General features: G+C 69.9%; 211 protein-coding genes, 1 tRNA gene, 2 pseudogenes and 1 riboswitch (2 of these 215 cut by a window edge). Of the genes and pseudogenes, 92 read left to right on the forward strand and 122 right to left on the reverse strand.

Translation table 11 applies throughout. From position 1 onward, the window contains the following. Positions 1-1,429 carry the 5' portion of a UPF0182 family protein gene (locus ACFVAE_RS05220; RefSeq protein WP_378888698.1) on the reverse strand. 1,484 nt of this gene lie to the left of the window's left edge, so only the first 1,429 of its 2,913 coding nucleotides appear in the window; the start codon lies at positions 1,427-1,429; its stop codon lies off the left edge, out of view. Between the two features lie 51 nt (positions 1,430-1,480). Then, entirely contained in the window at positions 1,481-2,566 is a 1,086-nt protein-coding gene (locus ACFVAE_RS05225) for a PDZ domain-containing protein (protein WP_378888701.1), read from the reverse strand. Positions 2,567-2,681: 115 nt separating this feature from the next. Between ACFVAE_RS05225 and ACFVAE_RS05230 the strand changes: the two genes are divergently transcribed. Beyond that, positions 2,682-4,088, forward strand: a complete 1,407-nt coding sequence (locus tag ACFVAE_RS05230) for a zinc-dependent metalloprotease (RefSeq protein WP_378888703.1) — start codon at positions 2,682-2,684, stop codon at positions 4,086-4,088. A 1,110-nt stretch (positions 4,089-5,198) separates the two neighbouring features. Here ACFVAE_RS05230 and ACFVAE_RS05235 read toward each other — a convergent pair. Together ACFVAE_RS05235 and nudC are read right to left on the reverse strand one after the other, a co-directional pair. Further along, positions 5,199-6,920, reverse strand: a complete 1,722-nt coding sequence (locus ACFVAE_RS05235; RefSeq protein ID WP_378888706.1) for an ATP-dependent helicase — start codon at positions 6,918-6,920, stop codon at positions 5,199-5,201. Continuing rightward, a complete protein-coding gene (gene nudC, locus ACFVAE_RS05240) occupies positions 6,917-7,828 on the reverse strand; it encodes an NAD(+) diphosphatase (protein ID WP_378888709.1) in 912 nt (303 codons plus the stop codon). The genes ACFVAE_RS05235 and nudC overlap by 4 nt, the downstream gene beginning before the upstream one ends. Before the next feature lie 118 nt (positions 7,829-7,946). Between nudC and ACFVAE_RS05245 the strand changes: the two genes are divergently transcribed. After that, positions 7,947-9,299: a hypothetical protein gene (locus tag ACFVAE_RS05245; RefSeq protein ID WP_378888712.1), complete on the forward strand. Its 1,353-nt coding sequence runs from the start codon at positions 7,947-7,949 to the stop codon at positions 9,297-9,299. Here ACFVAE_RS05245 and ACFVAE_RS05250 read toward each other — a convergent pair. Together ACFVAE_RS05250 and ACFVAE_RS05255 are read right to left on the reverse strand one after the other, a co-directional pair. Next, on the reverse strand, positions 9,245-12,670 hold the full coding sequence (locus ACFVAE_RS05250; RefSeq protein ID WP_378888714.1) for a UvrD-helicase domain-containing protein: 3,426 nt from the start codon (positions 12,668-12,670) through the stop codon (positions 9,245-9,247). The genes ACFVAE_RS05245 and ACFVAE_RS05250 overlap by 55 nt on opposite strands. Further along, positions 12,667-15,924: an ATP-dependent helicase gene (locus ACFVAE_RS05255; RefSeq protein ID WP_378888717.1), complete on the reverse strand. Its 3,258-nt coding sequence runs from the start codon at positions 15,922-15,924 to the stop codon at positions 12,667-12,669. The genes ACFVAE_RS05250 and ACFVAE_RS05255 overlap by 4 nt, the downstream gene beginning before the upstream one ends. A 151-nt stretch (positions 15,925-16,075) precedes the next feature. Between ACFVAE_RS05255 and ACFVAE_RS05260 the strand changes: the two genes are divergently transcribed. Next, complete coding sequence (locus ACFVAE_RS05260; RefSeq protein ID WP_378856965.1) at positions 16,076-16,300, forward strand: DUF3107 domain-containing protein; 225 nt, start codon at positions 16,076-16,078, stop codon at positions 16,298-16,300. 1 nt (position 16,301) lies between these two features. Then, on the forward strand, positions 16,302-16,589 hold the full coding sequence (locus ACFVAE_RS05265; RefSeq protein ID WP_378888720.1) for a hypothetical protein: 288 nt from the start codon (positions 16,302-16,304) through the stop codon (positions 16,587-16,589). A 31-nt stretch (positions 16,590-16,620) separates the two neighbouring features. Here the strand turns inward: ACFVAE_RS05265 and ACFVAE_RS05270 are convergent, their stop codons facing one another. Then, positions 16,621-17,334 (reverse strand): ferritin-like fold-containing protein, encoded by a 714-nt coding sequence (locus ACFVAE_RS05270; RefSeq protein WP_378888723.1) that lies wholly within the window; start codon positions 17,332-17,334, stop codon positions 16,621-16,623. Between the two features lie 197 nt (positions 17,335-17,531). Here ACFVAE_RS05270 and ACFVAE_RS05275 point away from each other — a divergent pair, with 197 nt between their 5' ends. Next, complete coding sequence (locus ACFVAE_RS05275; RefSeq protein ID WP_378888726.1) at positions 17,532-19,043, forward strand: DEAD/DEAH box helicase; 1,512 nt, start codon at positions 17,532-17,534, stop codon at positions 19,041-19,043. Between the two features lie 24 nt (positions 19,044-19,067). Here the strand turns inward: ACFVAE_RS05275 and ACFVAE_RS05280 are convergent, their stop codons facing one another. Together ACFVAE_RS05280 and ACFVAE_RS05285 are read right to left on the reverse strand one after the other, a co-directional pair. Then, positions 19,068-19,967, reverse strand: a complete 900-nt coding sequence (locus ACFVAE_RS05280; protein ID WP_378888728.1) for a DUF817 domain-containing protein — start codon at positions 19,965-19,967, stop codon at positions 19,068-19,070. A 90-nt stretch (positions 19,968-20,057) separates the two neighbouring features. Beyond that, complete coding sequence (locus ACFVAE_RS05285) at positions 20,058-20,966, reverse strand: PHP domain-containing protein (protein WP_378888730.1); 909 nt, start codon at positions 20,964-20,966, stop codon at positions 20,058-20,060. A gap of 65 nt (positions 20,967-21,031) precedes the next feature. On the opposite strand from ACFVAE_RS05285, the gene ACFVAE_RS05290 reads away from it, so the two are divergent. From ACFVAE_RS05290 to ACFVAE_RS05325, 8 genes and pseudogenes are all read left to right on the forward strand, one after another. Continuing rightward, on the forward strand, positions 21,032-22,054 hold the full coding sequence (locus tag ACFVAE_RS05290; RefSeq protein ID WP_378888732.1) for an endonuclease/exonuclease/phosphatase family protein: 1,023 nt from the start codon (positions 21,032-21,034) through the stop codon (positions 22,052-22,054). A gap of 64 nt (positions 22,055-22,118) precedes the next feature. Then, positions 22,119-23,621 (forward strand): S8 family serine peptidase, encoded by a 1,503-nt coding sequence (locus ACFVAE_RS05295; RefSeq protein WP_378888734.1) that lies wholly within the window; start codon positions 22,119-22,121, stop codon positions 23,619-23,621. A gap of 82 nt (positions 23,622-23,703) precedes the next feature. Beyond that, positions 23,704-25,128, forward strand: a complete 1,425-nt coding sequence (locus tag ACFVAE_RS05300) for an aminopeptidase P family protein (protein WP_378888736.1) — start codon at positions 23,704-23,706, stop codon at positions 25,126-25,128. Then, positions 25,128-25,349 (forward strand): hypothetical protein, encoded by a 222-nt coding sequence (locus ACFVAE_RS05305; RefSeq protein WP_378888739.1) that lies wholly within the window; start codon positions 25,128-25,130, stop codon positions 25,347-25,349. Before ACFVAE_RS05300 ends, ACFVAE_RS05305 begins: the two co-directional genes overlap by 1 nt. After that, the gene (locus tag ACFVAE_RS05310) at positions 25,346-25,669 is read left to right on the forward strand and encodes a hypothetical protein (protein WP_378888741.1); all 324 of its coding nucleotides are present in this window, start codon (positions 25,346-25,348) and stop codon (positions 25,667-25,669) included. Before ACFVAE_RS05305 ends, ACFVAE_RS05310 begins: the two co-directional genes overlap by 4 nt. A gap of 12 nt (positions 25,670-25,681) precedes the next feature. Then, positions 25,682-26,254: pseudogene (locus tag ACFVAE_RS05315) on the forward strand (phosphotransferase); the annotation flags it as partial. A 184-nt stretch (positions 26,255-26,438) separates the two neighbouring features. Then, entirely contained in the window at positions 26,439-27,188 is a 750-nt protein-coding gene (locus ACFVAE_RS05320) for a phosphotransferase enzyme family protein (RefSeq protein WP_378888744.1), read from the forward strand. Positions 27,189-27,246: 58 nt separating this feature from the next. Beyond that, positions 27,247-28,098, forward strand: a complete 852-nt coding sequence (locus ACFVAE_RS05325) for an alpha/beta fold hydrolase (protein ID WP_378888747.1) — start codon at positions 27,247-27,249, stop codon at positions 28,096-28,098. Positions 28,099-28,137: 39 nt separating this feature from the next. On the opposite strand, the gene ACFVAE_RS05330 is transcribed toward ACFVAE_RS05325, so the two are convergent. From ACFVAE_RS05330 to ACFVAE_RS05345, 4 genes are read right to left on the reverse strand one after another with little or no spacing between them, the layout of a single operon-like run. Beyond that, positions 28,138-28,743, reverse strand: coding sequence for an HAD family hydrolase (locus tag ACFVAE_RS05330; protein ID WP_378888749.1), 606 nt, complete (start codon positions 28,741-28,743; stop codon positions 28,138-28,140). Next, on the reverse strand, positions 28,743-29,483 hold the full coding sequence (locus ACFVAE_RS05335) for a metallophosphoesterase family protein (RefSeq protein WP_378888752.1): 741 nt from the start codon (positions 29,481-29,483) through the stop codon (positions 28,743-28,745). The genes ACFVAE_RS05330 and ACFVAE_RS05335 overlap by 1 nt, the downstream gene beginning before the upstream one ends. A gap of 12 nt (positions 29,484-29,495) precedes the next feature. Beyond that, positions 29,496-30,155: an alpha/beta family hydrolase gene (locus ACFVAE_RS05340; RefSeq protein ID WP_378888754.1), complete on the reverse strand. Its 660-nt coding sequence runs from the start codon at positions 30,153-30,155 to the stop codon at positions 29,496-29,498. A gap of 5 nt (positions 30,156-30,160) precedes the next feature. Beyond that, positions 30,161-30,916, reverse strand: a complete 756-nt coding sequence (locus ACFVAE_RS05345; RefSeq protein ID WP_378888756.1) for a general stress protein — start codon at positions 30,914-30,916, stop codon at positions 30,161-30,163. Between the two features lie 103 nt (positions 30,917-31,019). Between ACFVAE_RS05345 and ACFVAE_RS05350 the strand changes: the two genes are divergently transcribed. Genes ACFVAE_RS05350 through ACFVAE_RS05360 form a run of 3 tightly spaced genes read left to right on the forward strand, consistent with a single transcriptional unit; the run spans position 31,020 to position 33,903 of the window. After that, a complete protein-coding gene (locus tag ACFVAE_RS05350) occupies positions 31,020-32,282 on the forward strand; it encodes a magnesium transporter MgtE N-terminal domain-containing protein (protein WP_378888758.1) in 1,263 nt (420 codons plus the stop codon). After that, on the forward strand, positions 32,282-32,800 hold the full coding sequence (locus ACFVAE_RS05355) for a DUF1003 domain-containing protein (RefSeq protein WP_378890504.1): 519 nt from the start codon (positions 32,282-32,284) through the stop codon (positions 32,798-32,800). The genes ACFVAE_RS05350 and ACFVAE_RS05355 overlap by 1 nt, the downstream gene beginning before the upstream one ends. Further along, positions 32,797-33,903, forward strand: a complete 1,107-nt coding sequence (locus ACFVAE_RS05360; protein WP_378888761.1) for an Mrp/NBP35 family ATP-binding protein — start codon at positions 32,797-32,799, stop codon at positions 33,901-33,903. The genes ACFVAE_RS05355 and ACFVAE_RS05360 overlap by 4 nt, the downstream gene beginning before the upstream one ends. 29 nt (positions 33,904-33,932) lie before the next feature. On the opposite strand, the gene ACFVAE_RS05365 is transcribed toward ACFVAE_RS05360, so the two are convergent. Next, the gene (locus ACFVAE_RS05365; protein ID WP_378888763.1) at positions 33,933-34,328 is read right to left on the reverse strand and encodes a twin-arginine translocase TatA/TatE family subunit; all 396 of its coding nucleotides are present in this window, start codon (positions 34,326-34,328) and stop codon (positions 33,933-33,935) included. 87 nt (positions 34,329-34,415) lie between these two features. Between ACFVAE_RS05365 and ACFVAE_RS05370 the strand changes: the two genes are divergently transcribed. After that, positions 34,416-35,045 carry an O-methyltransferase gene (locus ACFVAE_RS05370; RefSeq protein WP_378888766.1) on the forward strand — a complete coding sequence of 210 codons (630 nt, stop codon included), beginning with the start codon at positions 34,416-34,418 and terminating at the stop codon, positions 35,043-35,045. A gap of 61 nt (positions 35,046-35,106) precedes the next feature. Here ACFVAE_RS05370 and ACFVAE_RS05375 read toward each other — a convergent pair whose 3' ends face one another. The 3 genes from ACFVAE_RS05375 to dapE form a co-directional block, all read right to left on the reverse strand. Beyond that, the gene (locus ACFVAE_RS05375; RefSeq protein WP_116240881.1) at positions 35,107-35,283 is read right to left on the reverse strand and encodes a DUF3117 domain-containing protein; all 177 of its coding nucleotides are present in this window, start codon (positions 35,281-35,283) and stop codon (positions 35,107-35,109) included. Positions 35,284-35,365: 82 nt separating this feature from the next. Next, positions 35,366-36,586: a hypothetical protein gene (locus ACFVAE_RS05380; RefSeq protein ID WP_378888769.1), complete on the reverse strand. Its 1,221-nt coding sequence runs from the start codon at positions 36,584-36,586 to the stop codon at positions 35,366-35,368. Further along, positions 36,568-37,641 carry a succinyl-diaminopimelate desuccinylase gene (gene dapE / locus ACFVAE_RS05385; RefSeq protein WP_378888771.1) on the reverse strand — a complete coding sequence of 358 codons (1,074 nt, stop codon included), beginning with the start codon at positions 37,639-37,641 and terminating at the stop codon, positions 36,568-36,570. The genes ACFVAE_RS05380 and dapE overlap by 19 nt, the downstream gene beginning before the upstream one ends. 45 nt (positions 37,642-37,686) lie before the next feature. Here dapE and dapD point away from each other — a divergent pair, with 45 nt between their 5' ends. After that, entirely contained in the window at positions 37,687-38,640 is a 954-nt protein-coding gene (gene dapD / locus ACFVAE_RS05390) for a 2,3,4,5-tetrahydropyridine-2,6-dicarboxylate N-succinyltransferase (protein WP_378888773.1), read from the forward strand. Positions 38,641-38,999: 359 nt separating this feature from the next. Continuing rightward, positions 39,000-40,526, forward strand: coding sequence for a DEAD/DEAH box helicase (locus tag ACFVAE_RS05395; RefSeq protein ID WP_378888774.1), 1,527 nt, complete (start codon positions 39,000-39,002; stop codon positions 40,524-40,526). A gap of 169 nt (positions 40,527-40,695) precedes the next feature. Here the strand turns inward: ACFVAE_RS05395 and ACFVAE_RS05400 are convergent, their stop codons facing one another. Then, the gene (locus ACFVAE_RS05400) at positions 40,696-41,268 is read right to left on the reverse strand and encodes a TetR/AcrR family transcriptional regulator (protein WP_378888776.1); all 573 of its coding nucleotides are present in this window, start codon (positions 41,266-41,268) and stop codon (positions 40,696-40,698) included. A gap of 154 nt (positions 41,269-41,422) precedes the next feature. Between ACFVAE_RS05400 and ACFVAE_RS05405 the strand changes: the two genes are divergently transcribed. After that, entirely contained in the window at positions 41,423-42,853 is a 1,431-nt protein-coding gene (locus ACFVAE_RS05405) for an MFS transporter (RefSeq protein WP_378888778.1), read from the forward strand. 73 nt (positions 42,854-42,926) lie between these two features. Here the strand turns inward: ACFVAE_RS05405 and ACFVAE_RS05410 are convergent, their stop codons facing one another. From ACFVAE_RS05410 to ACFVAE_RS05435, 6 genes are all read right to left on the reverse strand, one after another. Further along, complete coding sequence (locus ACFVAE_RS05410) at positions 42,927-44,216, reverse strand: citrate synthase (RefSeq protein ID WP_378888781.1); 1,290 nt, start codon at positions 44,214-44,216, stop codon at positions 42,927-42,929. A 167-nt stretch (positions 44,217-44,383) separates the two neighbouring features. Further along, positions 44,384-45,496 carry a succinyldiaminopimelate transaminase gene (dapC, locus tag ACFVAE_RS05415; protein WP_378888784.1) on the reverse strand — a complete coding sequence of 371 codons (1,113 nt, stop codon included), beginning with the start codon at positions 45,494-45,496 and terminating at the stop codon, positions 44,384-44,386. Between the two features lie 3 nt (positions 45,497-45,499). After that, entirely contained in the window at positions 45,500-45,820 is a 321-nt protein-coding gene (gene fdxA, locus ACFVAE_RS05420; RefSeq protein ID WP_378888787.1) for a ferredoxin, read from the reverse strand. Between the two features lie 9 nt (positions 45,821-45,829). Next, entirely contained in the window at positions 45,830-46,228 is a 399-nt protein-coding gene (locus ACFVAE_RS05425; RefSeq protein WP_378888790.1) for a histidinol dehydrogenase, read from the reverse strand. A gap of 22 nt (positions 46,229-46,250) precedes the next feature. Continuing rightward, entirely contained in the window at positions 46,251-46,565 is a 315-nt protein-coding gene (locus ACFVAE_RS05430) for an AzlD domain-containing protein (protein WP_378888793.1), read from the reverse strand. Next, complete coding sequence (locus tag ACFVAE_RS05435; protein WP_378888795.1) at positions 46,562-47,290, reverse strand: AzlC family ABC transporter permease; 729 nt, start codon at positions 47,288-47,290, stop codon at positions 46,562-46,564. The genes ACFVAE_RS05430 and ACFVAE_RS05435 overlap by 4 nt, the downstream gene beginning before the upstream one ends. A 65-nt stretch (positions 47,291-47,355) precedes the next feature. Between ACFVAE_RS05435 and ACFVAE_RS05440 the strand changes: the two genes are divergently transcribed. Then, positions 47,356-47,904, forward strand: a complete 549-nt coding sequence (locus tag ACFVAE_RS05440; RefSeq protein ID WP_378888798.1) for a helix-turn-helix domain-containing protein — start codon at positions 47,356-47,358, stop codon at positions 47,902-47,904. A gap of 28 nt (positions 47,905-47,932) precedes the next feature. Here ACFVAE_RS05440 and ACFVAE_RS05445 read toward each other — a convergent pair whose 3' ends face one another. From ACFVAE_RS05445 to ACFVAE_RS05535, 19 genes are all read right to left on the reverse strand, one after another. After that, positions 47,933-48,820, reverse strand: a complete 888-nt coding sequence (locus ACFVAE_RS05445; RefSeq protein ID WP_378888800.1) for a phospholipase — start codon at positions 48,818-48,820, stop codon at positions 47,933-47,935. Positions 48,821-49,131: 311 nt separating this feature from the next. Further along, complete coding sequence (typA, locus tag ACFVAE_RS05450) at positions 49,132-51,045, reverse strand: translational GTPase TypA (protein WP_378888802.1); 1,914 nt, start codon at positions 51,043-51,045, stop codon at positions 49,132-49,134. Between the two features lie 89 nt (positions 51,046-51,134). Further along, positions 51,135-51,935 carry a CPBP family intramembrane glutamic endopeptidase gene (locus ACFVAE_RS05455; RefSeq protein ID WP_378888805.1) on the reverse strand — a complete coding sequence of 267 codons (801 nt, stop codon included), beginning with the start codon at positions 51,933-51,935 and terminating at the stop codon, positions 51,135-51,137. Positions 51,936-51,954: 19 nt separating this feature from the next. Continuing rightward, entirely contained in the window at positions 51,955-52,521 is a 567-nt protein-coding gene (locus ACFVAE_RS05460; protein ID WP_378888807.1) for a PH domain-containing protein, read from the reverse strand. Continuing rightward, a complete protein-coding gene (locus tag ACFVAE_RS05465; protein WP_378888810.1) occupies positions 52,518-54,197 on the reverse strand; it encodes a dipeptide ABC transporter ATP-binding protein in 1,680 nt (559 codons plus the stop codon). Before ACFVAE_RS05465 ends, ACFVAE_RS05460 begins: the two co-directional genes overlap by 4 nt. After that, positions 54,194-55,135 (reverse strand): ABC transporter permease, encoded by a 942-nt coding sequence (locus tag ACFVAE_RS05470; protein WP_378888812.1) that lies wholly within the window; start codon positions 55,133-55,135, stop codon positions 54,194-54,196. The genes ACFVAE_RS05465 and ACFVAE_RS05470 overlap by 4 nt, the downstream gene beginning before the upstream one ends. Next, positions 55,128-56,054 (reverse strand): ABC transporter permease, encoded by a 927-nt coding sequence (locus ACFVAE_RS05475; protein WP_378888814.1) that lies wholly within the window; start codon positions 56,052-56,054, stop codon positions 55,128-55,130. Before ACFVAE_RS05475 ends, ACFVAE_RS05470 begins: the two co-directional genes overlap by 8 nt. Positions 56,055-56,148: 94 nt before the next feature. Continuing rightward, a complete protein-coding gene (locus ACFVAE_RS05480) occupies positions 56,149-57,807 on the reverse strand; it encodes an ABC transporter substrate-binding protein (RefSeq protein ID WP_378888816.1) in 1,659 nt (552 codons plus the stop codon). A gap of 168 nt (positions 57,808-57,975) precedes the next feature. Then, positions 57,976-60,834, reverse strand: a complete 2,859-nt coding sequence (gcvP, locus tag ACFVAE_RS05485) for an aminomethyl-transferring glycine dehydrogenase (protein WP_378888818.1) — start codon at positions 60,832-60,834, stop codon at positions 57,976-57,978. After that, a complete protein-coding gene (gene gcvH / locus ACFVAE_RS05490; RefSeq protein WP_378888822.1) occupies positions 60,834-61,211 on the reverse strand; it encodes a glycine cleavage system protein GcvH in 378 nt (125 codons plus the stop codon). The genes gcvP and gcvH overlap by 1 nt, the downstream gene beginning before the upstream one ends. Further along, positions 61,208-62,341: a glycine cleavage system aminomethyltransferase GcvT gene (gene gcvT / locus ACFVAE_RS05495; RefSeq protein ID WP_378888825.1), complete on the reverse strand. Its 1,134-nt coding sequence runs from the start codon at positions 62,339-62,341 to the stop codon at positions 61,208-61,210. The genes gcvH and gcvT overlap by 4 nt, the downstream gene beginning before the upstream one ends. Before the next feature lie 151 nt (positions 62,342-62,492). After that, positions 62,493-62,586: riboswitch (glycine riboswitch) on the reverse strand. A 124-nt stretch (positions 62,587-62,710) separates the two neighbouring features. Beyond that, positions 62,711-63,556, reverse strand: a complete 846-nt coding sequence (locus ACFVAE_RS05500; protein ID WP_378888828.1) for an ABC transporter ATP-binding protein — start codon at positions 63,554-63,556, stop codon at positions 62,711-62,713. Next, a complete protein-coding gene (locus tag ACFVAE_RS05505) occupies positions 63,553-64,422 on the reverse strand; it encodes an ABC transporter ATP-binding protein (protein WP_378888831.1) in 870 nt (289 codons plus the stop codon). Before ACFVAE_RS05505 ends, ACFVAE_RS05500 begins: the two co-directional genes overlap by 4 nt. Then, positions 64,419-65,435: an ABC transporter permease gene (locus ACFVAE_RS05510; RefSeq protein WP_378888834.1), complete on the reverse strand. Its 1,017-nt coding sequence runs from the start codon at positions 65,433-65,435 to the stop codon at positions 64,419-64,421. Before ACFVAE_RS05510 ends, ACFVAE_RS05505 begins: the two co-directional genes overlap by 4 nt. Further along, entirely contained in the window at positions 65,428-66,423 is a 996-nt protein-coding gene (locus ACFVAE_RS05515; RefSeq protein ID WP_378888837.1) for an ABC transporter permease, read from the reverse strand. Before ACFVAE_RS05515 ends, ACFVAE_RS05510 begins: the two co-directional genes overlap by 8 nt. 44 nt (positions 66,424-66,467) lie before the next feature. Next, complete coding sequence (locus tag ACFVAE_RS05520) at positions 66,468-68,159, reverse strand: ABC transporter substrate-binding protein (RefSeq protein WP_378888839.1); 1,692 nt, start codon at positions 68,157-68,159, stop codon at positions 66,468-66,470. Positions 68,160-68,389: 230 nt separating this feature from the next. Then, positions 68,390-69,316, reverse strand: coding sequence for a carbohydrate ABC transporter permease (locus tag ACFVAE_RS05525; RefSeq protein WP_378888841.1), 927 nt, complete (start codon positions 69,314-69,316; stop codon positions 68,390-68,392). Further along, positions 69,313-70,281, reverse strand: a complete 969-nt coding sequence (locus tag ACFVAE_RS05530; protein ID WP_378888843.1) for a carbohydrate ABC transporter permease — start codon at positions 70,279-70,281, stop codon at positions 69,313-69,315. Before ACFVAE_RS05530 ends, ACFVAE_RS05525 begins: the two co-directional genes overlap by 4 nt. A gap of 80 nt (positions 70,282-70,361) precedes the next feature. Next, positions 70,362-71,699 carry an extracellular solute-binding protein gene (locus ACFVAE_RS05535; protein ID WP_378888845.1) on the reverse strand — a complete coding sequence of 446 codons (1,338 nt, stop codon included), beginning with the start codon at positions 71,697-71,699 and terminating at the stop codon, positions 70,362-70,364. A 194-nt stretch (positions 71,700-71,893) separates the two neighbouring features. Between ACFVAE_RS05535 and ACFVAE_RS05540 the strand changes: the two genes are divergently transcribed. The 5 genes from ACFVAE_RS05540 to ACFVAE_RS05560 all read left to right on the forward strand — a co-directional run bounded on the left by ACFVAE_RS05540 (position 71,894) and on the right by ACFVAE_RS05560 (position 77,562). Continuing rightward, positions 71,894-72,559 (forward strand): NUDIX domain-containing protein, encoded by a 666-nt coding sequence (locus tag ACFVAE_RS05540; protein WP_378888847.1) that lies wholly within the window; start codon positions 71,894-71,896, stop codon positions 72,557-72,559. Positions 72,560-72,666: 107 nt separating this feature from the next. Then, on the forward strand, positions 72,667-73,986 hold the full coding sequence (gene nadA / locus ACFVAE_RS05545; RefSeq protein ID WP_378888849.1) for a quinolinate synthase NadA: 1,320 nt from the start codon (positions 72,667-72,669) through the stop codon (positions 73,984-73,986). After that, positions 73,983-75,581, forward strand: a complete 1,599-nt coding sequence (locus tag ACFVAE_RS05550) for an L-aspartate oxidase (protein WP_378888852.1) — start codon at positions 73,983-73,985, stop codon at positions 75,579-75,581. Before nadA ends, ACFVAE_RS05550 begins: the two co-directional genes overlap by 4 nt. Then, positions 75,578-76,429, forward strand: a complete 852-nt coding sequence (gene nadC, locus ACFVAE_RS05555; RefSeq protein ID WP_378888854.1) for a carboxylating nicotinate-nucleotide diphosphorylase — start codon at positions 75,578-75,580, stop codon at positions 76,427-76,429. Before ACFVAE_RS05550 ends, nadC begins: the two co-directional genes overlap by 4 nt. Before the next feature lie 2 nt (positions 76,430-76,431). Next, complete coding sequence (locus ACFVAE_RS05560) at positions 76,432-77,562, forward strand: cysteine desulfurase family protein (protein ID WP_378888856.1); 1,131 nt, start codon at positions 76,432-76,434, stop codon at positions 77,560-77,562. A gap of 15 nt (positions 77,563-77,577) precedes the next feature. Here ACFVAE_RS05560 and ACFVAE_RS05565 read toward each other — a convergent pair whose 3' ends face one another. Further along, a complete protein-coding gene (locus ACFVAE_RS05565; RefSeq protein WP_378888859.1) occupies positions 77,578-78,573 on the reverse strand; it encodes a squalene cyclase in 996 nt (331 codons plus the stop codon). Positions 78,574-78,648: 75 nt separating this feature from the next. Between ACFVAE_RS05565 and ACFVAE_RS05570 the strand changes: the two genes are divergently transcribed. Both ACFVAE_RS05570 and ACFVAE_RS05575 read left to right on the forward strand, forming a co-directional pair. After that, the gene (locus tag ACFVAE_RS05570; RefSeq protein WP_378888862.1) at positions 78,649-79,590 is read left to right on the forward strand and encodes a glycosyltransferase family 2 protein; all 942 of its coding nucleotides are present in this window, start codon (positions 78,649-78,651) and stop codon (positions 79,588-79,590) included. Positions 79,591-79,606: 16 nt separating this feature from the next. Then, positions 79,607-80,380, forward strand: coding sequence for an SDR family NAD(P)-dependent oxidoreductase (locus ACFVAE_RS05575; protein WP_378888865.1), 774 nt, complete (start codon positions 79,607-79,609; stop codon positions 80,378-80,380). Positions 80,381-80,456: 76 nt separating this feature from the next. On the opposite strand, the gene ACFVAE_RS05580 is transcribed toward ACFVAE_RS05575, so the two are convergent. After that, positions 80,457-82,361: an ABC transporter ATP-binding protein gene (locus tag ACFVAE_RS05580; RefSeq protein WP_378888868.1), complete on the reverse strand. Its 1,905-nt coding sequence runs from the start codon at positions 82,359-82,361 to the stop codon at positions 80,457-80,459. A 157-nt stretch (positions 82,362-82,518) separates the two neighbouring features. On the opposite strand from ACFVAE_RS05580, the gene ACFVAE_RS05585 reads away from it, so the two are divergent. Beyond that, positions 82,519-83,988, forward strand: a complete 1,470-nt coding sequence (locus tag ACFVAE_RS05585; protein WP_378888871.1) for an MDR family MFS transporter — start codon at positions 82,519-82,521, stop codon at positions 83,986-83,988. Between the two features lie 14 nt (positions 83,989-84,002). On the opposite strand, the gene ACFVAE_RS05590 is transcribed toward ACFVAE_RS05585, so the two are convergent. Next, entirely contained in the window at positions 84,003-84,158 is a 156-nt protein-coding gene (locus tag ACFVAE_RS05590; protein ID WP_378888874.1) for a hypothetical protein, read from the reverse strand. A 151-nt stretch (positions 84,159-84,309) separates the two neighbouring features. Here ACFVAE_RS05590 and ACFVAE_RS05595 point away from each other — a divergent pair, with 151 nt between their 5' ends. The 4 genes from ACFVAE_RS05595 to ACFVAE_RS05610 are packed head-to-tail and all read left to right on the forward strand — an operon-like array spanning position 84,310 to position 87,677. Then, positions 84,310-85,548 carry an MFS transporter gene (locus ACFVAE_RS05595; protein ID WP_378888877.1) on the forward strand — a complete coding sequence of 413 codons (1,239 nt, stop codon included), beginning with the start codon at positions 84,310-84,312 and terminating at the stop codon, positions 85,546-85,548. Beyond that, entirely contained in the window at positions 85,545-86,561 is a 1,017-nt protein-coding gene (locus tag ACFVAE_RS05600) for a DUF2804 domain-containing protein (protein WP_378888880.1), read from the forward strand. The genes ACFVAE_RS05595 and ACFVAE_RS05600 overlap by 4 nt, the downstream gene beginning before the upstream one ends. 49 nt (positions 86,562-86,610) lie before the next feature. Beyond that, the gene (locus ACFVAE_RS05605; protein ID WP_378888883.1) at positions 86,611-87,180 is read left to right on the forward strand and encodes a carboxymuconolactone decarboxylase family protein; all 570 of its coding nucleotides are present in this window, start codon (positions 86,611-86,613) and stop codon (positions 87,178-87,180) included. Then, the gene (locus tag ACFVAE_RS05610; RefSeq protein WP_378888886.1) at positions 87,177-87,677 is read left to right on the forward strand and encodes a DUF6328 family protein; all 501 of its coding nucleotides are present in this window, start codon (positions 87,177-87,179) and stop codon (positions 87,675-87,677) included. Before ACFVAE_RS05605 ends, ACFVAE_RS05610 begins: the two co-directional genes overlap by 4 nt. Here the strand turns inward: ACFVAE_RS05610 and ACFVAE_RS05615 are convergent. Then, entirely contained in the window at positions 87,656-88,477 is an 822-nt protein-coding gene (locus tag ACFVAE_RS05615; RefSeq protein WP_378888889.1) for an Fpg/Nei family DNA glycosylase, read from the reverse strand. The genes ACFVAE_RS05610 and ACFVAE_RS05615 overlap by 22 nt on opposite strands. Before the next feature lie 45 nt (positions 88,478-88,522). Further along, positions 88,523-89,167, reverse strand: coding sequence for a DUF1345 domain-containing protein (locus ACFVAE_RS05620; protein ID WP_378888891.1), 645 nt, complete (start codon positions 89,165-89,167; stop codon positions 88,523-88,525). 146 nt (positions 89,168-89,313) lie between these two features. Between ACFVAE_RS05620 and ACFVAE_RS05625 the strand changes: the two genes are divergently transcribed. Together ACFVAE_RS05625 and ACFVAE_RS05630 are read left to right on the forward strand one after the other, a co-directional pair. Continuing rightward, on the forward strand, positions 89,314-89,613 hold the full coding sequence (locus ACFVAE_RS05625) for a Fe-S cluster assembly protein HesB (protein WP_378888893.1): 300 nt from the start codon (positions 89,314-89,316) through the stop codon (positions 89,611-89,613). Between the two features lie 158 nt (positions 89,614-89,771). Then, a complete protein-coding gene (locus tag ACFVAE_RS05630) occupies positions 89,772-90,395 on the forward strand; it encodes a LysE family translocator (protein WP_378888896.1) in 624 nt (207 codons plus the stop codon). On the opposite strand, the gene ACFVAE_RS05635 is transcribed toward ACFVAE_RS05630, so the two are convergent. Together ACFVAE_RS05635 and ACFVAE_RS05640 are read right to left on the reverse strand one after the other, a co-directional pair. Further along, positions 90,359-91,228, reverse strand: coding sequence for a class I SAM-dependent methyltransferase (locus ACFVAE_RS05635; protein WP_378888899.1), 870 nt, complete (start codon positions 91,226-91,228; stop codon positions 90,359-90,361). The two genes, ACFVAE_RS05630 and ACFVAE_RS05635, sit on opposite strands and share 37 nt — an antisense overlap. 53 nt (positions 91,229-91,281) lie before the next feature. After that, positions 91,282-94,281, reverse strand: a complete 3,000-nt coding sequence (locus ACFVAE_RS05640; protein ID WP_378888902.1) for a BTAD domain-containing putative transcriptional regulator — start codon at positions 94,279-94,281, stop codon at positions 91,282-91,284. A gap of 142 nt (positions 94,282-94,423) precedes the next feature. Here ACFVAE_RS05640 and ACFVAE_RS05645 point away from each other — a divergent pair, with 142 nt between their 5' ends. Beyond that, on the forward strand, positions 94,424-95,044 hold the full coding sequence (locus tag ACFVAE_RS05645; protein WP_378888904.1) for a LysE family translocator: 621 nt from the start codon (positions 94,424-94,426) through the stop codon (positions 95,042-95,044). Between the two features lie 28 nt (positions 95,045-95,072). Here ACFVAE_RS05645 and fdhD read toward each other — a convergent pair whose 3' ends face one another. From fdhD to ACFVAE_RS05660, 3 genes are read right to left on the reverse strand one after another with little or no spacing between them, the layout of a single operon-like run. Beyond that, positions 95,073-95,939, reverse strand: coding sequence for a formate dehydrogenase accessory sulfurtransferase FdhD (fdhD, locus tag ACFVAE_RS05650; RefSeq protein WP_378888906.1), 867 nt, complete (start codon positions 95,937-95,939; stop codon positions 95,073-95,075). A gap of 9 nt (positions 95,940-95,948) precedes the next feature. Continuing rightward, a complete protein-coding gene (locus ACFVAE_RS05655) occupies positions 95,949-96,896 on the reverse strand; it encodes a Dyp-type peroxidase (protein ID WP_378888908.1) in 948 nt (315 codons plus the stop codon). Beyond that, positions 96,893-97,258, reverse strand: a complete 366-nt coding sequence (locus tag ACFVAE_RS05660) for a DUF488 domain-containing protein (RefSeq protein ID WP_378888910.1) — start codon at positions 97,256-97,258, stop codon at positions 96,893-96,895. Before ACFVAE_RS05660 ends, ACFVAE_RS05655 begins: the two co-directional genes overlap by 4 nt. Before the next feature lie 109 nt (positions 97,259-97,367). On the opposite strand from ACFVAE_RS05660, the gene ACFVAE_RS05665 reads away from it, so the two are divergent. After that, the gene (locus tag ACFVAE_RS05665) at positions 97,368-99,731 is read left to right on the forward strand and encodes an FdhF/YdeP family oxidoreductase (protein ID WP_378888912.1); all 2,364 of its coding nucleotides are present in this window, start codon (positions 97,368-97,370) and stop codon (positions 99,729-99,731) included. A 74-nt stretch (positions 99,732-99,805) separates the two neighbouring features. Continuing rightward, positions 99,806-100,801, forward strand: a complete 996-nt coding sequence (locus tag ACFVAE_RS05670; protein ID WP_378888915.1) for a hypothetical protein — start codon at positions 99,806-99,808, stop codon at positions 100,799-100,801. 3 nt (positions 100,802-100,804) lie between these two features. On the opposite strand, the gene ACFVAE_RS05675 is transcribed toward ACFVAE_RS05670, so the two are convergent. Beyond that, positions 100,805-101,368, reverse strand: a complete 564-nt coding sequence (locus ACFVAE_RS05675; RefSeq protein ID WP_378888917.1) for an alpha/beta fold hydrolase — start codon at positions 101,366-101,368, stop codon at positions 100,805-100,807. Between the two features lie 227 nt (positions 101,369-101,595). Here ACFVAE_RS05675 and ACFVAE_RS05680 point away from each other — a divergent pair, with 227 nt between their 5' ends. Continuing rightward, positions 101,596-102,645: a hypothetical protein gene (locus ACFVAE_RS05680; protein WP_378888919.1), complete on the forward strand. Its 1,050-nt coding sequence runs from the start codon at positions 101,596-101,598 to the stop codon at positions 102,643-102,645. Positions 102,646-102,652: 7 nt separating this feature from the next. Here the strand turns inward: ACFVAE_RS05680 and ACFVAE_RS05685 are convergent, their stop codons facing one another. The 3 genes from ACFVAE_RS05685 to ACFVAE_RS05695 are packed head-to-tail and all read right to left on the reverse strand — an operon-like array spanning position 102,653 to position 104,509. Then, positions 102,653-103,228 (reverse strand): GNAT family N-acetyltransferase, encoded by a 576-nt coding sequence (locus ACFVAE_RS05685; protein WP_378888922.1) that lies wholly within the window; start codon positions 103,226-103,228, stop codon positions 102,653-102,655. A 23-nt stretch (positions 103,229-103,251) separates the two neighbouring features. Beyond that, positions 103,252-103,983, reverse strand: coding sequence for a class I SAM-dependent methyltransferase (locus ACFVAE_RS05690; RefSeq protein ID WP_378888925.1), 732 nt, complete (start codon positions 103,981-103,983; stop codon positions 103,252-103,254). Positions 103,984-103,999: 16 nt separating this feature from the next. Then, on the reverse strand, positions 104,000-104,509 hold the full coding sequence (locus tag ACFVAE_RS05695) for a winged helix-turn-helix transcriptional regulator (RefSeq protein WP_378888927.1): 510 nt from the start codon (positions 104,507-104,509) through the stop codon (positions 104,000-104,002). 101 nt (positions 104,510-104,610) lie between these two features. On the opposite strand from ACFVAE_RS05695, the gene ACFVAE_RS05700 reads away from it, so the two are divergent. Together ACFVAE_RS05700 and ACFVAE_RS05705 are read left to right on the forward strand one after the other, a co-directional pair. Continuing rightward, positions 104,611-105,267 carry a dihydrofolate reductase family protein gene (locus ACFVAE_RS05700; RefSeq protein ID WP_378888930.1) on the forward strand — a complete coding sequence of 219 codons (657 nt, stop codon included), beginning with the start codon at positions 104,611-104,613 and terminating at the stop codon, positions 105,265-105,267. 16 nt (positions 105,268-105,283) lie between these two features. Further along, complete coding sequence (locus ACFVAE_RS05705; RefSeq protein ID WP_378888933.1) at positions 105,284-105,625, forward strand: YciI family protein; 342 nt, start codon at positions 105,284-105,286, stop codon at positions 105,623-105,625. A 4-nt stretch (positions 105,626-105,629) separates the two neighbouring features. Here ACFVAE_RS05705 and ACFVAE_RS05710 read toward each other — a convergent pair whose 3' ends face one another. Genes ACFVAE_RS05710 through ACFVAE_RS05725 form a run of 4 tightly spaced genes read right to left on the reverse strand, consistent with a single transcriptional unit; the run spans position 105,630 to position 107,480 of the window. Then, a complete protein-coding gene (locus ACFVAE_RS05710; RefSeq protein ID WP_378888936.1) occupies positions 105,630-106,043 on the reverse strand; it encodes a PaaI family thioesterase in 414 nt (137 codons plus the stop codon). Continuing rightward, positions 106,040-106,612 (reverse strand): putative immunity protein, encoded by a 573-nt coding sequence (locus ACFVAE_RS05715; protein WP_378888938.1) that lies wholly within the window; start codon positions 106,610-106,612, stop codon positions 106,040-106,042. The genes ACFVAE_RS05710 and ACFVAE_RS05715 overlap by 4 nt, the downstream gene beginning before the upstream one ends. Next, positions 106,609-107,076 (reverse strand): acetyltransferase, encoded by a 468-nt coding sequence (locus ACFVAE_RS05720; RefSeq protein WP_378888941.1) that lies wholly within the window; start codon positions 107,074-107,076, stop codon positions 106,609-106,611. Before ACFVAE_RS05720 ends, ACFVAE_RS05715 begins: the two co-directional genes overlap by 4 nt. Continuing rightward, positions 107,073-107,480, reverse strand: a complete 408-nt coding sequence (locus ACFVAE_RS05725) for a DUF2809 domain-containing protein (RefSeq protein WP_378888943.1) — start codon at positions 107,478-107,480, stop codon at positions 107,073-107,075. The genes ACFVAE_RS05720 and ACFVAE_RS05725 overlap by 4 nt, the downstream gene beginning before the upstream one ends. Before the next feature lie 117 nt (positions 107,481-107,597). Between ACFVAE_RS05725 and ACFVAE_RS05730 the strand changes: the two genes are divergently transcribed. Continuing rightward, positions 107,598-108,092, forward strand: coding sequence for a tetratricopeptide repeat protein (locus tag ACFVAE_RS05730; protein WP_378888946.1), 495 nt, complete (start codon positions 107,598-107,600; stop codon positions 108,090-108,092). Positions 108,093-108,134: 42 nt separating this feature from the next. Here the strand turns inward: ACFVAE_RS05730 and ACFVAE_RS05735 are convergent, their stop codons facing one another. Next, positions 108,135-108,551 (reverse strand): DUF1801 domain-containing protein, encoded by a 417-nt coding sequence (locus ACFVAE_RS05735; protein ID WP_378888949.1) that lies wholly within the window; start codon positions 108,549-108,551, stop codon positions 108,135-108,137. 74 nt (positions 108,552-108,625) lie between these two features. Between ACFVAE_RS05735 and ACFVAE_RS05740 the strand changes: the two genes are divergently transcribed. Continuing rightward, the gene (locus ACFVAE_RS05740) at positions 108,626-109,087 is read left to right on the forward strand and encodes an ASCH domain-containing protein (protein ID WP_378888952.1); all 462 of its coding nucleotides are present in this window, start codon (positions 108,626-108,628) and stop codon (positions 109,085-109,087) included. Between the two features lie 79 nt (positions 109,088-109,166). Here ACFVAE_RS05740 and ACFVAE_RS05745 read toward each other — a convergent pair whose 3' ends face one another. From ACFVAE_RS05745 to ACFVAE_RS05770, 6 genes are all read right to left on the reverse strand, one after another. Next, positions 109,167-109,559, reverse strand: a complete 393-nt coding sequence (locus ACFVAE_RS05745) for a hypothetical protein (RefSeq protein WP_378888954.1) — start codon at positions 109,557-109,559, stop codon at positions 109,167-109,169. A 128-nt stretch (positions 109,560-109,687) separates the two neighbouring features. Further along, on the reverse strand, positions 109,688-110,218 hold the full coding sequence (locus tag ACFVAE_RS05750) for a VOC family protein (protein ID WP_378888956.1): 531 nt from the start codon (positions 110,216-110,218) through the stop codon (positions 109,688-109,690). An 81-nt stretch (positions 110,219-110,299) separates the two neighbouring features. Continuing rightward, entirely contained in the window at positions 110,300-110,956 is a 657-nt protein-coding gene (locus ACFVAE_RS05755; RefSeq protein WP_378888958.1) for a helix-turn-helix domain-containing protein, read from the reverse strand. A 69-nt stretch (positions 110,957-111,025) separates the two neighbouring features. After that, positions 111,026-112,099 carry a redox-regulated ATPase YchF gene (gene ychF / locus ACFVAE_RS05760; protein WP_378888960.1) on the reverse strand — a complete coding sequence of 358 codons (1,074 nt, stop codon included), beginning with the start codon at positions 112,097-112,099 and terminating at the stop codon, positions 111,026-111,028. Positions 112,100-112,123: 24 nt separating this feature from the next. Further along, positions 112,124-112,780 (reverse strand): Type 1 glutamine amidotransferase-like domain-containing protein, encoded by a 657-nt coding sequence (locus ACFVAE_RS05765; RefSeq protein ID WP_378888963.1) that lies wholly within the window; start codon positions 112,778-112,780, stop codon positions 112,124-112,126. A gap of 13 nt (positions 112,781-112,793) precedes the next feature. Then, the gene (locus ACFVAE_RS05770; RefSeq protein WP_378888966.1) at positions 112,794-113,537 is read right to left on the reverse strand and encodes a class I SAM-dependent methyltransferase; all 744 of its coding nucleotides are present in this window, start codon (positions 113,535-113,537) and stop codon (positions 112,794-112,796) included. 59 nt (positions 113,538-113,596) lie between these two features. Here ACFVAE_RS05770 and ACFVAE_RS05775 point away from each other — a divergent pair, with 59 nt between their 5' ends. Both ACFVAE_RS05775 and ACFVAE_RS05780 read left to right on the forward strand, forming a co-directional pair. Then, on the forward strand, positions 113,597-114,190 hold the full coding sequence (locus tag ACFVAE_RS05775; RefSeq protein WP_378888969.1) for a 3'-5' exonuclease: 594 nt from the start codon (positions 113,597-113,599) through the stop codon (positions 114,188-114,190). A gap of 46 nt (positions 114,191-114,236) precedes the next feature. Continuing rightward, the gene (locus ACFVAE_RS05780) at positions 114,237-115,478 is read left to right on the forward strand and encodes a DNA recombination protein RmuC (RefSeq protein WP_378888971.1); all 1,242 of its coding nucleotides are present in this window, start codon (positions 114,237-114,239) and stop codon (positions 115,476-115,478) included. Between the two features lie 15 nt (positions 115,479-115,493). Here ACFVAE_RS05780 and ACFVAE_RS05785 read toward each other — a convergent pair whose 3' ends face one another. Together ACFVAE_RS05785 and glpX are read right to left on the reverse strand one after the other, a co-directional pair. Beyond that, the gene (locus ACFVAE_RS05785) at positions 115,494-115,808 is read right to left on the reverse strand and encodes a hypothetical protein (RefSeq protein WP_378888973.1); all 315 of its coding nucleotides are present in this window, start codon (positions 115,806-115,808) and stop codon (positions 115,494-115,496) included. A 100-nt stretch (positions 115,809-115,908) separates the two neighbouring features. Then, positions 115,909-116,895, reverse strand: coding sequence for a class II fructose-bisphosphatase (gene glpX, locus ACFVAE_RS05790; protein WP_378858116.1), 987 nt, complete (start codon positions 116,893-116,895; stop codon positions 115,909-115,911). A gap of 184 nt (positions 116,896-117,079) precedes the next feature. On the opposite strand from glpX, the gene fbaA reads away from it, so the two are divergent. Beyond that, positions 117,080-118,108, forward strand: a complete 1,029-nt coding sequence (gene fbaA / locus ACFVAE_RS05795; RefSeq protein WP_378888975.1) for a class II fructose-bisphosphate aldolase — start codon at positions 117,080-117,082, stop codon at positions 118,106-118,108. 66 nt (positions 118,109-118,174) lie between these two features. Here the strand turns inward: fbaA and ACFVAE_RS05800 are convergent, their stop codons facing one another. From ACFVAE_RS05800 to ACFVAE_RS05810, 3 genes are all read right to left on the reverse strand, one after another. Next, positions 118,175-118,675: a hypothetical protein gene (locus ACFVAE_RS05800; protein ID WP_378888978.1), complete on the reverse strand. Its 501-nt coding sequence runs from the start codon at positions 118,673-118,675 to the stop codon at positions 118,175-118,177. Positions 118,676-118,742: 67 nt separating this feature from the next. Next, complete coding sequence (locus ACFVAE_RS05805; protein WP_378888980.1) at positions 118,743-119,399, reverse strand: zf-HC2 domain-containing protein; 657 nt, start codon at positions 119,397-119,399, stop codon at positions 118,743-118,745. After that, on the reverse strand, positions 119,396-119,899 hold the full coding sequence (locus ACFVAE_RS05810) for a sigma-70 family RNA polymerase sigma factor (RefSeq protein WP_378888983.1): 504 nt from the start codon (positions 119,897-119,899) through the stop codon (positions 119,396-119,398). The genes ACFVAE_RS05805 and ACFVAE_RS05810 overlap by 4 nt, the downstream gene beginning before the upstream one ends. Positions 119,900-119,981: 82 nt before the next feature. Here ACFVAE_RS05810 and ACFVAE_RS05815 point away from each other — a divergent pair, with 82 nt between their 5' ends. Together ACFVAE_RS05815 and ACFVAE_RS05820 are read left to right on the forward strand one after the other, a co-directional pair. Continuing rightward, the gene (locus tag ACFVAE_RS05815) at positions 119,982-120,473 is read left to right on the forward strand and encodes a DUF2231 domain-containing protein (RefSeq protein ID WP_378888986.1); all 492 of its coding nucleotides are present in this window, start codon (positions 119,982-119,984) and stop codon (positions 120,471-120,473) included. A 75-nt stretch (positions 120,474-120,548) separates the two neighbouring features. Next, positions 120,549-121,163 carry a DUF4822 domain-containing protein gene (locus ACFVAE_RS05820; protein ID WP_378888988.1) on the forward strand — a complete coding sequence of 205 codons (615 nt, stop codon included), beginning with the start codon at positions 120,549-120,551 and terminating at the stop codon, positions 121,161-121,163. 78 nt (positions 121,164-121,241) lie between these two features. On the opposite strand, the gene ACFVAE_RS05825 is transcribed toward ACFVAE_RS05820, so the two are convergent. Together ACFVAE_RS05825 and ACFVAE_RS05830 are read right to left on the reverse strand one after the other, a co-directional pair. Continuing rightward, entirely contained in the window at positions 121,242-121,754 is a 513-nt protein-coding gene (locus tag ACFVAE_RS05825; RefSeq protein WP_378888990.1) for a DUF6264 family protein, read from the reverse strand. Next, the gene (locus ACFVAE_RS05830) at positions 121,751-122,791 is read right to left on the reverse strand and encodes a 4-hydroxy-3-methylbut-2-enyl diphosphate reductase (RefSeq protein WP_378890507.1); all 1,041 of its coding nucleotides are present in this window, start codon (positions 122,789-122,791) and stop codon (positions 121,751-121,753) included. The genes ACFVAE_RS05825 and ACFVAE_RS05830 overlap by 4 nt, the downstream gene beginning before the upstream one ends. Positions 122,792-123,036: 245 nt before the next feature. Between ACFVAE_RS05830 and pulA the strand changes: the two genes are divergently transcribed. The 6 genes from pulA (at position 123,037) to ACFVAE_RS05860 (ending at position 133,142) form a co-directional block, all read left to right on the forward strand. Next, positions 123,037-128,772 carry a pullulanase-type alpha-1,6-glucosidase gene (pulA, locus tag ACFVAE_RS05835; protein ID WP_378888993.1) on the forward strand — a complete coding sequence of 1,912 codons (5,736 nt, stop codon included), beginning with the start codon at positions 123,037-123,039 and terminating at the stop codon, positions 128,770-128,772. 47 nt (positions 128,773-128,819) lie between these two features. Beyond that, positions 128,820-130,097 carry an exodeoxyribonuclease VII large subunit gene (gene xseA, locus ACFVAE_RS05840; RefSeq protein WP_378888996.1) on the forward strand — a complete coding sequence of 426 codons (1,278 nt, stop codon included), beginning with the start codon at positions 128,820-128,822 and terminating at the stop codon, positions 130,095-130,097. Positions 130,098-130,220: 123 nt separating this feature from the next. After that, positions 130,221-130,454 carry an exodeoxyribonuclease VII small subunit gene (locus ACFVAE_RS05845; protein WP_378888998.1) on the forward strand — a complete coding sequence of 78 codons (234 nt, stop codon included), beginning with the start codon at positions 130,221-130,223 and terminating at the stop codon, positions 130,452-130,454. Next, entirely contained in the window at positions 130,451-131,095 is a 645-nt protein-coding gene (locus ACFVAE_RS05850; RefSeq protein ID WP_378889000.1) for a DUF4245 family protein, read from the forward strand. Before ACFVAE_RS05845 ends, ACFVAE_RS05850 begins: the two co-directional genes overlap by 4 nt. 29 nt (positions 131,096-131,124) lie before the next feature. Beyond that, on the forward strand, positions 131,125-131,757 hold the full coding sequence (locus tag ACFVAE_RS05855) for a carbonic anhydrase (RefSeq protein WP_378890510.1): 633 nt from the start codon (positions 131,125-131,127) through the stop codon (positions 131,755-131,757). Then, complete coding sequence (locus ACFVAE_RS05860) at positions 131,754-133,142, forward strand: class II fumarate hydratase (RefSeq protein WP_378889003.1); 1,389 nt, start codon at positions 131,754-131,756, stop codon at positions 133,140-133,142. The genes ACFVAE_RS05855 and ACFVAE_RS05860 overlap by 4 nt, the downstream gene beginning before the upstream one ends. Before the next feature lie 70 nt (positions 133,143-133,212). On the opposite strand, the gene ACFVAE_RS05865 is transcribed toward ACFVAE_RS05860, so the two are convergent. The 5 genes from ACFVAE_RS05865 to ACFVAE_RS05885 form a co-directional block, all read right to left on the reverse strand. Beyond that, positions 133,213-133,398 (reverse strand): YbdD/YjiX family protein, encoded by a 186-nt coding sequence (locus ACFVAE_RS05865; protein WP_378889006.1) that lies wholly within the window; start codon positions 133,396-133,398, stop codon positions 133,213-133,215. A gap of 1 nt (position 133,399) precedes the next feature. Next, positions 133,400-135,634, reverse strand: coding sequence for a carbon starvation CstA family protein (locus ACFVAE_RS05870; protein ID WP_378889009.1), 2,235 nt, complete (start codon positions 135,632-135,634; stop codon positions 133,400-133,402). A 70-nt stretch (positions 135,635-135,704) separates the two neighbouring features. Beyond that, complete coding sequence (locus tag ACFVAE_RS05875) at positions 135,705-137,063, reverse strand: PhoH family protein (RefSeq protein ID WP_378889012.1); 1,359 nt, start codon at positions 137,061-137,063, stop codon at positions 135,705-135,707. 183 nt (positions 137,064-137,246) lie between these two features. Beyond that, the gene (locus ACFVAE_RS05880) at positions 137,247-138,353 is read right to left on the reverse strand and encodes an aminotransferase class V-fold PLP-dependent enzyme (protein WP_378889015.1); all 1,107 of its coding nucleotides are present in this window, start codon (positions 138,351-138,353) and stop codon (positions 137,247-137,249) included. An 82-nt stretch (positions 138,354-138,435) separates the two neighbouring features. Continuing rightward, positions 138,436-139,218 (reverse strand): isoprenyl transferase, encoded by a 783-nt coding sequence (locus tag ACFVAE_RS05885; protein ID WP_378889017.1) that lies wholly within the window; start codon positions 139,216-139,218, stop codon positions 138,436-138,438. A gap of 108 nt (positions 139,219-139,326) precedes the next feature. Here ACFVAE_RS05885 and ACFVAE_RS05890 point away from each other — a divergent pair, with 108 nt between their 5' ends. Then, positions 139,327-140,031: a hemolysin III family protein gene (locus ACFVAE_RS05890; RefSeq protein WP_378890513.1), complete on the forward strand. Its 705-nt coding sequence runs from the start codon at positions 139,327-139,329 to the stop codon at positions 140,029-140,031. 80 nt (positions 140,032-140,111) lie between these two features. After that, a complete protein-coding gene (locus ACFVAE_RS05895) occupies positions 140,112-140,585 on the forward strand; it encodes an S-ribosylhomocysteine lyase (RefSeq protein ID WP_378889020.1) in 474 nt (157 codons plus the stop codon). 1 nt (position 140,586) lies between these two features. Here the strand turns inward: ACFVAE_RS05895 and ACFVAE_RS05900 are convergent, their stop codons facing one another. Then, on the reverse strand, positions 140,587-140,826 hold the full coding sequence (locus ACFVAE_RS05900; RefSeq protein WP_378889023.1) for a hypothetical protein: 240 nt from the start codon (positions 140,824-140,826) through the stop codon (positions 140,587-140,589). 67 nt (positions 140,827-140,893) lie between these two features. On the opposite strand from ACFVAE_RS05900, the gene ACFVAE_RS05905 reads away from it, so the two are divergent. Both ACFVAE_RS05905 and greA read left to right on the forward strand, forming a co-directional pair. Further along, positions 140,894-141,280, forward strand: a complete 387-nt coding sequence (locus tag ACFVAE_RS05905) for a DUF4307 domain-containing protein (protein WP_378889027.1) — start codon at positions 140,894-140,896, stop codon at positions 141,278-141,280. A gap of 114 nt (positions 141,281-141,394) precedes the next feature. After that, entirely contained in the window at positions 141,395-141,883 is a 489-nt protein-coding gene (greA, locus tag ACFVAE_RS05910; RefSeq protein WP_378889030.1) for a transcription elongation factor GreA, read from the forward strand. A gap of 70 nt (positions 141,884-141,953) precedes the next feature. Here greA and ilvA read toward each other — a convergent pair whose 3' ends face one another. Both ilvA and ACFVAE_RS05920 read right to left on the reverse strand, forming a co-directional pair. Continuing rightward, positions 141,954-143,183: a threonine ammonia-lyase gene (ilvA, locus tag ACFVAE_RS05915; protein WP_378889033.1), complete on the reverse strand. Its 1,230-nt coding sequence runs from the start codon at positions 143,181-143,183 to the stop codon at positions 141,954-141,956. After that, positions 143,180-144,376, reverse strand: a complete 1,197-nt coding sequence (locus ACFVAE_RS05920; protein ID WP_378889036.1) for an AI-2E family transporter — start codon at positions 144,374-144,376, stop codon at positions 143,180-143,182. Before ACFVAE_RS05920 ends, ilvA begins: the two co-directional genes overlap by 4 nt. 59 nt (positions 144,377-144,435) lie before the next feature. On the opposite strand from ACFVAE_RS05920, the gene ACFVAE_RS05925 reads away from it, so the two are divergent. Continuing rightward, entirely contained in the window at positions 144,436-145,689 is a 1,254-nt protein-coding gene (locus ACFVAE_RS05925; protein ID WP_378889039.1) for a winged helix-turn-helix domain-containing protein, read from the forward strand. A gap of 88 nt (positions 145,690-145,777) precedes the next feature. Here the strand turns inward: ACFVAE_RS05925 and ACFVAE_RS05930 are convergent, their stop codons facing one another. From ACFVAE_RS05930 to ACFVAE_RS05940, 3 genes are all read right to left on the reverse strand, one after another. After that, positions 145,778-146,344 (reverse strand): LemA family protein, encoded by a 567-nt coding sequence (locus ACFVAE_RS05930; protein WP_378889042.1) that lies wholly within the window; start codon positions 146,342-146,344, stop codon positions 145,778-145,780. Between the two features lie 104 nt (positions 146,345-146,448). Continuing rightward, positions 146,449-147,762, reverse strand: a complete 1,314-nt coding sequence (locus ACFVAE_RS05935) for a D-arabinono-1,4-lactone oxidase (protein ID WP_378889045.1) — start codon at positions 147,760-147,762, stop codon at positions 146,449-146,451. Then, positions 147,759-148,988, reverse strand: a complete 1,230-nt coding sequence (locus ACFVAE_RS05940; RefSeq protein ID WP_378889048.1) for an amino acid deaminase/aldolase — start codon at positions 148,986-148,988, stop codon at positions 147,759-147,761. The genes ACFVAE_RS05935 and ACFVAE_RS05940 overlap by 4 nt, the downstream gene beginning before the upstream one ends. Before the next feature lie 98 nt (positions 148,989-149,086). Between ACFVAE_RS05940 and ACFVAE_RS05945 the strand changes: the two genes are divergently transcribed. Next, positions 149,087-149,159, forward strand: a tRNA-Leu gene (locus ACFVAE_RS05945). Between the two features lie 3 nt (positions 149,160-149,162). Here ACFVAE_RS05945 and ACFVAE_RS05950 read toward each other — a convergent pair. The 10 genes from ACFVAE_RS05950 to ACFVAE_RS05995 all read right to left on the reverse strand — a co-directional run bounded on the left by ACFVAE_RS05950 (position 149,163) and on the right by ACFVAE_RS05995 (position 159,368). Continuing rightward, positions 149,163-150,533: a glutamate decarboxylase gene (locus ACFVAE_RS05950; protein ID WP_378889051.1), complete on the reverse strand. Its 1,371-nt coding sequence runs from the start codon at positions 150,531-150,533 to the stop codon at positions 149,163-149,165. Positions 150,534-150,689: 156 nt separating this feature from the next. Beyond that, positions 150,690-152,357 (reverse strand): NAD(P)/FAD-dependent oxidoreductase, encoded by a 1,668-nt coding sequence (locus ACFVAE_RS05955; protein WP_378889054.1) that lies wholly within the window; start codon positions 152,355-152,357, stop codon positions 150,690-150,692. A gap of 20 nt (positions 152,358-152,377) precedes the next feature. Further along, positions 152,378-153,724 carry a S8 family serine peptidase gene (locus tag ACFVAE_RS05960; RefSeq protein WP_378889057.1) on the reverse strand — a complete coding sequence of 449 codons (1,347 nt, stop codon included), beginning with the start codon at positions 153,722-153,724 and terminating at the stop codon, positions 152,378-152,380. Then, on the reverse strand, positions 153,721-154,251 hold the full coding sequence (locus tag ACFVAE_RS05965) for a DUF501 domain-containing protein (RefSeq protein ID WP_378889060.1): 531 nt from the start codon (positions 154,249-154,251) through the stop codon (positions 153,721-153,723). Before ACFVAE_RS05965 ends, ACFVAE_RS05960 begins: the two co-directional genes overlap by 4 nt. Positions 154,252-154,298: 47 nt before the next feature. Then, complete coding sequence (locus ACFVAE_RS05970) at positions 154,299-154,880, reverse strand: septum formation initiator family protein (protein ID WP_378889063.1); 582 nt, start codon at positions 154,878-154,880, stop codon at positions 154,299-154,301. 40 nt (positions 154,881-154,920) lie between these two features. After that, positions 154,921-156,201, reverse strand: a complete 1,281-nt coding sequence (gene eno, locus ACFVAE_RS05975) for a phosphopyruvate hydratase (RefSeq protein ID WP_378860049.1) — start codon at positions 156,199-156,201, stop codon at positions 154,921-154,923. 108 nt (positions 156,202-156,309) lie between these two features. Further along, positions 156,310-156,969, reverse strand: a complete 660-nt coding sequence (locus tag ACFVAE_RS05980; protein WP_378889066.1) for an O-methyltransferase — start codon at positions 156,967-156,969, stop codon at positions 156,310-156,312. A 31-nt stretch (positions 156,970-157,000) separates the two neighbouring features. Next, on the reverse strand, positions 157,001-157,957 hold the full coding sequence (locus ACFVAE_RS05985) for a CPBP family intramembrane glutamic endopeptidase (protein WP_378889068.1): 957 nt from the start codon (positions 157,955-157,957) through the stop codon (positions 157,001-157,003). Next, positions 157,954-159,021, reverse strand: a complete 1,068-nt coding sequence (locus tag ACFVAE_RS05990) for a DUF1648 domain-containing protein (protein ID WP_378889071.1) — start codon at positions 159,019-159,021, stop codon at positions 157,954-157,956. The genes ACFVAE_RS05985 and ACFVAE_RS05990 overlap by 4 nt, the downstream gene beginning before the upstream one ends. Then, positions 159,018-159,368 carry a GntR family transcriptional regulator gene (locus ACFVAE_RS05995; RefSeq protein ID WP_378889073.1) on the reverse strand — a complete coding sequence of 117 codons (351 nt, stop codon included), beginning with the start codon at positions 159,366-159,368 and terminating at the stop codon, positions 159,018-159,020. Before ACFVAE_RS05995 ends, ACFVAE_RS05990 begins: the two co-directional genes overlap by 4 nt. 104 nt (positions 159,369-159,472) lie before the next feature. Between ACFVAE_RS05995 and ACFVAE_RS06000 the strand changes: the two genes are divergently transcribed. Continuing rightward, on the forward strand, positions 159,473-159,943 hold the full coding sequence (locus ACFVAE_RS06000) for a DUF4442 domain-containing protein (protein WP_378889076.1): 471 nt from the start codon (positions 159,473-159,475) through the stop codon (positions 159,941-159,943). A gap of 6 nt (positions 159,944-159,949) precedes the next feature. Here ACFVAE_RS06000 and ACFVAE_RS06005 read toward each other — a convergent pair whose 3' ends face one another. Then, complete coding sequence (locus ACFVAE_RS06005; RefSeq protein ID WP_378889079.1) at positions 159,950-160,336, reverse strand: DUF5655 domain-containing protein; 387 nt, start codon at positions 160,334-160,336, stop codon at positions 159,950-159,952. A gap of 78 nt (positions 160,337-160,414) precedes the next feature. On the opposite strand from ACFVAE_RS06005, the gene ACFVAE_RS06010 reads away from it, so the two are divergent. Then, positions 160,415-161,668, forward strand: a complete 1,254-nt coding sequence (locus ACFVAE_RS06010; RefSeq protein ID WP_378889082.1) for an APC family permease — start codon at positions 160,415-160,417, stop codon at positions 161,666-161,668. On the opposite strand, the gene ACFVAE_RS06015 is transcribed toward ACFVAE_RS06010, so the two are convergent. Continuing rightward, positions 161,631-162,407, reverse strand: coding sequence for a helix-turn-helix domain-containing protein (locus tag ACFVAE_RS06015; protein WP_378889085.1), 777 nt, complete (start codon positions 162,405-162,407; stop codon positions 161,631-161,633). The two genes, ACFVAE_RS06010 and ACFVAE_RS06015, sit on opposite strands and share 38 nt — an antisense overlap. Before the next feature lie 73 nt (positions 162,408-162,480). Here ACFVAE_RS06015 and ACFVAE_RS06020 point away from each other — a divergent pair, with 73 nt between their 5' ends. Continuing rightward, positions 162,481-162,990 carry a VOC family protein gene (locus ACFVAE_RS06020; protein ID WP_378889088.1) on the forward strand — a complete coding sequence of 170 codons (510 nt, stop codon included), beginning with the start codon at positions 162,481-162,483 and terminating at the stop codon, positions 162,988-162,990. A gap of 60 nt (positions 162,991-163,050) precedes the next feature. Here the strand turns inward: ACFVAE_RS06020 and ACFVAE_RS06025 are convergent, their stop codons facing one another. Both ACFVAE_RS06025 and hisS read right to left on the reverse strand, forming a co-directional pair. Beyond that, the gene (locus ACFVAE_RS06025; protein ID WP_378889091.1) at positions 163,051-163,674 is read right to left on the reverse strand and encodes a hypothetical protein; all 624 of its coding nucleotides are present in this window, start codon (positions 163,672-163,674) and stop codon (positions 163,051-163,053) included. Between the two features lie 189 nt (positions 163,675-163,863). Next, positions 163,864-165,123 carry a histidine--tRNA ligase gene (gene hisS / locus ACFVAE_RS06030; RefSeq protein ID WP_378890515.1) on the reverse strand — a complete coding sequence of 420 codons (1,260 nt, stop codon included), beginning with the start codon at positions 165,121-165,123 and terminating at the stop codon, positions 163,864-163,866. A gap of 107 nt (positions 165,124-165,230) precedes the next feature. Between hisS and ACFVAE_RS06035 the strand changes: the two genes are divergently transcribed. Next, positions 165,231-165,779: a GNAT family N-acetyltransferase gene (locus tag ACFVAE_RS06035; protein ID WP_378889094.1), complete on the forward strand. Its 549-nt coding sequence runs from the start codon at positions 165,231-165,233 to the stop codon at positions 165,777-165,779. A gap of 117 nt (positions 165,780-165,896) precedes the next feature. On the opposite strand, the gene ACFVAE_RS06040 is transcribed toward ACFVAE_RS06035, so the two are convergent. Together ACFVAE_RS06040 and nhaA are read right to left on the reverse strand one after the other, a co-directional pair. Beyond that, positions 165,897-166,595 carry a MazG family protein gene (locus tag ACFVAE_RS06040; protein ID WP_378889097.1) on the reverse strand — a complete coding sequence of 233 codons (699 nt, stop codon included), beginning with the start codon at positions 166,593-166,595 and terminating at the stop codon, positions 165,897-165,899. Then, positions 166,592-167,749 carry a Na+/H+ antiporter NhaA gene (gene nhaA / locus ACFVAE_RS06045; RefSeq protein WP_378889100.1) on the reverse strand — a complete coding sequence of 386 codons (1,158 nt, stop codon included), beginning with the start codon at positions 167,747-167,749 and terminating at the stop codon, positions 166,592-166,594. The genes ACFVAE_RS06040 and nhaA overlap by 4 nt, the downstream gene beginning before the upstream one ends. 73 nt (positions 167,750-167,822) lie before the next feature. On the opposite strand from nhaA, the gene ACFVAE_RS06050 reads away from it, so the two are divergent. After that, the gene (locus ACFVAE_RS06050) at positions 167,823-170,492 is read left to right on the forward strand and encodes a phosphoenolpyruvate carboxylase (protein ID WP_378889103.1); all 2,670 of its coding nucleotides are present in this window, start codon (positions 167,823-167,825) and stop codon (positions 170,490-170,492) included. 122 nt (positions 170,493-170,614) lie between these two features. Further along, positions 170,615-171,979 (forward strand): NADP-specific glutamate dehydrogenase, encoded by a 1,365-nt coding sequence (gene gdhA, locus ACFVAE_RS06055; RefSeq protein ID WP_378890518.1) that lies wholly within the window; start codon positions 170,615-170,617, stop codon positions 171,977-171,979. A gap of 90 nt (positions 171,980-172,069) precedes the next feature. Here the strand turns inward: gdhA and ACFVAE_RS06060 are convergent, their stop codons facing one another. Beyond that, positions 172,070-172,666: a gamma carbonic anhydrase family protein gene (locus ACFVAE_RS06060; RefSeq protein ID WP_378889106.1), complete on the reverse strand. Its 597-nt coding sequence runs from the start codon at positions 172,664-172,666 to the stop codon at positions 172,070-172,072. A 52-nt stretch (positions 172,667-172,718) separates the two neighbouring features. Between ACFVAE_RS06060 and ACFVAE_RS06065 the strand changes: the two genes are divergently transcribed. From ACFVAE_RS06065 to ACFVAE_RS06075, 3 genes are all read left to right on the forward strand, one after another. Then, on the forward strand, positions 172,719-173,543 hold the full coding sequence (locus tag ACFVAE_RS06065) for an alpha/beta hydrolase (RefSeq protein ID WP_378889109.1): 825 nt from the start codon (positions 172,719-172,721) through the stop codon (positions 173,541-173,543). A gap of 19 nt (positions 173,544-173,562) precedes the next feature. After that, on the forward strand, positions 173,563-174,006 hold the full coding sequence (locus tag ACFVAE_RS06070; RefSeq protein ID WP_378889112.1) for an NUDIX domain-containing protein: 444 nt from the start codon (positions 173,563-173,565) through the stop codon (positions 174,004-174,006). Between the two features lie 105 nt (positions 174,007-174,111). Next, positions 174,112-174,981: an SDR family oxidoreductase gene (locus ACFVAE_RS06075; protein WP_378889114.1), complete on the forward strand. Its 870-nt coding sequence runs from the start codon at positions 174,112-174,114 to the stop codon at positions 174,979-174,981. 10 nt (positions 174,982-174,991) lie between these two features. On the opposite strand, the gene ACFVAE_RS06080 is transcribed toward ACFVAE_RS06075, so the two are convergent. From ACFVAE_RS06080 to ACFVAE_RS06100, 5 genes are all read right to left on the reverse strand, one after another. Beyond that, entirely contained in the window at positions 174,992-175,795 is an 804-nt protein-coding gene (locus ACFVAE_RS06080; RefSeq protein ID WP_378889117.1) for an alpha/beta fold hydrolase, read from the reverse strand. A 23-nt stretch (positions 175,796-175,818) separates the two neighbouring features. Next, positions 175,819-179,343: a transcription-repair coupling factor gene (gene mfd, locus ACFVAE_RS06085; protein WP_378889119.1), complete on the reverse strand. Its 3,525-nt coding sequence runs from the start codon at positions 179,341-179,343 to the stop codon at positions 175,819-175,821. A gap of 261 nt (positions 179,344-179,604) precedes the next feature. Continuing rightward, a complete protein-coding gene (locus tag ACFVAE_RS06090) occupies positions 179,605-179,850 on the reverse strand; it encodes a hypothetical protein (RefSeq protein ID WP_378889122.1) in 246 nt (81 codons plus the stop codon). 101 nt (positions 179,851-179,951) lie between these two features. After that, the gene (gene rarD, locus ACFVAE_RS06095; RefSeq protein ID WP_378889124.1) at positions 179,952-180,851 is read right to left on the reverse strand and encodes an EamA family transporter RarD; all 900 of its coding nucleotides are present in this window, start codon (positions 180,849-180,851) and stop codon (positions 179,952-179,954) included. A gap of 58 nt (positions 180,852-180,909) precedes the next feature. Continuing rightward, entirely contained in the window at positions 180,910-183,141 is a 2,232-nt protein-coding gene (locus ACFVAE_RS06100) for a glycoside hydrolase family 3 N-terminal domain-containing protein (RefSeq protein ID WP_378889126.1), read from the reverse strand. A 99-nt stretch (positions 183,142-183,240) separates the two neighbouring features. Here ACFVAE_RS06100 and ACFVAE_RS06105 point away from each other — a divergent pair, with 99 nt between their 5' ends. From ACFVAE_RS06105 to ACFVAE_RS06120, 4 genes are all read left to right on the forward strand, one after another. Continuing rightward, on the forward strand, positions 183,241-183,855 hold the full coding sequence (locus ACFVAE_RS06105) for a TetR family transcriptional regulator (RefSeq protein ID WP_378889128.1): 615 nt from the start codon (positions 183,241-183,243) through the stop codon (positions 183,853-183,855). A 96-nt stretch (positions 183,856-183,951) separates the two neighbouring features. Next, complete coding sequence (locus ACFVAE_RS06110) at positions 183,952-184,941, forward strand: alpha/beta hydrolase (protein ID WP_378889131.1); 990 nt, start codon at positions 183,952-183,954, stop codon at positions 184,939-184,941. A gap of 17 nt (positions 184,942-184,958) precedes the next feature. Continuing rightward, on the forward strand, positions 184,959-186,164 hold the full coding sequence (locus ACFVAE_RS06115; RefSeq protein ID WP_378889134.1) for a multidrug effflux MFS transporter: 1,206 nt from the start codon (positions 184,959-184,961) through the stop codon (positions 186,162-186,164). Positions 186,165-186,229: 65 nt separating this feature from the next. Continuing rightward, complete coding sequence (locus ACFVAE_RS06120) at positions 186,230-186,847, forward strand: TetR/AcrR family transcriptional regulator (RefSeq protein WP_378889136.1); 618 nt, start codon at positions 186,230-186,232, stop codon at positions 186,845-186,847. Between the two features lie 17 nt (positions 186,848-186,864). Here ACFVAE_RS06120 and ACFVAE_RS06125 read toward each other — a convergent pair whose 3' ends face one another. Genes ACFVAE_RS06125 through ACFVAE_RS06135 form a run of 3 tightly spaced genes read right to left on the reverse strand, consistent with a single transcriptional unit; the run spans position 186,865 to position 189,964 of the window. Then, positions 186,865-187,866 carry an alpha/beta hydrolase gene (locus ACFVAE_RS06125; protein ID WP_378889139.1) on the reverse strand — a complete coding sequence of 334 codons (1,002 nt, stop codon included), beginning with the start codon at positions 187,864-187,866 and terminating at the stop codon, positions 186,865-186,867. After that, the gene (locus ACFVAE_RS06130; RefSeq protein WP_378889141.1) at positions 187,863-188,831 is read right to left on the reverse strand and encodes an aldo/keto reductase; all 969 of its coding nucleotides are present in this window, start codon (positions 188,829-188,831) and stop codon (positions 187,863-187,865) included. Before ACFVAE_RS06130 ends, ACFVAE_RS06125 begins: the two co-directional genes overlap by 4 nt. 23 nt (positions 188,832-188,854) lie before the next feature. Continuing rightward, the gene (locus ACFVAE_RS06135) at positions 188,855-189,964 is read right to left on the reverse strand and encodes a zinc-binding dehydrogenase (RefSeq protein WP_378889144.1); all 1,110 of its coding nucleotides are present in this window, start codon (positions 189,962-189,964) and stop codon (positions 188,855-188,857) included. A 103-nt stretch (positions 189,965-190,067) separates the two neighbouring features. On the opposite strand from ACFVAE_RS06135, the gene ACFVAE_RS06140 reads away from it, so the two are divergent. Continuing rightward, positions 190,068-191,435, forward strand: a complete 1,368-nt coding sequence (locus ACFVAE_RS06140) for an amidohydrolase (protein WP_378889147.1) — start codon at positions 190,068-190,070, stop codon at positions 191,433-191,435. Between the two features lie 53 nt (positions 191,436-191,488). Here the strand turns inward: ACFVAE_RS06140 and ACFVAE_RS06145 are convergent, their stop codons facing one another. After that, the gene (locus ACFVAE_RS06145; protein WP_378889149.1) at positions 191,489-192,229 is read right to left on the reverse strand and encodes an SDR family NAD(P)-dependent oxidoreductase; all 741 of its coding nucleotides are present in this window, start codon (positions 192,227-192,229) and stop codon (positions 191,489-191,491) included. A gap of 91 nt (positions 192,230-192,320) precedes the next feature. On the opposite strand from ACFVAE_RS06145, the gene ACFVAE_RS06150 reads away from it, so the two are divergent. Beyond that, positions 192,321-193,298 (forward strand): aldo/keto reductase, encoded by a 978-nt coding sequence (locus ACFVAE_RS06150; protein WP_378889152.1) that lies wholly within the window; start codon positions 192,321-192,323, stop codon positions 193,296-193,298. 61 nt (positions 193,299-193,359) lie between these two features. Here ACFVAE_RS06150 and ACFVAE_RS06155 read toward each other — a convergent pair whose 3' ends face one another. After that, positions 193,360-194,070 carry an alpha/beta fold hydrolase gene (locus tag ACFVAE_RS06155; RefSeq protein ID WP_378889154.1) on the reverse strand — a complete coding sequence of 237 codons (711 nt, stop codon included), beginning with the start codon at positions 194,068-194,070 and terminating at the stop codon, positions 193,360-193,362. A gap of 89 nt (positions 194,071-194,159) precedes the next feature. Between ACFVAE_RS06155 and ACFVAE_RS06160 the strand changes: the two genes are divergently transcribed. Then, positions 194,160-195,131, forward strand: a complete 972-nt coding sequence (locus ACFVAE_RS06160) for a methyltransferase dimerization domain-containing protein (RefSeq protein WP_378889156.1) — start codon at positions 194,160-194,162, stop codon at positions 195,129-195,131. Positions 195,132-195,267: 136 nt separating this feature from the next. On the opposite strand, the gene ACFVAE_RS06165 is transcribed toward ACFVAE_RS06160, so the two are convergent. The 4 genes from ACFVAE_RS06165 to ACFVAE_RS06180 all read right to left on the reverse strand — a co-directional run bounded on the left by ACFVAE_RS06165 (position 195,268) and on the right by ACFVAE_RS06180 (position 200,471). Further along, positions 195,268-196,110, reverse strand: coding sequence for an ATP-binding cassette domain-containing protein (locus ACFVAE_RS06165; RefSeq protein ID WP_378889158.1), 843 nt, complete (start codon positions 196,108-196,110; stop codon positions 195,268-195,270). Further along, positions 196,107-197,930: a dipeptide/oligopeptide/nickel ABC transporter permease/ATP-binding protein gene (locus ACFVAE_RS06170; protein ID WP_378889160.1), complete on the reverse strand. Its 1,824-nt coding sequence runs from the start codon at positions 197,928-197,930 to the stop codon at positions 196,107-196,109. The genes ACFVAE_RS06165 and ACFVAE_RS06170 overlap by 4 nt, the downstream gene beginning before the upstream one ends. After that, positions 197,927-198,868 (reverse strand): ABC transporter permease, encoded by a 942-nt coding sequence (locus tag ACFVAE_RS06175; protein WP_378889162.1) that lies wholly within the window; start codon positions 198,866-198,868, stop codon positions 197,927-197,929. The genes ACFVAE_RS06170 and ACFVAE_RS06175 overlap by 4 nt, the downstream gene beginning before the upstream one ends. 67 nt (positions 198,869-198,935) lie before the next feature. Beyond that, a complete protein-coding gene (locus ACFVAE_RS06180) occupies positions 198,936-200,471 on the reverse strand; it encodes an ABC transporter substrate-binding protein (RefSeq protein ID WP_378889165.1) in 1,536 nt (511 codons plus the stop codon). A 232-nt stretch (positions 200,472-200,703) separates the two neighbouring features. On the opposite strand from ACFVAE_RS06180, the gene ACFVAE_RS06185 reads away from it, so the two are divergent. The 9 genes from ACFVAE_RS06185 to ACFVAE_RS06225 all read left to right on the forward strand — a co-directional run bounded on the left by ACFVAE_RS06185 (position 200,704) and on the right by ACFVAE_RS06225 (position 210,902). Beyond that, entirely contained in the window at positions 200,704-202,707 is a 2,004-nt protein-coding gene (locus ACFVAE_RS06185; RefSeq protein WP_378889166.1) for a primary-amine oxidase, read from the forward strand. Positions 202,708-202,767: 60 nt separating this feature from the next. Next, positions 202,768-203,724 (forward strand): helix-turn-helix domain-containing protein, encoded by a 957-nt coding sequence (locus tag ACFVAE_RS06190; RefSeq protein ID WP_378889169.1) that lies wholly within the window; start codon positions 202,768-202,770, stop codon positions 203,722-203,724. 229 nt (positions 203,725-203,953) lie between these two features. Next, a complete protein-coding gene (locus ACFVAE_RS06195) occupies positions 203,954-205,123 on the forward strand; it encodes a zinc-binding dehydrogenase (protein ID WP_378889172.1) in 1,170 nt (389 codons plus the stop codon). Next, the gene (locus tag ACFVAE_RS06200; protein WP_378889174.1) at positions 205,120-205,920 is read left to right on the forward strand and encodes a MoaF C-terminal domain-containing protein; all 801 of its coding nucleotides are present in this window, start codon (positions 205,120-205,122) and stop codon (positions 205,918-205,920) included. Before ACFVAE_RS06195 ends, ACFVAE_RS06200 begins: the two co-directional genes overlap by 4 nt. An 11-nt stretch (positions 205,921-205,931) precedes the next feature. Beyond that, complete coding sequence (locus tag ACFVAE_RS06205; protein ID WP_378889177.1) at positions 205,932-206,372, forward strand: nuclear transport factor 2 family protein; 441 nt, start codon at positions 205,932-205,934, stop codon at positions 206,370-206,372. Then, a complete protein-coding gene (locus ACFVAE_RS06210; RefSeq protein WP_378889180.1) occupies positions 206,369-207,532 on the forward strand; it encodes an ABC transporter substrate-binding protein in 1,164 nt (387 codons plus the stop codon). The genes ACFVAE_RS06205 and ACFVAE_RS06210 overlap by 4 nt, the downstream gene beginning before the upstream one ends. Before the next feature lie 55 nt (positions 207,533-207,587). Then, entirely contained in the window at positions 207,588-208,448 is an 861-nt protein-coding gene (locus tag ACFVAE_RS06215; RefSeq protein ID WP_378889182.1) for a branched-chain amino acid ABC transporter permease, read from the forward strand. Beyond that, positions 208,435-210,201: an ATP-binding cassette domain-containing protein gene (locus ACFVAE_RS06220; RefSeq protein WP_378889185.1), complete on the forward strand. Its 1,767-nt coding sequence runs from the start codon at positions 208,435-208,437 to the stop codon at positions 210,199-210,201. Before ACFVAE_RS06215 ends, ACFVAE_RS06220 begins: the two co-directional genes overlap by 14 nt. Further along, positions 210,201-210,902 carry an ABC transporter ATP-binding protein gene (locus ACFVAE_RS06225; RefSeq protein WP_378889187.1) on the forward strand — a complete coding sequence of 234 codons (702 nt, stop codon included), beginning with the start codon at positions 210,201-210,203 and terminating at the stop codon, positions 210,900-210,902. The genes ACFVAE_RS06220 and ACFVAE_RS06225 overlap by 1 nt, the downstream gene beginning before the upstream one ends. Positions 210,903-210,929: 27 nt before the next feature. Here the strand turns inward: ACFVAE_RS06225 and ACFVAE_RS06230 are convergent, their stop codons facing one another. Beyond that, entirely contained in the window at positions 210,930-211,742 is an 813-nt protein-coding gene (locus tag ACFVAE_RS06230) for an SDR family NAD(P)-dependent oxidoreductase (RefSeq protein WP_378889190.1), read from the reverse strand. Positions 211,743-211,770: 28 nt separating this feature from the next. Beyond that, a complete protein-coding gene (locus tag ACFVAE_RS06235; RefSeq protein WP_378889193.1) occupies positions 211,771-212,544 on the reverse strand; it encodes an SDR family oxidoreductase in 774 nt (257 codons plus the stop codon). Positions 212,545-212,750: 206 nt separating this feature from the next. On the opposite strand from ACFVAE_RS06235, the gene ACFVAE_RS06240 reads away from it, so the two are divergent. Genes ACFVAE_RS06240 through ACFVAE_RS06250 form a run of 3 tightly spaced genes read left to right on the forward strand, consistent with a single transcriptional unit; the run spans position 212,751 to position 216,698 of the window. Next, entirely contained in the window at positions 212,751-214,229 is a 1,479-nt protein-coding gene (locus tag ACFVAE_RS06240; RefSeq protein WP_378889195.1) for an APC family permease, read from the forward strand. Continuing rightward, positions 214,226-215,053 (forward strand): molybdenum cofactor biosynthesis F family protein, encoded by an 828-nt coding sequence (locus ACFVAE_RS06245; RefSeq protein WP_378889199.1) that lies wholly within the window; start codon positions 214,226-214,228, stop codon positions 215,051-215,053. Before ACFVAE_RS06240 ends, ACFVAE_RS06245 begins: the two co-directional genes overlap by 4 nt. 1 nt (position 215,054) lies before the next feature. Further along, positions 215,055-216,698 carry an amidohydrolase gene (locus ACFVAE_RS06250; protein ID WP_378889201.1) on the forward strand — a complete coding sequence of 548 codons (1,644 nt, stop codon included), beginning with the start codon at positions 215,055-215,057 and terminating at the stop codon, positions 216,696-216,698. A 111-nt stretch (positions 216,699-216,809) separates the two neighbouring features. Here ACFVAE_RS06250 and ACFVAE_RS06255 read toward each other — a convergent pair. From ACFVAE_RS06255 to ACFVAE_RS06265, 3 genes and pseudogenes are all read right to left on the reverse strand, one after another. Next, positions 216,810-218,337 (reverse strand): annotated as a pseudogene (locus tag ACFVAE_RS06255) (GMC family oxidoreductase). A gap of 4 nt (positions 218,338-218,341) precedes the next feature. Beyond that, positions 218,342-219,784 (reverse strand): aldehyde dehydrogenase family protein, encoded by a 1,443-nt coding sequence (locus ACFVAE_RS06260; protein ID WP_378889203.1) that lies wholly within the window; start codon positions 219,782-219,784, stop codon positions 218,342-218,344. A 122-nt stretch (positions 219,785-219,906) separates the two neighbouring features. Next, on the reverse strand, positions 219,907-220,380 hold the full coding sequence (locus ACFVAE_RS06265) for a hypothetical protein (protein ID WP_378889206.1): 474 nt from the start codon (positions 220,378-220,380) through the stop codon (positions 219,907-219,909). Between the two features lie 130 nt (positions 220,381-220,510). Here ACFVAE_RS06265 and ACFVAE_RS06270 point away from each other — a divergent pair, with 130 nt between their 5' ends. The 4 genes from ACFVAE_RS06270 to ribA all read left to right on the forward strand — a co-directional run. Further along, entirely contained in the window at positions 220,511-221,374 is an 864-nt protein-coding gene (locus ACFVAE_RS06270; protein WP_378889213.1) for an Fpg/Nei family DNA glycosylase, read from the forward strand. Positions 221,375-221,618: 244 nt separating this feature from the next. Then, entirely contained in the window at positions 221,619-222,638 is a 1,020-nt protein-coding gene (ribD, locus tag ACFVAE_RS06275) for a bifunctional diaminohydroxyphosphoribosylaminopyrimidine deaminase/5-amino-6-(5-phosphoribosylamino)uracil reductase RibD (protein ID WP_378889216.1), read from the forward strand. Continuing rightward, positions 222,638-223,279, forward strand: a complete 642-nt coding sequence (locus ACFVAE_RS06280) for a riboflavin synthase (RefSeq protein WP_378889218.1) — start codon at positions 222,638-222,640, stop codon at positions 223,277-223,279. Before ribD ends, ACFVAE_RS06280 begins: the two co-directional genes overlap by 1 nt. After that, a protein-coding gene (gene ribA, locus ACFVAE_RS06285) for a GTP cyclohydrolase II (protein WP_378889221.1) crosses the window boundary here: on the forward strand, positions 223,276-223,498 show its 5' portion. 1,052 nt of this gene lie beyond the right edge of the window; 223 of the gene's 1,275 nt are visible here — the first part of the coding sequence; its start codon is at positions 223,276-223,278; its stop codon lies off the right edge, out of view. Before ACFVAE_RS06280 ends, ribA begins: the two co-directional genes overlap by 4 nt.

The following is a 223,498-nucleotide window of genomic DNA, read 5'->3' on the forward strand; positions in this document are numbered from 1 at the left end:
GCTCGCCGAAGTACACCCGCGGCTCGTACTTCTCGCTGTCCGTGAGGAAGCCGGAGGACGGGATGCCCTGCTCGAGGAACACCGGCTCACCGTCGGAGGTGCGCTGGTTGCCGGCCATCGCGACGAGGCCGTATCCGTGTGTGTAGACCGCGGCACGGTTGTTCCAGCTGTCACCGCCGCCGAGCTTGGACATGTCGAGCTCGCGGACCGCGACCACGGTGTCCTGCATCTTGCCGTCGATCTTGTAGCGGTCGACGTCGAGATCCTTGCCGAACTGGTAGTACGAGCGGTACTGCTGCAGCTGCGCCACCGTCGGGCTGATGATGTTCGGGTCCATGATGCGGACGGATGCCGTGGTCTGGGCGTCCTCGCGCAGCTGGCCCTTCTCGGTGTCGGTCTTCGCCTTGATCGGCGTGACCGTCATGTCGTCGACACCGTAAGCGGCCTTCGTGCTCGCGATGTTGCGATCGTAGAACTGCGCCTGCAGCTGGTTCTGGTTCGGCTTCACTTGGAAGGTGGTGACGATCCAGGGGTAGCCGACGCCGACCACGAGCGAGGCCACGACCAGCAGCGCGGTGGCGGCGAGCGGGAAGCGCCAGCGGCCGATGACGGCGGTGACGAAGAACAGGATCGCGACGACGGCCGCGATGATCGACAGGATCGCCAGACCCGGGATGGTCGCGTTGACCCCGGTGTATGCCGGACCCGTGATGCGGTCGTCGGGCTGGGTGAGCGTCAGGTAGCGGTCGAGCCACAGGCTGACGGCCTGCACCACCAGGTAGAGACCGGCGAGCACGGCGAGCTGGATGCGGGCCGGCTTCGAGATGCGCAGCTCACGCTGGCCGATGCGCACCGAGCCGTACAGGTACGAGACCAGCGCGGTGATCACCAGGCAGAGCAGCAGCACGGCCGACACGAACGCGAGCAGCATGTGGTAGAAGGGCATCGCGAACAGGTAGAACCCCGTGTCGACGCCGAATTCGGGGTCCTTGACGCTGGTGCTGACGCCGTTGGCCCACAGCCAGACGACGCGCCAGTTGCCCGCCGAGGCGAACCCGGCGAAGACGCCGAAGAAGATCGGCATACCCCACATCGCGAGCCGGCGCAGCGGCTCGACGACCTCCTGGTAGCGATCCAGCTGCGAGCTCAGCCGCACGTACACCGGCCGCAACCGGTAGGCGAGCTGGATGCACAGGAACAGCGGCACCGCCATGCCGAGGAATCCGACGACGAACATCACCGCCGTCGCCAACCACTGAGTCGTCAGCACCCGCTCGAAGCCGAGCTGGTCGAACCAGAGGAACTCGGTGTACAGCGAGGCGAACACGAAGAACCCGGCGATCAGCGCCGCGATGATGATGAGCGAGATCGTCAGGATTCTTCGGGAAGTCCGGGGCGTGGCCGCAGTCGGCGCAGGGTTCGAGGTCACCCGTCCATCCTAGGCAGGGCGTCTGTGCACCGGCTTCGTAACGGAATGGTCTCAGGACGCCTTGCAGGTCGGCAGCTTCGACGTGTCGCCGTCCTTGGACACGACGTCCAGGATGTGCATCGAGTCCTCGAGCGTCGCGGTGCTGTACACGGTGAGCCCGTCAGGCACATGACCGACGACCTCGTCGCAGTTGCTCTCCGGTGCCAGGAAGATCTTCGCCCCGGCATCCCGCGCGCCGTACAGCTTCTGACGGATGCCGCCGATCGGACCGACCGTGCCATCGGCCTCGATCGTGCCGGTGCCGGCCACGTTCTTGCCGCCGTTGAGCTCGCCGGGAGTGAGGGTGTCGATGATTCCGAGCGCGAACATCATGCCGGCGCTGGGGCCGCCGACGTTGTCGAGCTGGATCGTGACATCGATCGGGAAGTCGTAGGTGGTGGTGAGCGAGATGCCGATCAGCCAGGTGGTCGTGCCGTTCACGTCCTGCTTCTCGGGCGTCAGCGAGACCTGCTTCTCCGTGCCGTCGCGCTGGACGGTGAGTTCGACCGTCTTGCCCTCGGACTTCTGCACCTCTTCGCGGAGCACCTTGGCGGAGGAGACCTTCTGACCGTCGATGGCGACGATGATGTCGCCGGCCTCGAGCACCCCGTCGGCGGGCGAGTCCTTGATCGTCTCGACGACCTCGACCTTCGCGCCGACGTCGTAGCCGAGCTCGGTGAGCGCTGCGGCGGTGGCCTCGTGCTGCGAGTTCACCATCAGCTCGGCGTTCTGCTTGTCGCGCTGCTCGGAGGTGACGCCCTCGGGGAACACCACGTCGATCGGCACCACGGCTCGCGCGGGATCGACCCACGCGACGGCCAGTTCCGCCCAGCTCGGGGTGCGCTCGCGGTTGCCGACCACCTGGACGGTGGTGAGGTCGAGCGTCCCGCCGGTCGGGAAGGTCTGGGCGCCGTCGACCTCGATCAGGGGCACCTTCTCGCCGTCGGCGCCCTTCGCTGTGCCGAGCGTGTCGAACACCGGCCCTGGTCGCTGGATCACGTACGGAGTGGGGATGAAGGTGAGCGCGACGAGCGCGACCAGCGCTACGACGAGCGCCCAGACGCCTACGCCGAGCCGCCGGGACCGGGTTGTGGACACGGGCGACCTCCGACGTTCGCGAGCGGCGTACAGGGATCCGCGTTCGTCCGGGGCGTGCGCAGAAACCTGTGACTAGCGTAGAGGTCACAGGCTTTCCGCGTGCTGAGAGGGCGACATGAGCGACGACCGACCCGACCCGTCCGACTTCGAGGAGTTCCTGCGCCGGATGATGTCCGGCGAGGGGATCGACCCGGACGCGCTTCGTGATGCCATGGGCGGCATGAACGGCTTCGAGATCGACCCTGCCCAGATGCAGGCGTTCTTCTCCCAGATGCAGGGCGCGTTCGGCGGAGACCCCTGGGAGAGCACGAAGCGCCAGGCGCTGCACATCGCGAACCAGGACGGGCAGGGCATCACCGACGGTTCGCGCAGCTCGCTGGCGGACGCCTTCGGACTGGCCGATCTGTGGCTGAGCGAGGCCACGACGCTGTCGGAGCTCTCGGCACCGCCGCGCGCGATGACTCGCGGCGAGTGGGTCGAGCAGACGCTTCCGGTGTGGAAGGAGATCGCGGGCCCCGTATCGACGAGCATCGCCGATGCGCTCACCCAGGCTCTGGGGTCGCAGGCGCCGGACGAGATGCGCGGCGCCATTCAGGGCGCAGGGCAGCTGATGCGCGGGCTGGGCGCCTCGGTGTTCGCGATGCAGTTCGGCAAGGTGCTCGGCGACCTGTCGCTCGAAGTGGTCTCCGGCGGCGACGTCGGCGTCCCCGTGCTTCCCGCGGGCACCGCCGCCGTGATCCCGCAGAACATCGCCGCCTTCGGCGAGGGGCTGGAGATCCCGGAGGACCAGATCGCGCTGTACCTCGCCGTGCGCGAGCTCGCCTACGCACGGCTGTACCGGCACGCGAAGTGGCTGCACCTGCACCTGATGTCGCAGATCACCGAGTTCGCGCGCGGAGTCGAGGTCGACGTGGATGCGCTGCAGGACGTTGCGGAGCGACTCGACCCCTCGAACCCCGAGGAACTGCGAGCCGCGATCGAGGGCGGCGCGCTGCTGCCGGCGCAGTCCGAGGCGCAGCGCGAGGCGCTGACCCGCCTGGAGAACCTCGTGGCGACGATCGACGGATGGGTGGATGTCGTGACGACGGAGGCGATCTCGCGCCTGCCCGACGGAGCGCGCCTCGCGGAGGCGGCTCGCCGCCGCCGCGCCGTGGGTGGTCCCGCCGAGGACGCGCTGGGCGCTCTGGTCGGGCTCAAGCTTCGCCCGCGCCGGCTTCGCGAGGCGTCCGCCATGTGGCGTGCGGTGACGGATGCCGTGGGCATCAAGGCCCGCGACGCGCTCTGGGACTACCCCGACCTGATGCCTCAGGCCTCGGACATCGACGACCCGGCCGCGCTGATCGCCCGTCTGCAGGCCGGCGAGCGCGGCGAGGCCCCCGCCGCCGACGAGTTCGACGAGGCTCTCGCCCGCCTCCTGGACGGCGACGACTTCGGTGGCTCCCCCTCCGAGGGCCAGTCCCCCGACGACTCCTCGGACCATGACTCGAAGGGCGACTCCCCCGACGACCCCCGCCCGGTGTAGCCCCCAGCCGCGCTGAAGGCGTTTCGTCTCGCTCCTCCGTCGCTCGCTCAACGACCGGGCACGTTCGACAGTGAGGCGCCGCGCGAAGGCCCAACGGTCGCCCCTCCAGAAACTCCACCCCTGATACCTCCCCTCCGCGCGCGCAGCGCCGCGCCCAGAAGCACGAGCGGGATGGGGTGTTCCCGGAGCGAGCATTGGGAGGGCCCGCTGGGCGGAGCGGGCTTGCCCGCTCCGCCCAGCGGGCGGGTCCCACTCTGCGAGCGCAGGGAACACCCCGTCCCGCGACCCACCCCACGGCGAGCGCCCCCTCCGCGACCCTCCACACTCGATACCGCGACGAAAGTTCTCCACAGCCCCGCAGACCCCCCACCACGACGTCGGTGGCTCCGGCCAAGATCGTCCCCATGAGCCCGCTCAGTCCGACGACCGTCACACGCCTCGATCCCCGATATCCCCTGCTCTGGCGTGACTCCGACACGATCCAGTTCGGGCTCGAGAACATCGTCCACGTCGACGCCGCAGCGCCCTGGGTCGAACCGCTCCTCGCCCGTCTCTCCACCGGCATCAGGATGTCGACCTTCGACGTCGTCGCGCACGCCGTCGGCGCCCCGCGTCAGGCCGCGCGCGATCTCCTCGCCGCACTGCGCCCTGTGCTGCACGACGATCCGCCGGCGGCGCCGTCGTTCTGGATCGAGGGCGTGAACGTCACGGACGACCGCGCGCTCCCCCGCATGGCCGAGTGCCTTCGCGAGGAGGGGCTCGACCGCGGCGTCCGTGACGACCCGGACGACGTCGGAGTGATCGTCGTCGAGGGCGCGGCATCCGCTCTGCAGTTCGCGGGCTACCTGCGCGACGACGTGCCGCACCTGCCGGTGGCCTTCGAGGCCGCGGCAGCGACCGTCGGTCCGCTGGTGCGCCCCGGCGAGACTCCCTGCCTCTCCTGCCGTGACGAGCACGAGACCCGGCGCGACCCTGCCTGGCCGCTGCTGCACACCCAGCTGATCGGGCGACCGGTCGGCACGATCTCGTCAGCGAGGCTCGCGCAGGCGGCCGCTCTCGTGTCCCGCATCCTGCGCACTCCCCTCGCCGAGGCGGGACTGCGCGCCAGGGTCAGCCCCGACGGACGGATCGCATGGCGCTCGGTGAGATTTCACGGAGGATGCCTGTGCCGCGACCTGTCGTCCCGATCTCAGCGAGGAACCGGGACGGCGCCCGCTCCCCTCGTCCTGCGGTCCGCGCCCACGACAGCGAGAGCGTACGCGCGGCCCGCGTGAGGCCCACGTAGGCGAGGCGGCGCTCCTCGTCGACCTGCTCGAAGGTGGTGGCGTAGGCGATCGGAAGGGCGCCTTCAGTCCATCCGGCGAGGTGCACGTGCGGCCATTCCAGACCCTTCGCCGCGTGCAGGGTCGACAGCGTCACCGTGCGCAGCTCGGGCTCGTGCTGATCCTTCGCCCGCGCCGACAGCATCTCGGCGAAGCTGCGCAGCGTGGCATCCGCGGGTGCCTCCTCGGCGAGCCGCAGGATCGCCCGCCTGGCCTCCCAGGCGTCGCGCTGTGCTCCACCGGCCTGCGGCGGCTCCTCCGTCAGACCGAGGTTGCGCAGCACATCCCGCACGGTGGGGAGGAACCCGGCGAGGGCGGGCGCGACGGCCGCGGCGCGCAGCGCGAGCACGGCCTGGCGCACCTCAGGCATGTCGAAGAACCGGGTGCCTCCGAGCACCGTGGTGGGAATGCCTTGCGCGGCCAGCGCCTGCTGCAGCGGGGCGGACTGCGCGTGCGCGCGGTACAACACGGCGATGTCGGCGGGCGAGGCGCCGGCCTGGATGCGGGCGGCGATCGCTGCAGCCACTCCCTCGGCCTCCTCGGTCTCGGTGTCGAAGGCGGTGACCGTCGGGGCCTCTGCGGTGAACGTCTCACGCGCCGGGGTCAGCGCGAGCGCGCCAGGGCGCCCCTTCATCAGCGCGTTCGCGACGGCGAGGATCGGCGCCTGGGATCGGTAGTTGGTCTCCAGGCGCACGACCGTGGCCCCCGGGTGCCGGCGCTCGAACTCGAGCAGGTATCGCTGCTGCGCACCGGCGAAGGAGTAGATCGTCTGGCTGGCGTCTCCGACCACGCAGATGTCGTGCCGGTCGCCCAGCCACAGCTCGAGCAGCCGATTCTGCAGCGGCGAGACGTCCTGGTACTCGTCGACCGTGAAGTGCCGGTACTGCTCGTGAACGGCCGCGGCGACGCGCGGCTCGGCCTCGATCATGCCGGCGCAGGCGAGCAGCACATCCTCGAAGTCGAGTTGGCGGCGCTCGTCCTTGATCCGCTCGTAGGCGTGCATCAGCGCGCTGAGCCGTTCGGCGTCGACACCGGTGACCGTGCGTCCGAGCTCGGCGTACCCGTCGACCGAGATCATCGAGACCTTGCGCCACTCGATCTCGGCTGCGATGTCGCGCAGGGTGGCCGTGCTGGGGCGGATCCGCAGCTCGTCGGCGGCCTGCCCGAGCATGCGGACCTTGTTGTTCACGATCGACGGGGCGCTGTCACCGGCGAGGGTCGGCCAGAAGAAGTTCAGCTGGGCGAGCGCAGCGGCATGGAAGGTGCGGGCGGCGACGCCCTCGATGCCGAGCGCACGAAGGCGTCCGCGAAGCTCGCCGGCGGCCTTCGCGGTGAACGTCACCGCCATCACCCTGCCGGGCGAGTACGCGCCGGTGTCGACGCCGTGGGCGATGCGATGGGTGATCACGCGGGTCTTGCCGGTGCCGGCTCCGGCGAGCACGGCCACGGGTCCGCGCAGCACGGATGCCGCCTCCCGCTGTCTTTCGTCGAGCGCGTCGAGTGCGCTCACACGCGCTCCTCGAACCAGTCGACGATGAGCGCCCGGGCGATGGACGACGGCCCGGGCAGTCCCACAGGCCCCTCGCCGCGCAGGGCGGTGGCGATCTCGGCACGGGTCAACCAGCGCACGTCGATGATCTCCTCGCCGTCGGCGACAGCGTGCTCGTCGACCGCGGTTGCTCGGAAGCCCAGCATGAGCGAACGAGGGTACGGCCAGGGCTGCGACGACACGTAGCGCACGTCCTTCAGACGGACGCCTGCCTCCTCGAAGATCTCACGGTGCACGGTGGTCTCGAGGGACTCGCCCGCCTCGAGGAAACCGGCGAAAGTCGAGTACATCCGCCCCTGCCAGGTGGCGTTCGCGCCGAGCAGCAGACGCTCGCCGTCTGCGCTCTCGATCGCGACGATGACCGCCGGGTCGGTTCGCGGGAAGTGCTCGCGGCCGCAGGACGGACAGTGCCGCGACCAGCCCGCCTGGCGCAGCTCGGTCTCCGAGCCGCAGGCCGGACAGAAGCGGAAGCCGGTCAGCCAGTCGGAGAGGGCGACCGCCTCGATGAGGAGTTCGGCCTCGACTCCGGCCAGTACCCCGCCGGCGTCGCGCACACTCGACCAGACGGCTGCGTCGACGGGCGCCGGATCGGCGGGCACGGCATCGAGGGAGACGGTGTCGGCCGGGGCGTCCTCCACGACGGCGAGCAGCACGGGTGTGCCGTCCGAGTCGCGCCCGAGCAGCGCCCAGTCCCGCGCCCCGACGACGTCGGCGGGCGCGATGCGCACGAGCGCCGCATCCCTCATGCGCGCGCGCCTGTCGTGCGCGACGATCACGCGAGTGGTGGCATCCGCTCGCAGCCGGTCCAGGATGCCGGGCTCGGCGCGGAGCTCTCCGGCACGGTCGAGGAGGCCCGGTTCGACGATCATGTGCTCCCTCTCATCCCCGCGTCCTGCACGGCGGCGGTGGTCCGCCGGGACGGCGGCCTGTGCCCGATCGGGCGTGGCGTGGGCATCAGGCCCCGGATGCCGACCTACCCTGGAGGGCATGGCACGCTCTCCTTTCACTCTAGTGGCGGCGGTCACAGCTGCACTGCCCGGGGCGGAGGTCACCGGCGCCCGTCCCCTCACCGCCGGCGGGGACGGACGGTTCGACTCGGCCGTGGCCACGCTGGCCGACGGCCGTGAGCTGACGATCCGGGTCGCCGACGACGAGGACAGCGCGCGCGAGCTCGCCTCCGAGGCGATCGCGCTGCGCGCCCTGACCGCCGGCGCACGGGAGATGCTGCCGTTCCAGGCCCCCGAGTACATCGGCGAGACGCGCATCGGCGACGGCCGCGCGCTGGTCACCGGGCTGCTGCCCGGTTTCCAGATCGAGGCCTCGCAGGTGCCCGCGGGTCGCGGCGCGGCGTGGTCGATCGGCGAGGCGATCGCGGCGACGCACGCGCTGCCGGCATCCGTCGTGCGCGGCGGTGGGCTCACCGCCCGCGACTCCGAGGAGGCGCGCGACGAGGTGCGCAGACTGGTCGAGCGCGCCACTTCGACCGGACGTGTGCCGGCCCGGCTGGGCAGCCGCTGGCGCCAGGCCGTGGAGGACGACGACCTCTGGCGCTTCGAGGCGACCGTGACGCTCGGCGGCGTGCAGGCCGACACGTTCCTGTTCGAGGACGACCCCGAGCTCGGTCCGCAGGTGGTGGGGCTGGTCCACTGGCACGGCCTGTCCCTCGGCGACCCCGCCGTGGATCTCGCGTGGCTGTCGGGTGCGAAGGATGCCGCCGACGATGTGCACGACGCCTACGGACGCTCCTCGGCCCACGCGGTGGACTCCGCGCTGCGGATCCGCGCCCGGCTGCGCGCCGAACTCGAGTTCGCCCGCTGGCTCGTGCACGGCGAGGCCATGCGCCGCACCGACATCATCGATGACGCCGCCGCGCTGCTGGAGTCTCTCGCCGAGGGCGTGCACGACGATCTGCGCGTGTCGGCTGGCGCGACCACCGATGTCGATTCGGCCCTGGATGCCGCCGGTCGCCTGCCCCAGGTCCCGTCCGTGAGCGTCGACACCTCGATGCAGACCGATGCGTACCGTCCCGAGGATCTCTGGCAGGCGGAGGCCGAGGAGGATCCCACGGACGAGACGCCCGTGCAGCAGGAGCCCGTCGCGACCCCGGCGGACGGCGCCGACCAGGAGACCCAGGATCTCGCCGACCTCGATGAGCGGGCCGAGGCCGCAGGCATCACCGGCGTGCGCGGGTCGTCCGGCGATCACGGCGCGGCCAAGGGCCCGAGCAGCACCGGCCGGCCGTTGTCGGCACACGATGACGAGGGGCTCGACTCGGCCGAAGAGGCTCAGCGCGCGGCGCGGGCCGCACTCCAGCGCTGGACCAGCTCGACCTCGGAGTAGACCCGGCCTCCGCGGATGACGAGGTCGTCGGCGACGTAATAGAGCGCGACGTCGATCTCCTCGAGCGGCACGCCGAACCGGCGGTGGTAGGCCAGGCGGTACAGCGCGAGCTGCAGCATCCGTTCCTCCCGCTCGGCTGCGGTGCGCGGCGCCTTGCCGGTCTTCCAGTCCACGATCTCGATGCGCCCGCCGCGATCGGCGCGGCGGTAGACGGCGTCGAGCTTGCAGATCACGATGTGCCCCTCGTGCTCCGGCGAGACGCCGAGCGCGAAATCGATCTCGATCTCGACCGCGATCGGCGCGAGCCCGCCCCATTCGCTGCGCTCGAAGATCTCCTGCAGGCGTCCGAGGTCGGCGGCATCCGCCTCGGAGACGTCCTGCGCATCGGGTGTGTCATCGTCGATCTCCCAGAGCCCATCGTCGATGCGCGGACCGGTGCCGACGAGTTCCGAGCGGCGCTCGACCCACGCATGGAACAGCGTGCCGAGCCTGGTCTGCCGATAGGGCCGCTCCGGCATCGGGCGGATGATCGACCCGAGCGTGCCCTCGAAGTCGGTGACGTAGTCCTTGAAGCGTGATGCCGGCACGCGGGTCGGCACGGCCACGTCGGTGCCACGCTGCCGCGCCTCGCGCTCGGCGAGCAGCCGGACCAGCTCTCGTGACGCCTCAGGAAGGGGCGAGGCCTGCGCCGCGCGCACCTCGTCGGCGGCGCGCTCCACGCGCTCGCGCCTGGCACCGAGCGGGTCGAGCGGCCAGCTCGCGGTCATCCCTGGACCGTCGTAGGGGTTCTCGTCGGGATCCACCTGCCCGACCCCCTCGAGGCCGAGTACGTCGAACGCCTCGAGCAGGTACGGGCTGGGCGTGCGCGGCTTCTTCTGCCCTGCCCAGTGCGCGCCGGTCAGCAGCAGGTCGCTGCGGGCGCGGGTCACGGCGACGTACGCGAGCCGGCGCTCCTCCTGCTTCTGGTACTCGGAGTACGCCTTCTTGAATGTGGTGAGCGCGCCCGGGTTCGTCTTGCTCTCGCTCGAGAGCGACGCCTGCCCGGCCTTCTGACGCTTGACGGGGTCGTCGCCGATGGCATCCATCGCCGACCGCGGATCCCATTCGAAGCGGGGCAGAGCCGCGGCGTCTCCGCGCAGCGCGAACGGCACGGCCCCGAAGCCGAACCATCCTGCGGTATCGGTCGGGCGCGACGGCAGTTCCTCCTCGACCAGGCGCACCACCGCGACGGCATCCCATTCCAGGCCCTTCGAGCCGTGGATCGTGAGCAGCTGCACGACACCGGGTTCGGGCGGCTCGGGGCGCGGCATCAGCTCGTCGGTGAGCTCGGCCTTGTCGAGCCAGGCCAGCAGGCTGCCGATGGTGCCGCGCTCGTCCGCAGCGAGGAACGCGCGAACCTCATCGGCGAAGGCGCGCAGCTGGGTGGTGGCGACGCGTGCCGGACCCCGGGTCTCGTTGACGGCGAGCTCGATGTCGAGACGAAGCTCGAACTCGATCAACCGGATCAGCTCGGGCAGCGGCTGGGCGACGGCGCGGCGCAGCCTCTCCAGCATCTCTCCTGCCGCGCGGATGCGTGCGCGTCCGTCCGGTGTGATCCCGTCGATCAGGCGGTAGTCGTCGCGCATTCCGCGCACCACGTCGACGGCGTCGACGATCGACACCGCCTCGTCGGCGCCGTGCGAGGAGCGCAGGCGCGCCTTCACGTCGTCGGGCAGCGGCATCAGCGCGCTGTCGCGCTTGGCGATCTCGGATGCCAGGTCGTAGAGCCCCGCCATGTCGGCGACGCCGACCCCGAAGCGCGGACCGGTGAGCAGGCGGATCAGTGCCGACCCCGCGGTCGGGTCGTGGATGACCCGCAGGGTGGAGACCACGTCGACCACTTCGGGCGTGTTCAGCAGACCGCCGAGGCCGAGGATGCGGTGCGGGATGCCGGCCGCGGCGAGCGCTCCGGCGAAGGTCTGCATGTGCCGCTTGGAGCGGAACAGGATCGCGCCCGTGTGCGGGCTGCTCCCCCGGTGCGCGTCCCGCCGCGAGGCGAACCAGTCGGCCACCTCACGCGCCTCGTCGTCGACGGTGAACGCGAAGCGGGTGTCGACGGTTCCGGCTCCGGCGCCGGGGCGCGGCTCCAGCGGCGGAACGTCGAGGCCGGGGCGCTGCAGCGGCTCGAGCACCCGGTTGGCGACGTCGAGGATGGCGGCATCGTTGCGCCAGCTGGTCATCAGGCTGTACGTGTGCGCAGGCTGCTCGAGGGCGAAGGAGCCGGAGAACGCGTACAGGTTGTCGGCGCTCGCACCGCGCCAGCCGTAGATCGACTGATGCGGGTCACCCACCGCCATCACCGCGGAGTCACGGAACAGTTCGGCGAGGAACCGGGTCTGGATGACCGAGGTGTCCTGGTACTCGTCGAGCAGCACGACGCGGTGCTGCTCGCGCAGCTCTGCGCGCACATCGGGTGCGGATTCGATGATGTCGTAGGCGCCCGAGACCTGGTCGGCGAAGTCGAGCACTCCGCGGCGCTCCTTCTCCGAGATGTAGTCGCGCACCAGCGCGGCGAGCACCGGCATCGCCTCGAGATTGGCCGCGGCCTTCTCGACGGAGTCGTTGCTGCGGTAGGGGGCGAAGGCGCGTGCCTGATCGGTGGCGATCCGCACGGCGCGGTCGAGGTCGACACGGTGGTCGAGCGTGTCGCCGGCGAGGGACTGCACGGCGTCGACGACGCCGGTGAGCGAGCGATCGATCAGTTCCAGGCCGGGCAGATCGGAGCGCAGCACGACGTCACGGGCGAGGATCCAGGATGCCGCCTGGCTCAGCATCGCCACGTCGGGGTCGCGCCCGATGCGTGCGGCGTGCTCGCGGACGATGCCGTCGGCGAAGGCGTTGTACGTCGAGACCCGGGGGCGGATCATCAGGTCCTCCGCCGCCGCCGGGGCCGCTTCGGTGCCGTACCGCGCCGCGAGCTCGTCGAGGACATGCGAGCGCACCAGGTCGCGCTGCCGGCCGGGTGCAGCATCGTCGACGCGGCGCAGTGCACCGGATGCGACGATCTCGGGAACGTGCGGCAGCAGACCGCGGCGACCGTACTCGTCGATCATCGCGAGCCGCGCGGCGATGCGCTCGGAGAGCTCACCGGCGGCCTTGCGGGTGAAGGTGAGCCCGAGGATCTCGTCGCGGCGGACGTGTCCGTTCGCGACCAGCCAGACCACGCGGCCCGACATGGTCTCGGTCTTGCCGCTGCCGGCGCCCGCGACGACGAGCGCCGGCGTGGGCGGGGCCTCGATCACGCGCTGCTGCGCCGCGGTCGGCGACGGCAGCCCGAGGGCGGCGGCGACGTCGGTCGCGGAGATCTCCAGCGGGCCGGTCCAGGCACTCATGCGCTCACCGCCGGGACGGTGTGGATGCGGCAGGGCTGGACTCGCCACTGGGTGTCGGCACAGTGCGCCTCGACCTGGGCGGTGAAGCTGCTCGCCGACATGCCCCGTGCGGCCTCCGCGACGCGACGCAGGAACTCCTCGCGCGCCTCGCCGTCGAGCGTGTGCTGGTGGGCGACGCGGTAATCGCTCTTCGAGAGGGTCTTCGCGACGAGCACCAGGCGCGCGCCGGCGAGGGACTCCGGGGCGGCGCCCTCGATGAGCCCCTGCTGCACGGCGAGCTGATACGCCGAGAGCTGTGCGTGCTCGACGACCTTCTCGTCGCTCTCCGGCTCGTACTTGCCGGTCTTCAGGTCGACCACGACCACCCGCTCGTCCGCGGCGGGCATCGCCTGCCACCCTCGCCCTCGCGCGGCGGGGTGCTCGCCGGTGCCCGCCGGGTACGCCTCCACGCGGTCGATGTACCCGTGGATGATCGCCTGATGCGCGGTGTCCTCGCCGACCGGATGCACGGTGGGGCGTCCTTCGTCTCGCTCTTCGGATCCTGAGCGAGCGGAGCGAGACGAGGGGCGCTCAGGACCCGAGAGCTCCGGCACGTCCACCGCGAACCGGAACTCCACCTCGCTGGCGAGCACGCGGCCGCCGTCGCGGGTGACGGTGTCGAGATAGGAGTGCAGCCGGTCGACGTACTGCTCGGCCCGACGACGCTCCTTGCGCCCTATCCACTCGGTCTCGAAGTCGAGCTCGGGCCAGCGCGCGGCGACGACCTCGCGCATCCGCTCGAGATCGCCGTCGGGCGCGGTCTCCATCGCGGCGTGCACGATCGTGCCGATGCCCGCCGAGGGCGGCATCACGGTGTCTCCGCCCAGCGCCGACACGGCCCAGTTCAGGCCGCACTCCTCGAAGGACTCCATGCGCGACGGCGACACGCGGGCGGCCTCGACCGCGAGATCGTGCAGCGGCGCCTCGCTCGACGACGGCGTCACGCCGTACCACTCTGCGGGTTCCGCGCCGGGCACACCCTCGCGGGCGAGCACGGCCAGCTGCCCTGCCGCCTCCTGGCGCGCGGCCGGCGACGTGCTCGTGGTCAGCGTGCGACGGTGCCGGGCGACCATGCCGCGCAGCGTGAGCGGGTGCTCGGCGGACGGGTGCCGCTCCGGCGGCTCGGGCTGCGGCAGGAAGCCGAAGAACGGGCTCGGCGTCGCGTCGTCGTCATCGACCGCCGTGATCAGCAGCCGGCTGCGCGCCCGTGACACCGCTCGCACGAACAGCCGCAGCTCGTCGTGCAGGGCGCCGCGCCGCCGGTCGAGGATGCCGGGGACGGGGACCTCGACGCCGGTGCGTGCGGCGGCGATCGCGTCGGCGAGGCGCCACGTCTGCAGCATCCCGCCGCGCAGCCGGACGTTCGGCCAGACGCCGTCCTGCACGCCGGCGATCACGACCGCGTCGAACTCGGCGCCCAGCGCAGTGGCGGGCGTCAGCAGCGTGACACGACCGGGGCGCTCCGGCGACGACAGGGTGTCCTCGGGAACCTCGCTACCGAGGATGTCGTCGACGAACTTCCGCGGCTTCTCGTTCGGCGTGCGCTCGACGAAGCGCTTTGCGGCGTCGAACAGCGCCACCAGTGCGTCCAGGGCTCGAGCCGTCTCGCCGCCGGTGGACTGCATCGCGTTCTCGCGCCAGGCGTACTGCAGCTTGCGCCCGTCGACGGAGCGCGCGCCGTCCCACGCGCGCCAGAGCAGATCGTGGATGGTCTCGCCCGCGGCGGCGGCCGCGGTCATCTCGGCGAGGGTGTCGGCGAACCGCGCCGCGGCCCTCGCCTCGGCCGCGTCGATCAGGGTGAAGTGCGCCGGGGACGCCATCGCCTGACGCAGCAGCTCGCGCGCCGGGGTGTTGCCCTCCTGCTCGAGTTCCAGGTGCCGCAGCCGGGCGCGGAGCCGGCGCAGCCCGATCGCGTCCATTCCGCCGAACGGCGAGCGCAGCGCCTCTTCGAGCTCCTGCGGGGTGCGCTCGTCGACCGACGTGAGCGCGAGCCTGACGATGCCGACGATGTCGCGCACCACGGACTCATCGCCGAGCGGCCGCTGCACGCCGGCCGCCCTGGTCGGTATCTCGCGCGCGGCGAGCTCGGTCTCGAGCTGCGCGACCTGACGGGTGTCGTGCGCGATCACCGCCATCCGGTCCCAGCGGATGCCGCCCGACAGATGCCAGTCGCGCATCACGCCGGCGATGCGATCGACCTCCTCGTAGGGCGAGGGGGCGACGAAGGTCGTCACTGCGGCATCCGTGTCGTCGACGGTGACGGGCGCGCGGCGGTGATCGACCCGACCCGCGGCGCCGATCGCCTGCGTGACGGTGCGGGTGAGCGCTGTGAGCACCGGCGACTGCCGATGCGGTCCGTCGAGCACGTGCACCTCGCCGAGGTGGGCGGCGAGCCGGGCGAACAGCTCAGGGCTCGCGCCGCGGAACGCGCCGGAGGAGATGTCCGGGTCGCCGAAGGCCAGCACCGCGATGCCCCGCGAGCGCAGTGCCGCCACCAGGGCGATCCCGCCGCGGGTGAGCTCCTGGGCGTCATCGATCAGCACCACGCGCAGCGGCGCGAGCGGGCCGAGCGTCGCGGCATCCGCCGAGCGCAGGATGGCGGTCGCCTCGCTGAGCAGGTCGGCCGCGTCGCGGTGCGCGGAGCGCAGCTGCCCGAGCACGTCGTGGTACTGGTCGAGGAACTCGCCCGCCGCCGCCCAGACCTCGGAGCCCGACTCGCGCAGCTCACCGGGACCGATGCCGAGCTCGGTGCACTCGGCGAGGAACGCCCGCAGTTCGGAGCGGAAGCCCTTCGACGCGCGCACCGACGTTCCGAGCGCGTCGGGCCAGTGCACGCGCTCGTCCTCGAGATCGCCGGCGAGCAGCTCGGCGATGATGCGGTCCTGATCGGCGCCGGTCAGCAGCGCGGGCGGGTCATCGCCCGCGCGCACCATCGCACCGCGCACGAGCTGGAACGCGAACGAGCCGACCGAGCGCGCCAGCGGCCCCGGCGTCGCCTTGTCGATGCGCACGCCGATGCGGTCGCGCAGTCCGGTCGCGGCCTGACGGCTGGGCGTGAGCACGAGCACCTGCTCGGGCTCGAGTCCGCCGTCCAGCAGGTGCACGACGCGGTCGATGAGGGCAGTCGTCTTGCCCGTTCCCGGCGCGCCGACGATGACTCCGGATGCCTCGGGGTCGGCCGTCACGACGGCCCGCTGCGCAGCATCCTCTGTCATGCCTTCGACACTATCGGCGCCTCCCGACATCCCCGGCGCGAGCGGATGCCGGGGCCGTGTGCGCCCTCGGCGAAACCGGCCCGGCGGGCGGGACCCGCGCCCCGACGTCGCGATAGAGTGGCCAGCACCCCAGCAAGTCAGAGGAGCACGCGTGGAAATCCGCATCGGCATCGTCAACACCGGCCGTGAACTGACCTTCGAGACCAACGCCCCGGCCGACGAGGTGCGCAGCACCATCTCGGGCGCGCTCGAGCAGGGCACGACCCACTTCACCCTCACCGATGTGAAGGGCAACGACTACATCGTGCCGACGGCGAACCTCGCATACATCGAGCTGGGCACCGAGGAGTCCCGCCGGGTCGGCTTCGTCGCCTGACATGTACATCCTCCTGGCGCTGATCGCCTCCTGCGCCCTGAGCATCGGCCTGCACTTCCTGCTGCCGCACCGTCTGCTGCGCGGCGTGGCCGTCACACCGGCGATCGCCACCGCGTCCACCGCCGTGATCTACACGGCCATGCAGTGGGCGGGCATCTCCGAGGGCAACGGCTGGCTGTGGCTGGCGAGCATCGGCGGCGGGCTGCTGATCGCAGCCCTGGCCACCTACCTCATCGCCGTCGTGCGGCACGCCTCCGACCAGAAGACGCAGCAGGCGATCGGGGCCTGAGCCCCCGAGAGCGCTCTGAGCCCCGAGCCCGCTACGAGGCGAGCCCCATCGCGTCCATGCGGCGCGCGTGCGCGCCCATCAGCTCGGTGTACACCGGCTCGATGCGCTGCTCGTCCTGCGCGAGACGTTCCGGGCGCAGTGCACCGCGGCAGACGAGCAGGGTGTCGCCGACGAGACGGCGCCCCCACATCGACAGCAGCGAGCGCCATTCCTCGTCGCTCTCGATCGTCTGCTGGATGATCGAGACGATCTCGTGGCCGGCGTCGTCCTCACGGAGGATCTCGGCGACCCTGTCCCCCGTCTCGCCGTAGCTCGACGCCAGCGCGAGGTAGAAGTCGTCGAGCATGCCGGCGGTCAGGTAGACCGCGAGCAGAGTCTCCTCCTGGCGGGCGCCGATCGTCATGCGCCGGAAGGCATCGAGGTTCTCGCGGAACGGCAGCATCAGCTCCGTGGGGTCCTCACCGCGCTCGACGATCACGCGCACGATGCCGCGGTGCTTGTCCAGCGCCGCTCCGGCGGCGCGAGACAGAGCCTCTTTGCGCGCGAGCTCCGGCGTGGCACGGATGCCGCGGGTCAGCGTCTCGAAGTACCCGAGCTGCAGGTACGCGGCCTGGCCCAGGAAGCGGTTCAGCTCCGGCGCGAGCTCGGCGAAGTCGACGCGCGTCGCGTCGCCCACATCGCCCCTGCTGCGCACCGAGAGGGTGCGGCGGGGCTGGCGGCGCTTCTTCCAGAACCAGTTGACCACCCGCCCAGATTACCGGGGCGGGGAGTTCGACCGTGCGAGCAACTCGTCGCGCGGGACCCCCTCCGGTAGGCTGGTTCCCGTCCTGCCGGTGGAGCAGGGCCCCGCGCCTGAGATCAGAGACGGCGTGGATCCGTTTACGAGGCGACTCCCGGGGTGCGACGAAGCACAGCGCGATCGCCGGACAGGCAATGCATATCGTGACTTCCTTCGCCGATCTCGGCATCGATCAGGACATCGTCGACGCACTCGCTGCCAAGGGCATCGTGGACGCGTTCCCGATCCAGGAGCAGACCATCCCCCTCGGCCTTCCCGGCCAGGACATCATCGGCCAGGCCAAGACCGGCACCGGCAAGACCTTCGGCTTCGGCATCCCCGTGGTGCAGCGGCTCGGCGCGAACCCCGGTCCCGGCGTGAAGGCGCTCATCGTCGTGCCGACCCGTGAGCTGGCGGTGCAGGTCTACGAGGACATGGACCTGCTGACCTCGAACCGTGGCACCAGCGTCGTCGCGATCTACGGCGGCAAGGCCTATGAGGGTCAGATCGAGCAGCTCAAGGCCGGCGCGCAGATCGTCGTCGGCACTCCCGGCCGTCTGATCGACCTCGCCGGCCAGCGCCTGCTCGATCTGTCTAACGCCACCGAGGTGGTGCTCGACGAGGCCGACAAGATGCTCGACCTCGGCTTCCTCGCCGACATCGAGAAGATCTTCCAGAAGGTCCCCGCGACCCGGCACACGCAGCTGTTCTCGGCCACGATGCCCGGCCCGATCGTCGCCCTCGCGCGCCGGTTCATGACCAATCCGATCCACATCCGCGCGAACGACCCCGACGAGGGCCTCACGCAGAAGAACATCAAGCACCTCGTCTACCGCGCGCACGCGCTGGACAAGGACGAGGTCATCGCCCGCATCCTGCAGGCCGAGGGCCGCGGCAAGACCGTGATCTTCACGCGCACCAAGCGCGCAGCCCAGAAGCTGGTCGACGAGCTGAACGACCGCGGCTTCAACGCCGCCGCCGTGCACGGCGACATGGGCCAGGACCAGCGTGAGCGCTCGATGGCCGCGTTCAAGGCCGGCAAGAAGGATGTCATGGTCGCGACCGACGTCGCCGCCCGCGGCATCGACGTCGACGACGTCACGCACGTGATCAACCACACGATCCCGGATGAGGAGAAGACGTACCTGCACCGCGCGGGCCGCACCGGCCGCGCCGGCAAGACCGGCATCGCGGTGACGTTCGTCGACTGGGAGGACCTGCACAAGTGGGCGCTCATCAACCGCGCCCTCGAGTTCGGTCAGCCCGAGCCCGTCGAGACCTACTCGTCGAGCCCGCACCTCTACGAGGACCTCAACATCCCCGAGGGCACGAAGGGCCGCCTGCGCACCGCGCCGAAGGCCGAGAAGCCCGCCGGGGAGCGCAAGCAGCGTCAGCCGCAGAAGGCGGCGGATGCTGCCGCGGAAGGCACCAGCGAGGGCACCACCAAGCGCCGGCGCCGGCGCCGCCGGGCCACCGAGCCGGTCGGATCGACGTTCGCCGAGGGCACGGATGCCGCAGAAGCGGCGCCGACCACGACGGATGCCGCACCGCGCGACGCCGAGGGCGCCGGCACGCACGACGGAGACGCCACCTCCGAGCACCGCGACGGCAAGCCCGCTCCGCAGCGTCGCCGTCGGCGTCGCCGTTCCGGCGGCGCAGCGCCCACGGGCGCCTGACCCGCAGTTCTCGATGAAACGCCTTCAGCCCGCGGCTGAGGGCGTTTCCTCATACTGCGCCCGCAGTGCGCCCGCACTCTCGGGCACCCGCGGCGGATAGACCAGGGTCACCAGCACCACCGAGATGATCATCAGCAGGAACCACGAGGTGAGCTTGCTCGGCGACACGAGCTCCCACCCTCCGGCCTGATTCGGGTACGACCAGGCCCCCGCCCAGGTGCCGATGTTCTCGGCCGCGTAGATGAACACGGCGACTCCGGCGAACACGGCCAGCAACGGCAGCCGAAGCGTGACCCGCCACGAGCGCGCGTACATCATCGTCCGGAGCCAGAGCACCGCGACCGCGGCGATCAGCACCCAGCGCAGGTCGATCCAGAAGTGGTGCGCGAAGAAGTTCGCGTAGATCGCCGCGGCGAGCACGACGGTGATCCAGCGCCGCGGAGATCGCGTGAACGCCAGGTCGAACAGCCGGTGCACGCGCACCATGTACGAACCGACCGCGCCGTACATGAACCCGCTGAAGAGCGGCACCGCACCCAGGTGCAGATATCCGCCCGCCGCGTACTCCCACGACCCGACATCCGTCTTGAACAGTTCCATGACGGTGCCCGTGATGTGGAAGATCACGATCACCCACAGTTCGCGCCCGGTCTCGAGCCGGAACGTGATCATCACGACCTGGATGAGCACGGCGGCGAGCGTCAGGGCGTCGTTGCGAGCGAGCAGCGCGTCGTCGGGATACCAGAGCCGCGCCGCGATGATCAGCGCGAGCAGCGAGGCCCCGAAGATGCACGCCCACGCCTGCTTCAGCAGGAACACCGTGAACTCGATGAGCCCTGCGCGGACGCCGCGGTGCGGAGCTCCCTGCAGCACGCGTCTCGCGACGACGTCGATCCGGCGTTCGAGAGAGGTGCCCCGCTGCATGGAGCGAGGCTACGGCGCCAACCTGCACGGTCGTTGAGCGAGGAGCGAGGCGACGAGACGAGACGCTTCACATCGACTCAGCGCGTTTCGTCACTTCGACTCGCTCCGCTCGCTCAACGACCCGGGAGCCGGGTACCGCGGCGCCGAGCCGGTGCCGCGGTCGATCAGGCGGGCGATCATGCCCTCATCGGTGGTGTTCTCGCCGGGCCGGTTCGGTTTGCCGGCGCCGTGATAGTCGCTCGAGCCGGTGACGATCAGGTCGTGCCGTGCGGCGATGTCGCGCAGCATCCGCTTGCCCTCTTCGGTGTTCTCCCGGTGCTCGATCTCGAAGCCGGCGAGCCCGGCGTCGATCAGCCGCTCGATGAACGCGACAGGCATCATGCGGTCGCGCCCCGCGGTCGCGGGGTGGGCGATGATCGCCACTCCCCCGGCATCCGTGATCAGGCGGACCGCGGTGAGCGGGTCGGGCGCGTAGTGCGGCTCGTAGTACCCGGTGCGGGGATGCAGGACCCCGTCGAAGGCCTCTCCGCGGTCTGCGACGATGCCGCGCGCGATCAGCGCGTCGGCGATGTGCGGGCGCCCGATCGTGGCATCCCCCGCGGTCTGCGCCAGCACGTCGTCCCAGGTCAGGTCGTAGTCGCGCGAGATGTTCCGCACGATCCGCTCGGCACGGCCGATCCTGTCATCGCGGATGCGGTTCGTCTCCGCGACCAGCGCGGCATCTGTCGGGTCGAACAGGTAGCCGAGCACGTGCACGCTGCGCCACTCGTGCCTCGATGAGAACTCCATGCCCGGGATGAAGGTCATGCCCAGGGCGACCGCCTGGTCGCCGGCCTCGCCCCACCCCGTGGTGCGGTCGTGATCGGTCAACGCGACCGTACCCAGGCCGTACGCGTGCGCCTGACGGACCACCTCGGCCGGTGTCTCGGTGCCGTCGGAGTGGTTCGAGTGCAGATGCAGGTCGCCAGGACCTGCGAACCGCGGGGCGCCGGTGGTCATCCTCCGAGCGTACTCACCCGTCGCAGTCAGGGGCGTCACAGACCGCGTCCCCTAGGCTCGAGGGGATGTTCCGACTCATTGGTCTGCTGCTGACCGTGCTCTACGCGATCGCCGCGGCCGTCGTCGTCTGGCCGCAGTTCTTCCGGCTCGAGCAGACCTTCCCGTTCGCCCAGCTCGTGGCGTCCCGCGGCGTCCTGCTGATCGCGTTCGCGGTGGTCGGTGTCCTCTCACTGCTGCTCATGATCGCCCGGCCGCTGCGCGGCTTCGCGGCATCCCTGCTGGTGATCTCGATCGTCGCCGGCGGTGCGATCGGCGTCATCGGCGGGCTCCGCGGCGTCTCCGAGGGCTCGCTGCCTGCGAAGGCCGAGGACAGCGTGCGCGTGATGACCTGGAACACCCGCGGCGAGGCGGCATCCGCCGACACGATCGCGCGCGAGGCCGTCGAGCAGAAGGCCGACATCGTCACCCTGCCCGAGACGGCCGACGGCGTCGGCGAGCGGATCGCCGTGCTGATGCGAGAGAGCGGCCAGCCGATGTGGGTGCACAACGTCAACATCCGCCCCGAGGTGAAGAACGGCCCGCAGGCCTGGCAGACCACCGTGCTGATCTCGCCGAAGCTCGGCGACTACTCCGTGATCAAGTCGTCCAGCGACGGCTCGAGCAACACCAAGTCCGTGCCCAGCGTCGTCGCGATGCCCGTCGACGGACACGGACCGACCGTGGTCGCCGTGCACGCCGTCGCCCCTCGCCAGGAGGCCATGGAGCGCTGGCGCGCCGACCTGCAGTGGATCGCCGACCAGTGCCCGAAGGGCGACTTCATCCTCGCCGGCGACTTCAACGCGACGATCGACCACATGGCCCGCCTCGGCGTCGCCGGCGGTGACATGGGCCGCTGCCAGGACGTCGCCACCCGCACCGGCACCGGCATGTGGGGCACCTGGCCGAGCAGCATCCCCGCTGTGCTGTCGGCGCCCATCGATCACATCATGGCCAGCGCGAACTGGACGCCCACCGGATCTCTCGTGATCGACGACGCCGCGGGATCGGATCACCGTGCGTTTGTGGCGCAGCTCGACCCCACACGCTAGAAAAGCAAGGGAGGGCCACCAGCCCTCCCGGCAGAAGCCGGTCTTCCAATGATGAAAGGCCGTCATGACCCTCCACTCCCGACGCCGGACGGTGCGCAGCATCGTCGGCACCGCCGCAGCCCTGGGGCTCGTCCTCGCCGGCGGGCTCAGTGCCACCGCCGGCACCTCCGAGACCTCGACGCCCGTTCCGGTGAATCCGCCGGACGGTACCGTGATGAGCTACGTGGTGAACACCGCTCAGGCGAACCCCGGCCAGACCCGCAAGGCCGAGAAGGCCGTCACCGACGCAGGTGGCGTGGTGGTGCAAAGCTGGCCGCAGATCGGCGTGATCGTCGCCCAGTCCGACCGTGCGGCGTTCCGTGACAGCGTGAGGGTCACCGGCAAGAACGTCATCACCTCAGTCGGCGCCACCCGCACCGCCGAGGTCAAGGACAAGGTCACCGGCCCCGGCATCCCGTGGGGGCCCGGATCCTCGGGATGGAACCAGGGCAAGAACAAGCCGGTCAACGGCGACGAGCCCTCGGCTCCGATTCCCGGCTCCGGCACCGAGCAGTACACGTCGCTGCAGTGGGACATGAAGATGATCCACTCCGATGAGGCCAACCTGGTCACCGACGGCAGCCGCAACGTGCTCGTCGGCGTGCTGGACTCGGGCATCGATCCCACGCATCCCGATCTGAAGGCGAACATCGACGTCGCCGACTCGGTCAACTGCACGGCCGGAGGCCGTCCCGACCAGTCCGAAGGCGGCTGGTACCCGACCACCTCGTCGCACGGCACGCACGTCGCAGGCACGATCGCGGCGGCCCGCAACGGGATCGGCGTCGTCGGTGTCGCACCGAACGTGCGCGTCGCCTCGGTGAAGGTCGTCAACGACGACGGGTTCATCTACCCCGAGTACGCGATCTGCGGCTTCATGTGGGCAGGGCAGCGCGGGATGGATGTCACGAACAACAGCTACTACATCGACCCGTTCGAGTTCTGGTGCGGCGACCAGCCCGACCAGGCCGCGGTGAAGGAAGCGGTCACGCGCGCGGTCAAGTGGTCCGAGGACAAGGGCGTCGTGAGCGCCGCCGCGGCCGGCAACTCGGGTCTCGACCTCACGACCAACACGGTCGACGAGGGCAGCCCGAACGACGCGCCCGAGCCCGTGACGCGCACGATCAACGAGGGCTGCCTGGACATCCCCGCGCAGCTCCCGGGCGTGGTGACGGTGTCGTCCCTCACCGAGACGGGCCAGCTGTCGTACTTCTCCAACCGCGGCCTCGGCCAGATCGATGTCGCGGCGCCCGGCTCGCGCATCGCCTCGACGGTCCCCGGCGGCGGCTGGGCGTACATGAGCGGCACTTCGATGGCCTCGCCGCACGTCGCCGGAGTGCTCGCGCTGATGAAGTCCGCGCACCCCGAGCTGACGCCGGCCCAGATGGTGCAGAAGCTGCGCGCCGACGCGACCCCGACGGCCTGCTCGGCGCCTCAGTACGACGAGGGCGCCGCCTGCGTCGGCACCGACGCGGAGAACAGCTACTACGGCACCGGCATCGTCAATGCGCTGAAGGCCGTGCAGTGATCTGACGGCTGCGCTGCGCAGGACCCGGGTGGACTCAGCCCCGCCCGGGTCCTGTGCTGTCAGGAGTGAGAGGATGGAGAGCATGAGCACTCCCGCAGACGGCGACACGATCGCCGAGACCTCCGACGCAGACGTCGTCGAGGAGAAGACCAACCGGCGTCAGCCGTTCCCCCAGGGCTTCCTGGACACCATCTCCACGGGCTGGGCCGAGCGCACCGAGTCGCTGCCGGCTTCGCGGGCGCAGGCGCCCTATGCGGCCGCGCGCCGCGACGCCGTCTCGAAGGCGTTCCCCGGCCAGCGCCTGGTCGTCCCTGCAGGGTCGCTCAAGCAGCGCAGCAACGACACGGACTACCCGTTCCGGGCGCACTCCGCATTCGCGCACCTGACCGGGTGGGCGGCCGACTCCGAGCCCGACTCCCTGCTGGTGTTCGAGCCGACCGCCGACGGCCACGACGTCACGCTCTACTTCCGCGAGCGCGCCGACCGCACCACCGCGGAGTTCTACTCGGATGCCACGATCGGCGAGTTCTGGATCGGACCGCGTCCCTCTCTGGCCGGTGTCGCCGCCGACCTCGGCGTGGCCACGGCGCACCTGGACGACTTCGCCGCGGGCGACGCCGACCTGGTGGTCGACGAGGATGCCGCGCTGACCCAGTTCGTCTCCGAGCTGCGCCTCATCAAGGACGAGTACGAGATCGCCGAGATGAAGCACGCGGTCGCCGTCACGGCATCCGGCTTCGACGACGTCATCCGCGACCTGCCCCGCGCGATCGAGCACCCCCGCGGTGAGCGCATCGTCGAGGGCGTCTTCCACCAGCGCGCCCGCAGCGACGGCAACTGGGAGGGCTACGACACGATCGCGGCCTCCGGCCCGCACGCCTGCTACCTGCACTGGACCCGCAACGACGGCGCCGTCCTGCCCGGCGACCTGATCCTCATCGACGCGGGTGTCGAGGCCGACAGCCTCTACACCGCCGACATCACCCGCACCCTTCCGGTGTCCGGCACGTTCACCGAGGTGCAGCGGCGTGTCTACGAGACCGTGCGCGAAGCCGCCGATGCTGCGTTCGCCGCTGCCCGCCCCGGCGTGAAGTTCCGCGCCGTGCACGAGGCCGCGATGCAGGTCATCGCGGAGCGCACCGCCGAGTGGGGTGTGCTGCCGGTGAGCGCCGAGGAGGCTCTGGACGCCGACAAGGGCGGCCAGCAGCGCCGGTACATGGTGCACGGCACCTCGCACCACCTCGGCATCGACGTGCACGACTGCGCACAGGCCCGCCGCGAGATGTACTACGACGGCGAGCTGAAGGCCGGCATGGTGTTCACGATCGAGCCCGGCCTGTACTTCCAGATCGACGACGTGACCGTGCCGGAGGAGCTGCGCGGCATCGGCGTGCGCATCGAGGACGACATCCTGATGACGGAGGACGGCCCGGTGAACCTGTCGGCCGACATCCCGCGCACGGCCGATGAGGTCGAGGCGTGGATGGTGCGGGCGCAGGCGTCGTGATGGCCGGTCTCACCGGCTGGCACATGCTGTTCATCATGCCCTTCGTGTGGGCGATCGTCGCCGCCCTCATCGGGCTGGTGATCTATTTCGCGGTGCGCTTCGCAGTGCTGCACGCGATGAAGGCGCACACCCGATGGGTGGATGCCGGCAAGCCGTCGTCGACCCACGCCGCTGCCCCGTACCCGCCGGCGGCACCGCCGCAGGCGCCGGGCGCGCCGTGACGGGCGACACACTCATGCACGACGGCCAGCTGGTCCTGGAGGACCGGCTGGCCGTCGCGTTGATCTCCGCTGCCCTTCCTGAGACCGCGGGGATGCCGGTGCGCAGGCTGCCGTCGCCGGGCACGGTCAATGCGCTGTTCCGCATCGGAGACAGCCTCGTGGCCCGCTTCCCGCTGATGCCGACCCCGCTCGCGGAGGTGCGCGAGGAGGCCGAGCGGATGGCGGAGTTCGCCGAGGTCAGCCCGGTGCCCGCTCCGCGCTCCGTGCGGGTGCTCGATGCCGGCAGGGAGTACGCGTCGGCCTGGATGATCGCCTCCTAGGTCGACGGCGAGACGGCGGAGGGGCTTTCGGATGCACGGCATCCGCTGCTCGCGCGCGACCTCGCGAACCTCGTCGTCGCCCTGCGCACCGAGCCGCTGCGCGGCCGATCGTTCGACGGCCAGGGCCGCGGCGGCGAGCTGACCGATCATGACGAGTGGGTCGAGGAGTGCTTCGCCCGCAGCGGGCACCTGTTCGACGCGGATGCCGCGCGGCGGCTCTGGGCAGGGCTGCGGACCATCCCGCATCCGGGTGTCGAGGTGATGTCGCACCGCGACCTGATCCCGCCGAACCTGCTCGTGTCGACGGAGGGGCGTCTGTCCGGAGCACTCGACACGGGCTCGTTCGGCCCGGTCGATCCGGCTCTGGATCTGGTCGTCGCCTGGCATCTGCTCGACACCGAGGACCGCGCTCTGCTGCGGGCAGGGGTCGGCTCGGATGATGTGGAGTGGCGACGCGGAGCTGCCTGGGCACTGCAGCAGTCGGCGGGGCTGGGCTGGTACTACGAGCAGTCGAACCCGGCGATGTCGCGGCTGGGACTGCGCACCATGGCGCGGCTGCTGGCCGCCGACGAACTGCGCAGCTGACGCGTCGCGTGAGTCGAGCGGGGCGGCGCTCCCGGCATCGATGACGGCGCCGTCGCGGACGACGTTGTCGATGACGATCAGCGCGCCGGGGCTGCGTAGCGGTTGATCAGGGTCTCGGGTGCTTCGGCCGCGTCAGTCATCCCTCTCATCCTGGCACGCGGCGATGCTCGCCTACGCTGTTGCCGTGGGCATCGAGCATCGACTGACCGGCGGCAACGCGACCGCGTCCGTCGTGCGTGTCGGCGCCACGGTGCGCAAGCCATGGACCGCGAAGACGGCTCTCGTGCGGGAGTTCGTCGAGCACGTCCGGGCGCGGGGCGTCGATGCGCCTGCTCCTCTCGGCCGGGACGACCGGGGGCGGCAGATCATCGAGTTCGTGCCCGGAGCCGAACCGGGGGTGCTGGACGCCGACGGACTCCGCCGCGTGGGCGGCATGATCCGCGACATCCACGACGCCGCCACCTCGTTCCCGTTCCGGGAGACGGATGCCTGGGACGTACTGCTCCCCGCGCCGGACGAACCGGAGCTGATCTGTCATGGGGATCTGACCCCGTGGAATCTGATCGTCGGCGACCGCTGGGTGTTCATCGACTGGGACGGCGCCGGACCGAGCACCCGCCTGTGGGACCTGGCGTACTCGGCGTCGGCGTTCACCGTGAACGACCCGGCGCAGGATCCGGATGAGGCGGGGACCCGCCTGGCGGCGTTCGTCGACGGATACGACGCCGATGCTCGGACCCGCGTGCTTCTCCCCGCGATGATGGCCACGCGCACGCAGGCCATGCTCCGGATGCTGGAGCGGGCACACGACGGGGGCGAAGAGCCCTGGGGCTCGATGTACGTCCAGGGCCACGGTGCGCACTGGCGTGCCGTGACGGAGTACGTGCGCCGACACGAAGGCGTGTGGCGAGATGCTCTGGGAGCCGGTCGTTGAGCGAGACGAGACGCGGCAAGCCGCCTGCGCTCGGCCGACCGGCGATAGGCTCGGCACCGTGACGCCCGCCGCGACCGATCGATTCGTGAAGACCGCCGACGGCCGGCTGTTGCACACGATGTCCTCCGGCGAGGGCGACGATCTGGTCGTGCTCGAGGCAGGGCTCGGCATGAGCGGGCGGTACTGGGGGCCTGTGCAAGCGCTCATCGCCCGCGCTGCGCGAGTCGTCTCCTACGAGCGCGCGGGATACGGGAGCAGCACACCGGTCTCCCCCGGGTCTCGCGACCTCGCGTCGTTGATGACCGACCTGCAGGCGATCGTCGAGAGCGAGCCGCGCCGGCGGCTGGTGCTCGTCGGACACAGCTGGGGCGGACCGATCGTGCGGATGCTGGCGGCACGGCTCTCCGCCGCCGGGAGCCCGCCGGCTGGGGTCCTCCTGGTGGATCAGAGCGACGAGCACGCCGCCGACCTCTACGTCTCGCCGGTGATGCGCTGGTCGTCCGCTGTCCAGGGCGCACTGATGCCGCCGCTGGCCCGGATGCGGCTGCTCGCGCCGCTGATGCGCTCGACGCTCGCCGGACTGCCGGAGCCGTGGCGCACCGCGGCTGCAGATGCCTCGTCCACCATCGATGCCGCGCACGCCGCCGCGGCCGAGTTGAGGCATGTTCCCGACGGCATCCATCGATTGCACGACGCGCCGCCGGAGCTTGCGGGAATCGCCGTCACCGTCCTCTCCGGTGGACGCAGCACGCTCGTCGATCGACGGATGCGCACCCGGCTCGTCGCAGCGCATCGGACGACCGTGCACGCGCTCGGCGCGAGGTTCGTCGTGGCCGAGCGTTCCGGCCACCTGATCCCGATCACCCAGCCCGATCTCGTCGCGGCCGAGGCGCTGGCCCTGCTGTCCTGATCGGACCGGAGAACAGAGCTCGCAGCTTCGGTGGCCAGCTCATCGGCGCGCGTCCGCCAAGAGGGCGCGGCGCAGCCCCGCCGCATCCGTGAAGTGTTGCGCACGCAGGCCGGCCGCGATCGCGCCGGCGACGTTCGTCGCGGAATCATCGACGAAGAAGACCGCCTCGGGCGCGCATCCGAGCTCTTCCACGACGTGCGCGAACACTCGGGCGTCCGGCTTGGCGAACCCGATCTCGGCTGAATTGAGGATCGGGTCGAATGACGCGGACAGGCCGAGCTCGTCGATCTCCGCGCGGACGCCGTCAGTTCCGTTCGTCAGAATGGCGGTGCGGATTCCGGCATCGCGCAGTTCTGCGGCGAGCGCGAGAACGCCCTCGTCGAGACGAGCACCCTGCGCACCCCACTCCGAGGCGGCGTCCGGCGCCCCCAACGCTGCGCCGATGCCAGCGATCCAGTCCGCCCGACGGAGGCGTCCGAGAATCAGCTGCTCGGCCGCGGTGCCGGTGAAGGCGATCTCCATGATCCGGCCGTCCGAGATCCCGTGCCGTCGCTCGATCTCGGCCGTGACCTCGGGATCGAAATGGCGGATGACCCCATCGAGGTCGAACAGCACGGTCGTGATGTGATGGAACCCGGCCATCATCACTGCAGCCCGCGGTATTTCGCGGTGCGCAACTCGACCGCCCACACGTCGCGTTCCGGCATCCGCAGTTCTTCGGCCACTGCGATCTCGGCCTCGACGTCATAGGGCACGCGCATGAACTGGATGCTGAACGGCGCGGCTTCCTCGGCATCCCGCACACCTTCGAGGATGACGTACGACGGCGTCGGCTCATCGAGCGGGTTGCCGACGCTGCCGACGTTGAACAGCGTCCTGCCGTTCTCCGACTCGATGTACGCGTCGTGGATGTCGGCGTAGCCGACGACATCAGGCACGGGGCCGTCACCGGTCATCTCCGTGTTCTCGAACATCGCGGCGAACTGCTCGGGAGTGTGGTGGAAGTGCACGCGCTTGTGCGGGCTCTCGGCTGAGGCGTGGAACAGCCGGATGCGGCGTCCGCTCATCAACAGGTCGTGGCTGAGCGGCAGAGCCCCGAGCCAGCCGAGGCTTTCCGCCGACAGCTCGGCGTGCCACCAGCGCAGCGGCGCCCCCGCATCCGGCTGGTCCGGGACGAACCGCAGGAAGTCGTCCCAGTTGCCGCGCACATTCACCGCGCACGTCTCGCGGCAGCGCTGCACGGCCGCCTCGCCGCGCGGCCCCTTGCCCGCTGTGTCACCGAGATTGATCACGTGCTCGATCCCGCGCGCATGGATGTCGGCGAGCACCGCCTCAAGAGCGGTGAGATTGCCGTGCACGTCGGAGATGAGGGCGATGCGATCCACACGCCCATCGTGTCACGGCACGGACGACAGGAACTCCACCACGAGCGGCGCGAGCTCCGCCCCGATCTCGGATGCCGGGCGCTTGCGCCCCTTCACCTCGAAGGAGTGCCCTCCCCCGTCGACCCACTCGATGCGGGCGTCCTGGCACGAGGCCACGGCCGCCTCGAACTGGGCATGCGGCTGGATGAACGGGTCGATCGTGCCCGAGACGAACAGCTGCGGAGGCGCAACCGCCGGCAGGTGCTCCACGCGCGGCTTCTCCGGCTTCCCTGGCGGATGCAGCGGATAACCCAGGTACACCAGGGCATCCACGTCGAGCCCCGCGGCGACCGCCATCGACGCCATCCGCCCGCCGTACGAGCGTCCGGAGGCGAACACCCGTGCTTCCGGCGCCTGTTGGCGCACCCACTCGACGACGCCCCGCCAGGTCGTGATCGACTGCGCCGCCGGTCCGGGCATGCGGCGCCCGGCATCCACATACGGGAAGTTGAACCGCAGCGTCGAGAAGCCCTCGGCGCGCAGCGCCTCGGCGAAGCCGAGCAGGAAGGGATGATCCTTTCCTGTGCCCGCGCCGTGCGCGATCACCACGACATCGCCGCCGTCCACCGGCTCCCACACGGCGGACACCGAGCCCACAGGCAGGTCGACGGGGATCTGCAGCAGGTCAGCCATCGCCGTCAGCGCGCGTCGTCGCCGGTGGGCTCGTCGGATGCCGGCTGCGCGGTCTCCTCCGCGGCATCCTCCGGAGCATCCGCCTGCGCCGACTCGGGAGCGGCATCCACGCGCTCGCCGTACGCCGGCGGCGCCGGTGTGGGCGGAAGCGGCGGGGCGGCCGGCCGCGGAGGAATCGCCATCTCCGGGGCATCCGCGGCGGCCGGACCGCTCTGCTCCGCGGCATCCGGATCGATCCGCTCACCGTACTTCGGCGGCTCGTCCAGGTTCACGACCGGTCGCGCCGGCTCGGGGCGCTCGGTCGTGCCGACGACCTGACGAGCCTTCGCCAGCGACGCGGGCTGCACGCGCACCTCGTAATGGTCCGCCGCGAGCTGAGTCACGCTCGCGAAGTCGCGGCGGCGACGCACGATCGCGAACGAGATCAGGCTCATGAGCATGCCGAGCGCGACGCCGATGAACACGAAGCCCAGGAACAGCGTGATCGGCGCGTTCGGGTTGCCGAACAGCATGATCGCCGAGAGGAAGAGTCCGATGAGCACGCCGTTGATCGCCCCCGACCGGGCGGCCATGGCGTAACCCAGCCGTCCGGTCACGCGTTCGATGGTGCGCACCCCCATGCCCACGATCGCGATGTCGCGCGCCGGCACCTCGCCGGCGATGAGCTTGGAGACCGTCTTCTGCGCGCTCTCGTAGTCGCGCACCGACGAGACGATCTCTCCCACGTCGGTTCCGTTCGACGGCCGGTTCAGCATGCTCATGCGGTCATTGTCCCATGGAGCCCTCGGCGACGCCCCTGCCCCGCCGATGCTTCCGCTGAACGCGGAACGCTGCCGCATGCGGGTACCGCACTACTCTGGTTCCGTGAGCATACAACGGGTATTCGTCGCGCGCCTTGCCGGCTGCGCCGTCTTCGACCCCGTGGGCGACCGGCTCGGCAAGGTCCGGGATGTCGTCATCGTGTACCGAAGTTCGGCCGCGCCCCGCGTGATCGGCCTGGTCGTGGAGATCCCCGGCCGCCGCCAGGTGTTCCTCTCGATCGGCCGCGTCACGTCGATCCGCGCCGGACAGGTCATCTCGACCGGGCTCATCAACGTGCGCCGGTTCCAGCCGCGCCCCGGCGAGGTGCGCGTGCTCGCCGAGTACCTCGGCAGGCAGGTGGCGTTCGCCGACGGCAGCGGCACCGCCGTGGTCGAGGACGTCGCGATCGAACAGGACCGGCACGGCGAATGGGCGATCGCTCAGCTGTTCCTGCGCAAGCCCAAGACCAGCGCCTCCCCGTTCGCCAAGGGGCCCACGACTTTCGCCGGCTGGAACGAGGTGCGGGAGCAGCGCACGCCGGGTGAGGCGCAGTCCGCCGAGCAGCTGGTCGCCAGCTATTCCGAGCTGCACGCCGCCGACCTCGCCACCACCCTGCTCGATCTGCCGCAGCAGCGCATGATCGAGGTCGCGGAGGAGCTGCCGGACGAGCGTCTCGCGGATGCCCTGGAGGAGATGCCGGAGGACGACCAGATGGGCATCCTCGATCGACTCGGCGACGAGCGTGCCGCGGACGTGCTCGACGAGATGGAGCCGGACGACGCCGCCGACCTGCTCGCCCAGCTCCCTCCGGAGCGCCTCGAGCAGCTCCTCGGTCTGATGGAGCCGGAAGAGGCCGAGGACGTGCGCATGCTGCTGCGCTACGGCCCCGACACCGCCGGCGGTCTGATGACGCCGGAGCCGATCATCCTCTCCGCCGACGCGACCGTGGCAGAGGCACTCGCCCTGATCCGCCGTCACGAACTGCACCCGGCTCTCGCCGCGGCCGTGTTCGTCACGCTGCCGCCCTATGAGACGCCCACCGGACGTCTGCTCGGCCTCGTGCACTTCCAGCGGATGCTGCGCTACCCACCGCACGAGCGCCTCGGTGCGATCGTCGACGACAGCCTCGAGCCCGTGCCCGCGACGGCGTCCGCCGCCGAGGTCGCACGCATGCTGGCCAGCTACGACCTGGTGTCTCTGCCCGTGGTCGACACCGCGCACCGCCTCGTCGGAGCGGTCAGCGTCGACGACGTGCTCGACTACCTGCTGCCCGACGACTGGCGCACCCATGACGCCGATGAGACCGCTGCCGGGGGTGCCCGATGATGGCCCGCGCACCGCGCCTCGACAAGCCGCTGGACCGCGGCGTCACCGCCCGCACCGCTCCCACCTCGCGCGACCGGTTCGGCCGGTTCACCGAGTGGGTCGCCCGTGCCATGGGGACCCCCGCATTCATCGTCATCCTGACCCTGTTCTGCGTCGCATGGATCCTGTGGAACACGACCATGCCGCAGCAGCTCCGCTTCGACGACGCGGCGCTCGGATTCACGGCGCTCACCCTGGTGCTGTCGCTGCAGGCGTCGTACGCCGCCCCGCTCATCCTGCTCGCGCAGAACCGGCAGGACGACCGTGACCGCGTGCAGATCGAGCAGGACCGCCAGCGCGCCGAGCGCAACATGGCCGACACGGAGTACCTCGCCCGCGAGATCGTGGCACTGCGCATCGCGCTCGAGGAGCGCAGCGCGCAGACCGTGACCCGCGACGTGCTCCGCCAGGAGCTGAAGGCGCTGCTGGCCGAGCTCGAGACCCCGGACGATCACGGCGGTCAGGAGCGCGCACGATGACCTCGGCCGACGACGTCCGGAAGGCCGTCGCCGCGGTCACCGATCCCGAGCTGCGCCGACCGATCGGCGACCTGGACATGGTGCGGGAGATCGCCGTCGACGGCACGACCGCGCAGGTGTCGATCGTGCTCACGATCGTCGGATGCCCGGCGGCGCAGCGCATCGAGAAGGATGTCCGGGATGCCGCGGCATCCGTGTCCGGCATCGAGGACGTGACCGTGGACGTCGGCGTCATGACGCCGGCGGAACGCCGGGCGCTCACCGAGAGGCTGCGCGACGGAAGACCTGCCCGCCAGATGCCCTTCGGTCCCGACGCGCTCACCCGCGTCATCCTCGTCTCCAGCGGCAAGGGCGGTGTGGGCAAGTCCACCGTCACCGCGAACCTCGCCGTCGCGCTGGCCGGGCGGGGTCTGCGCGTAGGACTCATCGACGCCGACGTGCACGGCTTCTCGATCCCTGGGCTCCTCGGGATCGAGCCGGGAACCCAGCCGACCCGCATCGACGACCTCATGCTGCCTCCGGTCGCGCACGACGTGAAGACGATCTCGATCGGCATGTTCCTGCGCGAGGGCGAACAGGTGGTCGCCTGGCGCGGGCCGATGCTCCATCGCACCGTGCAGCAGTTTCTCACGGACGTGTTCTTCGGCGACCTGGACGTGCTGCTCGTGGACATGCCGCCCGGGACCGGTGACATCGCGATCTCCATCGGGCAGATCCTGCCGCATGCCGAAGTGCTCGTCGTCACCACTCCCCAGCCCGCCGCCGCCGAGGTCGCGATCCGCAGCGGCCTCGTCGCGCGGCGCACCGGCCAGAAGGTGATCGGCGTGGTCGAGAACATGGCTGCGCTCGCACTGCCCGACGGCACGGCGCTCGACCTCTTCGGCTCCGGCGGCGGCACCGAGGTCGCGGAGGCCCTCGAGGTGCCGCTGCTGGCTTCGATCCCGCTCAGTCCCGCGCTGCGCGTGGGAGGAGACGCCGGGATGCCGGTCGTGCTGTCCGACCCGGAGGACTCGTCCGCCCTGGCGATCACCGCGCTGGCGGATGCCGTCGCAGGGCAGGGGCGGGGACTGGCCGGCCGCTCGCTGCCGTTCGCCCCGCGCTGAGCTCAGGGATCCCGGAACGTGGCGAGGCCTCAGGTGGCCTCGTCGTCGAACGGCGGCGGCGTCTTGCTGTCGAAGCGGGGACGCGTCATCGTGGGTGCCGGTGTCGAGGATGCCATCGTCGTGGCCGCTGCCGCAGTGGCGGCAGCGGCTGCCGGCGCGGCGGGCGTCGGTTCATCGAGCAGCGCCTCGCGGATGATGCGTCGCGGGTCGTACTGACGCGGGTCGAGCTTGCGCCAGTCGATGTCGTCGATCTCGGGGCCCATCTCGTCGCGCATCTTGCCCTTGGTGTCGCGGATGTACTCACCCGCTTGACGCACGAACTTGGCGAACTTCTCCGCGAGAGCGGGCAGCCGCTCCGGACCGACGATGAGCACAGCGACCACGCCGATCAGCAGCAGCTTCTCGAAGGTGAGCCCGAAATCCATCTCCCCAGGCTACCCGCCGCGCCTGACGTTTCGATCCGGAATCGACGCATATTCTGGGGGAATCCCCCGCCCGATCTGGAGACCCCCATGAGCGACAACGATGCGAACGCCCGATTCGTCCGCGAGACCGTCGTCGAACCCACCCCCATCACCCGTGCGCGCGCCCACGCCGTCGAACTCGGCGCCACCCCGTTGAGCCCCGTGATCGGCGCCCAGTGCGCCGTGCTCGCGGCATCCGTCTCGGCGAAGTCGATCATCGAGGTCGGCACCGGCGCCGGTGTCTCCGGCCTGTGGCTGCTGCGAGGCGCCCCGCAGGCCGTGCTGACCACCATCGACAACGAGCCCGAGCACCTCGGTGCCGCCCGGCAGTCCTTCGCCGAGGCGAAGATCCCGGCCGCCAGGGCGCGCTTCATCACCGGTCGGGCGTCCGACGTGCTGCCGCGCATGAACGAGGGCTCGTACGACATCGTGCTCATCGACGCCGACCCGGAGAACGTCATCGAGTACGTCGAGCACGGGCTTCGCCTGGTGCGCACCGGCGGCCTCGTGCTCGTCCCGCGAGTACTGGCCGGCGGCCGGGCCGCCGACCCCGTGCAGCGCGACGCCGTGACGACCGCCTACCGCTCGCTGCTGCAGGAGACGCAGGAGTCACCGGCCGTGCTCGCGGCGATCAACTCGGCCGGCGAGGGCCTGCTGCAGCTGTCCCGAGTCTCGTAGGAGGCCGCAGACGCAGAAGAGGGGCGACGGATCATCCCGTCGCCCCTCTTCACGTGTCAGGTCAGGCTGCGGCGCTCACGACGGCACCGAGCACGTCGTGGAGCTCCTTCGCTTCAGCGTCGTTGACGGAGACGACCAGGCGCCCCCCGCCCTCGAGCGGAACCCGCACGATGATGAGGCGACCCTCCTTCACGGCCTCCATCGGCCCGTCGCCTGTCCTCGGCTTCATCGCTGCCATCGTGGCTTCCTTTCCTCGGTGGTATAAGACAAGTCTATCGATCCCTCTCAGGGTTCGATGCGCGCCTGTGCACAGAACGTCATCACGGCACCTGCCAGTAGGTCTGTCCCAGTCCGTACATGAAGTGGATCCACACCCACTGACCCAGCAGACACAGGCCGAGCACCGTCAGCCGGTACCAGCGCGAGCGCGGCACGGCGACCGCTCCCCACAGCGGGGTGAGGGGAATCAGCAGGCGGAATGTGCTGGACTGCGGGAAGAAAACGGCCAGCAGGTAGAGCAGGTAGCTCGCGCTCCACAGCCGCAGATCCGTGCCGATCGCGCGCACGGCACGCGCGTGCAGCAGGGCGTAGGCGATGCCCACCACGAGCAGCACGAGCGCGACGAGTCCCACCCAGCCCGGCATCCCCCACTGCGAGAACCAGAACCATGCGCCCTGCGCGAACCCCTCGAAGGGCAGGAACCCTTCGCTCGGCTGACCGAGCCAGTTGCGACGCCAGGCGAGCTCTGTGGCGAGGTAGGCGTTCGGCTGCCCGGTCACGAGCGCCGCGATCGCCTGCCAGGCGAAGCCCACGATCGTGGCGAGCGCTCCGAGCGCGACGATATGCACGACCTCACGCGCAGGCAGCGGATCGCTCGCCCGGCGCAGCCACCGCATGATTCCCACCAGACCGAGATACAGGGCGAAGGCGAGGATGCCGGGGCGCGTGAACCCCATCACGGGGATGAGCAGGTACAGCCAGCCGTACCGTCGCCGCGCGACGAGATCGAGAGAAACGAGCAGCAGCAGCACGAAGAGCGACTCGGCGTACCCCACCTGGAACATGGCTGCCAGCGGCCCGGACGCGAAGAACACCACGGCCCACATCGCGGCCGAACCGCCGATCCGATCGCGCAGCAGCCGGTGCAGGGCGAGGCAGGCGAGGTAGCCCGCCACGAGCGAGATCGCGAGCGCCCCCGCGCCCCAGGATCCGAAGACGAGTCCGAGCGCCTTGGCCGCATATGCGAACACCGGCATGAACGCCCAGCCGTTCTCCGCGACGTCACCGGCGTCGGTGAGTGGGAGTTCGGTCGGATACCCGTTCTCCGCGACGAACCAGTACCACTGCGCATCCCACCCCAGCACGAAGTCGTCCAGTCCCGGACCCGCGCCGAATCTCGACAGCGAGGTGGACTCGCCCGCCGCCGCCATCAGGAACAGCGTCGTGATCACGCGCGCGATCACGTAGACGACGGCGATGCGCAGTGCGGCCGGCAGCCGCACCCACGCGCGGATCGCCGGCGTCAGGACGCTGTCAGCCACGCGCGCAGTCCGCGCTCGACGGCGTCGATCTGCGCGACCGGCACCCGTTCCTCGTCGTGGTGCGCGAGATGCGGGTCGCCCGGACCGTAGTTCACCGCCGGCACGCCGAGGGCCGAGAAGCGGGCGACATCGGTCCACCCGTACTTCGGTCGCGCCTCGGCGCCGATGGCGGCGAGGAAGTCCTTCGCGATGGCCGCGTCGAGTCCGGGACGGGCACCGTCCGAGGCATCCGTCACCTCGACCTCGAATCCGGCGAAGACGCTGCGCACGTGGGCCTCGGCCTCGGCTGCATCCTTGTTCGGGGCGAAGCGGTAGTTGACCTCCACCTCGCACAGATCGGGGATGACGTTGCCGGCGACGCCGCCGCTGATCTTCACCGCGTTCAGGCCCTCGCGGTACACGAGCCCCTCGACGGGCACCTCGCGCGCACGGTACTCGGCGAGCCGGGCGAGGATGGGCGCCGCCCCGTGGATCGCATTCTCGCCGATCCATGACCGGGCACTGTGCGCGCGCACGCCGTGGGTGCGCACGACCACGCGCAGCGTGCCGTTGCATCCGCCCTCGACCTCGCCGTTCGACGGTTCGCCGAGGATCGCGAAGTCGGCTTCGAACAGATCGGGACGCACGGCGGCGAGCAGCCCGAGGCCGTTCCTGGACGCCTCGACCTCCTCGTTGTCGTACCACATCCAGGTCACGTCGACCGTGGGCTCGGTGAGCTCGACCGCGAGCTTCAGCTGCACGGCGACGCCGCTCTTCATGTCGACGGTGCCGCGGCCCCACAGGAACGGCTCACCGTCGATCGAGATCTCGCGCGTCGGCAGGTTCTCGTTGATCGGCACCGTGTCGATGTGCCCGGCGATCACCACACGCTGCGCCCGGCCGAGGTCGGTGCGGGCCACGATCGTGTTGCCGTGCCGGATCACCTCGAGGTGACCGCAGCGGCGCACGACCTCCTCGATCGCATCGGCGAGTGCCTTCTCGTCCCCCGAAACACTCGGGAAGTCGCAGATCGCACGGGTGAGTTCGAGGGAGGATGCGGACGGATCGAGCGGCATGACTCACAGCTTAGTTCGAGGGTACGGATGCTCTACCGTTGAAGGATGAGCACTGAGCGCACTGTCTGGGGCATCGGCCTGTCGACCATCGCCGCTGACGGCGCCGTTCTGGACGCCTGGTACCCCGAGCTCGGCTTCGGCGAGCCGGACTCCGGTGACGCCGCGGCCGCAGCCGCGACCTGGGGTGCGCTCGCCGACGTGGACGAGCGCCGGGCCGTCCGCACCGAGCTCGTGCAGCTGTCGATCGACCTGGATGCCGCTGTCGGCTCGACGGCCGACGCCTACCTCCGGCTCCAGGCGCTGTCGCGCCTGCTCGTGCGCCCGAACGAGCTGAATCTCGACGGCATCTTCGGCCATCTGCCGAACAACGCGTGGACCACGGCCGGCCCGATGCTGCCCGCCGAGGCCGACCGTCTGCGCCCGCTGCTGCAGCGGCACGGCCTGCAGGTGCAGGGGGTCGACAAGTTCCCGCGTCTGACCGACTACGTGTTGCCCGAGGGCGTGCGCATCGCCGACGCCTCGCGGGTGCGGCTCGGAGCGCATCTCTCCCCCGGCACCACTGTGATGCACGAGGGCTTCGTGAACTTCAACGCCGGCACTCTCGGTGCGTCCATGGTCGAAGGTCGCATCTCGCAGGGCGTCGTGATCGGCGACGGCAGCGACATCGGCGGCGGCGCATCCATCATGGGCACGCTGTCCGGAGGCGGCACGCACCGCGTATCCGTTGGCACCCGTTCGCTCCTCGGCGCGAACGCCGGCATCGGCATCTCTCTCGGCGACGACTGCGTCGTCGAGGCCGGTCTGTACATCACTGCCGGCACCAAGGTCGTGCTGGCGGATGCTGCGCCGACCGCGGACGGCGGCCGCCCCACGATCAAGGCGGCGGAGCTCTCCGGGCGCGACGGCATCCTGTTCCGCCGCAACTCGCTCAGCGGCGCGATCGAGGCGCTCTCGCGTCAGGGCGACGGCGTGACGCTGAACGCCGTGCTGCACGCCTGAGGGAGAGGTACAGCTCCCCTCCTCTCATCCCCCACCGAGCCCGGGCGCGGATGGATTTCGCAGGCCAGGATCCCGTGTCGGCGGCGAAACCCATCCGCGCGGTCCGCGCACGGATGGAAAGCGCATCTCCGACTGCGCACGAGGTGCGTTCTCCATACGCCCACCCCTTCCCAGCTCTTCGAACGCTGCGGACTGCTAGGATCTTTTCGACGCCCCTCGCTCTGCAGCGAGTCGTCTGCGTCGTCGACATCCTTCCGCGCCCTACCGGCGCCGGCATCTCGAACGGCGAACCGATGCGCGATCCCGCGCCGTCGCCCACCTGCGCAACGAACTGCGCCCCTTCTCACGGAGATACCCCTATGCCTTCCTTCCTCGACCTCGGCGTGCCCGCGCCGCTCGCCGCCGTGCTCGCCGCCGACGGCAAGACCGAGGCGTTCGCCATCCAGCGCGACACGCTTCCCGACTCCCTCGCCGGCCGCGACCTGCTCGGCCGCGGCCGCACCGGCAGCGGCAAGACGATCGCGTTCGCCCTTCCTCTGGTGGCGCGGCTGACGGATGCCGGGCGGCACAGCCGCCCCGGCCACCCGCGCGGCCTCGTGCTCGCCCCGACCCGTGAGCTCGCGACCCAGATCGCCGCCACCGTCGCGCCGCTGGCGAAGGCCGCCGGCCTGAAGGTCACCACGATCTTCGGTGGCGTCAGCCAGCGCCCGCAGGAGCAGGCGCTGCGCGCCGGCGCCGACATCGTCGTGGCCTGCCCCGGCCGCCTCGAGGACCTCATGAAGCAGGGCGTGGTGAAGCTCGACGCCGTCGAGATCGCCGTGCTCGACGAGGCCGACCACATGGCCGACCTCGGCTTCCTGCCCGGTGTCACCCGCATCCTCGCAGCGACCCCGCAGGACGGTCAGCGTCTGCTGTTCAGCGCGACGCTGGACCGCGGCATCGACGTGCTCGCGAAGCGATTCCTGCACAACGCCGTCAGCCACGAGGTCGACGAGGCCAGTGTGCCCGTCGGCGAGATGACGCACCGCGTGCTGCTCTCGGCCGACGCCGACGCCAAGAAGCAGCTGGTCCAGGACCTGGCGTCCGGCACCGGACGGCGCATCCTGTTCACCCGCACCAAGCACCAGGCCAAGAAGCTGGCCAAGGTGCTCACCGCCGCGGGCATCCCCTCGGTCGATCTGCATGGCAACCTCGGTCAGAACGCGCGCGAGCGCAACCTGGCCGCCTTCTCGGCCGATCCCGCCGAGGGCGGCGTGCGCGTGCTGGTGGCGACGGATGTCGCGGCCCGCGGCGTGCACGTCGACAACGTCGAGCTGGTCGTGCACGTGGATCCGCCGATGGAGCACAAGGCGTACCTGCACCGCTCCGGCCGCACGGCGCGCGCCGGTGCCGCGGGCACGGTGGTCACGGTCGTGCTGCCCGAGCAGCGCCGCGACACCAAGGACCTGCTGCGCAAGGCGCAGATCACCGCGGACTTCGAGCCGGTCACCCCGACGATCGTCGACGAGCTGGTCGGCGAGCGTGCCGCCAAGGTGAAGCCTGCCCCGGTCGTGAAGCAGCAGCAGGGCGGCGGCCAGAAGAAGGCCAAGCCGGCCGGCCAGGGTGGACAGCCGCAGGGTGCGCCCAAGCCGGGGAGCGGCGGCGGTCGTCGTCGTTCCGGCGGCCGTGGCTCCGCTGCCGCGCAGGGTGGCGGTGAGCGTCAGGCCCGCGAGGGCCAGCGCCAGGGCGCCCAGCGTAAGGATGCCGCAGGCCGGTCGCACTCGCGCGGACAGGGCGGCCAGACCCGCTACACGACGCAGTCGAGCGCTCCGGCGGCCGAAGGCGCGCGCCGCGCTCCTCAGCACCGCCGCGCGCAGCGCGCGTCCGGCGCTCCCCGCACGCACTGACGTTCATCTCAGCGCGACCTTCACCTCGACGCTCCCTCGTGTCGCCGACGCCTCTCCGGGCCGGCGCGATTCGAGGGAGCGTCGACGTGTGTCACGGACATCGGCTGTCGGTGTCCGGCTGCGGCCGGTGACGGGCCGCAGCGGCTCGCCGGACGCTAGCGCGCACCGCTCAGCGACGGATCGCGTTGATGGCGAGGTTCAGCACGCGCTCACGCTGCGCCGCATCCTCGAAGGAGGCGACTGCGGCGACGCCGGAGACCAGCTTGACGACGTCGCTGATGGTGACGCCGGGATCGACCTCGCCGGCCTGCTGCGCACGGGTGAGCAGCGGCTCCCCCGCTTCGAGCATGATGAAGCGGCACTGGGTCAGCACCGACGACTCGCGGTTCAGCCCGTCGAGCAGTGCGTGCTTGGTGCCGACGTAGACGACGAAGTGGTCGAGCCAGGCGCGCAGCGCCTCCCACGGCTCCAGCGAGGACACCTCACGAGCGGATGCTGCGAGCGCGTCGACCTCGCCGAGGTACAGCGTCTCGATGAGGTCGTCACGCGTCGGGAAGTTGCGGTACAGCGTGCCGATGCCCACCCCTGCGCGCCGCGCGATGTCCTCGAGCGAGGCATCGGAGCCGTCCTCGGCGAACGCCTGGCGCCCTGCGGCGACGAGGGCGTCGAAGTTCCGCGCCGCGTCGGCGCGCTTCGGCCTGCGCTCCTCGAGAAGAACGGCTGCCGGTGCGACCGTCGTCATGCTGTCCTCCTGATGCCGGAAAGGCGGTCTCGAAAAAGTTCGTCGAAGCGGTTGCGAAACGGAGGGTTCCTCCGCTAACTTCTAACCGGAGGCTTCCTCCACTCGGAGCCACTCTCCGATTTTACCTCTCCTCATCGCAAGATCGGAAGGACCCATGACCATCCGCTCGACCACCACCCGCGCATATGCGGCCGTCGCTGTGAGCGTCGCCTCTATCGCCCTCCTCCAGAACCTCGTCATCCCCGTGATCCCGATGCTCGAATCCGACCTGCGGGTCGGCTCGGACGCCGCCACCTGGACCATGACGGCCTGGCTCATCGCCGCCGCCGTCGCCACTCCCCTGCTCGGACGGGTCGGCGATCTGCGCGGCCGTCGCGCGACCCTCCTCGCCGTGCTCGCCGTCGTCATGCTCGGCGACCTCGTCGCCGCCCTCGCCTCGAACCTGGGCGTCCTCATCCTCGGCCGTGTTCTGCAGGGTGCAGGCGGTGCGGTGTTCCCGCTCGCCTTCGCGCTGCTGCGCGAGTTCATGCCGCCCGAGCGCCTGACAGCCGCGATCGGATCGGTGAGCGCACTTATCGGCATCGGCGGTGCCGCGGGCAGCGTGCTGGCCGGGCCGCTGTCGTCCGCGATCGGATGGCGCGGACTGTTCGAGGTCGCCCTCGTCGCCGGCGCCGTCGGCGCCCTTCTCACCGTCGCCTGGATCCCGCGCTCGGACATGCGTGCCGGCGGACGCCTGAACACGCTCTCGGCCGTGCTGCTGTCCGGCTGGCTGGTCGCCCTGCTGCTGCCGCTCGCCTCTGGCGCGCGCTGGGGCTGGACGAGCGCAACGACGCTCGGCCTGTTCGCCCTCGCCGCCGTGCTGCTGGCCGCCTGGGTGTTCTCCGAGCTGCGGTCCGCCGACCCTCTGGTCGACATCCGGATGCTCGCGCACCGCGCGATCTGGCCGGTGAACGCGGCCGGACTGCTCATCGGCGTGGCCGTCTTCGGCTTCTGGGGCTATCTGCCGCTGTTCCTCGAGGTTCCGGCCGACACCGGCTGGGCGCTCGGGCTCACCGTGCAGACGGCAGGGCTCGTGCTGGTGCCGCTGTTGATCGGCATGTCCGTCGCCGGCTTCGCCACCGGGGCGCTCACCCGCGTGCTCACCCTGCGCACCCAGCTCGTGCTGGGCGGCCTCCTCATGGGTGCCACCGTGGTCGGCGCCGTGCTGTTCCACTCGGCGGTCTGGCAGCTCGCCATCGCCGGTGGCCTGTTCGGCATCGGCGTGGGCGCCGCGTACGCCGCGATGGCGAGCATCATCGTCGAGGGTGTACCGGCGGCGAACGTCGGCATCGCCACCGGCGTGAACGCCAACCTGCGCTCGATCGGCTCTGCGATCGGCTCCGCGCTGATGACGGCGATCGTGTTCAGTGCGCTCGACCCGACAGGTCAACCCCTCGAGCGCGGCTACGACATCGCGTGGATCACCATCGCCGCGGTCGCGGTCGTCGCCGCGCTGATCGTCGCCATCGTCCCGACGGCGCGCCGCACCACCACTCCGGTGCAACTGCCCACCGGAACGCAGCCGGTGCTTGCGGACGCCGCCTGACACACCGCCCGACGAGACGGAGACGGCCCCGGCATTCGAAGAGCGGATGCCGGGGCCGTTTCGCGCGGCCGGATCAGATGCCGGGGTACGAACGCTCCGCGGCGCCCACGTACAGCTGCTGCGGACGGCCGATCTTGGTCTGCGGGTCGAGCTGCAGCTCACGCCACTGCGCGAGCCAGCCGGGAAGCCGGCCGATCGCGAACAGCACGGTGAACATGCGGGTCGGGAAGCCCATCGCCTTGTAGATCACGCCGGTGTAGAAGTCGACGTTCGGGTACAGGCGACGCTCCTGGAAGTACTCGTCGGCGAGCGCGATCTCCTCGAGCTCCTTCGCGAGGTCGAGCAGCGGGTCGCTGACGCCGAGCGAGGAGAGCACCTCGTCCGCGGCGGCCTTGACGAGCTTGGCGCGCGGGTCGTAGTTCTTGTAGACCCGGTGCCCGAAGCCCATGAGCTTCACGCCCTGCTCCTTGTTCTTCACACGCTCGACGAAGCGCTGAACGCTCTGACCCGACTCGCGGATCTGTCCGAGCATCGTCAGCACCGCCTCGTTCGCACCGCCGTGCAGCGGGCCGGACAGCGCCTGAATGCCTGCGGAGACCGAGGCGAACTGGTTCGCGCCGGTCGAGCCGACCAGGCGGACCGTCGAGGTGGAGGCGTTCTGCTCGTGGTCCTCGTGCAGGATCAGCAGCAGCTCGAGGGCCTTCGACATGACCGGGTTGACCTCGTACTCCTCGCTCATGACACCGAAGTTGAGCTTCAGGAAGTTGTCCACGAAGCTGAGCGAGTTGTCCGGGTAGAGGAAGGCCTGGCCGACGCTCTTCTTGTGCGCGTAGGCGGCGATGACCGGCAGCTTGGCGAGCATGCGGATCTGGTTCAGCTCCACGTGCTCGGGATTGTTCGGGTCGGAGGCGTCCTGGTAGTAGGTCGACAGCGCGGCCACCGCGGACGACAGCACGGCCATCGGGTGCGCGTTGTCGGGCAGCGCCGAGAAGAAGTGCTTCAGGTCCTCGTGCAGCAGCGTGTGCTTGCGGATCTGCTCGTCGAAGCCGGCCAGCTCGTCGGCGGTCGGCAGCTCGCCGTAGATCAGCAGCCACGCCACCTCGAGGTAGGTGCAGTTCTTCGCGATCTGCTCGATCGGGTATCCGCGGTAGCGCAGGATGCCCTTGTCTCCGTCGATGTAGGTGATCGAGGACTTCGCGGACGCGGTGTTCACGAAGCCGTAGTCCAGGCCGGTGAGACCGGTCTGGCGGGTCAGGGTCGAGAAGTCGATGCTCCCCACACCCGAGGTGGGCTGTAGTACGGGGAACTCGGCGATCCTGTCGCCGACGGTGAGAGTCGCCTTCTCCGGCAGAGCTGTGCTCACGCCAAACCTCCTGCTGAATCGAAGTCGCGTGCGGACGAAAAAGTCTTGATGCGCCGGATCGGCGCGCGCCACGGGCCTGGGGGCGACCGTATGGCTTTTACAGCCTAGTCCGGCGAGAGGCCAACTGTGACATCCGCCAAGGTACAGCGGAATCCGCCTGAGAGAACCTACAGCGCGGCCGCACGCAGACGCGCGGCTCCCGCCTCGATCCGCTCCAGCGGCGCCGTCAGCGAGAGACGCACGTGGTCACCGGAGAAGCCGCCGTAGAACGGACCGGGCCCGGCGAGGATGCCGAGGTCCGCCAGCCGGCCCATCGACTCCCAGGCGTCGCGCCCCTCGGTCGCCCACAGGTAGAGCCCGGCCTCTGAGCCGTCGATGCGGAAGCCCGCCTGCCGCAGCGCGGGGAGCAGCACGTCGCGTCGGACGCGATACAGCTCCTTCTGCTGGGCGACGTGCGCATCGTCTCCGAGCGCCACCGCCATCGCGTGCTGCACCGGCTGGGGCGGCATCAGTCCCAGATGTTTGCGGGCGGTGAGCAGCTCGGCGATCACGGCGCGGCATCCCGCGACGAACGCCGCACGGTAACCCGCGAGGTTGGACTGCTTGCTCAGCGAGTACACGCTCAGCAGGCCTGCGCGGGTGCCTCCGGTGACGCGCGGATCGAGCACCGAGGGCACCGGCTCCGAGGCCCAGGCGTCGTCCCAGCCGAGTTCTGCGTAGCACTCGTCGCTGGCGAGGATCGCGCCGAGCTCGCGCGCGCGGGCCACCGCCGCGGCGAGTTCGTCGACCGTCCAGGTGCGCCCGTCGGGGTTGCCGGGGGTGTTGATCCAGATCAGCCGGGTGCCCTCCGGCCATTCGGCAGGGTCGTCGGCCGGCAGCGGAGTCGCCCCCGCCACACGGGCGCCGACCTCGTAGGTCGGGTACGCGACGCGCGGATGCACGACGATGTCGCCGGCGCCGAGACCGAGCAGCGTGGGCAGAAGTGCGACGAACTCCTTGGAGCCGATCGTGGGGAGCACGTTGTCGACCGTGAGATCGGGCACACCGCGGCGGCGAGCGTACCAGTCCACGATCGCCTCGCGCAGCGCCGGTGTTCCGACCGTCTGAGGGTAGGCGTGCGCATCCGTGGCCTCGGCGAGTGCGCGCCGCACCACCTCGGGCGTCGGGTCGACCGGCGAGCCGATCGAGAGGTCGACGATTCCGTCCGGATGCTGCGCTGCGCGCTCACGGAAGGGGACGACCGCGTCCCACGGGTAGTCGGCGAGATCGCGGACCGACACGCGTCACTCCCCCTGAGGAGGAAGCGCGGCGACGACCGGGTGGTCGTGGTGGATGACGCCGACCTTGGCCGCACCGCCAGGAGACCCGATCTCGTCGAAGAACTCGACGTTGGCCTTGTAGTAGTCGGCCCATTCCTCGGGGAGATCGTCCTCGTAGTAGATGGCCTCGACGGGGCAGACCGGCTCGCAGGCGCCGCAGTCCACGCACTCGTCCGGGTGGATGTACAGCGAGCGCTCGCCCTCGTAGATGCAATCGACGGGGCATTCGTCGACGCAGGCACGGTCCTTCACGTCGACACAGGGCAGGGCGATCACATAGGTCACCCGCCCAGTCTACGACCGATCGGCGGTCGCCTCCGGTCGCTTCGCGGTCGCTCGCAGCCTCGCCATGTCGGGGAAGGCGACCACCATCAGCACGATCGCGGCGACCACGAAGATCCAGATCTGCCCCAGCGGCGTGTTCGGCACGATGACGGATCCGCCCGGTCCGCGCTGCGAGATCACGAAGATCAGCACCAGCATCCCGATTCCGGCTGCGAGAGCCGCCCAGCGATCGTGGGTGAGCGCGCGAAGGGCGATCAGCAGTGCGCCGCAGGCGATCGCGCCGAGGATCATCCCCACCGGGATCGGACCCCACGTGAAGCTGTGGGCGATGGTCGCGGCGGTGCCGTACACCGCGCCGGCGACGGCGGCGGCGATCCAGGAGAGGCCGCGGGAGATCCAGTGGGGCACGGGGAAAGCCTAGTGCGCCCGGCTATGCGGCCCAGCCCAGCATCCGCAGCACCGCCGCGACGAGCGCTGCGGCGATCACGACGACGAGGAACGACTGCCGCAGCCAGAGCAGGCCGGCCGCGACGAGCACGGCCGGCACCCGGGCGTCGACGACGATCTCCTGTCCGCTGCCGAGCGTCTGCACGGCGACGAGCGCAGCCAGCAGCGCGACGGTGAGCAGATCGGAGATGCGGGCCGGACGCGGCGCCTCCATCACCCGCGCGGGGATCAGATAGCCGAAGGCCTTCAGCGCGACGCAGATGCAGGCGGCGAGCAGCACCGCGCTCCAGACGCTCACGAGACCGCCTCTTTCACCGGTGCCTGGTCGCGGCCCAGCCAGTTGAACCAGCCGACCACGATCGCCACGACGGCGGCCACCAGCACCGGGAGGCCCGGCATCAGCACCGGGGTGAGCGCAGCGGCGACCACGGCAGCGGCGACGCCGACCACGATCGCCTGCCGCTGCTTCAGCCGCGGCCAGAGCAGCGCGAGGAAGGCGGCCGCCGCGGCAGCATCCAGCCCCCAGGCCCGGGGATCGCCGAGCACGTCGCCGAGGAGCGCCCCCACCAGCGTCGTCACGTTCCAGCCCAGGTAGATGCCGAGCCCGGTCACCCAGAAGCCGAGCCGGGCGAGCCGCGGGTCGTCCTGCGAGATGGCCACGGCGGTGGACTCATCGATCGTGAACTGCGCGGCGGCGGCCCGGCGGCGGAATCCGGCGCCGATGATCGGCGACATCCGCATCCCGTAGGCGACGTTGCGCACGCCGAGCAGACCGGCCGAGGCGATCGCCGCGGGCAGCGCGGCCACTCCCCCCGATGCGAAGACGCCGATGAAGGCGAACTGCGATCCGCCCGTGAACATGACCAGACTGAGCACGCAGGTCTGCCAGACGTCGAGGCCGGCGGCCACCGCGAGCGCGCCGAAGGAGATGCCGTAGGCACTCGTCGCGATCGCGACGCCCAGGGCCTCCCGCCACACCACTGCGGAGCCCTCACGCACGGGTGTTCGATCCGTCGAACGCATGGACAACATTCTGAACGCGTGAGAAACGATCGTCAAGTCGAACGATCGTTTGTCATACTGAACGCATGGATGATCTCCGCGAACGCATCGCCCGGGCCCTGCGCCGAGAGCGCGAGGCGTCCGGCATCTCGGTCTCCGAACTGGCCAGGCGCGCCGGCGTCTCGAAGGCGACCGTCTCGCAGCTCGAGAGCGGCGCGGGCAATCCCAGCGTCGAGACGCTGTGGGCGCTCGGCGACGCGCTCGGCATCCCGTTCGCGACCCTGGTCGAGGAGCGGACGACTGCACCGCGGCTGATCCGCGCCGACGAGCACGCCGGCGTCCCGTCGGCCGCGGCTCCCTATGTGGCCACTCTGCTGTCCGCGTGCCCTCCGGGCGCGCGACGCGACATCTACATCATCCAGGCCGAGCCAGGCGAGCCGCGGCGCTCGCTCCCCCATCATCTGGGCACGACCGAGCACGTCGTACTGCTGAGCGGCTCGGCCAGGCTCGGCCCGGCGGATGCGGCAGAGGTGCTGCATCCCGGCGACTACATCTCCTACGCGGGGGACGCCGCTCACATCTTCGAGGCACTCGAGCCCGGAACCAGCGCAGTCCTGCTCTCCGAGCTTCGGTGAGCAGGACTGCGCTGAAGTCGACTGGCTGTCAGTACCAGTTCATCGCCTGGGAGTGACCCCACGCACTGCACGGCGTGCCGTACGCGCGCTTGATGTAGTCCAGGCCCCACGAGATCTGCGTGGCGGCGTTGGTGCGCCAGTCGCTGCCGGCTGCCGCCATCTTGCTGCCGGGCAGCGCCTGCGGGATGCCGGTGGCGCCGCCGCTGTTGTTGTAGGCCTTGTAGTTCCAGCCGGACTCCTTGGTCCACAGCGAGGCGAGGCAGGAGAACTGGTCGCCGCCCCAGCCGTAGCGGCTGGACATCATCGCACGGGCCGTCGCCTTCGCCCCCTCGGGGGTGTTGTTGCGCGCCAGCGCAGCCGCAGCGGCCGCGGCGCGCTTCTTCGCCTCGGCGGCCTTCTTGGCCGCGGCATCCGCCGCTGCCTTCTTCTGCTTGGCGACCTCGAGCGCCTTGCGCAGCTCGGCGGTCTGCTCGACCGTCTCCGCCGTCTCGTCGGCGACGCCCTTGGTGCCGAGGACGATGCGCATGCCCGAGTCGCCGCGAGTGGTGGCGAGGGTGGTGATGCCGGCGGCCAGCTCGCTGGTGTCGACGGCCGTCGTGCCCTTCGGGTCGAGCGGCAGGCCGACGGTGGCGACCTCGAGGGTCGCGGCCTGCGCGTCGCGCAGGGCGCCCTGGGCGTCACGCAGGGTGTCGACGGCCTCGGTCTTGACCGAGGAGGACTTCGTGGCGGCGGAGGCAGTGGCGTTCGGCGCCGCGGCGGCGAACGTCGCGATGGTCGTGGGACGCGCGTCGGTGTTCTCCGCGGCCGAGGCCATCGAGGCGGTGCCCGCGGTGACCGCGATGGTCAGGATCGCGGCGGCCGCGACGCCGATGGCCACCGGCTGCCGGCTTGTGACGTCGGCGTGTGCGCGCGCCATCGTTGCGGCGCGTCGGGACGCACGGGTAGTAGGGGTGTTCAGCATGAGGGTGTCGACTTTCGGGTCGTCGTCGGCCCGGACCCCGCACAGGGCTGCTCATCGGGAGCGGTATCCCGGGCACGGCTAACGACTCTGGTATGCCCACCTGGACAGACCTTGGTCGATTCCGGTGAATCGCGGCGTCAAGCTCTCGGGAAAGTGTGTTATGAGATCGTGATTTTTCGACACGGAGCGCCCTCGAACGTCCCGGATTCTCCCCGGATACACAGAAAAGCCCCGGTCGGAGACCGGGGCTTTTCGTGTGGAACAGGTCAGGCGTTCGCGTCCTGGCGCTTCAGACGCGCGGTCTCGCGGGCGCGGATCGTCTGGTCCAGGGTGACCTTGCGGATGCGCACCTTCTCGGGCGTGACCTCGACGCATTCGTCGTCGCGGGCGAACTCCAGGCTCTCCTCGAGCGAGAGCTGACGGGGCGGGGTGAGCCGCTCCAGCTCGTCCGCCGTGGAGGAGCGCATGTTGGTGAGCTTCTTCTCCTTGGTGATGTTCACGTCCATGTCGTCGGCGCGGGTGTTCTCGCCGACGACCATGCCCTCGTAGACCTCTTCGGTCGGGTTCACGAAGAAGCTCATGCGCTCCTGCAAGGCCATCATCGCGAACGGCGTCACGACGCCGGCGCGGTCGGCGACGATCGACCCGGACGCGCGGGCGACGATCTGGCCGGCCCACTCGTCGTAGCCGTGCGAGATCGCGTTGGCGATGCCGGTGCCGCGGGTGACGGACATGAACTCGGTGCGGAAGCCGATCAGGCCGCGCGAGGGGACGACGAACTCCATGCGCACCCAGCCGGTGCCGTGGTTGCTCATGCCCTCCATGCGGCCCTTGCGTGCGGCCAGCAGCTGCGTGATGGCGCCGAGGTACTCCTCGGGGGCGTCGATCGTCAGGTGCTCGAAGGGCTCGGTGACCTTGCCGTGCTCGTTGCGGCGGGTGACCACCTGCGGCTTGCCGACGGTCAGCTCGAAGCCCTCACGACGCATGTTCTCGACCAGGATGGCCAGCGCCAGCTCACCGCGGCCCTGCACCTCCCAGGCATCCGGACGGCCCACGTCGACCACCTTGAGCGAGACGTTTCCGATCAACTCGCGGTCGAGGCGGTCCTTCACCATGCGGGCGGTGAGCTTGTGGCCCTTGACCTTGCCGACCAGCGGCGAGGTGTTCGTGCCGATGGTCATCGAGATGGCCGGGTCGTCGACGTGGATGGCCGGCAGCGGACGCACGTCCTCCGGGTCGGCGATGGTCTCGCCGATGGTGATGTCGTCGAAGCCGGCGATGGCGACGATGTCGCCGGGACCGGCGGACTCGGCCGGGTACCGGTCGAGCGCCTTGGTCATCAGCAGCTCGGTGACACGGGCGTTCGCGTGCGATCCGTCGTGACGCACCCAGGCGACCGTCTGGCCCTTCTTCAGCGTGCCGTTGAAGATGCGCAGCAGCGCCAGGCGGCCGAGGAACGGGCTGGAGTCGAGGTTGGTGACCCATGCCTGCAGCGGCGCCTCGTCGTCGTAGGCCGGTGCGGGGACGTGCTCGAGGATCGCGGCGAACAGCGGCTCGAGGTCGTCGTTGTCGGGCAGGGTGCCGTTCTCGGGACGGTTGGCGGATGCCGCGCCTGCGCGGCCCGATGCGTACACGACCGGCACGTCGAGCAGAGCGTCGACGTCAAGGTCGGGCACGTCGTCGACGAGGTCGGATGCCAGGCCGAGCAGCAGATCGTGCGCCTCCTCCTCGACCTCCGCGATGCGGGCGTCGGGGCGGTCGGTCTTGTTCACCAGCAGGATGACGGGCAGCTTGGCCTCGAGTGCCTTGCGCAGCACGAAGCGGGTCTGCGGCAGCGGGCCCTCGCTGGCGTCGACCAGCAGCACCACGCCGTCGACCATCGACAGCGCGCGCTCGACCTCGCCACCGAAGTCGGCGTGGCCGGGCGTGTCGACGACGTTGATCGTCACCGGCACATCGGTGTGGGCGCCGTTGTACGTGATCGCCGTGTTCTTGGCGAGGATCGTGATGCCCTTCTCACGCTCGAGGTCGTTCGAGTCCATCGCGCGCTCTTCGACGTGCGCGTGCTCGCCGAAGGAGCCGGTCTGACGGAGCATCGCGTCGACGAGCGTGGTCTTGCCGTGGTCGACGTGAGCGACGATTGCGACGTTACGGAGGTCCGGGCGAAGGGCATGCGCCATGAAGGTGTCCTAAACAGGTGGGAGAAGCGCCGGGAAACCGACGTTCCAGGATAGCAAACGCCGCTGAGTGGCTCCCGAGTCCGGGCGTGTCACCCGGGCAGGCCGAACAGCGCGGGCCATGTCGCGGCCGCCCAGGGGTACCCGACGAAGGCCGTCGCGTCGATCAGGAAGTGCGCCACGAGGAAGGGCAGCAGCCTGCCGGAACGCGAGAACAGCCATCCGAACAGCAGGCCCATCGCGAGGTTGCCGACGAACGCCCCCGGCCCCTGGTACAGGTGGTAACTGGCGCGCAGGATGCTGGTGGCGATGATGATCGACCAGGTGCCCCAGCCCAGCTGTCTCAACCGGGCGAACAGGTAGCCGAGCACCACGAACTCCTCCTGGATCGAGGCGCGCGCCGCCGAGAGCAGCAGGATCGGCACAGTCCACCAGTGCGCCGACAGGCCCCCGGGGTCGACGGCGACGAAGAGGCCGAGCGCACGGCCCGCGAGGTACAGCCCGATCCCCGGTATGCCGATCGCGAGCACCAGAAGGATGCCTCGTCCGGTGTCGCCGGCGACCCGTGTGCCGTCCAGCCCCAGCCTGCCCAGGTGCGGGCGGCGGTTCTGCCAGAGCAGGAAGCAGACCAGCAGCACCGGCACGATCCCGAACCCGATGCTCAGCACCTGGTAGATGAAGTCGAACACCTCGCGGTCGCTGCGCGACGGGTTCAGCGTCGCGGTCTGGTCGGCCAGCGGAGTGGAGTCGGTCAGCCGGTAGGCCAGCTGCACGATCGAGTAGATCGCCGACTGCCCCAGCCCGAGAGCCAGCACGATCGCGATCTCCCACCACAGGCGGGCGGGCCCCTCATCCGGTTTCGCCGGGACAGGGGGTGTGGGGGCGGCGGTCACGTGCCGATGCTACGCCGGGTCAGCGGGTGAGCAGCACGGCGATGACGGCCCAGACGGCGATCACCGCGAAGGCGATCACGGCGGGCCAGTCCCAGGTGCGCCGGATCGGAGCATCGGCCGTGGCATCCGCCAGCGACTGCCGCTCCTGGATCTCCGCCAGCGCCCGCACGCCGGCCGGGACCTTGACGCCCTCGACCTCGCGCTCGCGCTGGGTCTGCCGGCGCGCGCGGGCGTGCGCCGGGCCGCCCATCGCGGTGACCTTCGAGTCATCGTCGAGCAGGAACTCCAGCTGCCAGCGGAAGTCCGCCTTGCGCAGGCGCTTCCACCCGAACGAGGTGCGGCGCAGCATGTTCTGCACCACGACGCCGGCGTCGTCGACGCGCACGGATGACGCCGCGGATGCCTCGTAGATCACCCACAGCGCCAGCAGCGGCCACGGCGCGATCAGGAGCATCAGCGACCAGCTGCCGCGGATCACCGCGTCGCCCAGCAGGAACAGCACGAGCGCCGCGGCGGCGAAGAACGCGACGATGCCGGTCGGCGTGCGGAACGTCCGCACGCCGACCGGCGATTCGGAATCGGTCACGCCCCGGCACCGCCGAGCGGAATCGAGGCTCCCGGGATCGCCTGCAGCAGGCGATCCGTGTACTCCTGCTGCGGGTTGGCGAAGATCTCATCGACCGTGCCCTGCTCGACCAGCTTGCCCTTCTCCATCACGCACACCAGGTCGCTGGAGACACGCACCACCGCGAGGTCGTGCGTGATGAAGAGGTAGGTCAGGCCGAGCTCGGTCTGCAGCTCGGTGAGCAGGCGCAGGATCTGGGCCTGCACCAGCACATCGAGCGCCGAGACGGCCTCGTCGAGCACGACGACCTCGGGCTTGAGCGCCAGTGCGCGGGCGATCGCCACGCGCTGCCGCTGTCCACCGGAGAGCTCGTTCGGGTAACGCGTCGCCAGCTCGGGCGGCAGCGCCACCTGGTCGAGCAGCTCCAGCACCCGCTCGCGCCGCGACGCCTGGTCACCGACCCCGTGGATGTGCAGCGGCTCGGCGATCGTGTTGCCGATGTTGCGCAGCGGGTCCATCGATCCGTACGGATCCTGGAACACCGGCTGCATACGACGCCGCAGCCGGAACGCCTGCGCATTGGACAGGTGCGAGACGTCCTCACCGCCGACCTCGATCAGGCCCGAGGTCGGCGACTCCAGCTGGAGCACCATCCGCGCGACCGTGGTCTTGCCCGAACCGGACTCGCCCACCAGAGCCAGCGTCTTGCCGCGAGGGATCTCGAAGCTGACGTCGTCGACCGCGCGGAACAGCTCGCTGCGGAAGTTGCCCTGCCGGATCTTGAAGTCCTTCGTGAGCCCTTCCACCTTGACCATCGTGGTGCCGGTCAGCTCTTCCGCATGCGCCACACCGCGGTCCTCGACCTCGGCCTGGATGCGCTGCGACGCCACGCTCGGTGCCGCGGCGACCAGTCGCTTCGTGTACGGATGCTGCGGATCTTCGAGGATCTCGCGGCTGGGGCCGGACTCGACGATCTCACCCTGGTTCATCACGATGATCTTCGACGCGCGCTCGGCGGCGAGCCCGAGGTCGTGCGTGATGAGCAGCACCGAGGTGCCGCGGTCACGGGTCAGCGACGCCATGTGATCGAGGATCACGCGCTGCACCGTGACATCCAGTGCCGAGGTCGGCTCATCGGCGATGAGCAGCTTCGGGTCGGCCGCGAGGCCGATGCCGATCAGCGCACGCTGGCGCATGCCGCCCGAGAACTGGTGCGGGTACTGGTGCAGACGGCGCTCGGCGTCGGCAAGGCCGGCCTGCTTGAGCACCTCGATCGTGCGCGCCTTGGTGTCGGCCCGGCTGCGGGACAGCCCGTTCGCGCGGATCGCCTCCTTCACCTGGAAGCCGATGCTCCACACCGGATTCAGGTTCGACATCGGGTCCTGCGGGACGAAGCCGATGTCGCGCCCGCGGATCTCCTCCATGGCGCGGCGACCGAGATTCGTGAGCTCGCGCCCGTCCATCGTGATCGACCCGCCGGTGACCTTGCCGGTGCCGGGGAGCAGATCGACGATCGCGGCCGCGGTGGTGGACTTGCCCGAACCGGACTCCCCCACGATCGCCACGGTCTCGCCGGGGAAGATGTCCAGACTGACGCCGTGCAGCACCTCGCGCTCGCCGTCCTGCCCGCGGAACGCGACCTTGAGGTCACGGATGCTGAGCAGCGGCGGCTGTTCGATGTTCGCCTCGTAGCTCATCGGCTGGCCCTCGCCCTCGGATCCATGGCGTCTCGCACGAGCTCGCCGAGCATGATGAACGCGAGCACTGTGATGGTGAGCGCGAGCGACGGGTAGATCAGCGACTCCGGTGCGATGCGCAGCGACCGCTGCGCATCGCTGATGTCACGGCCCCACGACATGACGCCGTCGGGAAGACCGACGCCGAGGAAGGTCAGCGTCGCCTCGGCGACGATTCCGGCGGCCATCGAGAGCGTCGCCAGTACCAGCAGCGGAGCGATCGAGTTCGGCATCACGTGGTACAGCAGCGTGGAGAACTTGCCGCGCCCGAGCGCCCGCGATGCGGTGATGAACTCGGACTGCCGGATTCTCAGCACCTCCGCACGCACGACGCGCGCGGTGGCTGCCCAGGCGAACCCGCCGATCGCGAACGAGAGCGTGAACACGTTGCGGAACTCCGAGAACACGGTCATCACGACGACGGCGGCGAGGATGTAGGGGATCGAGAAGAAGATGTCGCCGATGCGCGACAGCAGCGAGTCGAGCCATCCCCCGTAGTAGCCGGCGAACGCGCCCATGATCAGGCCGATCACCGAGCCGATGATCGCCGACAGCAGGCCGACGGTCAGCGACGTGCGCGCGCCCCAGACGATGCGGGCGTAGATGTCGCAGCCCTGGAACGTGAACCCGAGCGGATGCCCCGCCTCGGGTCCGCCGTTCGAGTTCGCCAGCTGGCAGTCGTTGTTCGGCGGGGTCTGGGTGAACAGCGTCGGCCAGATGGCCATCAGCAGGATCACGGCCACGATGCCGATCGAGATCCAGAACAGCGGACGGCGACGCAGGTCGTGCCAGGCGTCGCGCCAGAGGTTGGAGGGCTTGCCCTGCACGCGGACCGCATCGGTGGCGGGCTGCGCAGCGGTGACCTGCGCGACGAAGCGCGTTGGGTGCTGATTAGACATAACGGATCCTCGGGTCGAGAAGGCCGTACAACAGGTCCACGACGAGGTTCACGAGCACGTAGATGACGACGAAGATCGTGACGAACGACACGATCGTCGGCCCCTCGTGCTTGAGGGTCGCGTGGAACAGGACGTTGCCGACTCCTGGGATGTTGAAGATGTACTCGGTGACGGTGGCGCCGACGAGCAGCACGCCGAAGTTCGTCGCGGAGTTGGTGATCACGGGGATCAGGGAGTTGCGCAGCACGTGCACGGGCAGCACGCGGTAGCTCGGCAGTCCCTTGCTGTAGGCGGTTCGCACCCAGTCCTGGTTCAGCGTCTCGATGACCGTGCCGCGCATCAGCCGCATGCTGGTCGCGTACAGACTGAGACCCAGCACGATGGCGGGGAGCCACAGGTCGCCCCAGTCGTTCTGGCCGCCGACCGTCGGCCGGAACCAGCCGAGCTTGATCGCCAGGAAGTACTGGGCCAGGAAGCACATCACGAAGATGGGCATGGCGAGGAAGATCAGCGAGATGACGAGGTTGACGTTGTCGACGACCTTGCCCTTGCGCAGTGCCGAGATCGTGCCGATGATGATCGACAGCACGAACTCGATCGCGATGGCCATCACGGCCAGGCGAGCGGTGACGGGCAGTGTCCGGGCGAGGACCTCATTGACCGACTGCCCGGAGAAGGTGGTGCCCATGTCGCCGGTGAGCAGGCCCTTCATGTAGTAGAAGTACTGCACGAAGAACGGCTGATCCAGGTGGAACTCGGCTCGGATCGCCTCAAGCAGGGCGGGGGCCGGCGGCTTGTCGCCGAACAGGGCCGCGATGGGGTCTCCCGGCATCGCGAAGACCAGGGCGTAGATGAGCAGCGTCGACCCGAGGAAGACAGGGATCAACTGCAGGATTCGCCGAAGGATATAGGAAAACATCCACTCTCCTTTCTTGGAGGTGAAGGCACTCTTGGCACGTCATGAGGCGACGACCGTTTCGAGTCGCCGCCTCATGACGTGCCTTACCGAGTGCTTACTTCTTCGACTTGGTGATCTCGTAGTAGAGCGGCACGGAGTTCCAGCCGAACTTGACGTTCTGCACGTCCTCGCTGAAGCCGCCGTTCACGTTCTGGTACCAGAGCGGGATGGCCGGCAGGTCCTTGAGCAGCTGCTCCTGGGCCTTGGTGTAGTCGGCGCGGGCCGCCTTCTCGTCGGACGCGGCCGCACCCGAGGCGAGGTCCTTGTCGACGTCCGCGTTGGAGTAGTCGCCGTCGTTGGACGAGGCGCCGGTCGCGTACAGCGGGAACAGGAAGTTGTACAGCGACGGGTAGTCGGCCTGCCATCCGGAACGGTTCGCGGTCTGGATGGTGCGCTTGCCGTCAGCGCCACGAGCGTTGACCGCGGCACGGAGGGTGGCGAAGTCGACGTAGGCCTTGCCACCGGCGTCGATGCCGAGGGTGTTCTTGATCGAGTTGGTCACCGCGTCGACCCACACCTGGTGGGGGCCGTCGGAGTTGTAGGCGATCTCGAACTTGCCGGACCACGGCGAGATCTTGTCGGCCTCGGCCCACAGCTCCTTCGCCTTGTCGGGGTCGTACTTCAGCACGTCGCCGCCGTCGAGCTTCTCGCCGCCGCCGTCGATCACCGGGGAGGTGAAGTCGACCGCCGGGGTGCGGGTGCCGTTGAAGACCTTGTCGGTGATCTCGTCGCGGTTGATGGCCATCGAGATCGCCTGACGACGCAGCTGGCCCTCTTCGCCCGAGAAGTGCTTGATCTGCTCACCGATGGTGAACGACTGGAAGATCGCAGCGGGCTGGTTGACCGCGCGGTCGCCGAGGTCGTCCTGGTAGGTGGCGAGCGCCGACTCGGGGATCTGGTCGATCACGTCGACGTTGCCGCCCTGGAGGTCGGCGTACGCGGCGTCGAACGAGGCGTAGAACGTGATGGTCAGGCCACCGTTCTCCACCTTGCGGTCGCCCTTGTAGTCGTCGTTCTTGACCAGGTCGATCTGCACGTCGTGCTGCCACGCGCCGTCGCCGGCCAGCTTGTAGGGGCCGTTTCCGATCGGGTTCTCACCGAACTTGGCCATGTCGCCGAAGGCGACGTCGGGCAGCGGGTAGAACGCCGAGTAACCCAGACGGGTGGCGAAGTCGTTCGCGACCGGGGTGGACAGCTCGATCGTGAAGGTCTGGTCGTCGACCTTCTTCAGACCGGTGAGCTCGGAGTCGGCCTTGTCGCTGTAGCCGACGATGTCGGCGAACCAGGACTGGTTCAGCTGCTTGTTCGACAGCTGGGCGCCCCAGTTCCACGCCTTGATGAAGTTGTCGGCCTTGACGTCGGTGCCGTCAGTGAACTTCTGGCCCTTCTTGAGCTTGATCGTCAGCGTGGTGGGGCTGTCGACCTTGATCTCGTCGGCCATGTCGTTGACCAGCTTGCCGTCGCCGTCATAGTAGGCGAGGCCGGCGAAGATCGAGTCGAGGATCTTGCCGCCGCCGACCTCGTTGGTGTTGGTCGGGATCAGCGGGTTCTCCGGCTCGGAGCCGTTGGTCTTGATGATGGCGGTCTTGTCGACGTTGGCGTCGGATCCACCCTTGGTCGGTTCCGGGTTGGACCCTGAGGTGCATCCGGCGAGTGCGATAACACTCGTCGCCAGCAGTGCCGCACTCGCGAGTGCGATCTTCTTGCGCTTCACTTGTGTCCTCCTATGGACTCGGGCAAGTCCGCGCTCAGCCTCGAGCACGGCATGGATCGATTGTACGTTCCCGCGGAAGCTTTCGAGGACAACTGTTATCCAGCCTTAACCGAATTCCGCCCCGTCGCATGGCGCGACGGGGCGGAACTCCGATAGTGATGAGGCCGATCAGGCGAAGGCCTCGATCGGCGGGCAGGCGCACACCAGATTGCGGTCGCCCCAGGCGTTGTCGATGCGTCGCACCGGCGGCCAGTACTTTGTCGCGATCTGAGCGTGCACCGGGTAGGCGGCCTGCTCACGGGTGTACGCATGCGTCCACTCCCCCGCGATCAGCGAGGCGGCGGTGTGCGGCGCGTTCACCAGCGGGTTGTCGTCGGCGGGCCAGGTGCCCGCTGCCACGGCATCCGCCTCGGCCTTGATCATGATCATGGCCTCGATGAACCGCTCCAGCTCGCCCAGGTCCTCGGACTCGGTCGGCTCGACCATCAGCGTGCCCGCCACGGGGAACGACATGGTCGGCGCGTGGAAGCCGTAGTCGATGAGTCGCTTGGCGACGTCGTCGACCGTGATGCCGGTGGCCTCCTTGAGCGGACGCAGGTCCAGGATGCACTCGTGCGCGACGCGGCCGTTCTCACCGGTGTAGAGCACCGGGAAGTGGTCGGCCAGACGAGCGGCGATGTAGTTCGCCGAGAGCACCGCTGCCGCGGTCGCCTCGCGCAGACCGGCCGCGCCCATCATCCGCACGTACGCCCACGAGATCGGCAGCACACCGGCCGAACCGTACGGAGCGCCCGAGACGGGACCGCCGTCGAAGACGTATCCGCCCGCGTGCTCAGTCTTCTGCGCCTGCGGGTGCCCCGGCAGGTGCGGCGCGAGGTGCGCCTTGGCCGCCACCGGGCCGATGCCAGGGCCACCGCCGCCGTGCGGGATCGCGAAGGTCTTGTGCAGGTTGAGGTGCGAGACGTCACCGCCCAGATCGCCGAAGCGCGCGTAGCCGAGCAGCGCGTTGAGGTTCGCGCCGTCGACGTACACCTGGCCGCCGGCCGCGTGCACGGCCGCCGTGATGTCGGTGACCTGCTCCTCGTACACGCCGTGCGTGGAGGGGTAGGTGATCATCAGGGCGGCGAGCTCGGCGGAGTTCGCCTCGATCTTCGCGCGCAGGTCGTCCAGGTCGACATTGCCCAGCTCGTCGGTGGCCACGACGACCACCTTCATGCCGGCGAGCACGGCGGATGCCGCGTTCGTGCCGTGCGCGGACGACGGGATGAGGCACACGGTCCGGTGCTCGTCACCGTTGGCGTGGTGGTAGCCACGGATCGCGAGCAGGCCGGCGAGCTCGCCCTGCGAGCCGGCGTTCGGCTGCAGCGAGACCGCGTCGTACCCGGTGACCTCGGCGAGCCACGCCTCGAGCTGGTCGATCATCTCGAGCGAGCCCTCGACGTCCTCACGGGGCGCGAACGGGTGCAGCTGCGCGAACTCGGGCCAGGTGATGGCCGCCATCTCGGTCGCCGCGTTGAGCTTCATCGTGCACGAGCCGAGTGGGATCATGCCGCGGTCGAGCGCGTAGTCGCGGTCGGCGAGCTGCTTCAGATACCGCATCATGGCGGTCTCCGAGCGGTGCGCGTGGAAGACCGGGTGCGTGAGGTACTCGTCCGAGCGCAGCAGGGCCTCGGGCAGCGCGTTCGCACCGCCGGCGAAGCCGAACGCACCGCCGGATGCTCCGAGCAGGCTCGCCGCGCGCAGCACCTCCTCCAGCGTGGTCGTCTCGTCGACCGAGACGCTCACGGCGTCCGGACCGGCGAGGTGCAGCAGGATGCCGGCCTCGTGCGCACGGGCGACCACGTCAGCGGCATCCGTCTTCTTCACGAGCACGGTGTCGAAGAACGCGTCGTGCACGACCTCGACGCCTGCCTTCACCAGCTCGGACTTCAGCAGGAACGCCTTGGCCGCGACCTCCTGCGCGATCGCCTTCAGCCCGTCCGGGCCGTGGTAGACCGCGTACATCGAGGCGATGACGGCCAGCAGCACCTGAGCGGTGCAGATGTTCGAGGTCGCCTTCTCACGGCGGATGTGCTGCTCACGGGTCTGCAGTGCGAGACGGTATGCGGGGTAGCCGGAGGCGTCCTGCGAGACGCCGACGAGACGGCCGGGCAGCTGACGCTCGAGACCAGCGCGCACCGCCATGTAGCCGGCGTGCGGTCCACCGAACGCCATCGGCACGCCGAAGCGCTGGGTCGTGCCCACTGCGACGTCGGCGCCGAGCGAGCCCGGCGAGCGCAGCAGCGTGAGCGCGAGCAGGTCGGCGGCGACGACCGCGAGGCCGCCCGCGACGTGCGCGGCGTCGATGACTCCGGTCGGGTCGGCGACCAGACCGGATGCGCCGGGGTACTGGACGAACACGCCGAACAGCTCCTCCGGCAGCTCCTCGCCCGCGGCGAAGTCGCGCTCGACGAGCTCGATGCCCACCGCGTCGGCGCGGGTGCGCAGCAGCGACTTGGTCTGCGGCAGCGCGTCGGCGTCGACGACGAAGACCGAGGACTTCGACTTCGAGGCGCGGCGCGCCAGCAGCATGCCCTCGGCGACGGCGGTGGACTCGTCGAGCATCGACGCGTTCGCGGTCGACAGCCCGGTGAGGTCGGACACCATGGTCTGGAAGTTGATCAGCGCCTCCAGGCGGCCCTGCGAGATCTCCGGCTGGTACGGCGTGTACGCCGTGTACCAGGACGGGTTCTCCAGCACGTTGCGCTGGATGACGCTCGGGGTGATGGTGCCGTAGTAGCCGAGCCCGATCATGGCGCGGTTCACCGTGTTGCGGCTCGCGAGAGCGCGCAGCTCGGCGAGCGCCTCGGCCTCGGACGCCGCGACCGGGATGACGGACTCGGCAGCGGGCTCGGTGAAGATGGTGCCGGGCACGGCCTGGCGCATCAGCGCATCGATCGGGTCGTCCCCGAGGACGCCGAGCGCATCGAGCATGCGCCCGCGGTCCCCGGCATCCGGCCCGATGTGGCGGTCGGCGAACGAGACCATCAGGCCCCCGTGACGGCGACGTAGCCGTCGCGGTCGAGCAGGCCGTCGGTGGCGCCCTCGGCGACCTCGACCTTGATCAGCCAGGCGCCCTCGAAGGGCTCGGAGTTCAGCAGCGCCGGGTCGTCCACGACGGCGTCGTTGATCTCGGTGACGGTGCCGGCGACCGGAGCGTAGAGCTCGGAGACCGACTTGGTGGACTCGGCCTCGCCGAACACGTCGCCGCGGCTCAGCTCGGTGCCGACGGCGGGCAGTTCGACGAAGACGATGTCGCCGAGCGCGTCAGCGGCGAAGTCGGTGATGCCGACGGTCGCGACGGTGCCCTCGAGGGCGACCCACTCGTGCTCTTCGCTGTACTTGAGGGTGGTCAGATCGGTCATTTCGTCCTCCGGTAGAAAGGCAGTGCGGTCACGGTCGCGGGGATCTTCGTCCCGCGCACATCGAGGAACAGCGGGGTCTCACCCGTTGCGTAAGAGGGTGCCACGAAAGCCATGGCGATGGGATGCCCGAGGGTCGGGCTCAGGGCACCGCTGGTGATCTCGCCGACGGCGGTGCCGTCCTCGAGCACGATCGCGTAGCCGGCGCGGCCGGCGCGACGGCCCTCGGCGGCCAGACCGATCAGCACCGCGGCGTCCGCTGCCGGGTCCACCGCGCCCTTGCCGACGAAACTCTCCTTGGCGGTGACCACCACGCGGCCGAGACCAGCCTGCGCGGGCTTGGTCTCACGGTTCAGCTCGTGGCCGTACAGCGGCATGCCCGCCTCGAGGCGCAGCGTGTCACGCGCGGCGAGGCCGGCGGGAACCAGACCGTGCGGCTCGCCGGCGGCGAGCACGGCGTCCCACATCGCCTCGGCGTCTGCGGCGGCGACCAGCAGCTCGAAGCCGTCTTCGCCGGTGTAACCGGTGCGGGCGACCAGCACCGGCGTGCCGGCGAAGGTCGCGGTGGCCCACGCGTAGTACTTCTGCTCCTCCCACGGCACGCTGACATCGTCGAGTCCGGCGATCGCGGAGACGATCGTCTCGGCCTTCGGGCCCTGCACGGCGATCAGCGCGTAGTCGTCGGAGACATCCGCGACGACGACGTCGCCCTTCGTCTCGCTCCGCTCGCTCAGGAACCGGTCCACACGAGCGGAGAGGGCCTCGCTGACGTGCTCGCGGTTACCCGCGTTGGAGATGATCAGGTAGTCGTCATCGTCCAGCCGGTAGACGATGACGTCGTCGATGATGCCGCCGTCCTCGGCGAGCAGCAGCGAGTACTTCGCCTTGCCGTTCGCGAGGGCGGAGAGCCGGCCCGCGAGTGCGTAGTCGAGGTACTCCCCCGCCTGCGCGCCCTGGACGGTGAACTCGGCCATGTGCGAGATGTCGAAGACACCGGCGGCCTGGCGCACCGCGTGGTGCTCGGCCAGATCGGACGTGTAGCGCACCGGCATCTGCCAGCCGCCGAAGTCGGTGAAGGACGCCCCGAGCGCCTCGTGGCGCGAGCGGAGCGGGGTGTAGCGGGCATCGGTCATGAGTTCTCCCGTTGTCGGGCGGCACGGCGGATCACCGTGTCCTGTGAACTCCCCCTCTGTCATGGGCCTGAGAGCTTCGCCCCCTTCGCTGTATCAGCAGCGTGGGGCTTTCACCGTCGGCGGATGCGTGCGCATCGCTTTTCAGAGCGGCCGGACGCGAGCGGTGGGGGTACCTGAGAGATTGGCGGGGAGGCTTGCTCCTTCGGTGCCCGGCTTCCTGCACCGGGCTCTCCCGCACGCGTCGTGCGGCCAGTTTTCTGTTGTGGCACTGCAGCCACCAAGCATACCGGCTCGGATGCCTGTGATAGTGCCCGCCCGCGCACACCAAGGGGCCGGTGCGCGGGCGGGGGTCTGTGTCGGCGTCTGCCGTCAGGCGCCGGCGAGTTCCCGACGCACCTCGTCTCGAAGGCGGCCGAGGTTCTCGGGGTCGGGAGCGGCGCCCAGCAGCGTCTTCGTGTAGTCGTGCTGCGGGTCGAGGATGACCTTGTCCGCCGGGCCGCGCTCGACGACGTCACCGTGGTAGAGCACCATGATCTCGTCGCTGAAGTGCCGGGCCGTGGCCAGGTCGTGGGTGATGTAGAGCACGCCCAGGTCGTCCTCGCGCTGCAGGTCTGCGAGCAGGTTCAGCACGCCGAGCCGGATCGACACGTCGAGCATCGACACCGGTTCATCCGCCACGATGAAGCGCGCACCCGGTGCGAGCGCGCGGGCGATCGCGACGCGCTGGCGCTGGCCGCCGGAGAGCTCGTGCGGACGGCGGTCCGCGAAGTGCTCCGCAGGCGAGAGCCGCACGCGCTCGAGCAGCTCGAGGGCGCGCTCGCGCACCTGACTGCCCGAGAGTTCGGGGTGGTGCAGCCTCAGCGGCCGTTCTAGGTGGTGCACGATCGTGTGGAACGGGTTGAGCGAGGCGAAGGGATCCTGGAACACCATCTGCACATCGGAGCGGTAGCGTTCGAGCTCCCCGCCGTGGTTCCCGCTGGCGCGACCGTTCAGCAGGATCTCGCCCGAGGTGGGCTTCTCCAGCTTCATCAGCATGCGCGCGATCGTGGACTTGCCCGAGCCGGACTCTCCGACCAGTGCGATCGTCCTGCCCGCCTCCAGGGTGAACGACACATCCTTCACCGCGTGCAGCTTCGAGGTCTTCAGCCCCGAGCGCAGCGTGAAGTCCTTCACGAGATGGCGCGCCTCGAGGGTGGGCTTCGCCTGATCGGTCATCGGACCTGCTCCTGACTCGGCTGACTGCCGGTGCGCACGAAGTCGCCGCGCTCGCCGCGCAGACTGGGAAAGCTGGACAGCAGTCGTCTGGTGTAGTCGTGCTGCGGGCTGCGGTAGATGTCCTCCGCGGTGCCCAACTCGACGATCTGCCCCTGCAGCATGACCGCGATCCGGTCGCTGATCTCGATCAGCATCGGCAGGTCGTGGGTGATGAAGATCACCGCGAAGCCGAGCTTCTCGCGCAGTCGCATGATCTCGCGGATGATGCCGCGCTGGACGACGACGTCGAGCGCGGTGGTGGGCTCGTCCATGATCATCACCTGCGGATCGAGCGCGAGGGCCATGGCGATCATCATGCGCTGCCGCATGCCGCCGGACAGCTCGTGCGGGAAGCTGGAGAGGCGCTTCGGATCCACGCCGACCAGGGTGAGCAGCTCCTCGGCGCGCTCCTTCTTCGCAGCCTTGGACATGCCGGGCCGGTGCGTGTCGAAGATGTCGTAGATCTGCGATCGGACGCTGATGACCGGGTTGAGCGAGTTCATCGCCCCCTGGAACACCATCGACACCTTGTCCCAGCGGAAGGCCCGCAGGCCGTCGGCGGCGAGAGCGACGACGTCGATGTCGGTGCCTGCGCGATCGTGGAACACGATCTCGCCGCCCGTCATCAGCGCGGGCGCCTTCAGCAGTCGGGTCAGGCCGTAGGCCAGTGTGGTCTTGCCGCACCCGGACTCCCCTGCCAGTCCCAGGATCTCGCCGCGGTGCAGCGTGAGGGACACGTCGCGGACCGCCTTGACCGGAGGGTCGACCTCGTACTCGATCGAGATGTTCCGGGCCGTCAGGACGGCCTCGGGCTGAGCGGCGGTCATGCCGTGACCCCCTTCGTCTTGGCGGCCTTGCGCACGCTGCGGGCCGCCGCGGGGGCGTTGCGCAGCTTCGGGTTGATGATCTCGTCGATGGCGAAGTTGATCAGTGCGAGGCCGCAGCCCAGCGTCGCGATCAGCAGGCCCGGGGGCACGAACCACCACCACGCGCCCTGTCCGAGCGCCTGCCCGGACTGCGCCTCGTTGAGCATGGTGCCCCAGGTGATGCCGTCGGTCGGTCCGAGACCGAGGTAGGCCAGGCCCGCCTCGCCGAGGATCGCGAAGATGATCGCGAACAGGAACTGCGCGGTCAGCAGCGGCAGCAGGTTCGGCATGATCTCGACGAGGATGATCCGGAAGGGCTTCTCGCCCGCCACCCGCGCGGCGGACACGTAGTCCCGGGTGCGCAGCGATCTCGTCTGCAGGCGCAGCACGTATGCCGCTCCCGCCCAGGACGTGATGCCGAGCACGACCGCGACAAGCAGCCAGCTGCGGTTCGTCGCGAACGCGGCGATGACCATGACCAGTGGCAGGCCCGGGATGACGAGCATGATGTTCGTCATCAGCGCCAGCACGTCCTCACCCCAGCCGGCCAGATAGCCGGCCAGAACGCCGAAGATCAGCGACAGGATGATCGCGATGGCCGCGGCGATGAGCCCGACCTGCAGGGAACCGCGCGCGCCGTAGGCGAGCTGCGCGACGACGTCGTAACCGAGCTTGGTGGTGCCCAGCCAGTGCTCCGACGACGGCGGCTGCAGCGCCGGGTTGCCCGAGTCGGTCGGGTCCTGCACCAGGAACGGGCCGAAGACGGCCAGCAGCAGGATGAAGACGACCAGGATGATCCCCACCATCAGCTTCGGCGTCATCGTGGGGAGCATGGCGCGGAATCCGCCGCGCGGCCTGCCCTTCGGCTTCGTGGCGAGCGAGATCGTGCTGGGCTGCTCGACGGTCGCGGGGTCGACGACGCCGATCGGCAGCGCGGCGTCCTCGACTTCTCTGCTCAGTTGGGTGTCAGACATTCTGGCGCGCTCTCGGGTCGACGAATCCGTAGATCAGATCCATGAAGAAGTTGGCGGCGAGCACGGCGATCGTGATCACCAGGAACACGCCCTGCATGAGCGCGTAGTCCTTCGAGATCACGGCCTGGAACATCAGGCGGCCGACGCCGGGATAGGTGAACACCTGCTCCATCACGATCGATCCGGCCACGACGAAACCCAGCGTGATCGAGAAGCCGGCGATCGAGGGGATGGCGGCGTTGCGGGCGGCGTACATGCCCATGATGCGGCGCGGGCGCAGGCCCTTGGCCTCGGCCGTCACGATGTAGTCCTCGGACAGCGTGGAGACCATCATGTTGCGCATGCCGAACAGCCAGCCGCCGACAGAGCTGATCACGATCGTGATGGCGGGGAGGACGGCGTGCGCCAGGGCGTCCTGGAAGAATGCCCAGGTCCACTCCGGCCCGTCCGGGTAGGTGAAGACGTCGTAGCCGCCGAAGATGGGGAACCACCCGAGTCCGACCGCGAACACGGAGACCAGGATGAGCGCCATCCAGAAGTACGGGATGGACTGCAGGATCGTGGTCGCCGGGATGATGTTGTCCACCCAGGTGCCGCGCTTCCAGCCGGCCCACGCGCCGAGGCCGACGCCGAGGACGAATGAGATGACGGTCGCGGTGCCGACCAGGAGCAGAGTCCACGGAAGGGCCGCACCGATCAGGCTGGTGACGGGTTCGGGGTATGCGACCACCGAGACCCCGAGATCGCCGTGCAGGATCTGGTTCCAGTAGTTCAGGTACTGCTCCCACATCGGCGTGTCGTCACCGCCGAGGAGCTGCTTGATGTTGCGGATCGTGTCCTCCGACACGTCCTGCCCCGCCCGCTGCATCTTGGCGATCATGATGTCGGCGGGGTTGCCGGGCATCAGCCGCGGAAGCAGGAAGTTGAGGGAGATCGCGGCCCACAGCGTCACCGCATAGAACCCGATCCTTCTCAGATAGAACTTCATTCCGATACCTTCAGACTTCCTGCTTCCACGGACTCACTCAGCGATCACTTCTTGGGCTGCAGGTGCTGCAGGACGTAGCCCGACGAGACGGCTCCCCAGGAGGGCGGGAAGGCGTACAGGTCGTCCTCGGTCGGCCAGCCGGTGTAGTCCTTCGAGTTGTAGAAGGTCTGCGTGGCGTTGATCACGATCGGGATGTACGGCAGGTCACGGACGATCTCGGTCTGGATCGTCGCGTAGATCTCCTTGCGCTTGGCCTCGTCGTTGGTGCCGATGGCCTCCTCGATCGCCGCGTCGACCTTCGGGTTGTTGTAGCGGCTGAAGTTCCAGCGGCCCGGCGGGACCTCTTCGCCCACCTTCGAGGTCGAGGCCACCTTCGTGCCGCCGAACCAGTCACGGTAGATCTGGAACGGGTCGGCCACCGAGGTGCCCACGACGCCGCCCATGATCAGCTGGTAGTTGCCGGTCTGGCGAGCGTCGGAGAACGCGTCCCACTGCACGGTCGACGCGGTGACCTTGATGCCGGCCTTCGCGGCCTGCTCCTCGATCAGCTTCGCCGCGTCGTTGTAGTCGGTCCAGCCGTCGACCGAGACCAGGTCGAGCTCGAGCTTCTTGCCGTCCTTCTCGTAGATGCCGTCTCCGCCCTTGGTGTATCCGGCGGCCTCGAGGATCTCGCCCGCCTTGGCGGCGTCCGGGTCCTGCGGGCTGACCTCGTTGGCGGGGTCGGCGACCCACTTCTCGTCACGCGGGAGCAGTGCGAACGTCGGCGAGATCTTGCCCGTCATGCCGACGAACGCCTTCTCGTCGATGGTGCCGCGATCGATGGCGACGTTCAGCGCCTGGCGGACGGCGACGTCGGTCTGCGGGCCGGTGCAGCCCAGATCCGCGTTGGAGCAGGTGTACAGCACCGTCGGGTCCTGGGGGGTGTTGATCCAGGAGATGATGCCGTTCTTGGTGACGCTGTCCGGGTTCGGGATGAACATGCCGGTCCAGTCCAGCTTGCCCGCCGTGAGCAGGTCCTGCGCCGTCTGGTTGTTGTCGATCGCGATGTACTGCACCTTCTTGACGCCGAGCTTGTCGGCGTCGCGGAAGTACTTGTTCGCCTTCAAGGTGTACGACTCCTTGGAGACCTTGTCGACCACGTAGGCCCCGGAGGCCACCGGCTCCTCGTTCGCGAACGCGGCGAAGTCGGTGATGTCCTTCCAGATGTGCTCCGGCAGGATCAGCGTCGACCCCATGCGGGCGAACTCGGTGGTGTACTGCGGCGTGTTGTAGGTCAGCACGACGGTGGTGTCGTCGCTGGCCTCGGCCGAGACCAGGCCGTTGGCCTCGGGGTTGTTGGCGGCGTAGTTGAACGTGAAGGCCACGTCCTTGGCCGTCAGCGGCTCGCCGTCGGACCACTTCAGGCCGGACTTGAGCTTGACCGTGATCACGGTGCCGTCCTCGTTGTACTCGAACGAGTCGCCGAGCATTCCGGTGGGCTTGTCGTCCGCGGTCTTGTTGAAGAAGAACAGCGGCTCGTAGATCGGACCGTTGGTGCCGCTGAGCACCGTGGGCGCGAACGGGTTGAAGTTCGCCACGACGGGCGGCTGGGTGCCGGCCTGCACACGGAGGACGGCGTCGGCACCCGACTTGTCCCCCGAGTTGCTGCTCGGCGAGCAGCCGGTCAGGGCGAGCGCGAGGACGGATGCCCCAGCGATTCCTGTCATCGCGATGCTGCGCGCGACTTTACGACTCATTCTGTTTTCCTCTCGGTGCTGCTTTGCAGGAGGGGCGGCCTCCGTCATGGAGGGCAATCCCGAATGGGTTTGTTAGGACAGCAACCTAACAAACCCTTCGGGGCGGGAACAAGGCTTGCGGCGGGGTTTTGGATAACGTTTCGGACTCGGCATCGAGACCCGCAGAACACGACGAGGACCGCCTGTGCGCACGGCGCACAAGCGGTCCTCGGACCTGTCGGATCGGGGCGTCAGCCCTTGACCGCTCCCGCCACCAGGCCACTGGTCATGCGACCCTGAACGATCACGAAGAAGATGATCACGGGGATCGCGACGATCGCGGATGCCGCCATCACCTGCCCCCAGTTGATCGCCTCGGTCTGACTCTGCTGCACGAAGCCCCGCAGCCAGAGCGGCAGTGTGCGGTTGTTCTCCATGATCACCAGCGCGACCGTGAACTCGTTCCAGCACTGCAGGAAGGCGAACACACCGGTGGCCACGAGACCCGGAGCCAGCAGCGGGAAGGTGATGCGGATGAATGCCTGGGTGCGACTGAGGCCGTCGATCATCGCGGCTTCCTCGAGCTCCGCCGGCACGCCTGCGACGAAGCCGCGCAGCATCCAGATCGTGAACGGCACCACGGCCGCGACGTACAGGATGCTGAGCCCCAGCACATTGCTGAGCAGCCCGAGGCTGGACATCATCTTGTACTGCGCGATGAACAGGCCCTCGGCGGGCAGCATCTGGATGAGCAGGATCGTCACGATGAAGGTGACGCGGCCCTTGAACTTGAACCGGCTGATCGCGATGGCCGCGAGGAACGCGAAGACCAGGCACACCGCCACGGAGAGCAGCGTGACCGAGACGCTCACCCCCAGAGCGGAGAAGAACGCCGGGGTGAGCACGTTCTTGAAGTTGTTGAACGTGCCTCCGATCGGGAGGAAGGTCGGAGTCCGCGACTCCAGGGTCGCCGCCGAGAGCATGGACGAGTTGATCATCCAGTACACCGGGAAGGCCCACGCCACGGCGAGGATCAGCGCGAGGGCACTGAGCAGCCAGGTGGATGCCTTGAACCGGCGGCGCCTGCGCGGGATGCGATCGACCGGTGCGGCGTCCTTGGCGGGGCGGGCGCTCGCCAGTCGTTCGGCGACGACGGCCGTGTCTGCTGCAGTGGTCACTGGGTCTCCTCCTTGATGAGGCTGCGCACGTAGAACCAGCTCAGCGCGATCGTGATGGCGAGGACGAAGATCGACATCGCCGCTCCCCCGCCGAAGTCCATGCCGGCCACGCCGGTCTTGTAGATGTAGGTGCCGAGCAGGTCGTAGTCCGTCGACTTGGGACCGGCGTCCTGCAGCAGCGTGATCTGCGCGAACACGCGCAGATCCCAGATCAGGTTCAGCAGCAGCACGATCGCGATGACGGGCTTGAGCACCGGGTACATGATGTGCTGGAACCGCTGGAACGCACCGGCTCCGTCGAGCTGGGCGGCCTCGAGCACCTCGCCGGAGACCTGCGTCAGGCCGGCGTACGCCGAGAACGCGACGAACGGCACCGACATCCAGGTGATGATGATCGCCGCGACGATGAAGAACAGCAGCGGCGTCGTACCGATCCAGTTGAAGTTTCCGATGTCGACGCCGGGGAGCAGATTGATCAGGTAGTTGACGACGCCCTTGCGGCGGTCGAAGAGCCAGATCCACACGGTCATCGCGGCGATCACGGGCATGGCCCAGGCCAGCAGCAGAGCGATCTGCAGGGTGAACCGGAATGCGGCGGGCACCTTGGTCATCAGCAGCGCCATCAGCACGCCGACCACGACGGTGACGAAGGCGGTCACCAGGCAGAAGAGCACCGAGCGGAAGGTGACCTGCCAGAACGTGGGGTTCTGCGCAATGGCGATGTAGTTGTCGAACCAGACGAAATCTGGGGCCTTGCCGCCGAGCTGCTGCAGGGCGCCGTACTTCTGGAACGAGGTGACGATCTGCCACCCGACCGGGTACCCCATGCCGAGCACGAGCACGAGCACCGCGCCGGTGATCAGGGCGTAGGGAGCCCAGTTCCTGCGTCGCGCGCCGGTCGGAGGCGCCTGCTTCGGCGGCGCGTGCTTCGGGGACGCCTGCGTGGGGACTGCGGTGGATGTCATGGAATCGCGAAACCCGTCTCTGGAAGGGGAGGTGACGACGGTGCGGGGGCCGGGCGCATGCCCGGCCCCCGCGAGGGGCATCAGCCGTTGATGATGCCGTTGATCTTGCTGTCGTACTCCTTCGCGAGGGAGGAGGTGTCGCCGCCCTCGGCGATCTTGCCGAAGAACTCCTCGAGGATCTTCTGACCCTCGACGGCGGCCCAGCCCGGTGCGGCCGGGGTCAGCTTGGAGCCCAGCGCCGAGTCGACGAGCGCCTTGGCGAACTGGTCCGTGCCGAGGTCGGCGACGTACTTCGTGTTCGCCGGACCAAGGCCGTTCTTGGCCAGCAGCTTCTGGTAGTCCTCGGAGAAGACGATGCGCAGCAGCTCCTTGGCGCCGGCCTGCTTGGTGCTCTTCGCCGAGATGGCGATGTTCGAGCCGCCCGCGAAGACCGGTGCGACGGTGCCGGCCTCGACGCCCGGCAGCGGGAACACGCCGAAGGTGGCGTCGTTCCACTCGCGCTTCTCGTTGCCCTTGTCGTCGTCGCCCTTGTAGTCACCGACCGACCAGTGCGCCCATCCGGGTGCGATGATCGTCGCAGCGGTGGGGGCGGCGCCGTCCTTGTCGTTGTTGATGTTCACCCACGGGGTGGAGTCATCCTCGGTGGCGGGGGCGTTCGAAGCGCTCGTGAACAGCTCCTGGAACTGCTTCAGGCCGGTCTGCGTCTTCTCGCTGGACAGCGTCGAGACCCACTTGTCGCCGTCCTTCTCGGCGAGCTCGCCGCCGTTGGCGAAGACCCACGAGACGCCGTTGCGCCAGTCCTGGCCGCCGATGTAGAAGCCGGACTGGCCCGCGGTCTTCAGCTTGGCGACGTCGGCGTTGAACTCCTCGAGAGTCGAGGGGACCTCGAGGCCCGCTGCCTTCCAGATGTCCTTGCGGTAGGTGATGTAGCGCGAGCCGAAGTAGTAGGGCAGCGCGTACTGCTTGCCGTCGACCGTGCCGACGTCGACGAACGACTTCAGCAGGTCGTCGCCGCCGAGGTCCTGGTAGATGCCGCTCAGGTCGGCGAAGGCGCCGGCGGTGGTGAAGGTCGGCGACCAGGTGTTGCCGATCTCGGTGACGTCAGGGGTGTTCTTCGCGTCGGGCAGCTGGTTCGTCAGCTTGGTGAGCGCATCGGTCCAGTCCTGCTGCTGGATGGTCAGCTCGCCACCGGTGGCCGCCTTGTACTCCTTGACCAGGTAGTCGCGTGCTTCCTGGGGGGTGTCGCCACCCATGACCCAGAACGTGATGTCCTGGTTCTTGGCACCCTTGGCGTCGAAGCCGCTGGCAGCGGCGCCTGCGCCGTTGTCGTTGCTCGAGCATCCGGTCAGCGCGATCGCGAGGACAGATGCCCCAGCGAGTGCGGTGAGCGCGATGCTGCGCTTGCCGTTACGGATCATTCCTGTACTTCCTCTCAGTGCTTCACTGCAGAGTGGGGCGGCTCATCGGGGAGTCGGTCCCGTTGGTGGAGGTTTGTTAGGACAGTAACCTAACAAATTCCCCGCGCGTGTCAAAGGCCGATCCGCCGTGCGAAGTAACGTTTCGGATTCGAAGGCTGCTCAGCCCCGGCGCCACCACCCCATAGGCTCGTGGTGTGAGAGCGAGAAGCACCGAGGACGACGCCATCCGCGTCGCCGTCTCGACGGTGATCTTCTCGCTGCGCGCAGCGCCGGACGGGGACCGCCTCATGGTGCCGCTGGTGCGCCGCACGCAGGACCCGCACCGCGGGGTCTGGGCGCTTCCCGGTGGCTGGCTCGAGGTCGATGAGGACCTGGACACCGCCGCTTCGCGGACCTTGGCGGAGACCACCGCCCTGACGCCGAGCTACCTCGAGCAGCTGTACACCTTCGGCGACGTCGACCGCTCCCCCACCCGCGTCGTCTCGATCGTGTACTGGGCATTGCTGCGCTCGGACCTGGTCGACACGCAGCGCTCGACGGCAGGGGCGCCCGAGAACGTCGAGTGGTTCGACGTGGACGCCCTTCCCGATCTCGCCTTCGACCACCGGCGCATCGCCGAATACGCGCTCGACAGGCTGCGCAACAAGGTCGGCTACAGCCGCATCGCCGCGGGTCTGCTGCCCGACGAGTTCACGCTCACCGAGCTGCGTGAGGTGTACGAGGCCGTCCTGGGCCGCCGCCTCGACCCCTCCAATTTCCGCCGCCTTCTGGAGGGCACCGACGAGCTGGTGCCGACAGACTCGTTCCGCACCGGCAAGCACCGCCCCGCACGGCTGTACCGGCGAAGCCGCGAGGCCTGAGCCGGGCATCCGTCGTGCGGCGGCGTCATGCCGATTGCACTTCTGGTCATGTCGACATAATCTGTTCCCACAGTAAGTGTCTATATGACCAGAAGGTGGCGACCCCGATGCACACCGCACTCCCCCTCCCCGCGCTCGACCCGTCCGTCGACCACGCGCTGCGACTGATCGTCTCCGGCGCCTCCACCGAGGAGACCTGCGCGACCGATCTCGCGGCCGGCCCCTGGGACTTCGACTCCCGTCCCGGTTACGGCCCCGGCTCGTCCATGGGCGATGTGATCCCCACCGGCGCGCCGCACCAGGGCGAGCTGCCCGCCGCATACCGGGCGGCGTCCGAGGACGAGCTGGACGCCCGCATCCGCGCCGCGAAGCAGACCCTCGGTGACCGGGTCGTCGTGCTCGGCCACTTCTACCAGCGCGAGGAGGTCGTGCGGCACGCCGACTACGTGGGCGACTCGTTCCAGCTCGCACAGGCCGCGCTCGACCGCCCCGAGGCCGAGGCGATCGTGTTCTGCGGCGTGCATTTCATGGCCGAGACCGCCGACCTGCTCTCCCGCCCCGACCAGGCGGTGATCCTGCCCAACCTCGCCGCCGGCTGCTCCATGGCCGACATGGCCGACATCGACCAGGTCGAGGACTGCTGGGAGCAGCTGGCCGACGTGTACGGCCCCCTCGACCAGCCGGACGCGGACGGCCTCGTCCCGGTCGTGCCCGTGACGTACATGAACTCCTCGGCCGCGATCAAGGGCTTCGTCGGGCGGCACGGCGGCATCGTGTGCACCTCCTCGAATGCGAGGACCGTGCTGGAATGGGCATTCGCGCGCGGACGCCGGGTGCTGTTCTTCCCCGATCAGCACCTGGGTCGCAACACGGCGAAGGCGATGGGCGTCCCCCTCGAGCAGATGCCGCTGTGGAACCCGCGCAAGCCCCTCGGCGGGTCGACCGCCGGTGACCTGCAGGATGCCAGGGTGCTGCTCTGGCACGGCTTCTGCTCAGTGCATCGCCGGTTCACCACCGCGCAGATCGACCAGGCGCGTGCCGAGCACCCCGATGTGCGCGTGATCGTGCACCCGGAGTGCCCGATGGAGGTCGTCGACGCCGCGGACGAGGCCGGTTCGACGGCCTACATCCGTCGGGCGATCGCAGAGGCCACCGAGCCCACGACGTTCGCGATCGGAACCGAGATCAACCTGGTGCGGCGCCTCGCCGCGCAGCATCCGCAGCACGAGATCTTCTGCCTCGACCCCGTCGTCTGCCCGTGCTCGACGATGTACCGCATCCACCCCGGATACCTCGCCTGGGTGCTCGAGGAGCTCGTCGCCGGGCGCACCGTGAACCGCATCGAGGTGGCGGACGACGTCGCGGTACCCGCGCGCCTCTCGCTGGAGCGGATGCTGGCCGCACGCCCGGGGGCGGCCAGCGCATGAACGTGATCGTGGTCGGCAGCGGCATCGCCGGTCTGACCGCAGCGCTGCACGCCCACGAGGCCGGCCACGCGGTGACGCTGGTCGTCAAGGACGCGCTCGGCGGCGGCAGCACGCCCCTCGCCCAGGGCGGGATCGCCGGCGTGTACGGCCCTGACGACTCCGCCGCGCTGCACGCCGCGGACACGCACATCGCGGGCGCAGGACTGTCGGATCCGCTCGCCGTCGACGCGCTCGTCGCGGATGCCGCGGCCCGCATCGCCGAACTCGAAGCGCGAGGCGTGCCGTTCGACCGCACCGCCGACGGCGCGCTCTCACGCGGTCAGGAGGCCGCGCACTCGCATCCGCGCATCGCCCACGCCGGCGGCGACGCCACCGGCGCCGCGATCTCGGCCGCGCTGGTCGCGCAGGTGCGCACCACGCAGCCACCCCTGTCACGGATGCAGGCAGGCACGGCGGATGCGGGCGGAGCCGCCCCCGGTTCGGCCGGCATCCGCGCATCCGGCCCGCATCCGTCCCGCGGGATCGCCGTCCTCGAGCACGCGTTCCTGACAGACCTCGTGATCGAGGACGGCGGATGCCGCGGCATCCGAGTGCTGCGCGACGGACGGGATCGGATGCTGCGGGCGGATGCCGTCATCCTCGCGACCGGCGGGGCGGGGCAGTTGTACCGGCACACGACCAATCCGATCGGGGCGACCGGGGACGGGATCGCGGCCGCGCTGCGCGCCGGGGCGGCGGTCGCCGACCTGGAGTTCGTGCAGTTCCACCCGACGATGCTCGCCGTGGGTGATCCGTTCCTCGTCTCCGAGGCGGTGCGGGGCGAGGGCGCGGTGCTGCGGGACGCCGCGGGGCGGCGGTTCGCCTTCGACTCGCACCCCGACGGCGAGCTCGCACCACGCGACGTCGTCGCGAGGGCGATCGCGCGGCAGCAGGCCGCCGACGGCGTGCCGGTGCGGCTGGATGCCACGGCGCTCGAAGCGACACGACTCGCCGAGCGGTTCCCGACGATCGACAGGGTCGTGCGCGAGCGCGGACTGGACTGGTCGCGCGAGCCGATCCCGGTGACCCCCGCGGAGCACTACCTGATGGGCGGCATCGCCACCGACGTCGACGGACGCACCTCGATCCCCGGGCTGTTCGCCGTCGGTGAGGTCGCGCGCACCGGCGTGCACGGCGCGAACCGGCTGGCGTCGAACTCGCTGCTCGAGGGCGCGGTGTTCGCGGCGCGGGCGGTCGAGGCGCTGGGGTCGCGGCGTTTCGTCTCGTCTCTGCGCTCCTCGCTCAACGACCTGGGGGCGATGGTTCCGGTCGTTGAGCAAGCGAAGGAGGAGCCAGACGAAACGCCGTTCACCCGCACCGCGCTGCAGCAGCTCATGTGGGACCAGGTCGGACTGCTCCGCACGACCGAGGGCCTCGCCGAGGCGCTCGACACGATCCGCGGCTGGCGTGCACGGCAGCATCGGCCCCTCACCGTCCGCGAGCACGAGGACGCGAACCTGCTTCTCCTCGGCGAGACCACCGCGTCCGCCGCGCTCGCCCGACCGGTCTCGGTCGGTGCGCACTTCCTGGAACCCGCCCTGATCGGAGCCCGATGATCACCCCCGCCACCCTCACACGCGTCGTCTCCGCCGCTCTCGAAGAGGATGCGCCGTGGGGCGACCTCACCAGCGCTTCCCTGATCCCGGCGGACGCCCGCGCCACAGCCGATCTCGTCGCGCGTGAGCCCGGCGTGCTCGCCGGAGGAGCGGTGTTCACCGCTGCCTTCGCCCTCACAGACCCCACGATCGCCGTCGACCTTCACGTCGCCGACGGCGACAGTTTCACCGCGGGTGACGTGCTGGCCACCGTCACGGGACCTGCACGCGGCATCCTCACCGCGGAGCGGGTCGCCTTGAACTTCACGCAGCGCCTCAGCGGGATCGCGACGCTGACCGCCGCGTACGTCGACGCGGTCGCCGGGACGGGTGTGCGCATCGCGGACACCCGCAAGACCACCCCGGGACTGCGCGCGTTCGAGCGGCACGCGGTGGTCAGCGGTGGCGGGCACAACCACCGGTACTCCCTGTCGGACGCCGTGATGGCCAAGGACAACCACCTTGCACTTCTCACCCGGGACGGTGGCGACCTGGCGAGCGGCCTGCGCGCGGCGCGGGAGCTGCTCCCGCACACCGCGCACGTCGTCGTCGAGGTGGACCGGATCGATCAGATCGCCGCCGTGCTCGACGGCGGCGCCGACACGGTGCTCCTGGACAACTTCACGCCGGAGCAGCTGCGCGATGCGGTGACACTGATCGACGGACGGGCGATCGCCGAGGCATCCGGCGGAGTGAACCTCGACACCGTGCGCGCGATCGCCGAATCCGGTGTGCAGGTCATCTCGGTCGGGGCGCTCACGCACTCGGCGCGGGCACTCGACCTGGGCCTCGACATCCGGATCTCCTGACGATGCTCTACGCCGATCACGCCGCGACCTCGCCGGTGCGTCGCGAAGTCCTCGAGGCGATGGCGCCGTATCTGGGCGGCGTGTTCGGCAATCCGTCCAGCCACCACACCGTCGGCGAGGCAGCGGCCAGGGCGCTCGAGGATGCGCGTTCGCGGGTGGCCGCCGTCCTCGGCATGCGGGCGGGCGATGTGGCGTTCACCTCGGGCGGCACGGAGGCGAACAACCTGGCCGTGAAGGGCATCGTGCTGGCATCCGGCCGCCGGCACCTGATCACGACGCCGATCGAGCACGAATCGATCCTCGAGTCGGCGGCGTACCTGCAACGTTTCCACGATGTCAAGGTGACGCTGCTGCCCGTGACAGCGACGGGGCGGGTCGAGCCCGACGCCGTCGCCGGGGCCGTGCGGCCGGACACGGCACTGGTGTCGCTCGGGCAGGCGAACAACGAGATCGGCACCGTGCAGGACGTCGCGGGGATCGCGGTGCGGCTCGGAGCGGGCGGAAGGGCGATCCCGCTGCACATCGACGCCGTCCAGTCGGCCGGCTGGCTGCCGCTGACCGGTCTCGGAGCGGATGCGATCTCCATCGCCGGGCACAAGCTCGGTGCGCCGAAGGGCATCGGCGCCCTCGCCGTGCGCGGGAAGGTGCCGCTCGAGCCGCTGCTGCACGGCGGCGGTCAGGAGCGCGGACGACGCTCCGGCACGGAGAACGTCGCGGCAGCGGTCGGGCTGGCCGTGGCGGTCGAGCTCACAGAGGCGGAACGCGCGGCGTCAGCCGACCTCGTCCGCGAGCGGACCGCGACCTTCATCGCAGAGGTGCTGCGACTCGTGCCGCAGTCGTCGCTGACCGGCGACCCGGATCACCGTCTTCCCGCCACCGCCAGCTTCACGTTCGGCGGCATCAGCGGCGAGGCCGTGCTGCTCGAGCTGGAGCGCCGGGGCGTTGTCTCGTCGAGCGGATCGGCCTGTGCCGCCGGCAGCGACGAACCCTCGCACGTGCTCGTGGCCTGCGGCATCGATCCGGTCGTCGCCCAGACCTCGGTCCGTTTCACGTTCGGACGAGCGCCGCTGGAACAGCCCGAGGCCCTTGCGGCACTGGTGGCCGACTCCGCCGCATCCGTGTCCGGTCGTTGAGCAGGAGGAACGACCTCACCGACCCTGCTGGTGGGCGTCCCACCAATCGAGCACCCGGGTGCCGATCAGCGTGAGCCATTTCGAGCGCTCACCCTGCCGGCCGTCGATCTCGACCCACACCGCGCCGCCGGGCACGCCGCCCTGCAGCCAGGTGCCGTCGGGCTGCCTGGCTGCCCGTACGACCTCGATCGCCTCGGCGAGCCGCGGATCCGGAGCCGTGTGCTCCAGCACGGATGCCGCGCGGAAGTGGTCGAGGGCGGCGAGCGCGCTGTACTGCCACCGGCTGGGCGCGATGAAGTCGGTCACCCAGGGACCGACCACCTCACCGGTGCTGAGCCGTCGCATCAGCCCGCGCTCGAGCAGGTACTCCTCCCCCGCCGTGCGCGTCTGCCGCAGCGCGGGATCTCCGGTGATCCGCTGGTGCTCGAGCATCTCGACCACGGCATTGAGCGTGGAGTGGAACGACGAGCGCACCGAGTTCCCCTCCTCCGCCTCGCAGTTCCAGCCGCCGTCGGCGAGCCGGTGCTCGGGAAACCAGGCCACCAGGCGCGAGACGTCAGCACCGAGCCAGGCGCCGGTGGCGAGGGTGAACGCGTTGATGCACACGTCGATCTCACCGCCCCAGTACGGCAGACCCTCGTACTCCCATCTGCTGCTCGCGGCGAGCTTCTCAGCGGTTCCCGCCAGAGCACCCGCATCCAGCCCGAGATCCCGCAGATCCTTCAGCGCCCAGGTGGTCGCGATCCACGGCTGCCCTTCCTCGTCGCGCTCCACGATGCCCTGGCCCGCGTAGTCGCGCTCGCGCGACGGGAAGTACGCCCCGCCCGCCCACTGGCCGTCGGGGTCCTGATGCGCGAGGATCGTCGCCCCGAACCCCTCGGTGGCGATCCTGGCCCTCGTCTGCTGCCAGACGTGCTCGTCCGCCCCGAGCAGGTCGCGCTCGATCTGCCATCGCAGCGCCGGATCGGAGTCGAGCAGCCAACCGGTCAGTTCCTTCGTCGATGAAGACACGTGCGGCACGTTACGCCGCACCGCCGACATCCGTAACCCCCGCCCCGGCCGCTGCGTCGCGGATAGAATCGGCGGGTGCCCGAAGCGCTGGTGACCATGATCGTGCCCGGTCGAGACATCGCCGCGTACGCACCCGCGGCGCTCGACTCGCTCCGAGCGCAGACCGAACCGCGCTGGCGCGCGATCCTCGTGGACGACGGGTCGACGGATGCCACCGGCGAGGTGTTCGCCGCGGCCGCCGCAGCCGACGACCGCTTCGCGCTCGTGCGTCATGACGAGGCGCGCGGCCTCGGTGCTGCGCGGAACACCGCCCTCGATCTGGTGGACACACCCTTCCTCGGCTTCCTCGACGGCGACGACGAGCTCACCCCCGGCGCGCTGGCGCGGATGACCTCGACACTCGCCGAGACGGGCAGCGACTTCGCCGCCGGAGCGTACGTCCGCTCCCGCCTCGTCGACGGCCACTACCGCGCCGGACGCGTGCAGCCGTGGACCACGGCGGCCACCGACCCCGAGCGCCTCGCGACGACGATCCACGCCCACCCCGCCGCATCCGCGAACATCGTCGCCTGGTCGAAGGTGAGCCGAACGGCCTTCTGGGACGGCCGGCGCTTCCCCGTGGGCGTCGCCTACGAGGACCAGATCGTCGCGCAGCGGATGCACGTCGAGGCGCGCTCCTTCGACGTCATCCCGGACGTGCTCGTGCACTGGCGCCTGCGCGCCGACGGCAGCTCGATCACGCAGGGCAAGGATCGGGTGCCGGTGCTCCGCGACTACCTCGCGGCGCTGCTCGGCGGCATCCGCGTGCTGCAGGAGGCCGGCGCCTCTGCCGCGGTCGTCGCGCGTCTCGACCTGATCCTCGCCATGGACGTCGCGCCGCTCGAGCAGATCGCGTCGACGCATCCGGATCCCGCCTACCGGGCCGAGCTCGACGCGTTCATCGCGACGCTGCGCGCACTGCCGGAGTTCGCGCTGGCATCACCCGACCCCGGGCTGTCCGAGGCGCTCGCGTGGTGACGGCTACGGTTGACAGGTGAACACCTACCTCGCCGACCTGTTCTCTCTCGAAGGCCGCACCGCCGTCGTCACCGGCGGCTCCTCCGGGATCGGACGCGGCATCGCGACCGCACTCGCGCTCGCCGGTGCGTCCGTCGTGATCGTCGCGCGCGGTGAGGACCGCGTCGCCGACACCGTTCGCGAGCTCACCGAGCACGGATGCCGCGCCGCAGGCCTCCCCGGCGATCTGAGCACCCGCGAGGGGATCCACGTCGTCGCCGATGCTGCGGCGGGACCATTCGGCGAGCCCGACATCCTGGTGCATTCCGCCGGCATCAACATCCGACCGCCGTTCGCCGAGATCACGCAGGACGACTGGGACGCCACGATGACGGTGAACGCCCTCGCGCCGTTCCTTCTCGGCCAGCGCTTCGCCCCTGGAATGGCGGAGCGCGGCTTCGGCCGCCTCATCCACATCAGCTCGCAGCAGGCGCATCGCGCGTTCGTCGACAGCGGTGTGTACGGCGTCTCCAAGGGCGCGATCGAGTCGCTGGTGCGCTCCGAGGCCGAGGCCTGGGGCGGCACCGGCGTCACGAGCAATGCACTCGTGCCCGGGTTCGTGCTGACCCCGCTGAACGCACGGCTGCAACAGGACCCGCAGAAGGTCGCAGAACTCGCTGCGCGCACCATGATCGGCCGCAACGGACTGCCGGAGGACTTCGCCGGCGCGGCCGTGTTCCTGGCATCCGCGTCATCCGGCTACGTCACAGGGCAGCATCTGTTCATCGACGGCGGGCTGTCGGTGCACTGAGCGGCCTTCGTCCGGCTTCGCGGGTCCTGAGCGAGGAGCGCAGCGACGAGACGAAGGGCGCTCAGGACCCGAGCGCTCAGGCCTCTTCGAGTCCGCGCGTCGCGGTGGAGAGCTGCTCAGCGGCGAGCGAGGCGTACAGGCCGCCCCGGGCGAGCAGTTCGGCGTGGGTGCCGGACTCGACGATCCTCCCGGCCTCGACGACATGGATGACATCGGCGCCGACCACTGTCGAGAGCCGATGGGCGATCGTCAGCGTGGTGCGGCCGCGGGCGGCGGCGTCCAGAGCCTCCTGCACGACGCGCTCCGAGACGGTGTCCAGAGCCGAGGTCGCCTCGTCGAGAAGCAGCACCGGCGGGTCCTTCAGCAGCACGCGCGCGATCGCGATGCGCTGCTTCTCACCGCCGGAGAGCCGATAGCCGCGTTCCCCCACGACCGTGTCGTAGCCCTGCTCGAAACCCGCGATGACGTGATGGATGTTCGCGGCGCGGCACGCGGCCTCGATCTCGGCGTCCGTCGCACCCGGTTTGGCGTAGCTGAGGTTCTCGCGGATCGTGGCGTGGAACAGGTACGTCTCCTGCGACACGATGCCGATGTCGTCGATGATCGACTCCTGGCGCAGCCCGCGGACGTCCTGCCCTGCGAAGCGCACGGCTCCGCCGGATACCTCGTACAGCCGCGGCGCGAGATAGAGGATGGTCGTCTTGCCCGCACCGCTCGGGCCGACGAAGGCGACGTGGGTACCGGGCTCGGCGGTGAACGAGACTCCGTCGAGCGTCGGGCGCGCCTCGGCCGAGGCATCCGGGTAGCGGAACACGACGTCGTCGAAGACGATCCGCCCGCGCGGCCCCGGTGCGTCCGCGACGTCGATAGCGTCCGGAGCATCCTTGATCTGCGGAACCATGTCGAGGTACTCGAAGATGCGCGCGAACAGCGCCTTCGACGTCTGCACGTCCAGCGCGACGCGCATCAGGCCCATCAGCGGCATCAGCAGCCGCGCCTGCACCGTCGTGAAGGCGACGATCGCTCCGGCGGTGATGTCGCCGCTGCCGCCGGCGACGAAGAGCCCCGCCACGAGGTAGATCACCGCGGGGATCGACGACATCAGCACCTGGACGACGGCGAAGAACCGCTGGCCGCTCATCGCCTGGCGCACCTGCAGTCGCACCTGGTTGCGATTCTCGTCCTGGTAGCGCTCGGACTCGGTGCGCTGCCGGTTGAACGACTTCGACAGCAGGATGCCGGACACGCTCAGCGTCTCCTGCGTGATGCTGGTGAGCTCGGAGAGCGACTCCTGGGTCTGCCCGGCGATGCGCGCCCGCACCTGCCCGACGCGGCGCTGGATGATCACGAGGATCGGCATGACGATGACGGCGATGATCGTCAGGCGCACATCGATGATCAGCATCGCGACCAGCGAGGCGACGACCGTGACGGTATTGCCGAGGATGCTGCTGACGGTGTTCGTCAGCACCCCGGCCACTCCCCCGACGTCGTTCTGCAGCCGGGACTGGATGACACCGGTCTTGGTGCGCGTGAAGAAGCCGAGTTCCATCGCCTGCAGATGGTCGAACAGGCGCACACGAAGGTCGCCGGTGACGGCGTTGCCCACCGTGGAGGTCAGCCAGGTCTGCACGACGCCGAGCACGGCCGAGAGCAGGTAGAGCCCGATCATGGCGGCGACCAGCCCGCTCAGCAGCGCGATCACCGGTCCCCCGCCGTCCGCGGGGAACAGCGCGTCGTCGAAGATGCGCTGCACCAGCAGCGGCGGGATCACGCCGATCGCCGCGAGCAGCACGACGAGGATGCCGGTGATCAGGATGCGCCAGCGATACGGCGCGAACAGGGCGACCACGCGCCTGCCGAGGCCCTCGATCCTCGGCGCCTCGGCGTTCAGCCTGCGCTGCGCCTCGATGTCGACCCCGCGGAATCCGCCGCCGCGTCCGCCCCCTCCGCCGCCACCGGCACCACCGCGCATGCTCATCGCTTCAGGCTACTGCCGGGCGGCGACAGGATGCCGGTTCACAAGAATGTCATCGCAGAGGGAATGGAATGTCGGAGGCATCCGTTACGCTGAACAACTCTCGCGGTACCGTTCGGTCTTCCGCATCCATCTCTTGCGCACCTCTCGGAGGAACCTCATGTCTGCTGTCGACACCGGCTCCGTTCCGATCGCCTCGAACCAGGTGATCCCGCGCAAGGACATGGCGGTGATCTGGGTGCTGCTCGCCGCCGCCTTCGTCGCGATCCTCAACGAGACCACGATGAACATGGCGATCCCGCACCTCATCACCGACCTGCGGATCTCCCCGCTGGCCGCGCAGTGGGTGACCAGCGCCTTCATGCTCACGATGGCGGTCGTCATCCCGACCACGGGCTTCCTGCTGCGCCGCTTCACGACCAGGCAGATGTTCATCGGGGCGCTCACGCTGTTCTCGATCGGAACGCTGGTCGCGGCGCTCGCCGTGGGGTTCCCGATGCTTCTCGGCGCCCGCATCGTGCAGGCGTCGGGCACGGCGATCATGATGCCGCTGCTGATGACCACTCTCATGAACCTCGTGCCCGCAGCGTCGCGCGGCCGCATGATGGGCCGCGTCAGCGTCGTGATGTCACTCGCACCGGCGATCGGTCCGACGCTGTCGGGCTTCCTGCTCGACCACTTCTCGTGGCGGTCGATCTTCGTCGTCGTGCTGCCGATCGCCCTGGTCGCGCTGTTCATCGGCTGGCGCTGGCTGACCAACGTCGGCGAGACCACGCACGCCCCCATCGACGTGCTCTCGGTCGTCCTGTCCGCGTTCGGCTTCGGCGGCCTGGTGTTCGGCCTCAGCCAGATCGGCGGCCTCGGCTCTGGCACCAGCTGGGCGCCGCTGGCGATCTCGCTGGCGGTCGGCGTCATCGGCCTCGGTCTGTTCCTCCGGCGCCAGGTCGTGCTGCAGCGCAAGGACGACGCCCTGCTCGACCTGCGCATCTTCACCTCGAAGGGCTTCTCGCTCTCGATGGCGCAGATGTTCCTGCTGTCGCTGGCGTTCTTCGGTGCGATCACCGTGATCCCGCTGTTCCTGCAGGACGGCCTCGAGATCGCGCCGACGGATGCCGGTCTGGTGATGCTTCCCGGAGCCCTCGCCATGGGTCTGCTCGGTCCGGTCATCGGCCGCATCTATGACGCGCGGGGCACTCGCGTCCTGCTGATCCCCGGTTCGATCCTCGCCGCGGCGATGCTGTGGTTCTACACCACCCTCGGCACCGGCACCTCGGTGTGGACGGTGGCGATCGCGCAGACGCTGCTGTCGATCGGCCTCGCGCTGTCGTTCACGCCGCTGTTCACCGCGTCCCTCGCGTCGTTGTCGCCGAAGTTCTACTCCTACGGCAGCGCGGTCATCGGCACCGTGCAGCAGGTCGCCGGTGCTGCCGGCATCGCGGTGATGATGGCGATCTTCACCGCCGTCGCCGCGGCGAACGGAGGGCCTCAGGCTCCCGCGGCAGTGGCCGCCGGCTCACGAGTGGCGTTCACGATCGCCGCGGTCATCGCGACCGTCACGATCATCGGCGCGTTCCTCATCCGCAAGCCGGAGGACGACGGCGCCGAGGCGCCCGCGCACGGCGGGCACTGATCAGGCGCTGACGGCTACTCTGCGTCCTCTTCGCGCTTCGCGCCGGGGAGGACGCAGTAGCCGTCGAGGCACATACCCGCGGAGGGATCCGCGGTGCCGAGGAGCGTCAGCGGCGCGAGCGGCGACTGCTGCTCCTGCGCGGATTCCGTGGTGCTGCCGTGCGTGGTCATCCCTCGATGGTACGCCTGCGCGACGGGACGGGCTCCGAGCGCGTTCCGCAACGGCCCGTCACGCAATACAGTGAGGGAACCCGAACCCGCCGCGGAACGCCCTTGCGCGGCATCCGTCCCGGCGCGATGGCGCGCCTCGAAAGGAGTTCCCGTGAGCACTGCTGCTCCCGGAGTCCGCGTCACCCGGCAGACCCGGCTGCTGACCTGGTTGTTCCTGCTCAACGCGGCGATCCTGACGGTCTACGCCGGATTCATCGTCATCCTGGTGCCCGACCAGGTGGCGGCGATCGATGAGGAGAACAAGGTCGCGAACCTCGCGATCGTCATGACGGCGTCGTCGATCGCGACCATCATCATCCATCCGCTGATCGGTGCGCTGTCCGACCGCACGCGAAGCAGACTCGGACGGCGCGCCCCGTGGATGATCATCGGCGGCGCCACCGGTGCCCTCTTCACCGTGCTGCTGGCCGGGGCGCAGAGCATCTGGGTGCTCTGCCTGTACTGGGTCCTGATGATGCTGTGCGTGAACTCGGTGGCCACGGTCGGCTCCGCCGTCGTGCCCGACCACTTCGTCAAGGAGCGTCTCGGCGTCGCGAGCGCCGTCGTCGCGCTCGGCATCTTCGTCGGCATGGGCGCGGGCGTGGCGCTGGCCGGCATCGCCGTGAACAGCATCGGCATCGGGTACGCCGCGTTCGGCGTCGGATTCATGATCGTCTGCGTGCTGTTCGTGGTGTTCAACCGCGACTTCTCGTCGCGCGACCTGCAGCGCCCGCCGTTCTCCTGGCGGTCCTTCCTGGCGGGCTTCTGGGTCGACCCGAAGAGGTTCCCCGACTTCTGGTGGGCGTTCGCGGGCCGCTTCTTCCTGATCCTCGCCTACCAGAGCGTGCAGTCCTACCTGCTGTACATCCTGCGTGACTACGTCGGTCTCTCTCACTCCGAGTCCACCGCCATGAGCACCCCGATCACCGCGGTGATGCTCGTCGGCGCCCTGATCACGACCTACTTCGTCGGCCGGATCTCGGACCGCACCGGACGGAGGAAGGCGTTCGTGTTCCTGTCGTCCGTCATCATGGCCGGCTCTCTGGCGATCCCCCTCCTGGTGCCGTCCGTGGGCGGCATGTTCGCGCTGGCCGCGGTGTTCGGCATCGGATACGGCATCTACATGAGCGTCGACACCGCACTCATGAACGAGGTGCTCCCCGCCGCGGACCAGGCGGCGAAGGACCTCGGCATCCTGAACATCGCGACGGCGCTGCCGCAGGCCTTCACGCCCGCGCTGGTCGGCGTGCTCATCCTGATCAGCGGCGGGTACACGGCGGTGTTCGTGGCCGGCATCGTCTTCGCCGTGCTGGGGGCACTGACCGTGATCCCGATCAGGAGCGTCCGATGACCGAGCCCGATCGTGAGATCACCGCACCGGTCCCGCTTCTCACCGCGCAGGGACTGCAGAATCCGGAGGCGATCGGCTGGGCTCGCAGGCCCCTGATCGACACGGATGCGGTGGGCAGAGGCCCGCGGGGATGGGGACGCACCAAGCGCTGGGAGTACTGGGCCGTCACCACGCCGACCCACATCGTCGCGCTCACCATCGGCGCGCTGGACTACGCGAATGTCAGACAGGTGTGGGTGCTCGACCGGGCGACCGGCGAGGAGATCGACGTGTTCGAGATCGGGATGCTGTCCCGAGGCGTGCGGCTGCCTGGCACGATCGGACGCGGCTCGGCGTCGTCGAACGGCCGGCGGGTCTCGCTCGAGTTCGCCGACGACGAGGACGGCACGCTGCTCGTCGCGCGTTCCCCGAGAGTGCGGGTCGACATCGTGGCGACCCTGCCTCCCGGTCACGAGGCGATGGGCACCGCCGCGCCGTTCAGCCCGTTCCTCGCGGAGTTCACCGTCAAGGACGTGGACCGCCCCGCGCACGGCACGATCTCCATCGACGGCGTCGTGCATGAGGTCCCCGCCGGGCAGTCCTGGGCGGTACTCGACCATCTGCGCGGACGGCTCCCCTACCGCACGCACTGGAACTGGGGCGCCGGCGCCGGGATGACCGACGGACGGCGCATCGGCCTGCAGCTGGGCGGCGGCGGCCCTCTCGCCGTGCGGCACGGCGTCTCGCAGAACGCGTTCACTCTCGACGGCCGGGTGCACAAGGTCGCCGGTGCGCTGGAGTGGGAGTTCGACCCGGAGGACTGGGCCGCGCCGTGGCACGTCAGCGGCGACCGCATGGAACTGACCTTCACGTCCTTCCACGTGCGGAGCGCGAAGACCCAGCTCGTGCTGGTCGGATCGGTGACGCACCAGTGCTTCGGGCACTACGACGGCCGGGTGCGCGCTGACCACGGCGACTGGATCCCGGTGACGGGAATCACCGGTTGGGCGGAGGACGTGCACAACCGCTGGTGAACCAGCCACTCCCTTCCGTTCCCTCGCGGTGGCGAGTACCGTGCCGGGCATGATCATCACTCCTCCCGCCGCCGAAGGCGCGACCGGCAAGGTGGCCGAGATGTACGCGGGCGACGTCGATTCCGACGGCTTCGTCTTCAGGCACACTGCGGCGATGGCTGTGAACCCTGAGGCATATGCGGCGTTCGAGTCGCTCATCCGGGCCGTGGTCCCCTCGATCGGCACAGGCGTCTACGAGGCCGCGACGCTGGGCGCTGCGCGGGCGATCGGGTCGCCGCACTGCCTGCTCGCGCATGGACGCAAGGCGCTGCGCGCCGAGGTCGTCGACGTGGCCGGACTGGACGGCTTCGCGCACGGCGACGACTCCGGATTCTCCGAGACCGAGCAGGTGGTCATCCGGTACGCCGCACGCCTCTCAGCCGACCCGGCGTCGATGACGGATGCCGACACGCAGGCGCTCCGCGACGCGGGCTTCGACGACAGGCAGATCGTGGACATCACGCTCGCGGCGGCGGCGCGCAACTACTTCAGCCGAGCGCTGCTGGCCCTGGCTGTGCCGACCGACGAGGTGCCGGGGCTCGATCCTGCCGTCGCGGCCGCGCTGCGGACCGCGCGATGAGCCCGGACGATGTGGATCCCGGCCGCACCGAGTCGCCGGAGAGCCGGGCGGACCGCAACTGGAACGAGCTCATGCAGGAGCTGCGCGTGATGCAGACCGGCACGCAGATCCTGACCGGTTTCCTGCTCGCCGTCGCCTTCCAGCCCCGCTTCGCCGACCTCGACGATGTGCAGCGTGCCCTGTACGTCGTCCTCGTGGTGGGCGCGGCGACCGCCACCGTGCTGGCGCTGGCACCGGTCGGCCTGCACCGTCTGCTGTTCCATCAGCATCGCAAGCCGGAGCTGGTTCGCGTCGCCAACCGCCTGGTGAAGGCCGACCTCGCGGTGATCGGCGCGGTCACGGTCGGGGTGACCGCGCTCATCCTCGACGTGACCCTGGATCGCACCGTCGCCGTGGCGGCCGCCGTCATCGGGGTTGTGGTCGTGCTCGTGCTGTGGGTGGTGCTGCCGATGGCCCTGAAGCGCGGGCACCCCGATCAGGACGCCGTCTCCGACTGACACGTGGGGCACAGCTGCGCGGATGCGCCGCCGAAGACGTGATCGACGACGGTGTCGCCGCACACCGGACATGCCTCCCCTCCCCTGCCGTGCACGGCCATCGCCGCGACCTTGGCCTGCTTGAGCCGGTCGGCGGGGATGCCGCGGCGGTCTGCGACGGCGGCGCGCATCACGTCGACGGTCGCCTGATACAGCCGCTCCCGCTCCTCAGGCGTCAGCACGGCTGCATGCACGGTCGGCGACATCCGGGCACGGTGCAGGATCTCGTCGGAGTACGCGTTGCCGATGCCCGCGATCGACCGCTGCTCTTGCAGCAGCGCCTTGATCTGCTTGCGCCTGCTGCCCATCGCCTGCTCCAGATCGGCGGGCGCGAACTCTGGTGAGATCGGGTCGGGACCGAGATCGGCGATCCCCGCGACATCTGCCGGCGCGTCCACGACCCAGACCGCGACCGCGAGGAAGTCCCCGGTCTCGGCGATCTCCAGCAGGGCGCCGTCGTCCAGCGTGAGCGCTCCGACGGCGTAGCCGGGGGCATCCGGATCTGGCGTCCCGCCCGGACGCCAGCGCACCCAGCCGTTGCGACCGAAGCTCAGCACCAGCCACTGCCCACCCAGGTCGAACCCGAGGTATTTGCCGAAGCGCCGCACGCCGTCGACGCGCGCCCCGGCGACGGATGCGGGCGGCCGATCCCTCGTCTTCACGATCCGCCTGTCCACGCCCTCGACGGAGATGATCGCGTGACCGGCCATCCGCTCGTCGAGCTGTTCTGCGAGCGCCTGCACCTCGGGGGACTCGGGCATGGCCCCATCCTGCCAGCACGATCCGACACCCGACAGGGGGCGGACTCAGCTGCCCAGACTGGTGACGAGGTTGATCACGGTCGCCAGGATCACCGCACCGAACAGGTAGCCGAGCAGGGTCTGCGCGATCACGATGCGCCGGATGGCGTTGGTGGAGACGTTCGTGTCCGACACCTGATACGTCATGCCGAGGCCGACAGAGAAGTACGCGAAGTCCGTGTACTGCGGATCCTCCTCCTGGTTGAACGAGATGCCGCCGGCGGGCTCGGAGTAGTAGATGCGGGCGTACCGGAGCATGTAGTCCGTCTGGATGAGCGCCCACGACGCCGCGACGCCGAGCACGGCGATGCCGGCCAGTATGTACCCCTCGATCTCCGGAGCGTTCCGCGCCTGCAGCACCACGAGCCCGACGGCCACGAGGCTGATCAGGCTGCCGATGATCGCGATGAGCCGGGCGGTGCGACGACCGGGGGCCTCCGCGAGAGCATGCGCTCTGGTGGCGGCCGCATCCATCGGCCAGACCCGCACCAGCACCCAGGTCGTGTTCACCAGTCCGAGCGCGCCCCAGCCGCCCACGATCCCGGCGGCGGGGCCGAAAACCACGCCCATCCCGATCGCTGCGAGGACGCCGACCAGCAGTGCGCAGACGAAGCGGACACGCACCTGCTCGTGGAATGCCGACTCGGCCATGCCCGCATCGTACGCGCCGGATCCGGCTCAGGGTGTGAATGTCGTCAGAGTCCGCGCGTTCCGGTTGAGGATGCCGGCCGAGTGCGGAAACGTGGCCCGGACACCGCGCCGGATGGTGCGGTGACGCCAACCGGAAGGAGAGCGCGATGCTCACCCTGACCGAGAACGCCAGCACGATCGTGACGACCCTCGTCACCCGCCAGACCACCGATCCCGGTGCCGGTCTGCGGATCCATCCGACCGAATCGGGCACGACCGAGGAGCCCCGTTTCATGGTCTCGGTCGCGCCTGCGCCCGAGCCCGGCGACGACATCGTCGACTCCGCCGAGGGCACCCGTGTGTTCCTCGAGCACGAGGCCTCGGAGGCACTCTCCGACAAGGTGCTCGACGCCGGAGTCGACGAGCAGGGGGCGGTGTCCTTCACGCTGCTTCCTCAGCCGGCCTGATCGCTCCCCCGGAACCGCCGCGCCATCCTGGCGCGGCGGTTCCGGCGTCTCCGGGCCCGGATCAGCAGGCGGCCGCGCCACGAAAACACGATGAAATCGGCAGCGAACATCATGGGTCGGCACCGGGGGAAACGCCACCGGTATCCGGGGGGATTCGCATGCCGAGTATGGAGATGCTGCTGGCGTTCGCCGGCACAGCACTGATGATCGCCGCGGTGCCAGGGCCTTCAGTGGCCTACGTCATCGCTCGCAGTTCGCAGCACGGCACCGCTGCCGGGCTGTTCTCGATGATGGGGCTCGGCGCGGGCGTGATCGTGCACACCGCACTCGCTGCGGCCGGCGTCGCCGCGCTGCTCGCCCTGGTGCCGATGGGCATGGAGGCCGTCGGCTGGGCGGGCGCCGGTTACCTCCTCTGGCTCGCCGTCCACACGGTGCGCACGCGCCGGGCCGACCAGCCGGTGGACGGGCCCGCCCCGCTCCCGCAGCGCGGCCGCCTCTTCCTCGACGGGCTCCTCGTCGACGTCCTCAATCCGAAGACGGCGCTGTTCTTCCTCGCCTTCCTGCCGCAGTTCGTGCGGCCCGATCGAGGTCCGTCAGCCCTGCAGCTCGGTGTTCTCGGCACGCTGTACATGCTGATCGCCGTGTCCTGTTACAGCACCTACGCCGTGCTCGCCGGGCATCTGACGACGCGTCTGAGGGCGTCGCGCCTCGCTCGGAGCCGCATCGCGCTGGTGAGCGCCACGGTCTACGTGGTGCTGGCGGCGGTCGTGCTCATGGTCTGAGCCGGATCAGTCTGTCCTCGCGGCGCCGGGCGTCGCCCCCACGCGTACACGACCTCGTAGAACCAGGCGCGCAGTCGGGGATCCCGCATGATCTCGCGATAGCGACGCAGATCCTCCGTCGACAGTCCTGCCCTCAGGAGCGGCCCTTCTCCCTGGACGCTGAGATTGACGTGGCAGCGCGCGCTCGTATCGCCGCCCCGGGTGAGCGGACGGTATGCCTCGGCGCACACACCGCGCAGGCCTGCGTCGAGCATCCTCTCGTGCATCTCGCGCGCCCAGTCGTACGACTGACCGGCCTGAGGGCTGACGATGTCGTAGGCCGCGTGCGCGTACCGATCCCAGACCGCTCGGTCGTCCTCCTCGGGCAGCACGACGGCGGCAGGCATCTCGCTGATGTCCCCGAGCACCAGCCATCCGCCCGGCGCGAGAGCGTCCACGAGTCTGGGCAGGATCTGCTCGCGTTCCGGCAGGTGCAGCATCACCAGGCGTGCGTGGATGAGATCGTACGGCCCGCCTGGCACACTGTCACGGATGTCGTGCCGGCGGACCTCGACACGGGTTCCTCCGATCAGGTTCCCGGGATCGAGGTCGATCGCGAGCACCTCTCCGTCGGTGCGCTCGGCAATCGCGCGGGCGACGGACCCGTTGCCCGCGCCGACCTCCAGACAGCGAGGATGCGCGGGAAGCGGCAGCGCGTCGAGCACGCTCAGCGTGTGGCGATCCAGCACCTTCGAGAGCGCGTCGAGATGCACGGCGCCCAGCCGGGATCCGCTCGTGAAGAGGTAGTCAGGGGCGGCCTCGGCCGTCGTCGGGTCGGTCGTGGTGGTGCGCATGCAGGTCCTCCGTGTCCCGTCGGATGCCGGCGATGCCGCCGACCCGGGTCACGCTAGAGGAGCTCGCTTTCCGCGCTCTTTCCGTCTGAGATCCGTGCCGTCGTCGCCGGTGCGATCCGTTCTGCGAGCGCCGCCGCCGTCTCCGCTCGCGGATCCTCGAGGACGGCATACATCTCGGCGGCCAGAGTGAGCTCCGCCCTGGCCCGTTCCGCGTCCCCGCGGTCGGCGAGGACGGTGCCGAGTGCGGCCCTCATCCTCGCCTCGTGGCCGGTGAAGCCGTGCTCCGCTGCGTAGGCGACCGCTTCGCGGTGCATCGCCGTCGCCACTTGACGGTCGGCGGTGGCCTCGACGTACATCTCGAGCACGCTCATCGCCACTTCGACGCTGCCGTCACCGCGGGCCAGGCCGATCGCCGTGCGCAGGGCGTCGTGCCCTGCGGCTTCATCGTCGAGTCGGAGCCGTGCCCGACCGACGGCCGCCAGCGCGAGGATTCGGATCTTGGGCTCCCCGACTTCCTCGGCCAGTCGCTCCGCGTCGCGCGCGTAACCTTCCGACTCGGCGACACGGCCACGGTTGAAGGCCGCGTCGGCCAGTCCGAGCAGCACGCCCGGACGACGCATCGGAAGGTCACCCTCATCGCACAGACGCAGTCCCTCCTGCAGCAGCTCCTCCGCCCCCTCCGGATCCCCGGAGCGGAGCCGGCACTCCGCGAGGCAGCTCAGCCCGATGGCGATCGAGTACGCACCGTCGTGTTCCCGAAGCACGGGCATGACCTGTTCCAGCAGTTCCTCCGCCTCGTGAAGACGGCCTCGCAGCGCCGTGATCATCGCGAGGTTCCCGGTCGATCGCGCCCGTCGTGCGGGGTCTCCGATGGATTCGGCGATCCGGATCGCCGTCCGGTACTCGCGCTCGGCGCCGGCCAGGTCGCCGAGATTGCGCCGATTCGCGCCCAGCCGAACATGCCCGCCATACTCCGCGATCGCGTTCCCCGTGCGGCGACCCACCTTCACCTCCTGCTCATGCAGACGCAGGCCGTCGGCATACAGGCCGTTGTCGCGCAGGTGGACGTGCCAGGCCTTCGCCAGCGCGAGGACGAGGTCTGCGTCCCCGTCCTCGGCCCGCTCCAGCGCGGCCAGCGCGTTGGGCCACTCCCGGCGGAGCCAGTCCTGCGCTTCCGGGATCGCCGCGAACTCCGGGATCGGCCCGTCGGTGACGATCGCTTCCTGCGCCAGATACTCCCCGTCGGGGAACGACACGCGCTGCGCCTCCTGCGCTCCGCGAGCATAGAAGGTCAGGAGCCGCGTGCGCGCGGCGGACGCGGCCTCCGCTCCGTCCTCCGCCGCACGCTCCGCTGCATAGGCGCGCAGCAGGTCATGCTGCCGGTACCGGCCGGTCGCGGAGCGCTGCGCCAGATGGATCCGGACGAGAGCCTCGGCCCGCCGCCGGACCTCACGCTCGGGCATGTCGCAGAGCGCCGTGAGCGCCGGCAGGTCGATGTCTGCTCCCGGCAGCAGACCCAGTCTCCGGAAGACCTGTGCGCTCTCCGGCTGCAGCGCCCGGTACGACCACGAGATCACCGCACGGATGTCGGTGGCGTCGCCGTCATCGGCGTCGAGCAGGTCGAGTCGGTCGCGCTCATCGCACACCTCGGCGAGGAGCTCGGCCGGTGTCAGGTCCTGCCGTGCGATCAGCTCCTGCGCGGCGATCCGCAGTGCCAGCGGCAGGTCGCCGCACACTCGCGCGAGCTCTCGGACGGCAGCAGGATCATCGTCGGCGCGCCGACCGATCAGTCCCCGCAGCAGCGTCACCGAGGCCTCGGGTGTCAGCGGCGACGCCACGACGACCTCGGCGCCCTCGCGCGCGGAGAGTCCTGGCAATGCGTTCCGGCTGGTCACGATGACGGTGCTGTCCGCGCCCCCGGTCAGCATCGGCCGCACCTGATCCGTCTCCCTGGCATTGTCGAGCACCACCAGCATCCGGCGCGCGGCCGTCAGGCTCCGCCACAGGGCCGCACGCGCCTCGACGCCGGTCGGGATGCGGTCATGAGCGAGGCCGAGGGATGCCAGGACCGATGCCAGCGCGTCCGCCGGCGCCGCCGGCGCGTCGTCGCTGTATCCGCGCAGGTCGATGAAGATCTGGCCGTCGGGGAAGGAACCGAGGTGGCGATGGCTCCAGGCGACGGCCGCAGCGGTCTTTCCCGCTCCCGCCATGCCCGTGACGACCCGCAGGCGCGCCTGCTCGGGATTCCCGATCAGCTCGAGGAGGTCGTCGCGTCCGGTCAGCGGCACGTCGGGGGGAAGCTCGGCGGGCACGGTGATCGGGCTCCAGGACGCCTCCTCCCCGAGCGCCTCCGACTGGGCCTCGCGGAGCGCCGGGCCCGGGTCGAGGCCCAGTTCGTCACGCAATCCGATCCGGATCCGCTCGTACACGGCGAGCGCGTCGGCCGGACGGCCCGCAGCGTGCAGCGCTCTCATCAGCACGGCGGCGTACGGCTCGTGCAGCGGTTCGCACGCCAGAGCCGCAGCCGCACGGTCGATCACCTCTGCACTCCTGCCGCGCAGCAGCTGTGCATGGCACCAGGCCTCGACGACCCAGCGTCGCCGATCCGCCCAGCGCAGCGCCTCGGCGGAATCGGCCAGCTCGACGACATCCTCGAGGGGCTCGCCTCGCCACAGGGACAGGGCCTCCGACGTGATGTCCACGACCTGATCCGGTGTCAGCTGATCGACCAGCAGACCGGCGGCGAGTCGGTCGAACGCTGTCACATCGGACTCGTCCTCCCCCACGCGCAGCCGGTACCCACCGGGGTCGAGGCTGAGCCGCGCCGGGTCGTCCAGGCGGCTCCGGAGACGGTGCACCGCCAGCTGCAGCCGTGACTGCGCCGTGCTCGGGGGTTCGTCGGGCCAGATCCCGTCGGTCAGCGCCTCGACGGGCACCGGATGATTCGCCTGCAGCAGCAGTGTCGCCAGCACGAGCCGCTGCACCCGCCCGGGCGGTGTGACGTCGGCGTCCTCCCGGAACACCCGCAGGGGTCCCAGGGTCTCGAACCTCACCGTGTCGTCCTCATCGACTGCATCCCCCCGAATGCCCGCCCGCTGAGTCGCCGCCGAAGGTCGGAAAGCGCCGAGAAAGCGGAAGCACCCATCATAGGTCGGCGACGGGGGAAGGACCACCGGGGGTTGGGGAGACGGTGCCATGCCGAGTCTGGAGATGCTGCTGGCGTTCGCGGGTGCCACGCTGCTGGTCGTCGCGATCCCCGGCCCGTCGGTCGCGTACGTCGTCGCGCGCAGCACCCAGCACGGCAGAGCAGCGGGGCTGCTCTCCATGCTCGGCCTCGAGGCCGGCGCTGCCGTGCACGCCGCGCTGGCCGCCGCCGGCGTCGCGGCGCTGCTCGCGCTGGTGCCCCTGGGCATGGAGATGGTCGGCTGGGCGGGCGCCGGCTACCTCGTGTGGATGGCCGTGCGGACCGTGCGCGAGCGCGGCGCCGCGCAGGAGGACGCCGGACCGATCGTGCCGCAGCGCGGACGCCTGTTCCTGGACGGTCTCCTCGTCGATCTGCTCAACCCGAAGACCGCCCTGTTCTTCCTGGCGTTCCTGCCGCAGTTCGTGCGGCCCGACCGTGGCCCGTCGGCTCCGCAGCTGGCCGTGCTGGGCGCTCTGTTCGTGCTGATCGCCGCGGCCTGCGACAGCACCTACGCGGTGCTGGCCGCGCGCCTCACCGTTCGGCTGCGCGGCTCGCGGACCGCGCAGCGCCGGATCGCCGCCGCCACGGCGGCGGTCTACGTCGTGCTGGCGATCGTCGTACTGCTGGTGTGAGCAGGCCCTCCGTCGCGGATAGCCGAGGTCACGCCTGCAGGGTCTCGCCGCGCGCGGGCTCCGCCACGCGCACGCGTGCAGGATGCGAGTACACGTTCATCGTCCGCTCGCGCAGGAAGCCGACCAGGGTCAGTCCGCGCTCCTCGGCGAGTTCGGCGGCGAGAGACGAGGGTGCCGACACGGCAGCGAGGATCGGGATGCCCGCCATCACGGCCTTCTGCACGAGTTCGAAGCTCGCCCGGCCGGAGACCTGCAGCACCGTGCCGCTCAGCGGCAGCCGATCGTTCAGCACCGCCCAGCCGACCACCTTGTCGACGGCGTTGTGCCGTCCGACGTCCTCGCGCAGCACCAGCAGCTCGCCGGTCACGGCGTCGAACAGCGCCGCGGCGTGGAGCCCACCGGTCTTGTCGAACGCGTCCTGCTGCGCACGCAGCAGATCGGGGAAGGCGGCGAGCGACTCGGCGTCGACGGACGCGCCGTCGGATGCCACGTCGTAGCGCGAGGTCGTCGCGACCTGATCGATGCTGGCCTTGCCGCACACGCCGCAGGAGCTCGTGGTGTAGAACGCGCGGGCGCGCTCCGGAGACGGCGGGGCGACCCCGGGGGCCAGCGCGACGTCGAGCACGTTGTACGTGTTCTCCGAGCCGCCGGTGCCCGGTCCGCCGCAGTGGATCGCCGAACGGAACTCCGCACCTTCCGCGATGATCCCCTCCGACACGAGGAACCCTGCGGCCAGCTCCACATCGTGCCCCGGAGTGCGCATGGTGACGGCGAGCGGTGCGCCGACGACACGGATCTCGAGCGGCTCCTCGACCGCGAGGGTGTCGGCACGGCGCCGCGTCTCCGCGTCCAGCGCGATCCTCAGCACCGAGCGCCTGGTGGTGATCCGTCCCATCGTCCGAGGCTACCCCTGTGCCGGATCGTCGCCCAGAGCGGCGAGCAGCTCCGCTGAAGGGGCGAAGAACGTCGTTCCGGTGAGCGGCGTCGAGAAGTCGAGCAGTCTGTCGTGCAGCCCGGGCGGATCGCCGATGAACATGCGCTCCAGCATCCGTTCCAGCACCCGCAGCCGGCGCGTGTACCCGATGAAATAAGTGCCGTACTCGCCGTGCGCGGGGCGCGCGAACGGCATGTTGTCGCGCAGGATGTCGTGCTCGCCGTCGTCGTCCTCGATCGTGGCGAGGGTCTTGTGGGCCTTCTGGGCATCGGCCGCGGCATCGGGCAGCTCGACGTTGTCGGCCTTGCGCCTGCCCATGATCGCCTCCTGCTGCTCGGTGCTCAGCGCCTGCCAGAGCGACAGCGGATGCGTGTACTTCTGCACGACGACGTAGCTGCCGCCGCGGTAGGCGGGATCCTCGTCGCCGATCAGCGTCGATTCCGGCAGGTCGGGACCGACCGGATTGGCCGTGCCGTCGATGAAGCCGAGCAGATCGCGGGCGTCGAAGTAACGGAAGCCGGACACCTCGTCGACGGCTGTGACCGCGTCGCCCAGCTGGTCGAGCAGCAGTCGCTCGAACTCGACGCACAGATCGGTGCGGTCGGCGCGGATATGGAACAGCAGATCGCCAGGAGTGGCGACGGCGGTGTGCTTCGCGCCCCTGATCTCGCGGAAGGAGTGCAGCTCTGCCGGATGAGGCCGGCCGGTCAGCTGCGCCCAGATGTCGCTGCCGATGCCGACGGTGCAGGACAGCAGCGCTGCAGGGTCACGGAAGCCGACGGTCTTGAGCAGATCGTCGATGCCGGAGACGACGCTGCGGACGGTGTCGATCGCACCGTCGCCGTCCGTCACCGTGAGCACGAGGAAGATCGTCGCCCTGCTCAGCGGCGCGTCGATCTGCTGCGGTCCGCCGCTCATCCCTCGGCCCCGGTGAGCAGCTGCTTCAATACGGTCGCCTCGCTGATGTCGTGGCGCTTGGCGGCGGTGAGCAGCGTGAGCGGCCCCGCCACGGCGAGTGCGCGCAACGAGGAGAGCGCCTCCGTGCGGGCCGGGTCGCCGAGCTCGGCGCGATAGCGTTGCGCGAACTCGGGGAACTTCTCCGGGTCGTGCGCGTACCACTTGCGCAGCTCGGTCGAGGGCGCGACATCCTTGCACCATTCGTCGAGCTCGGCGCGCTCCTTGCTGATGCCGCGCGGCCAGAGCCTGTCCACCAGCACCCTCGTGCCGTCTGAGGGTTCCGGATCTTCGTAGATCCGCCGCACCTGCACGTTCACGGTCATCCTGCCTCCTCGTCGCTCCTCAGTGTGCCACTCCGTCATGACCGCGGTGCGGCCCTGGGTGCGATGCCGATCCGGGCGTAGGGTCGAGCCTGACGGAAGGACGGCGATGATGGCGGACACGACGACCGAGGGCTCCCGAGACGGCGGGCGGAGAAGCGGGATCGCACTCGGGCTGATGCCCGACCGGCCGCGGCAGGGCGGCTTCGGACCCGCGACGGACAGGTCCTGGTCGAGCTCGCCCTACCGGCATCCGGCCGCCGGCTGGGGTGCCGCGCTCTCGGTCGGCGAGGTGCTGGTGCGCCAGCAGCAGCCGGTGCTCGGCACGAGGGCGATGTTCATCATGAACCACCCGGTGCGCGGCTTCGACTGCCCCGGCTGCGCCTGGCCCGATGACAAGGGCGTCCGGCTGGACATCTGCGAGAACGGCATCAAGCACGTCACCTGGGAGATGACGCGCAAGCGGGTCGACCGGGACTTCTTCGCGGCGCACACCGTCACCGAACTGGCCGGATGGACCGACTTCGACCTCGAGGACCAGGGCCGGCTCACCGAGCCGATGAGCTACGACGCCGAGACCGACCGCTACGTGCCGATCCGCTGGCACGAGGCGTTCGCGCTGATCGGGGCGGAACTGCGCGCGCTGGAGTCGCCCGATCAAGCCACGTTCTACACCTCGGGGCGGCTCAGCAACGAGGCATCCTTCCTCTACCAGCTGATGGCGCGCGAGTACGGCACGAACAATCTGCCGGACTGCTCGAACATGTGCCATGAGGCGTCAGGACGAGCACTGACCGCGTCGATCGCGACCGGCAAGGGGACAGCCGATCTGGAGGACTGGGAGCTGTGCGACGCGCTGTTCATCCTCGGCGTCAACGCCGCCTCCAACGCGCCGCGCATGCTGACCACACTGGCGCAGGCGGTGGACCGCGGCGCACAGGTCGTGCACGTCAACCCGCTCAACGAGGCCGGCTCGACGCGCACGATCGTGCCGCACGAGATCCTCGACATGGCGCGGTTCAAGACCACCGAGACCAGCACCGACAACCTGCAGGTGCGCCCCGGAGGCGACCTCGCGCTGATCCGCGGGATGGCCAAGGCCGTCTTCGAGGCAGCTCAGGACGACCCCGGTGTGCTCGACGTCGCCTTCCTCGAGATGTACACGACGGGGCTCGACGAGTACCGCGCGATCGTCGAGGCGACGACCTGGGCCGAGCTGGTGGAGCAGTCAGGGCTCACCGAGGCCGACATCCGTCGTGCGGCGGGCGTCTACCTGGCATCCGAGCGCACGGTCATCAGCTGGTGCCTCGGCGTGAGCCAGCACGAGCACGGCGTCGACACGGTGCGCGAGATCGTGAACCTGCTGATGCTGCGCGGCAACATCGGCCGACCGGGCACGGGCCCCTCCCCCGTCCGCGGCCACAGCAATGTGCAGGGCAACCGCACCTGCGGCATCAATCACAACCCCACCGAGGCCTTCCTGGCGAGACTCGACGAGGTATGCGGCATCCGCTCGCCGCGCGGGCGCGGACTCGACACGGTGCACACGGTCGCGGCGATGCACGCCGGTCGGGTGAAGGTGTTCGTCGGCATGGGCGGCAACTTCGTGCGGGCTGCTCCCGACACCCCGTTCACCGCCGCCGGTCTGCAGCAGTGCAGCCTGACCGTGCACGTGAGCACCAAGCTCAACCGCAGCCACCTCGTGCACGGTGGAAAGGCCCTGATCCTGCCCTGCCTCGGGCGCACGGAGAAGGACGAGCAGCGCGACGGCGTGCAGGGCATCTCCACCGAGGATGCGATGAGCTCGGTGCAGCTGTCGATCGGCGCGCGTCGCCCGGCGTCGCCGCACCTGCTCAGCGAGCCGGCGATCATTGGCGGCATCGCCCGTGCGACGATGCCCGAGAGCAGCACGCCGTGGGAGGACTACGTCGCCGACTACGACCGGATCCGCGACGTCATGTCGCAGGTGCTGCCCGGCTTCGAGGGTTTCAATGAGCTGGTCCGGCAGCCGTACGGGTTCCGCATCCCCCAGCCCGCACGGGAGCGCGACTTCCGCACACCGTCCGGCAAGGCCGAGTTCTCGCACGCCCCGCTGCCGGACGTCATCCCGGAGGACGCCGACGTGCTCGTGCTGCAGACCATGCGTTCGCACGACCAGTGGAACACCACGATCTACTCGAACGACGACCGGTACCGCGGCGTGAAGAACATCCGCGAGCTCATCCTGATGAACCGTCGCGACATGCGCGACCGCGGCCTCGAGGAGGGTGCACTGGTCGACATCGTCTCGACGTCGAAGGACGGCTCGACGCGCACGGTGCGCGGCTTCCGCGCCCTGGAGTACGACGTGCCGCGCGGCAGCGCCGCCGGCTACATGCCCGAGCTCAACGTGCTGATCGGTGCCGCCGACTTCAGCGCGCAGAGCGACCAGCCGCTGATGAAGAGCATCCGCGTCCGGGTGACGCCCGCGGCCTGATCTCACTCCCGCGGGGCATCCGGTTCACCCGCGAGGGTGAGCCGCCCGCGCGGGCTCCGGGCTTGGCTGAGGGCATGACCGATACCGCAGACCGCTCGCCCGTCATGACCCCGCCCACGCCCGCCTCGCCGCGCGTCCCCCATCGCCTCACGGTGCTGACGCTGCTCTGGCTCGCCTGTTATGCCCTCATCCGGGCTGTGCTGGTCATACTGGACCCGCAGGTGCCACTCTCCGCCGTCCGCGCCGACCTGATCGTCATCACCGGATGGTGGAGCGTCGCCCTGCCCGTGGTCGCCCTCGCGGCCGTCGCCGCACAGGCCGCCGTCGTTGCCAGGCGACCTGGCGCCGCGCTGCGGTGGTGCGTCATCATCGCGGGGGCCCTCACGGCGGCCGCGCTGATGGTCTCCGGCGCCCTGATCCTGCTCGATCTCGTCGGCGGCATCCTGCCTGGCCTCGGTGTGGTGTTCTTCCCGCTCGGCGCCGTCATCCGCGCCTCCTGCGTCGTCGCCGCGGCGCTCATCGCTGCGCACACCTGGCGGTTCTGGAGGGCGACCCGGCGCACGGGATCGTCGCGACCGCGCCCCGAACGCACGCCGCCCTGGGTCGTCATGGCCGGCTACGCAGTGGTGGCCGCCTGCGTCATCCGCCTGACCGCGCAGCTGTTCGTGGGCATGGAGAACACCCCGTTCGCGGCGAGCCCGGCATCCGTTCTGTTCGAGCTGGCATTCCTGCTCGCCGGCACCCTGCTGCCGCTCGCGCTGGTGCACAGCTGGGGGCGGATCTGGCCGGGCTGGGTGCCGTGGCTGCACGGGCGCCGTGTGCCGCGGATGCTGCTGCTGGTCTGCGGCGGCGTGCTCGGCGCCTCGATGGTCGCCTACTTCGGCATGATGACCGTGCAGATGGTCATCGAGCGCATGCAGGGACGCAACCCGTTCCCGCCCACCGACGGCGAGGGGCTGCCGGAGTGGTTCTTCTGGGTGTCGGTTCCCGCGTACCTGATCTGGGGCGTCGGCCTGGCGATCGGCACGATCAGCTACGCGAGGATCACTGCGCCGGAGCGGAGCGCGTGAGCATCAGTCCCAGTCGAGATACTCCTCGATGACGACGGCGGTCTCGATCGGGTGCGTCATCGGGAAGAAGTGATCGGCGCCCTGGATGCTGGTGATGCTGGCCCGGTCGGTGGCCGTGGCCTGCAGGGCGACGCCGTTGGCCGGGGGCGTGACGACGTCCTCGGTGCCCTGGATGATGAGGATCGGGATGGCGGGAGCCAGCGGCGTCTCGTTCTCCTCGACGCCGAGCAGCAGCAGGCCGTTCACGCGGTCGGTGTGCTCTCCGGCGAAGACGCGGGCGACGGTTCCGCCGGCGCCGTGGCCGCCGATCCAGGCGTCGTCGAGTCCGACGTGATCCATCACGGCGAGGGCGTCCTCGACGCGCTCTGCCACGGTGCTGTCGTCGGAGCGGGCGCCGACGCGCAGCACGCGGAAGCCGGCCTCCTCGGCCAGGTAATGACCGACCGATCCGAGCGCCCCGCCGTCCATGCCGACGCCGGGGATGAGGACGAGAGCGACGGGACCGGGGCCCTCATCGACGTAGGACACGGAGCGCCCGTCCGCCTCGAAGATGCTGTTCTCTGCCACGGGTGCTCCTCCTGGTGCCGTTCGGGATGTGCCTGAACAACCCTACTTGGCGGAGCCCGCGTCATCCCAGGCGGCTCGATTACGCTGAGAGAGCACGACCCGATGAAAGCGACACTCCCCTGACTTCCTCCCGACGGCACGCGCCCCTTGACGATCCTCGAAACGCACTCGTCCGATATCTGACCAAGACCTCCGGTTACTACATCGCCGAAGCTGTCGGCCTGCTCATGGCCAAACTCGCCTCATTGGTGCTCGCCGGGGTGCTCGTCTGGGCGATCTTCATGGGCGTCGAGGAGTTGGAGAACGTCTTCGCCGGCATCATCCTGTGCGTGTTCCTGATCCCGTGCATCGTCCTGTGCCTCTGGATGGGGCTGTTCATGTTCACCGCTCCGATGCTCGAGCGCCTGGGGGCCGCGAGGCTGTTCCGGCGGGTCCGCGGCGGCGGCCGGGACGGGAGCGACGCACCGGCCCCGCTGCCCGATGACGCCCTGGTCTCGAGCCGGAGCGGCCATGCTCCGCTGCTCCAGCGGACGGCGGCCTTCCTGGTGCTCGGTCTGCCCGCGGCGGTCTTCATCGGCTACTGCCTGCTGGCCTATCTGAACGAACTGCAGCAGCTGCTGTTCGGCCCGCCCTCGGTCCGGTACTGGGATTGGCGAGCGCCGTCGAACTTCACCGTGCTCGGCGAGGAGATCTTCACCGACGAAAACCTCGGGATGCTGATCCTCGTGCCGTCGATCTCGGCGATCTTCCTGGTCGCTGGGATCTCGCTCGCGGTCTTCGCGCTCCCGCTGCTCACCAGGCGCGGGGTCGATGCGATCGACCTGGCGGTCACGGACTCGGGCATGGTCGTGCGCGGCGGGCTGGCGATCGGCTGGGATGAGATCGCCGAGATCATGGTCATCCAGGACACACGGGCCGGCACGGTGTTCGGTCAGCGTCAGGAGCGGGCGGTCATCCAGCCGCGCGCCGTGATCAATCTCACCTTCTTCCCGCATCACTCCCGCACCCGGATCGCTGTCGTCCCCGACGACTTCCCCGGGCTTCTGGCGCGGTCCGGACAGTCGCGCAGTCTGCACGCGGACCACGCGCGCGACTACGGGTACGCGCTCGCCGATCTGTGGCTCCACGAGCCGGAGAAGGTCGACGAGGTCTGCGCCGAGCTCACCCGCGTCGCCCGTCGCACGCGGATCACGCTCACCCACCACGAGCGCGGCACGAACATGAAGGACTACCTGGAGGGCTCACCGGGATGGCTCGGCGGGCTGTTCACCCGCTGACACGCGGTCAGGCGGCGGTCGCGGATGAGGCGCTCCGCGCGTCCCATTCCCGCCGCAGCAGCCCGTAGACCCACGAGTCCGAGACGACGCCGTCGACGATGCAGTCCTCGCGCAGAGTGCCCTCGTGCACGAAGCCGAGCTTCTCGAGCACCCGCGCGGATGCCGGGTTGCGCGTGTCCGCCTCGGACTGGACGCGGTTCAGGTCGAAGGCGCCGAAGGCCCACCCGAGGAGAGCCTCGGATGCCTCGGTCGCATAGCCCTGGCCCCAGGCGTCCTGTTTCAGCACGTATCCGAGGGATGCGCTGCGGAAGTCCTCGTCCCAGTCACCGAAGGTCGCCCAGCCGAGGAAGGCTCCGTCCGACCTGCTCTCGATCGCGACCCGTGCTCCGGTGCCCTCCTCTGACACGCGTCGGCACTTGTCCAGGAAGCGGGTGATGTTCGCACGATCCGTCCAGGGCGACGAGTCCCAGTAGCGCAGCACGTCGGCGTTGCTCATCAGTGCGAAGAGCTCTTCGCCGTCGGCATCCGTGAACGGGCGCAGCCGCAGCCGCTCGGTCTCGAGGACGGGGGTGGGAACAGTCATGTGCGCCATCGTCGCACGGATCCTCACGTCCGCGCGGCGGGTTGCGCCTCGAAGACCATGGTCCGCTGACCGTCGAACGGCGTGCGCTGCCAGTCGCCCCAGGCGGCGGTGACCTCGAAGCCTGCGGCGCGCAAATCGGCCTCGATCTCGTCCCGGCTGCGGAAGACGAGCAGTTCCTCGATGACGACGGTCTCGTCGGTGTCCTCGAAGCGGTTGAAGGCGCGCAGCAGCACGGTGCCCTCACCCCTCCCCTCGACCTCACTCCACTCCATCAGCGGGCCGTGCACGGTGTCACGGACGGAGGGGGTCTCCTGCACCCAGGACTCCCACGCGCGGGCATCCGGGTTACGACTCTCGAAGGCGAGCGTCGCGCCCGGCGCGGCGACGGCGCGCAGGTCGCGCAGCGTGCGCTCCCACTCGCCGCGCGGGATGTGCTGGGCGACGTTCCCCGACATCAGAATCAGGTCGAAGCGCTCCTCCGGGAGCGCGCGGGTGTCACCGTCGATCCACGTCACCCGCTCGGCGCCGGGCCTGCGGCGCGCATAGGCGAGCATCGCCGGAGACGGGTCGAGGCCGATGACGACCCGCCCCGGGGCCGTCAGGGTCGCGGTCAGGATGCCTGTCCCGCATCCGACGTCGAGGACACGGGCGGCATCCGCGGCGAGCGAGCGATAGTAGTCGTGGTCCGGCCCGTCGGGGTTGTCGAGGTCGTAGAGGTCGACGACTCGAGGGTCGTAGTCCAGAGCATCCGTCACCCCGGCAGGCTACCGGTCACTCGGGCGCGGCTGGGGCCTCTCGGACCGCGAGCTCGTACGCGGCCATCAGCTGCGCGCTGGGACGAGGCGCGTCGGGGTCGGGCCGCGGGACGCCGAGGTGGAGCTCGCGGAGCTCGTCCATCAGCGCCTCCACCAGTTCCGGGCCGCCGTCGCGGAGAAGTTCCGCGCGTACCCGAAGCCGGCGCTCGCCGGTGCGGTGCGCGAGCCCCCAGTTGCCGAGGGCGACCATCACCGGGAGCACCTGGATGCCGGATTCCGTGAGCGAGTACGCGGCCCGCTGTCCGCGCTGCGCGTCGTCGCGGGTGAGAAGACCGGCCTCGACGAGCCGCTTGAGCCTGCTGGCGAGGATGTTCGAGGCGATGCCCTCCTCGGACCCGGCGAGGAGCTCACGGAAGTACCGGCGGTTGCCGAACATGATGTCGCGCAGCACCAGCATCGCCCAGGGGTCGCCGAGAACTTCGACGGCGGCGTTGATCGCGCACCCGGATCGGGGGGCTGCCGGCATCGCTCGCCTCCTGCGGAATTAGTGCTTGCAACTGACAACTGCTTAAGGGTACGTTACCGAGATCAGGTTGCAATCTGCAATCACTCTTCGTGGAGGCTTCGATGTCACGGGTACGCGTCAATAACTTCTCCATCTCGCTCGACGGCTTCGGCACCGGCGAGGGTCTCACCCTCGAAGCGCCGTTCGGCCACGCGGGCGAGCGGCTGCACCAGTGGATGTTCGCCACCAGGTTCTGGCGCTCGATGGTCGGAGAATCGGGCGGCTCCACCGGAGTCGACAACGCCTTCGCCGAACAGCACGGGATCGGGTTCGGCGCCGAGATCATGGGCCGCGGCAAGTTCAGCGCCTCGACCGGTCCGTGGAGCGGTATCGGCACCGCCGACGAGTGGCGGGGCTGGTGGGGGCCGAATCCGCCGTTCCACACGCCTGTCTACGTGCTCACCCACCATCCGCGCCCCTCCATCGAGATGGACGGCGGCACCGTGTTCCACTTCGTCGACGGGACCCCGCAGGAGGTTCTCGCCCTCGCGAAGGATGCCGCCGGTGACCTCGACGTGCGGATCGGCGGTGGCGTGACGATGCTGAGGGAATTCCTCGCAGCAGGGCTCGTGGACGTCGCGCACATCGTTCAGGTCCCGATCCTGCTCGGCCGAGGCGAGCGGCTCTGGGACGACCTGGAGGCGCTCGAGGAGCGCTACGACGTCGAGTCCGTGTCATCGCCGAGCGGCGTGACGCATCTCACCCTCACCCGTCGATGACGATAGGAGAACGACGATGAGCCAGTACATCATCTACTTCAACCAGCAGTGGGTGGGCGACCACCCCGAGGAGTGGTTCGCCGAGCGCGGGCGACTCTGCAATGCCGTCGTCGACGACATGAAGGATGCCGGCGTGCTCATCTTCGCCGCCGGCGTGGACGAGGACGTCGCCTCGGCGATCATCGCTGACGACACCGGCGGCACGCTGGAGTTCGGCACCGGGCTGTACGCCCCGGACGACCAGTACGTCGGAGGCTTCACCCTCGTCGACGTCCCCGACGAGGAGACTGCTCGGATGTGGGGCGGCAGGGTCGCCGAGGCCTGTGGCTGGCCCCAGCAGATCCGCCGGGTCTACTGAGGGCTCAGCGCTTCATCGCGCTGATGGTGCCGGTGCCGACGGCGCACAGGTACTCGCCGTCGGCGCCCTGCACGTGGATCTCGACCTGCGTCACCGCGGTGCGCGAGGTGCTGCCCTGCGTGGTCGCGCGCGCGATCAGCCGATCCCCCTGCGCCGGACGCAGGTAGGTGAGGTTGACCCCGGAGGTGAGCACATCGGGGCCGAGAGCCAGCCCTCCGGCGAATGTGAGCGCGTTGTCGGCCAGGTAGCAGAGCACGCCGCCGTGCACGTAACCGTGCTGCTGCAGCAGCTGCGGGCCCACCTCGACCTCGAGGGCGATCCCGTCCTCGTCGAACCGGGTCAGGACGGTGCCGAGCAGCACGCTGAACGGCTGCGCCGCCAGCACCCGCCGCGCCTCCTCGAGGCTCAGTGTGGTCATCGTGGCTCTCCCTCGATCGAGGCTACCGGCCGCCCCGTCCCGGCCATCCGGTCCTGGAGCTGACGGATCGTGTCGCCGAGGATGCCACGCGCGAACAGGCCCTCGCCGAGCGGCCCCGAGGCGTCCGAGCCGAGCTGCGGGAGCAGCCGCAGCGCTGCCCGCTCAGCGTCGGTCATCTCCGCCAGCTGCCAGTCGATCTCCTCCTGCACGCGCTCCGGTGTCGCAGCATCCGTCAGCGATACGGCCTTCACCGCGTATGCCGCGGCGCCCAGCGCGTGCGCGCCCATGTGCGCGACGGCTGCGGCCTGTGCGACGGACCTCGCCGCCGCGGTTCCGGCGGGAGTGGATGCGGCGTTCGCCGCCCTTCCCGCGATCAGGCGCTTCCTGATCTCCTCAGCGCTGCTGCCCGCGCCCGCGCTGTACGCGCGCGTGCGGTCGACGGCGTCACGGATAGCCTCCTCCGCCGCGGCATCCGCCTCGAACAGGGGCAGCACGCGCTCCGCGCAGGCCAGTGCCCAGCGGGCGATGGCACGTCGGTCGGTCTCGCTCAGGGTCTGGACGGATGTCATCCGAAGATTCTCCTGGATCCCCGCGGCGCCGGTGCATCGTGCCGCAGGTGCAGCAGCGGGTACGGTCGGCCCTGGTCGTCGAGCGCGCTGCGCCCGACCGCGGTGAAGCCGCGTCGCCCGTAGAACCCCACGGCCTGCGTGTTCTGCTCGTTGACGTCGACCGAGGTCACGCCGTGGTGGAGCGCGAAGGACAGCAGTGCGCTGCCGGCGCCGCGGCCGCGCTCCTGTGCGTCGACGAACAGCATCTCCAGCCTGTCATCCGCGATCCCGGCGAATCCGACGATGCGTCCGTCACGCTCCGCGACGAAGACGTCGACATGCGGCAGGTAGTCCGAGGCGAGGTGCGCCTCGATGTCGTCGCGATGCTCTGCGGCGAGGAAGTCATGCGTCGCGTCGACGGCACTGCGCCAGATCTGCACGAGGCGCGGATACTCGTCGGGATCGCTGAGCGGGCGGACGTTCACGCATCCAGCCTTGCACGTCGGCCGCGGATCAACAGACCGTCGATCGCGACGACGAGCGCGACACCTGCCGCGTACCAGAGCAGATCCCACGGCGAGAAGCCGAGTCCGAAGACCAGTCGTACGGGTGGGAAGGATGCCGCCCATTGAGCGGGCCATGAGGTGAGCTGCAGCAGTTCCACGCCGAAGCACCAGGCCAGCGAGAACGCCGCGGTCACCCACCAGCGCGCCTGCGGCGCGACGAAGAGGACGAGCAGCGTGATCAGCACGGCGTAGAGGATGTCGCCCACCGCGTCGATGACGACTCCCGGCGGCGCGAGCAGATGCACGGCGAGCCCGGCCGCGACGGTCATGAGCGCGGCCGTCGCGAGGACGAGACGACGCGTCAGCGTCCGAGGAGAAGCCACCATCCCAGCCTGACATGTCGACCTCGATCGGCCCGGTCAAGGGTCATGCGCGTCGAGCTGCGCGAACCTGCCGAACTCCTCCCGGCTCCGTGCCGATCAGCCTGACAGGATGGGAGCATGACGGTCACCATCGAGCAGTGGGAGGCATCCGTCGCGAGCCTCTGGGAGCGCTTCGACGACTTCGGTCGTGAGGAGGGCGTGTCGGCGATGCGCGAGCTGGCCGAGTCCTGCCCGGCCGCCGACGGCCGAGCGGCCTTCGAACTGGCCGGCATGTACGACTCGATGGGCTTCGAGGCCGAGGCGGGCGTCGAGTACGAGCGCGCCCTGGAGCTCGGCCTCGACGACGCGCGCCATGCGCAGCTCGCCGTGCAGTACGGATCGACGTTGCGCAATCTCGGGCGTCTCGACGAGGCGATCGAGGTGCTGCGCGCAGCACCGACGCACGCGTCGACGGGGTCCGCGCCGCGCATCGTCCTGGCCCTTGCGCTGCACAGCGCCGGCCGGAAGGACGAGGCGCTGCGCGTCTCGATCGAGGCGCAGATCGACGGCCTGCCGCGCTATCAGCGCTCGATGCGCAACTACGCCGCCGCGCTCACCGTCGCGGCGGCGTAGCATCCGCGGATGGCCCGCGCGCGAGCGCTTGAGGCCGGGAACTCACCGGTTCGCCGCGACCGCTTCGCGCACGAGTTCGCGAAGATGCGCTTCGTCGATCTCCGCACCCTCGAAGAAGTCGATCGCGCGAACGGCGGCGCCGTCCAGCCGCGCGTTGAAGAGGCCGGCCGGATCGTCCAGCTGAGCCCCCTGAGGAAAGGTCAGCCGCACGGCCTTCTTCAGCAGGTCCGCCAGGCAGACGTTCCCCTTGCACACCCAGGTGGCGACGCCCTCCGGCTTCGACGGCTTCCGCCACTTGATGTCCTCGACGATGTCCGCGTCCGCGCTGACGATGATGCGGCGTATCCGGGAGAGCATCTCCCCCTTCCATCCGCCGGCAGCGGCGATGATCGCATCGATCTCTTCACCTGGGGTCGTCTGCTCCGCGCTCATGGTTACATCCTGGCCCCGTCCCGTCACCGCGCGACGGCTCCGCGCCGTCTTCGCGACAGCAAGTGAGATCGACGCTGGTCCCCGCACGGCAGGGTGGTGCTGTGGATCGGGGACAGCGGATAGAACAGTTCTGGCGATCGTCCGGGGCACCGGCCGGGACCGAAGCACCGCCCGCATGGTCGTTCGGCGATTCTCCGACGCTCGCGGACGAGCTGCTCGCCCTGACCCTCCGTGGTGCGAAGACGGCGATGGCGAGCGCGCAGCGGGAGTTCGAGGTCGACGGCGCCCCGCTTCCCCACACCGGCGATCTCGCGATCGTGCTCGACGGCGGCGGTGAGCCGCGGGCGCTGATCCGCACGACAGAGGTCGAGATCGTCCCGTTCGACGAGGTCACGGCAGAGCACGCTCGTCTGGAGGGAGAGGGCGACAGGTCGCTGGCCTACTGGCGAACCGAGCACGAGCGGGCCTGGCGCAGCTCGCTCGCGAACACGCCCTACGAGTTCGACACGAGGATGCCGGTCGTGTGTGAGCGCTTCGAGCTGCTCTTCCCGGTCACACGTTGAAGCGGAACTCGACCACATCGCCGTCGTTCATGACATGTGCTTGCCCTCGCCGGACCCGGCCGGCCGTCGTCGCGGGCGATCACAGCCCGACAGACTCGTCGAACTCGCGGCGCAGGTAGTTCGGCGCCTGCACCCGCCAGGCCTCCGTCACGAGCTCGGCGAAGTGCCCGAGGTCGATCGCGGCCATGCGGAACGCGATCTTGGGCTCGCCCCAGCGGGTCGTCGGCGGAAGGAAGACTCCGGGCTCCATCTCGCGGAGGGCGAGGGCGTCGTCCGGATCGGCGATCTTCACGCCGACCACGAGCTCCGATGCCACGATCGCACGGACGCGATCAGGGATGCTCGGCCACGGGTGGCACTCCCACGCGTACAGCTTGCTGCGCACGAACCACGCCGCACCACCCGTCGTCGCACGCTCCTCACTGCCGGGGAGTCGCGCGGCCAGGGCACGCAGATCGTCGAGGGTGGCCATACATCGAGGGTACGCAGCACCACCGACAGCGATCGGCCGGTTGACGGGCACGGCCGGCAGCGGCATCGGCATCGGCATCGGCATCGGCATCGGCATCCCATTGAGCGAATCCGGCCGGCAGGCCCTGGTCAGCGCTGCGCGCCTTTCGGGTCGCGCAAGCCGGACATCGCTTCCAGCAGCGTGTCGTGGATATAGGTGAGCTCGGGTGACACCTTGTCCCATCGCTCGTCGGCGCCCTCGGCCGCCCACTCGCTCTCGCCGTCCCAGACCACATCACCGTGCTGCCAGATCCACCACAGGTTCGCGCTCCCGTCCTGCACACGGGCGAACCGCGTGCCGAAGAAGTCGGTCGGCTTCGTGACCACACGCGCTCCGCGCGCGAGAGCGCGCTCGAGCGCCGCGTCGAGGTCGTCGACGTAGACCTGGAGCAGGCTCGGCGTGAAAGGCCAGTCCGGCTTGCGCTCGGCGAGCATGATGGTCGTCGTGCCGACCCGCACCTCGGCCTGCAGCAGAAGCCCGTCCTCATCGATCGTGCGGGCCTCGGCGCGCTCCTCGCCGTCGAAGACCTCGATCACGAACCTGGTCAGTTCATCGGCGTCCGTCGTGATGATGAACGGGTTGACGGTGGCATAGCCCTCGGGGGCGGCGGGTGCGGACATCGTCTGCTCCTGTACTGGTAGGGGTTGCGATGCCCTCAGTCGATCACCCGGCGACGGCGACCGTATTGAACGTTTCCGCCATCATCGGCCCGACAGCACCTGGGCCGGCGTCTGGCCATGGAACGCTTTCAGAGAGCGGGTCAGGTGGGCCTGATCCGCGAATCCGCACCGCGCGGCGCACTCGCTCGGCGGCACCCCCTGCAGCAGCAGGGCGAACGCTTCACGAGCCCGGGAGAGCTGCTCGATCTGTTTGCGCGTGAGTCCGGTTGCGGCCCGCACCCGGCGCTGCCGGTGCCGCTCCGAGTAACCCACGTCACCGGAGAGCATGCGCCGGACATCCTCGTCGCAGCGCAGGACATCGAGCTCGAGAAGACGATCGGTGAAGGCCTCGAGGTCGGCGAACTCCGGGAACACCACGGCATGCTGCGCGATCATGACGTGCCCGGCTTCGACCACGAGCGACTGCTCACCGCCGAGCAGGAGCTGCTTGCGCACTCCAGGCAGGACGACATGAGCCTTCAGCTGTACGCCCCAGCTGTGCTCCCCGATCGTCGAGCTGATCCATCGGTGGCCCAGAGTCGGACCCGCCAGGCCCGCGCCCAGCTCTCCGTCAGGTGCGCGGGTGAACCACAGATCCCAGTACTCGACCGCCGGGACGAGGTAGCGCTCGTCCTTCGTCGCCCGCGCCTGCCACACGCACTCCACGGCCCGCGAGTCGGGATGGTACTCCTCGTACATGCGCTCCGTTCGCCACTGGTCGATGCGAAGAGAGTATCGGCGCTACGGGCCGGTGAGCCGTCGAAGCGCTCAGACGTTGAAGCGGAACTCCACCACGTCGCCGTCCTGCATGACGTAGTCCTTGCCCTCGAGGCGGGCCTTGCCCTTGGCGCGGGCCTCTGCCACCGAGCCGGTGTCGACCAGATCCTGGAACGAGATGACCTCGGCCTTGATGAAGCCCTTCTCGAAGTCGGTGTGGATCACGCCGGCCGCCTGCGGGGCCTTGTCGCCCTTGTGGATCGTCCAGGCGCGCGCCTCCTTCGGACCCGCCGTGAGGTAGGTCTGCAGGCCGAGGGTGTCGAACCCGATGCGGGCGAGCTGGTCCAGGCCGGACTCCTCCTGGCCGGTCGAGGCCAGCAGCTCCGCGGCATCCTCCGGGTCGAGGTCGATGAGCTCGGACTCGATCTTCGCGTCGAGGAAGATCGCCTGTGCGGGCGCGACGAGCTCGGCGAGCTCGGCCTTGCGCGCAGCATCCGTCAGCACGGCCTCGTCGACGTTGAAGACGAAGATGACCGGCTTGGAGGTGAGCAGGCCCAGCTCCTTGATCGGGGCGAGGTCGAGGCCGCTGGTCGAGAGCAGCTGACCGCGCTCGAGCGCGTCCTTCGCCGCGGACGCAGCCTCGAGCACCGAGGGATCGGTCTTCTTGCCCCGGACCTCCTTCTCGAACCGCGGGACCGCCTTCTCGAGCGTCTGCAGGTCGGCGAGCATCAGCTCGGCGTTGATGGTCTCGAGGTCGCTCTTCGGGTTGATCGCGCCGTCGACGTGCACCACGTCGTCGTCGGCGAACCCGCGCACGACCTGCGCGATCGCGTCGGCCTCACGGATGTTGGCGAGGAACTGGTTGCCCAGGCCCTCACCCTCGCTCGCGCCGCGCACGATGCCGGCGATGTCGACGAACGACACCGTCGCCGGCAGGATGCGCTCGCTGCCGAAGATGTCCGCCAGCGTGTTCAGCCGCGGGTCCGGCAGGCTCACCACGCCGACGTTCGGCTCGATCGTCGCGAACGGATAGTTCGCCGCGAGCACGTCGTTCTTGGTCAGCGCGTTGAAGAGGGTGGACTTGCCGACGTTGGGCAGGCCGACGATACCGATAGTGAGAGCCACGGGAGTCGATTCTACCGGGGGCGGCTACTCCAGCCGTTCCCAGTGCCCTTCGGAGACCACGCTGACGTCGGCACCCACCACTCGGATGGCGGTCTGATCGTCGATCGCGTACGCCGGGCCGTCCATCCCCTCCGCCCATTTCCGCGCGTGGGCGCGGGTGTTCTCGGGGAAGTCCGGGAAGTCCAGGTGCGGGAAGATCGAGAAGTCGACGAGGCCGAGCGTGCGGTCGCCGGTCTCCGATCCGTCCCAGGACACGAACTCGGGACCGATCTGCGGCGTCATGACCATGCTGCCCGCGCTCACTCCCACCCAGACGGTCTCGGAGAGGCGCGGGAGCACCTCGAGCAGACCCGATGCGCGGATCCAGTGCGCGAGATAGGTCGCCTCACCGCCGTCGACGAGCAGCGCGTCGGCGCCCTCCACCCACGGGATCCAGCGCTGCCCCATCGACGGCAGCGCGGTGAGCTCGAGCAGCCCGACCGACTTCCATCCCAGCGCCGTCATGGAGTCCGGCCCTGCGACGAACCGACGGCCGGTCTCCGGCGTGCACATCGGATGCCCGTACTGCGCCGTCGGGATGCACAGCGCCGTCGCCTCCTCGATCGGCTTCCCGAGCATCTCGACCAGAGCGCGGCGGATGCTCTCGTTCGTGACCCCGCCGGAGGTCAGCAGCAGCTTCATCGGCCGCTTCGGCTCAGCCGCGCACCGCGCGGAAGGCCGCGGTGACGTAGGGAAGCTCGATCGTCCGCTCGCCCACCACGCCCAGTTCGTCGAAGAGGTCGTGCATGCCCCGCTCGATGCCGGCCTTCTTCTCCTCGGATGCGGTGATGATGTAGCTGCGCGACCGCGCCATGTGCAGCAACTGCTCGCGGTTCATCGTGCGCGTCCACTCCCAGCGCCGGGTCTCCACGTCGCCGAAGGGCGCGGCGATCGTGGGCCCGTCGCCCGAGATCATCTCCTCGGCGGGGCTGCCGCTCATGATGAGGGTGAGCCGGCGCACCCAGTCGACGCGCTCGTCCCGCACGTTCCAGATCAGGCCCAGCGCGCCACCCGGGCGCACGACCCGACCGATCTCGGCGGATGCCGGAACGGGATCGACCCAGTGCCAGGCCTGCCCCATCACGACGGCGTCGACCGAGGCATCCGGCAGCGGCAGCGCCTCGGCCGTGCCGATGAAGGTCGGCACCTGCGGGGACTGCACATGCAGGGCGGCCAGCATCTCGGCATCCGGGTCGACGGCGACGACCTCGCCGTCCGTGGCATCCGCGAGGACACGCGTGAGCTTGCCTGTGCCCGCGCCGACATCTGCGACCCGACGAGCGCCCTCGGGAAGTCGTTCGAGCATCCACGCGACCGCTTCGAAGGGGTAGTCCGGGCGGCCCGCCTCATAGCTGCTGGCCGCCGTTCCGAAGGATGTCGCGCGTTCGCTCATGCTCATCTCGCCAGCCTACGGCGCGCCTCGAGCGCGCGCGAGAGGCGGGAGGCGAGAGTGAGAACGTGGCTCTGGACTTCACTGCGATCGACTTCGAGACGGCGAACTCCAGCCCCGCCTCGCCCTGCCAGGTGGGCCTCGTCCGCGTCCGCGACAGCGAGGTCGTCGCACAGACGGGATGGCTGATCCGTCCGCCCGCGGGGTACGACGACTTCCAGGAGTGGAACGTCCGCATCCACGGCATCCGTCCGGAGGACGTCGTCGGCGCCCCCACCTGGGAGGCGCAGATCGACCGGCTGCACGCCTTCGCCGGCGGCGACGTGCTCGTCGCGCACAACGCGGGCTTCGATCTGAACGTGCTGCGCCGCTCCTGTCAGGCGACCGGACTGGACGCCCCGCCGTACCGCTCGCTGTGCTCGCTGGCCGTCGCCCGCAAGACCTACACGCTCGAGTCGTACCGGCTGCCGAAGGCTGCAGAGGCCGCTGGGTTCGGCGAGTTCCCGCACCACGACGCGCTGGCCGATGCCAGGGCCTGCGCTCAGATCGTCATCGACGCCGCCCGCCGTGCGGGCGCGGTCGACATCGAGGCGCTCTCCGGCACGCTGAGCGTTCCCGTCGTGGAATTCGCCCCTCTGATCGCCGAGCGCGCAGCGGCCTGAGCGCGTCTGCGAGCTCATGTCGGCGACTCCCGGCATCATGTGAGGCATGGATGCTTCAGCTGTCGCCCTCGCGCTGATCGCGCTGCTCATCGGTGCCGCCGGCGGCTGGTTCTTCGCCCGCTCCCGCGCGGCCGCGGCGCTGGCACGAGCCGAGGCCGAGGTCGCGGCGCTGCGCGACGACCGTGACCGGCAGTACGACCTCTACCGCGACGCCGTCGAGCACTCGCGCGCCGAGCAGCAGGCCGCCGCAGAACGTGCACAGCGCGAGAACGCCGTGCTGACCGCGATCGCACCGGTGCGCGAGAGCCTGCATCGGATGCAGCAGACGGTGACCTCGCTGGAACAGGAACGCCAGGTGCAGTTCGGCACGATCAGCGAGCAGCTGCGCCTGGCGCAGGAGTCGGACGAGGCGCTGCGCGCCACCACCGAGACCCTCGCCGGCGCACTCCGCTCGACCGCGACGCGCGGCGTGTGGGGCGAGGCGCAGCTGCGCCGTGTGGTCGAGGCCGCCGGCCTGACCCGGCACGTCGACTTCGACCTGCAGACCACGATCAGCTCCGATCGCGGTCAGGGCCGCCCCGACATGGTGATCCGGCTCGCGGGCGGCGCCTCGATCGCCGTCGACGCCAAGGTGCCGCTGGATGCCTATCTCGAGGCGAGCGCGCTCGGCCTGAACGCCGATGAGGGCACTCGTCGCGCCCTCATGCAGAAGCACGTGAAGGCGCTGCGCGCGCACATCGACGCGCTCGCCAAGAAGGCCTACTGGTCGGGACTCGAGGCCGGGCCCGAGTTCGTGATCTGCTTCCTGCCCAGCGAGTCGCTGCTCGCCGCCGCGATCGACGAAGACCCCACGCTGCTCGAGCACGCGTTCGGCAAGCGGATCGCCCTCGCCTCGCCCGTCAACCTGTGGGCGGTGCTGAAGACCGTCGCCTACACCTGGTCGCAGCAGGAGGTGTCCGATGAGGCCCGCACGCTGCTGAGCCTGGGAACGCAGCTCTACGACCGCCTCGGCACGCTCGCCGGGCACGCGGACGATCTGCGCCGCGCGCTGGAGCGCACGGTCGACAGCTACAACAAGTTCGCTGGCTCGCTGGAGAGCAGGGTGCTGGTCACTGCGCGTCAGTTCCCCGGCATCGATCAGTCGGCACTGGTGGCTCCGGCGCAGCCGGTGCTGACGCAGGCCCGTCGCTTCACCGCGGAAGAGCTGCTCGAGGGCGCGGAAGATGAGTCCGAGATGCGCTCAGACATCGGAGAGCTGCGCGCTCGCCTCGATCCCAGCGAGATCTGACGCCGCGAGAGCCGCTCAGGCTCCGCCCGGCACCCACCACAGCAGGGCGACCACGATGCCGGAGGTCGCGAGGAACGCACCGATCATCCACCAGACACTGACCTCGTGGCCCTCGTCCCGGCGCTTGCGGAACAGCACGTCAGCGCGACGCGCGGGATCGATCGGGGCAGCCGCGGCGGCTGCGGCAGCGCCGCCCGCCGCCGGAGCCGGCGTGGACAGCTTCACGACCGTGCCCTCGGGCAGGTCGCTGACCCGCAGGATGCGACCGGTCTCGGTGGTCACGGTGGCGGCAGGGGCAGCCTTGTCGGTCTGATCCTTCTGCGATGTCATCGTGCGTCCTCCTCGTTCCGACCGCGAAAAGCGCGATCGTGACCCGCCCATTCTGCCAGGCATGCCTGGAAAAGTGCGTACCGGCGGTCGTGTCAGGCGCTCAGAGCCACTTCGAGACCAGGTGCTCCGACGAGATCCGGCGCAGCGTGCCCGAGGCTCCGCGCAGCACCACGCTCTCGGTGTAGACGTACCCGCCCTCCCGGCGAACGCCCGAGACCAGCTGCCCGTCGGTCACGCCTGTCGCGACGAAGAGAGTGTTGTTGCCCTTGACCAGGTCGTCGGCCTCGTAGACCTTGTCCATGTCGAGTCCGGCATCGATGCCGCGCTGGCGCTCGGCATCGTCGCGCGGCCACAGCCGACCCTGGATGTGCCCGCCGAGCGCCTTGATGGCGCACGCCGTCACGATGCCCTCCGGGCTCCCGCCGACGCCGATGCACATGTCGGTGCGTGCGTTGTGGCGGGCCGCGTTGATGCCGCCCGCGACGTCGCCGTCGCTCATCAGGCGGGTTCCGGCGCCGGCCTCACGGATCTCGGCTATGAGCTTCTCGTGACGCGGACGGTTCAACACAGACACGACGATCTCGTCGACGGGCTTGTCGAGCGCGGCCGCGAGACGACGGATGTTCTCGCCGACGGGCAGGCGGATGTCGACGACGCCGACGCCGGCAGGTCCGGTGACGAGCTTGTCCATGTAGAACACGCTGGATGCGTCGAGCATGGTGCCGCGGTCCGAGACGGCGATCACCGAGAGCGCGTTCTGTCGTCCGGCGGCGGTCAGTGAGGTGCCGTCGATCGGATCCACCGCGATGTCGCACTCCGGACCGCTGCCGGTGCCGACGGTCTCACCGTTGAAGAGCATCGGGGCGTTGTCCTTCTCGCCCTCGCCGATGACCACTCGGCCCTGGAAGTGCACGGTGCCGAGGAATGCACGCATCGCGTCGACGGCCGCGCCGTCCGCCGCCTCCTTGTCGCCGCGGCCGATGTACGGCACCGCGCGGATCGACGCGGCCTCCGTCGCACGCACCAGTTCGAGTGCGAGGTTGCGGTCGGGACGAAGAGGGCTGAGATCAGCAGTGAGGCTCACCATGCCGGTCAGCATAACGACGCGAGCGGGCAGAATCGGCGAGTTTCACGCGCTCTCAAGCGAAGGAAAGTCTGTTCTTAACATCCATGAAGACCAGACAGATTTCCGAGCGCTTCACAGGGAAAGCATCCGCGCTCCTCCCCGGCTAAAGTGAGCCTGAACCCGCTCATCGATCGCAGGAGTTTTCATGCCCGTTGCCACCCCGGATCAGTACGCCGAGATGCTCGATCGCGCGAAGGCCGGCGGTTTCGCCTACCCCGCGTTCAACGTCTCCAGCTCGCAGACGATCCACGCCGTCCTCCAGGGGCTGACCGAGGCCGGCTCCGACGGCATCATCCAGGTCACCACCGGCGGCGCCGACTACTTCGCCGGCCAGACGGTGAAGGCCCGCGCCACCGGCGCCCTCGCCTTCGCGAAGTTCGCCACCGAGGTCGCCAAGTCGTACCCCGTGACCGTCGCGCTGCACACCGACCACTGCCCGAAGGACGCCCTCGCCGGCTTCGTCGAGCCGCTGATCGCGGCATCCGAGGAAGAGGTGAAGGCCGGACGCAACCCGATCTTCCAGTCGCACATGTGGGACGGCTCGGCCGTGCCGCTCGCCGAGAACATCGAGATTGCCAAGGATCTGCTCCCCCGCATGAAGGCGATCAACGCCATCCTCGAGGTCGAGATCGGCGTCGTCGGCGGCGAGGAGGACGGCGTGCGCCACGAGGGCTCGAACGACGCCCTCTACACGACCTTCGCCGACGTCGACCAGGCCGTGCAGGCGCTGGGCCTCGGCGAGCAGGGCCGCTACATCGCCGCCCTCACCTTCGGCAACGTGCACGGCGTGTACAAGCCGGGCGGCGTGAAGCTGCGGCCGGAGCTGCTGGGCGAGATCCAGCAGCAGGTCGCCGCGAAGTACAACACCGGCGCGAAGCCGCTCGACCTGGTGTTCCACGGCGGCTCCGGCTCGACCGACGAGGAGATCGCACTCGCGGTCGCGAACGGCGTCATCAAGATGAACGTCGACACCGACACGCAGTACGCGTACACTCGCGCGATCGCCGACTACATGTTCAAGAACTACGACGGCGTGCTCAAGGTCGACGGCGAGGTGGGCAACAAGAAGGCCTACGACCCGCGCGCCTGGGGCAAGGTCGCCGAGACGGCGATGGCCGCCCGCGTGGTCGAGTCGACCCGCCAGCTCGGCTCCTACGGCCAGTCCCAGAGCTGACCGACGTCACCGCACGACGACGGATGCCCCGGACCACACGGTCCGGGGCATCCGTCGTCTCAGGGGTCAGCCTCGGATCAGCGTGCCGTCGGCCTTCAGCACCCACCAGATGCCGCCGACGCCCTGGCCGTTCACGTCGCCCGCGGCGGAATCGCCGGCGAAGGTGTACAGCGGCCAGCCGTCCAGAGTGACCTGGTGCTTGCCGTCGGGGGTGTCGATCGTGCCGAGCTTCCCGGTGACTCCATCCGCCTTCGGCACGGCCTGCGCCGAGAGGATGGGCGGCCACTTCGCCAGGCACTCGCCTGTGCACGAGCTGGTGGTCGTTCCCTGCGTGTCCTTGTCGTACATGTAGGCCGTCATCCCGTTGCCGTCGACGACGACGTCGCCGAGCGACGTGGTCGCCACCTTGAGGTCGGTGCCTGATGCCGCGGGCGAGGATCCCTCGGACGAGGGTGCCCCGTAGCCGGAGTCGGTTCCCGACGTCGATCCCGATCCACCGGTCCCGCCGGAGCAGCCGGCCAGCAGAAGAGCGAGGGCGATGCCGCCGATCGCGAGAGCCTTGCGCATGATGTCGTCCCTTCGTCCGGCCTCGGCGAGGCCTCTCCTCGGGAAACGAGACGGCACGCGAGATGGTTCACTCGAAGGAGTGACGGACCATGACCGCTCCCCCGGCATCGAGGATCTCGATCGAGCGGATGTCGGATGCGGCGAGCGCCGTGCCCGCGGACAGCTTCGCCGCCGCGCCCGGCTTGACGTTCCAGGTGGACAGCGTGGTGGTCGTCCCGTCGATGCCCGTGACGGCGAGCATGTACTTGCCCGCGGCGGAGCCGTATCCGTCGTACTCGCAGACCAGGTCGAGCTTCGTCCCCCACGGCACGGATGTCAGCGCCACCTCGGCAGACACCGGAGCGCCTGCGACCGGCTCCAGAGCGATCGCCTCCGCGGGCCTGGGCAGAAGCACCGCGACCGTCGCGACGACGCCGAGCACCACAGCAGCGGCGACACCGCTCGCCCAGGCCGCGACCCGGCGGCGCCGGCTTCGGCGCGCCCGCGCGGCGGCGAGCACGCGCACGGGTCCGGCATCCGCAGCATCCGGATCGACGACCGCCTGTGCCTCGTCGGCGCTGAGCCGCGAGAGCAGCGACACGGTCGGCCCCAGCTCGGCCGCTGCGGCGCGGCACGCGGCGCAGCGCGCGAGGTGCTCCTCGTACTCGGCGCGCTCCGCAGCCGAGAGCGCGCCCAGCGCGTAGGCCGCATCCCATGTGGCGTACCGCTCGTGATCGACGTTCACCGGGTCACCCCTCTCTCCTGCAGCGCGAGCCGCAGGGCTCGCAATCCGTAGTGCATCCGGGACTTGACCGTCCCCTCCGGGATGCCGAGCTCCTTGGCCAGCTCGCCGACGCTGCGGCCGCGGTAGTACGCGGCGATGACGACCTCGCGGTGCTCGGGGCTGACCGCGGCGAGCGCGTCCTGGATGAGCAGGGCGTCGAACAGCCGATCCGTCTCGTCGTCGGAGGCGCGCTCCGGCGGGTCGGCGACCGCGTTCTCGTGCCGATGCCGTGCGCTGCGGGCGTCATCGATCACGATGTGCCTCGCGACGGTGAACATCCATGCGCGCGAGGTCGCCGGGTCCTGTTCGAGCACCCGCGGAGTCCGCCACGCGCGCAGCAACGTCTCCTGCACGACGTCGTCGGCGGATGCCCGGCTGCCGAGGCTCGTCACGTAGCGCCGGATGGGGCCGGCATGCAGCTCGTACAGCGCCGTCAGTCGTTCGTCGTCCTGTTCGCTCACGGATCCCTCCTCACCCGGGTAACGAGGCGGAGCGCTCTGCGGTTCAGATGAACCTCGACGCGGTGCAGTCCGTTCTTCACCTATGGACATCTTCCTCGCCGATGACGCGTTCCGCATCGCCGGTCTGCCGCTGCATCCGCTGCTCGTGCACGCTGTCGTCGTGCTCACTCCGCTGACGGCGCTCGCTGTCGCGCTGGCCGCCGTGTGGCCGGCTGCCCGCCGCCGATTGGGCTGGGCGCCACCGGTCGCGGCAGTGATCGTCGCCGGACTCGTGCCGGTCACGGTGCTGGCGGGCCAGAACCTCGCGGCGACCGTCGGCTACACACCGGCGATCCTTCAGCACGAGGCGCTGGGCCTCATGCTCATCCCGTGGACCATTGCGCTGCTGGTCGCGGCGCTCGCCGTCGCGGTATGGGATCGGATGCAGCCGCGGCTGCGCCGCGAGCACCCGACCGCGGCGCGGTTGCTCGGAATGCTCGTGCCGGCCGCCGCGGTGATCGCGGCCACCGGCACGATCGTCGTCACCGTGCTGACCGGGGAGGCCGGCGCCCGAGTCGTCTGGGGAGGCGTGTGATCAGCCCTTCAGTCCGCCGAGCAGTAGCCGATCGGATGATGTGGCGCCCCGGTCCCGATTCGTAGCGTTGAAGACATGAACATCACCCGTATCTCCCGCCGTTCCGTGCTCACCGCCTCCGCGATCGCGATCGCCGCCGCGAGCATCCTCCCGACTTCCGCGATGGCCGCCGAGGCGCCCGCTGCTCCGGCCGCTTCCGCGAACTCCTTCGCGAAGACCACGCTGACCCCCTCGCAGCTGCTCACCTCGACCCCGTGGAAGACCACGAGCGCCCTGGACTCCGACGGCAACCGCGTCGCGCTCACCGACGCGAACGTCGCCAACTTCGTCGGGTGGGCCTACTTCAAGGCCGACGGCACGTTCACGATGTACAACCTCGACGACAGCCCGAAGATGCACGGCGACTGGACCGTGCCGGCCGACGGCTCGGCGCGCACCATCGTCGCGAAGGACGCCGCGGGCAACGTGCTCTTCACCCGCGTCACCCCGATCACGCAGCTCGACAAGAACACGTTCACCTACCGCGTCGTCCCGAACGCCGCGCAGCCCGATGTCTACTTCGACATCGTGCACACCAAGACCAACCACGTCGAGCCCGGCACCGGCGCGAAGGGTCCTGGTGCGAACAACGGCAAGGGCAACGCGAACGGCCACGGCAACGGCCACTTCAACAACGGCAACGCCCGCTGATCGTTCTCCGCTGAGAATCACAGAACCCGGTCCCGCGTCACGCGGGGCCGGGTTCCTGTCGTTCCGATCGAAGCGGGTTCAGCCGCCGAGCGACGCCTTCATGAAGGCCGGGTCACCCATGATCGGCACCATCATGCACATCGAGACGGCGAACATCGTGATGACGAATCCGGCGAGCGGAACCCACCAGGCGAGCTTCGCGGCCCGGATGCGCCGGAAAGCGACGTAGACGGTGGCGGCGAAGCCGACCAGCATCACGACGATGGCGACGATGCCCCAGGTGCGCGCCGGCCCCAGGTTGGTGAACTCGCCGGGGATGCCGAGCATCTTCATCGCCTGGGTGAGCGCCTCCCCCATGTTCAGGAACTGCGGGATCGTCGAGAACACGTTGACCACGCCGTAGGCGAGCATCGCGATCGTGATCAGGCGATCGGCCTGACGCGGTTTCGGCGTCTCAGCAACCGGCGCGGGAGCGACCGGAGCCGGAGCAGGCGCCGCGGGCGGGGGCGGCGGCACGGCGGGGAGCCCCGCAGCCAGACGCTGCTCCTCGGGAGTGGCGTACTCGCCGTACTGCGGACGGTCGCCGCTCATGCCTCACCGGCAGTCGTTCGCCCGCCCAGAGCGCGCGCGTCACGCTGCCCCGCAGCATCCTGGCGCAGCTCCTTGGGGAGCGAGAACATGAGGTCCTCCTCCGCGGTCCGCACCTGCTCGACGTCCTTGTATCCCGCGACGGACAACTGAGCGAGCACCTCCTGCACGAGCACCTCGGGAACGGATGCTCCGCTGGTGACGCCCACGGTGCCCACGCCGTCGAGCCACTCCTGCTTCACCTCTTCGGCGTAGTCCACTCGGTAAGCCGCCTTCGCGCCGTGCTCGAGGGCGACCTCGACAAGGCGCACGCTGTTGGACGAGTTCGCCGAGCCGACCACGATCACCAGGTCGGCCTGCGCGGCGACCTTCTTGATCGCGACCTGACGGTTCTGCGTGGCGTAGCAGATGTCATCGGACGGCGGGTTGTGCAGCTCGGGGAACCGCGCACGCAGCCTGTTCACGGTCTCCATGGTCTCGTCGACCGAGAGCGTGGTCTGCGACAGCCAGACCACCTTCGACGGGTCCTTCACCTGCACGGTGTCGGCCTCGTCGGGCGAGTTCACGATCGTGACGTGGCCGGGCGCCTCGCCGGCCGTGCCCTCGACCTCCTCGTGGCCCTCGTGGCCGATCAGCAGGATCTCGTAGTCGTCGCGCGCGAAGCGCACTGCTTCGCGGTGCACCTTGGTCACCAGCGGGCAGGTCGCGTCGATCGCGTTCAGGCCGCGGGCGGATGCCGCATCGACGACAGCGGGCGAGACGCCGTGCGCGCTGAAGACGACGTGCGCGCCCTCGGGCACCTCGTCGACCTCGTCGACGAAGATCGCGCCCTTGGCCTCGAGCTCGGTGACGACGTGGATGTTGTGCACGATCTGCTTGCGCACGTACACCGGAGCACCAAACCGGTCGAGCGCCTTCTCGACCGCGACGACCGCCCGGTCGACCCCGGCGCAGTAGCCGCGGGGAGCCGCGAGCAGCACCCGCTTGGGTCCGTCGACGGGCAGGTCGCGAAGCGGTTCTGACCGCTGGGGACGGGGCATGCGGGGCACAGACAGGGAAACGGCGCTCACGGGGTCGATTCTATCGGCGCGTGCCTTGGCGAGGGCCGGGAAGGTCGTGAACTGCAAGCGCTTGCGAGCCAGTCACTAGCCCTTTAAGGCATCCCTGGTGATACTTTCTGTAAACGCTTGCAGATTGCTCGTCTGCGTTGCTACGGTTCACGAGCACCCTCCGGCATCCACGCCGGACCCCGGCACGCCGTCGTGCCCGACCCCTGGAGTCGATGATGACCTTGAGTTCCCGCGCAACGCGCGCCCTCGCAGCGACGGCGCTCGGCGCCCTCGCCGTGACCGCACTGGTCGCTCTTCCCCCTGTCCCGGCATCCGCCGCCGACCGCACCTTCGCGCTGGTCGGCAGCCTGCAGTCCGAGCTCGGCTGCTCGGAGGACTGGCAGCCGGCCTGCGAGGCGACCGAGCTCGCGGTCACGGACGATCCGAACGTGTTCGCCACCGAGTTCACCGTGCCTGCCGGCACCTGGGAGTACAAGGTCGCGGTGAACGACTCCTGGGACGAGGCCTACGGCCTGAACGGCGGCGGAGACAACATCCCGCTCGTGCTCGAGGGCGACAGCCGAGTGCGGGTCGTGTACGACGACGCGCAGCATCGCGTCGGACTCGAACTGCTCAGCACCCGCGGCGCGTATGACGAGGCCACCGATGCCGCACTCGCGCACGCCCCGGTGCGCGAGAAGGGCGCCGACAACACGTTCTACTTCGTGATGACGGACCGGTTCGCCAACGGCGACACGACGAACGACCGGGGCGGCCTCGACGGCGACCGCCTCGCCACCGGCTTCGATCCCACGGACAAGGGCTTCTACCAGGGCGGCGACATCCAGGGACTGCGCGACCGCCTGGACTACATCGCCGGGCTCGGCACGACCGCCATCTGGCTGACACCGAGCTTCCTGAACCGCCCGGTGCAGGGCGAGGGCGCGACCGCGAGCGCCGGCTACCACGGCTACTGGATCACCGACTTCACGAAGATCGACCCGCATCTCGGCACGAATGACGAGCTGGCCGCGCTGATCGATGAGGCGCACGCCAAGGGCATCAAGGTCTTCTTCGACATCATCACCAACCACACCGCAGATGTCATCGACAACGAGCAGAAGACCTACTCCTACGTCGAGCAGAAGGACAAGCCGTACCTGGATGCCGCGGGCAAGGCCTTCGACCCCGCCGACTACGCGGGCACCGCTGACTTCCCCGCCCTGGATGCGAAGACCAGCTTCCCGTACACCCCTGTGGTGCCGGCGGCGGATGCCGACCTCAAGGTGCCGGCGTGGCTGAACGACCCCACGCTGTACCACAACCGCGGCAACTCGACCTGGTCGGGCGAGTCCGTCACCTACGGCGACTTCGACGGCCTCGACGACCTGATGACCGAGAACCCGAAGGTGGTGAACGGCTTCATCGACGTGTACAAGCCCTGGGTCGACATGGGCATCGACGGCTTCCGCATCGACACGGTCAAGCACGTGAACTTCGAGTTCTGGCAGAAGTGGACCACCGCGATCAAGAAGCATGCCGAGAGCATCGGCAACGACGACTTCTTCACCTTCGGCGAGGTCTACGACGCCGACCCGGTGAAGCTGTCGCCCTACGTGCGCGACACCGACATGAGCTCGGTGCTCGACTTCACCTTCCAGTCGCAGGCGACCAGCTTCGCGGCCGGCAACTCGGCGAAGGGCCTGTCGGCCCTCTTCGCCGGGGACGACTACTACACGACGCCGCACTCCTCGGCGAGCGCGCTGCCGACCTTCCTCGGCAACCATGACATGGGCCGCATCGGCTCCTTCCTGAGGAACACGGATGCTCCGCTGCAGCGCGACGAGCTCGCGCAGTCGCTGATGTACCTCACCCGCGGCCAGCCCGTCGTCTACTACGGCGACGAGCAGGGCTTCGCCGGTCCAGGCGGTGACAAGGACGCCCGGCAGACCCTGTTCGCGACGCAGGTCGCCGACTATGCGAACCAGCCGCTCGTCGACGGCACGAAGGCCGGCAGCGTGGATCGGTACAGCACCGACACCGCGCTGTACACCCGTATCGCCGCACTCGCTGCGCTTCGGGCCGCGAACCCGGCGCTGCAGACCGGCGCGCAGATCGAACGCTACGCCGACAGCGGCGCGGGCGTCTACGCTTTCAGCCGCATCGACCGGACGGAGAAGATCGAGCACCTCGTCGCGGTGAACAACACCAAGGCGGCGAAGACCGTCACGGTGCCCACGCTCACCGCTTCCGGCGCGTTCTCGCCGCTCTACGGCACGGATGCCACGGTCACCGCGGCCACGGACGGTACCGCGAAGATCACGGTCCCCGCACTCAGCGCGATCGTGCTGCGTGCCGACCGGAAGGTGACCGCACCGGCCGAGGGCTCGGTCGCGGTGGCCGCTCCGGCGTCCGGCGCCGGAGTCACCGGCACCTCCGCCGTCTCTGCGACGGTTCCGGACGCCTGGTCGGAGACGTCCTTCGCCTGGCGCGTGGCCGGCGGAGCATGGCACGACCTCGGCACCGCCGAGGACACCACCCCGCGCGTGTTCCACGACACGAAGGGGCTGAAGAAGGGCACGCTCGTCGAATACCGTGCGGTCTCGACGGATGCCGCAGGGCGCCGCGTCGCGGCATCCTCCTACGCCAGCGTCGGCAATGCGGTGAACCTCGTCGCCGCCCCCGAGCCGGAGACCCCGATCGACCTCGTCACAGTGCCGGGCAGCCACAACGCCGCCATGGGCTGCGCCGGCGACTGGCAGCCGGGTTGCGAGCAGGCGAAGCTGACGCTCGCCGCAGGCGGTGTCTACACCGGCACCTTCGACCTGCCTGCGGGCGACTACGAGTACAAGGTCGCCATCAACGGCTCATGGGACCTGAACTACGGCGCCGGCGGGGTCAAGGACGGCCCGAACGCGACCTACCACCACACCGGCGGCAAGATCACGTTCTACTGGGATCCGCGCACGCACCAGATGACGACGAGCGCCGAGGGACCGATCATCACGATCCCCGGCTCCTTCCAGAAGGCCGCCGGATGCCCCGGCGACTGGGCGCCGGACTGCCTGGCGACAATGATGTTCGACTCCGACAAGGACGGCGTGTACGAGTACACGACCTCGTCCATCCCGACCGGCGCCTACGAGGCGAAGGTCGCGCACGGTCTGGGCTGGGATGAGAACTACGGCGTGGACGGCGCACCCGGCGGAGCCAATTACTCCTTCAGCGCGAGCGACGGCAAGCAGGTGACCTTCCGATACACCCTCGCCACCCATGTGCTCGAGATCGCCGCCGCCGACCCGCCGCTGGCGGGCACCGGCGAATCCCGCGCGCAGTGGATCGACGCGAAGACCATCGCCTGGCCGCGCACGCTGCTGGGCACGGATGCCGCGAGCGCACTGTCCTGGACGCTGGAGAACTCGGCGGATGCTTCGCTGAAGGTCGCCGACGGTGCCGTCAACGGTGGCTCCGCCCCGGTCGAGCTCACGCGCGGAGAGCTGACGAAGGATCAGATCGCGCGTTTCCCCGCCCTCGGCGGAGACAAGTACCTGGCTCTGAAGGTCGGCGACCTCGGGCGTGAACGGCTGCACGCGCTGCTGACCGGGCAGCTCGCGGTCGCGCAGCGCGCCGGCGACGCGCTCACCGCCTTCACCGGCGTCCAGAGACCAGGCGTCCTCGACGACCTGTACGCGACCGCCGGTGCGAAGAAGGCACTCGGAGTGACGTGGCAGGGCAGCCGCCCGACGTTCGCGCTGTGGGCGCCCACCGCGCAGAGCGCTGCGCTGCAGGTGTTCGGCGCCGACGGGAAGACCACCGAGATCGAGGCGTCCTTCGACGCGGCATCCGGCATCTGGACCGTCGCGAAGCCGAAGATCGGCGACAAGCCGGTGAAGCAGGGTGCGCAGTACCGCTGGCTGCTGTCGGTGTATGCGCCGACCACGGGGAAGATCGAGCAGAACTCCGTCACCGACCCGTACTCGGTCGCGCTCACGACGAACTCGGAGCGGTCGGTCGCGATCGACCTCGACGACAAGACCTGGGCGCCGAGGGAGTGGGCCAAGACGCCGGCTCCGAAGATCGACCGTCCGGTGGACCGCGCGATCTACGAACTGCAGGTGCGCGACTTCTCGATCGGCGACCCGTCGGTGCCCGCATCCGAGCGCGGCACGTACAAGGCGTTCACGCGCGACTCGGCCGGCACGAAGCAGCTGCGCCAGCTCGCGGCGGCGGGCATCAACACCGTGCACCTGCTGCCGACATTCGACATCGCCACGATCGAGGAGCGACGCGACAGACAGAAGACGCCCGACTGCGACCTCGACTCGCTGCCCGCCGACTCAGACAAGCAGCAGGCGTGCGTCGCGGCCGCAGCATCGGAGGACGGCTTCAACTGGGGGTACGACCCGTATCACTACCAGGCACCCGAGGGCTCGTACGCGACCGACGCCGAGGGCGGAGCGCGCGTCAGCGAGTTCCGCGAGATGGTGGGCGCGCTGCACGCCGACGGCCTGCAGGTCGTGCTCGACCAGGTGTACAACCACACCGCGGAGGCCGGTCAGGGGCAGCGCAGCGTGCTGGACCGCATCGTGCCCGGCTACTATCAGCGGCTGAACGCGGCTGGTGCGGTCGAGACCTCCACCTGCTGCCAGAACGTCGCCACCGAGCACGAGATGGCGCAGAAGCTCATGGTGGACTCCCTCGTGCTGTGGGCGTCGAAGTACCACGTCGACGGCTTCCGGTTCGACCTGATGGGGCACCACTCGAAGCAGAACATGCTCGCCGCGCGTGCCGCACTGGACGAGCTCACGCTCAAGAAGCACGGCGTGGACGGCAAGGCGATCTACCTGTACGGCGAGGGCTGGAACTTCGGCGAGGTCGCGGACAACGCGCTGTTCGAGCAGGCCACGCAGGGCCAGCTCGGCGGCACCGGCATCGGCACGTTCAGCGACCGGCTGCGGGATGCCGTGCACGGCGGCAGCCCGGTCGACGGCGGCTCGACCTTCACGCAGGGCTTCGGCACCGGACTCGGCACCGACCCGAACGGGCGCCCGGGAACGGCCACCCCGGCCGATCAGCTGACCGATCTCGCCCACCAGACCGACCTGGTGAAGCTCGGTCTGGCCGGCAACCTGCGGGGCTTCTCGTTCACCGGATCGGACGGCACGGCGGTGCGCGGCGACCAGCTGGACTACCGTGGCGCACCGGCCGGCTACGCCGACCAGCCCGACGAGGTCATCAGCTACGTCGACGCGCATGACAACCAGACGCTGTACGACCTGTCGACGATGAAGCTGCCGGTGGGCACGCCGATGGCCGACCGGGTGCGCATGAACACGCTGCAGCTGGCGACCGTCGCCTTCGCGCAGACACCCGCGTTCTGGCACGCCGGCACCGAGCTGCTGCGGTCGAAGTCGCTGGACCGCAACAGCTACGACTCTGGCGACTGGTTCAACCGGATCGACTGGACCGGCACGCAGTCCACGTTCGGATCGGGGCTGCCGCCTGCTGCGGACAACAAGGACAAGTGGGGCGCCATGGCGCCGCTGCTCGCCGACCCGGCGCTCAAGCCGGGAGCATCCGACATCTCCGCCGCCGAGGGTGCAGCCCTCGACCTGCTGCGGGTGCGGAAGTCCGTGCCGCTGCTGCGGCTGGGCGACGCGAAGCTGATCGAGCAGAAGGTCTCGTTCCCCGCGAGCGGAAAGGACGCCGCGCCCGGCCTGATCGCGATGCTCATCGACGACACGGTCGGGAAGGACATTGACCGGAAGCTGGACGGCGCCCTGGTGGTGTTCAACTCCTCGCCCGCGCCGATCGTGCAGAAGCTCGACGGCCTGTCCGGCCGCGACTTCGCGCTGAATGCCGTGCAGGCGAAGGGCGCGGATGCCGTGGCGGCGACGGCTTCGTGGGATGTGGCGACCGGCACCGTCACGATCCCCGCCCGCACCGCGGTGGTGTTCGTCGAGAAGCACTGAGCCGGGTTTGAGGAGCCACGTCGGGAGCGGATGCGAGAATCGAAGCGATGACCGTCTTCGAAGCCGCCACCGTCCCCGGCGAGGCGCCCCCGCCCGACTCCGTCTCGCCGCGCGAGTCCTCGGCGGATGCCCCGACCTCGGTGGCCCGCCTGAACGCGACGATCCGCGACTTCGTCGCACAGTGGGGCACCGTCTGGGTCGAGGGTGAGATCACCTCGTGGAACCAGCGTGCAGGCAACGTCTTCGCCCGGATGAAGGACAGCCGCTCCGACGCGCAGATCTCGCTGCGCATCTGGTCGAGCGTCCGGGGCCGCATCCCGTCCGACCTCGGTGTCGGCGATCACGTGATCGCGGCGGTCAAGGCCGACTACTTCGTCAAGGCCGGCGACTTCAGCTTCCAGGTGTCGGCGATGAAGCACGTCGGGCTGGGTGACCAGCTGGAGCGGCTCGAGAAGCTCCGGGCGCAGCTGCGCGCCGAGGGCCTGTTCGACCCGGCGCGCAAGAAGCCGCTGCCGTTCCTGCCGCACCTGATCGGGCTGATCACCGGCGAGAAGTCGGATGCCGAGAAGGACGTGCACCGCAACGCCGAACTGCGCTGGCCGCAGGTGCGCTTCCGCACCGAGTACGCGGCCGTGCAGGGCGACCGCTGCGTGCCCGAGACGCTCGCAGCGTTGAAGCGACTGGATGCCGACCCCGAGGTCGACGTGATCGTCATCGCGCGCGGCGGCGGCGACCCGCAGACGCTGCTCGGGTTCAGCGACGAACGGCTGGTGCGGGCCGTGGCCGCGGCATCCACCCCGGTCGTCAGCGCGATCGGCCACGAGAACGACCATCCGCTGCTCGACGACGTCGCCGACCTGCGCGCGTCGACCCCGACGGATGCCGCGAAGCGCGTCGTCCCCGACGTCGGCGAGCAGCGCGCGCTGATCGGTCAGCTGCGGGCTCGGGCGACCACGCGCCTCACTCAGCGCGTCTCGCACGACCTCGCCCAGCTCGCGCAGCTGCGCTCCCGCCCGGTGCTGCGCTCCCCCGACCCGATCATCGACTCCCGCGCGCAGGAGGTGCTGCTGCTCTCGGCCCGCGGTCGCGACACTGTCGCGCGCCGGCTGGATGCCGCGAGCAGGGCGACCTCCGAGCTGCGCGCCTCGCTGCGCGCCCTGTCCCCCGCCGCGACCCTGGCACGCGGTTACGCGATCGCCCACCTCGAGAACGGCACGATCCTGCGGGATGCCGCGGATGCGCCGGCGGGCACCGCTCTGACGATCACCGTCGATCGCGGCTCGGTCGCCGCGCACTCCGACGGCGAGGTCCCCGAGGACGCCTGACCCACGGACCGCGTAGGTCTCGGTCCCTGCGGGTGCGGGCGCCACTGCACCCGCATCCGTCGAGACCGGAACAACCGACGGCGCCGGGAGTGAGGGGAATCGCACGCGCGACGCGCCGGTAGGATGGAGGGCGTGACTGCGTCCGAGACCCCCGTGGAATCGCTGTCGTTCGAGGCGGCGCGCGATGAACTGGTGCAGGTCGTCGCCGAACTCGAACAGGGAGCGCCGACCCTCGAGCAGTCCCTGGCCCTCTGGGAGCGCGGCGAGGCCCTCGCGACCCGCTGCGAGGAATGGCTCCTCGGCGCGAAGCGCCGCCTGGACGCCGCCCGTCCCGCAGCATCCGAGGACGAGTCATGAGCAAGGGCGCCCCGATCGTCGCCGAGCTCGGCCGCCCCGAGACTCCGCAGGAGACCGCCGACCGCAAGGCCGAGTCGAGTCGCGTCTACCGCTCCAGCCAGACCTTCCGCAATCTCATCGCGGCGCTGCTCGTCACGATCGGCGTGGTCATCGTGATCGTGCTGTCGGTGCCGCGGGGCGAACCGGTGGCGCAGCCGCCGATCGACCTCGCCGCCATCGCGAAGAACGCCTCGACCTCGCTGGACCGTCCGGTCATCGTGCCCGATCCCCCTGAGGACTGGCGCGTCACGGCCGCTGAGGTCACCGGCGGCGCCGTCACCGTCTGGAATGTCACCCTCGCGCCCACCGCCGACGACGAGCGCGGCTTCCTCAAGCTCGCCCAGGCCGCGGATGCCGACAGGATGTGGGCCGCCACACCGCTCCGAGGCGCGCAGCCGGCCGGCACCGTCGACGCCGGCGGCGTGGAGTGGGACGTGTACAAGATCGCCGACCCCGCGGCATCCGGCAACATCTCCTACGCGCTCGGCACGCAGGCCGGCACCGACTACGTGCTGCTCTACGGCTCGCGCAGCGCGGACGAGACGGCCGGCTTCGCGAAGACTCTCGTCCCGCAGATCAAGAAGCTCCAGGAGGCACAGTGACCCTCACCCCGTCCGCCGCATGGCAGGAGATGCTCGACGGCAACCGCCGTTTCGTGAACGGCACTCCGGAGCATCCGCATCAGGACGTGGGAAAGCGTCACGAACTGGCCGACGGCCAGGCGCCGATGGCGACCCTGTTCGGATGCTCCGACTCGCGCCTCGCCGCCGAGATCATCTTCGACAAGGGCCTCGGCGACCTGTTCGTGGTCCGCAACGCCGGTCAGGTGATCGGCGAGTCGATCGTGGCGAGCCTGGAGTACGCGGTGGAGATCCTCCGCGTGCCGCTGATCATCGTGCTCGCGCACGACTCGTGCGGCGCCGTGCGCGCGGCCATCGACGGCACGGCCATCGACGCCGCGCCGCTGCCCCCGGCCATCTGGAAGCTCATCTCGCCGATCGTGCCCGCTGCCCGCAAGGTGCTGGCCGAGACCGGCGGCTCCACCCCCGCCGACATCGACGCCGAGCTCGTCGGCCGTGAGCATCTGCGCAACACCGTGGCGAACCTGCTGCGATCGTCCGAGCTGATCAGCGAGGCCGTGGCCGAAGGCCGACTGGGCATCGTGGGCGCCAACTACCGCCTCGCCGAGGGCACTGCAGTGCCGGTGGTCTCGGTGGGCATCGACGACGGGAAGAACCCCGCGACCAAGGAGGGATCGGAATGACCGACTACCGCATCGAACACGACACCATGGGCGAGGTGCGGGTGCCCGCCAACGCCCTCTACAGCGCTCAGACCCAGCGCGCGGTGGAGAACTTCCCGATCTCCGGGTCGGGACTCGAGTCCGCCCAGATCGCCGCACTCGCGCGCATCAAGAAGGCCGCCGCCCTCGCCAACAAGGAGCTCGGCACGCTCGACGGCGCGATCGCCGACGCGATCGCCCAGGCCGCCGACGAGGTCGTCACCGGCAAGCACGACGGCGAGTTCCCGGTCGACGTGTACCAGACCGGTTCCGGCACCTCGTCCAACATGAACATGAACGAGGTTCTGGCGACGCTGGCCTCGCGCATCCTCGGCTCCGCCGTGCACCCGAACGACCACGTGAACGCGTCGCAGTCGTCGAACGACGTCTTCCCGACCTCGGTGCACGTCGCCGTGACCCAGGCGCTCATCGACGACCTGATCCCATCGCTCGACCACCTCGCCGTCGCCTTCGAGGCCAAGGCCGAGGCGTGGAAGAGCGTCGTCAAGTCCGGCCGCACCCACCTGATGGATGCCACCCCCGTCACGCTCGGCCAGGAGTTCGGCGGCTACGCCCGCCAGATGCGCCTCGGCATCGAGCGCGTGCAGTCCGCCCTCCCCCGCGTCGCGGAGGTCCCCCTTGGCGGCACCGCCGTCGGCACCGGCATCAACACGCCGCTCGGCTTCCCGCAGAAGGTCATCGAGCTCCTCGCGGCCGAGACCGAGCTGCCGATCACCGAGGCGAAGGACCACTTCGAGGCCCAGGCCAACCGTGACGGTCTCGTTGAGGCATCCGGCGCCCTGCGCACCATCGCCGTCTCGCTGACGAAGATCAACAACGACCTGCGCTGGATGGGCTCGGGCCCGAACACCGGTCTCGGCGAACTGCACATCCCCGACCTGCAGCCCGGCTCCTCGATCATGCCCGGCAAGGTCAACCCGGTCGTCCCCGAGGCCGTGCTGATGGTGTGCGCCCGCGTGATCGGCAACGATGCCACCGTGGCCTGGGGCGGTGCCTCCGGCGCCTTCGAGCTGAACGTCGCCATCCCGGTGATGGGCACCGCTCTGCTGGAGTCGATCCGCCTGCTCGCCAACGCCACCCGCGTGCTGGCCGACAAGACCGTCGACGGCCTCGAGGCCAACGTCGAGCGCGCCGCGGCCTTCGCGGGCATGAGCCCGTCCATCGTGACCCCGCTGAACAAGGTCATCGGCTACGAGGCTGCGGCGAAGATCGCCAAGCACGCGGTCGCCAAGGGCATCACCGTGCGCGAGGCCGTCATCGACCTCGGCTACGTCGAGCGCGGCGAGATCACCGAAGAGGTGCTCGATCAGAAGCTCGACCTGCTCTCCATGACCCACGCAGGCTGACGCCGGCCGTACACGACGGAGCCGCGATCCCGAATGGGGTCGCGGCTTCGTCGTTCTCCGTGCGGATGTCTCAGCAGCAGCGCGCGCCGGGGTTCGCATCCTGGTCGGCGTAGACGCAGCGCCAGAAGTCGCGCTCCGACATCGGCTCCCGATCCGGATGCCTCGCCCGCTCATGCTCCAGGTAGGCGGAGTACCTGGACTGGCCCGTCACACCGTTGACGTACCAGGCCAGCCTTCGCCACGCCCGACGCAGCATGTCAGTGCCCCTGCACGGGCTTGAGGTCGGCGGGCAGCTCGTCCCACTGCTTCTCGAGCGCCTTCTCGGCGCGCGAGGCGAACAGTCCGGCAGGCGCATAGCGGCGCGAGGGCACCGGCGGGTCCTCGTGGTCGATCACCTCGGTGGAGCGGAACGCCTGCACCACACGCACCAGCGACACGGTGATCACGATCACAGACAGCACCAGGAAGATGATCGACAGCGAGCCCTGGATGAACGTGTTCCGCACGACGGCCTCCATGGCCTCGACGGTCTTCGCAGTGCCGAAGGTCGTCTCGCCGGCATCCAGCGCCGCCTTGAACGCGAAGTGCTGCGCCCAGTAGCCGACCGCGGGAACCGAGGAGAAGATCTTCTCCAGCGACGCCGTCACCGTCACCACGGTGACGAACGCCAGCGGCAGAGCGACGACCCAGAGCTGCTTGAACGTGCGTCGCCGCGCGACGATCGTCAGGACCACGGCGAGCGCGATCGCGGCGAGCAGCTGGTTGGCGATGCCGAACAGCGGGAACAGGGTGTTGATGCCGCCGAGCGGATCGGTCACGCCCATGATCAGCACCGCACCCCAGCCGGCGACCATGATCGCCGTGCAGATCCACGCGCCCACCCGCCACGAGGTGTCCTTGAACCGCGGCACGAAGTTGCCGATCGAGTCCTGCAGCATGAATCGCGCGACGCGGGTTCCCGCGTCCACGGCGGTGAGGATGAACAGCGCCTCGAACATGATCGCGAAGTGGTACCAGAACGCCATCAGCGCCGGTCCGCCCAGCCACTGGTGCATGATCTGCGAGAGGCCGAGGGCGAGCGTCGGTGCGCCGCCGGTGCGGGAGATGATCGTCTCCTCCCCCACGGCGGCCGCGGTCGAGGTGAGCATGTCGGGTGTGAGGTTCACCCCGGTGATGCCGAGGCTGTTCACCCACGCTACCGCGCCCTCGACTGTGCCCTGCGTCGCCGCCGGCGAGGAGTTCATCGCGAAATAGATGCCCTGATCGATCGACACCGCTGCGACGAGAGCCATGATCGCGACGAAGGACTCCATCAGCATGCCCCCGTAGCCGATGAAACGGGTCTGCTTCTCCTTCTCCACCATCTTCGGCGTCGTTCCCGAGGCGATCAGCGCGTGGAATCCGGAGAGCGCACCACAGGCGATCGTGACGAACAGGAACGGGAACAGCGATCCGGCCCACACCGGTCCGGTCTCACCCGAGGCGAACTTGCTGAACGCGGGCACCGTGATCTCGGGGCGCACGAAGATGATCGCCACGGCGAGCGCGGCGATGACGCCGATCTTCATGAACGTTGACAGATAGTCGCGCGGAGCGAGCAGGATCCACACCGGCAGCACAGCGGCGATGAAGCCGTAGATGATGATCGCCCAGGCGATCGTGATCCGGTCGAGGGTGAAGATCGCCTGGCCCCAGTCCGTGGCGGCGACCGCACCGCCGCCGATGATCGCCGCCATCAGCAGCACGAAGCCGATGATCGAGACCTCGGTGATCTTGCCGGGGCGGATCCAGCGCAGGTATGCGCCCATGAACAGGGCGATCGGGATGGTCATCGCCACCGAGAACACGCCCCACGGGCTCTCGCCGAGGGCGTTGACCACGACGAGCGCGAGGATGGCGGTGATGATGATCATGATGAGCAGGGTCGCCAGGATGGCGGCCGCACCGCCGAACCGGCCCAGCTCGTCGCGCGCCATCTGGCCGAGTGAGCGGCCGCCGCGGCGCATCGAGAAGAACAACACCAGGTAGTCCTGCACGGCGCCGGCGAGCACGACGCCGATGATGATCCAGATCGTGCCGGGCAAGTAGCCCATCTGCGCCGCGAGCACCGGGCCGACCAGCGGGCCGGCACCGGCGATCGCGGCGAAATGGTGGCCGAACAGCACGCGCCGGTCGGTGGGCACGTAGTCCTTGCCGTCGGCACGGTACTCGGCCGGCGTCGCGCGCCGGTCGTCGGGCCTGACGATGTGCTTCTCGATGAACTTCGAGTAGAACCGGTAGAAGATCAGGTAGGTGCAGACCGCGGCGAACACGAACCAGATCGCGTTCACGGTCTCGCCGCGCACGATCGCCAGCATGGTCCAGGCCACGCCTCCGAGCAGCGCGATGGCCGCCCAGATCACGATCTTCAGCGGAGTCCACTTCGGCTTCTCGTCGACGGAGACGGGCGGCAGCTCGCGCTCGTCGACGGTCGTACCCGCGTTCTCACTCATCAGCTCTCACTCCATCGTCAGGGCCCCCAGTGCTACGACAGACACTAGCGCGCAGGACGACGGATGTCGGTCAGCTGAGTTCCGTGCCCTCCAGAAGATCGGTCACGAGCGCGGCGATCGCCGACCGCTCGGAACGGGTCAGAGTGACGTGCCCGAACAGCTCGTGCCCCTTGAGCGTCTCGATCACCGAGGCGATGCCGTCGTGGCGCCCCACTCGCAGGTTGTCGCGCTGACCGACGTCGTGGGTGAGCACGACGCGGGAGTTCTGCCCCATCCGGCTGAGCACGGTGAGCAGCACATTGCGCTCCAGCGACTGCGCCTCGTCGACGATCACGAAGGCGTCGTGCAGCGAGCGCCCGCGGATGTGCGTGAGAGGCAGCACCTCCAGCATCCCCCGCTCGACGACCTCCTCGACGACGTTGCCCGAGACGACGGAGCCGAGCGTGTCGAAGACCGCCTGGCCCCACGGATTCATCTTCTCCTCGCGATCACCGGGCAGATACCCGAGTTCCTGGCCGCCGACGGCGAACAGGGGCCGGAACACGATGATCTTCTTCTGCTGCTGGCGCTCCAGCACGGCCTCGAGGCCGGCGCAGAGGGCGAGCGCGGACTTGCCGGTGCCCGCGCGGCCGCCGAGCGACACGATGCCGACCTCGGGGTCGAGCAGCAGGTCGATCGCGATGCGCTGCTCGGCCGAGCGGCCGTGCATCCCGAAGATGTCGCGGTCGCCGCGCACCAGCCGGTACTCGCCGTCGCCGGTGACGCGTCCGAGCGCCGATCCGCGCTCGGAGTGGATGATCAGCCCGGTGTTCACCGGGACGCCTCGGACGTCGTCGCTGAGGCCGATCTCGCTTTCGTAGAGGTCGCTCATCTCGTCGCCGGAGAGGTCCACGTTCGCGATGCCCGTCCAGCCCGAGTCGACCGCCTGCTCGGCGAGGTACTCCTCGGCGTCCAGTCCCAGCGAGGCCGCCTTCACCCGCATCGGCAGGTCCTTCGACACGATCGTGACGTCTTGGCCGTCCTGCGCGAGCTGCGCGGCGATGGCGAGGATGCGGCTGTCGTTGTCGCTGAGCCGGATGCCGGCAGGCAGCACCGTGAGGTCGGCGTTGCCGAGCTCCACCCGGAGCGTTCCGCCGTCGCCGACCTCGACCGGGAAGTCCAGCCGGCCGTGCTCGATGCGCAGCTCGTCGAGGTGGCGCAGCGCCCGGCGGGCGAAGTAGCCCAGCTCCGGGTCGTGCCGCTTGGCCTCGAGCTCGGTGATGACGACGACCGGCAGCACGATCGAGTGCTCGGCGAAGCGGAACAGCGCCTGCGGGTCGCTGAGCAGCACCGAGGTGTCGAGCACGTACGTGCGGAGGGCTGTGGCGTCGTCCTGCTTGCGGGCGGTGGCCCTGCGGGTGGACTGCTGCGGCGCGGTGCGTGTGGTCACGATCGATCCCCCGATCCGGGCTGAACCCGGCTCTGCTGCGAGTCGACCAGGGGCCACGAGTCGCTGACCTGATGGCCGACTCGACCGGACGCGGTGTCCGATGTCTGTAAGGTACGACCGCGCCACCGACCTTCCCGAGACCGACACGCGACGGACTCGTTACGCTGCGGTGAACGTCGTGTGTCAGAACGCCGCGAGCGCCTCGCCGAACAGCTCGATCGTTGCGGCATCGGTGCCCGCATGGGCGGCGACCCGCACCGCTCCCCCGCGTGCGGTCGCTGCGACGCCGGCATCCGTCAGCGCGGCCGACAGACCGTCGGTGTCGTCCGGCACGAGCGACACGATCCCGGCCCGCCGCTCGCGCTCGCGCGGCGACGCGACGGGGATGCCGTGCTCGTCGGCGAGGGCGATGATCCGGTCGACGTGCTCCGCGATCCGCGTCTCGATGGCGGCGACCCCTGCGTCGCGGATCTCCGATGCACCCGCCGCCAGGCGCACGGCGGCGAGGTGATCCGGCTGGCTCACCGTGAAGGCACGAGCGGATGCCGCGGGAGAGGGCAGCTCGTCGAGGAACAGGCCGTTCGAGGTCGTGCCGGCGATGCCGCTCAGCACGGGACGGATGCGGGTGCGCGCCTGCTCCGAGTAGCGCGCGAAGCCGGTTCCCCGTCCGGCGCGCAGCCACTTGTAGCCGTGCCCTGCGACGACGTCGGCGGCCGACCAATCGACGTCGACGACGCCGAAGGACTGCACGGCGTCGACGATCAGCAGCCGGTCGGGGCCGATCAGCTCGCGCAGTGCGTCGAGGTCGACGCGGAAACCGGTCCGGAAGTCCACGTGGCTCACGGCCACCGCGGTCACGTCGTCGCTGAGCGCCTCGGCGACGGCATCCGTCGTGACGAACCCGCCGGCGGGCGTGATCCAGCGCGGGGACAGCGCGCCGTTCGAGGCCTGCGCCGCGCGCTCGAGGGTGAGGCTGACGCTGGGGAACTCCGCGGTCGAGGCGATCGCCGTGCCGGACAGGCCGTACAGCGCCTGCGCGAGCCCGTGCGTCGACGACCCCTGCAGCACGACTTCCCCGGATGCCGCTCCGAGAATCTCGGCGATCGTGTCCGTGGCCTGCGCCGCGCGGGCGAAGACCGGCGCGTGCGCGGCCGGCTCGGCCTGCGACAGCTGCTCGAGCGCCCAGAGGCTCTCGGCTCGCACCGCCGGGGAGATCGGCCCGAAAGCCGCCCAGTTCAGATACCCGCCTCCGCTGCCGAAGGATGCCACGTACTCGTCGAAAGCGCTCATCGTTTCAGTCTGGCACCCCGGGTGAACCGTCCGTCCCGCTTCGCCCGCTCAGGACCAGACCTCTCGCTCGGAGTCCAGGACGTCAGCGCCCGAAGCGGCGGTCGCGGTCGGCGAAGTCGCGGATCGCACGCAGGAAGTCGACCCTGCGCAGGTCGGGGCCGAGCGCCTCGACGAAGTAGAACTCGCTGTGCGCGCTCTGCCAGAGCAGGAAGTCGCTGAGCCGCTGCTCGCCGCTGGTGCGGATCACCAGATCGGGATCGGGCTGGCCGCCGGTGTACAGGTGCTCGCCGATCATCTCGGGCGTGAGCTGCTCGGCGAGATCCTCGAGCGTGCCGCCGGACGCCTCGTGCTGGGCGATGATGCTGCGCACCGCGTCGACGATCTCGTTGCGTCCGCCGTAGCCGACCGCGAGGTTCACGTGCAGGCCCTTGTTGTCCTTGGTGCGCTCCTGCACCTCGGCGAGCACGCGGGCGAGCTCGGGCGGCAGGATGTCGGCGCGGCCGACGTGCTGCACCCGCCAGTCCTTCTCGCGCGAGAGGGAGTCGGCCAGCTCGGCGATGATCTCGATGAGATCATCGATCTCCTGGGAGTCGCGCTTGATCAGATTGTCGCTGGAGAGCAGGTAGAGCGAGACGACCTTCACGCCGAGCTCGTCGCACCAGCCGAGGAATTCGCGCATCTTCGCGGCACCCGCGCGGTGTCCCTCGGCGACGGAGCCGTAGCCCAGTTGCCGCGCCCAGCGCCTGTTGCCGTCGATCATCATCGCGACGTGATGTGGAACGGATGCCGCATCCAGCTGCCTGCGCAGCCGGTTGCCGTACAGCCGGTACAGCGGGCCCCGGCCATCACTCGTGCGTGCGTTCACGTCTCAACGCTACCGCCGTCGGCTGTGAGAGCCGATCATGTACGGCTTACGGAATACGCGTGAGCCTAGAGTGAGCACGTGAGCACCCGACCCTCCCCCTCCGCCGACATGCCCCAGCTTCCGCTGCTGGCAGAGGCCGAGCAGGACGCCGCTGCCGAGATCAAGCCGACCTGGCGCGGCTGGATCCACGCCGCGACCTTCCCGGTCGCCATCGCCGGGGGCATCGTGCTGATCGTGCTCGCGCAGGGCGCGCCCGCGAAGTGGGCGGCCGCCGTGTTCATGGCGACGTCGATGCTGCTGTTCGGCAACTCCGCGCTCTACCACCGGTTCGACTGGGGCCCCAAGACCAAGATCGTGCTCAAGCGCATCGACCACGCGAACATCCTGCTGCTGATCGCGGGCACCTACACGCCGCTGGCCGTGCTGGCTCTGCCGCCGCAGAAGGGTCTGCTGCTGCTCATCGTCGTCTGGAGCGGTGCGATCCTCGGCATCCTGTTCCGGGTGTTCTGGATCAACGCGCCGCGATGGCTGTACGTGGCCCTCTACCTGCTGCTGGGGTGGGCTGCGGTGATGTACATGGTCGACCTGGTGCAGGCGAACGTCGCGATGATGGTTCTGGTGTGCGTCGGCGGCCTCTTGTACACGGCGGGCGCCGTCGTCTACGCGATGAAGAAGCCGAACCCGTGGCCCGGGCACTTCGGCTTCCACGAGATCTTCCACGTCTGCACGGTGCTGGCGTTCCTCTGCCACTGGGCCGCATGCCTGCTCATCTCCCTGCAGCCGTACTCACCGTCGCTCGGCCTGCCCGGCTGACGCACGGCGACGCACTCGACCGGCTCCGTCCCGCGGCTCGGTAGCATCGGAGACATCCGGACCCGATCAGAGGAGCACCCATGGCCGAAGTCGAGAGCTTCACGCTGGACCACACCGCCGTCAAAGCCCCGTACGTGCGTCTGATCTCGGTCGAGCGCGGCCCGCGCGGTGACGCGATCTCGAACTTCGACGTGCGATTCGTGCAGCCGAACGAGGGTGAGATCCCGACCGCCGGCCTGCACACGATCGAGCACCTGATCGCCGCACAGCTGCGCGACCACCTGGACGGCGTGATCGACATCTCGCCGTTCGGATGCCGCACGGGCTTCCACCTGATCGTGTGGGGAGAACCGGCCGTCGTCGATGTCGTCGCCGGCATCCGGGAGAGCTTGCGGTTCATCGCCGAGAAGGCGGAATGGGCCGACGTGCCCGGTGTCTCGGCTGTGGAGTGCGGCAACTATCGCGACCACAGCCTGCACAGCGCCCGCGAATGGGCGAGGCTCATCCTCGACCAGGGCATCAGCCTGGACGCGTTCGAGCGCGTGGGAGTCTGACTCAGGCGTCCTTGTCGCCCTGCTCGGCCTCGCGTGCGGCGGCCTCTTCGGCGTCGAGCTCCTCACGCACCTCTTCGCGGTACCGGACGCGGCGGATGCGACGGTTCATGTCCCAGATGAGAAGGATGACCGCGACCACCAGGACCGCCACGATCGCGAAGCCGACGAAGCCGGGGGTCACCAGCTCGGGGTTGACCGTCGAGGTCGGCGTCGGCATCGGGGTGTCCGCGAACGGGAGCATGTGTGCGCCTTTCATAGGCAGGTCGAATAGCCTGTATGTACCAGCCTAACGACGCCGCAGGAGAGCCGTGACCACCGCCCAGGAACTCGACGAGCGCTACGGCCGCACCCGGAAGCGCCGGTTGCCGTGGATCATCGCCGGAGCCGTCGCCGTCCTGCTCATCGCCGCGTTCGGCTGGATGACGGTGGTCAAGGAGATGAACTCCGTCGGCGCCGACGACCTGGGCTTCGAACTCACCGATCCGCACACGGTGACCGTGCACTATCAGATCACTCCGCCGCGCGGTCAGGACGTGATCTGCGTAGTCGAGGCGCTGGACGAGGAGTTCGGCATCGTGGGCTGGAAGGTCGTCGAGATCCCGGCGATCGAGAAGCACTCGAAGGCCATCACGACGGTCGTCCCGACCGTCGCGGAGGCCACGACGGGTTTGGTGAACTCCTGCAGGGTCGCCTAGACTCGGTGCCAGACAACCGACGCCCCGGCCAGTGCCGGGGCGTCTTGGCATATCCCCCGGCCCCGCTGCGGGCCGCACCATGCCCCTGAAGGGGCCCGAACGAAGGAGCACGCTGTGTCCTCAGACACCCAGGTGCCGTTCCTCACCCAGGAGGCCTACGACCGGCTCGTCGCCGAGCTCGAGCACCTCTCCACCATCGGCCGTGACGAGATCGCGAAGCGCATCGAAGCGGCACGCGAAGAGGGCGACCTCAAGGAGAACGGCGGCTATCACGCCGCCAAGGACGAGCAGGGCAAGCAGGAGGCCCGCATCCGCACTCTCGAGCAGCTGCTCAAGACCGCCAAGGTCGGCGAGGCTCCGGCCAGCCGCGGCATCGTCGAGCCGGGTACCGTCGTCACCGCCCTCGTGGCCGGTGGCGAGGAGACCTTCCTGCTCGGCAGCCGAGAGATCGCCGGCGGCACCGACCTCGACGTGTACAGCGAGGCGAGCCCGCTCGGCCAGGCCATCATCGGTCTCAAGGTCGGCGACAAGACCAGCTACGAGGCGCCCAACGGCCGCGCGATCTCGGTCGAGGTCACCGGCGTGGAGACCTTCACCGGCTGAGGTCCGGAACACGAAGACGGCGGGATGCTCCTCACGGAGCATCCCGCCGTCTTCTGTCTTCGGCGCGCGGCTACTCTGCGATGATCTGCGGTTCGTAGCCACCCGCACGGAGCGAGTCGAGCGTGAGCTGGGTGTGCTCAGGGCCGCGGGTCTCGATCGAGAGCTGCAGGATCATCTGGTCGATCTGCAGGCCCTGGCCGTGCCGGGTGTGCAGCACCTCCATGACGTTGGCACCCACCTGCGCGAGGATCTCGGACACCTTCGCGAGCTGACCGGGGCGGTCCGGCAGCGGGATGCGCACGGTGGCGTACCTTCCGGATGCCGCGAGGCCGTGCGAGACGACGCGCTGCAGCAGCATGGGGTCGATGTTGCCGCCGGACAGGATCGACACGGTCTTGCCCGTGCCCCGCACCTTGCCTGCGAGGATCGCTGCGACGCCGACGGCGCCGGCGGGCTCGACGACCACCTTGGCGTGCTCGAGCAGCACCAGAAGCGCACGCGCGATGTCGTCCTCGCTCACGGTGACGATCTCGTCGACGAGCTCGCTGATGATCTGGAACGGGATCTCGCCGGGCTTCGCGACAAGGATGCCGTCGGCGATCGTCGCGTGCGTGGTGATCTCGACCGGGTGTCCGGCCTCGAGCGACGGCGGCATCGCCGCCGCGTTCGCGGCCTGCACGCCGATCACCCGGACGGTGCGTCCTGCGGCGGCCGCGGCCTGCTTGACCGCCGCGGCGACACCCGCGATCAGGCCTCCACCGCCGATGCCCACGAGAACGGTGTCGACGTCGGGGACGTCCTGCATGATCTCCAGGCCCAGCGTGCCCTGCCCGATCACGACGTCGCGGTGGTCGAAGGGCGGGATGAGCACGGCGCCGGTGCGCTCGGCGAACTCGGCCGCCAGGCGCAGCGAGGTGGCGACCGTCTCGCCCTCGAGCACGACCTCGGCGCCGTAGCCGCGGGTGGCGAGCAGCTTGGGCACCGGAACGCCCAGCGGCATGAAGATGGTGGCCGGGATGCCGAGGGCCTGTGCGGCGAGTGCCACGCCCTGGGCGTGGTTGCCGGCGGATGCGGCGACGACGCCGCGCGCCCGCTCCTCGGCGGTGAGCTGGGCGAGCCGGTAGCTCGCCCCGCGAATCTTGAACGACCCCGTGCGCTGCAGGTTCTCGAGCTTGAGCAGCACGGGCGCCCCGACCACGTCGCTGAGCGCGCGGGACAGCTCGGTGGGCGTGTGCGAGATCACCCCCGACAGGCTTCGAGCCGCTTCTTCGAACTCCGCCAGCGTGGGGACTGCGCTCATCGATTCCTCCGTCGCCGCTCGCGCGGCACTGTGCTCCAGATAAGGTCTGCGTCGGGTGTCTTCCCAGTCTTCCACGACCCCGAGCCGAGCGTGACCGCGACGACGTTGACGAAGGCGGCCAGCGGCACGGCGAACAGGGCACCGGGGATGCCGGCGATCATGGCGCCGCCCGCGACCACCAGCACCACGGCGAGCGGATGCACCTTCACGGCCGACCCCATCAGGAGCGGCTGCAGGATGTGGCCCTCCAGCTGCTGCACGCCGAGCACGACGGCGAGCATCGCCACCGCGATCCACAGGCCGTTGTAGACCAGGGCGAGGAACACGGCGATCGCACCGGTGACCACCGCACCCACGATCGGCACGAACGAGCCGAGGAACACCAGCACGGCGACGGGAAGCGCCATCGGCACGCCGAGCAGGAACGCGCCGAGGCCGATGCCGACCGCATCGATCGCCGCGACGAGCAGCTGGGTGCGCGCGTAATTGATGACGGTGGCCCAGCCGGCGCGCGCGGAGGCGTCCGCCGCGGGGCGCGCCGCACGGGGGAAGAGCTTGACCGTCCACTTCCAGATGCCGCCGCCGTCGGCGAGCAGGCAGATCAGGATGAAGATCGACAGCACGAGCCCCGTGAGCACGTGCGCCGTGGTCGTGGCGACGCCCAGTGCCCCGGACCAGAGCACGGAGGCCTGATCGTTGATCAGCGCCATGCCCTTGTCGATCCATTCCTGGATCTGCGTCTCGGTGAGGTTGAGCGGGCCGTCCAGCAGGAACTGCTTGAGCTGCTCGACAGCGGCCGCGGTCTTCACCTGCACGTCCGGCAGCTGGTCACGCACCTGCCAGACGACCAGGGTCATCAGACCGCCGACGATCGCGGCGACGCCGATCAGAGACGTTGCCACGGCGAGCCAGCGCGGCCAGCGATGCCGAAGCATCCAATCGAACGACGGCCACAGCAGTGCGGTGACGAGGATGCCGACGAGGAGCGGGACGACCAGCAGCTTCAGCAGCATGACCAGCCAGATGAACACCGCTATGACCGCGACGATCACCAGGATGCGCCAGGAGTACCCGGCGGTCACCCGCAGCGGCATCGGCACGTACTCGTCGACCGGCGTGGACACCGTCCGCTCGGTCGAGGGCGGCTCGGCACGGAACGGGTTGCGGAATCGCGGCCTGCGCTCGTCGCTCATCGCCTCAGTTTACGGGGCGCGCTGACGGAGGTGTCGGATGCCGCCGATACGCTGGCCGGATGACCGCCAGCCTCAGCGCCGCCGAAGCCCGCCGCATGACGCTGGGCGCGCAGGGTCTCTCCCGGCGCCGCCCCGACGCCGTCTCGTCGCGGCATCTGCACCGCGCGATGGAGCGCCTCGGCGTGCTGCAGATCGACTCGGTGAACGTGTTCGCACGCTCGCACTACCTGCCGATGTTCGCGCGGCTCGGCGAGTACGACACCGCCGTGTTCGACCGCGCCTTCTTCTCCTCGTCGAGCCGCTACGTGGAGTACCTCGCCCACGAGGCCGCCTTCATGCCCGCCGAGGACTGGCCGCTCTGGCGGTTCCGGATGCAGGATTTCCGCGCCAAGTGGGAACGGGACGCCGACTCCTGGCTGAACGTGAACGGACGCACGCTGGCGTGGGTGCGCGACGAGCTCCGCGGCCGCGGGCCGCTGCGGCCGGCGGACCTTCGGGAGGACGCGCCGCGCGAGCGCGGCGGCTGGTGGGACTGGGACGACGTGAAGATGGCCCTGGAGCACCTGTGGCGCCTCGGTGATGTCGCCGTGTCCGGCCGGCGCGGCTTCGAGCGCAGCTACGCGCTCGCGGAGCAGGTCATCCCCGGCGACGCGCTCGCCCGTGAGGTGACGCGGGATGCGGCGATCCGCGAGCTCGTGCTCCGTGCCGCGCGCTCGTACGGCGTGGCCACTGCGGCCGACCTCGCCGACTACCATCGCATCCGCGACCGCGGCGCCGTGCAGCACGCGATCGACGACCTCACCGATGCCGGCGAGCTGACCCCCGTCACCGTGCGCGGATGGGAGCGCGGCGGAAGGCAGGTGCCGGCGTGGCGGCACACCGACGCGGCGCTCCCCCGTCGCATCGACGGCGCGGCGCTGCTGACGCCGTTCGACCCGGTGGTGTGGTTCCGCGACCGGGCTCTGCGCATCTTCGATCTCGACTACCGGATCGAGATCTACGTGCCCGCCGAGAAGCGCCGATACGGGTACTACTCACTGCCTGTGCTGGTGGGAGACCGGATCGTGGCACGCGTCGATCTGAAGGCCGATCGAGCGGCATCCGTGCTCCTGGTCCAGTCCGCCTGGTGGGAGCCTCAGGCACGGGCGTCCGACGCGGAGCAGCTGGCGGGCGAACTGGTGCGTGCGGCCTCCTGGCAGGGCCTGGAGCGCATCAGCGTGTCGCGGTGGGGCGATGCCGCCGAACCGCTCGCGCAGGCCCTGCACGGCGGCGTGGTGGCCGTCGAGCGGCACCGGCATCCGCGGGAGGCGTGAGAAGAACGGGGTTTCGGCTCGCAGGCTCGCTCAGACCCTGACACGCAAGAGGCTCAACGCGACTTCGTCGCATTGAGCCTCTTGCGTGTCAGAACTGCACGCGCGGCGGCTCCGAGATCGCGCTGCCGTCCGTGACCTCGAAGAACTCCCGCTCGGTGAAGCCGAGCCCGCGGACGAACAGGTTGTTCGGGAAGACCTTGATCTTGGTGTTCAGCTCGCGCACGCCGCCGTTGTAGAACCGGCGGGACGCCTGGATCTTGTCCTCGGTGTCGACCAGCGACGACTGCAGCTGCAGATAGTTCTGGCTGGCCTGCAGCTGCGGGTACGCCTCGGCGACCGCGAACAGGCCACGCAGGGCCTGTTGCATGTGCCCCTCGGCGACGCCCGCTGCGCCCGGCGCGGTCGCCGACAGAGTCTCGGCCCTGGCGCGCGTGACGCTCTCGAAGACCGCCTTCTCGTGCGAGGCATAGCCCTTCACGGTCTCGATCAGGTTCGGGATCAGGTCGGCCCGGCGCTTGAGCTGGACCGTGATGTCGCTCCACGCCTCGTCGACGCGGACGTTCGCCTGCACGAGAGAGTTGTAGGTCGACCACAGATAGATGCCGACGAGCAGGAGCACGCCGACGACGATCAGTACCGGTACGAGCCATTCCATGGGGCAGAACCTTTCCAGACGTGTGCAGTCAATCCTAAGCGCGGCCGACTGCGCGACCGCTGGATGCCGCGAAGCGGCGCGGCATCCGTGGCTCGAGACCCCGCTCAGGCGCCGAGGATGCGCTCCAGATGGCGGTTGCCGAACATGCGGTCCGGGTCGAGCCGGTCCCGCAGCGCGACGAAGTCGTCGAAGCGCGGATAGCGCTCGCGCAGTTGATCTGCGGTGAGCGAGTGCAGCTTGCCCCAGTGCGGGCGGCCTCCGTACCCGGCCATGATCTGCTCGACGGCGTCGAAGTATTCCCGGGGGTCCGCGCGCCAGTACCGGTGCACGGCGATGTAGGCGCTGTCGCGCCCGGATGCCGTGGACAGCCAGAGGTCGTCGGCCTCGGCGAAGCGGACCTCGACAGGGAACTCGATCTTCCAGCCCTTATCGGCGATCAGCTGCTGCACTTCGCGGAACGCCGGTACGACATGCTCTGCGGGGATCGCCCACTCCATCTCGCGGAAGCGCACCGTGCGGCGGTGGATGAGCACCCGGTGCGACTGGTCGGAGTAGCTCGCGTCGCCGGTGAGCTTGACCGCGAGTCGGTTGAACGGCGGGATGATCCCCGGAGCGATCCGGCTGGTCGCGCAGAACACGCGGAACACCCCGTTGGTCAGCAGCGTCTCGTCGACCCAGTGCCCGACCGCCGGCAGCGGTTCGCGGCGCGCCGACTCCGGCAGCCGCGTCTGCGTCTTGGTGAGCGCGACGTCGGTGTGCGGATGCCAGTAGAACTCGACGTGGTCGGATGCCGCGACCTGGTCGTGGATCGTGTCGAGGGCCTGTTCCAGCGGCTGCGGCGCGTCGACCGCCTGCAGCACGAACGCCGGCACGCACTGCAGCGTGACCTCGACGACGACTCCGAGGGCGCCGAGCCCGACGACGGCACCGGGCAGCATCTCGCTGTTCTGCTCGCCGTCGATGCGCAGGAACTCACCCTCGGCGGTGATGATCGTGAGGCCGCGGACCTGGGTCGCGATGCCGCCGAACCGTGCGCCGGTGCCGTGCGTGCCCGTCGAGATCGCGCCGGAGATCGACTGCCGGTCGATGTCACCGAGGTTCTCCATCGCGAGCCCGTAGGGTGCGAGGAGCCCGGGGATGCGGTGCAGCCGGGTGCCGGCGAGGAGCGTCACCAATCCGGTCTCACGGTCGGCCGAGACCAGTCCCTGCATGTCGTCGAGCTCGAGCAGCACGCCGGGCGCGACCGCGATCCCGGTGAAGCTGTGTCCGGCCCCGATCGCCTTCACCGTGAGTCCCTGCCTGGCCGCGGCCTTGACCGCGCGCTGCACGCCCTCGGGCGTGCGCGGGCGCTCGACGCGGACAGGGCGGACCGACGCCGACCGCCCCCAGTTCTGCCAGGTTCCGCCGGGTCGTGTCACAGGAAGGCCTTTCCTTCGCCTCGATAAGTGGGGATCTCGTCGATCACGGTGCCGCCGGAGACGACGTGGTAGGTGGCGATGCGCTCGGCGGGCTCGCCGCTCTTGGAGTGCCGGAACCACACCCGGTCGCCCACACGCAGTGTGCGGGCTTCCGGCCCCTGCAGCGGGGTCTGCACCTCGCCCGCCGCTTCGCGCGGCATCGTGCGCAGGCCCGCCGGCCATGCCGGGATGGGCTGGCGGGAGGCGACGGCGGGACCGGACGCGATCCAGCCGCCGCCGAGCACCGTCGCGATGTCGGCCGTGGGCTTGCGCACCACGTCGAAGGCGAACGCGGTCGCCGGAGCGGGCTGGAACGAGCGGTATCCGTCGAACAGGTGCCCGGCGAGCAGGCCGCTGCCGGCCGTCGCCTCGGTGACCGCCTCGTCGCTGCCGGTGAACTCGAGGGAGCCGGTGCCACCGCCGTTGATGAACTCCAGCGGCGCGATGTCGAGGACGGCTGCGGAGATGGCCGCGCGCCGCGTGCGCAGCTCGTCACGGGATCGCGCCTGCATGAGGCGGATGACCGGGGCATCCGCTCCGGCGTTATCAGGCTGCCCGGCGATCTGCGCCTCGTACATCTGCAGGCCGATCAAGCGGACGCCGGGGCGCTTCACGACCTCGGCTGCGAAGCCGGCGACGTCCGCCGCGGTGAACAGGGGCGAGCGGCGAACGCCCAGGTGCCCCAGCGCGGGCGCCCGGTACGAGGCGTCCACGTCGATGACGACGCGGATCTCGGGGCGCGACCCGGGCGGGACGATGCTGTCGATCAGATCGAGGTGCTCCGTCTCGTCGACCATCAGCGCCACGCGCGAGGCGAGTGTCTCGTCTCGCAGCAGGCGCTCCAGGCTCGCCCGGTCCACGCTCGGATAGCCCACGACGATGTCGTCGTGCGTCTCGGCCAGCCAGAGCGCCTCGGCGAGCGTGAAGGCGAGGATGCCGCGGAAGCCGGGAATGCGCAGCACGGCGTCGAGAACGCCGCGCACGCGCACCGACTTCGAGGCCACCCGGATCGGGATGCCACCGGAGCGCACAAGCAGGTCCATCGCATTGTGCCGCAGCGCCTCGCGCTCGATCACGCCGACGGGGGCGGGCAGGTGCGCGGTCGCCTCGGTCAGCCCGCGCCAGAAGCGCGCGGGCTCCTGCCAGGCCTGACGTTCGGGGCTCAGTTCATCGATGAGGTCGAGCACTCCCCCACCTTACGGTGTCGACGCTGCCAACGGAACGCGGATTCAGCGATCATGGCACTGAGTCGCGCCGAAGGCCGCCGTCGCTAGGCTGACCACGGGCCCCCATAGCCCAACGGCAGAGGCAGGCGTCTTAAACACGCTTCAGTCCGGGTTCGAATCCCGGTGGGGGCACCTTCAGTGCCGGAACCCGTCGCCCCTCGTCGATCGCGGCAGCGGGGCATCCAGGGATTCCAGAAAGGCCACCTCTTCACGGATCGTGGACAGCAGCGATTCCGCAAGATCCCTGGTCACACCGTTCCTGATCACGATGCGCTGCACGATGACCTGCTCGAGGTCGGCCGGCATCGGGTACGCGGGCACCAGCCAGCCGCGCATCCGCAGCCGATCCGAGAGGTCGTGCAGCGTCCATGCGCCGGAGTGCCCGTCTGCGAGCCGCCAGGCGAACACCGGGATGGTGGTGCCGTCGCTGATCAGCTCGAACGCGTCCATAGCCTGAATTCCCTCGGCGAGGTAGACCGCGACGGAGCGGGATCCGGCCTGCACCTCCGCATAACCCTCATGCCCGAGTCGGAGGAACAGGTAGAACTGCAGCAGCACCTGCGCTCCCGGACGGGAGAAGTTCAGCGCGAGCGTCGGCATGTCACCGCCCAGGTAGCTGACCCGGAACACCATCGACTCCGGCAGGGCCGCTGCATCCCGCCACACGGCCCATCCGAGCCCCGGGTACACCAGCCCGTACTTGTGGCCCGAGGTGTTGATCGAGGCCACTCTCGGCAGCCGGAAGTCCCACTCCAGGTCCGGGTCCAGGAACGGCGCGACCATACCGCCGGACGCCGCATCGACATGGATGGGCACGTCCAGGCCGCGTTCGGACTCGATCGCGTCCAGCGCGGCCTGGATCTCCGCGACGGGCTCGTAGGCGCCGGTGTAGGTGACGCCGAGGATCGCGACGACGCCGATCGTGTTCTCGTCCACGTATCCGCCCAGGATCTCTCCGTCCAGGACCGGATGCTCCGCACTGATCGGCACGTACCTCGGCTCGACCTCGAAGTAGTTGCAGAACTTCTCCCAGCACACCTGCACGGCGCTGGACATGACGAGGTTCGGTCTGCCCGCGTCCGCTCCCGCCGCACGGCGCCGCTCCTGCCATCTCCGCTTCAGGGCGATCCCCGCGAGCATGCACGCCTCCGACGACCCGACGGTCGAGGTCGCGGGGGCGGACGCCGGATCCGGGGCGTGCCACAGCTCCGCGATCATCCGCTGGCAGTACCCCTCGATGGCCGCGGTCTGCGGATACTCGTCCTTGTCGATCATGTTCTTGTCGAACGCCTCGGAGTACAGCCGCTGCGCCTCGTCGTCCATCCATGTGGTGACGAAGGTCGCGAGATTGAGGCGCGCATTGCCGTCGAGCATCGTCTCGTCGCGGACGATGTGGTAGGCGCTGAGCGGATCCATGCTGCGCTCCGGGAGCCGATTCTTGTCCACCGATCTGGCATCACCCGCACGCCGATGCAGCGGGTTGACGTCGATGCGCTCTTCGGACATGGGCCCTCCGTTCATCGGCGCGGCACGATGTCGCACCTCTCGATGTCCGCATCGCGATGCCGCGCGGATGCGGGTCACCCTAGCACCCGGCCCCGGCATCCCCACGGCACGCAGAACGCCCCGGTCCTCGCGGACCGGGGCGTTCTGACGATCAGTTCACTTCGCGGCGGAAGTGGCCTTCTTGACGGCGGGCTTCCGAGCTGCCGTCTTCTTGGCCGGAGCCTCCACCGTCGCGTCGTCCGCGGCCGCCGCGTCGGCCGAGACCTTCGGCGCGGCCGGCTTCACTTCGGCAGGCTCAGTACGACGCTTGGCGGCGGGCTTGCGAGCAGCGGGCTTCTTCGCGGCCGGCTTCTCCGCAGCGGGAGCCGCGACGGTCGCCTTGTCGTCGGCAGCGGCATCCGCCGCCGCCTCGGTCTTGGCGGCCGGCTTCTCAGCGGCCGGCTTCTCCGGAGCCTTCGCGGGCGTCGGAGCCGGGGCATCCGCCGCCGGACGCGGGCGGGCGGCGAACTCCTCGAAGACGTAGCGCGGGTTCTGCACGGTCTCGAGGTTGACGATGTCGCGGCCGAGCCACAGGTTGTGCCACCAGCCCCACAGCACGCGCCACTTGCGCTCCCACGACGGCATGGCCAGGCCGTGGTAGCCGCGGTGCGCGACCCAGGCGAGGAAGCCCTTCAGCGCGATCTTGCCGGACTGGAAGACACCGTTGTAGAGGCCGAGCCCGGCGACGGCGCCGAGGTTCTTGTGGAAGTAGTCCTTCGTGCCCTCGCCGCGCAGCACGGCCACGAGGTTCTTCGCGAGCAGCTTCGCCTGTCGCACGGCGTGCTGGGCGTTCGGCACGCAGTAGCCGCCGACGCCGCCACCGGTCAGGTCGGGGACGGCCGAGACATCACCGGCAGCCCAAGCTCCCTCGACGACCTCTTCGGGGGTGCCCACGCGCAGGTCGGCGCGGGTGCGGATGCGACCGCGCTCCTCGACGGGCAGGTCGCCGCCGCGCACTACGGTCGGGTTCGCCATGACACCGGCGGTCCATATGATCAGGTCGGTCGGGATGACCTCGCCGGTGGAGAGCTCGACGTTGCCGTCGACGGCGCCGGTGACCTGGGTGTCGAGGTGCACGTTGGCACCGCGCTTGGCGAGGTCCTTCAGGACCCACTCGCTGGTCTTCAGCGAGACCTCGGGCATGATGCGCCCCATCGCCTCGATGAGGTGGAAGTGCGTGTCCTCGAACGACAGCTGCGGGTACTTCGCGACGAGGGCGGACGCCAGCGAGCGGAGCTCTGCGAACGCCTCGATGCCGGCGAAGCCACCACCGACGACGACCGTGGTCAGCAGGCGGTCGCGCTCGGGACCGGCCGGAACCGACGCGGCCTTGTCGAAGTTCGACATGAGCTTGTCGCGCACGGCGACAGCCTCTTCGATCGTCTTCAGGCCGATCGCGTTGTCGGCGATGCCCGGGATCGGGAACGTGCGCGAGACGGCGCCGGCGGTGACGACGATCTGGTCGTAGGCGAACTCGTACGGGTCGCCCACCGGCGGGGTGATCGTGGCGACCTTGTTGGCGTGATCGATGCCGGTGATCTTCGCGGTGATGACGTTGGTGCGCTTCAGGTGACGACGATGCGCGACCACAGCGTGGCGCGCCTCGATCGAGCCGGCCGCGACCTCGGGCAGGAAGGGCTGGTACGTCATGTACGGCAGGGGATCGACCATGGTCACATCCGCTTCGCCCTTGCGGAGGTGCTTCTCGAGCTTCCACGCGGTGTAGAAGCCCGCGTAACCACCACCGACGATCAGAATCTTGGGGACAGTGCGATTCTCAGGCACAGAGGGACAACTCCTCGTCGTCATGGGGAAGGCGCGCGTCGATCGCGCGCCGAACGGATGCGCCGGGCAGCTGCGGTGACGCCAAGCCCGACCAGGATACCAGGTACGGTGAGCGCGAGAAGCGGCAGGGTACCGTACCGCAGCGATTCAGCGCTCGGAAGCAGAGGGGAACCCGGCTTCGTCGGCGCATCGGCCGCAGGCAGCGGCGGCACCGCGATCGGCGTCACGGTGGGCTCGGGCGCCGGGTCGCTCTTCGCACGACGGTACAGCCGGATCCACTCCTCGAGGTCGCCCATCGGGTTCGCGGAGACCTTCGGCACCGACGCCGTCACCGCGGCCTGTGCGTCGAGCAGGCCGTAGCCGTAGAGCGGATCGGGGAGCTTCTTCACGCCTGGCACGGGGATCGCCGTCTTGATGATGCGGTTGATCACGTTCGCGGCATCCAGGTCGGGATGCGCGGAGCGCACCAGTGCCGCCACCCCCGCCACGATCGGCGCGGCACCGCTGGTGCCGTCCCAGGTGACGACCGTCCCGTCGGCCGAGACGCCCTGCAGGCCCTCACTGGGCGCGGAGATGCCGATCGTGATGCCCTGCGTGGACGCCTCCACGGACGCGTTGCCGTGCTGGTCCACGCCGCCCACGGTGAGCACACCGGGGATCGTCGCCGGGGCGCCGACGATCGAGGTCCCACTGCCGCGGTTGCCCGCAGCGACGACCACGACCACGTCGTGCTTGAACGCGTAGAGGAACGCGTCGTCCCAGCTCTCGTCCCAGTCCAGCGTGTTCGTCGTGAGCGACAGGTTGATCACGTCGGCGCCGTGGTCGACCGCCCAGCGCATGGCCTTCGCGATCTGCTCGGTGAACGGCACCACGGCCGCGGCCTCGAAGCCGATCGAGATCGAGAGCAGCTTCGCCTCCGGAGCGACGCCGATCATGCCGGTGCCCTCCTTCGTGCCACGGGCTCCGGCGAGCGACGCCACCCAGGTTCCGTGGTTCTTGTCCTTGGTGCCCAGCGGCGTGCGTCCGTCCGGCGTTCCGCTGCCCGACACGTCGGTGCCGTCGGCGACTGCCCCGTCGAAGGTGCCCGGCGGACGTCCGATGCCGGTGTCGATGATGGCGATCGTCGAGCCCTTGCCTCGGGTGGTTCCCCAGGCCTCACGGATGCGAGCGCCGTCGAGCCAGTACTCGGCGGCCCGGACCGGGTCCTTCGGATCGTCGGCGACGGGCGGCGGAGAGGGGGCAGGCGTAGCGACCTCGGGCTCGGGTGCCGGGGTCACAGCGGACGCGGGGGCGACGGCCAGCAGGGTGAGGGATGCCGCCACCGTCGCGATCGCGACGATGCCGCGCAGCATCCTGGTGTGCCTCATCCGGCGGCGTCTCCGCGCGCAGCTCCCGGTGAGGCGCACGCGCAGCGCTCGGGCGACCAGCTCGAGCGCGCCAGCGCGGCATCGCCGATGGGGTTCACTCCGGGGCCGGCCGCGAGGGCGTGCCCGGCGAGGGCGTGCAGGCACTTGACGCGCGTGGGCATGCCGCCGGAGGACACGCCGGCGATCTCGGGCACGTCGCCGAACTGTGCACGATCGGCCAGGAAGGCCTCGTGCGCGCGCAGGTACTGTGCGGCGACCTCTTCGTCCTCGAGCATCGCGGCGAGCTCGGGCATGACGTGCTCGGCCTCGAGCGTCGACATCGCGGCCGTCGCGGCGGGATGCGTGAGGTAGTAGAACGTGGGGAACGGAGAGCCGTCGTCCAGCCGCGGCGAGGTGGCGACCACGGTCGGGTTGCCGCACACGCAGCGGGCGGCGATGCCCACCACGCCGCGTGCCGGGCGGCCCAGCTGCGCGGAGACCACCGCGATCTCGGCGGGCGTGGGGGCGGCGAAGGGCGGAGTCGTCACCCGTCCAGCGTAGAGGAGGGCGCCTGGGCGAACCCCGAGGGCGCGGCTCAGCGGGCGGGCGCCTCCACCACGTTCTTGGCGAGACCCGCACCGGCGATGCTTCGCAGCAGCTGCGGCATCCAGTCGGCCTTGCGCTCGACCAGCTCGTCGCTCACCGGGACCTGCTCCTTCGGCAGCGCCGCGGGATCGAGGTCGTTGTCGACGAGGTAGGGCACCTCGCCCGGCTTGATGTAGTACAGCCGCTCACGCGCCTGCGTGCTGATGTAGGCCGGATCGTTCCAGCGCTCGCGCTCCTGCTCGAGCGCGGCGATCTGCTCCTCGGTGACCTGCACAGATGCCTCGACGGCGGCGATCTTCTGCCGCTGGTCGAGGTAGGTGCCGAGGCTCGGCACCAGCACCCACGCGCCCAGCACGACGAGCGACAGCATGATGGCGGAGAAGGCCGACAGCCGGATGCCGCTGGTCCACTCCCCCACGTCGACGCGACGGCTGCGCGTGCCGCGCCGCTCGCGCGCTTCGCGACTGGATGCTGCGGGCTTCGCGGCATCCGTCCTGGCGGGCTTCTGGGGAGCCGCCTTCGGGGACGCGCTCGTCGAGGACGGCGAAAGGGGAGCCGGTCGTCTGGACATGGGCTCCCCTTTCGTCGTTCAGCAGTATGGGATCGGCTGATCAGCCCTTGAAACGCGGGAAGGCGGAACGGCCCGCGAAGACCGCGGCATCGCCCAGCTCCTCCTCGATGCGCAGAAGCTGATTGTACTTCGCGACGCGCTCCGAACGAGCGGGCGCGCCGCTCTTGATCTGGCCCGAGTTCACGGCGACGACGAGGTCGGCGATCGTGGTGTCCTCGGTCTCGCCGGAGCGGTGCGAGAGCATCGTGGTGTAGCCCGAGCGGTGCGCGAGGTTGATCGCGTCGAGCGTCTCGGAGAGCGTGCCGATCTGGTTCACCTTCACCAGCAGCGAGTTCGCCGTGCCCAGGTCGATGCCCTTCTGCAGGCGCTCCGGGTTGGTGACGAACAGGTCGTCGCCGACGAGCTGGATCTGCGAGCCGAGCTTCTCGGTGAGGGCCTTCCAGCCGTCCCAGTCGTCCTCGGCGAGGGCGTCCTCGATCGTCACGATCGGGAAGTCGTTCACCAGGCCGACGTAGTACTCGGTGAGCGCGGCGGCGTCCCAGTCCTTGTTGTCGAGGCGGTACACGCCCTCGTTGAAGAACTCGGTGGCGGCGGCGTCCAGGCCCAGCGCGATGTCGGTGCCGGGCGTGAAGCCCGCCTTCTCGATCGCCTTGACGAGGAACTCGAGGCCCTCGCGGTTGCTGGGCAGGTCGGGGGCGAAGCCGCCCTCGTCGCCGAGGCCGGTCGCGAAGCCGGCGGCCTTCAGCTCGCCCTTCAGGACGTGGTACACCTCGGTGCCCCAGCGCAGCGCCTCGGAGAAGGTGTCGGCGCCGATCGGTGCGAGGAAGAACTCCTGCATGTCGATGCCGTTGTCGGCGTGCGAGCCGCCGTTGATCACGTTGAACAGCGGCACGGGCAGCAGGTGCGCGTTCGGGCCGCCCAGGTAGCGGAACAGGGGCAGGTCGGCCGAGTCGGCGGCGGCCTTCGCGACCGCGAGGCTGACGCCGAGGATGGCGTTCGCGCCGACGCGGCTCTTGTTGTCGGTGCCGTCCACGTCGATCAGGATCTCGTCGATCACGCGCTGCTCGCTCGCCTCGACGCCCTCGATGGCGGGGCCGAGCTCATCGATGACGGCCTCGACGGCCTTCAGCACGCCCTTGCCGCCGTACCGGCTCTTGTCGCCGTCGCGCAACTCGTACGCCTCGAAGGCTCCGGTGGATGCACCGGAGGGGACGGCAGCGCGCTGCACGATGCCGTCATCGAGGAGCACCTCCACCTCGACGGTCGGGTTTCCACGCGAGTCCAGGATCTCGCGAGCGCCTACAGCCTCGATCAATGCCACGGAAGAGCTCCTTGCTAGAGGAAATGGGGGTGTTGGAGCGGCGTCGGTCCGCGGCCCAGTCTAGCCGTGCGCCGTCGGCGCACCGAGGACGTTTCAGACCACGACGTCTCAGACCACGAGTGCGATCGCGACGCCGTCCCAGCCCTTCAGGCCGACGGTCTGCAGCGCCGTGGCGTCGAAGCGCGGATCCTCACCCAGCATCCGCAGCGCCTCCTGCGTGCCGATCACCATCGAGTCGGAGCTGTGCGCGTTCGAGATCTCGCCGTCGCGGCCGATGTTGTCGAGCACCACGACCGTGCCCGGGTGGCCCAGCTTCGCCGCCCAGTCCAGATAGATCGTGTTGGACTCCTTGTCGGCGTCGACGAACACGAGATCGAACCCGCCGACCAGAGTCGGCAGCACATCGGCGGCGCGGCCGATGCGGATGTCGACCCGCTCGCCCACGCCGGCCGCATCGATGCTCGCGCGGGCGACGGCGGCGTTCTCCGCCTCCGCCTCGACGGTGACGACCCGTCCGTCCTCGCCGACACCACGGGCCATCCAGATCGTGGAGTACCCGCCCAGCGTGCCGATCTCGAGCACCCGGCGGGCGCCGCTGATCCGCACCAGCAGGTTCAGCAGCTTGCCCGAGACCGGGGCGACCTCGATCGCCGGCATCCCCGCGTCCTGCTGTGCGGCGAGCGCGGCCGCGAGAGCGGGGTCGTGCCCGACCAGCGTCTCGGAGAGGTAGTCGTCGGCGGTACGCCAGTTCTGCGGGGTGGGTTCCATGCTCTCAGCCAACCCGCCCGCCTCGGGGGCGTCAAGCCTTGGCGGCCGCCAGAGCCGGCTGCTTCCGGAACTGCCCGGTCAGCAGCAGGACCACGACGACGATCGCGCAGGCGATCCAGCCGGAGACGCCGAGCACGATCGAGAGCGCCGGGTCGAACGGGGCGCCGGCGGCACGGAACACGATCGGCAGGCCCGCGGCGGCGTTCAGCGCACCGTGCGCGAACACCGCGGGCCACATCGATCCGGTGCGCAGCCTGGTCCAGCCGAAGAGCACCCCGACCGCGATGCATCCGCCCACCATCAGCAGCACGCCGAGGATGTCGGTGCGCCCGAAGTCGTAGCCGAGCAGGATGATCGGCGCGTGCCACAGTCCCCAGATCGCCCCGCTCACCAGCAGCGCGGTCCAGGTGCCGTAGCGGCGCAGCGCCGGGACGAGGAATCCTCGCCAGCCGAGCTCCTCGCCGAAGGCGGCGAGTGCGTTGATCGTCGCCGCGGCGATCGGAAGCGACGCCATCTGCGCGGCGACGAGGATCCAGGGCGAGGGCAGTGCCACGCCTGCCGGGAGACCGGCCTGGACCGTCTCCGCGAACCCGGACAGGTTCACGAAGTCGGGCGTCATCCATCCGAAGGCGATCGCGATCAGCATGGCGAGCACCACGACAGCGACGGTGCCGAAAAGCGAGATGACGCTCATCCAGATCACGCGTGAGGCCGGGCGCAGCGGCCACATACCGAGGAAGCGCAGGCGCTGCCCGCGCGGCACCGGGCGCATCACCAGCATCACGATCACCACGGCGGCGGCCGGGGTGTACATGATCACGGGCAGCAGCAGACCGGCGAACGGGGCGGCGAGGCCGTCGCCGAGCCAGAGCGGAAGTGCCAGCAGCCACGCGAGTCCGCAGGCGAGCAGCACGTACGCGATGATCGGACCGGGAGCGATCCGCACCGGGGCATCCGGCTCGCCAGCGGCGGGGTCCTGTGCGGTCATGATGCGTCTCCTTCGGTCGTGCTCTGCGGCGCCGGGCGTCCGGCGCGGTCGAGGTAGGCCTGCAGCACGGCGGCACCGACCTCGGCCCCGTCGACAGTCACGACCAGTGGGCGCCTGTCCCGCCTCTCCACCTCGATGGCGGGGCCGGTGCGCAGCACGATACCGGTGCGGCCGTCCAGCCCGAGGCGCCAGCCGAAGCCGCCGAACTCGCCGAAGGGATGGCACTCGACGGCGCGCACAGAGACGATCTCGTCGAGTGGGACGTTCGTGCGGGGCACGCCGATCTGCGAGCGGACGGACAGCCCGTCGGGGCCGGCCTTCACGCGGAACGAGGCGGAGGACGCGAACGCGAGGCCGATGATGAGCAGCGTCAGCACGGGGATCCACGCCGCCTCCGATGCCTGCACCACCATCACTGCGGTGAGTCCCACGACGAGGAGCACCGCCATCCCGATGATGATCATCGCGACCCGCGACATCGTCGCCGTCGCCATCCAGACGACCCGCTCGCCGGCCGAGATGGAGGCCAGGTGCACCGGCTTCAGCGGTGCGGCCGGGGTCGGGTGGACGTGCGGCTGCAGGAACCAGCCCGCAGCGCCGAGGACGAGCAGCACGACGAAGCCGAGGATGACGATGCCGCCGATGCCGCCGACCTGCGCAGCATCCTGGATGCCGCGCTGGATCGCCACGGAGCCGGCGTTGATCACGGCGCTGAAGCCGGAGAGCCCGAGCGCCATCGCGCCGAGCAGGCGCGCAGCGCCGCCCCACTGCCGGCGCGCGATCGCGAGCGTGCTGAGCACGAGCAGAAGCGGCAGTCCGAGCCCGATGCCGATCGCCAGCCAGAGGTAGGTGTTCGGCGCGCCGAATCGGTTCACGCCGTTCACGCCCCAGTGCGTGGCGGCCGGGTTCGGAAGCTCGGGCAGCCAGGCGAGGATCAGGCCGGTGGCGATCGCGGTGACCACGACCGGCGCGACGACTCCGACCAGCACCAGGGCGCGGCGCGCGCGGCGCAGGTCGGGCGCGGGCACGGCGGCGACGTGACGGTCTGCGGGCTGTTCGGTCATGGCGTCGTCTCCTTGATGAGTGCGGCGATGGTCGCGGGCGTGAGGCCGAGGCGCGCGCCGCGGCGCACCAGGTCGGTGATGTCGTCGGCGAGCTCGGCGAGAGGCTCCGCGGTCGCGGCGACCACTGCCCCCCGTCCGCGGCGCAGGTCGACCAGCCCCTCGGCGCGCAACTCCTGATAGGCCCGCAGCACGGTGTGCACGTTCACGTCGATCGCATCGGCGACCTCGCGGGCGGCCGGCAGGCGGTCGCCGACGCGCAGCCGCCCGGCGAGCACTTCGCCGCGCACGGATGCCGCGATCTGCTCGAACAGCGGCCTGGAGCTCTCGGGATCGATCCGGATCAGCATGCCCACCCCCTTCTGCGCACTTATTCTATGACAACTAGAACAACTTTTGTCGAGATGATCCAGCGGATCGGGGTCTGCGCGAGGCAGCCCGGCAGACTGACGCGATGCGCATCACTCCTCGACGACTCGCCCTGGGGATGTCCCTGTGGATCCCCAACCTGTTCAGCGGCATCCGGGTGCGGCGGTTCTCCGACGACTGGACGCACGCCACCGTCGAGCTGCACGTGAACGTGTTCACCCGCAACTACGTCAAGACGGCATTCGGCGGATCGATGTCGGCGATGACCGATCCGTACTTCTTCATGCTGGTGATGCACCAGCTGGGTCGCGATCACGTCGTCTGGGACACCCGCGGTGAGATCGAGTTCGTGAAGCCCGGCCGCGGAGTGCTCACCGCGGAGTTCTCCGTGCCGAAGGAGAAGGCCGAGGAACTGCGCGAGCGCGCCCGTGGAGGCGCGAAGGTGCTCGAGTGGTTCGAGACCGAGATCACCGACCGCGAGGGCGATGTCGTGGCCCGGGTGCGCCGCGAGGTGTACGTGCGCGAGAAGCGTCGCGTCACCGAGGCCCGCGGCTGAGCGCCCTCACCTCTGCCTCGGGCCGGCCAGATGCGCACCTCGGCCCACTTCATAGGCCTCGGCCAGCCACTGCGCGAACGTCTCGTCGAGCTCGTCGAGCGACGTGACGCGGAAGTAGTTCACGAACAGCCTGCTCTCGTAGGGAGCCGAGCGCCGGATGCGGGGATCCGATCCGATCGCGCGTGGCAGATCGAGAAAGCCGCGCAGATGCCCCTTGCCTGGAACCACTCCCGCGAACCCGCGGCGGGTGCCCTTGATGGTGATCGCGGATCTGTTGACCGAGTAGATGAACGGCCCGCACTCCTCCGCCAGCTCGATGAAGCGGTCGTAGAGCGCGACGACCTCCGGTGACTTCCCGTCCAGATGCTGCTCGACAGTGGGTTCCTCATCCATCCCGCGAGGCTAGCGAGTGCCGCGGACACGGGGAAGGGGCGTCACCTGTCGTTCACCCCGCGGTGCCACGATGGACGGATGCCGCTCGCCCGCCGCCTGACGCTGACCGATGCCGTCGCCATCGGCGCCGGATCGATGATCGGCGCGGGCGTGTTCTCGGTGTGGGGACCGGCGATCGGCGCGGCGGGGCCCTGGCTTCTGCTCGCACTGGCCGTCGCCGCCGTGGTGGCGTTCTGCAACGCCACCTCCTCGGCGCAGCTCGCGGCGGTGCATCCGGTCTCGGGTGGCACCTACGCGTACGCGCGCGCCGAGATCGGCCCCTGGGCCGGCTTCGCCGCGGGCTGGTGCTTCGTGATCGGCAAGACGGCCAGCTGCGCGGCGATGGCACTGACCTTCGCCGCATATGCGGCGCCCGCCGGCTGGCAGGTGCCCGTCGCCGTCGTCGCCGTCGCCGCGCTCGTCGCGGTGAACTGCTTCGGCGTCACGCGCACGGCGCTGCTCACCCGCATCCTCGTCGTCGCGTCGTTGGTCGGCCTCGCGGTCGTCGTCGCGACGGGTGTCGCCGGAGCGGATGCCGCGGCTCCTGCTCCCCTGCCCGACGTCGGTGCGTACGGCGTGCTGCAGGCGGCCGGCCTGCTGTTCTTCGCCTTCGCGGGCTATGCCCGGATCGCGACCATGGGCGAAGAGGTGCGAGACCCCGCCCGCACCATCCCGAGAGCGATCACCATCGCGCTCAGCGGCGTGGTCGTCGTCTACGCGCTCATCGGCGTCGTCGTGCTGCTCGTGCTCGGCGGCGACGCGATCGGGACGAGCGCGCCGCTCGCCGAGGTCGTACGCGCGTCTGGGCTGCCCGCTCTCGCGCCGGTCGTGCGGGCGACCGCGGCCGCGGCGGCTCTCGGGGCGCTGCTCGCCCTGATCACCGGCATCGGTCGCACGTCCCTGGCGATGGCGCGCGAGGGCGATCTGCCGCGCGCGCTGGCAGTGGTCGATCCGCGCCGGCAGGTGCCGCGACGGGCCGAGATCACGATCGGTCTCGTGGTGATCGCCGTGGTGCTGGTGGCCGACCTGCGCGGCGCCATCGGGTTCTCCTCGTTCGGCGTTCTGCTCTACTACCTGCTGGCGAACATGTCCGCCCTGCTGCAGCGCGGCGACGCCCGGCGATACCCGCGGGCGCTGCAGGTGCTCGGCGCGATCGGATGCGTGGTGCTGGTGAGCACCCTGCCGCCGCTCGCCTCACTGATCGGCGTCGGCGTGCTGCTGCTGGGCTTCGCGGGGCGCTTCGTCGCGCTCCGGCTCAGGGCCGGGAGGCCGCCCGGTAGGCCGACGGCGTGAAGCCGAGCACGCTGCGGAAGACCGTGGTGAGGTGGGCATGGTCGGCATAGCCGAACTCCGCGGCGACCGTCGCGAGTTCGACCGCCGGATCGGTGCGCACCCGCTCGGCAGCCTCCTGCAGACGCCGGCGGCGGATCATCGCCGCCGGCGGGAGCCCGACGTGACGATGCAGCAGCCGCTGCAGCGTTCGCACGGAGACCGCGAGGCGTGCCGCCGCCTCCTCCGGCGAGCGCACATCACTCGCCATCAGCAGGTCGGCGGCGAGGTTCGCCTGCCGCGCGGCATCCGCCGGCTCACCCGCCCTCTCGCGCAGCCAGTGCGAGAGCACGGCGACCGCGCGCTCCCGGTGTCCGTCGCCGCTCGCCATCGCCGCGGCGACGGCCTCGTGCAGCGCGGGCTCGGCAAGAGGGACCTCCTGATCGAGGACGGATGCCGGGGAGTCCGTGAGCGCGGCGACGGCGGCGGGCTTCAGCAGTGCGCCGACCGCCCAGCCGCGGCCGGTGAGGTCGCGGTGGGACGCCCGCGTGGTGGCGCCGACCAGCGAGACGCCGTTCGGCTCGACGACGAGGTTCAGCGCGGGATAGGCGACGACGTCCTGGCGGGATGATCGGCCGGGCTGGATGTCCCACTCCGGGATCCAGAACCACACGGCGAGGTCCGTGATCTCCGGCGGGGAAGGGAGGCGATGGAACTCGGGAAGTCTCGCCGGGTAGAGCACGCCACGGGTGGGATCGACCATCCGCTCAGCGTAACGGCGAGGTTGTCGCGGATCTTCAAGCGCCCTGCATCCGGGCGTCCGTACCGTGGTCGGCATGGACACCGACATCAGAACCGGCGCGACCGGAGAGCACACCACGAACGGCCGACCGAACACCGCGACCTCGCTCACGCCGTTCCTCGCCATCACGAACGCGCGGGCCGCGATGGAGTTCTACCGCGACGTCTTCGGCGCACGCGTCACCGACGTGACCGAGTTCGAGGGGGTCGTGGCGCACGCGGGGCTCGACTTCGGGGCAGGACTGCTGCAGCTGGGCGAGCCGAACCCCGCGTACAACCTGATCGCCCCGCCGTCAGGCGAGGACGACTGCTACTCGATGGGGCTGTACGTGCCCGACGTCGACGGGGTGGTCGAGAAGGCCGTCGCGGCCGGCGCGACCGTGCGGGAACCGGCATCCGACTTCGTGTCGGGCGATCGCTTCGCCAGCATCCGCGACCCGTTCGGGGTGCGGTGGTCGATCATGACCCGGGTCGAGGACATCAGCGAAGAGGAGAGCGCCCGGCGCGTCGCCGAGTGGGCAGCCTCGTACAGCCAGGAGGCCTGACCTCGAGATTGCACGCTCCACGCCTGGGCCGGAGCGTGCAGTCTCGTTCTGATGCCTCGTTCAGATGTCCGCGTAATCGTTCGCCGGTAGCAGGATCTTCGTCACGGTGTCGCCGTCCAGGACCAGACCGACGTAGTCGATCCCCGGCTTCCCCGGATCCACGAGCGAGACGGTGCCCGGAACCTCATGGGGCTGGACGCCGAGAAGATCGGCGACGCCGTCGTCGTCCGCATCCGGCCCGTCGAACGCGCCGGCGGACTTCGCCTGCTCACGAGTGGCGCCGGGAGCCAGCCCCTCGGCTGTCGCGATCGACGCGTCGCCGATCGTCCGAGCCTCGATGACGAGAGAGGCGGCGCCATCGGCATCGAGGACCGAGACGATGACTCCGGGCCAGCCGTATCTCGTCCCGCCCTCACTTCCGTAGGGACCCTCGAACGGCTCCTTCGTCGGCGCTCCTCCGAGCGACGAGAACAGCTCGACGACCTGTTCTCCCTCGGCAAGCGGATACTCGCGTTCCACCCCGCCCTCCTCCACCCGGAGCGCCGTCAGAGTGATCAGGACCTTCTCCTGAACCGCAGGGGTCGGAGACACCGGCGTCGGGGATTCAGCCGCCGTCGTCGCCGGCGATGCTGCGGGTACTCCGGCCGTGCACCCCGTGGCGAAGAGCACCGTGACGATCGCCAAGGGAGCGATCCCCCTCAGCGTCGAGCGGGCTCGACCCGAACGACGATCGCCGGGCAGCGATCCGACGTGACTTTCCATGTTGCCTCCGGTCCGAATTCGCCTCGTTGAGAGCGACCATGTTGAGAGTGACCATATGGCACGCGAACGCCCGCCACGCGCGGCGTGATCAGAACGGAACACTCGCCGGCGTCAGCTCAGGGACTTGACCTCGAGCGAGCCGGGCTCGTCTCCGGCGCGCACCGTCGCGAAGGCGGTGTAGCCGTCGGCGGATGCCCGCTCGAGCAGGGCCTTGAGGTTCTTGGTGCGGCGCTCCAGGCGCACTCGTCCGCCGTCCGCGACGAGCGCGGCCTTATGGGCGAGCAGCTCGGGCAGCGGCACATCGGCGTCGTGCACGAGGACGACCGACTCCGAGGCGTCCGTCTCGAGGGATGCCACGAGGTCGACGATCCGCTCGAAGCCGATGGAGAAGCCGACCGCCGGCACCTGCTGGCCGAGGAACCGGCCGATCATGCCGTCGTAACGGCCTCCCCCGCCGAGCGAGTAGTCCACCGAGGGGTGCGCGAGCTCGAAGATCGTGCCGGTGTAGTAGCCCATGCCGCGGACGAGGAACGGGTCGAAGACCAGCGGCACCTCCCCCGCACCCGGGCGCGCTGCGGCGACCGCGTCGCCGAGGGAGACGAGTTCGGCGACGAGATCGTCGGGAGCATCCGCCGGGAGCGCCTTCTGGATCTGACGCTCGCCGTAGGGGTTGTACTCCATGGTCTGCACGCGGTGCAGGAAGGCGTTCAGCGCCTCGACTGCCACGGGGGTCGCGCCACGCGCGGCGAGCTCGTCGACGACGCCGTCTGCGCCCACCTTGTCCATCTTGTCGATCGTGATCAGCACACCGGGGCGCTCATCGATCGAGAAGCCGAACGAGTCCAGCATCCAGTCGAGCACGCGACGGTCGTTCACGCGCACCATGCCGCCCTCGAGGCCGAGTGCGTCGATCGTGTCGAGTGAGGCGGTCATGAGCTCGGCCTCAGCACGTGCCGAGTCGTCGCCCATGATGTCGATGTCGCACTGCACGAACTGGCGGTAACGCCCCTTCTGCGGGCGCTCCGCGCGCCAGACCGGACCGATCTGGATCGACCGGAACACCGTGGGCAGCTGACCGCGGTTGCTCGCGTAGAACCGTGCCAGCGGCACGGTGAGGTCGTAGCGCAGGCCGAGATCGCTCAGCGCTGCAGGGTCGTCGGCACCCTTCCTGATCGCATCGGCGTCGAGACCGCGGCGCAGGATGTTGTAGGAGAGCTTCTCGTTGTCGCCGCCGATCCCGGCATGCAGTCGGTCGTACTCCTCGACCACGGGCGTCTCGATCTCGTCGAAGCCGTGGGCGCGGTAGCGCTCGCGGATGACGGCGAGCACACGCTCGCGACGGGCCTTGTCAGCGGGGAGGAAGTCGCGCATGCCGCGCGGCGGGTTCACGGTTGCCACACATCCATCTTTCCAGGTCTGCGCCGGCGAGCTGTCGCCCCCGGCATCGCAGCGGGATCGAGAAGCAGCAGAATGGACGGATGCCACTGATCCTGCCGTCCCGCGACCGCTTCGCCGAATGGGTGGAACTCGTCGAGGAGTACGGCGGACCGGACTCGGCGGAGCTCGCGGGCTCGGGCTTCCACGGCAACCGCGAGCCACGCACACCGGTGCTCACCGCGGCGGGCTACGCCGAGTGGCTGACGATGCTCGAGGAGGAGGCGGACGAGTCGGTGCCGCTGCTGCCCGGCCGGGTGCACAGTTCCTGGTTCTGGATCGTCGATGACGCCGGCGAGTGGATCGGCTTCCTCGCGCTGCGGCGCACTCTGAACGAGTTCCTGCACGAGTACGGCGGGCACATCGGCTACTCGATCCGCCCATCGCGGCGCCACCAGGGACACGCCGCCCGCGCGCTGCACGACGCCCTCGGCGAGGCATCCGCACTCGGACTCGATCGCGTGCTGATCACCTGCGACGAGGACAACATCGGCTCCGCACGCACGATCGAGCGCAACGGCGGCGTGTACGAGGACACTCGCGGCGTCAAACGCCGCTACTGGGTGCCGACGCACCCGGCTCGTGTCGCTTGACTTCCCGTCATCGCCCGCACGCTCACGTATTGAGTCGCCCAGCGGGTCAAAGCGTGAGCGACGCGGACCGATGACCGTCCGCGCACGCTGATCCGATTGACGACTGGCGACGTCGGGTCAGGCTCCGGACTCCGCGGCGCGGACCTCGTCCTCGAGCAGGCGCAGCCGCTCGCGCAGTGCGCGCTCGGCATCCCAGCCGTTGGCACGGGCGTGTGCGACGAGCGCGAGCAGGGCGTCGCCCAGTTCGGCCTCGGATGCCGGTCCTTCGACTCGCAGACCCGTCGCCGTCTCTGAGCGCCCTTCGTCTCGCTCCGCTCGCTCAGGGACCGGAACGCCGGCTGAAGGGCGCTCAGACTCCGGGACGACGGCGGACGCCCGTCCGAGCAGTTTCTGTGCAAGCGCCAGTGCGGGCATCCCACGGGGCACGCCGTCGAGCACGCTGCGCCGCTCGCGCTTCTCCGCCGCCTTCGCGGCGTTCCAGTGCACGAGCACCTCTTCGGGGGTCGTCGCCACCGCGTCGCCGAACACGTGCGGATGCCGGCGCACCATCTTCTCGGTCAGGCCGCGTGCGACGTCGTCGATGTCGTACTCCGACACTTCAGCGGCGATCGCGGCGTGGAACAGCACCTGCCAGAGCAGGTCGCCGAGCTCCTCACGCAGCTCGTCCGCGGTGCCGTTCTCGACGGCGTCGATGACCTCGTGCGCCTCCTCGATCAGATACGGCACGAGGTCCCGATGGGTGATGCGCTGCGACCACGGGCAATCGGCCCGCACCCGGCGCATGACCTCTGCGGCATCCCGCAGCGGGTCGGTCATGACGCGACGCTCCGGTAGTGGCGGGCACGCGCGGAGACGACGATGCCGGAGAGGACCAGGGCGATGAGCGACCCACCCAGCACGCCGAGGATCGCCTGATCGCGGACACCGGGATCGGACGCGAAGGCGAGGTTGGCCAGCAGCAGCGACACCGTGAAGCCGATGCCGCCGAGCACACCCGCCGCGATCAGGTCGGGCAGCACCAACGCGGGCGTCTGGCCGCGCGGCCGGAACCGCATCGCGATCCAGCCGAACAGCGTGATGCCGATGACCTTGCCCACCGGCAGCGCGATGAGGATCGCCCAGAACGCCGGAGACAGTCCCTCACCACCGAGCTGCGGGATCACGACGAACGCCGCGGCGAACGCGAACACCGGCAGGATGATGCCGTTCACCCACGGCTCGAGCGCATGCCGAGTGCGCTCGGCGGGCTCGGGCGACATGACGAGACCCAGCATCACGCCCGCGATCGTGGCGTGCACGCCGGACTCCGACACGAGCACCCAGGTCGCCACACCCACGACGATCATGAGCACCGCGATGAACCAGTGGCCGCTGCGACCCAGCATCCGGCTCAGGATCGCGAACGCGCCCACGGCGACGACCGCGAGCAGGAACAGCCCCCACTGCACGTCGTGCGCGAACAGCACGGCGATGAAGATGATGCCGATGATGTCGTCCAGGATCGCGAGCGCCAGCAGGAACACCCGCACGCCCGAGGGAAGCCCCCGGCCGAACATGGCGAGCACGCCGAGCGCGAAGGCGATGTCGGTGGCGGTCGGGATCGGCCATCCGGCTGCGGTCTCGGGGCCGCCGGCGATCAGCAGGTAGATCGCGATCGGCACCAGCACCCCGCCGGCCGCCGCGACCGCGGGCTGCGCGGCCTTGTGCAGGCTGTCCAGCTCGCCATGCGTGAGCTCGTGACGAAGTTCGATCGCCACCATGAGGAAGAAGATCGCGAGCAGACCGTCTGCGATCCAGTCCGAGATCGAGTGATCGATGTCGGTGCCGGGCACCCCGATGTGGAAGTTCAGCACCTCCGCGATCGAATCGTGCGTGGGCAGGTTGGCCAGCAGGAGTCCGAGACCCGCTGCCACGAGCAGGAGCACGGCGGGGAACTGCTGTCCGCGAAGAGCCTTCACCGAGATGCGCATCCCCTCCATGCTCTCATCCCGACCGGATGTCACGCGGTCGGGAGGGCTGTTCGCGCCGGGATACTCTCGAAGAATGACCCCCGAGCCCACCCCCACAGAGGCCATCCGCGTCATCACCCGATTCGAGGCGTCCAGCGGCATTCCCGAAGAGATGCGCGCTGACGTGCGCCTGCTGGGCGGACTGCTCGGCCAAGTGCTGCGCGAGTCCGGCACGCCTGGCCTGTTCGAGGACGTCGAGCGGCTGCGCCTGGCGACCATTCAGGCGTACGACGAGGAATCGGATGCCGCGTTCCGCCGCGCAGCCGAGATCGCGGACGAGTTCACGGTCGAGCGCGCCGACGAGGTGGCGCGGGCGTTCACCTGCTACTTCCACCTGGTGAACCTCGCCGAGGAGCACCAGCGCGTGCGTATCCTGCGCGAACGCGCCGGCAAGCCGGGCCGCGAGGCCGCCGCCGACACCGTCGCGACCGCCTTCGCGAGGCTGCGCGCCGAGGTCGGCGAGGAGGAGGCACGCCGCCGTCTGGCGGGGCTGCGCTTCCACCCGGTCTTCACCGCGCACCCGACCGAGGCGCGCCGACGGGCCGTGTCCGGCAGCATCCGTCGCCTCGCCGAGCTGCTCACCCAGCACGACGCGACCAGCGAGGGGGGCTCCGAGCAGCGCCGCGCTCTGCGCCGGATGCTGGAAGAGGTCGACACCCTGTGGCGCACGGCGCCGCTGCGCGCGCAGAAGCCGACGCCCACCGACGAGGTGCGCACGGTGATGAGCGTGTTCGACGAGACGCTGTTCACGACCGTGCCGCACATCTACCGTCGCATCGACGACGACCTGCGCGGCGAGGAGTCCGGCGACTCCGCGCCTGTCGTGCCGTCGTTCGTGCGGATCGGCTCATGGGTCGGCGGTGATCGCGACGGCAACCCGTTCGTGACCTCGTCCGTCACGCGCGAGGCATCCGCGATCGCCTCCGACCATGTGCTGCGCGGCCTGGAGCGCGCCATCGAGCGCATCGGGCGCACGCTCACGCTGGACGCCGAGGACACGCCGCCGAGCGCCGAGGTGCAGGCGATCTGGGATGCCTTCGCCCAGGAGGACCCCGAACTCGCCGAGGAGGTCGCCACCCGCTCCCCCGCCGAGCCGCACCGGCGGGTGCTGCTGGTGCTCGCGCACCGCGTGCGCGCCACCCGGCACGAGAGCCGCGGCGCCTACGGCGCGCCCGAGGAGCTGCTCGCCGACCTGCGCGCCGTGCAGGCGTCGCTGGCGGATGCCGGCGCCAGGCGCCACGCCTTCGGCGGCGTGCAGCACCTGATCTGGCAGGTCGAGACGTACGGCTTCCACCTCACGGAGCTCGAGGTGCGTCAGCACTCGAAGGTGCACCGGCAGGCGCTCGCCGAGCTGGACGCCGGCGGGCCGATCGGCGCACAGACCGAGGAAGTCCTCGAGGTGTTCCGTGCGATCGCCGAGATCCAGAAGCGCTACGGGCTGCGCGCCGCCGGGCGCTACGTGGTCTCGTTCACGCAGTCGGCCGAGGACCTCGCGAACGTGCACCGGCTCGCGCACTACGCGCTCGGCGCGGATGCCCCGGTGCTCGACGTCGTCCCGCTGTTCGAGACCTTCGCCGACCTGAAGGCCGCGCCGGGGATCATGACCACGGCGGTCGCCACCCCAGAGTTCCAGGCGCGCCTGGCCGAGACCGGGAACCGGCTCGAGGTCATGCTCGGCTACTCCGACTCGTCGAAGGACGTCGGCCCGGTGGCCGCGAACCTCGCGCTCTACGAGGCGCAGCGCGAGATCGCCTCGTGGGCGAAGGAGTCCGGCATCGAGCTGACCCTCTTCCACGGCCGCGGCGGTGCACTCGGCCGCGGCGGCGGCCCGGCGAACTCCGCGATCCTCGCGCAGCCGCCGCACTCCGTGGACGGCCGGTTCAAACTCACCGAGCAGGGCGAGGTGATCTTCGCCCGTTACGGCGAGCCTGCGATCGCGATGCGTCACATCGACCAGGTCGCCGCGGCGACGCTGCTGGCGTCCTCGCCGACCGTCGAGGAGCGCACCAGCAGTGCGGCGTCCCGCTTCGCGCACATCGCCGACGTGATGGACACCGCCTCGCGCGACCGGTTCTTCTCGCTGGTGGCGGCGGAGGGCTTCGCGCCCTGGTTCGCCACCGTCACCCCGATGGAGGAGATCGGCCTGCTCGCGCTGGGCTCGCGCCCCGCACGCCGCGGCCTGTCCGTCGAGTCGCTCGAAGACCTCCGCGCCATCCCGTGGGTGTTCGCCTGGACCCAGGCCCGCATCAACCTGGCCGGCTGGTTCGGCCTCGGCTCCGCGCTCCAGGCGGTCGGCGACGAGCAGGCCCTGGTCGAGGCGTACCGCGAGTGGCCGCTGCTGCACACGATGGTCGACAACGTGGCGATGAGCCTGGCGAAGACCGACGAGCGCATCGCCCGTGAATACCTCGCACTCGGCGACCGCGACGATCTGGCGAAGCTGGTGCTCGACGAGCTCCAGCTCACCAGGGACTGGGTGATCCGCCTGACCGGCGGCGACCGGCTGCTCGCGAACAAGCCCGTGCTGCAGCGTGCCGTGCAGCTGCGCAGCCCCTACGTGGACGCGCTGTCGCTGCTGCAGCTGCGGGCGCTGCGCGCGCTGCGCACGACCGCGACCACCGAGCCCGTGGCATCGCCCGAACTGCAGCGGCTGCTGCTGCTCTCCGTCAGCGGAGTGGCCGCCGGGCTGCAGAACACCGGCTGACGCAGGAACTAGGGCCCCCGAACAGTCGTTGTACAGTGAAACTCCGCCCGACCCGGCGAGCCTTCACGCGACACGATCGCCCGCATGACCTCATCCCCCTTTCAGAAAGCACCCGCGTGACCATCGAGACCACAGCCGACTTCCATCCGCTCTCCACCGCCGCACAGCCCGTCTTCGACGCCGTGCGCACGCTCAACCCCAACGAGCCGGAGTTCCACCAGGCTGTGCACGAGGTCCTGCACTCGATCGGCCCCGTGCTGGAGCGCCGCTCGGAGTACCTCGACAAGGGCGTGCTCGAGCGCCTCGTCGAGCCGGAGCGGCAGATCATCTTCCGGGTGCCGTGGATCGACGACTCCGGCAAGCTGCAGGTCAACCGCGGGTACCGGGTGCAGTACAACTCTGCGCTCGGCCCGTACAAGGGCGGACTGCGCTTCCACCCCTCGGTGAACATCTCGATCATCAAGTTCCTCGGCTTCGAGCAGATCTTCAAGAACGCGCTCACCGGCCAGGGCATCGGCGGCGGCAAGGGCGGATCGAACTTCGACCCGCACGGCAAGAGCGAGGCCGAGGTCATGCGCTTCTGCCAGTCGTTCATGAACGAGCTGTTCCGCCACATCGGCGAGCACACCGACGTCCCCGCCGGTGACATCGGCGTCGGCGGCCGCGAGATCGGCTACCTGTTCGGCATGTACCGCAAGATCACGAACCGCTTCGAGTCCGGCATCCTCACCGGCAAGGGCCTGGGCTGGGGCGGTGCGCAGGTGCGCACCGAGGCCACCGGCTACGGTGCGGTGTTCTTCGTGCAGGAGATGCTGGCCGTGCACGGCGAGAACCTCGAGGGCAAGCGCGTCGCTGTCTCGGGCTCGGGCAACGTCGCGATCTACGCGATCGAGAAGGCCCAGCAGCTCGGTGCTCGTGCCATCACCGCCTCCGACTCCACCGGATACGTGCTCGACGAGGCCGGCATCGACCTGGCGCTGCTGCGCCAGATCAAGGAGGTCGAGCGCGGCCGTATCGTCGAGTACGCGAACCGTCGCCCCGGTGCGACCTTCGTCGACGGCGGCAACGTCTGGGAGGTCCCGGTCGACATCGCCGTGCCGTCGGCGACGCAGAACGAGCTCGATGAGGACTCCGCGCGGATGCTCGTCGCGAACGGCGTCCGCGCCGTCGCCGAGGGCGCGAACATGCCCTCGACCCCCGAGGCCGTCGGGGTCTTCCAGCAGGCCGGCGTGCTGTTCGCCCCGGGCAAGGCCGCGAACGCCGGCGGCGTCGCGACCTCTGCGCTGGAGATGAGCCAGAACGCGGCGCGTCAGCGCTGGAGCTTCGCCGACAGCGAGCAGCGCCTGCGCGACATCATGGCCGACATCCACGACGCATCGTTCCAGGCCGCGGAGCGCTACGGCGTCCCCGGCGACTACGTCGCGGGCGCCAACATCGCCGGCTTCGAGCGCGTCGCCGACGCGATGCTGGAGCAGGGCGTCATCTGACGCATCCGCACTTCCACGCGGGCGGTTCCCTCCCGGGAGCCGCCCGCTCTGCGTATCCGGGCGCGAGCGGCGGGCCCCGGATGCCGGAAGTCAGACCGCCCGGTCGTCGACGTGCCGGGCGAGCGAACGCGCGTACCGCTCGGTGAGCTGCACCATCAGGTCGGGCGTGGAGCGATCCACTCCGAAGACGTAGCCGGGGAAGTCGAGCTCGTGCTGCGCATCCCAGATCTCCTCGTGCCGATCGGGCGAGAGGATCCGGACGGGGTCGCCGACCGCCACCCAGCCGATCGGCACCACCGTCTCCGGCGGCAGAGTGGTGCGCAGATGCACCACTGCGTTGATGCGCACCTCGCTGCGCTCGCGGATCACCGCGCCGTTGAAGACGCGCACGCCGGTGGCCAGGAACACCTCTTCCGCGATCGTCGCGCCGGAGATGCTCGCCATCGGGCCCACCAGGACGTGGTCGGCGATGTGCACGGGGTTCGCGGCGGTGGCGCGGATCAACGCGTTCTCCATCACGATCACGTGCTCGCCGAGCGTGATCGGACCGCCCTCGGCGGTGATCACGGCGCCGTGCAGCACCTGACAGTTCTCGCCGATGGTCACGTCACCCGAGATCACGGCCGAGGGCGCGACGACGGCGGTCTCGTGGATGCGGGGGCTACCCCCGAGATGCTCGTAGATCATGCCGTCAGACTAGTCGCGGGTCCTGCCCTGCGACATGAGAGAGGATGGAGACATGCCCGTCGTCCCGTTCACCGCTCTCGCCTCGGATCAGGAGGCCGTGACGTACACGCACGGTCCCGACTCCGAGCAGCACGCGGAGGTTCGACCGGGTACGGTGCGCGAGCTCGTCATCGATGACAGCACCGCCTACCCCGGCACCACGCGCCGCGTCTGGGTGCACACCGCGGCAGGGCACGACCCGTCGTCGCCGGCGGCGGTCATGCTGTTCAACGACGGATGGTGGTACCTCGACCCCGAAGGCGATGTGCGAGCCGGCATCGTGCTGGACAACCTCGCCGCGCAGCACGCGATCCCGCCGATGATCGGGGTCTTCGTCGACCCCGGGGTGTTCGCAGGATCGATCATGCCGAAGAACCGCAACAACGAGTACGACCCGGGCGACGCCCGCTATGTGACCTTCCTGCTCGACGAGGTTCTCCCCCGCGCCACGGAGGGCCTGGCTTTCGGCGGAGGCATGGGCATCTGCGGCGGCAGCTCCGGCGGGAACGCGGCGTTCACCGCCGCGTGGCAGCGTCCCGACGCGATCGCCCGTGTGATCGCGTTCAACCCGAGCTTCGCGCAGATGCCCGGCGGCAACCCGTATCCGGCGCTGCTGGCCGACGGCGAGACGCGCCGCATCCGCACCCTCCTGCACGCCGCACACCACGACATCGGCTGGAACGATCGCGAGAACAACTGGTTCGCCGAGTCGCTCGAGACTGCGGCCGCGCTGGCCCGTTCCGGTCACGACCTGCGCCTCGTCGTCGGTGACGGCGGGCACAGCCCGAACCACGGCGGCGTGCTGCTGCCCGACGCGCTGCGCTGGCTCTGGCGCTGAGCCGTGATTGACTGAGCGGATGCCGGTCTCGCCGTACATCGCCTCGCTCCGCGCCCACGTCGGTCACGACCTGCTGCTGATCCCCGCGGTCACCGCAGTGATCCGCGACGGCGACCGGTTCCTGCTGGCCCGTCACTCGGACTCGGGGATGTGGGGCCTGGTCGGCGGCAGCGTCGAGCCCGGCGAGCATCCCGCCGATGCCGTGGCCCGCGAGGTGCGCGAGGAGATCGGCGCGGGCATCCGCGTCCTCGGGATCGTGGGCGTCTACGGCGGCGAGGAACTCGTCGTGGAGTACCCGAACGGCGACCGCGTCGCCTACGTCACCACGGCGTACGCATGCGGGCTGAGCGACGCTCCCCGCCCCGACCTCGACGAGATCCTCGAGGTCGCGTGGTTCACGCGCGACGAGGTCGCCGCGCTCGAGCTTCAGCCCTACGTCGAGCAGGTGCTCGCCGACGCCTGACGCGCTGCTAAGGTCGGGGGCATGCAATGCCGGTGAGTCGCCTCCGTCCCCCGCCTTCGGGAGCTGTTCTGCGCGCCCGGGCCTCCTCGACAGGAAAGACTCACCATGCAGCATCCTCTTGCGGGCCGCACGGCCCTCGTCACCGGCGTCTCGCGTCGCGCCGGCATCGGCTATGCGACCGCCACGGCTCTCGCCGCGCTCGGCGCCAACGTGTTCCTCCATCACTACCGTCCGCACGACCTCGACCAGCCCTGGGGCGGTGACGACCTCGACGCCGTGCGCGCCGGACTCGCCGACGCCCTCATCCCGGACGCCGTCTCGAGCGACCGGCATGCCGACCTCCGCGATCCTGCGTCGATCGAGCCGCTGCTGGATGCGGCATCCGCTCTGACCGGCTCGCTCGACATCCTGATCTGCAACCAGGCGATGAGCGGCGGTGACGGCGGCATCCTCGACATGACCGCCGACCGCCTCGACGCGCATTGGCAGACGAATGCCCGCGCGACGATGCTGCTCACCGCCGGCTTCGCACGGCGGAAGGCAGGGACGGATGCCGCGGGGCAGCGCCCCGGCGACCGCGTCGACCGCGTGGAGTCCGGTCCGTTCGAGAAACCCACCGGGCACGTCATCTGGATGACGTCGGGGCAGGGCGACGGGCCGATGCGTGGCGAACTCGCCTACGCCACCAGCAAGGCGGCGCTCGCCGGCGTCACGAAGACCGTCGCCGCCGAGCTGCTGGACCACGGCATCGTGCTGAACACGGTCAACCCCGGACCCGTCGACACCGGATACCTCGACCCCGAGACCACCGACCGCGACCTGAGCTGGCTTCCGGAGTTCCTCGCGAAGACGCCGTTCGGGCGGTTCGGCCGTCCCGACGACCCGGCGCGGCTGATCGGCTGGCTGTGCACGGATGCCGGGTCGTGGGTCGTCGGCCAGGTGCTCACAACCGACGGTGGCTTCGCGCTGCGCTGACGCCAGGTGTTCAGGGTGCCGTGCTGAACCACGCCCGGAGCGTCTCGACGATCGTCTCGGACACCGCATCCGGGGAATCCGCCATCACGACGTGACCGGCGCCGGGGATCGCGTGCAGCGGCACGCCCTCGGCGTCGGCCCAGGTCTGCATCGCGGAGCGGATGTTGCCGGTGCGGTCCTGCTCACCGACGACGAGGCCCAGCGGCACCGGCGTGCGGTATGCGGGATCGGGTGCGACGAGCGACGCCGTCGCACGCCACACGTCGAGGAACACGGACTTGGGCATCCGGGCGAAGGTCGCGCGGATCGAGTCGACCGCCTCCGGCGTCACCGCCGAGGCATCCGCCATCAGCCCTGGCAGCCTCGAGGCCGGGATGAGCCTGAGCATCGGCGCCGCCATCCGCAGTCCGAACCGCTCGCCGCGGCTGAGCGGCCCGGTGTTCCAGGTGGTGCCGACGGCGATCATGCCGCCGATCCGTTCGGGGTGCGCGCGGACGTACGCCTGAGACAGGTTGCCGCCCAGGGAGTGTCCGACCAGGATCGGCTGCTCCAGGTGTAGGGCGTCGATCAGCGCACCGAGGTCGGCCAGCGCGTCCTCGGCCGTGAAGCGGGTGCCGGCGGCGAGCGCCGAGGCGCCGTGCCCGCGCAGGTCCCATCGGATGCCGCGGTACCCGACGTCCTGCACGGCCTGCGCCTGTGCGGCGAAGGACTCGCCGTCCATGCCCGCGCCGTGCGTGAACACGACGGGTCGGCCGGTGCCGCGCCCGTCGACGTAGCGGATGGTCGCCGTACCGCGCTCGAGGATGCCCGTCATGCCTCGAGCCTAGGAGACCCCGCTCACTCGGCCTTGACCGGCTCCGGGAACAGGGCGGTGAACAGGTTGCCGACCCACTCGATCAGTTCGATGTCCTCGGGCATCGGCACCAGCAGCGCCTCTCCCCCGGCGACGAACTTCGCCTTCGGGTAGAGCCGCTGCAGCCGCACCTTCATCGAATCGGGCAGGTTCGCCGGCGCGATCCGCAGGTTCGAGCCCATCGCGACGACGTCCGAGAGCCCGGCGCGGGCGGCGCGACGGCGCAGCCGAGCGACGGCGACCAGCCCGCCGACCTCGTCGGGCAGGGCACCGTAGCGGTCGGTGAGCTCTTCGACCACGAGGTCGATCGCGTCGTCGGCGGCGGTCGCCGCGGCCGCAGCAGACAGCTTCTGGTAGGCCTCCAGCCTCAGTCGCTCGCTGTCGATGTAGTGCTCCGGGATGCGGGCGTCCACCGGCAGTTCGAGCCGAAGCTCGACATCCGACGAGGTGTCCTCTCCGCGGAACGTCGCCACGGCCTCGCCGACCATGCGCAGGTACAGGTCGAAGCCGACGCCGGCGATGTGCCCGGCCTGCTCGGCGCCGAGCATGTTGCCCGCGCCGCGCAGCTCGAGGTCCTTCAGCGCCACCTGCATGCCCGAGCCGAGGTCGTTGTTCACGGCGATGGTCTGCAGCCGGTCCGCGGCGGTCTCGCTCAGCGGCTTCAGGTCGTCGTAGAGGAAGTAGGCGTACGCCCGCTCCCGCCCGCGACCCACGCGGCCCCGCAGCTGGTGCAGCTGCGAGAGCCCGTACTTGTCGGCACGGTCGATGATGATGGTGTTCGCGTTGGAGATGTCCAGCCCGGTCTCGATGATCGTGGTCGAGACGAGCACGTCGTACTTGCGCTCCCAGAAGTCGTCGACGACCTGCTCCAGCTGGTGCTCGCCCATCTTGCCGTGCGCGACGGCGATGCGCGCCTCCGGCACGAGCTCGGCGAGCTCGGATGCCACGCGCTGGATCGACTGCACCCGGTTGTGCACGAAGAAGACCTGTCCCTCGCGCAGGATCTCGCGGCGGATCGCCGCCGCGATCTGCTTGTCGCTGCGCGCGCCGACGAACGAGAGGATCGGATGCCGGTCCTCGGGCGGCGTCTGCAGTGTGGACATCTCGCGGATGCCGGTGACCGCCATCTCGAGCGTGCGCGGGATCGGCGTCGCGCTCATCGCGAGGATGTCGACGTTCGTCTTGAGCTTCTTCAGGGCGTCCTTGTGCTCGACGCCGAAGCGCTGCTCCTCATCGATGATCAGCAGTCCGAGGTCCTTGAAAAGCACCTGGTCGGTGAGGATGCGGTGCGTGCCGATGACCATGTCCACGGTGCCGTCGACCAGACCCGCCAGTGTGAGCCGCGCTTCCTTGTCGGTCTGGAAGCGCGACAGCGGCCGCACCTTCACCGGGAATCCGGCGAACCGCTCGGTGAACGTCTCGAGGTGCTGTTTGACCAGCAGCGTGGTCGGCACGAGCATCGCGACCTGCTTGCCGTCCTGGATGGCCTTGAACGCGGCGCGCACGGCGACCTCGGTCTTGCCGAAGCCGACATCGCCGGACAGCAGGCGGTCCATCGGGATGGGCCGCTCCATGTCGGCCTTGATCTCGTCGATCGTCTGCAGCTGATCGTGGGTCTCGGCGAACGGGAACGCCTCCTCCAGCTCGCGCTGCCACGGGGTGTCCGGGCCGAAGGCGTGCCCCTTGGCGCTCATCCGCGCCGAGTAGAGCTTGACCAGTTCGACGGCGATGTCGCGCACGGCCCTGCGGGCCTTGCCCTTCGCCGCCGCCCAGTCGCTGCCGCCCATCTTGGACAGCACCGGCGCCTCGCCGCCGACGTACTTCGAGAGCAGATCGAGCTGGTCGGTGGGCACGAAGAGCTTGTCGCCCGGGTAGCCGCGCTTGGACGGCGCGTACTCCAGCACGAGGTACTCGCGGGTGGTCTTGACGGCGTTGCGCCCGCCCGAGGACACCTCGCGCTTGGTCATCTCGACGAACTTGGCGATGCCGTGCGTGTTGTGCACCACGTAGTCGCCCTGCTTGAGCTGCAGCGGGTCGACGACGTTCTTCCGCCGCGAGGCGAGCTTCTTGACGACGCGCTGGTCGCCGCCGATGGTGCGTCCGTAGAACTCGCTGTCGGTGAGCACCGCGAGCCGGGCCTCCGGCACCTGGAAGCCGGACTCGACGGCACCGGTGACGAGGGTCGCGACACCGGCATCCGGCTCGGTGACAAGATCCTCCATGATGCGGGCGGCGATGCCGCGATCGCCGAGCACGTCCAGGGCGCGCTCGACGAGGCCCTGGCCGGAGGCGATGACGACCACGCGCCAGCCGTCCTGCAGCCGCGCCTCGACGAACGAGATCGCACCGTCGACGTTGCCGTGGAACGACGGGATGACGGAGGAGTCGAGGTTCGCGGCGTCCGCGTCGTCGGTGGCGAACGCGCTCAGCCGCCACCACACGCCGTCACGGTCGCGCACCACCTCGCGCAGCTGCGCGATCGTGCGGAAGTCGCCTGCGCCCAGGTCGATCGGAGCGGATGCTCCCGATGTCGCGGCGCTCCACGCTGCGTCGAGGAACTCGCGGTTGGTCTCGCCGAGGTTCTGCGCACGGGCGGTGGCGCGCTCGGGGTCGACGATCGCGGCGGCGGAGCCCTGCGGCAGGTACTCGGCGAGTGTCACGAGCGGACCGGCGACGGCGGGCAGCAGCGACTCCATGCCCTCGACGGGGATGCCCTCGCTCATCTTCTCGAGCATCCCGGCGATCGCCGGATACCTTCCGACCAGTTCGCCGGCGCGTTCCCGCACCTCGGCGGTGAGCAGCAGCTCGCGGCTCGCGGGCAGCTCGATCACCGGGACCTCGCCGGGCAGCGAGCGCTGGTCGGCGACCGAGAAGGCTCGGATCTGGTCGATCTCGTCGCCGAAGAACTCCACGCGTGACGGGTGCTCCGCCGTGGGAGGGAACACATCGAGGATGCCGCCGCGCACGGCGAACTCGCCACGGCGCGAGACCATGTCGACGCGCGAGTATGCCCGTTCCACGAGCTGCTCGACCGCATCCTCGAGCTCGAGGCCGCGGGCGCCGACGCGCAGTTCGAGTGGTGCGGCGTCACCGAGGTTGGCGGCGAGCGGCTGCAGCGCGGCGCGCACCGAGGCAACCACCACGAGGGGCTTCGCGCCGTCCCAGGTGGTGATGCTGCGCAGGGTCTCCAGCCGGCGTCCGACGGTGTCGGGGCTCGGACTGAGTCGCTCGTGGGGCAGGGTCTCCCAGGCCGGGAAGGTGAGGATCTCTGCATCCGAGAGGTAGGTGCCCAGCGCGGCCGCGACAGACTCGGCCCGCCGGCCGGTGGGAGTCACGACGAGCACGGCCGCCGGATGCCCGGCATCCGCTCTCTTCTGCAGCAGGCCGGCGATGACGGGCGCGTCGAGGCCGTCGACCAGCGAGATGTCGGCGTCGGTGGAAGCCCAGCTGAGAGCATCGCGGTACAGGTTCGCCTCTTCCAAGGCGCGCAGAATCCCCGGAACAGTCACCGGACAAGTGTATTGCGGGCCGCCGACATCGGGGTTCGCGATACAGGCCGATACGGTTCGCGGCCTCGACGACGGCTGGATCGGCGGCCTGCTGGCGACCGACGATCGTACGCCCGTTCCGTGGCCGGTGTTCTGATCCCGTCCGGCTCCCGCGGGTGCCGGACCGCGGCCCTACCCACCAGCCGCAGCCGCTCGCCTACCTCACCTACTGATGCTCCCCGCGCATCAGTGCGTGAGCCCATCCGCGCCGTCGGCACTCACCTACTGATGCTCTGGGTGGATCAGTAGGTGAGTGGCTGAGGAGTGCATGGACGAGCGCACGCGAGGGGTCGATGTCGGAGGCACGGGCAAGAATTCGGCGATGACCGACACCAGCACACCATCGTCGACGACTTCGCGCGCGTCCTGGCCGCCGCAGGCCTGCGGATAGCGATCGTCGACGACGACGGTGCAGAGGTCGCGCCGATGCCCGCCGACGTGCTCCATGACCGCGCGGGGCGTCGCCATCCCGCGCCCAAGAAGACGTGGCATCATCACCGCGAGGAACGCAATCGCCGGCGCGAAAAGACCGCGCGGGACGAGCGCACCGAGCAACTCACCGTCAGCGCTCAGCGCGCCCGGCGCGCGGCCCGGAAGCCGTCGACGGCGAGCACGGTGAGTGCCGCGGCGAGGATGCCGTAGACCAGGACGTCCGCGCCCTGCATCCGCTCGCCGAGCAGCATCGCCACCACGACCAGCAGCACGGGCTCGACGTAACCGAGCAGGCCGAACACCGGCATCGTGAGCATCGATGACGCCGCGAGGTACAGCGTCATGGCCATCGCGCTCGCGAAGCCGATCGCGAGCAGACCCATGATTTCGAGGCCGGAGACCGGTTCACTGCCCGCGACCAGGAACGCCACCGCCACGGGAAGCATCAGCGCGATCTCCCACCCGAACACGATCGGACCATCCAGCCCGAAGCGCTGGCGCAGCACGAAGTAGACCGCATAGGGGATGCAGATCACGAGCGTCACCCAGGACAGCTCCGGAGTGGCCACGAGTTTCACCACGACCGCGATCGCCGCGAGCGCGACGACGACCCACTGCAGCGGACTCACCGGATGCCGCATGAGGAAGCGTCCGCTCAGCACCAGGCAGATCGGCAGAAGCAGGTATCCGAGCGAGGCGTCGAGCGCGTGCCCGTGCATCGGCGCCCACATGAACAGCCAGAGCTGCACACCGACGATCCCGGTGAGCAGCAGCGACAGCAGCGGCATCCACCAGCGTGAGCGCAGCCGACGCCACAGCGTCCGCAATTCGCGACGGGCGGCCGGGTGCAGGAGCGTGGCGCCGTAGCATCCGAACGCGATCAGCACCCGCCAGGCGAAGACGACCTCGGCCGAGGACGAGACGAGACCGGCGAGCAGGAACATGCCGCCGAACAGGAACGACGCGGCGATCGACGTCAGCACGCCGCGCGCCGACGAGTGCCGCACTACCACGAAGGTCTCCGTTCTCCGCGGCATCCGACCGCTCACCAAGGATACGGGGCCGGGCTCGCGCCCGACCCCGCGCGCCGACTGCTCAGGCCGTCACGGTGAACTCGGCATGAGCGGATGCCGTGGCGTCGCCGCCCACCCAGACGTCGAAGGTCGTCGCATCGAGCGTCCAATCGCGGATCGCGGCGCTCCAGTACCGCCGCTGCTCGGCGCCGATCCGGAACTGCATACGCCGGGTCTGCCCGGCGGGGACCTCCACGCGCTCGAAGGCGGCGAGCTGACGCAGCGGCCGCGACGCGCTGCCGTACCGCTGGTGCAGGTAGAGCTGCACGACCTCGGCTCCGTCGCGGTCGGAGGTGTTCGTGACGTCGACCGAGACCACGACCTCGCCGTCGATGCCGACCTCGCCGGCGGACACCGCGACCGCGCCGTACGAGAACGCCGCGTAGCTCAGGCCGTGCCCGAAGGGGTACAGCGGAGTGCTCTGCTCGTCCCAGTACCGGCGGCCCTGCGCCTGCGGGTCGTGCGAACGTGTGACGGCGTGGTGGATCGGCACCTGTCCGACGGTGCGCGGCCAGGTGAACGGCAGCCTGCCCGCCGGCGTCGCGGCGCCGAGCAGCAGGTTCGCAATGGCCGCACCGCCCTGAGTGCCCGGGTACCAGACCTCGAGGATCGCCGGCACGTTCTCGTCGGCCCAGCGCAGGTCGAGCGGGCGCCCGCTCATCAGCACCAGCACGACCGGCGTCCCCGTCTCGGCCACGGCCTGCAACAGGCGCAGCTGGTCACCGGGAAGCTCGAGGCTGGACCGCGAGGCGTTCTCGCCGATCATGTCCTGCCGCTCACCGAGCACGACGACTGCGACGTCAGCGGCCGCGGCATCCGAGACGGCATGGGCGAACTCGGCATCCGCGTCGAAGTCCTCGGGGCTGAACGGACCGCTGTCGCCGAACATCTCGAACATCGACGGGAACTCCCGGCGGTCGAACGGCACGCCGGAGGCATAGGTCACCTCGGCCCTGCCGTCGAGCGCCGTGCGCAGACCGTCCACGATCGTGACCGTCTCGTCGAGGTCGTAGTCGAAGACCCACGGACCGATCGTGTCGCGGGCGGACGCCGCCATGGGCCCGATCACGGCCACCCGGTTCAGCGCTGCGGCATCCAGCGGCAGCACGCCCTCGTTGCGCAGCAGCACGGCGGACGCCTCGGCGGCCTCCCGCGCGGCGACCCGGTGCGCCGGGTCGCCGAGCACCGTCGCCGCGGCATCCTCATCGACGAAGGGTGCGTCGAACAGACCGAGCGCCTCCTTCGCCGTGAGGATGCGGCGGACGCTCTCGTCGATCCGCGCGATGTCGACGCGGCCGTCCTCGACGGCCGCCCTCAGGTGACCGAAGGCCGGGTCGAAGATGGCCATCTCCATGTCCATCCCGGCGTTCAGCGCGCGGGCTCCGGCATCGGTGAGGTCCGCGGCGAAGTGGTGCGTCTCGAGGTCGCGCACCGAGTTCGCGTCGCTGACGACGAAGCCCTCGAAGCCGAGCGCCTCGCGCAGCACCTCGTGCAGCAGCCAGCGGTTGCCGGATGCCGGCACGCCGTTGAGGTCCTGATAGGCGGCCATGATGTTGCCGGCTCCGGCCTTGATCGCCTCGTGGAAGGGCGGGAAGTAGGTGTTCCAGAGCTCCTGGTCGGAGATGTTCGCCTCGTCGTAGTCACGGCCGCCGAGAGCGGCACCGTAGCCCGCGAAGTGCTTCGGACCGGCGATGACGTGCTCGGCCGAGCCGATGCCCTCGCCCTGGAAGCCGCGCACCTGCGCGGCGGCGACCATCCCTCCCAGCAGCGGGTCCTCGCCTGCGCCCTCGATCATGCGGCCCCAGCGCGGGTCTCGTGCGATGTCGACCATGGGCGCGAACACCCAGTTGATGCCGACGGCGCGCGCCTCGCGTGCGGCCACGGACTGCGACCGCTCGATCACATCGGCGTCCCAGGTCGCGGCGAGCGCGATCGGCACCGGGAAGATCGTGCGAAGCCCGTGGATGACGTCGAAGCCGAACAGCACCGGGATGCCGTGCCTGCTGCCCTCGATCGCCTGGCGCTGCAGGCGGTTGGTCTCGGCGGGGTCGTTCACGAACAGCAGTGCGCCGGCGCCGCCGGTCGCGAGAGCGCCCTCGACGAGCTGCGGCTGCGTCGGCGCGCCGTCCGCGGTCTCGGCGCCGCCGTCGATCGCGCCGAAGTAGAAGTACTGCGTCAGCTGGCCGAGCTTCTCCTCGAGCGTCAGCTCTGCGAGCAGCCGCTCGACCCGCTCGCTCCCGATCTCCGAAGTCATCCGTGGTCCTTCCTGGTCCGACGGGCCGCGTCGTCACCACCCGTAGGCGAAAATATATCAGGTGCTCGGTATTCGATCTGTCGGAAGTAGGATCGCTGTGTGACGACATCGCCCTCCCGCCGCCGCGGCCCGTACGCGAAGAGCGCGACCACCCGCGCCGCACTGCTCGATGCGGCCGTCGCCGCATTCGCCGAGGCGGGCTACAACGGCGCGTCGCTGCGCGACATCGCCGCGCGCGCGAACGTCACCCAGACCGGGCTGTTGCACCACTTCCCCAGCAAGGTCGCGCTGCTCGAGGCCGTCCTCGATGAGCGCGATCGCGCGGACTCCGCCGCGATCTCCGAGTTCCTCGGTGAGGGCAGTTCGGTGATCGACGCCCTCGTCCTGCTCGTGGAGCGCAACCAGCGGCAGCGTCCGATCATCGAGCTGTACACCGCGCTCTCCGCAGAGGCCACCAGCGAGGAGCACCCCGCGCACGCCTACTTCCGGCGTCGGTACGCACGGGTCGGCGACCAGCTCGCCGCCGACTTCGCGAAACTGCGCGACGACGGGATGCTGCGCGACGACGTCTCGCCCCGGAGCGCCGCCCGGATCACGATGGCGGCGCTCGACGGCCTGCAGCTGCAGTGGCTGCTGGCACTCTCCGATGAGGACGCCGAGCCGGTGGACATGGTCGCCGAAGCGCGGCAGTTCCTCTCCCTGCTGCTGCGGTAGCGCGGCGCCAGCGTCATCGGACTGTACCGGCGCGGCCTTTATCGTCTACATTGGTAGAAATAACGACCCGTCAGGACCGTCCGAGGAAGGACACCCATGACCGCCCCTCTCGCCACCGGTAGCCCGCAGCACCCGCCCGTCCCGTTCGACGCCGAAGTCGACGCCCTGCTGTCCGCCATGCCCGCGATGCCTCCGATGATCCGCGACACCCTCCGCAGCGGACCCGCCATGCCGTTCCCCAGCAACGACGAGGTCATCGGCGACCGCGCCGTCGACTGGGAGGACCGCACGATCCCCGGCCCCGCCGGCGCCCCCGACCTGGAGATCACGATCTACCGCCCGCGCGGCCGCGACGGGGAGTCCCTGCCCGCGGTGTACAACATCCACGGCGGCGGCATGATCGTCGGCCACCGCTCCTGGGAGGCCGGCCGTGTCATCGACATCGTCGACGAGCTCGGCGTCGTCGGCGTGAACGTCGACTACCGTCTGGCACCGGAGAACCCGTTCCCCGCCGGCGCAGAGGACTGCTACGCGGGCTTCGCCTGGCTCGCCGAGAACGCCGTCGACCTCGGCGTCGACCCCGACCGCATCGTCGTCATGGGCGGCAGCGCGGGCGGCGGCTTCACCGCGTCCGTCGCCCTCATGGCGCGCGACCGCCGCGGGCCGCGGATGGCCGGCCAGCTGCTGCTCTGCCCGATGATCGACAACACGAACACGACCATCTCGAGCCTGCAGTACGACGGCATCGGCACCTGGCAGCGCGACGCGAACCTGCTCGCCTGGTCGTGCGTGCTCGGCGACGGCCTGGCATACTCCGTCGACGCCCCCGCCTATGCAGCCCCGTCGCGCGCGACCGACCTCTCAGATCTTCCGCCCGCCTTCATCGAGGTCGGCTCGGCCGAGATGTTCCGCGACGAGGACGTCGACTACGCCACGCGCATCTGGGCCACCGGCGGACAGGCCGAGCTGCACGTGTGGTCGGGCGGTTCGCACGGCTTCGACATGTACATGCCGCAGATCGCGCTCACGAAGGCCGCGCTGGACGCGCGGTCGTCGTGGCTGCGCCGCGTCCTCGACCTCTCGTGAGCGCGGCGCCGGTGCGGATGAGCACCCTGCGGGCCATGGTCGTGCTCGGTCTGCTCGAGGCATTCGGCCCGCTCTCGATGGACGTCTACATGCCGCAGCTGCCGCAGCTCGCCGACGGCTTCGGCATCTCCGATTCGCTCGCCCAGGCGACCATGTCGGTGTGCATGATCGGCCTCGGCCTCGGCCAGCTCGTCGCAGGGCCGCTCAGCGATCGCTTCGGCCGGCGACGCCCGCTCGTCATCGGGGTCACGGCGTTCACCGTGTTCTCCGCCGTCTGCGCGATCGCGCCGACCATCGAGATCCTGCTCGCAGCTCGGCTGCTGCAGGGGCTCGCCGGCTCCGCCGGCATCGTCATCAGTCTGGCCGTCGCGCGCGACATGTTCAGCGGCATCGACCTGAGCCGGATGCTCTCGATGCTGGTCATCGTCTCCGGAGCGGCACCCGTGGTCGCACCGCTGATCGGCGGCCAGCTCGCGCTGATCATGGACTGGCGCGGCATCTTCTGGGTGCTCGCCGGCGTCGGTGTCGCCCTCGTCGTGGTCGCCGGACGCGCCCTGCCCGAGACGCTCCCCGCGGCGCGGCGACACACCGGCGGGGTGACGCAGCTGGGCGAACATGTCGCCGCCGTGCTGCACGATCGCCTGTTCGTCGCGGTGCTCATCGCGGGCGCGGCCTCGGGCGTCGGCTTCTTCTCGTACCTGTCGATGTCGAGCTTCGTATTGGAGAACGAGTACACGCTGACGCCCCAGTTTTTCAGCTTCGTGTTCGCACTGAACGCGGTGGCGAACATCGGTGGAGGGCAGGTCAGCCGCCTGATCGTGCGACGCATGAGTCCTCGCGGCGTCTATCTGCTCGGCGTGACGGCGACCGCCGTCGCCACCGCGCTCTTCGCCGTCCTCGCCCTCGCGGGCGCGGGTCTGGTCGGCGTCACGCTCTCGCTGGTGCTGTTCATGTTCTGCGCGGGACTGTCCGGCCCGAACGGCTCGACGCTGGCCCTCGCCCATCACGGCGCCCGAGCCGGCACGGCCGCGGCCTTCATGGGCATGGCGATGTTCACGGTCGGCGCCGTCGTCTCACCGCTGGTCGCCCTCGCCGGCAGCACCTCGATCGTGATGGCGTCGACGATGGCCGCGGCGAGCCTCGTGGCCGCGCTCGTCGCATGGCTGGCGGTCCGCCCCGCGGCGCGCAGCACCGACGTGGCATCCACTGTTCTCCATCCGTAGGAAATAGACTGGCGTCATACACTGAACGTCACGCGCGAAGCGCGAGAACGGGGGTCGGCCCAGCCATGCCGAAAGCGATCGATCACGACCAGCGGCGACGCGACATCATCGACGTCACGTGGAACCTGATCGTCAAGGGCGGCCTCGAAGCAGCGACCATGCGCGAGATCGCCTCGGAGGCCGGGTTCGCGAACGGCGCGCTCAAGCACTACTTCCCCGGCAAGGACGACATCATCACCGGCGCCTATCAGCGCTCGATGGATCAGGTCATGGCGCGCATCGCCGCGGCGTCGGAGGGACTGACGGGCATCGACGCGCTGCGCGCGATCGCCAGGGCGACCACCCCGCTGGACGCCGAGTCCCGGGACTCGGCCCGGGTGCTGCTCGCGTTCTGGGAGCGCGGACTGTCCTCCGAGGAGATCCGGGTCGCCTACGGCGAGCTGCTGCGCACCTGGCACGACGACACGATCTCGCGGATCGCCGACTGCCGCGCAGCGGGCACGATCGACACGGATGCCACGGACGAGGAGCTCGCCGGCGAGCTGATCATGATGAACGTCGGCGGCACCGTGCTCAGCGCGATCGCCCCCGAGTTCGCCACTCCGGCGATGCTCAACGCGATGGTCGACGCCTTCTTCCGGCGCGTCGGGGCGCCGGAGCCCGCACGCTCCGACGCCTCGTGACGGGTTGACGGGCCCCGTCAGCCCAGGATGCGGTGCAGCCAGTTCAGACGAACCTCGTTCGCCGCGCGCCCGACGTGCGACTCCGGCGAGAAGCCGCTGAACCCGTGGTGGGCGCCCGCCCAGACGTGCAGCTCGGCCTGGCCGCCGGCCTCCCAGATGCGAGTCGCATAGGCGACGGCCTCGTCGCGGAAGATCTCCGCGGCGCCCACCTCGATGAAGGCCGGCGGCAGGCCGGACAGGTCGGGCATGCGGTTCGGCGCGGCCGACCAGTGCACGGCATCGGTTCCCGCCTGTTCCCCGAGCAGCGCTGTCCAGGCGGTGTCGTTGTTGTTGCGATCCCAGAGACCGACCATGTCGTACTGTCGCGTGGACGCCGACTCGTTGCGATCGTCGATCATCGGCGCGTCCAGAAGCTGGCCGGCCAGTGCAGGTCCGCCGCGCTCGCGGGCGAGCAGCGACACGGCGGCGGACAGCCCACCGCCGGCGGAGGACCCCAGCACCAGGATGCGCTCCGGATCGACGCCGAGCTCCTCGGCGTGCGCGGCGAACCACACCAGCCCTGCGTAGCAGTCCTCGACGCCCGCGGGCCAGGGGTCCTCAGGGGCGAGCCGGTACTCCACCGAGACGGCGACCGCACCGAACTCGACGACCAGGGGCACGGCCTGGCCGACCGCCATGAACCGGTTGCCGAGCACCATGCCGCCGCCGTGGATGGCGTAGAGCCCAGGCCCGACCTGCACGCCGTCCGCCGGGCTGATGATCGTAAGGACGATCTCGGGCGCGGCCGCATCCGGTCCGGGGATCGACACCTCGCGGATCCGCACCGGGGCGTCCCCTGCCAGCTGCGCGACGTCGCCGGCTGCGGTCAGCCGGTCCACGTGCTCACGGCTGGACAGGATCGTGTCGGCACGCAGGGGAACCGGTTCGAAGAGCTGCCGCATCATCTCCATTCCCGCCAGCAGCTGCGGGTCGTACGGCACCGCGGGCAGCCGCTCGTAACCGGCGGATGCCACGGTCACGGCCCCTCCGGGTCGACGATGCCTTTGTCCACCCAGAACGGGTCGACGGCGGCGCGCAGGCTGTCGGCGCCGATGCGCTCGACCAGCTCGAAGGCGGCGAGGTTGTCATCCAGCTGGCTCAGCCGGGTGGCGCCGAACAGCGTTGTGACGTTCGCGGGATGCGTCAGCGTGAAGGCGATCGCCAATTGCGCGGGCGACGTGCCCATCGACTCCGCGACGGCGACATAGTCGGGCAGGTCCCTCAGCAGCGCGGCGCGCACCTCCCCCGGGTCGCGTCCCACCTCTCGGGTGAGGTCGGTGCGGCCGGAGAGGTAGCCGCCCTCGAGGCAGTCCGACGCCTCGAACACGAAACCGTCGGCGAACAGCGTCGCGAAGGGCTCGCCGTCGGGGATGGAGCGTCGCGCCACGGAGTACTTCAGCTGCGCGAAAGCGGGGCCGGTCCAGCCCTCCTCCGCGGCGATGCGGCGCAGTTCGGCGATGTTCGACGCCGACCAGTTGTTCACGCCCCACTCCGTGGTGAGGCCCTCGGCGATGAGCTCCTGCATGGCCGAGGCGATGTCGTGCATGGTCAGGTCGTCGCGGTGGATGTCGCCGAGCACGATGAGGTCGGTGCGGTCGGTGCCGACCCGGAACAGCGCGCCCTCGAGCTGACCCCGGAACCCGTCGTCGTAGGCGTCGGTCCACACCTTCTCACTGAGCAACCAGTCCTCGCGCGCTACGCCGGTGGCGCGGATGATCGCCGAGAACAGGACGTCGGTGATCGCCGGTGGCTGCATGCCTGGGATGCCGTACACCCCGACGTCGAACAGATTGACGCCGCGCTCGATGGCGGTGCCCACGAGTTCGACGGCCTTCTCGAAGTCCATCCGATCGTAGGTGTGCCACGAGCCGAGGGCGAGCGCGGGAATCCGGATGCCGGAGTCGCCGAGCGCCCGGACGGGGACCGTGGATGCGGTGGTGGTCATGTCTTCCTCCCTTCTTCCGCCGCTCACGCCAGCCGCGGGTCGATGACGGCCTTCAACTCGGTCTGCTCGTGCATGTGCGCGATGCAGTCCGACGCGCCGGAGAGTCCGACCGGCTCGCTGAACAGCGCGTCCCAGTCGTAGCGGTCGGCGAAGGCCGCGAAGAAGTCGATGGCGTGCGCGTAGTCCGACACGTCGCCGTTGATCGAGCCGACGACGGTGAGCTCCTTGCCCATGATGCCGCTGAGCGGAAAGGGCTCCCCGACCGGGCCGGTGCTGCCGATCACCACGAAGGTGCCACGGGCGGCGGCCATCGCGATCGCCTCGGGGCCGACGCTCGGAGCACCGGCGACATCGATGATGAAGTCCGCGCCGGCCCCTCCGGTGAGCTCGAGCACGCGCTGGACGACCCCCTCGCTGCCGAGCGAGATGCTGACGGTCTCGTCGGCGCCGAACCGCTTCGCGATGTCGAGCCGGGAATCGGGACCGCCGACGGTGATCACCTTGGCCGCGCCGGAGATCTTGGCGACCGCGGTGGCGAAGACGCCGAGCGCACCCGCGCCCTGCACCACTACGGTGCCACCGACCCGGATCCCGCCGGCGCGGTCGAATCCGCGCAGCACGGTCTTCGCCGCACATCCGGCCATCGCCGCCCAGGTGTCCTTGACCATGTCGGGCAGCAGCAGCTTCTGCGCGCCCGCGGTGACGTAGGCGTACTCGGAGAGACCGGCGGTCGCGTACGGCGGCGCATCGCTGCGCTGCAGGAAGCCGTAGCCGCGGCGCTGGCAGAAGACCGGCTGCCGCAGCACCGTGCAGCCGTAGCACTCGCCGCAGACCGACTCGGACCAGCCGATGCGGGAGCCGACCTCGAGCGGACGGCCGATCGCGTCGCGCACTCCGTCGCCGACCGCGATCACCTGGCCGACCATCTCGTGGCCGAGCACCATGGGCAGCATTCCGGGGAAGCTCATCTTCCCCTCCCAGATCTCGATGTCTGTGCCGCAGAGGGTCGAGCAGAGCTGTCGGACCAGCACTGCGCCGGGTTCGATCTCGGCCGGAAGCGGCAGATCCTGCAGCTCGAGCGGTTCGCCGTGGGCGACAAGGACCGCCGCACGGGAGGACGTGGGGAGCGTCATCGCATATCCCTTTCTGTGGTGTCGGGAGAGTTGTCACTCCCCCGCGAGTGTGCTTTAGTCTACATACGTTGACATAAACGTGACAGACAGAGAAGAGGAAGTCGTGGCAGAGAACGGGCTCACCGCCGATCTCGTACTGCGCGGCGGACGAGTGCACGTCCTCGACATCGAGGACACTCGCGCGACAGCCGTCGCCGTGACGGACGGACGCATCGTCGCCGTCGGCGAAGACACCGACATCGCCCCCTTGATCGGAGCGGCGACCGAGGTCGTCGAGCTGGACGGACGGGCAGTGCTGCCCGGCATCAACGACGCGCACCTGCACGCGTCCTGGCTGGGCGCGCTGTGGCCGCGAACGGTCTTCGGAGCTCCGCACGAGCCCACCACGGAGCCGCTCTCGACGACGCGCGAGCAGCGCCGTGCGGCACTGCTCCGTGCCGCGGAGGTGATGTCATCCCTCGGCATCACCAGCTACACCGAGCCCGGCATCGGTCCCGGCGAGGACGACGGACCCACCGGATGCTTCGGGTCGGAGGTGCTCGAGGTCTACCGCGAGCTCGCCGCCAAGGGCGCACTGCGACAGCGCGTGACCCTGCTGCTGCTCTTCGGCCTGCTGGACGGCACCGCGCGCACCGCCGATGTGCTGGACGGGATCACCGCCGCCGACACGACCACGGCCGACCCCCGCTCGCTGCGCATCGCCGGCCTGAAGGTGTTCGCCGACGGCATCCCTCCAATGCGCGGCGCGTACATCCACGGCACGTACGTGGACGGCGGGCACGGCGAGCTGCTGCTGGACGGCGCCGATGACGAGGAGCGCGAGCGCCGGCTGCACGAGATCGTGCGGGCCGCACAGCGGGCGGGGCTGCAGATCGCCGTGCACGCCACAGGCGATCGCTCGATCGATGTCTTCGTGCACGCCGTCGGCCTCGCGCAGGACGAGCATCCCGCGGACCTGCGGCACTACCTGGTGCACGCCGATCTGCTGCGCGACGAGACGATCCCCGCTCTGGTGCGCCAGGGCATGGGAGCGACATTGCAGGCGGGCATCGCCGAGTTCACGGCGGAGTGGGCCGGCAGCGCGTTCGCGGGCGACGATGGGCCCGCGATGTGGCCTCTCGCACACCTGATCCGCGCCGGCGCGCCGTTCACCCTGAGCTCGGATGCCCCGGTCATGGCACCGGACTGGCGCGCCGAGCTGGCGGCCGCCGACCGGCTGCTCGGCGCGGCATCCGACCCCGTCGCCCGCCTGCACGACCTGCTGCGCCGGGTCACCGCCGTGCCCGCCTGGCAGGACCATGCGGAGGACTGGAAGGGCACCGTGGAGGTCGGCAAGGTCGCCGACCTGGTGATCCTCTCGGAAGACCCGGATGACGTCGGAGCGCAGGGCCTGCCCGACATCCGGATCGAGCGCACCTACCTGGGAGGAACGGTCGTCTTCGACGCGGCCACGACATCTGTCGAGGCCTGAAACGCACGAAGAGGGGGACGGCGCCGGCCGTCCCCCTCCTCGTGCACCCGCGGTCAGGCCAGCAGCTGACCGCCGTCCACGGGCAGGCTCACGCCAGTGATGTCGGCCGCGCCGTCGGAGGCGAGGAACACCGCCGCGGCGGCGACCTGTGCGGGGTCGGCCATCTGCTTCAGCGGGATGCGGGACAGCCAGGCCTCGCGCATAGGCGAGCCCTCCGGCATCCCCATCCTCATCATCGGCGTGTCCACCGGCCCCGGCGCCACCGCGTTCACCCGGATGCCATGCGCGGCGAGCTCGACAGCAGCCCACCGGGTCTGCGCGTCGACGGCGGCCTTGCTCGTCTCGTACGCCCCCATGCCCGGCGTGGGCTGGCGCCCGCCGATCGAGGAGATGTTCACGATGGCGCCTCGGATGCCGGCAGCGACCATGTGGCGGGCGACTGCCTGCGTCATCGCGAACGTGCCGAGGATGTTGACCCGGATGGTGGTGTCGTAGTCGGCGAGCGGCAGGCTGAGCACGTCGCCGTGCAGGTGCAGGATGCCGGCGTTGTTGACCAGTACGTCGATCGGGCCGGTCTGCTGCGAGATCTGCTCGACGGCCGCCGCCACGGCATCCTGATCGGTGATGTCGAGACCCACCGTCGCGACGCCGAGCTCCGCACCGACGCCCGCGAGCTTCTCGCCCGGCAGATCGACGAGGACGACCGCGTCGCCCTGGGCGAGGAACGCCTCGGCGAGGGAGCGCCCGATGCCGCCCGCCCCTCCCGTTATCAGGACCGTACGTGTGCTCACCATTGTCTCCTTCGAAAACGGATGGGATCGAGCGACCCCATGAGGGATATTATACGTTTGGAGAAAAACCCGCCATCGCCGCCAGGAGGAGCACATGACCACCGCAGTCCCCACGAGGCGGCTCGGGCCGCACGGCCCCGAGGTGCCGACGTTCGCACTCGGCTCCTGGAACATCTGGGACCGCATCAGCCGCGACGAGGCGATCGCGCTCGTCCTGCGCGCGCAGCGGACCGGTGCAGCGTTCTTCGACGTCGGCAACTACAACATGGGTCCGCACGACGAGGGCGCGCGCACCGACATCCTGTTCGGCGAGATCGTGCGCGAGGCGGGCCTGCACCGCGAGGACTACCTGCTGTGCGGCAAGCTCTGGCTCTGGGACTACCCGAACACGTCGTTCGCGGGCTGGATGCGCGAGTCGCTGGATCGCATCGGCATCGAGCGGGCCGACTGCATCGTGGTCGGCGACCACATGGCTCCGGTCGACATCCGCCGGGTCGTGGCGGACATGCAGGCCGAGATCGACGCCGGTCGCTTCGCCTACTGGGGCATCAACAACTGGCCCTACGAGGAGGCCGTGCTCGCCCTGGACTTCGCCGAAGCCGAGGGCCTCACTCCCCCGTCGTTCGCGCAGCTGAAGTACGGGCTCGCGCGGCGCTCGATGGCCGAGGGTCCGTTCTACGGCGAGCTGTTCCGGCGGGGGCGGATGTCGCTGCAGGCCTCGGACATCTTCGAGGGCGGCATCCTGGTGGGCAAGACCAGCCCGCAGCGCAAGATCGGCGCGGACGTCGGCGGCATCAGAGACGCGATCATCGCCTCGTGGCCGCGTGCGCAGGCCATCGCCGCTGAGATCGAGGCGACTCCCGCGCAACTGAACATCGCCTACTGCCTGGCGAACCCGGCGACCGCGAACGTGCTGTTCGGGGCGAGCTCGGTGGCGCAGCTGGACGACGCGCTCGGCGCGTTCGACGTGCTCGAGCGCGTCGGCGCCGAGCGCCTGCGCGAGCTGTGCGCAGACCTCTGGGTCGACCGCGACGTCAACCCCGACGGCACCTGGGCTCCACCGGCATCCTGAGCTCCGGCGGTCGCGCGTGCCGGGTCGCGCGACCGCCGGTCTTCACCACCGGCAGATCACGTCAAGCGGCGACGAACGCGACGGCCTGATCGCGGAACTCCGGCGACGCGACCGCCGCGAAATGGTCGCCGGGAACCCGCACGAGCTGCGAGCCGGGCACTGCGTCCGCCAGGCGCTCCGCCCCCTGGGACATCTGGTCATCGACGCCGGCCAGGAACAGGGTCGGCACCGCGGGGACATCCTCGTGGAAGTCGAATGGCTCGGCGTGCAGCGCGTCGATGAGACCGACGACGGCCGCGGCATCCAATCCCGGCGTGCGCAGCATCTGCGCGAACATCCCGACCATCGGGTCGGACGGCGCGGCGCCGCCGACAGCCTTCTGCAGCGCATCGACGTCGAGGGCGCCGAAGGGATCCATCGGGCTGAGCGCGCCGAGCACGAGACGACGCACGCGGCCGGTGCCGGCGACGGCCCAGGCCAGCCGCGCACCCATCGAGTAGCCGATCACATCGCCCTGCTCCTGGCCGGACTCGGCGATGAGGTCACCGAGCGCCGCGCCCAGGTCGGAGGTGGTCGCGGCTCCGCGCGCGAGCGCCGGGCCGGCGCCGTGGCCGGGCAGGTCGACGACGATCGCGCCGCGGCCGACTGCGGCGAGCGCGGCGACGAAGCCGGTGCGCTCCCACTCCGCCGTGCCGTTCGACGCGAGCCCGTGGATCAGCAGCACCGGGTCGGGCCCGGGGTGGATGCGGGTGGTCAGAAGAGGAGTTGTCATTCACCCATCATGGCTCGTTCTGATATTATTTTCTACACTTGTAGAGTGAATAGACACACCGTCGTGACATACCACTGGAGGACCCCGCAATGACCGCCGATCCCACTCGAATCCTCGACGTCGCCACCGGCTACATGGCGTCGAAGCAACTCTTCAACGCCGCCCGCATCGGGGTGTTCCGCGCCATCGCCGACGGTGCCGCCACCCCTGCCGAGGTGGCCGCCGCGACCGAGCATCCGGAGCGTCAGGTGCGCATCCTGCTGGACGCCTCCGCGTCCACCGGCCTGCTCACCCGCTCAGACGGCCGGTATGCCCTCGCTGAGGATGCCGCCGAGTACCTGACCGGCGGTCCGCACGACCTGAGCGCCTTCCTGAACTTCCTCGAGCTGGGCAGCTTCGAGGCCTTCGGCCACTACCGCCACACGGTCGACGCCGATGAGGGCGGCACCCTCGACTTCGACGAGGACGGCTGGGCCATGTTCATGGCGGGCGTCATGCAGTACAACGGCCTGCACGCCCGCGGCTTCGGCGAGGTGTTCGAGACCTCGGGGGCGACCCGCGTGCTCGACTTCGGCGGCTTCACCGCCGGGTGGTCGATCGCCCTCGCCCAGCACAACCCCGAGCTCACCTCGCGCATGGTGTACCCCGCCGAGTCCGGCCCGATGCTCACCCCCGAGATCGAAGCTGCCGGGCTCTCCGACCGCATCGTTGTCGAGGCCGGCGACACCGTCACCGCCGTGCCCGGCGGCGACCACGACCTGGTGCTCGCCATCCACGTCATCCACCGCTTCACCGACGAGCAGAACCGTCAGATCCTGAAGAACCTGCGCGCCTCGGCACGCACCGGCGCGAGGCTCGCGGTGTTCGACTACTTCCTCGACTCACTCGACCAGCAGCGCGCCCTCGACGCCCGGCACGCCGCGGAGTACTTCAACTTCGACGGCACCGTGGTCTGGCCGGAGGAGACCGTCGTGTCCTGGCTGAACGAGGCTGGGTGGGCGTTCAGCCACTACGTCGACGTGCCGGGCAGCCCGCGCACGCTCGTCGCCGAAGCCGTCTGACGGTCGCTCCCAGAGCAGAAGGAGGCCGCCTGCGGGATTCCCGCAGTCGGCCTCCCGCATGCGGCATCCGGATCCGTGCCGGGTACGCAACAGCCCCGTCCGCCGGGTACGGCGGACGGGGCTGAATGCTGCCGGACTACACCGGCTGCCGCTCCCGCAGCGCCAGCCAGGCGGACCGGCGCTCGGCCTGCCGCACCGGGTCGGCCACCGGGGATGCCGCGAGGAGGCGTCGGCTGTACGCATGCTGCGGGTCGACGGTCATCTGATCGCCGTCGCCGGTCTCGACGATCTCGCCCCGGTACATCACGGCCACGCGATGGCATACCCGTCGCACCACGCTGAGGTCGTGCGACACGAAGAGGTATGAGACTCCCGTGTCGCGCTGCAGCTCGATGAACAGGTCGAGGATCGACGCCTGCGTGGTCAGATCCAGTGCGCTGACCGGCTCGTCGCAGATGATCAGCTTCGGCCTGCGGACGAGCGCCCGCGCGATCGCGATGCGCTGCCGCTGTCCCCCGGAGAACTCGCTGGGGTAGCGGTCGAGTACTTGTCTGGGCAGCTGCACGCGATCGAGCATCTCCGCGACGGTCGCCCGCGCCTCGGACTTCGCCAGGCCGGCGGTCGAGAGCGGCTCGGCGAGGATGTCGCCGACGGTCATCAGCGGATCGAGGGAGCCGTACGGGTCCTGGAAGACGACCTGGATGTCTGCGGCCAGTGCCCGCCGCTCGCGCCCCTTCGCGTGGGTGATGTCGCGGCCGTCGAACATGATGCGTCCCCCGGCGACCGGCACGAGTCCGAGGATCGCCTTGCCGAGCGTCGACTTGCCCGAGCCAGACTCCCCCACCAGCCCGGCGCACTCGCCGTGTCCGATCGAGAGAGACACCTCGTGCAGCACCCGGTTGGGTCTGCGTCTCGTGCCGTAGTCGACGACGACTCCAGATGCCTCGAGCAGCGGCGTGGCTGTCGTTTCGGCGCTCATGCGCGGATCCCTTCCTTTTCCGTCTCGGATGACGCGTCCGACGCGTCGAGCTCGGCACGACTCGCGGCGCCGTCGAGCGACGCGGCGATGAGCTCGCGCGTGTAGTCGCTCTCCGGGCTGGAGAAGATGCCGGACACGTCGCCGATCTCCTCGATCGATCCGCCTCGCATGACCACGACCCGATCGCAGATGTCGGCGACGACGCCGAAGTTGTGCGTCACGATGACGAGGGCCATGCGGTACTCCTGCTGCAGCTCGCGCAGCAGCTCCAGGACCTCGGCCTGCACGGTCACGTCGAGGGCGGTCGTCGGCTCGTCGGCGACGAGCACCCGCGGATGCCCCGCGATCGCGCCCGCGATCAGCACGCGCTGCGCCATTCCGCCCGACAGTTCGTGCGGGTAGGAGCGCATGACGCGGGTCGGGTCGACGATGCCGACGCGATCGAGCATCTCGAGGGCGCGTGCCTTCGCGTCCGCCGAGCTCAGCCCGTGCACGCTCTTCAGCGGCTCGCAGAGCTGGTGCCCGATCGTGAACGACGGATCGAGATTCGTCATCGGCTCCTGCGGCACGTATCCGATCGAGCGTCCCAGCAGCTTCGCACGGGCGGCGCGCGGCAGCCTGGTCACGTCCTTGCCGCCGATCCAGATCGCGTCAGCGGTCGCGTACCCCGCCTTCGGCAGCAGGTCGAGCATCGAGAACACGGTCTGCGACTTGCCGGATCCCGACTCGCCCACGATTCCGAGCACCTCGCCCGGAGCGACGTCGAGTGTGATCCCGTGCACGACCTCGACCGCGCCCTTCGCCGTCTCGTAGTTCACCCGCAGGTTCTCGAGCCGCACGGCGGAGTCCGCGGCACGGTGCGACACCGAACCGGTCGTCGTCGAGAGCTCGTCGGCGGGCCTGCCTGCCGCGGCCTTCGCGGCGATGCGGCGACGCTGACGGCTGGTCAGCATCGGGGTCTTCACGCTCATGACGTCGGCGAGCGTCGAGCCGAGGACCGCCAGCGCGGCGACGGAGATGCCGAGGGCGAGCGACGGCCAGAGCAGCAGCAGCGGGTCGGTCCGCATGACGCGGAAGCCCTCGTTCATCGCAGCGCCCCACCCCGGGGTCGTACCGCCGCCGATGCCGAGGAACTGCAGTCCCGCCTGCATGCCCATCGCCATGCCGGCGGTGAGCGCCGACTGGATGACGATCGGTGCGATGACCGGGCGGATGACGTGGCGGCTCATGATGCGCGTGTTCGACAGTCCGGAGACCCTGGCCGCGTCGACGTACGTCTCGTTGCGGACCGCGAGCACGGTCGAGCGCGTGAGACGGAAGTAGCCGGGGGCCATGAAGACACCGATCGTGACCATGAGGATGTCGAAGTTGTTGCCCGTGTTCGCGCCGACGATCAGCAGGATGATCATGCCGGGCACGGACTGGATCGCGTCGGAGAGCCAGGTCGCGATGCGATCGAACGTGCCGCCGAAGTAACCGGCCGCCAGGCCGGACGGGACGCCGATGACGATCGAGGCGACGATCGCGACGACCGCGCCCCAGATCGTGATGCGGGCGCCGTAGATGAGCCGGCTCAGCACGTCGCGGCCGGTGGTGTCCCCGCCGAGCAGATGCTCGGGGCTGGGCGGGGCGCGGGTGATCGAGAGATCCACGAAGTTCGGGTCGTAGGGAGCCAGCAGCGGCGCGAACACCGCCACGAGCACGAGCAGCAGCAGGATCGCGAGCGAGATCGAACCGGCGGGGCGCTTGAGCAGCCGGATGAAGGCCGACTCTCGACGGTGCTCGCGCGAATCGATGTTCTCGGTGAGAGGGGCAGTCATTTCACACGCACCTTCGGGTTGATCCAGCCGAGCAGCACGTCGAGCAGGAGGTTGATGACGACGACGAAGATCACCGTGATGACCGTGATGCCGAGCAGCATCGGGATGTCGCCGTTCTGCGACGAGGCCTGGGTGAGCGGCCCGATGCCGGGCAGGGCGAAGATCTGCTCGACGATGATCGCGCCGGACAGCAGCCCGACGAACATGAGCGCCAGGATGGTCAGCGAGGGCGGCGCGGAGTTGCGCAGCAGGTGCACGACCAGTCGCGGCTGCGAGAGCCCGCGGCTGCGGAGCGTGCGCATGTAGTCCTGCCCGTCGGCCTGGATGATGGCGTTGCGCAGCTGCTCGGCGATCATGACCACGGCGCCGAGGGCGAGCGAGATCGCCGGCAGGGTGATCGAGAGGAGCCATCCGCTGACCGACTTGCCCGGCTGCACGTACCCGACGGCGGGGAACCAGTGCAGCTGCACGGCGAAGGTCATGACCAGCACCAGTGCCACCCAGAAGCCCGGCAGGGCGAAGAGGATGACCGAGGCGGCCTTGACCAGCCGATCGATCCAGGTGTTGGGGCGGAGCCCGGCGAGGACGCCGAGGATGCCGCCGAGGACGGCCGAGAGCAGGATCGAGAAGGTGACGACCGACAGGGTCACCGGCAGCTTGACGGCGATCTGCGCGCCGACGGGCTGGAAGTTCTTCCACGAGGTGCCGAGGTCCCCGTGCAGGAGCCCGCCCAGCCAGTCGAAGTACTGCACCATGACGGGCTGGTCGGAGCCGATCTTCGCGGCGAGCGCGGCCTGGGCATCCGGCGTCGCTGCGCTGCCCAGCAGGCCCAGCGTGGGATCGGGTATTGCAGCATGGGCGAGGAAGAAGGTCGCCGTCGCCACCACGAACAGCAGGATCACGCCTGAGGCGAGCCGCTTGAGCGTGAAGATGAGCATCGTTACTCCTGTATCGGGTCGAAGTGCGGCGACGGGGCGGGGTCGTCGCCGACCGCGCCCCGTCACGTCAGCCCGCGAGGGCGATCTGTCGCAGAGTCGGGAACATCATGCCGGTGACGGGGGTCACCGTGAAGTCCGACGTGGAGATGTAGGTGTTGGTCGACTGGCTCCACACCGAGAAGAAGGCCTGCTCGGTGACCATCTCGTTCAGCTTCTCGATCTCGGCGTCCTGCTCCTTGCCGGGAGCGGCCTTGGCGACGACATCCGCCTGCGCCTGGATCTCGGGGAAGGCCTCGATGCCCGGGGTGGGGTTGTACCACTGGGGCTGCGTGATCTGACGCTCGACGGTCGCCATCGGGTTGGAGTCCATCGCGATCACACCGACGAACATCGGGTACTCGGGGGCGACCGCCATGTACTGCATGAAGTCGGTCTCCTTCCAGGTGAGCTTGATCTTCAGCTCCTTGAAGGTCTGTTCGATGATCGCCTGCCAGGGCTGGAACGGCGGCGCCATGGGCATCGTCACGGCGAAGCCGTCGGCATAGCCGGCATCCGCGAGCAGCTTCTTCGCCTTATCGAGGTCGTACGAGTACATATCGTTGATCGACTTCACGTAGCCGGTGGTCCCGACGGGGAACACCTGGTTCGTCGCCTCGCCGATGCCCTGGCCGATCGTCTTGACCATCTCGGGCCCGTTGAACGCGTAGTTCAGCGCCTGGCGCACACGCAGGTCACCGAGCGGCTTGCCCATCTCGGTCTTGCCGACGCGGTCGCTGAACTGCAGCCCGGCCCACATGGACAGGCCGCTGGCGACGTTCCATCCCTGGTCCGGCGCCATGTCCATGCCCGCCTTGTCACCGTAGATGAGGTTGAACTGGCCGCTCTGCATGCCGTTGAGCATGGCCGTGCCGTCACTGAGCGGCGAGACTGTCAGCGGGTCGAACGGGAAGCTCTTGCTGTCCCAGTGGTCCTTGACCTTCGTGAACTGGTAGACGGCCCCCTTCACCGAGTCGTCGCTGAGCGTGTACGGCCCGGAGCCGACCGGCTCCTTGGCGAGGGTCCCCGCGTCGATCGCCTTGGGCGCCATCATGTAGCTGCGGCCGAGGGCCATGAAGTACAGGATCGTGTCGTCGCGCTGCGTGAGATGGATCTCGATGGTGTCCTCGTCGACCGCCGTGAAACTCTCCACCTTCTTGTAGGCCTCTTGCGACCGCACCCCCTTCTTGAGGTACTCGAGGCTCTTGACCGCGGCATCCGCGTCGAACGCCTCACCGTCGGAGAACTTCGCGTCGGTGCGGAGGTCCATCGTGATGGTGAGGAAATCGTCGGAGGTCTTCCAGTCGGTCGCGAGTGCCGGCTGCGGTTCACCCTTGCCGTCGATCGCGAGCAGCGGGTCGTAGACGGCCGACAGATACGGTCCGTCGAACCCGATGTCGGCGAGCGACGGGTCCCAGCTGGTCACATCAAGGAAGTTGCCGATGTTCAGCGGCTTCGCCGCCGCGCCACCGGCGTCGTCGGGAGGGGTCTCGGACCCCGATGAGCACGCTGTGAGTGCGAGCGCCGAAACTGCGATCAGGGCGACCGCGGACAGTGCCTTCTTCATTTCTTCTTCTCTCGGGTTGCCGGTGCAGAGGGGCTCCGGTGGTGCTCGTCGAGGCCTCGAGAACGGGTCACTCCGGTGTGCCGTGCGGTTAGTCTACACACGTTGACAAGAAAGGCAATGCCCCGTTTCGACACCTCGTCTCCGCATCCTGCGGTGACCCGCATCACCCGTGCACTACGGGTCAAGCACCCCCTGTGCGCCGAGCGCACAATGGGACGATAGGAGGACATCCATGTCGCACACCCCTGCCCCGCGTCTGCTCCCGCTGATCGGCGGTTCCACCGCGGAGCCCCGGCATCCGCTCGACCCGCTCACCGGCGCCGAGATCGACCGGGCCCGCGAGATCCTGGTCGAGGCGGGATTGCTCGGCGACAGCGTGCGCGTGCCGATGCTGCTGCCGGACGAGCCCACCAAGGCGGAGCTCGCCGCCTGGCAGCCCGGCGTCGCCATCGATCGACGCGTGGACGCGACGCTGATGGACACCTCCACCGGACAGGTGATCGAGGCGATCGTGTCGATCACCCGCGGGGCGGTCGTCTCGCACCGCGAGCACGATCCGGCCACCGCCCCGTACGGCCAGCCGCAGTATCTGTTCGAGGAGTACGACCGCGCAGCCGAGATCGTGAAGAGCTCGCCGGAGTGGCGCGCCGCGATGGTGCGGCGCGGGCTCGAGGACCGCATCGACCTGGCGTTCTGCTCCCCGCTTGCCCCCGGATTCGTCGGCCGCGAGAACGAGGTCGGCCGCCGCGTCATCCGCTCACTGACGTTCCTGCGAGACAGCGAGGACGACATTCCCTGGGCGCACCCGGTCGAGGGACTGATCGTGCACATAGACCTGATCACGAACGAGGTGCTCGGCGTCGAGGACGAGGGCGACGTGCCCGTACCGAGCGGCAGCGGCAGGTACACACCGGATGCCGTGGGGCTGGCTCGCGACTCTCTCAAGCCGATCGAGATCGTGCAGCCCGAGGGTCCGAGCTTCCACGTCGACGGCTCGCACGTGCAATGGGAGAACTGGTCGCTGCGGATCGGCTTCAACGCCCGCGAGGGTCTGGTCCTGAACGACGTGCGCTTCGACGATCGCCCGGTGCTCGCGCGCGCGAGCGTGCCCGAGATGGTGGTCCCCTATGGCGACACCAGCCCGACGCGATTCTGGATCAGCTACTTCGACGCCGGCGAGTACCTGCTCGGCAAGAACGCCAACGCGCTCGAACTGGGCTGCGACTGCCTGGGCGTGATCAGGTACTTCGACGCCCACGTCGCCGACGACCGCGGCCACGCGGTGCGCGTGCCGAACGTCGTCTGCATGCACGAGGAGGACTACGGCATCCTCTGGAAGCACACCGAGCCGGGACCGGTGGGCGCGCAGGTGCGCCGCTCGCGCCGCCTGGTCGTGTCGTACTTCGCCACCGTCGGCAACTACGACTACGGGTTCTACTGGTACTTCTACCTCGACGGCTCGATCCAGATGGAGGCCAAGGCCACCGGCATCGTGTTCGTCGGTGCCGGTGAGCCCGGCTCCAAGAGCGCGCACGCGAACGAGATCGCCCCTGGGGTGTTCGCTCCCGTGCACCAGCACCTCTTCTGCGCACGGCTGGATGTCGCGATCGACGGCGAGGACAACCGTCTGGTCGAGGTCGACGCGGTGCGCATCCCGATGGGCGAGCAGAACCCGTTCGGCAATGCGTTCACCTGGTCGCAGACCACGCTCGCGTCCGAGCAGCAGGCTCAGCGCGAGGCCGACACTTCTGTGGCGAGGACCTGGGAGATCCAGTCGGCTTCGCGCACCAACATCACCGGCGCGCCGACCGCGTACCACCTGTACCCGCAGCCGACCGCTCTGCTGATGGCCGACCCTGCCTCGTCCGTGGCCGCCCGCGCCGCGTTCGCGACGAAGCACCTGTGGGCCACGGCGTACGAGCCCGGTCAGCTCTGGCCCGGAGGGCGCTACCCGAATGCGCATCAGGGCGGAGCGGGCCTGCCCGAGTACTCGGCCGGCGATCGCCCGATCGACGGCGAGGATCTGGTGCTCTGGCACACGTTCGGCCTGACCCACATCCCTCGCACAGAGGATTGGCCGATCATGCCGGTCGACTATGCGGGATTCTGGTTCAAGCCTTACGGCTTCCTCGACGTGAACCCGGCGATGGATGTGCCGGAGTCGTCGCAGGCGCACGCCGTCGCCGGCGGGGACGGATGCTGCGGAGGCGGCGACGCCTGCGCATGCGCGCACTGACCCCTGGCCCCCACCGGGCAGATCGTATATGATGCCCGAAAGCTCTCTTGCGAGGTGATGATGCCCGTATCGCCGACCCTGCGACCCGAACGCCTGGCGACGACAGTGTCCCGCGGACTCAGCGAGTTCCGCACCGCGGTGAACGACTCGTTCGTGCCGCTGCAGGTCTCCGCCGGCCAGCCCGACGTCTTCCGTGGCGTGATGCGCGGGGCCGGGGTCGACGAGGTGCACCTCACTGATCTGCGCGCCACCGCACACACCGTCGAGCGCACGCCCGAGCTGATCGCCCGCGGCGACCGCGACTTCTTCAAGGTGAGCCTGATGCTCTCGGGCACCGGACTGCTCATCCAGGACGGTCGCGAAGCTGTGCTCGCCCCGGGCGACCTCGCCGTGTACGACACCTCGCGGCCGTACTCACTGGTGTTCGACGAGGACTTCCGGTCGATGATCGTGATGTTCCCCAGGCACCTGATCGCGCTGCCCACCGACCTCGTCGGCGAGCTCACCGCGGTGCGGATCTCCGGCAGCGACGGCCTCGGACTCGTCGTGGTGCCCTACCTGTCGCAGCTGGCGGTCAACCTCGATCAGATCGCGGGCACGACTGGCGCGAGGCTCGCGCACAGCGCCCTCGACCTGGTCACCACGGTGTTCAGCCGCGAGCTCGGGCTGGATGAGAACGGGGCCGACCCGCATCGCGCACTGATGCAGCGCATCCGCGCGCACATCGATCGCAACCTGGCGTCTGCCGACCTCTCCCCCGCGTCGATCGCCGCCGCGCACTTCATCTCGACCAGGCACCTGCACGGGCTGTTCCAGGAGCAGGGCACAACCGTCTCCACCTGGATCCGCACCCGCCGGCTCGAGCAGTGCCGCCGCGACCTGCTCGACCCGCTGTACGCCGACCGGCCCGTCGCGGCGATCGCCGCGCGCTGGGGCTTCGTCGACGCGGCGCACTTCAGTCGCGCGTTCAAGGCCGCCTACGAGGCGTCGCCCAGCGAGTACCGCGCCGCCCGCTGACCGCGCCGCAGGCCGTCAGCGGGCGGCGATCGCGACTCCTCGAACAGCGCCCGCCCGGGCGCTGTTCGACCGTGCCCGCTGCCACCCGAGCCGCCTCTTGCCACCCAGGGCACGGGCGTTGACTGCCCGCGCCCGATCCCCTCGGCGCCGTTGAGCGGGCGCTGCGACCGCGGCGAGCATGGCGTGAGCGCCGCACCGCAGCGGCGCTGCGCCGAAGGAGGCCAGCCGCGTGAGTGCCGTCGCCCGCACCAGCCGTCAGGTGGTGTTCCTCACCGTGGACGAGCTGAGGATCGAGAGCATCCCGGTTCCCGAGCCCGGCCCGGACGACGTACTGGTGCGCGTCGCCATGGTCGGAATCTGCGCGACGGATCTGCACCTGCTCGCCGGTCACATCGGCGACCCCTTCCCGCTCGTCCCCGGCCACGAGTTCGTCGGTGAGGTCGCCGCCCTCGGCGAGCGCGCCGCGCAGACGCGAGGGCTCGCCGCCGGGGATCGCGTCGCCGTGGAGATGCTGCTGCCGTGCCGCTCCTGCCCGCGCTGCCGGGAGGGACGGTACAACCTCTGCGAGCGCGACGACATGGCCAGCGGACTGCCGCGCGGCCGCCAGTACGGCGTGAACATCCCGCGCACCGAGGCACCCGGTCTCTGGGGCGGCTACGCGGAGTACCTGCATGCACCAGCGGAGGCGATCATCCACCGTCTGCCCGAGGGCATCGCGTGGGAGCGTGCCGTCCTGGTGGAGCCGCTCGCTGTCGCACATCGTGCGATCGCCCGCGGTCGCGTGACCGTCGGCGACAGGGTCGTCGTGATCGGCCCCGGTCCGGTGGGCATCCTCATCGCCGCGGCCGCCCGCGCCGCCGGCGCCGGGCAGGTCGTCATGGTCGGCACCCGCGCGGAGCGCCTCGCGCTGGCCACGGAGTTCGGAGCGGATGCCACGGTAGACGCCCGTCGCAGCGAGGATGTCGCCGCCGATGTGCGCGCCGCCTTCGACGGAGCATCCGCGGATGTCGTGATCGAGGCCGCCGGAATCGCTGCGGCTCAGCAGGACGCCGTGCGCCTGGTGCGCCGCGGAGGACGCGTCGTGCTCGCGGGCGCCTGCGGTGCCGCGGTGCCGATCACCCTGCAGGCCGACGAGGACCTGCTCACCCGCGAGCCCGACATCCTGCCGAGCTTCCTGTCGGCCGGCGGATTCGAGCCGGCGATCGCCCTGCTCGCGCGTCCCGAGATGCCCTTCGAACGCCTCGTCACCCACCGCTTCGCGCTCGACGAGGTCGCGGAGGCCTTCGACGTGATCCGCCGCAGGGACGGCGGCGTGCTCAAGGCCGTGCTCGAGCCCGGCCGCACCGCCTCCCCCGACCACGCATCCCCCGAGAACGACGAGAACAAGGAGAACCGATGACCGAGCAGATCACGGACCCCGCACAGGACGAATGGCGCACCTACGACGATTTCGCCGCCGGCATCGACACCTATCGGCTGCCGAACATCTCGCTGGCCGGGCTCCGCATCGCCCTGGCCCTCGAGGACGGCGGCACACTCAGCCTGGCCTTCGACGAGGATGCCGTCAGCTGGTCGGCATCCGGCGCCGTCGACGAGACCGGCGCGACCGATCCCTACGACGCCGTGGCCGTGCGCGAGGAAGTGGTCTTCGTGCACCTGCCGTTGACCAGCCGCGAGCGCGAGGCGATCACCGTCGTGTACTCCGCCTCGACGCACCGCGCGCTGGTGACGGTCTCGCACATCGACGAGGTCGAGACCGAGGGCGTGCCCCGGGTCTCGCAGCGCTTCTTCGCCGCGACCACCGACGGCGGCACACCCAGCGGCGAGGCTCCCGCTCCCAGTCGCGACCTGATCGGCAAGCGCAACATCTACCGGTACAGCCCCCAGCACCTCTACGAGCACGTCTACGTCTCCAGTCAGCGGTACGCCTGGCAGTGCCTGGAGGGCGTGCAACGCGGGCATGGCGACATGGACCTGTCCACGGTGTGGAAGTTCGCCGACGGTCTGTATCTGTTCTGCTTCCGTGAGTTCCGCATCGCGGTGGCCAGCGTCTGGCTGCACGACCTGGGCTACCAGCTGATGACGACCGGAGTGTTCCTCGGTCTCAACGGCGAAGGCGCCGCCGAGCACTCGCGCGGCGGCGGACACATCTACCCACTGGGAAGCGTGTCGTACCCCGACGCGCAGCCGGTATGAGAGGAACAGGAATGAGCAGCGCAGACATCATCCGCGCCCACTACGCGGCATCCGACCGGGGCGACCTGGACGGCATGCTCGCGCCCTTCGCCGACGACATCCGCTGGACAGAGGCCGCCGGCTTCCCGTATGCGGGAACCTACGTCGGCCCGGAGGCCGTCGCCGCCGGCGTCTTCGGCCGCATCCAGGAGGAGTGGGACGACTACACGGTCGCCATCGATGAGGTGGTCGACGGCGGCGACGTCGTCGTCGGCATCGGCACCTACTCCGGCACGTACAAGCAGACCGGACGGTTCTTCGCCGCCCGCGTCGCCCACGTCTGGCGGCTCCGGGACGGGAAGGTGCACGCGTTCGAGCAGTTCTGCGACACCGAGCTCGTGAACCGCGCCCTGGACGACAGTTCCCGCGTCGCGACGGAGAGCGACGCATCACGAGAGGCAGGGAAGCGATGAAGAAGAAGCTGTTCGCCGCCGCCGCGCTGGTCGTCACTGGCGTGCTCGCACTGGGCGGCTGCGCAGGAGGCGGAGGGGACGCCGGTGGCGACATCGTCGTCGGCTCCGTGAACACCAAGAGTGGGCCGGCGACGTTCCCCGAGGCATCCCAGGCGGCGGCCGCCGTCTTCGACGCGTTCAACGAGGCCGGTGGCCTGGACGGACGCAAGATCGACTACAAGTCGCTCGACGACAAAGGCGACCCGGCGAGCGCCACCGCCGCCGCGCGGGAACTGGTCGGCAGCGACGAGGCGGTCGCGCTGGTCGGCTCCGCGAGCCTGATCGAGTGCGAGCTGAACGCGAAGTACTACGAGCAGGAGGGCATCCTCTCGATCCCCGGCATCGGCGTCGACACCGGCTGCTTCGACAGCAAGAACATCTCGCCCGCGAACGTCGGCCCGTTCAACGACATGACGCTCACGCTGCTCTACGGCTCCGAGGTGCTGAAACTCAAGGACATCTGCGTGCTGCTCGAGATCGCCGGCTCCACCCGGCCCACCTACCAGGCGGCCATCGACAAGTGGACCGAGATCAGCGGGCAGAAGCCGAAGTACGTCGACGACACCGTGCCCTACGGCGCCAGCGACTACACGCCCTACATCGTCAAGGCCCGCGCAGCGGGCTGCAAGGCCCTGGCCATCAACCCGGTTGAGCCCGACGCGATCGGGCAGGTCAAGGCGGCGAACGCGCAGGGCTGGGACGACGTGACCTGGCTGTACCTGACCAGCGTCTACAGCGAGAACTTCGCCAAGGCGGTCGACGACGCAGGTGCCGGCATCTACGTCCCTGCTGAGTTCTACCCGTTCACCGAGGAGAACGACATCAACAAGGAGTGGCGCGACCTGATGACGAAGAACGACATCCCGCTTACGGCGTTCAGCCAGGGCGGCTTCCTCGCCGCGAAGCACTTCATCGCCGTCCTGAAGGAGATGAAGGGCGACATCACCCGCGAGACCGTGACCAAGGCGCTGCGCGACATGAAGCCAATCGAGAACCCGATGATCGGCACGCCGTACAGCTTCGGAGTGGACAACACCGCGGGTTGGCCGATCGAGCTGAAGAGCGGCACGCACGCGTGGGAGAAGATCGCGGACGACTGGTTCCGCATCCCCGAGAACTGACCCATCGCCGGTGGCCCGCCGCATCACGGCGGGCCACCGCACAGGAAGGAACCCCATGATCCAAGGCGCCCTCGCCGGGCTCGCCGCCGGCGGCGTGTACGCCGCCCTCGGCGTCTGCCTGACCCTGATGTCCCGGCTGGTGCGGGTGGTCAACTTCGCACAGGCCGCGACCGGCATGTTCGGCGCGTTCTGCGCGGTGTGGCTGGTCACCACGGCCGGCCTGCCGATCTGGCTCGCCTCGGTCCTCGGCATCCTGATCGGCGGCGTCCTGGCGGCCGTCATCGGCTGGGTCGCGGCCACCTGGCTGAGCGAGGCGAACGTGACCACGCGCTCGGCGATGACCGTCGGCCCGCTGCTGCTGCTCATCTCGTTGTCGTTCATCCTGTTCGGCAACAAGCCCCAGCCGTTCGCACCGATCATCGCCGGCCCGGCGTTCCGCGTCGGCGGGGTCGTGATCAGTCAGGTCACGCTCGCCACCGTCGGCGTGGCCGTGGTGGTCGCGCTCGGCGTGCACCTGTTGCTGGTGCGCACCCGGATCGGCACGCAGCTGCGCGCGCTCTCCGAGCGCCCGACCACGGCGGAGCTGCTCGGCATCCGCTCCCGTCCGCTGTCGATCGCGGTGTGGTTCGTCACCGGCCTGATCAGCGCGCTGGTGATCATCATCATCGCCCCTTCGCAGTCCTCGGACGCCACCGGCTTGTCGATGCTGATCGTGCCGGCAGCCGCCGCGGCGCTGCTGGGCGGCTTCCGCCGGCTGGACCTCGCGGTGGTCGGCGGACTCGTGCTCGGGATGCTGGGCGGACTGGTCGCCCAGATCGACGAGGTGTCGGTCATCCGCAACTTCTTCCCTTTCCTGTTCATCGTCGTCCTGCTGCTCTGGTCGCAGCGCAAGGAGGTGTGGGATGCGGCTCGCTGAGCGTCCCTGGGCCCGGATCACCGTCCCGCTCGCGATCGCCGTCATCGGCGTCGCGATCGGCTACTCGCTCAGCGTCGGGCTGAGCGGCTACTTCGTCTACCTCGCGGTCACCGCCGTCACCGCGGCCATCGCCATCCTCGGGCTCGGGATCGTCACCGGCTCGGCCGGGATGATCGCACTGTGCCAGCTGACCTTCGCCGCGATCGGCGCATGGGTGGTCGCCGGGCTGAACGTCATCCACGCACCCGGCGGGTTCATCGTGTGGCTGCTGATCGCCGCCGCCGTCGCAGGGCTCGCGGGCGTGCTGATCGGTCTGCCCGCGCTGCGACTGCGCGGGGTGAACCTCGCCGTCGTCACCCTCGGCTTCGCCGCTGCCGCCGACGTGACGCTGGTGCAGATCCAGTTCCCCGGCTCCGCCGACGGGATCGCCGTGGAGCGCCCCGCAGCGTTCGCGAACGACCGCTCCTACTTCTTCTTCAGCGTGCTGGTGCTCGCCGTCTGCGCGGTGGTGGTGTTCTTCCTGCAGCGCGGCCGGGTCGGCTCGGGCTGGAAGGCGGTTGCGTTCAGCGAGCGCGGCACTGCGGCGGTCGGGCAGAGCGTGCAGGCGGCGAAGCTCAGCGCGTTCGCCGTCTCTGCGGCGCTCGGCGGCGTGTCCGGCGCGCTGATCGCCGCCCAGGTGGGGCTGCCGCTGGCTTCGAGCTTCACACCGATCCAATCGCTCGCGCTGTACATCCTGGCGATCATGAGCGGCGCCCACCTCATCGACATGGCCATCTTCGGCGGCATCCTCTGGGTGGCCGTGCCCGAGCTGCTCAAGCGCTGGGGCGTCGACCAGAACTGGGGATTCGTGATCTTCGGCGTGCTGGGCGTGCAGGCGCTCACCACCGGCACCAATCTCGGCCAGGGCATCCGCAATCTCTGGTGGCGGCGCCTCGACCGGCGACCCGCCCCCGAGACCCCGACGCTGGATGCCGCGACGCCGCCCGCATCCGATCCGGTGACCACCGACACCGTGGCGACTCTCGACCCGGCAGAGGCCACCGGCGAGCCGGTGCTGACCGTGCAGGGCCTGACCGTGCAGTTCGGTGCGCTGAAGGCGCTCGACGACGTGTCCTTCACGGTGCCGGCCGGCACCGTGATGGGACTGATCGGGCCGAACGGCGCCGGCAAGTCGACCTTCGTCGACGCGATCAGCGGCTTCCTGCCCCAGCACACCGGACGGGTGCTGCTGAACGGCACCGACCTGGCCGGGCTCAGTCCGACGGCGAGGGCCCGGCTCGGCCTGCGCCGCACGTTCCAGCAGGACCGGGTGCCGCCGGCGCTGACGGTCGACGCCTACGTGCGATTCGTCGCCCGGCGCCGCCTCTCGGCCGAAGACGTCGCCGATGTGCTCGCCTTCTTCGGATGCCCGCCCGCGCGCACCCGGCTCGCGAGCGTCGATGTGGGCACCCGGCGTCTGATCGAGGTCGCCGCGAACGTGCTGGCCGGCCCACGGCTGCTGATCCTTGACGAGCCTGCCGCCGGGCTGTCGCACGAGGAGCATCTCGCGCTCGCCCAGCGGCTGCGCGACGCTCCGGCGCGGTTCGGGCTGTCGCTGATCATCATCGAGCACGACCTCGACCTGGTGCGCTCGGTGTGCCCGAGGCTGACCGTGCTCGACTTCGGCCGGGTGCTGGCATCCGGCCCGCAGGACGAGGTCCTCGCGGACCCCGCCGTGACCAAGGCCTACATGGGCGAGACGGAGATGCTGTGATGAGCGAATCGCTGGTGCTCGAGAACATGACCGTGAGTCGTGGCGCAGGTCCTGTGATCTCCGATGTCAGCCTGCGGGTGACGCCGGGTGAGGTCACCGCGCTCGTCGGGCCGAACGGCGCGGGCAAGACCAGCCTGATCGAATCGATATCGGGAGTCATCACACACTCCTCGGGCCACATCCTCATCGGCGACGAGCAGATCGACCGGCTCTCGCGGGTGGCCAGGGCACGGCGCGGCATCGTGCACATCGAGCAGGGTCGAGCCGTGTTCGGCTCACTCACCGTGCGCGAGAACCTGTCGTTGACCGCCCGAACCGAGGCCGAGGCCTGTGCCGTGCTGGAGCACTTCCCCGAGCTCGAGAAGCGCTGGGATGCCCCGACGGCGCTGCTCTCCGGCGGTGAGCAGCAGATGGTGGTGCTGGCCCGCGCCTTCGCGGCGAAGCCGCGCTTCCTGCTGATCGACGAGATGAGCCTCGGCCTCGCCCCGGTGGTCTTCACGCGGTTGCTGCCGATCGTCACCGCGCTGGCGGATGCCGGTGCCGGCGTGCTCCTGGTCGAGCAGTTCACGAACCTCGCACTCGGCCGGGCGCGTGATGCGCTGGTGGTCGCAGGCGGCCGGGTCACCTATCAGGGCGAAGCGGCCGCATTGCGCGAGGAGCCGCGCCTGCTGCACGAGGCGTACCTCGGTCGCGCCGCCTGAGGCGGCGCGACCGGCGGCATCCGCCCGCTACATACCTGCGTGCTCGAACGCGAGAGTCGGCACATCGACGATGTGCGCCCCGCCGTCGGCGACCAGCACCGCGCCGGTCATGTAGGAGGACTCCCCGGAGCCGAGGAAGCGCACGATCGAGGCGATCTCGGCGGGGCGGGCGGGCCGCCCGAGCGGCACGTCCGCGGTGACGGCGAGGTAGGCGTCGGCGCGACTGTCCAGGCCCGCCTGCGCGGCGAACTCGTCCATCTCCTCATCGGCCATCGGCGTCTGCACCCAGCCCGGGCACACCGCGTTCACGCGAACGCCGGAACGGCCGTAGTCGCGCGCCAGCGTGCGGGTCAGGCCGATCAGCGCATGCTTGCCGACCGTGTACCCCGCCACCGAGGGACCGGCGAAAAGCCCGGCCAGCGACGACACGATCACGATCTGCCCCTTTGTCTCGATGAGGGCGGGCAGCGACTCCCTCGCCATGGTGAACGCCGTGGTGAGGTTGGCGCGCAGCGCCGCCGCCCACGCCGCGTCGTCGGTGTCGCCGACGGTCGCGAAGCCGTGGCCGCCCGCGTTCGCGACCAGCACGTCGAGCCGACCGAAGCGGTTCAGCACCTGGGAGACCACGTCGCGCGCGGCTGCCCCGTCGGCGGCGTCGGCGGCGATGGCGGTCGCCCCGACCGCGGCGGAGATCTCCTCGAGCGGACCGATGCGGCGCCCGACGACCACGACGTGCGCGCCCTCGGCCGCGTACCGTTCGGCGATCGCCGCACCGATTCCGGTGCCTCCGCCGGTGATCAGTACGACCCGTCCTGCGGCGCCTGCTCCTGTGAATCCCATTCTCTGTCCTTTCAGGCGGGAGTGTCTGTCAAGCCGGGAAACCCGATCGGGCGGTGTACCCGAAGTCCGAGACCAGGGCGGTGCCGTTGACCGGTCGAGAGACGGGAGAGGCGAGGAACACCAGCTGCGCGGCGACCTCCTCGGCGCTCTGCACCGGATACCCGGAGCCGGTGAACCCGTCCGGATCGTCCTCGCGGATGCCGAGGTCGCCGCGGCTCATCGGGGTGTCGACGATCGAGGGGCACACCGCGGTCACCCGGATGCCGTCACCGGAAAGCTCCACCGACGCGGCCCTGACCAGTTGCAGCAGTGCGGCCTTCGATGCGCAATAAGGCGCCATGCCCGGCGCCGCGACGAGCGCGGAGTCGCTCGCGACGAAGACGGCGGAGGCCGCATCCGATGCCCGCAAGGCAGGGATCGCCGCCCGCAGCACCAGGAACGCGCCGCGCACGTTCACGGCGAACACGGCGTCCCAGTCCGATGCCGGGGTGTCGGCGAGCGGCGTGCCGACGGGGCCGGAGATCCCGGCGCAGCCGATCACGGCGTCCAGGCCGCGATGGCGGCTCGTCGCCGCCGAGACGGCGGCGGAGACCTGGGCCTCATCCGTCAGGTCGGCAGGATGCGCGGAGGCCCGGATGCCGGTGGCGGAGAGCTCTGCGGCGAGCGCGTCCAGCGCCGCGGCATCCCTGTCCAGCAGTGCGACGTGCGCTCCCTCGGCGGCGAAGGCGCGCGCGGCGGCGCGTCCGATTCCGCCGGCGGCGCCGGTGATGAGCGCCGTGCGTCCGGCGATTCCGACGTCCATGGCGACCTCCGCTCCGCGATCCCGGCGGCTCGTTCCGCGCCGGGTGTCGCACCGATCATGCATCCGGCCGCGCTCGCGCGGGGACTGCCCTGCGCTGGTGCAACAGAGCGGCACGCTGTGCGACAAGGCGGCAGCGGCGCCCCCCGCGCAGAATCGAAGGACGGGACCTTTCCCGATGTCCCTCCGCACCAGGCAAAGGAGCCGACGTGTCAGAATCCGCTTCCCCGACCACACTGCGCAGCAATGCGCTCGGTGTCGCCGGGATCGTCTTCCTCGTGCTGGCCGCGGTCGCCCCGCTGACCGGCATCGTCGTGGTCGCCTCGCTGGTGATCGCGTTCGGCAACGGCGGCGGCGCCCCGGCGTCGTTCTTCATCGTCGCCGTGATCCTGCTGCTGTTCGCTGTCGGCTATGCGCAGATGTCGAAGCAGTTCGCCAACGCCGGCGGGTTCTACGCGTTCGTCGTGAAGGGCCTCGGCCGCACCGGCGGGCTCGTCGCCGGCCTGATCGCCACGCTCGGCTACAACCTGTTCGTCGTCGGAACGATCGGCACGAGCGGCTTCTTCATGCAGATCATCATCGCCGAGCTGACCGGCTTCGACATGCACTGGTACCTGTGGGGCCTGCTGTCGATCGCCGTGTGCTTCGTCATGGCCCGGACCGGCATCGACTTCAGCTCGAAGGTGCTCGGCGTCTCGCTCGTGCTCGAGGTCGCGATCCTCGTGGTCTTCGATGTCTCGGTGCTGCTGCAGACCGGATTCGACGTCGCCGCGTTCAGCCCGGCTGCAGTGTTCTCGGGCTCGCTGCCGATCGGACTGCTGCTAGCCGCGACCGGATTCCTCGGGTTCGAGGCCACCGCGCTGTTCAGCGAGGAGGCGAAGAGCCCGCTGAAGACGATCCCCCGGGCCACCTATACGGCGATCATCGCGATCGGGGTGATCCTCGGCGTCTCGACCTGGGCGGTGGTCAGCGCCACCGGCGTCGCGCAGGCGCAGCAGGCGTCCCTGGACCATCTCGAGGCGGGCGACCTGCTGTTCTCGCTGATCGCGAAGTACCTCGGCGAGCCGATGTCGGTCATCGCGACGATCCTGCTGCTGGTGAGCCTGTTCGCCGCGATGCTCGCCTTCCACAACTCCGCGACGCGGTACCTGTACTCGCTGGGCCGTGCCCGCGTGCTGCCGCACGCGCTGTCGCGCACCCGTGCGAACGGCGCCCCGGCCGTCGCCGGCCTGGTGCAGGCGCTGTTCGCCGCGATCGTCGCCGGATGCTTCGCCCTGGCGGGCCTGGATCCGATGCTCGTCGTCGTGCCCGCCATGCTCGGCATCGGGACGCTGTCGGTGATCGTGCTGCAGACCCTCGCCGCGCTGTCGATCGTGGTCTGGTTCCGCCGACAGCGCGACGCGCACTGGTGGAGCACGTTCATCGCACCGGGTCTCGGCTTCCTCGGGCTGCTGTCGATCGCGCTGCTCGCGATCGCGAACTTCAACGTGGTGGCCGGCACCGAGAACCCGGTGATCCTCACGCTCCCGTGGCTGCTGGCGCTCGCGGTCGTCGGCGGTGTCGCGTACGGCGCCTATCTGAAGCGCAGGAAGCCGGCCGTCTACGACGTGCTGGCGACCGACCTGGAGAAGTTCAACGTCCACACCGCGGCCATCCGCACCGAGACCCCGTCGAAAGAGAGATCATGACCGACAACCTGTCCGACACCTCCACCTGGCTGCCGCTGGACGGCCTCGCCCCCGGTTTCGACGCGAGCAAGGCCGAGTCCTCCCCCGACCTCGAAGGGCGCACGTTCACCGTCGTAGACGACCGTGGCACCCGCATCGTGCACACGTTCGGCCCTGGCACCGTGTCGTGGGAGTACCAGCCCGGCGAGGGAGACCCGACGGAGCCGGCGAAGCAGACGGATGCCTGTGAGGTCGTGCGCGTGGACGAGGACCTCTACTACGCGCAGTTCCATCACGACTACCTGCCGAACGAGGCCGTGTCGCTGTTCCTCGACCTGCGCAGCGGCTACGCACTGGCCGTCATCAGCATCATCGGCGAGAAGACCAGCGAGCACGTCGCCGTGCAGCAGGTGTTCGCGCCTTCGCGCATCGAGGAGCTCGAACAGCACGGTGAGCGGCCCGCTCCGACCACTGAACTGATCGGCCGCCGCGTGCAGTGGGTGTACTCCAGCGAGCATGCCTATGAGCACGTCTACCTCTCGCCGCACTGGTACACCTGGCAGTGCCTGGCCGGCCCAGAGCGCGGCCTCGCCGACACCGACGAGCAGAGCACCTGGCGGCTGCGCCCCGGCATCTGCGTGTTCGCCTGGCGCGAGAAGGTCATCCCGTGCGCGTCGGTCACCGTCGCCGACCACCGCAACCAGAAGGCCCTGCGCTCGCACGGCGTACTGTTCGGCACCGATGAGGCCGGCACCGGGCAGACGCACTTCACCTTCGGCGCGCACGGCCGACTGCTCTCGAACACGGTGCACCCCGTCGAGTACGACCCCGCGGGGAACCGCTGACGTGGCGGCCGACCTGATCCTGACCGGAGCCGTGGTGCGTACGGCCGATCGCGCGCGACCCACGGCGGAGGCGATCGCCTTCGAGGGCGGCCGCGTGCTGGCCGTCGGCACAGCCGACGATGTGCTCGCGCACCGCGACGAGCACACCGAGGTGCGCGAGCTCGCAGGAGCCGCGGTGTACCCCGGATTCGTCGACGTGCACACCCATCACGCCCTCGCCGGTCGCACCGACCTGTTCGAGCTCGCACTGCCGATCGGCCTGTCCCTCGACGGCATCCTGGACCGCGTGCGCGCGCACGCGGCCGACTTGCCGGCCGATGCCTGGATCTCGGGCGGCCCGTTCGCGAGCACCATGCTCGAGGAACTGAGCAGCTCGGCCGTGCGGGCACGCCTCGACGAGGCCTCCGGAGGTCGTCCGACCGTGCTCGTGGAGGACAGCCGGCACAACCGCTGGGCGAACTCCCGAGCGCTGGAACTCGCCGGCATCAGCGCCGAGACGCTGCCCGAGGGCGGCGTGACCGTGCTGGACCGCACCGACCGCACTCCCACCGGCGTGCTGCTGGAGGCGGCCGGCATCCCCGTTGAGGAGGCCCTCGCGCGCAGCGGCGGGCTCACTGCCGAGCAGCACCGGCTGGCGTCGCAACGCGGCGTCGAACTGCTGAACGGCTATGGCGTGACCGCGTTCCAGGACGCCGCGGTGTCGCAGGACATCCTCGCGGCGCTGCAGTCGCTCGACGACGCGGGCGAGCTCAACTCGTGGGTGGTGTCGAGTCTGACGATCAACGACGAGATCTTCGGCTTCGACCCCGTGGGCGAACCGCTGGTGGAGCTCGGCGAGCGGTACCGCTCGCCGCACCACCGCCCCGACTTCGTGAAGATCTTCCTCGACGGTGTGCCGCCGGCGCGCACCGCGTCGTTCCTCGACCCCTATGTCGCCGACGACGCACACGGCGCGCACTTCCACGGCACGACGACGATGGATGCCGCGGAGCTGGAGCGCTGGCTGCGATCGGTCGCCGCCAGGGGGCTCGGCGCGAAGGTGCACTGCACCGGCGACGGCTCGGCGCATCTGCTGCTCGACGTCGTCGAGAGGCTCCGCACCGACGGGGTCGACGCGCCCGTGCAGATCGCGCACGGCCAGTTCCTCGCCGGCGCCGACATCGACCGGATGTCGCGGCTCGGCGTCGCTGCGGACATCTCACCGTTCATCTGGTTCCCCGGTGTGATCCCCACCGCGCTGGCCGAGGTGCTCGGCCACGACCGCGTGGATCACCTGCAGCCGAATCGCACGCTGCTCGATGCCGGGGCGCTGGTCGCCGGCGGCTCGGACTGGCCGGTCAGCGAATCGCCGAACCCGTTCGAGGGAATACAGGGGCTGGTGACCCGCGCCGATCCGCTCGGGCGCGCGCCGGGCGTGCTCGCCCCCGAACAGGCGATCAGTGCGACCGAGGCGCTTGAGGCGTTCACGATCAACGCGGCCCGCGCGATGGGACTCGGCGAGATCACCGGATCGCTGGAGCCGGGAAAGTCGGCCGACTTCGTGATCGTCGACCGCGACTTCGTAGCAGGACCCGCCGAGGAGATCATCGGCACGCGTGTTCTGGAGACGTGGTTCGCCGGCCGGCGGGTGTTCGCGGCGGCGTGATCCACGCCGGACCGCGCCCTGTCTGCGGGCGCGGCCCGGCCGTGCTTGACGCGTTGCCGGCGCTCACCTATTGATGCGCCCAGAGCATCAGTAGGTGAGTGCGTGAGCCGGTCAGGACCCGGAAAGATCCTCCAGCAGCATCCGTGCCCCCTTCTCCCCGATCAGGACGGAGGGGGCGTTGGTGTTCCCGGTCGTGATGCGCGGCATGATCGACGCGTCGATCACCCGCAGCCCCTCGACGCCGCGCACGCGCAGCCGCGGGTCGACCACGGCCGTGTCGTCGACTCCCATCCGGCAGGTGCCCACCTGGTGGTGATAGGTCACGACGTGGTCACGCACGTACGCCTCGAGCTCATCGTCGTCGACATCCTCCGGGGTACACCTCGGTCGCGCCCCACTCGTCCGCCAGCGCGGGCTGCCGCCCGATCGAACGGCACTGCCGCACGGAGGCGACGAGAGAGCGCACGTCCTCCGCGTCGGCGAGCACCTGCGGATCGATGAGGAGGGGGTCGTCGAGCGTCGGCCCCGACAGCCGCAGCGTGCCACGACTGCGCGGCGTGACGATGCCCGCCATCAGCGAGAACCCGTCATCGCCGACCGGTTCGAGCGTCTCGCCGTACATCGGCACCGAGAAGTGGATCGGCTGTGTGTCCGGCGCCTCGAGACCGGGACGCGAGCGCCAGAACAGGTGCGACTGAGTGACCGAGACGCCCGGCGTCGGCGGCCCTACCGGCTTCGCCGTGGTGTGGAAGATCACCGGCACGAGGAAGTGGTCGTGCAGGTTCCGCCCGACGCCGGGGGCGTCGTGCACGAGCGGGATGCCGAGGTCGGCGAGCTCGTCCGAGGGCCCGATGCCCGATCGCAGCAGCACCGCGGGCGAGCCCAGCGCACCCGCCGCGAGCACGACCACATCCGCGCGCACCTCGTGATCCGCGCCGTCCTGCCGGTAGCGCACACCGACGGCTCGACCGTCCGCGACGATCACCGAGTGCACATCGCTGCCGGTGCGGATGTCGAGCCGGTCGCGCACCGGCCGCAGATACTCCGTCCACGTGTTCGCGCGGCGCCCGCCGGCATCCGACATGCGCATCGTGACCTGCTCCTGCGAGACGCCGTCGAGGTGGTCGCCGTTGTAGTCGGCGTTGTGCTCCAGTCCCTCCTCGACTGCGGCGGCGATGATCGAGCGCTGGATCGGCACGAGCGGATAGTCGTCGGTGACGGGCAGTGGTCCGCCCGTTCCGCGCAGTTCGGATGCCCCGCCGGAGAAGTCCTCGATCGCACGGTAGACGGCGAGAACGTCGGCCCACGACCAGCCGTCGTTGCCGAGGGCCGCCCAGTGGTCGAAGTCCGCGGGCGCGCAGCGCACCCAGATCATGGCGTTCAGGGCGTGCGAGCCGCCGAGCACCTTGCCACGCGGCAAGTGCAGCCGCCGGCCGGCTGCGTGCTCCTGCGGCACGGTGCGCAGGTCCCAATCGTTCGCGCCGTGCCACAGTTCGCCCGCGCGGGACGGATCGTGGATGGCGGGATCGACGTCCTCACCGCCCGCCTCGAGCATGATCACCCCTACTCCGGCGTCGACGAGGCGGCGGGCGACGACCGCGCCCGCCGAGCCTGCACCGACGACGACCGCGGTCGTCATGATCTCAGCCCTTCCGACCGGGAGCGCTGACGACCTGGGGAGCGGCGACCGACTTCAGGCCCTCGACTCCGAACTCCATGCCGTAGCCCGACGCCTTCGTGCCGCCGAACGGCACCATCGGGTGCAGGCCGCCGTGCGAGTTGATCCAGACCGTGCCGGCCTGCATCCGCAGCGCGTGGCGACGCGCCTCGTCGGGATCGCTCGCCCAGACCGATGAGCCGAGCCCGACCTCGGCGGCGTTGGCCCGTGCGAATGCGTCGTCGACGTCGGAGTACCGGATCACCGGCAGCACCGGGCCGAACTGCTCCTCGTCGACGAGGGCGACGCCGTCGGTGACGTCGGCGACGATCGTCGCCTTGTAGAACAGTTCGCCCAGCTCTGGGGCGGCCTCGCCGCCCGTGACGACGCGTCCGCCGTGCGCCTTGGCGTCCTCGACGAGGTTCTTCACGATGTCGAACTGGTCCTGGTTCTGCAGCGGGCCGAGCACGTTGTTCTCGTCCAGGCCGTTGCCCATGGGCACGTTCGCGGCGATCCCGGCGAGGGCGTCGACGACCTCGTCGTAGACCGAGTCGTGCACGTAGAGGCGCTTGAGCGCCGCGCAGGTCTGCCCGGTGTTGATGAACGCGCCCCAGAACAGATCCTCGGCGATGGCCTTCGCATCGGTGCCCGGGAGCACGATTCCGGCGTCGTTACCGCCGAGCTCGAGGGTGAGGCGGGCGAGATTGCCGGCGGAACTCTCGATGATCTTGCGCCCCACCTCGGTGGAGCCGGTGAACATGACCTTCGCGACATCCGGGTGCGCGGCCAGGCGGCCGCCGATCGATCCGGGACCGGCGATGCCGATCAGCACGTCCGCCGGGAGCACGTCGTTCATGACCGAGATCATCGCGAGCACGCTCAGCGGAGTGTTGCTGCTGGGCTTGAGCACGACGGTGTTGCCCATACGCAGCGAGGGTCCGATCTGCCACATCGAGATCATCATCGGCCAGTTCCACGGGCTGATCGCGCCGACGACGCCGACCGCCTTGTAGACCAGCTCGGCGTGCAGGGTCTCGTCGTCGACGAGCACCTCGGGCTCGAGCACGGTGGTGGCGTTGGTGCGCAGCCAGGCGGAGCAGGCGCCGACCTCGAAGCGGGCGTTCGGTCCGTTCAGCGGCTTGCCCTGCTCGCGCGAGAGCAGCCGGGCCAGCACCTCGGCGTTCGCATCGATCGCGTCGGCTGCCTGCAGCAGCAGCTCGGAGCGGCGCTCGTGGCCGAGGGCCTCCCACGCGGGCTGTGCGGCCTTGGCGCGGGCGACGGCATCGTCGAGCTCCTCAGCGGACTGCACCGGCACGCGGCCGATGACCTCGCGCGTGGCGGCATCGAGGATCTCGCGGCCCGTGCCCACGGGCGCCTCGATGCGGGCGAGCAGTGCGGCCTCGTCGAGGACCGGAGTGGAATCGGACATCGGTGTCTCCCATCATGATTCGGGCGCGACGCCCGGTTCCATTGTCGATCGCGGCCGCCGGTCGGAGTTGACTGCGAGCGCAGGGGATTCGTCCCTCGGCGAACCATCGGGTCAGACGGCCGTCAATCCTTCGGGACGTCCTCGTCCGACGCGTAGTTCCCGTCGCCGGAGAGCGAGATCGCGTTGAAGCGGATAGGACGCGTGACAGTGCCCCAATCCAGCGGGCAGTGCCGGAGACCCGCCGGGACGTAGACCGCACCGGAGGTGTTGATCGTGTACTTCTCGCCGCCGAGCCACAGGTACGCCTCGCCGCCGAGGTCGTGCGGGTTCTCGGGGTCGCTGCCGAGGAACACCAGGATCTCGTCGTAGTCGTGCTCGTGCTCGTTGACCCAGTGGCTGCCCTCGTCGGTGGGGTTGATCCAGCAGTAGGTCATGTGGATCTTCGACTCCGGCACGTCCTCGGCGCGCATCAGCGCGAACGGGAATCCGATGTGCTCGGGGGCCGGCTCGCCCGTGGCGACGGCGCCCTCGTTGACGAGGTCTGCGCTCGTGTCGCCCATGTGCCGCACGATCAGGTGCTCGTAGGTTCCTGCCATGTCTTCCTCCTGTGTCCGTGGCCTTCACGCTAGGTGTCAGGCGGCGCGCGGGGCATGCGCGTGAGCGCACGGTCGTGGTGCGCACGCGCACCCCTGGCCGGATGTCGCACCCTGGTGACAGGATGAGTCCATGCCCGAGATGCCGGAGGTGCAGGGGCTCGTCGACTATCTCGGCGAGCGCGCGGTGGGTCACGCGATCATGCGCACCAGCGTGGGCGAGATCGCCGCGCTGAAGACCTACGATCCGCCGAACACCGCGCTGCACGGCGCAACCATCACGGCGACGGCCCGGCACGGCAAGTTCGTCGACCTCTCCTGCGGCGACGACCTGCACCTGGTCTTCCACCTCGCGAAGGCCGGCTGGCTGCGCTGGTACGACGCGCTGCCGACCACTCTCATCAAGCCGGGGAAGAGCCCGATCGCGCTGCGCGTAGCGCTCGACGACGGCAGCGGCTTCGACCTCACCGAGGCGGGCACGAAGAAGTCGCTCGCGGTTTACGTCGTGCGCGACCCCGAGGATGTGCCCGGCATCGCCCGGCTCGGACCCGACCCGTTCGACCCCGCGTTCACGCGCGACGCGTTTGCCGCGCTGCTCGCCGGGAGGCGCACGCAGATCAAGGGCCTCCTGCGCGATCAGGGACTGATCGGCGGCATCGGCAACGCCTACTCCGACGAGATCCTGCACGCCGCGAAGATGTCGCCGTACGCGCCGGCGGCGAACCTCGACGACGCGGAGATCGACCGGCTCTACGACGCCATGCAGACCACGCTGCGGGATGCCACGGAAGAGGCGTCCGGCAAGCCGCCCGCCAGCCTCAAGGACGCGAAGAGGTCGGGGTTCCGCGTGCACGCCCGCCGCGGCGAGGCGTGCCCGGTCTGCGGCGACACCATCCGCTCGGTGTTCTTCGCCGACCGCAGCCTGGAGTACTGCCCCACCTGCCAGACCGGAGGCAAGGTGCTCGCCGACCGTCGGCTGTCGCGGCTGCTGAAGTAACGCAGGTTCATGGGAATGAATCGACGGATGTCGCGTTGAGTAGACTCAGAGCATCAACGTGCTCCGGGGTCGGTGAGAATCCGAACCGGCGGTGACAGTCCGCGAACGCCCGTCAGGGCGCCGATCCGGTGGAACTCCGGAACCGACGGTGATGTGGGAGGCGACTCCCAGGTAGTCCGGATGAGAGGAAGCACGGCGCGCACCAGCGCGCCTCGGCACCCCCGGAGTCCGGAAAGGACGGCGGATGACAGTGACCGAGGCGGAACGCGATGCGATGTCGCGCGCGCTCGCACTGGCCGCGAACGGCCCCCGCGGTCTGAACCCGCAGGTCGGCGCCGTCATCCTCTCCCCCGCCGGCGAGATCATCGCCGAGGGCTGGCACCACGGCGCCGGCACCGCGCACGCCGAGGTCGACGCGCTCTCCAAGCTCGCGCCCGGCGCCGCGCAGGGCGCGACCGCGATCGTCACCCTCGAGCCCTGCAATCACACCGGCCGCACCGGTCCCTGCGCCCAGGCGCTCATCGACGCGGGTGTCGCCCGCGTCGTGTACGCACTGGACGACCCGAGCGAGAAGGCCGGCGGCGGTGCGGAGCGGATGCGCGCGGCAGGCGTCGATGTGGAGTCCGGTGAGCAGCACGACGCCGCAGAAGCCCTCATCGGCGACTGGCTCGCCGTGCAGCGCCTCGGCCGCCCCTTCGTCACCGTGAAGTGGGCGCAGAGCCTGGACGGCCGCGCCGCGGCATCCGACGGCACCAGCCAGTGGATCACGGGACCTGCCGCACGCGCCGACGTGCACGCGCGGCGCGCGGCATCCGACGCGATCGTCGTCGGCACCGGAACGGTGCTCGCCGACGACCCCTCGCTCACCGCGCGCGACGGCGACGCGCTGTACTCGCACCAGCCCGTCCCCGTCGTGATCGGATCGCGCGAGACGCCTGCGGATGCCGCCGTGCGGCAGCACCCGCACGCCCCGCTGTTCTACGGTCGCGACCTGGCCGCCGCCCTCGAGGACCTCCGCGAGCGCGGCGTGCAGCGCGTGTTCGTCGAGGGCGGTCCGACCCTCGCGAGCGCGTTCCTCGCGCAGGGCTTCGCCGACGAGATCCTCGCGTACCTCGCGCCGGTGCTGCTCGGCGGAGACCGGCTCGCGCTCACAGACATCGGCGTCGGCACCATCGCCGACGCCCGCAGACTCGTGGTCGACGAATGGCGCCCGCTCGGTGCGGACCTGCTCGCGATCGCACATCTCGTGGAAGAAGGAGACTGATGTTCACCGGAATCATCGAGGAGATCGGCGAGATCACCGAGATCACGCCGTCGGGCGACGGCTGGCGCCTCACCGTGCGCGCGCCCGGGGCCGCATCCGATGCCGTGCACGGCGAGTCGATCGCCGTCAGCGGCGTGTGCCTGACCGTCGTCGGCTCGACCGCCGACACGTTCGACACCGACGTGATGAAGCAGACGCTGGACGTCTCCGCCCTCGCGTCGGTCCAGGTCGGCACCCGCGTCAACATCGAGAAGGCGATGCCGGTGGGCGCCCGCCTGGGCGGACACATCGTGCAGGGCCACGTCGACGGCACCGGTGAGGTGCTCGAGGTGCGGCCCGGCGATCAGTGGAGCGTGCTGCGCATCTCGCTGCCCGCAGAGCTCGCACCGCTCGTGGTCGACAAGGGCTCGATCGCCGTCGCAGGCACCTCGCTGACCGTCAGCGCGGTGAGCGCGCCTGCCCCTTCGTCAGGCTCAGGGACCGAAGGACACTGGTTCGAGGTCTCGCTCATCCCGGAGACCCTGACCGCCACCATCCTCGGCGCGCTCGCCGTCGGCGACCGCGTCAACCTCGAGACCGACATCCTGGCCCGTCACGTCGAGCGGCTGCTCGCGTTCCGATCGGAAGGAGGCTCGCGATGAGCCTGTCCACCATCACCGAAGCCGTCGACGCCCTGCGTGCCGGCCGCCCCGTCATCGTCGCCGACGATGAGAACCGCGAGAACGAGGGCGACATCATCATCTCGGCCGAACTCGCCACGCCCGAGACCATGGCCTGGATGGTGCGCTGGACCTCGGGTCTGATCTGCGCGCCGATGCCCGCCGACCTCGCCGACCGGCTGAACCTGCCGCCGATGGTCG

This window comes from Microbacterium sp. NPDC057659 (genome assembly GCF_042799915.1).
Classification (GTDB): domain Bacteria; phylum Actinomycetota; class Actinomycetes; order Actinomycetales; family Microbacteriaceae; genus Microbacterium.

Coding starts and splice junctions, on each gene's coding strand:
- ACFVAE_RS05950 (WP_378889051.1), bottom strand. CDS start 150,533: ATGTCCGAAGAGCGCATCGACGTCAACCCGCTGCATCGGCGTGCGGGT.
- ACFVAE_RS05605 (WP_378888883.1), top strand. CDS start 86,611: ATGATCATCACTCCTCCCGCCGCCGAAGGCGCGACCGGCAAGGTGGCC.
- ACFVAE_RS05470 (WP_378888812.1), bottom strand. CDS start 55,135: ATGTCTAATCAGCACCCAACGCGCTTCGTCGCGCAGGTCACCGCTGCG.
- ACFVAE_RS06115 (WP_378889134.1), top strand. CDS start 184,959: ATGAGCACCCTGCGGGCCATGGTCGTGCTCGGTCTGCTCGAGGCATTC.
- ACFVAE_RS05405 (WP_378888778.1), top strand. CDS start 41,423: ATGACCATCCGCTCGACCACCACCCGCGCATATGCGGCCGTCGCTGTG.
- ACFVAE_RS05255 (WP_378888717.1), bottom strand. CDS start 15,924: ATGACAGAGGATGCTGCGCAGCGGGCCGTCGTGACGGCCGACCCCGAG.
- ACFVAE_RS06035 (WP_378889094.1), top strand. CDS start 165,231: ATGCCACTGATCCTGCCGTCCCGCGACCGCTTCGCCGAATGGGTGGAA.
- ACFVAE_RS05560 (WP_378888856.1), top strand. CDS start 76,432: ATGCTCTACGCCGATCACGCCGCGACCTCGCCGGTGCGTCGCGAAGTC.
- ACFVAE_RS06090 (WP_378889122.1), bottom strand. CDS start 179,850: ATGGCGACGCCCCGCGCGGTCATGGAGCACGTCGGCGGGCATCGGCGC.
- ACFVAE_RS05280 (WP_378888728.1), bottom strand. CDS start 19,967: ATGCAGCGGGGCACCTCTCTCGAACGCCGGATCGACGTCGTCGCGAGA.
- ACFVAE_RS06130 (WP_378889141.1), bottom strand. CDS start 188,831: ATGACCACCACCGCATCCACGGTCCCCGTCCGGGCGCTCGGCGACTCC.
- ACFVAE_RS05665 (WP_378888912.1), top strand. CDS start 97,368: ATGGCGGACACGACGACCGAGGGCTCCCGAGACGGCGGGCGGAGAAGC.
- ACFVAE_RS05600 (WP_378888880.1), top strand. CDS start 85,545: ATGACCGAGCCCGATCGTGAGATCACCGCACCGGTCCCGCTTCTCACC.
- ACFVAE_RS05710 (WP_378888936.1), bottom strand. CDS start 106,043: ATGACCACACTGAGCCTCGAGGAGGCGCGGCGGGTGCTGGCGGCGCAG.
- ACFVAE_RS06185 (WP_378889166.1), top strand. CDS start 200,704: ATGTCGCACACCCCTGCCCCGCGTCTGCTCCCGCTGATCGGCGGTTCC.
- ACFVAE_RS05755 (WP_378888958.1), bottom strand. CDS start 110,956: ATGTACGAGGAGTACCATCCCGACTCGCGGGCCGTGGAGTGCGTGTGG.
- ACFVAE_RS06155 (WP_378889154.1), bottom strand. CDS start 194,070: ATGACAACTCCTCTTCTGACCACCCGCATCCACCCCGGGCCCGACCCG.
- ACFVAE_RS05880 (WP_378889015.1), bottom strand. CDS start 138,353: ATGAGCGCTTTCGACGAGTACGTGGCATCCTTCGGCAGCGGAGGCGGG.
- pulA (WP_378888993.1), top strand. CDS start 123,037: ATGACCTTGAGTTCCCGCGCAACGCGCGCCCTCGCAGCGACGGCGCTC.
- ACFVAE_RS05475 (WP_378888814.1), bottom strand. CDS start 56,054: ATGTTTTCCTATATCCTTCGGCGAATCCTGCAGTTGATCCCTGTCTTC.
- ACFVAE_RS05850 (WP_378889000.1), top strand. CDS start 130,451: ATGAGCAAGGGCGCCCCGATCGTCGCCGAGCTCGGCCGCCCCGAGACT.
- ACFVAE_RS05780 (WP_378888971.1), top strand. CDS start 114,237: ATGGATGCTTCAGCTGTCGCCCTCGCGCTGATCGCGCTGCTCATCGGT.
- ACFVAE_RS05685 (WP_378888922.1), bottom strand. CDS start 103,228: ATGACTGTTCCCACCCCCGTCCTCGAGACCGAGCGGCTGCGGCTGCGC.
- ACFVAE_RS05930 (WP_378889042.1), bottom strand. CDS start 146,344: ATGGAATGGCTCGTACCGGTACTGATCGTCGTCGGCGTGCTCCTGCTC.
- ACFVAE_RS05765 (WP_378888963.1), bottom strand. CDS start 112,780: ATGAAGCTGCTGCTGACCTCCGGCGGGGTCACGAACGAGAGCATCCGC.
- ACFVAE_RS05890 (WP_378890513.1), top strand. CDS start 139,327: ATGCCCCAGCTTCCGCTGCTGGCAGAGGCCGAGCAGGACGCCGCTGCC.
- ACFVAE_RS05340 (WP_378888754.1), bottom strand. CDS start 30,155: ATGGCTGACCTGCTGCAGATCCCCGTCGACCTGCCTGTGGGCTCGGTG.
- ACFVAE_RS05355 (WP_378890504.1), top strand. CDS start 32,282: ATGGCCCGCGCACCGCGCCTCGACAAGCCGCTGGACCGCGGCGTCACC.
- fbaA (WP_378888975.1), top strand. CDS start 117,080: ATGCCCGTTGCCACCCCGGATCAGTACGCCGAGATGCTCGATCGCGCG.
- ribD (WP_378889216.1), top strand. CDS start 221,619: ATGACAGTGACCGAGGCGGAACGCGATGCGATGTCGCGCGCGCTCGCA.
- ACFVAE_RS06010 (WP_378889082.1), top strand. CDS start 160,415: ATGCCGCTCGCCCGCCGCCTGACGCTGACCGATGCCGTCGCCATCGGC.
- ACFVAE_RS06200 (WP_378889174.1), top strand. CDS start 205,120: ATGACCGAGCAGATCACGGACCCCGCACAGGACGAATGGCGCACCTAC.
- rarD (WP_378889124.1), bottom strand. CDS start 180,851: ATGCCGCGGAGAACGGAGACCTTCGTGGTAGTGCGGCACTCGTCGGCG.
- ACFVAE_RS06015 (WP_378889085.1), bottom strand. CDS start 162,407: ATGGTCGATCCCACCCGTGGCGTGCTCTACCCGGCGAGACTTCCCGAG.
- ACFVAE_RS05250 (WP_378888714.1), bottom strand. CDS start 12,670: ATGAGTGCCTGGACCGGCCCGCTGGAGATCTCCGCGACCGACGTCGCC.
- ACFVAE_RS05970 (WP_378889063.1), bottom strand. CDS start 154,880: ATGTCCAGACGACCGGCTCCCCTTTCGCCGTCCTCGACGAGCGCGTCC.
- dapE (WP_378888771.1), bottom strand. CDS start 37,641: ATGCCGCTCGATCCGTCCGCATCCTCCCTCGAACTCACCCGTGCGATC.
- ACFVAE_RS05830 (WP_378890507.1), bottom strand. CDS start 122,791: ATGCCCCGTCCCCAGCGGTCAGAACCGCTTCGCGACCTGCCCGTCGAC.
- ACFVAE_RS06220 (WP_378889185.1), top strand. CDS start 208,435: ATGCGGCTCGCTGAGCGTCCCTGGGCCCGGATCACCGTCCCGCTCGCG.
- ACFVAE_RS05345 (WP_378888756.1), bottom strand. CDS start 30,916: ATGAGCATGCTGAACCGGCCGTCGAACGGAACCGACGTGGGAGAGATC.
- ACFVAE_RS05395 (WP_378888774.1), top strand. CDS start 39,000: ATGCCTTCCTTCCTCGACCTCGGCGTGCCCGCGCCGCTCGCCGCCGTG.
- ACFVAE_RS05900 (WP_378889023.1), bottom strand. CDS start 140,826: ATGCTCCCGTTCGCGGACACCCCGATGCCGACGCCGACCTCGACGGTC.
- ACFVAE_RS05585 (WP_378888871.1), top strand. CDS start 82,519: ATGTCTGCTGTCGACACCGGCTCCGTTCCGATCGCCTCGAACCAGGTG.
- ACFVAE_RS06270 (WP_378889213.1), top strand. CDS start 220,511: ATGCCCGAGATGCCGGAGGTGCAGGGGCTCGTCGACTATCTCGGCGAG.
- ACFVAE_RS05680 (WP_378888919.1), top strand. CDS start 101,596: ATGGCCAAACTCGCCTCATTGGTGCTCGCCGGGGTGCTCGTCTGGGCG.
- ACFVAE_RS05550 (WP_378888852.1), top strand. CDS start 73,983: ATGAACGTGATCGTGGTCGGCAGCGGCATCGCCGGTCTGACCGCAGCG.
- ACFVAE_RS06280 (WP_378889218.1), top strand. CDS start 222,638: ATGTTCACCGGAATCATCGAGGAGATCGGCGAGATCACCGAGATCACG.
- ACFVAE_RS05985 (WP_378889068.1), bottom strand. CDS start 157,957: ATGACCGCACAGGACCCCGCCGCTGGCGAGCCGGATGCCCCGGTGCGG.
- nadC (WP_378888854.1), top strand. CDS start 75,578: ATGATCACCCCCGCCACCCTCACACGCGTCGTCTCCGCCGCTCTCGAA.
- ACFVAE_RS05860 (WP_378889003.1), top strand. CDS start 131,754: ATGACCGACTACCGCATCGAACACGACACCATGGGCGAGGTGCGGGTG.
- ACFVAE_RS05530 (WP_378888843.1), bottom strand. CDS start 70,281: ATGACATCCACCGCAGTCCCCACGCAGGCGTCCCCGAAGCACGCGCCG.
- ACFVAE_RS05750 (WP_378888956.1), bottom strand. CDS start 110,218: ATGTCCGCACCCGCCGCCCCCGAGGGCTATGCCACCGTCAACCCGTTC.
- ACFVAE_RS05375 (WP_116240881.1), bottom strand. CDS start 35,283: ATGGCAGCGATGAAGCCGAGGACAGGCGACGGGCCGATGGAGGCCGTG.
- ACFVAE_RS05630 (WP_378888896.1), top strand. CDS start 89,772: ATGCCGAGTATGGAGATGCTGCTGGCGTTCGCCGGCACAGCACTGATG.
- ACFVAE_RS05625 (WP_378888893.1), top strand. CDS start 89,314: ATGCTCACCCTGACCGAGAACGCCAGCACGATCGTGACGACCCTCGTC.
- ACFVAE_RS05660 (WP_378888910.1), bottom strand. CDS start 97,258: ATGACCGTGAACGTGCAGGTGCGGCGGATCTACGAAGATCCGGAACCC.
- ACFVAE_RS06100 (WP_378889126.1), bottom strand. CDS start 183,141: ATGACTTCGGAGATCGGGAGCGAGCGGGTCGAGCGGCTGCTCGCAGAG.
- ACFVAE_RS06000 (WP_378889076.1), top strand. CDS start 159,473: ATGCGCATCACTCCTCGACGACTCGCCCTGGGGATGTCCCTGTGGATC.
- ACFVAE_RS05580 (WP_378888868.1), bottom strand. CDS start 82,361: ATGAGCATGCGCGGTGGTGCCGGTGGCGGCGGAGGGGGCGGACGCGGC.
- ACFVAE_RS06235 (WP_378889193.1), bottom strand. CDS start 212,544: ATGGACGTCGGAATCGCCGGACGCACGGCGCTCATCACCGGCGCCGCC.
- ACFVAE_RS05300 (WP_378888736.1), top strand. CDS start 23,704: ATGAGCACTCCCGCAGACGGCGACACGATCGCCGAGACCTCCGACGCA.
- ACFVAE_RS05440 (WP_378888798.1), top strand. CDS start 47,356: ATGGATGATCTCCGCGAACGCATCGCCCGGGCCCTGCGCCGAGAGCGC.
- ACFVAE_RS05620 (WP_378888891.1), bottom strand. CDS start 89,167: ATGGCCGAGTCGGCATTCCACGAGCAGGTGCGTGTCCGCTTCGTCTGC.
- ACFVAE_RS06160 (WP_378889156.1), top strand. CDS start 194,160: ATGACCGCCGATCCCACTCGAATCCTCGACGTCGCCACCGGCTACATG.
- ACFVAE_RS05610 (WP_378888886.1), top strand. CDS start 87,177: ATGAGCCCGGACGATGTGGATCCCGGCCGCACCGAGTCGCCGGAGAGC.
- ACFVAE_RS05590 (WP_378888874.1), bottom strand. CDS start 84,158: ATGACCACGCACGGCAGCACCACGGAATCCGCGCAGGAGCAGCAGTCG.
- ACFVAE_RS05655 (WP_378888908.1), bottom strand. CDS start 96,896: ATGAGCGGCGGACCGCAGCAGATCGACGCGCCGCTGAGCAGGGCGACG.
- ACFVAE_RS05245 (WP_378888712.1), top strand. CDS start 7,947: ATGGCACGCTCTCCTTTCACTCTAGTGGCGGCGGTCACAGCTGCACTG.
- nadA (WP_378888849.1), top strand. CDS start 72,667: ATGCACACCGCACTCCCCCTCCCCGCGCTCGACCCGTCCGTCGACCAC.
- ACFVAE_RS05230 (WP_378888703.1), top strand. CDS start 2,682: ATGAGCGACGACCGACCCGACCCGTCCGACTTCGAGGAGTTCCTGCGC.
- ACFVAE_RS06080 (WP_378889117.1), bottom strand. CDS start 175,795: ATGACGGGCATCCTCGAGCGCGGTACGGCGACCATCCGCTACGTCGAC.
- ACFVAE_RS05615 (WP_378888889.1), bottom strand. CDS start 88,477: ATGCCCGAGTCCCCCGAGGTGCAGGCGCTCGCAGAACAGCTCGACGAG.
- ACFVAE_RS05730 (WP_378888946.1), top strand. CDS start 107,598: ATGACGGTCACCATCGAGCAGTGGGAGGCATCCGTCGCGAGCCTCTGG.
- ACFVAE_RS05265 (WP_378888720.1), top strand. CDS start 16,302: ATGTACATCCTCCTGGCGCTGATCGCCTCCTGCGCCCTGAGCATCGGC.
- ACFVAE_RS05825 (WP_378888990.1), bottom strand. CDS start 121,754: ATGAGCGGCGACCGTCCGCAGTACGGCGAGTACGCCACTCCCGAGGAG.
- ACFVAE_RS05290 (WP_378888732.1), top strand. CDS start 21,032: ATGTTCCGACTCATTGGTCTGCTGCTGACCGTGCTCTACGCGATCGCC.
- ACFVAE_RS06060 (WP_378889106.1), bottom strand. CDS start 172,666: ATGATCTACGAGCATCTCGGGGGTAGCCCCCGCATCCACGAGACCGCC.
- ACFVAE_RS05285 (WP_378888730.1), bottom strand. CDS start 20,966: ATGACCACCGGCGCCCCGCGGTTCGCAGGTCCTGGCGACCTGCATCTG.
- ACFVAE_RS05960 (WP_378889057.1), bottom strand. CDS start 153,724: ATGAGGCACACCAGGATGCTGCGCGGCATCGTCGCGATCGCGACGGTG.
- ACFVAE_RS05920 (WP_378889036.1), bottom strand. CDS start 144,376: ATGAGCGACGAGCGCAGGCCGCGATTCCGCAACCCGTTCCGTGCCGAG.
- ACFVAE_RS06020 (WP_378889088.1), top strand. CDS start 162,481: ATGGACACCGACATCAGAACCGGCGCGACCGGAGAGCACACCACGAAC.
- ACFVAE_RS06210 (WP_378889180.1), top strand. CDS start 206,369: ATGAAGAAGAAGCTGTTCGCCGCCGCCGCGCTGGTCGTCACTGGCGTG.
- ACFVAE_RS06245 (WP_378889199.1), top strand. CDS start 214,226: ATGACCGACAACCTGTCCGACACCTCCACCTGGCTGCCGCTGGACGGC.
- ACFVAE_RS05535 (WP_378888845.1), bottom strand. CDS start 71,699: ATGATCCGTAACGGCAAGCGCAGCATCGCGCTCACCGCACTCGCTGGG.
- ACFVAE_RS05670 (WP_378888915.1), top strand. CDS start 99,806: ATGACCGATACCGCAGACCGCTCGCCCGTCATGACCCCGCCCACGCCC.
- gcvH (WP_378888822.1), bottom strand. CDS start 61,211: ATGACCGATCTGACCACCCTCAAGTACAGCGAAGAGCACGAGTGGGTC.
- ACFVAE_RS05445 (WP_378888800.1), bottom strand. CDS start 48,820: ATGGCGCGCGCACACGCCGACGTCACAAGCCGGCAGCCGGTGGCCATC.
- dapD (WP_378888773.1), top strand. CDS start 37,687: ATGAGCACTGAGCGCACTGTCTGGGGCATCGGCCTGTCGACCATCGCC.
- ilvA (WP_378889033.1), bottom strand. CDS start 143,183: ATGAGCGCAGTCCCCACGCTGGCGGAGTTCGAAGAAGCGGCTCGAAGC.
- ACFVAE_RS05785 (WP_378888973.1), bottom strand. CDS start 115,808: ATGACATCGCAGAAGGATCAGACCGACAAGGCTGCCCCTGCCGCCACC.
- ACFVAE_RS05520 (WP_378888839.1), bottom strand. CDS start 68,159: ATGAGTCGTAAAGTCGCGCGCAGCATCGCGATGACAGGAATCGCTGGG.
- ACFVAE_RS05695 (WP_378888927.1), bottom strand. CDS start 104,509: ATGCCGGCAGCCCCCCGATCCGGGTGCGCGATCAACGCCGCCGTCGAA.
- ACFVAE_RS06040 (WP_378889097.1), bottom strand. CDS start 166,595: ATGACCGACCCGCTGCGGGATGCCGCAGAGGTCATGCGCCGGGTGCGG.
- glpX (WP_378858116.1), bottom strand. CDS start 116,895: ATGGTGAGCCTCACTGCTGATCTCAGCCCTCTTCGTCCCGACCGCAAC.
- ACFVAE_RS06170 (WP_378889160.1), bottom strand. CDS start 197,930: ATGACTGCCCCTCTCACCGAGAACATCGATTCGCGCGAGCACCGTCGA.
- ACFVAE_RS05305 (WP_378888739.1), top strand. CDS start 25,128: ATGGCCGGTCTCACCGGCTGGCACATGCTGTTCATCATGCCCTTCGTG.
- ACFVAE_RS06205 (WP_378889177.1), top strand. CDS start 205,932: ATGAGCAGCGCAGACATCATCCGCGCCCACTACGCGGCATCCGACCGG.
- fdhD (WP_378888906.1), bottom strand. CDS start 95,939: ATGGGACGGATCACCACCAGGCGCTCGGTGCTGAGGATCGCGCTGGAC.
- nhaA (WP_378889100.1), bottom strand. CDS start 167,749: ATGCGCATCTCGGTGAAGGCTCTTCGCGGACAGCAGTTCCCCGCCGTG.
- typA (WP_378888802.1), bottom strand. CDS start 51,045: ATGGCGCATGCCCTTCGCCCGGACCTCCGTAACGTCGCAATCGTCGCT.
- ACFVAE_RS05635 (WP_378888899.1), bottom strand. CDS start 91,228: ATGCGCACCACCACGACCGACCCGACGACGGCCGAGGCCGCCCCTGAC.
- xseA (WP_378888996.1), top strand. CDS start 128,820: ATGACCGTCTTCGAAGCCGCCACCGTCCCCGGCGAGGCGCCCCCGCCC.
- ACFVAE_RS06260 (WP_378889203.1), bottom strand. CDS start 219,784: ATGTCCGATTCCACTCCGGTCCTCGACGAGGCCGCACTGCTCGCCCGC.
- ACFVAE_RS06135 (WP_378889144.1), bottom strand. CDS start 189,964: ATGACGCTCCCCACGTCCTCCCGTGCGGCGGTCCTTGTCGCCCACGGC.
- ACFVAE_RS06175 (WP_378889162.1), bottom strand. CDS start 198,868: ATGCTCATCTTCACGCTCAAGCGGCTCGCCTCAGGCGTGATCCTGCTG.
- ACFVAE_RS05925 (WP_378889039.1), top strand. CDS start 144,436: ATGACCGCCAGCCTCAGCGCCGCCGAAGCCCGCCGCATGACGCTGGGC.
- ACFVAE_RS06005 (WP_378889079.1), bottom strand. CDS start 160,336: ATGGATGAGGAACCCACTGTCGAGCAGCATCTGGACGGGAAGTCACCG.
- nudC (WP_378888709.1), bottom strand. CDS start 7,828: ATGATCGTCGAACCGGGCCTCCTCGACCGTGCCGGAGAGCTCCGCGCC.
- ACFVAE_RS05645 (WP_378888904.1), top strand. CDS start 94,424: ATGCCGAGTCTGGAGATGCTGCTGGCGTTCGCGGGTGCCACGCTGCTG.
- ACFVAE_RS05500 (WP_378888828.1), bottom strand. CDS start 63,556: ATGACCGATCAGGCGAAGCCCACCCTCGAGGCGCGCCATCTCGTGAAG.
- gcvP (WP_378888818.1), bottom strand. CDS start 60,834: ATGGTCTCGTTCGCCGACCGCCACATCGGGCCGGATGCCGGGGACCGC.
- ACFVAE_RS06070 (WP_378889112.1), top strand. CDS start 173,563: ATGCCGGTCTCGCCGTACATCGCCTCGCTCCGCGCCCACGTCGGTCAC.
- ACFVAE_RS05980 (WP_378889066.1), bottom strand. CDS start 156,969: ATGGAACCCACCCCGCAGAACTGGCGTACCGCCGACGACTACCTCTCC.
- ACFVAE_RS06180 (WP_378889165.1), bottom strand. CDS start 200,471: ATGAAGAAGGCACTGTCCGCGGTCGCCCTGATCGCAGTTTCGGCGCTC.
- ACFVAE_RS05360 (WP_378888761.1), top strand. CDS start 32,797: ATGACCTCGGCCGACGACGTCCGGAAGGCCGTCGCCGCGGTCACCGAT.
- ACFVAE_RS05465 (WP_378888810.1), bottom strand. CDS start 54,197: ATGAGCTACGAGGCGAACATCGAACAGCCGCCGCTGCTCAGCATCCGT.
- ACFVAE_RS05365 (WP_378888763.1), bottom strand. CDS start 34,328: ATGGATTTCGGGCTCACCTTCGAGAAGCTGCTGCTGATCGGCGTGGTC.
- ACFVAE_RS05845 (WP_378888998.1), top strand. CDS start 130,221: ATGGAGGGCGTGACTGCGTCCGAGACCCCCGTGGAATCGCTGTCGTTC.
- ACFVAE_RS05295 (WP_378888734.1), top strand. CDS start 22,119: ATGACCCTCCACTCCCGACGCCGGACGGTGCGCAGCATCGTCGGCACC.
- ACFVAE_RS05515 (WP_378888837.1), bottom strand. CDS start 66,423: ATGAAGTTCTATCTGAGAAGGATCGGGTTCTATGCGGTGACGCTGTGG.
- ACFVAE_RS06065 (WP_378889109.1), top strand. CDS start 172,719: ATGCCCGTCGTCCCGTTCACCGCTCTCGCCTCGGATCAGGAGGCCGTG.
- ACFVAE_RS06265 (WP_378889206.1), bottom strand. CDS start 220,380: ATGGCAGGAACCTACGAGCACCTGATCGTGCGGCACATGGGCGACACG.
- ACFVAE_RS05820 (WP_378888988.1), top strand. CDS start 120,549: ATGAACATCACCCGTATCTCCCGCCGTTCCGTGCTCACCGCCTCCGCG.
- ACFVAE_RS05370 (WP_378888766.1), top strand. CDS start 34,416: ATGAGCGACAACGATGCGAACGCCCGATTCGTCCGCGAGACCGTCGTC.
- ACFVAE_RS06215 (WP_378889182.1), top strand. CDS start 207,588: ATGATCCAAGGCGCCCTCGCCGGGCTCGCCGCCGGCGGCGTGTACGCC.
- ACFVAE_RS06110 (WP_378889131.1), top strand. CDS start 183,952: ATGACCGCCCCTCTCGCCACCGGTAGCCCGCAGCACCCGCCCGTCCCG.
- ACFVAE_RS05770 (WP_378888966.1), bottom strand. CDS start 113,537: ATGAGCATGAGCGAACGCGCGACATCCTTCGGAACGGCGGCCAGCAGC.
- ACFVAE_RS05700 (WP_378888930.1), top strand. CDS start 104,611: ATGTCACGGGTACGCGTCAATAACTTCTCCATCTCGCTCGACGGCTTC.
- ACFVAE_RS05505 (WP_378888831.1), bottom strand. CDS start 64,422: ATGACCGCCGCTCAGCCCGAGGCCGTCCTGACGGCCCGGAACATCTCG.
- ACFVAE_RS05990 (WP_378889071.1), bottom strand. CDS start 159,021: ATGACCGAACAGCCCGCAGACCGTCACGTCGCCGCCGTGCCCGCGCCC.
- ACFVAE_RS05800 (WP_378888978.1), bottom strand. CDS start 118,675: ATGCGCAAGGCTCTCGCGATCGGCGGCATCGCCCTCGCTCTTCTGCTG.
- ACFVAE_RS06050 (WP_378889103.1), top strand. CDS start 167,823: ATGACCCCCGAGCCCACCCCCACAGAGGCCATCCGCGTCATCACCCGA.
- hisS (WP_378890515.1), bottom strand. CDS start 165,123: ATGCGCGACTTCCTCCCCGCTGACAAGGCCCGTCGCGAGCGTGTGCTC.
- ACFVAE_RS05895 (WP_378889020.1), top strand. CDS start 140,112: ATGGCCGAAGTCGAGAGCTTCACGCTGGACCACACCGCCGTCAAAGCC.
- ACFVAE_RS05705 (WP_378888933.1), top strand. CDS start 105,284: ATGAGCCAGTACATCATCTACTTCAACCAGCAGTGGGTGGGCGACCAC.
- ACFVAE_RS05400 (WP_378888776.1), bottom strand. CDS start 41,268: ATGACGACGGTCGCACCGGCAGCCGTTCTTCTCGAGGAGCGCAGGCCG.
- ACFVAE_RS06120 (WP_378889136.1), top strand. CDS start 186,230: ATGCCGAAAGCGATCGATCACGACCAGCGGCGACGCGACATCATCGAC.
- ACFVAE_RS05870 (WP_378889009.1), bottom strand. CDS start 135,634: ATGAGTGAGAACGCGGGTACGACCGTCGACGAGCGCGAGCTGCCGCCC.
- ACFVAE_RS05815 (WP_378888986.1), top strand. CDS start 119,982: ATGGACATCTTCCTCGCCGATGACGCGTTCCGCATCGCCGGTCTGCCG.
- ACFVAE_RS05745 (WP_378888954.1), bottom strand. CDS start 109,559: ATGGCCACCCTCGACGATCTGCGTGCCCTGGCCGCGCGACTCCCCGGC.
- ACFVAE_RS05330 (WP_378888749.1), bottom strand. CDS start 28,743: ATGATGGCCGGGTTCCATCACATCACGACCGTGCTGTTCGACCTCGAT.
- ACFVAE_RS06190 (WP_378889169.1), top strand. CDS start 202,768: ATGCCCGTATCGCCGACCCTGCGACCCGAACGCCTGGCGACGACAGTG.
- ACFVAE_RS06150 (WP_378889152.1), top strand. CDS start 192,321: ATGACCACCGCAGTCCCCACGAGGCGGCTCGGGCCGCACGGCCCCGAG.
- ACFVAE_RS05435 (WP_378888795.1), bottom strand. CDS start 47,290: ATGCGTTCGACGGATCGAACACCCGTGCGTGAGGGCTCCGCAGTGGTG.
- ACFVAE_RS06075 (WP_378889114.1), top strand. CDS start 174,112: ATGCAGCATCCTCTTGCGGGCCGCACGGCCCTCGTCACCGGCGTCTCG.
- ACFVAE_RS05715 (WP_378888938.1), bottom strand. CDS start 106,612: ATGACATCCGTCCAGACCCTGAGCGAGACCGACCGACGTGCCATCGCC.
- gcvT (WP_378888825.1), bottom strand. CDS start 62,341: ATGACCGATGCCCGCTACACCCCGCTCCGCTCGCGCCACGAGGCGCTC.
- ACFVAE_RS05510 (WP_378888834.1), bottom strand. CDS start 65,435: ATGTCTGACACCCAACTGAGCAGAGAAGTCGAGGACGCCGCGCTGCCG.
- ACFVAE_RS06145 (WP_378889149.1), bottom strand. CDS start 192,229: ATGGTGAGCACACGTACGGTCCTGATAACGGGAGGGGCGGGCGGCATC.
- ACFVAE_RS05865 (WP_378889006.1), bottom strand. CDS start 133,398: ATGCTGCGTCGGGCGTGGCGAAGGCTGGCCTGGTACGTCAACGGTGTG.
- ACFVAE_RS06225 (WP_378889187.1), top strand. CDS start 210,201: ATGAGCGAATCGCTGGTGCTCGAGAACATGACCGTGAGTCGTGGCGCA.
- ACFVAE_RS05995 (WP_378889073.1), bottom strand. CDS start 159,368: ATGCTGATCCGGATCGATCCCGAGAGCTCCAGGCCGCTGTTCGAGCAG.
- ACFVAE_RS06230 (WP_378889190.1), bottom strand. CDS start 211,742: ATGGGATTCACAGGAGCAGGCGCCGCAGGACGGGTCGTACTGATCACC.
- ACFVAE_RS05855 (WP_378890510.1), top strand. CDS start 131,125: ATGCTCGACGGCAACCGCCGTTTCGTGAACGGCACTCCGGAGCATCCG.
- ACFVAE_RS06165 (WP_378889158.1), bottom strand. CDS start 196,110: ATGAGCGCCGAAACGACAGCCACGCCGCTGCTCGAGGCATCTGGAGTC.